This window comes from Clostridium neonatale, assembly GCF_001458595.1.
GTDB lineage: Bacteria > Bacillota > Clostridia > Clostridiales > Clostridiaceae > Clostridium > Clostridium neonatale.
Map to the genome: position 1 here is coordinate 865074 of NZ_LN890328.1, position 230686 is coordinate 1095759.

The window sequence follows — 230686 nt, forward strand, 5'->3', positions numbered from 1 at the left end:
TAGAGAAGATGTACAATTACTAATAACAGATATAGAAATGCCTAGAATGGATGGTCTTACATTAACAAGAAAAATTAAAGAAGATCCTATATTACAAAAACTTCCTGTTATAGTATTCTCTTCATTAATTACTGATGAGCTAAGACACAAAGGAGAATCAGTAGGAGCAAATGCACAATTAAGTAAACCAGAAGTTGAGGGATTAGTTAAAACAATAGATAACTTACTGTCTTAATTAACAGAATAATAAATAATGGTCAGTAGTTTGGTTAAAACAATATATACTTAAAAAATAAAAAGATAATTTAAAATGGAATTGAAATTTTATATGTTTATATAAAAAATCTAGCTAAGCTTATAAGAAAATTATTTTAATATAGTTTTTCTTATGAATAATTTTTAGCAAGTAACGTTATAATATGATTAATTATTAAAGCAGTTAGTAAGGATTTTAGAAAGATAAATATAATAGAATTTTAGTTCCATTTTTTTGAATTAAAAATAACAATACAAATTTGGGCAGATGAACTATTAACGACAAAATAATCGATAGATGCATAAAAATTTTAGCTATAATTAAATAAAATTTAAAAATAATTCAAAATTGTTTGACAAAAGACAAACAATAGACTAGAATTGATTTGTGAAAAGTGTTAAAAATATCACAAGATAAATTTTTTAGTGAATTTACTAGGAGGTATGGGAATGAAAGTTACAAACCCACAAGAATTGACAGCAAGAATTGAAGCATTAAGAGTAGCACAAAAAGAATTCGCAAACTTTACTCAGGAACAAGTTGATGAAATATTTAGACAAGCGGCTATGGCAGCTAATAATAACAGAATTAAATTAGCTAAAATGGCAGTAGAAGAAACTGGAATGGGTATAGTTGAAGATAAGGTTATAAAAAACCACTTTGCGGCTGAATATATTTACAACCAATATAAAGATATGAAAACTTGTGGAGTTCTAGAAGAGGATCACACATATGGTATTACTAAAGTTGCAGAGCCGATAGGTGTTATAGCAGCTATAGTTCCAACAACAAACCCAACTTCAACAGCAATATTTAAGACGTTAATTGCACTTAAAACAAGAAATGCAATAATTATATCACCACATCCAAGAGCTAAAAATGCTACAATTGAAGCTGCTAAAATAGTTTTAGATGCAGCAGTTAAAGCTGGAGCTCCAGAAGGAATAATAGGATGGATTGATGAACCATCAGTAGAATTATCACAAAATGTTATGAGAGAGTCAGATATAATACTTGCTACAGGTGGCCCTGCAATGGTTAAGGCAGCTTATTCATCAGGAAGACCAGCTTTAGGGGTTGGAGCAGGAAACACTCCAGCGATAATAGATGAGACTGCACATATTAAAATGGCAGTGAACTCAATTCTTTTATCAAAAACTTTTGATAATGGAGTGATTTGCGCATCAGAACAATCACTTGTTGTATTAGAAGAAGTTTATGATGAAGTTAAGAAAGAATTAAGTGAAAGAGGAGCTTATATCTTAAAAGGTGAAGAAATAGATAAGGTAAGAAAGATTATCTTAAATGAAAAAGGCGGATTAAATGCCAACATGGTTGGTCAATCTGCATATAAAATTGCTAAAATGGCAGGTGTAGATGTGCCGGAAACTTCTAAGGTATTAGTAGGTGAAGTTACTTCAGTAGAGCTTGAAGAACCATTCTCACACGAAAAATTATCACCAGTACTTGCAATGTACAAAGTTAAAACATTTGAAGAAGCTTTAGATAAGGCTGATAGATTAATAGTTCTTGGTGGAATGGGTCACACATCAGTACTTTACACAGATGAAATAAAATCAAAAGATAGAATATCAGCCTTCGGTGCTAGAATGAAAACTGCAAGAACATTAATAAACATGCCAGCATCTCAAGGAGCTATAGGTGATTTATTTAACTTTAAACTTGCACCATCTTTAACATTAGGATGTGGATCATGGGGAGGAAACTCAGTTTCAGAAAACGTTGGTCCTAAGCATTTAATAAATGTAAAAACTATAGCTAAGAGGAGAGAAAATATGCTTTGGTTTAGAGTTCCTGAAAAAACTTATTTTAAATATGGATGTTTACCAATTGCTTTAAATGAATTAAGTGATATGGGTAAGAAAAAGGCATTCATAGTAACAGATAAGGTATTGTTCGAACTTGGATACACTAATAAAATTACAGAAATTTTAGATGCAAACAAAATACAATATAGAATATTCTGTGATGTTGAACCAGATCCAACTTTAAGATGTGCAAAAGCTGGAGCTAAGGAAATGTTAAGCTTTGAACCAGATACAATAATAGCTCTTGGTGGTGGATCAGCTATGGATGCTGCTAAGATAATGCATGTTATGTATGAACATCCAGAAGTTAGATTTGAAGATTTAGCTATGAGATTCATGGATATAAGAAAGAGAGTATATAAATTCCCTGAAATGGGCGTTAAAGCTATGATGGTTTCAATTGCTACATCAGCAGGAACTGGTTCAGAAGTTACTCCATTTGCAGTTATAACAGATGAAGAAACAGGAATAAAATATCCACTTGCTGACTACGCTTTAACACCAGATATGGCTATAGTTGATGCTGAACTTATGATGAGTTCACCAAAGGGGTTAACAGCTTGTGCTGGTATAGATGTATTAGTTCATGCTATGGAAGCTTATGTTTCAATAATGGCATCTGAATATACAAATGGTATGGCGCTTGAAGCAATAAGATTAGTATTTAAATATTTACCACTTGCATATAGTGAAGGAACAACTAATGTTAAAGCAAGAGAAAAAATGGCGCATGCATCATGTATCGCTGGTATGGCGTTCTCAAATGCTTTCCTTGGAATTTGCCACTCAATGGCTCATAAGCTAGGTGCATTCCATCACTTACCACATGGTATGGCAAACTCATTATTATTAAATGAAGTAATTAAGTTTAATGCTACAGATGCTCCAACTAAGCAGGCAGCATTTGCTCAATATAAATATCCAAGTGCAGCAGGCAGATATGCTAAGATTGCTGATTATTTAGGACTTGGTGGAAATACTACAGAAGAAAAAGTTCAATTATTAATTAGAGCTGTAGAAGAATTACAAGTAAAAGTAAATATGCCAAAAACAATTAAAGAAGCTGGTGTATCTGAAGATAAATTCTATGCAAGCTTAGATGAAATGGTAGAACAGGCATTTGATGATCAATGTACTGGAGCTAACCCAAGATATCCACTTATGAGTGAGCTTAAAGAAATGTATATAAATGCTTATGATATAAAAAAAGAAGAAACTAAAAAATCTAAAAAGAAATAGTTATAGATTAAAGACAGTCTACTTAAGGTAGGCTGTCTTTTTTATTCTTTAGGAAATTATATTTATTAAAAAAATTAAAATATAAATTAATATTTTTGATTTTATAAGTTTATAAATAAATAAAATTAATGGAAATATTAAAAAAATTAATATTGTCTATTTACAAATTTTATAAATAGTGATAAATTATTATTAAGGAATGGAGATGATTTAATGCATGAGATAATAAGTAGATGTCCAATATGTGCTAAGAAGCTTGTGGCAACTAAATTAAGATGTAATAGTTGTAATACTGTTATAGAAAATGAATTCAAGTTATCTAAATTTGATTATTTAAATAAAGAACAGCTTTATTTTATAGAAACTTTTATAAAATGCAGGGGAAGTATAAAGGAAGTAGAAAGAGAGCTCGGAATATCATATCCAACTGTTAGATCAAAGCTAGATGAAGTTATTGCAGCATTAGGATATCCAGTAAAAGAGATGAAAGAGCCTAGATTAAGACAAGATAATAATAATATATTGGATGCACTTGAAAAGGGTGAAATATCTCCAGATGAAGCAATTAATAAATTAAAAGAATAAGAAAACACAATTTTAAAAAATATATTAGGGCAAAAAATATCAAAATAAATTATAAAAAATGGAGGATATTATTATGAATGAAGAAGTTTTGAGAGTTTTAAAGATGGTTGAGGAAGGGAAAATAACTGCTGATAAGGCAAAAGACCTTATTGATGCACTAAATAATTCAAATAGAACAAATGATAGTGATGCACAAATTGTAATCAGTGAAAATAAGAATTATGAAGACAAATTTTTAAGAATAAAAGTATTAAGGGCAGAAGGTGATAAAGTTAATGTACAGCTTCCTATCAAAATAATAAGAGAAGTTCTTAAGGTTACAGGAAAACTTCCAATTAAAACAGAAGGATTGGATGGAGTAGATATAGAACAATTAATGAATACAATAGTAACTTGTCTTGATAATGAAGCAATGGGAGAGATTGTTGATGTAACTTCTAATAAAGGTGATATAGTGAAGGTAGTTATAGAATAGAGGCACTATTATGAAGGTTTCAATAAAAGCAGATAAAATAAGATTTACTATACTTATTCCTTTATCTTTATGTGGATTTATTATTAGGCATATACCTAATAAAGAACTAACAGATGAATTAAAGGTGTTAATAATAGAAGCAATTAAATGTGTTAAAAGAAGTTCTAGAGAATATAAAGGAATGAAGATTGTAGAACTAGAAACAGCTGATGGACAGGAAGTAAAAATCACTTTATAAATTAAATAAGGGACATACTAAGTTTAGAGTAAAATAACCTAAATTCAATATATGATAAGCTCGATTGTAGGAAAATTTGAGTGAAAATTCTAAAAATAGAGGCTGTTCCAAAAACAATTTGCTTCAAAAGCAAGTTGTTTTTGGAACAGCCTCTGTTTAAGAATTTTTACTCAAATTTTTGATACAATGCTATCCTTATTCATCATTGATAATTTTTTATTGAAAGTTGTTTTTGCAACTTATTTAGGTTATGACTTTAATTTTTCATGTGTTTTTATGTATGAGTCATACCAATTATTAAATAAAACTCTAAATGATGCGGCTATAGGAACAGATAAAAGCATTCCAAATAAACCACCTATATTTCCACCAATAAGGATTGCCATCATTGTGAAAACTGGATGAAGACCAACACTGTCGCCAACTATTTTAGGTGCAAGAAGATTGTTATCTATTTGTTGAACAACAAGCATAGAAATTATTGCATAAAGAATTTTTAATGGATTTCCACTTAATAAACCCATTATGGCAGCAAGTATAGTACCAACAATTGGTCCTACATAAGGAATCATATTACATATTCCAGCTATTACACCTATTATAAAAGCATAATCAATTCCAACAATCTCTAGTGCGATTGCAGATAAAACTCCAACAAAGAATGCTTCTAATAATTGACCTTTAATAAATTTAGCAAAAGTTTCATGAATTGTTTTGAAAACATATGCGATTTTTCCACCAAGCTTACTTTTTCTAAAAACTAAATTGTATAGTTTTTTCCAAAGATTTATAAAATATTCTGAATCTTTTAATATATAAATACTTAGTATTAATGAAATAAAAAATGTAGCGATTCCACTTCCTATGCTTAATATGTATGAAGTAAAATTACCTAAATTGCTGGCAATATATTGTTGTACATATTGAAGTGATTCTAAAATATAAGGCTCTAATTCCTTAATAAATGGAATATTTAAATTTCTGATTGTATCACTTATTGATGTACTATTAAACAAATTTGAGTTTAGGTACAGAGAAATTTCATCAACAATATTAGAGATAGTTATATTATTTGAAATCTGTCCTCCAATCATAAAGTAGATTCCACAAAGCAGCCCGAGTATTATCCCAATAACGGAAAGGTAAGAAAACAGTATAGCTAAAATTCTTCGAGATGATTCTTTTTTTACTTGAAAAATTGTATTATTTTTAAGAAAATTTTCTATAGCCTTCGTTATTGGAAATAATAAATACGCTATTATGAATGCAAAAAACAACGGCTTTATTAACTTATATATATTTCTTAAAATATCTAAGGACTTGCCGAAGATATCTCCAATATTTGAGATGATTAAATATGCAATATATATTGAAATAGAAGTAACAGCAACATAAATTCCATATTTTATAAGTTTTTTGTCAATTTCGATTTTCATATAATAACTCCTTTCTATAATATTATATTTTACAGTATAAATTATAATAAATAAATCGGTTTTAATATTAAAAATTTATTAAATTAGCAAAGTAGATGTTGGGCAATATAAATAAAGGACGTAGAATCATGGTTTAGTGGATAACAACCGAAATTCAATATATGATATGCTCGATTGCGTAAATATTTCAGCCAAAAATTCTAATGAAAGAGGTTTGCCCAAAACAGTTTGCTCCAACAACAAGTGTTGGACAAACAATTTTGGAACAACCTCTGTCTAAGAATTTAATAACTCAAATTTTCAATACAATACTACGCATAAGCAGAGAACCCAAATCTTTGATTTGGTGTGAATCGCTTACCCCGCGAACGAATGTGAGTCGGGTATTCATATATTGAATTTCTTTGTTTTTCTCTAAAATCATAGACATCTAATTTATTTTAGTTATAATTTATGTGGCTACTTAGAAAATCCAAGTATTCCCCAATATATAAGAAAAGTTCCGAATTACAGTATAGCTGCTCTTTGGCATATAATGCTTGCTGAGGTACGAACTTAGCAGTATAGCCCCTATTCATATAATGATGAATAGGTTTCCTTATAAGTGCACATTCGTAAGGATTTATATTCTGATATTTATAAATCTATATCTTTTAAAAAATGGTAAAATGTTAACTTTTTAAATCTTTAATATCTATAAATAACTATTCCTTAATTTAAAAATGTATTTATGTATAGCAGCAATAATACGGATACTCTGAATTTAGATGAAACAAAGAAATAAAGCTCTTATGTGTGCGGTGTCTTGCATTCAAAAATTGAGCTTTAGAATTCTTCATGTAGACTTGTTCCACAATTGTTTGTCCAATTTTATATTGGAGCAAACATTTGTGGGTGCAAGTCTGCATGTTTGAATTCTTAGCTTCATTTTTGTAGCAAGCGAGCACCTCATAAGAGCTTTATTTCGGTTATTCACACTAAACTTAGTACGTCCTTTATTTTTGTTGTGAGGCATACAATTTTAAGAAATGATATGAAATATTAAACCATACTCATATATACTCATTATGAGTAATAGAATTCCAGTAATCAAAATGTTATATCTTAAAATAAATCTAAAGAATTTAAACTTAATTATGAAACATTCAAGGTAAAATGAAAGTAGAGAAAATAAAAAAATAAAAATCAAGCATAAATCCAAATTTATATGAATTACTCCTGCACTAAAAAATAAAGAAAAACTGTTTATTACAATTGCATATGCAAAAGGAATGCTTTTAGGAATATCAATTAATTTAGAATTATTTTTATCTAAACATTTTGGATTTTCCAGTATATTTTTATATTTAAGGTTAGTTTCATAATAAAATGATGTATCATATCCTAAGAAATATTCATGATGTCTTTTATATTCACAAAGAAAATATATGCTTATGATAAACAGTAATACAATTCCAAAAATATTTGATATATAAGAACCTAATAGAATACTAATTAAATTACCTAAAAGCATAGAAAGAAATGTTCCAATAGTTACAAGTATACTTATAAAAGTAGAACTTGATTTATGGATGGATATTGAATTTACTTTTAAATTGTGAGTAGCACTTATAATAGGTAAACATGCTGTAATGGTAAGTAAAATAGGCGAAAAATAATTCATATTTTCTTTTTCTCCTAAAATAATTGCTATATTGCTAGTATATTAAATTAAGCATAAAAGGGAACTTAATTATAAAGAAAAAAATGTTGATATTTATAAAAAGGTTATGAATTTTATAAAATAACAGGTTATATATTAAAAAAGTGATGGCTATTTGTATAAAATATTTACATACCTTCATCGGTGTGTTAAAATACACTTAATATTCAAAATACAAAGGAGTGATTCTTGTGGGGTTAATAACACCGTAGATAGAACGATTATATTTATTATGAAGATACGTGGAGTGGTTGAGGGGCTATATCTGCGATTTAAAAATGCATGTGGAAAGAGCTTTATAATAAATATATTTTGGGGGGCAAAAAATGTTAAATTATAAAAAGTATAAGAGATTTGAAACAATAAACTATAAGGAAAGAACATGGCCAAATAATGAAATAAAGAAGGCACCAATTTGGTGTAGTGTTGATCTAAGAGATGGGAATCAAGCACTTATTAATCCTATGACTGTGGAAGAAAAAGTAGAATTTTTTAATTTACTTGTTAAGCTTGGATTTAAGGAAATTGAAGTCGGATTTCCTTCTGCATCACAAATTGAATATGATTTCTTAAGAAAATTAATAGACGAAAATCTTATTCCGGATGATGTTTATGTACAAGTTTTAACACAAGCAAGACCTCACCTTATAGAAAAAACATTTGAAAGTTTAAAAGGCTTAAATAAAGCTATTGTTCATATATATAATTCAACTTCAGTTCTTCAAAGAGATGTTGTTTTTAATATGAGTAAGGAAGAAATAAAGCAAATTGCAGTTGAAGGAACTAAACTTGTAAAGGGATATGTAGAAAAATTTGATGGAAAGATAGTACTTGAATATTCACCAGAAAGCTTTACAGGAACAGAAGTTGAATATGCTCTTGAAATCTGTGATGCAGTTGCAGATGTATGGGAAGCTACTAAAGAAAATAAAATAATTATAAATTTACCATCAACTGTACAGATGGATACGCCAAATGTGTATGCTGATCAAATTGAATGGGTGTCTAAGCATTTTAAAGACAGAGAAAGAATCATATTAAGTGTTCATCCACATAATGATAGAGGTACAGGTGTTGCTGATGCTGAGCTTGCTCTTCTTGCAGGTGCAGATAGAGTAGAGGGAACACTTCTTGGTAATGGAGAAAGAACCGGTAATGTTGATATTTTAACTGTGGCTTATAATATGTTTTCGCATGGAGTAAATCCAGAGCTTAATATTGAAAATATTGATGAAATAGTAGAAGTATATGAAAGATGCGTTAAAATACCTGTACATGTAAGACATCCTTATGCAGGTAACTTAGTATTTACAGCGTTCTCAGGATCTCACCAAGATGCTATAAATAAAGGGATGAAGAAGTATGAAGAAAGACATGATGGAATATGGCAGGTTCCATACTTACCAATAGACCCAAGTGATTTAGGCCGCGAATATGAGGCATTAGTTAGAATTAACAGTCAATCAGGTAAAGGTGGAGTGGCATTTGTAATGGACCATTGCTATGGATTTAAGCTACCTAAGACTATGCAGAAAGAGTTTGCAGATGTTATTCAAAAGATTTCAGAAGGAAAAGGAGAAGTTTCACCTACTGAAGTTATGGATGCATTTACTCGTGAATATCTAGAAAGACAAGATGCTCTAAAGCTTGATAAATGTCAGTTCTTTGATTATTCTGAAACTAATGGGGATAATGATACTAAAGTAAATATGAATGTTGTTTATGATGGACAATCTAGAAGTATAGAAGGTATAGGTAATGGGCCTATTGATGCATTTAAAAATGCTATAGGAAAAAATATTGATATAGATGTTAAAATAATTGATTATAATGAACATGCTATGAGTACAGGTTCTGAAGCAAAGGCAGCATCTTATGTTTATATGCAAAGAAATGATAATAAAGAAAAAACATTTGGTGTTGGTGTAGATAGTAATATTACAAGAGCATCTATTAAGGCAATGCTAAGTGCAATCAACCGCTTATACAGTAAATAAATTACGAGTGTCAGAGGTTAGTGGATAACAACCGAAATTCAATATATGATATACTCGTATTGTAGGAAAATTGAAGTTAAAAATTCAAAAGACAGAGGTTGTGCCCAAAACTGTTTGTCCAAAAAACAAGTTTTGGACAAACAATTTTGGAACAGCCTCTGTCTAAGAATTTAATAACTTCAATTTTTAATACAATACTACGTATATTCATATATTGAATTTCTTTGTTTTCTATAAAATCATAAATACTAAGTTTCTTTTGTTTATGCGTGAAAATACAATTCTGGTAATTTATAGAGTCGCTTATTACATAATAAATGCTAGCGATTCGAGCCAAATACAAGATTTAGGTTCTCGGTTCATGGGTGTCTTAAATTCAAAAATAAAGCTATAGAATTTTTACATTAATGATTGTTCCAAAATTTTTTGTCTGATTTTAGATGACTCAAACAGTTTTGGGTACAATCATTGATGTTTAAATTATTAGATTCATTATTTGTAACAAGTGAGCACCATATAAGTGCTTTATTTTGATTATTTTACTTTAAACTTAGTATATCTTATATTTATATTATGGAATAAATAAGTTAATATTATAAATTTATCTAAAGAATATATTGACATTTTAAGAAAATAAATATATACTAAATTCATCAACTAACAATTGAATATATAACTTATCAAGAGTGGTGGAGGGACTGGCCCTATGAAGCCCAGCAACCGATATATTAGTTCATTTACTATATATAATGGTGCTAATTCCTGCAGTTATTTTTTATAACTGATAGATAAGAGGATGAATTTTATGGTGATTATTACGCTAGAGTTTATTCTCTGGCGTTTTATTTTTATTTAATTCTTAGTAACTTGATAGCATTAGAAGGGGGCATATATATGGCAAAATTAAGTGGAAGATTAGATGGATTTACAGAATCAGTCATTAGAGCTATGACAAGAGTTTCTGAAGAATGTGGTGCTATAAACTTATCACAAGGATTTCCGGATTTTGATCCACCAAAAGAAATAACAGATAGATTAAAAGAAGTGGCAGATGAAGGACCTCATCAATATTCAATAACATGGGGAGCACAAAATTTTAGAGAAAAGCTTGCAGCTAAGCAAGAAAAGTTTATGGGAATTCATATTGATCCTAAAGAAAATATAGTAGTTACATGTGGAAGTACAGAAGCAATGATGGCTGCAATGATGAGTGTTTGTAATATAGATGATAAAGTAATTGTATTTTCACCATTTTATGAAAACTATACAGCAGATACAGTTCTTTCAGGTTCTGAGCCAATATATGTTGAGCTTAAACCACCAACTTTTACATTTGATAAAGATGAATTAAGACATGCATTTGAGCAAAATCCAAAAGCACTTGTTCTTTGTAATCCATCAAATCCAACAGGAAAGGTATTTACAAGGGAAGAACTTCAGTACATTGCAGATCTTGCCATAGAGTTTGATACTTTTGTAATAACAGATGAAGTGTATGAACATTTGGTATATCCTCCATATAAACATACTTACATAGCTTCACTTCCTGGAATGTTTGAAAGAACAATATCATGTAGTTCATTATCAAAGACATACTCAATTACTGGATGGCGACTTGGATATATAATTGCAAGCAAAGAAGTGATAGAACAATGTAAGAAGGTTCATGACTTCTTAACAGTTGGAGCAGCAGCGCCACTTCAAGAAGCAGCTGTTAAAGGACTAGAATTTGGACAAGATTATTATGATGGATTAACAGATCTATATGATAAGAAAAGAAAATTCTTTTTAGAAGGTTTAGATAAAATAGGATTAAAGTATTTTGAACCACAAGGTGCTTATTACGTTATGGTTGATATATCAGAATTTGGATATGAAGATGACTATGAATTCTGTATATGGCTTGCAAGAACAATAGGAGTTGCAGCGGTTCCAGGATCAAGTTTCTTTAGAGGCAATGTTAATAATTATATAAGATTACACTTTGCCAAAACAGAAGCAACTCTTAGAGAAGCACTTAAAAGATTAGAGAATTTAAAAAATTATATGAAAAAGTAAATTAATATATAAATGTAGGTGTAATTTAAATTAAGATTCTGATAAATAAAATATAACAATATATTGTGATTTCAAGAAAAGGTAAATAATAAAAGAAAGTACATTGAAATCACAATATATAAATAAAAAATCAAAATAAATATGACTAATTATATAAGAATTATTATAATTAAAAAATAAAAAGCAATAATAATTTAGTGAAGATTATAGGGGGAATAAAATATGAAAATTTTAAAAAAATTAGGAGCATTATCATTAATAACAGCAGTAGGCATTAGTTTAATTGCATGCGGAGGAGCAAAGGATAAAAGTACAGAGAGTAATAACCAAGCTTCAAGTGGAAGTTCAAAGGATATTATTGTAGGTGTTTGCCCTGGTCCTTATGGAGATATGATTAAGGAAGTGTTTACACCATTACTTGAAAAAAAGGGATATAAAATCACAGTAAAGGAATTTAGTGATTATATTCAACCAGATCAAGCTTTAAATAATGGAGAAATTCAAGCAAACTTAATGCAGCATACAGAATACTTAAAGAAATTTAGCGCTGATAATAATTTAGATATTTCAGCTGTTAAAACTGTACCAACACTTGGAATGGGTATGTTCTCACAAAAATATGATTCAATTGACAAAATTCCAGATGGTGCAAAAATAGCTATTCCAAATGATGCATCAAATCTTGCAAGAGCATTAAACGTGTTGAGTGCTAATGGATTAATTAAGTTAAAAGATAATGTTGATGCAACAAAAGCAAGTACACTTGATATTGCAGAAAATACTAAAAATATTGAGTTCGTTGAAGTTGAAGGTGCTCAACTTGCAAGAAGTTTAGATAGTGTAGATGCTGCACTTGTTCCGGGAAATTATGCATTTGCATCAGATTTTGATTATAGCAAGGCATTAGCTGTAGAGCCATTAACAGAAAATTATAAAAATGTAGTAGTAGTTAGAACAGAAGATTTAGATAAAGAACTAGGAAAAGATCTTTTAGAAGTAATAGAATCAGATGATTTTAAAACAGCAATAGAAAACAGTAAGTTTAAAGACTTTTCTAAACCAGAATGGTGGAAATAATATAATTAAGAAAAAAATTTTAAATTATATTAGAGTGTAATATAAACTAAAATATAAGTAATATTATCATATTAATGCAGAAATCTAGCTTACGATAATGGCAATATTATTGTAAGTTAGAAAAAATTATATGGGTGGTGATAAGAATGATTGAATTGAAAGATATAAATGTTGAATTTGAAATAAAAGGAAAAAAAGTGCAAGCGGTGAAAGATGTGAATCTAAAAATAAACAAAGGTGAAATCTTTGGAATTGTTGGATTAAGTGGAGCGGGAAAGAGTACACTTGTCAGAATAATAAATTTACTTCAAAAACCTACATCAGGACAAGTAATTATAGATGATGAAGATATAACTAATATAAGCAGAAGCAAGCTTAGGGAAAAAAGATTAAAAATAGGAATGATATTTCAACAATTTAATTTAATAAGTGGAAAGACAATATATGAAAATATAGAGTTCGTTTTAAAAGCAAATAATTATCCAAAAGATAAAAGAAATGAAAGAATCAATGAATTACTAAGCTTAGTTAAACTTGAAGACAAAAAAGAAGTATATCCAGCAAACTTAAGTGGCGGGCAAAAACAAAGAGTAGGTATTGCAAGAGCTATTGCTAACAATCCAGAAGTGCTTTTGTGTGATGAGGCTACATCAGCATTGGATTTAGAAAATACTGAAGAAATACTTAATCTATTAAAGGATATACATGATAAGCTAAATATTACTATTGTATTTATAACTCATGAAATGGAAGTGGCAAAGAAATTATTTAATAGGGTAGCAGTTATGAGTAATGGAGAAATAGTTGAAGTTAATGATGTATATTCAATTTTTTCTGATCCTAAACATGAAGTTACTAAGTCTTTAATTAATAAAAATTCAAGTGTTGATCTTCCAAGGGAAATTTTTGATTTATTAGGTGAAGGCGAAATAATTAAAATAAATTATAAAGGAAATGATAGCTTAAAACCTGTAATATCAGAAGTAGCTAAAAATTATAATGTTGATATTAGTATAATTCATGGAAAGATAGATTATATAGATAATAAACCAATAGGAACTTTGATTGTAAGTATAGTTGGCGATAAGGAAGAAATAGCAAGAGCAAAGCAGTTTATAAAGAATAATGTGGTAAAAACTGAAAGAATAATTAATGATTATTTGGAGGTGATATAGATGGAAAATACAATAGAAATTTTAAAAGTGGAACTTTTGCAGGCAGTTTTAGATAGTTCTAAAATGATTGTTACAGCTATGATTATATCTTTGTTTGTAGGGGGAGCAATTGGACTTATACTTTATTTAACTTCTAATAAACTATTTTTTAAAAACAAGATAATTAATGGTATTGCAAGTTTTATTATAAATATAATACGTTCACTTCCATTTGTAATATTGTTAGTGTTATTATTACCAGTTACAAAATTAATAGTAGGATCAAGCATTGGACCTGAAGCTGCAACAGTACCTATAACAATTGCATCTATTGCATTCTTTGCAAGACTTAGTGAAGGGGCATTTAGTGAAGTTGATAGTGGAGTAATTGAGGCGGCAATATCATCTGGTGCAAGCTTTAAATTAATATTAACAGATGTTCTTATTGTTGAAGCTCTTCCAAGTTTAATAAGAGCAATAACTGTTAATCTTGTAAGTTTAATAGGTTTTTCAGCAATGGCTGGAATTGTTGGTGGAGGCGGGATTGGAGACCTTGCCATAAGATACGGATATTATAGATATGAAACTGGAGTCATGATTGTAACTGTGGCTATATTAGTAATATTGGTTCAATTTATTCAAATTAGTGGTGATTTAATAGCTGGAAAAGTTTATAGAAGATAGAAAATTATGATCAAATATTATTTAGGAATAACCAATATTGATTTTAACATAGGAGGGGAAATATGGATATTAATGAACTTAAAAAAATAGTAAAAGATGAAAGTCAAATTGTCATTGGAGATAAAATTGAAAAAAAGTATTTAAGTGATAGTTTACAAAGAGAATATGGACATGCCGATGCACTAGTTTTTGTAAAATCAACACAAGAAGTTCAAAATATAATAAAGTATGCGAGTGTAAATAAAATTCATATAACTCCAAGAGGTGCTGGAACTGGACTTACTGGAGCAACTGTACCGCTTCATGGAGGTATTGTGCTAGATTTTTCAAAAATGAATAAAATACTTGAAATAGATGAAGAAAATTTAACATTAACAGTTGAGCCTGGTGTTCTTTTAAAAGATGTACAATCTTATGTTGAAGAAAGAAATTTTTTTTATCCACCAGATCCAGGAGAAAAAACTGCTTCAATTGGTGGAAATGTCAGCACAAATGCAGGCGGAATGAGAGCTGTTAAATATGGAGTTACAAGAGATTATGTAAGAGAAATGGAAGTTGTAACTGGTGATGGAAAAGCTATAACTGTTGGTGGTAAAACTATAAAAAATAGTACAGGACTGGATTTAAAAAACTTAATTATAGGATCAGAAGGAACTCTTGCAGTTATTACTAAGATAGTTTTAAAAATAATACCAAAACCAGAAAAGTCAATAAGTGTATTAGTTCCATTTAATAATTTGGAAGATGGAGTTAATTCTGTTATAAAAATTCTTAAAGCCAGTGCAAATCCTACAGCCATAGAATTTATGGAAAGAAATGTAGCTGAAAATTCAGAGAAATTTTTAGATCTTAAACTGCCTTCTGATAAAGGTGAAGCATTTTTACTATTAACATTTGATGGAGATGAGTCAGAAATTAAATCAAATTCTGAGAAAGCAAAGAAAGTGCTTTTAAACTCTGATGCTTTAGATTTTATTATTTTAAATGAAGAAGAAGCAATAAATACGTGGAAAATAAGAGGAGCTTTGTGTAATGCTATTGAAGCAAATGATGAAAGCATACCTATTGATATAGTAGTACCAATAACAAAAATATCTGAATTTGCTAAGTTTACAAGCGAACTTGGTAGAAAATACAACATTAAGTTAATTTATTTTGGTCATGCTGGTGATGGAAATATACATGTAAGTGTTTTGAGAAACCATTTAGAAGAAAAGCTATGGGAAAAGAAATCTCATGACTTTTTATATGAACTTTATGGGAAAAGTCATGAATTTAAAGGACTTCCATCAGGTGAGCATGGAATTGGACTTCATAAAAAAGAGTATTTTATTGAAGTTACCAATGAAGATAATATTGAATATATGAATGAAATAAAACGAATTTTTGATAAAAGTGGCATATTAAACGTAGGAAAAGTTTATTCCTAAAAACAAGGATGGTATAAATATATTACGCAATATCAAAGTTTAGTGGATAACAACCGAAATTCAATATATGATATACTCGTATTGTAGGAAAATTGAAGGTCAAAATTCTAAAGACAGAGGATGTGCCTAAAAATGTTTGCTCCCAAAAAACAAGTTTTGGACAAACATTTTTGGAACATCCTCTGTCTAAGAATTTTAGAACTTTATTTCGATTATTTCAATCTAAACTTAGTACATCGCTATTTATTTAACATATATTTTTTCCAGTCTCCATCTGGAATATGTATAGCTTTTTCGTTAAAAATTGAATCATTATCTAAATTATAAAAGTAAACATAGCAGTCTTCTTTTATACCAGTATCTAAATGCTCAACAGTTAATAGCTCTTTATGGTATTCATTTTCAGGGTGCCTATGGTCTATAACACCTTCCATTTCATCTATATCTCTTATAGTTTCATCATAATCTTTAACAACGACTATTTCACCAAAGACTTTACTGTGCTCATTTGGAACTATAGCTGGATATCCCTTATAAGGCATATGATATAAATCCATTCCTTCTAAAACAGCAGGAATATTTTTTATTACTTTACCTTTCAAATATTTATCATAATTAAAAAAACCTTCTCTTAGACTTCCATAAACAAAAATATTTATATTATTCATTAACAAATTTCACCACCAATAGTTTTTACATCATTATTATTAGTTAGAGCCGCTTTAATACAGATTTCTAAGCCTTTTGTTATATCAAGTAGTGACATAGAAGGTGTATTAGGTTTATTTACTACTTGGAAAGGCAAGTATGGAACGTGTATAAAGCCACCTTTTATGTTTGGATATTTTTTATCTATCATATAAAGTATGCCATACATAACATGATTACATACAAAAGTTCCAGCGGTATTTGAAACTGAAGCAGGAATACCAGATTCGTTCATTTCCTTTACCATAGCCTTTATAGGGAGGTTACTAAAATAAGCATTTTCGCCATCTTCAAATATTGCAACATCGATTGGTTGATTTTTTTCATTATCTTCAATTCTGGCGTCATCAATGTTTATTGCAACTCTTTCAGGTGTTATTCCAAATCTTCCACCAGCCTGACCGATTGAAAGAACTATATCTGGATTATACTTTATTATATTTTCTTCAATTTTTTCTAATGATTTTCTAAATACAGTTGGAATTTCTAATTTAATTATTTCTGCTCCTTCTATGGTATCAGGAAGTTTTTTTACAGCTTCTAAAGCTGGATTTATACTTTCTCCACCAAAACAATCAAATCCTGTTATTAAAACTTTCATTATTATCAGCTCCTTAAGTATTATGCTGAAATCTACATAGAATTATGTGGATTTCGTTTATTGTAGATATATAAAGTAAACTCATTACTAATATACATTCGTAGTAGTAAGCTTGGGAAACCAAATACAAGATTGGGGCTCTCACTTAAATGAAACTCACTACTTACATTACATTTGTTCGTAGGAGTAAGTGATTGGCTCCAACGTGAGTACACTTTGTGTAAGTAAAATAATTAAATCAAAGATTTAAATTTTTGACTAAACTGGGTCAGACAAATACAAGATTTGACTATAATTTAAAAACCTAAAGTGTACATAAGTACAATATGTATTATTAATAAAACTATAGCTAAAGGTGCTTGAGCCTTTATAACTGAGTTTTTATCTTCTATGTCAAGAAGTGCAACTGGAAGCATATTAAAGTTTGCAGCCATAGGTGTAAGTAGTGTTCCACAGAATCCAGCTGTTAATGCTAAAGCAGAACAAATTACAGGATCACCACCTTGAGCGAATACAAATGGGATACCGATTCCGACAGTTATTACAGAGAATGCAGCAAACCCATTGCCCATAATTGCGGTAAATAATACCATACCTACGCAGTAAGCAATAACTCCAAATAATACATTACCTTCTGGTATAATTCCAGATATAAGGTTTGAAATTATATCACCAACTCCAGCAGCTGTAAAGAGTGCTCCTAAAGCAGCTAGAAGCTGAGGCAATATTGAAAATACACCTACGGATTGGAACATTCTATTACTATCTTCAACAAATTCAACTGGTTTTGCTTTTGTTAATATAAATGTAAGTATTAAAGCAGCACTTGAAGATATTCCGATAGCTACAGTTCCAGGAAGTGGAGTAAATGAAGCTATAATCATAGCAACAAAGGCAATAGTAAGTGATGGTATAAATATTTTCAAACCTAATTTTTCAGCTTTTAAGTTAGTAAAAGTACTGTCTAATTGCTTTAAAGTTCCTATATTAATTTGTTTGAATGCGGATAATAAAGCTATGATTATAATAAGAGTACCAGTAATTATTGAAGGTATTAATTTACCAAAAATAAAAATTACAGATACTATACCCCAAAATAAAGCAGTACCTATTCGTGTTTTATGGTTTTTGTCTTTTAAAGTAAATACCATAGTAACAGCCATATATAATCCAATCATTATGTAAAATACTTCAAGAAGTATATTTGAAATTGTCGATATATCCATGATCTTTTAATCTCCTTAAATTTATTTGCTTCTAGCAGAATATTTTTTTTGAAGTTTTTTATCAAAAAGGTAGTTTCTTATAGCACATAAAACAAATGCTGTAATAGCAACCGGTATTGATGCTTTAGCAATTTGAAGTGGATCTACATTTATTCCCACACCTTCTAAAGTGCTGACTATTAAAAGAACACCTGAATTGGCTAAAAATACATTTTGACCAAAAAAGTTTCCGATGTTATCAGAAGAAGCTGAGTAGGCTCTGATTTTATCAATATCTTTTTGATCTAGTTCACCATATTCTGCTATTGAAGCTCCTTCTGCCATTGGACTTATTAAAGGTCTTACAAATTGAGGATGGCCTCCAAGTGTAACGCCCATAGCTATTGTTGCTTCTCTTATTAATGTGTATCCGCTTAATAGCTTTCCAGTAGATAAACCTTTTGCTTTTTTTATAAGATTAATTGCTTTAGCTTTTAAGCCATATCTTTCACATAAACCTATTATAGGTAAAGTTAACATAAATAAACACGTAGTTCTATTTGTCACAAATGAATCTCCAAGTGTTGTAAGTATTTCTGTTATGCTCATACCAGAAACAAGCCCGGTAATTACACCAGCACCTACAACAACTGCTATTGTGTCGAATTTAAGTGCAAACCCTACTATAATTATTAAAATTCCTATTAATTGCATTAATATCTATCCTTTCACTTTTTAATTTTCTATTATTATACTATAAAATGAATAAAAAAACACTGGAAATTTTAATAAATACTTATTTAAAATCTGTAATCAATAATATATCGGTTTTAAAATACAGCATTATATAACAATTTTTGCGATATTAATATTTTTTTGCATAAAAATAAATAATAATTAATATTTATAACTTTAAATAAATAATAATTAATATTTATTTTAGATGGATATTATACATAGTAGTATATATGGTATATTTAATATATTGCATTGTGTTATAAGCTAATAAAGAAAGTTCATTAAATATAGAAGATGTTTATTAAAAATAAAGAAAAAAGGTGTGAAATTAATATTCACGAAAAAATTATTAAGAGTTATTTCAATGGATGGATAGAAGAAGATGTATCTTTAAAAGAATCTTAATCAAAGAAAGAGCATTATTTTCCTTATTATAAATAAAAAAAGAAAGATGGTGGGTATCCATCTTTCAACTATGGTATAAAAGGGTATTGAGAATTTATGAGAGGTTATATGGTCAATAACCAAATATAATTCTACAGTAAGTTTTAAGATATGTCAAGCAAAAACAAAAAAGTATATTTTTCAACTTAATTATTTATGACTGAGAGGAAAAAATTTTCGACATGGGTATTATGCTATTTAGTTAAATACGATTCCATATATCTTGAATGGTGTATGGGAAATGGTGTTAAACTTGATTTTAGAAACCTTGAAGATGGATATCTTGTAACAGCTAAGGACATGGAAAATGCATTTGAAGAAATTGGATATGAGCTTCAGCCAAATGATATTGTATTTGTCAATACTGGTGCAGATAAGTATTGGGGTAAACCAGAATATCTTGTAAAAGGTTGTGGAATGGGAAAAGAAGCGACTTTATGGTTGTGTGAAAAAGGTGTACATGTTGTTGGAACTGATGCATGGAGTTGGGATCGTCCATTGCCACTTATAGCAAAAGAGTTTAATGAAACCAATGATTCATCAATTATTTGGGAAGGACATTTTGCAGGAATTGAATGTGGGTATTGTCATATAGAAAAACTTACGAATCTTGAAAAGCTCCCTTCTTTTGGGTTCACTGTAAGCTGTTTCCCTATTAAAATTAAAGAGGCAAGTGCAGGTTGGATACGAGCAGTTGCAATTGTAGAAGAATAATTAAGTTGGAAATATAATAATGATTAATGGAGAAATATATATAATTAATTAATGTATATATGTAAGCTAGAACTCGTTTTTATTCGAGTTCTTTTGCTTTTAGATCATGTATTCAGTATAATTATAAAATATAAGATGAACATAGGAGCAAGTCTTTGATTAATTATTAGGAAGTAGGGAATTACATGGATAAAGTATGTGTAATAACAGGTGGAGCACTTGGTATTGGCAAGGAACTTGTGAAGAAATTTGCAGAGGAAGGATATAAAGTAATATTTATTGATAATAATAAAGAAGCAATAAGTAAGACAGAAAAAGAATTTAGACATGATAAACTTAATGTAGAAGGGTACTTTGGAGATATTGCAGAAGAAAGCGTGCTAAAGGAGTTTTCAAGCTTTGTTATAAACAAGTATGAAAAAATTAATGTTTTAATCAATAATGCATGTATAAGCAGAAAAGGAATAATCTCTGAATGTAGTTTTGATGACTTTAATTATGTGTTGAAAATAGGAGTAACAGCGCCATATATGTTATCACTTTTATTTAAAAATAATTTTGCCAAAGGTGGAGCTATTTTAAACATATCTTCAACAAGAGCATTCATGTCTCAAAGAGATACTGAAAGTTATACTGCTGCAAAGGGAGGAATTGCTGCACTTACTCATGGACTTGCGGTGAGCCTTTCTGGAAAGGTAAGGGTTAATTCCATATCTCCAGGATGGATTGATACATATGAATCATATGGAATGGAAGAACCAAAATACTCAGATGGAGATTTAAATCAGCATTTATCTAAACGTGTAGGGGTTCCGAAAGATATTGCAAGAGCAGCTTTATTTTTGTGTGATGAAAAAAATTCATTCATTACTGGTGAAAATATAAATGTTGATGGCGGGATGACAAAACTTATGATTTATCATGATGATTTTGGATGGAACTATGATGAAAAGTAAGGAATGTTAGATAACATGTGCAATTTTTAATGTGATTCTCAAAATAAGACTATTACCCAATAAAAATGTGCATATTGACTATTCAGTAAATAAGGGAAATAGAACTTGTTAGGCAAGTTCTATTTTTATATGGCTGATAATATTAGTTGATATCTACTAGAGAAATTTGCTCTAAAAATTTTTCCCATGTTAACAATAAATTTACCAAATGGACATTAATATTTATAAATTTGTATTCTCAAGATATGATAAAATTAAAAGTACGTCATTGGGATAATTATAGTTATTTTGCACAAATAATCACATAAGACTGGAGATGAATGAATGTTTAATTATATTTTAGTATTATTATTATCTATATTATTTTCTAATATAATAAGTAGATTTATTCCGAAATTATCAGTACCTATTATACAAATACTTATGGGAGCGATAATAGCAATCTTGCATCCACAATTTATAATTGAACTTGATCCACACATTTTTTTAGTAGTTTTTATAGCTCCGCTTCTTTTTTATGATGGGAAAAATAGTGATAAAAGGTCATTATGGAATCAAAGAAAAGATATAATTTTAATGGCGCTTGCATTAGTTTTTATTACAGTAATATTGGTCGGGTTTCTTATAAATAAATTATCACCTTCAATATCTTTGGCAGCAGCATTTGCTTTAGCAGCAGCATTATCACCAACTGATTATGTTGCAGTAAGCGCACTTTCAAAGAAAATATCATTACCTAAGAAAGTAATACATCTTATAGAAGGGGAAGGACTATTAAATGATGCATCTGGAATAGTATCTTTTAAGTTTGCTTTAGCTGCTGCATTAACAGGAACCTTTTCTATATTTGATGCAACAGCAAATTTTGTTTTAGTTGCAATTGGTGGTATTATTGTAGGATTTATATTGGAGCAGATATTAATATATTTTGAAATATTTATAAGGAATCTTGGTATGGAGGACATTACAATAGAATTATTCCTTCAGATATTAACTCCATATATAATATATGTTATTTCAGAAGAAATATTTAAAGTATCTGGGATATTAGCTGTAGTTGATGTTGTAATAATAACGTTAGCTCTACATATAATCAGATTTTTATGGGTTTATTTAATTTTTAAGTTTGGAAATAAGAACCTTACAAAAGAACAAAAGAAAGCTAATTTACGTTCAGCATTTTTAAGTGCATTGTCTGGAGTGAGAGGCGCTGTTACCTTAGCAACTATTCTATCTATACCATTATTTTTAGAAAATGGAGATAAATTTCCTGAAAGAAACTTAATCTTATTTTTAGCAGTAGGAGTAATTTTACTTACACTCTGCATAGCAACATTTATACTTCCTATGTTTGCCCAAAAAGATCCTAAAGAAGAAGTTGATAATTTGAGAATATTAAAGAGTTCTCAAGTAAAGGTATGGGAAAATACAATAAATAAATTAAAGTTGGAAAATTATGATAAAAAGTATATTGATTTAACTGTAGCAGAATATAATCATAAAATTAATGAATTACTAAATGGCACTTCAGATTATAATAATTGGAATGCGGTTAATAAGGAAGAAAAGAAACTTAGAGTACTTTGTTATAAAAAAGAAATAGAAAATACAAGAAAGCTTTTAGAAGAAGAAAAAATAGATGAACAAGCAGCGTATTCATATGAAATGTTAGTAAGAAATAAAATTAAACTAGTGTCATCTAGAGAAAATATTTTATTAAGAGTTAAAGAAGCAATCAGGATAGTATCAATTATAATTTTTAATATAAGAAGAATAAATCTTATTTTAAAGGAATTGAAAGCTCAGAAGAATTCTGTTAAACGCTTGAAAATTGATGCACTAAGGTCACTTCATATTATTAATGCAGAGTATATAATAGATTACCTTAAGAAGAATATGACAATAGAAAATGAACAATATGTAAAAAATACAATTTTATATTATCAAAGATTAATATTAGTAGCAAATAAACCAATTCTTAAAAAGATAAATAAAGCTGAAAAGAAAAGAGTTGAATTTAAAGCATTGCAATTGGAAAGAGAAGTTATACAAGCATTATTTGAAACTGGGGATATTACATGGAATGTGGCGAGCACACTTAGGAAAAATTTGAATTACATTGAAAGCGATATACTTGATTAAAATTAAATATGTTAAACATAATAATGACCTCATATATTTAGAAAATATATGAGGTCATTATAGTTTCTACTATGACTTTATTAATTTGCGAACAGATTAAACTTATATTTGTAGTTACAATTAAGACATATTAATGATGTAATTTTGGAATGTTTATGTGTAATTGAAAAAGATATAGGGAAATGTTTTAAATAAATGTTGTTATATTTGGTAAAGCATAATTAAAACAAAAAATGAAATAAAGTAATCATAATATTATATGAGGATTATATATAGGATATGGTTACTTTATTTTATAGCAGAATTTATAATTTTAACAACATTTTTTTAAAACAAAATTACATAGATTTTTGGAAGAGTAAATAAGTATTCATTATGTAAGATATAAATATAAAAAACATATTTATTCTTATATGGTACATATAGAGTTATATAGAATTTTGTTAAATAAAATATTGAATATATAAAATAATATGTAAAAAAGCCGATATCTTATTAAGAAGAATTTTTAGTGTTCAAGGAGGTACTATTATATGAATACTATTGATAGCTATACTAAATTACGTATAGCTAATTCAAGAATTAAAAATTCACTTATCTTTATTATGGTTCTTAATAAAGGGATTAAAAATAATATCAGTTATAATTTGGTAAAAGATTATAAAATCACTATATTTAATTTTATTTTAGTAGTATAATGTAATTGAGAATAATAGTCATAATAGATCGAAGGAGGTGTTTAACTATGACATTAGAACTTGCACCATTTCTTTTTATGAATGGAAGAGGAAATGAAGCGATTGAATTTTATAAAGAAGCACTAAACGCTGAAGTTATTTTTAAGCAAACTAAGGATTGTTCTAATAATGATAAAATATCAAGCTATATTACATATTCAATAGTAAAAATTGGTGAAACTAATATTAATATTTCAGATGTTTTTCCAGGAATGGATTATCAAGAGGGAAATCAAGTTTCTATATGTATAAATTTAGATGATGCTCAGGAAGCAAAACGTATTTATGAAAAGCTAATAGAAGGCGGAGAGGTTATGAGTGAGCTTAAAAAAACTCATTTTAGTCCAGCACATGCTTTAATCAAAGATAAATTTGGAATCATTTTTCAAATTTATACAACAATTAAATAATATAATTGCGAGACATAAATAAGGAACGTACTAAGTTTAGGGTGAAATAACTGAAATAAAACCTTTATGGTGTGCGCGCTTGCTAGAAAAATGAAGCTGAAAATTTAAGCATCAATGATTGTTCCAAAAACCGTTTGTGAGATATAAAATCGGACAAACAATTTTGGAATAATTATTAATGTAAAAATTCTAAAGCTTCATTTTTTAATGCAATACAACGCATCACATAAGAGCTTTATTTGTTTGTTTCATCTAAAATCATTGTATCAAGTGTTATTATAAATACATATGTTTTAAGATTAAGAGATAGTTATATTTAGATTATAAATATCAATATATTAAAAAGAACAGCTTAATCTGCTGAATTATAACTTAAGACGTGATGTATCTATGATTTTTATGACAAGACAAAGAAATTCAATTTATAAGTATAAGAAAATATATTGATAGTTAAATATAAAAAGTGATTAAATTATATCAATACGTTATAATTTAATTATATATATTAAAAATTAATATTTATATACAAAACGTCGTTGAAAAATGGTGAAGAATGCTATATACTAAACAAAATGTATAATTATAACTTTATACGCAATAATTTATGCATTAAAAGTATGTTATAAAGAAAATAGGGGGGAACAAATGAAGAATAAAGGATATGGATTATTTACAACCATAGCTATGATAGTTGGAGTTGTAATAGGATCAGGTATATTTTTTAAAAGCGATAATATTTTAGTAGCAACTGGAGGAAACATTGGTCTTGGTGTTATTGTATTCTGTATAGCAGCAATTGCAATAATTTTTGGAGGCCTCGCAATGGGCGAATTAGCTTCTAGAACTACTGAGCCAGGAGGAGTTATAGCTTATGCTGAAATGTGTTGGGATAAACGTATAGCATGTGCATTTGGATGGTTTATGACATTTTTATATTATCCAACATTAATAGCAGTAGTTGCATATGTGGCTGGAATATATTTATGTATGCTGTTTGGTATCAATGGAAGCTTTGAATTACAAATATTAATAGGACTTATTGTTATAGTATCATTGTTTTTTATTAACACTATATCAGCAAGATTAGGTGGTATTTTTCAAAGTGCTTCGACAATAATAAAGCTTCTTCCATTAGCTATAATAGCTTTTGCAGGATTGGTTTTTGGTAATGTAGATGGATTATCTCTTAGTAATATGAGTGAAGGAATAAATTCAAGTGGATGGATTGCGGCAATTGCACCAATAGCATTTTCTTTTGATGGATGGACAGTCTCAACATCTATAGGTCACGAAGTAAGAAATTCTAAAAGAAATCTTCCAAGAGCTTTAATCATTTCACCAATTTTAATTTTAATAATTTATATTTTATATTTTGTTGGAATAAGTATATATTTAGGCCCTGAAACAATAATGGCATTGGGAGATGAGCATGTATATCTTGCAGCAAGAAACATCTTTGGTCATTTTGGGGCTAAAATATTACTAACATTTGTTGTTATATCTATTATTGGAACTGTTAATGGGTTAATCATTGGAATGATAAGACAACCATATTCATTAGCAATAAGAGGAATGTTTCCATGTAAAGATAAGATTTCAAAAATTGATGAAAAATTATATATACCAGTAAATTCGGCTATTGTTGGATTTGTTATATCAATATTCTGGCTGGCTATTCACTATATAACAACAAAATTATCGATGATGGGAAATTCTGATATATCAGAAATATCAGTGGCGATGAGTTACTTATTATATATAATTCTTTATGTAAAAGTATTAAAGTTTGGAATAAATAAAGAAATTAAAAGTATATTTATAGGAATAATTACGCCTATATTAGCAATAATTGGAGCTTTAATAATTGTGTTTGGTAGTATGAGTAATAATTTATTCTGGATATTTATGATTATTTGTTTCTCAATCTTATGCTCAGGCTTTGTTTTTTGGAAAAGACAAGAAAAATCTAATTAAATATAAACACATTAAAATTTATAAAAAGAAGCATTGCTATAGAGTTTTAGTAATGCTTCTTTCAAATTTATTAGTTATATAAAATTGATAAACATTATCTTAAGTAAATAAAAAATATATCGAAAATAAATTGAATTAAAACAGGTATTTAAGGTGGCGATATATTATGTCAATTAAGATAAATTTAGCAATAATAAATAATTCTTACAATAAATCTATTAGTTCGGTAAGTTTTACTTCAAAAATTGCAAGAAGTGGAAATAGTGTCAGTGAAGCTAGTACAGAAGTAAAGCCAAATATAAAAATCACAACAAAAAATGTTGTTCCAGAGGCTTTATCTACATATGTTTCTGACATAAAGGAAAATTCAAAAGATATGATGAAGACCATAACAGATCTTTATAAAAATAAAAGTGAAGGTGACGAAAAAGAAATGTATAGGTCAATGAAGAAATTTACTGAATGTTATAATGATATTATAGATACTAATAAAGAATATTCTACTGATTCAGGTGTAAAGAAGTTAACAAAAAAGTTAAAGAGTCTTGTTGAAGATAATAAAGAAGAACTTGAAAATATTGGGATAACATTAAAAAGCAATGGAAAATTAGTAGTAAATGAAACTAAGTTATTAAGTGTAGCAGAGGATGGGCAATTAGACGAATTTTTATCATCTAATAAAGATTCAATTACTAAGAAAAGCTTTATGGATGAGGTAAGAAAAATAAGCAGAAAAATTTATAGAGATCAAACAACATTTTTAAGTGATAAATCAAAAGGAATCTTGCAAAATCCTATTGTAACTTATAAAGAAGTACTTGAAAGCAGTGAATCAGATAATACCAGTAATTCAGAAGGAGATGCTATTACTGACGATAATTCAAATTTTACTACTTTAGGAATAAATTTAGATGTAAATGCATAAATAAAAAATATAAGTTTTTAGAGAATATATTTATATTATAAAAGTGGATATATAAATGCTTATACAATTGTTAAAAACTTTTGTATAAGCATTTTTGTATGCAATTATAGCTTCACAAATTTAGGCTTCATCTTGTTAAATCTACAAGTATACTTATAGCCAAGGTCTTTAAGTGCTTCATTAACATAGTCGAACTTAGTAGCTATTTGTTCAGTAGTATGTGAATCAGAACCAACTGTAATTATTTCTCCACCTAATTCTTTGTATAATTTTAAAATATTTGTTGAAGGCATTAAATCGGGGAGGTTGTACCTAAATGAAGATGTATTAAGCTCAATTCCTTTACCATTTTCAATTACTTTTTTTAAAATAGCTTCTATGTAATCAATAAATAACTTATCTTCTAATATAGTAGGATCATATCTTTTTATTAAATCAAGATGCCCCAAAACAGAATAATCATTATAAGAATTAACTATATCAAATAAAATCTTATAATAACCTTCATAAGCTTCGTACAGAGTTTTTCCTTTATGGTAGTCTCTTGTATATAGCTCATTTCTATCAATTGTATGAATTGAACAAATTACAAAATCAAAATCATGTTCTTTTATTTCTTTTGAGCATCTTTCAAGAAGATGAGGTTGAAGTCCCATTTCAAGACCTTTTTTTATTGAAATTCTATCTTTATACTTTTCTTTATAAGCATTTAATTCTTCGAAGTATCTATTATAATCAATCTTAACATTAGGATTCCCTACTATGTCATAATCAACATGATCTGTAAAACAAATTTCTTTTAAGTTAAGGTTTATTGACTGCTCTATCATATCCTTCATTGGGGTTTTTGAATCAGCAGAAAAAGAGCAGTGCATATGATAATCATAAAGCATATTAAAAATCTCCTTAAATTTTTCTATAGTACATTTTTTATTATATCTCATATAGAATTTATGTCCATAATATAACACAATTAAAAAATAAAATCATAGAATAAATAAGCAAAAATATGAGTTAGAGTAGTATCAGCAATTTTAAGGAGTATAAAATTGAGTGAATTAAAAATAATAAAATTTAAAAAAGAATCAAAAGATAATTACAAGATTGTTACACCAGAAATAGCTTATAAATATAAACATAGATATAAAAAATTATTAAAAAAAGTGAAAAATAGAGACAAAATTATATGTATATTGTTTGATGAAATTTACGCTCTTTATATTGAAAAGAAAAATTTAAATATATCAATGGAAAAAATTCATATAAAAACAAAACTTGGTTCATATTTAAGTGGAGGATGTGGAATTGGTCCATCACTTTTAACAAGTCTTGTTGGAAGTAGCTTATTCACATATATGAATAGCTATTTCAAAAAACTCACATCACCAGTTGCAGTATTATATTGCTCAATTGTAGTGGCTTTAGCAATTTATTTATTAACAATTCAGGATAATCAAGTAGAAATGTATAATTTATTCTTAGAAGTTTTAGAAAGAATAGAAAAAGGAATGTAATTAGTAAAAGTTATACTTTAATAATGTTGAAGGTATACTAAATTCAGATTACACGGCATAATACTTTGATACGATTGCAGAAGAACATAGAAAAAGTGAAATTAAGTGCTGCTAGATGGCAATCAAAAATGTGTATTTCATAACTATTACAATTAAGGAGAAGAAATATACGGATATAAGTTTCAAATATGCACAATCTATTAAAGAAGAAAGGATGTGTTTGAAATGGAGAATAAGAAAAATTGTGAATGTACAAAATGTAGCAGCTGCTCATGTCATGGAAAAGATGAAAAAAGCGAATTTTATAATAGTTGGGATTCAGTTCCTAAGACATATGATTCAGCAGAATCATTTCACAAACATGAAAAAACAGCTGGAAATAATCAGTGGTGTTCTACTCATAAATAAGTAAATACACAAAAAATTGAATAGTATATTTATAACAACTAATATAAACCATATATTTTTTAGCGATAGTTTTAAATAATAACATATTATAAAAAATAATATAATATTTTATTATTTTACTATATGTGTCTAAAATGTGGAGAGGGCGTGATTTGTTATGAATAAATATAATTTGAATAAAAGAAATACAAAAGAAAAATATTATGAACACGAAGGCGGATATATTTCTTATAATCCCAAAACAAGAAAAGAAAAATATACGCCTTTTAGAAAAATGGAAAACAACCATTAAATTTATTTTTGCTATAAAAGTTTGATTAGAGTAAACTAAAAATATCTTAAATTTAGAAATGTATGAAGAACATATGAAAATTAAGTTAAATTAAAAATAAATAATTAGGATTAAAAGGATTGTATTACTAAATAGTTCTTTTAAACTATCAGCAAACTAAATTAATAATAACAATTTTATCTGCACACACGTATGACTAAAATAATCACTTAAAATAACCATAATAATCGATTAAAGATATATTTAAGAGAGAATGTGGCGGTATATAATTATTATACTGTCTATAAAATTCTTATCCCAACTTAAATTTTAAGTTGGGATAATTTTATGATAAAAACTTAGCTATAAAATATTTAAAATTTAGAAAATATTATTAAAATGTATTGATATAAAATTAACTTTACAAAAAATTAATAGTTTTTTATTGAATAGAGGGTGTGTAATAAGGTGATTTTAATGTATAATGTAAATATGAAATAAAAAATTTAAAAAAGAAAGGAAGAATGTGGTTGTATCGAACAAAACTTCAAGAAAAATTAAATGAGTCACTGAAAGCAGTCCTGCCTATTATAGGAATTGTTCTTTTGCTTTGTTTCACAATTGTACCTATTTCGCCAAGTATTTTGATGGCATTCATAATTGGTGCGGTACTTTTGATTATAGGGATGACTTTTTTCTCACTAGGTGCAGAAATTGCTATGACACCTATGGGAGAGAGAGTAGGAACCTCTATGACTAAAACAAAAAAATTATGGATAATGATAGTGCTTGGATTTATACTTGGTTTTATTATTACTATATCTGAACCAGATCTTCAGGTATTAGCAAATCAAGTACCGTCAATTTCTAATGGCGTATTAATTGTAGCAGTAGCTTTAGGAGTAGGAATTTTTTTAAGCATTGCTCTTCTTAGAATATTATTTAGTATTGCACTGCCGCCTATGTTGGTATTTTTTTATTCAATTGTTTTTATATTAGCATTTTTTGTACCTAAAGATTTCTTAGCAGTCGCCTTTGATTCAGGCGGTGTAACAACAGGACCTATGACAGTACCATTTATAATGGCACTTGGCATTGGTATTTCTTCAATTCGTAGTGATAAACATGCAACAGATGATAGTTTTGGATTTGTTGCTTTATGTTCTATAGGACCGATTATGGCGGTTCTTCTACTTGGAATGATTTTTAATCCAGCTGGTAGTGAATATTCTACAGTCACTATTCCTGAGATTGCTCATTCTATTGCCCTTAGGCAGCTTTTTTCTAATGCACTTCCAACATATATTGTTGAGATTGCAATAGCACTTCTACCAATTATCGTGTTTTTCGGAATTTTTCAATTGATTTCCTTAAAGCTGAACAAAAAGTCTTTAATTAAAATTTTAATTGGACTTGGTTATACTTATATTGGATTAGTATTATTTTTGACAGGGGTTAATGTAGGATTCATGCCTGCTGGTAATTATATTGGACAAATAATTGCATTGCTTCCATATAATTGGATCATTGTTCCTATTGGAATGCTAATAGGTTATTTTATTGTAATGGCAGAACCAGCAGTATATGTTTTGACAAAACAAGTTGAAGAACTAACAGATGGAGCAATTCCTGCATCTGCTATGAAAATTAGTTTATGCATAAGTGTGTCTTTTTCTATTGGATTGGCTATGATTCGTGTACTTACAGGAATTTCAATTTTATATTTTATGATTCCGGGATATGTAGTGGCATTAGGATTATCCTTCTTTGTGCCCAAAATATTTACTGCAATTGCTTTTGACTCTGGTGGAGTAGCATCAGGTCCAATGACAGCTACATTTTTATTACCATTTGCCATGGGAGCATGTGCATCTGTTGGAGGAAATATTGTTATGGACGCATTTGGTGTTGTTGCTATGGTTGCTATGACTCCTTTAATTACAATACAAATTCTTGGTCTTATTCATAAGCTTCAAGCTAAAAAATCTAAGGCATCTGGTAATGTTAATGATGTCAAAGAGTCACTTGAATTAATTGGTGATTATGATATTGTTGAATTATAAGAAGGGAGTTTTATATGAGTGAATTATTTATGATGACCACTATTACAAGTCGTAATATGGTTACTAAATTTCTATCTTTTTATAAAGAAAGCCAAATGGCAGTTTCATTGGTTACATTAGGGGGGGGGACAGCTAATAGTGAGATGCTTGATTATTTTGGATTGGAGTCATCAGAAAAAGCTGTTATATTTGGAATAGTTACAGATGAAGTATGGGATTATATAAAAAAAGGATTACAAAGTAAACTTCAAATTGATGTGCCAGGAACTGGGATTGCATTTACAATCCCACTAAGTAGCATTGGTGGAAAACGCGAATTGTTGTTTTTAACAGAAGGTCAAAAGTACGAAAAAGGAGAGGAAAGTACATTGAAGGAAACCAAACATGAATTATTAGTTGTAATTGCAAATCAAGGATATAGTGATTTAATAATGAAAGCTGCAAGAAGTGCTAATGCTAATGGTGGAACTATTATACATGCAAAAGGAATTGGAATGGAACTTGCAGAAAAATTTCTTGGAGTTTCATTAGCATCAGAAAAAGAAATCATATTTCTTGTAACTAAAAAAGAAGAAAAAAATAAAGTAATGAAAGCTGTAATGCAAAATGCTGGAATGGAAAGCAAAGCAAAATCGATTGTATTTTCACTTCCAGTTACTGATACAGCGGGACTAAGATTAATTGAAGAAAGTTAATTTTATAAATAAGCAAGAATACTGGATAAATTTATAAAAATTAAATAAGTAGATCAAAAGGAATTAATATTCTATTTAATTTGCAAAAAAGATAAGTGATTTGTTTTAACTGATTTTTTGTGAAAATATTTTAAATTAAGAATATTAATTCCTTTATTATGGTTACATTTATTTATAAGTTCTAATATGCATTTATATAGTTATAATATTATATATAGCGAATTTTAATAATAAACTTCAATGTACTATAAGTGTTTATATATTTGAAAATATGATATAATTATAAAAAATAGCACATATGTTCTTTTGAACAATTTAAATAAAAAGGAAGTATATATTCAATTGTTATACAGAATATATACTAAGATTTGAAAAATACGAATGAAAACTAATATATAAATTTTTATTGGATTATTTATACTGCAAAAATAGATTGTTTAAAATTTAGGAGTAATTATGCCAAATACATTAAATAGCATTTTGGATAATGTAATATATTTAGATATAGAGACTACTGGACTAGATGAAAATACGTCTGAAATAATAGAAATTGGTGCTGTAAAAATCAAAAATAATGAACTGAGTACATATACAACACTAATAAGACCAAGAGGAAGGGTTCCTGCTGAGATTTATAAGTTATGCAGCGGATTAAATGAAGCTGAACTTTATAGTGCGAGAACTTTAAATACAATAATACCTGAGCTTATAGAATTTTTAGAAGATTTACCTCTTATTTGTCACAATGGAAGTTTTGAGAGACGTTTTTTTAAGACACATATAAAAGAAGTAGAAAATGAAATTATGGATAGTATGGAGCTTTGTGCAATACTTGAACCAGATCGAAGAGAATATAATTTGGAATCTATTATAGGAGATGTAACTATAATGGAAAAAAATGAAGCTCATAGAGGACTAGACGATTCGATAGACACTTTAAAAGTTGTAAATTCGCTTTTATGCAGATTATTCGATAGAGAAGAAAAAAGCCCAAAGAAGAAGTCATTATATGAACAAGTAACTAAAAATTATGAGCATCTGAAGGAGTGGTGTTGGACTAAATATCTTTTAAGACCAGCTTTTTTTAATTTTGGAGATTATGAATATGTAAATTATGAAGATAAAGTTAAAAATAATATTATATTAAAGGATATAAATATTGATTATAAAAAGTATGAAGATTTATTTGAAAATGAGGAAATATGGAATAATGGCGGAGATTTTGGATATCAGTATAGAAAAGATCAAAAGGAATTTGCAAAAAAGATAAGAGAAACCATTGAAAGAGAAGAACGGATTTTTATCGAAGCACCAACAGGCAGTGGAAAAACATTTGCATATGTTACAATAGCAGCTCTTGAAGCTTATATGAATAAACAGAAGAATAAAAAAGATTATTCAAGCTATATAATATCAACAAATACAAAGGAACTTCAAAATCAGCTTATAGAAAAAGATATTCCAACAATTTTAAAAAAATTAAAATTAGATGATAAATTAAAGTATGGAGCTATAAAAGGTAAAAGTAATTATGTATGTATGGAAAGATTAAATAAATGTGAAGAACTTGAGTTTGATAAAGAAGGAAACTTGGCATTATTGTTTTTAAGAAGATTAGCCGAAGAAGGCAATGCTGGAGACATTGAAAATATAAATTATGTTATATACAAACATTTTAAGCTTGATACTTATGTTAATAGGATAAACTGTGATAATGATAATTGTAATTTGGAGAAATGTAAGAAAGCCTGCTATTTAAGAAAAAGATATAATGAACTGCCAGATGAAAACTTAACGGTTATAAATCACTCACTCTTAGCATGTTGGCCTTATGGAGAAAAAAAGAAAATAAATCATATTATTTTAGATGAGGGACATAATCTTATGGAAAAATGTTATGATTTCTTTAGCGAAGAATTTAATTCAGAAGAATTTTTAGATCTTCTTGAAACAATAGAAAAAGGGCACAATAATATTTTATACTTACTTTTAAATTTAAATGCTTCATTTGGGCATAGGGAAACAATAGACAGAGATAAGATGCGTTACATTGTAAATGACATAATTGTAAATACTCAAATAGTAATGAATGATTTAAGGTGTATGAGATTATGTGATACAGAGTATAATTTTACAACTGAATTTTTTCTACCACGTGAAGATTTGAAATATATTACAAAGCCATTAGGACAGGAACTATCAGATTTGAAATATAGCATTTATCCTTTATTTAAGCTTTTAAGTGGTTATGTAGAAAACATTGTTGGAGATGAGGATGTATCTTCAGATAATGATTATAAAAGCATTACAGAATTTATTTCTAAGATAAAAAATGCCTTTGATATATTGGATAAGTTTTTAGAAAAATCTAAATTTTATGCCAAAGTTCTGGAAGTGGAAAGTGAATACAAATACTTTAAATGTACAAATGTCCCTTTAAATGTTGGAGAACTTGTAAATGAGCACATGTTAAAGGATGTAAAAAGTACTACATTTTTGTCTGCAACACTTAGGATAGATAATGGTTTTATGCAGATGAAAAAGCATTTAGGTCAGGAAAAAGCAAATGAATTCGTTATTCCTTCAACATTTAAATTAAAAAATCAAACGAAAATTTTTGCACTTAATGATGTGGGAAGGTATGATGATGCTAAATATGTAAAAAATATTTCTAAGTTTATATTTGAAACAGCTAAAAAAATAAATGGGCATATACTTGTACTTTTTAATAATAATGCAAGACGAGAAAAGGTTAATGAAGAACTTGAAATGCTTACAAGAGGAAGTAAAATTGAAATTCATATGAATAAAAAATCCATAAATGCTTTAAAAGATAAAGATAGGACAGTAGTTATTTTGGGCAGCAAAGGATTCTTTGAAGGAATTGATGTACCAGGAGATGGATTAAACTGCGTTATGCTTGATAAACTGCCAAATTATAGTCCTGATTATCCAATACTTAGAGCAATTAGAGAATATCAAAACAAACAGTATAGAGATGTGAATTATCCTCAGGTATGTATTAAAGTTAAACAGATATATGGAAGGTTAATACGTAGTATATATGATTATGGGTATTTTATTATTTTAGATCCTGGACAAAATGATTTTACTCTAAGAAATCTTGAAAGGGACTTAGGAGGTCCGAGAATAGAATGTATATCATCAGTAAATCTGCTGAATGAAATGGAATTTGATTATAAAAATTGGAAAAGGAAAAATCTAAACTCTATAATAATGAATATGAGAAAAGAAAAAAGAAATATTCAGCAAGAATTTAATGATGAGTCTAAGAAACATAAGCTATTTTGGGAACTTGAAAAGATTCAAGATAATAAGTATTATTTTAAAAATATAAATTTTAATATTAATGGAAGGTTATAAATAATGAAGAAAAGCTATATTCATAATCTAAATAATCAATTAGATATATTAAGATTATTTATCAAAAATTCTTATTATAAAAAATATTTAGATGATGATTATTGATTAAAAGTTAATAGTTATATATAATTTCAATAGGTTTATAAAATGGTTAAGATCACTTGAGATATAATTCTTGAGTGATTTTAATCTTTATACAAAAATATCTATATATTGTAAAAACATAAATATAAAAATAATAAGTTTTTGACTTTATTTCCTTGATATTTATGAAGTGAAAATATATTAATATAAGTATGAAAAACAAAATAATAAAAAATGTGAGCAATTAAAAGAATGGGGGAAAAATGAATGAATTTAGTTATAAGACAAGCATCTATAAATGACTTAGAAAGAATAAGCCAAATAGAAAAAATATGTTTTCCAAATGCTGAAGCGGCAACTAAAAGGTCTCTTGAAGAAAGAATTAAAGCATTTAAAGAAAGTTTTTTTGTGGGTGAAATAAATGGTGAAGTCATTGGATTTATAAATGGAGCTGTAATTGATTCTAAGACAATTTTTGATGAACTTTATGAAAATATAAATCGTCATAATCAAAATGGAAAGTATCAAAGTGTTTTTGGATTAGATGTTATTCCTGAGTTTAGAAATCGAGGCATTGCAGAAAGTCTTATGAATCATATGATAAATTCAGCTAAGAAATATAATAGAGAAGGAGTTGTTCTTACTTGTAAAGATAAACTTATACATTATTATGAAAAGTTTGGATTTAATAATATGGGAATTTCAGAGTCTGTTCATGGAAATGTTATTTGGTATGATATGTTTTTAGAGTTCTAAGCACATAAAAGTAATAACAAAATAGAATTTATTTAAAGTATATATAGATATAATAGCTGATAACAATTATTTTAATTATGTAAATATATAATGTTTAATTAGCAATTAATGTATTGAAAGTATGAATACAATTAACAATGATAAAAGTTAATAGAATTTTAATATATGGTTAACAAGTTATATAATATAATTATAATTGCAATTATAATTATATTATGGAGGAGAAACAAATGACAGAAAATAATTCAAGTGACAGAAATGATTTAGGAAGTGGATCTATTGGTAAACTTTTATTTAAACTGGCACTTCCAGCAATAATAGCACAGCTTGTAAATGTACTATACAATATAATAGATAGAGTCTTTATCGGAAGGCTTGAAAATGGTGATATGGCTATGGCTGGTGTTGGAGTCGCCTTTCCTATAATTACATTAATTTCTGCTTTTAGTGCTCTTATTGGTATGGGTGGTGCACCTATTGCAGCGATAAAAATGGGAAAACAGGACAAGGACGGAGCTGAAAAAATACTTAGCAACAGTTTTTCTTCAATAATCATTATATCAGTAATATTAACAATAGTATTTACTGTATTTAAAGAGCAAATGCTTTGGGCTTTTGGTGCTAGCGAAGCTACTATAAATTATGCCATTGATTATTTAAAGATTTATGTTCTTGGAACAATTTGTGTTCAAATAGCAATTGGAATGAATCCTTTTATAAACACTCAAGGGTTTGCTAAAATAGGCATGTTTACTGTTATGATAGGTGCAGTTATAAATATTATTTTAGATCCTATATTTATTTTTGTCTTAGATCTTGGTGTTAAAGGAGCGGCTTTAGCGTCAGTTATAGGGCAACTAGCGTCAGCAATATGGGCACTACAATTCTTATTTGGAAAGAAGAGCATATTAAAAATAAGAAAAGAATATTTATTGCCAGATATTAAAGTTGTTAGTTCAATTGTCGCACTTGGTGTATCACCATTTATAATGCAGGCGACAGAAAGTTTAGTATTGATATCTCAAAATAATCAATTATCAAAGTATGGTGGTGATATTGCAGTAAGTTCAATGGCAATAATGAGCAGTGTAATGCAGATTATACTATTACCTTTAATGGGAATAAGCCAAGGTGCACAACCGATTTTAAGCTTTAACTATGGAGCAAATAATATTAAAAGGGTAAAAAAGACATTTAAATTATTATTAATATCATGTTTAACATATACATTTATTATGTGTACACTTGTAATGGTATGGCCACAAATATTTGTTAATATGTTTAATAATAAGCCGGAGCTTGTAGAAACAACTTCTTATTGCATGAGAATATTTTTTGCAGGAATATTTATATTTGGAGCACAAATAGCATGTCAACAAACATTTTTAGCTTTAGGCAAAGCAAAAATTTCATTATTATTAGCGCTTCTTAGAAAAGTTGTACTTCTAGTACCTTTAATATTCATTTTACCTATGATAATGGATGATAAATTTAGAGCAGTACTTCTTGCAGAACCTTTTGCTGATGTAATTGCAACAATAGCAACAGTTATATGCTTTATAGTTTTTGCTAAACGACTATTCAATGGGTTAAATAAAGTAGAAGAAAACTTCTAAGCATAAAAAGTAAATAATACTAGAATATTAGTAGTAAAAATTAATAATATCTTTGTATAAATTTTATTAATTTATCAATTAAAAAGTATTACATTACTTGTCAATATCAAAAAGCGTAAATTTATAAGAAAAAACTTTTACATATTTATTAATTCGTGATATAATTTCTACGCAATCATACAGAACTCGTATATTTTCGATTTATGGCTTGAAAAGTTTCTACCTGCTAGCCAAAATAGCAGACTATGAGGTATTATTCTATGATAAAGTAGGAATTTATCATATTTTAAACACCTTAAGATAATCTTAGGGTGTTTTTTGTTCATAATATTAAAATCCAAGTTCACGTATGATCGACTAAAAATTAGATTATGCATGGGGGAGAAGACAAAATGGAACAAAAAATACAAGAAAAAAGTGATATTGATAATGGGGGAATAGGACTTATTTATGGTATTTCGGACAAGCCGAAATTATCACTACAGATTTTACTTGGACTTCAGCATATATTTGCTGCATTTGGAGGAATAATAGTTGTACCGCTTGTAATAAGCAGTTCATTGGGATTTGATGCAAAAACATCAACAGCGCTTATGAGTGCAACAATACTTGCAGCTGGGATTGCAACATTCATACAAGCTAAAGGAATTGGACCAGTAGGATCAAGAGTTGCTTGTATAATGGGAACAGATTTCACATTCGTATCACCTGCAATATCAGTAGGTTCAATAGCTGGACTTCCAGGAATACTTGGTGCAACAATACTTGGTGCATTTATAGAAATTATTTTAAGTTTTTTTATAAAGCCATTGATGAAGTTGTTTCCACCTCTTGTAACAGGAACAGTAGTATGCTTAATAGGTTTAACACTTATTCCAGTATCAATTGACTGGGCTGCTGGTGGAAATGGTGCAGCAGACTATGGAAGCATGCTTAATATTTCAATTGCTTTATTTGTAATGATATTTACATTATTACTTAATCATTATGCAAAAGGACTAACAAGTACAGCTTCAATACTTATCGGTATGGTGTTTGGATATATTATTTGCATCCCAATTGGAATGGTTGATTTTTCAGTAGTAAAAGAAGCAAATTGGGTTTCGATTCCTAAAATATTTGAGTATGGTATAGATTTTAATTTAAAATATTTAATACCTTTTATACCAGCATATCTTGTTACAACTATTGAAACAGTAGGATGTCTTAAGGCTATATGCCAAGTTTCTGGTATTAAAGATAATGATGAAATTATTGGTCGTGGAGTACTATCAGATGGAATAGGGAGTATGATTGCAGGTGCAGTTGGTACATTCCCAAATACATCATTTAGCCAAAATATCGGTATAATTCCACTTACAAAGGTTGCAAGCAGATATGTTGCAATTATGGCAGGTATAATATTAGTTATTTTGGGCTTTTTACCTAAATTTGCAGCTCTTATAAATATAATGCCACAGCCGGTACTTGGCGGGGTTGGAATTGTTATGTTTGGAACAGTTGCAGCAGCTGGAATTCAGACATTAAGCAAAGTAAAAATTACAAATCGTAATTTACTTATAATTGCCACTTCAATCGGCCTTGGACTTGGAGTTACATTTAGACCAGAAATTTTATCAAGTTTACCAGTAGGAATAAGTATGATATTCTCATCAGGTATTTCTACTGGAACAATAACAGCACTTGTTTTAAACTTAGTTTTAAAGGAAAAATAATTTGAATTAAAATGTTTGGAGGAAAGTTTTATGGAAAGCTTACGTAAAAGAATACTAGAAGAAGGAAGAGCTCTTTCAAAAAGTGTATTAAAAGTAGATTCATTTTTAAATCATGCAGTAGATCCAAAACTTATGTATGAAATGGGTACATATTTTAAGGAATATTTTAAAGAACATAATATAACAAAAGTTTTTACAATAGAAAGTTCTGGTATAGCACCATCAGTTATGACAGCTATGCAAATGAATTTGCCTATGGTAACTTTAAAAAAACAAACTTCTAAAATACTAAATGGAGAAGTATATCAAACGACTGTTCATTCATTTACTAAAAATAGTGATTATGAGTTAACATTATCAAAAAAATACATAAATGAAGATGATAATATATTAATTATTGATGATTTTTTAGCAAATGGAGAAGCTGCACTTGGAGCAGCAAGATTAATTGAAGAAGCAGGTGCAAAAGTTTCTGGTATAGGTATTGTTATAGAAAAATCATTTCAGCCTGGAAGAAAGTTATTAGAAGATAAAGGATACGATGTATATTCCCTTGCTAGAATAGCTAGACTTGATGAAGGTATAATTGAATTTATATAGTAGCGTATACAAGTAAAGAAAATTATATAAAATAATTGAATAGGATATATTTATATAGTAGTACAATATAGTAAGTATAATATCTTTAGATGGAATTTAAAAAATAACTAGGGTAGAGGATATTTGTGTAAATGTATCCTCTACCCATTTGTTTTTTAATATAATTCAGAAACTGCATCTGCAATAGCTTCAGCTACATTTTCTTGTTCATCTTTATCAGCACATCTTTTAGCTTCTTCAATATTTGAAATAAATCCTGTTTCAATTAATATTGCGGGCATATTAGTATTTCTGCATACGAATAAATTGTTATCTTTTGCACCTCTATTATTAGTAGATACTGAGCTAGCAATGTTTTTTGACACAGAAGTAGCTAAATTCTTGCTGTTTAATACTCTATCATAATTATAGTTTCCTCCAAATTCATCATCTTGACGCGTAGAACTATAATATACTTCAACACCTTTTATGTCAGATTCATAATCAGCTGTAGTATTATGATGTATACTTATAAATAAATCAGCGCCAGCATTGTTAGCAATGTTAACCCTATTTGCTAAACTAGAAGTAACACTAACACTACTATCATCACCATCTTCTCTTGTCATGATTGTAGTATATCCTTTTTCTTCTAAATTATCTTTGAGTTTTTTAGCAAGCTCTAAATTAAGATCAGTTTCTGAATATGTAATTCCATTAAAAGTTCTTTCACTGCCTTTGTCACCGTTATTATAATGTCCAGCATCAATCACTATTATTACTTCATCATTATTTTTTTTAGAATAGCTTGATATGTTACTTTTATCATCAGAATTTTTTGTTGTACCATCTGAGAATATTTGAATATTATCTATAACTGTATCTGTTAAAAGTTTTCCAGTTGAAGGATCTAAATAATAAGAATCTTCGTTAAAGTTAAGCCATCCTGTTTGCATATCACCACTATTATTTAAGTAATACCACGAATCATTTAAGTTAATCCATCCTTTCGCCATGGCACCTGTATTATATAAATAGTACCGCTTACTATTAGAATCCTTTAACCAGCCGGTTGCAATACTTCCATCAGAATTAAAGAAATACCAGTTATTGTTATCTTTAATCCATCCTGTAATCATTTTACCGCTTTTATCAAATCCATATATTTTGGAATTTATTACTTTGTATCTAGTTACCATAGTTCCATCACCCTGGAGATAGTACCATATATTATTATCTTTAATCCATCCTGTTTTTAATACTCCATTTGATGAAATGTGATAAAAGTTTCCATTGAAGTCTTTCCATCCAGTTCCAGTGACCATAGTTCCAGAACTATCAAAGTAATAGAGATTAGTGCCATCATATAATGGACCAGTAGTCATTTCACCAGAAGTCTTGAAATAATACCATTTATCATTGATTTTTTCCCAACCTTTAATCATTTCATGAGATTCACTGAAATAATACCATCTTCCATAATCATTTAACCATCCAGTTAAAGCAGTACCATCATCTTTCATAAAATACCATTTATCGTCTGTTTTAAGCCAGCCTATAACTTTGGTATAATCAGATCTATAATAAACAAGTGAATCATTTTCTGTTTTAAATCCAATATTTGAATCTTCATTAGGAGTAGTGTCTTCTTTATCATCTGTTATTGTTAATGGTATAACAGATGATGCGTCTAATCCTTCAGGTATACTTTCTGGCTCAGCAGGATAAGGAACAGAGTACTTATTATCATTATTATTCTCAATTTCTTCATCATTTATAGAAGCATCAGAATATTTAAGTAAATCCCTATATAGTTTATTTATTTCCTCACCATAAATATTACTTGTAGCCCAGTTACCAGTCAAGTCATTTACAGTTTTTGCTTTTCCTTTTAGTGTAATGAAATGTCTTGGATCATAAGTATCCCTTTTTGGATAACCATCTGCACCAGCATATAGTGCTAAATGATCTAAATGCGCTTGTACACCTTCATCCCAATTTTCAAATACCTGATGAGATGATGCGGAGTTATTACCTCCACCTGAAGAAATTTTAAGTCCACAAGGATTATGATAACTTTCATCTAAAATCCCACCGAAGTTACCAAATCCTGTTTCTTTAGCGGCTTGTACATAAGCAATTGCAGGATTAACATTACCGCAATCTTCAGAATACTCAAAGTATAGATCAGCCAAATCTATAAATGTTTCTGTTGCGCCTTTAGATTTAGCCCATTTTTCCGCATCATTAGCTGTTATATTTGTATCTGATATTATTAGAAGATCATTTAAGTCTTTAGCATATGTATATTGATATTGAGACATGATCAAAATTAATGAAAAAATAATTGTTAATATAATGAATTTCTTTTCAATTTTCAAAACACACATCCTCCTTTCTTAGTTAAATATTAACAAAAAGTAGTGCAAACTAAAAGAAAAAAATTAAAAAATATGTATTTTAAAACAAAAAATTGAAAATAAATTTCAAAAAACTATGGAAAGGTTTTCAGAAAGGGTGTATAATAATATAAAAGAAGGGAAGTGTTTTTTTATGAATGAAAATTGTATCAGAATATTAGAGAGAGTTGAAGAGATGCCCCTAAGAGATTTGAGAGGCATAGTTTGTAAAGGTCCAATTGGGTTTAAGGATTTTGAAATCACAAAACAAGAATTTAATGATGCTGTTTTATATATACAAAATAATAATTTAATTAAATTACATGCAATAAAGGAAGATGACTTAATTATTATGGCATATGGAGTAATGTAATAATTAAATTATTGAGTAAACTTATGTTGTGTTGGATTATATTTATTAAAATATTGCTGGCATGTGTATAATGATATGTTCCTATTATGGTAGATAGATAAAATCAGCTGTCATAAAGGAAGCATATTATTTTACATATGTCAGTTTTTTATGCAAATTTATATACTTATAGATAGAAATTTATAATGCTTACTTTAGTCTTAAATATTGTTGTATTTTATATAAGCCTATAAAAAAATAGCAATATAGTGTTAAATAGATATGCAATTAATTAATAATTTGACAAACTATCAAAAAAGTAATAATATTATTAATGATTTTAAAAAAGAGAAATTATTCTTTTATTTATTAATTTAAGGGAGATGTTAAAAATGAATGGATTGTCTATAGTAGGTATATCTATAGTAGTATTAGTAATTGCTTATGTTACTTATGGAAGATACCTTGCTAAAACTTGGGGAATCGATCCAAATGCTAAAACACCTGCATATACTAAGGAAGATGGGGAAGATTATATTCCAACACCAAAAGCAGTTGTTTTCTCACACCAATTTTCATCAATTGCAGGAGCAGGCCCTGTAACAGGACCAATTATTGCAGCAATGTTTGGATGGGTACCAGTATTACTATGGGTACTTATTGGCGGTGTATTTTTTGGTGCAGTACATGATTTCGGATCATTGTATGCATCAGTTAAAAATGAAGGTAAGTCTATCGGTGGACTTATAGAGCAGTATATAGGAAAAACAGGAAGAAAGTTCTTTTTCTTATTTGCTTGGATATTTACATTATTAGTTATTGCAGCTTTTTCAGACATAGTTGCTAATACTTTTAATGGATTTGCAAAGGATGGTTCATTAGTCACACCTAATGCAGCAGCAGCATCTATATCAATGTTATATATTGTTGTAGCTATGATATTTGGATTATTTATAAAATATAAAAAACCAAGCCAGATACTTCAGTTTATTATAGGAATTATTCTTTTTGTAGGAATGTTATTTGTGGGAATTAAATTTCCATTATACTTTGGAAAGTCAACTTGGCTTGTTGTAACTTTTATATATCTTTTTTTGGCATCAATAACACCAATGTGGCTTTTAATGCAGCCTAGAGATTATTTAAGTACATTTTTACTTATTGGAATGATAGTTGGTGCAGTACTTGGAGTTGTTGTTGCAAATCCAGCTATGAATTTACCTGCATTTACTGGTTTTGAGGTTAATGGTAAGTATTTATTTCCAACATTATTTGTAACAATAGCATGTGGTGCTGTTTCAGGTTTTCATAGTTTAGTGTCATCAGAAACTTCATCAAAACAAGTTAAGAATGAAAAGGACATGCTTTTCATAGGATATGGAGCTATGCTTATTGAATCATTACTTGGTGTTGTTGCACTTGTTGTTGTTGGATATGCAGCAAAAGGTGGACAAATGCCAGAAGGAACACCATTTTCAATATTTGCTGGAAATGTAGCGGGGTTTTTGGGTCTTCTCGGAATTCCTGAACATGTAGCGTCTTGTATCATGACAATGTGCGTATCAGCATTAGCACTTACATCACTTGACTCAGTTGCACGTATTGGACGTATGTCGCTTCAAGAGTTATTTAGTGATGATAGTAAAGAAGTAAGTGGAATTGCAAAATTAATGACTAATAAGTACTTTGCAACAATACTTACATTAGCACTTGGTCTTATACTTTCACTTGGTGGCTATAATAATGTTTGGCCTCTATTTGGAGCAGCAAACCAATTATTATCAGCATTAGTTTTAATTTCACTTGCAGTATTTTTAAAAACAACAAAAAGAAAAGGATTTATGCTCTGGGCACCAATGGGAATAATGCTTGCAGTTACTTTTACAGCATTAGTACAATCTATTCTTGGTATTGCAAAAAAAATAGGGGCTGGAGAATTTGTATTCCTTACTGATGGATTACAATTAATATTTGCAATATTATTAATTTGTCTTGGATTTATGGTTGCAGTTTCATGTTTCAAGAAACTTTTTGGAAAAGGTGAAAAAGAAACTGGTAGTGCTTCAGCAATAGTGTAATGAGTTTATTGTGTTGTAGAACAAAATTAAATTATATAAATACTATTTTAAAATAAACTATAGAAGTTGGCAAAAAATGGATGATATTTATTTTTTACCAGCTTCTTATTATGTTATGTGAAATTTAGAATTGCTTAATAAAATAGGTGAAAAAGTAAATTAATATATTTATATATTTATAAAATATATAAACTATTAAAAAGTTATTATTTTTAAGACAACTAAATTATATATTTAATCATAATTTTATAAATATAATCTATTAATTACAGCTTGGCTTGGTGGACATATAATTATCTTCTTATATTTTAAATAGTATGAAAATTAATCTATAAAAAATATAATTATGTAAATAATATTATTTATAATATGAAAATAAGAGAAGAAAATTAGGAGAAGCCTAATGAACAAATTATTTTATAGATTAACAATAATTACAATTACTATAGCGCTAGCATTTATGAATTTTAATATATTGACAAGTGAAGCAACTATAAAGAATGAAGAATGTAGAGTTAAATTTATAGCACACAGAGGCTTAAGTTCATGTGCACCGGAAAATACTCTACCAGCATATGTTCTAGCAGGTAAACATAATTTTTATGCATGTGAATGTGATATTCAGGAAACAAAGGATAACGAATTTATTATTATGCATGACGATACTATAGACAGAATGACAGATGGAAGTGGTAGAGTAAGTGATTTTACATTAAAAGAATTGAGAAAGTTCAACATAGATGCGGGAAATAATGTTGAAAAATATAAAAAAATTAAAATTCCAACTTTACAAGAATATTTATATGTATGCAATAAGGAACAAATAAAATCAGTAATAGAAATAAAAAGCTTATCAAAAAGAAACATAAAAAAGTTTTTAAATATTATTAATGAATTTAATGCCGAAGAGAATGTAATAATAATAAGTTTTAATAAACAAATATTAGAAAATATAAGGCATAAAAATTCTAATATAAATATTCAATGGCTTGCTGATTTAAATAAAGAGAATATTGATTTTTGCTCTGAAAATCACATGAATATAGATTCTGATAAAGGAACTGTAACAAAGGAATGTATTGTATATGCACATGATAAAGGAGTTTTAGTGAATGTATGGACAGTTGATGAATCTGAAATGATAAGTACATTAATAAATTATGGTGTAGATTTTATAAGTACAAATAGAACTAATGGTTTTATAGGAAATTCATAAAACAAATAATGAAAGTAAAATAGAGCAATGTATTTAATTATAGTATATGTATTAAATAAATGTTGTTAGAAAATATGAATTAGAAAAGTATATATTATTACAGCTGATTTAATATCATTTTAAGCGAATTTTATAATAAATATGACATAATGCTGTCAGTTTATAAATGATATATTTAACTTATCAATCATGAAAAGAGGGATAAGTTATGAATTATGAAATTGTAAATTTAAAAGAAAAGAAAGTAGCAGGATTAAATATTAGGACTAATAATAATGATCCTAATATGAACAAGAGTATTGGAGAACTTTGGAATAAATTTTTTAAAGAAGGAATCTTTACAGCAATTGAAAATAAAATTAATGACAAAACTATAGGATTGTATTCTGATTATGAAAGTGATTATAATGGAGATTATGATATGAGTGTAGGCTGTGAAATAAGTAATGACGAAAAGATTCCGACTGGTACAATATTAAAAATAATACCTGCTGGAAATTATGCTAAGTTTGTTGTAAAAGGACAAATGCAAAAGGCAGTATATGAATTTTGGCAAAAACTTTGGCAGATGAATTTGGAAAGAGCTTATACATGTGATTTTGAGGAATACATAAATACAGATATTGATAATGCTGAAATTCATATTTATATTTCATTAAAATAATATTATGTTTTAATGGATTACAAATAAGTTTTTAATTATTAGTATTAACGTATTAAAATAGCAACATTGTATTTACAACAGAATATTATTGAGATTAATACGATACTATAAAATTATAATTATTATAGGGAGCTCACATGGATTAAAGAGTTATCAATGTTAAAATATAGGTTATAGTAAAATTTAATAAGAATTATATTTCTATATATTCATGAGAGATTATTATAAAAATTCATAATTTCTCATTTTTTTATATTTTAATAAAAATAAGAAAAATATATTATATTAAATAATCTAAAAATATTTTTAATATGTGAATTTTAATTATGATATAATTATTTTTAGGTATATGAAGTTTGTTTAAGATACTAGATGAAGTAAATAAATATAAAAATTCTCTTAGTTATTGTATGTTAGCAAGAGTGGAGGAGATTTATGGTAGATATAGAAAATATAAATTTACGTTTAGAAGAGCCAAAAGATTATAAAGAAGTTGAAAATTTAACAAGAGAAGCTTTTTGGAATGTTTATATCCCAGGATGTGATGAACATTATATAATTCATATTATGAGAAAGTCAGATGCTTTTATAAAAGAGTTAGATATAGTAGCAGAGCTTGGAGATAAAATTGTAGGTAATATTGTTTACAGTAAGGTAAAAATATTATGTGATGATAAGACTTCATATAATGACGTTATTTGTTTTGGACCAATTTCTGTTTTGCCAGAATTTCAAAATAGAGGGGTTGGAGGAAGGCTCATTGAACATAGTAAGGAAGTTGCAAGAAAGCTTGGATATCGTGGAATATTAATTTATGGTGATCCAGACTATTATAAGAGATATGGTTTTGTTCCAGCTGAAAATTATGAAATAGGAACTCCAGATGATATGTATTCTGCACCATTACAGGCTTTTGAACTTTACAATGGAGCTTTAAAAAACTGCAAGGGGAGATTCTTTGAGGATGGAATTTTTGAAGTTGACAGAGAAAAAGCAGATGAATTTGAAAAAGGTTTTCCTAAAAAAGAAAAGAATTCAGATCTGCCAAGCCAAAAAAGATTTATAGAATTAATAAATATGAGAAAGCCAAGAAAATAATTAATTCTAAAATTATAGAAAATTTATGATAATCTTTCACTTTTATTGTTTTGTTTAGAAATATTTAGAAGTTATACAAATTCCTAAAAATGCAGAAATTTATATAAACTAAGAAAAGTTTAATAAATTTTTAAATTTAAATAAATACTAAAAAACGAGAAATTATGAAATTTAAGTAATTTCTCGTTTTTTATAATTTTTTATTATTTCCAAATTCACTTCTTACAACATATAAATTAAGCATATTGTTATAATTAAACTAATATTAAAATTTATTAAATATATTTATTAATATAAAATCATCCTATTATATGTGATAATTTAATCATAAGAAAATTAAAATATAGTTGACTTTAACGTAACGTCAAACAGTATACTTTAATCAAGCTAGCGGATAGATATAAATTGAAAGGAGTATTTAAATGTTATCTATAGGGGAATTCTCAAAAATATGTCATGTGACAACAAGGACTTTAAGACATTATGATGATATTGATTTAATAAAACCAGTGAAAATAAATGGAGAAAATAATTATAGGTTTTATGAAGTAAGCCAGGTAAGAATAATGCTTTTAATAAACAGATTAAAAAATTATAACTTTTCACTTGATGAAATAAAAGAAATACTTGTAAGAAATGATTTAGAATATACAAAAAATAAAATTAAAGAAAAAAGAGAAGAAATAAAAGAAATACTTAATAAATATAAAAATATTGAAAAATCAATAAAAGTAGATTTATTAAATTTAGAGAAGGGATATGATATTATGTCATTTATTGAAAATATAGAAGTTAAAATTATTAATGCAGAGGATATGAACATTTTAAGCAGCAGGCAAATTATGAAAGTAGATGAGTATGGAAAATATATTGGAAAGTTATTTGAGATAGTAGCAAAAAATAAATTAACTGTAGCTGGAGCACCAATGTCTATATATTATGATGGTGAATTTAATCCGGAAGAAAATGATACAGAAGTAGCACTTCCAGTTAAAGAATCAAATGAGTTTACAAAGGTTCTTAAAGGAGGGATATATGCAATGACCGTAGTAAAAGGACCATACTCAGAAAAGCTTCCAGAAGGTTATGGAAAAATGGTTGAATATATTGAAAACAGTGAATATGAAATATGGGGACATCCTTATGAAAAATATATTAAGGGACCTATGGACGGGGAAGAAATAATAACAGAAATTTATTTTCCTATTAAGAAGAAATAATTAAATGTACGGATAAATTTTAAATCCTTATCGACATTATGATAATATTACATTTTTATTATAGAAAAATATTTTAAAGAAAGGTTGGTAAGGATTTTAAATCTAAATTAATGATTTTTTGGTAATACATATTAAAAACAGGATTATTTAAATGGAAATATTGAGAGGTAAGTTTATGAAACATGAATATAGAAAACATGAAAAAGGGTTATATCTACCTAAAACTAAGCCAGAGTTAATTACTGTGCCTAAACAGAAATTTATAATGATAGATGGAAAAGGCGATCCTAATAGCAATAGCTTTGCAGAAAAGGTTGGTGCATTGTATCCTATAGCCTATGCAATAAAGAATTTTCATAAGACTAATCACATTCCAAATGGGTATTTTGATTATACAGTTTATCCTTTAGAAGGAGTATGGAATTTAAGCGATAAAGGTAAAGAAAGTAATAAATTAATCAAAAAAGAATTGATTTATACAATAATGATAAGACAACCAGATTTTATTACAGAAGAAATATTTAATTTAGCTCTAGAGAATGTAAAAAATAAAAAAGATAATAGATTATTTGATGAAGTAAGATTTGAAATTATGGAAGATGGCTTAGCTGTTCAAATTATGCATATAGGGTCATATGATGATGAACCACAAAGCTTTAATGAAATGAAAGAATTTATAAAATATAACAATTTAAAAATTTCAGATTTAAGACATAGAGAAATATACATTTCTGATGCCCGTAAAGTGGATAAGGAAAAATTAAGTACTGTATTAAGATATAAAGTATTAAAAATATAATAATGTATTGAGTTTTATAAGAATTATTTTTTATGTTTAGACAAATAAGATTATTAATAAATAATTTATATTCCCAGTTTTAAGTTTTAGATTGAATACTATAATAAAAATATATAGATTTGCAGTTATGGATATTATGGTAAAATATATTAGGATATAAATTATTGAAGAATGGGGAATAGCGGTGAAATATTACATAGACATAATTTTAGGAATTTTACTTCTTATTTATATATTACTAATAAACTTAATAAGCACTTCAAAGGTAGCATTTACTTTGCCAATAGTTATTTTAGGAATAATGCTTATAATATATCATTTTATAAAAAACAAATTACGCCAGTTTGCATATTATGGAAACGTTAAAAAAGTATTAATTAAGCTTGTAGCTGTTGGGTGTATAATTTATGCTTTTATTGAATGTAGTATAATTGCTTATCCTAAGCATTCAACTGAAAGCTCAGAATATATTATCGTCCTTGGTGGTGCACTTTCTAAGGGTAAGACACCCAGTATAATACTCCAAGGGAGACTAGATCCTGCAATAAAATGTGTAAATGAAAATAATAAAGATGCATATATAATTGTTTCTGGAGGACAAGGTGCTGATGAGAAAGTATCTGAAGCAGAAGCTATGGAGAAATATTTAATAGAACATGGAATATCAAAAGAAAAGATAATATTCGAAGATAAATCTAGAAATACAAATGAAAATTTTCAATATTCTAAAGAAAAAATAGAAGAGCATAGTAATAAAAAAATTGATAAAGTTAAAGTAAAAATAGTTACGACAGATTTTCATGCACTAAGAAGCAGAATTATTGCTAAAAGACATGGATATTCTAATGTAGATAATTATTCTAGTGCTACTAAGTGGTATCTTATACCTATTAGTTATGTAAGAGAAGGATTTGCTATGGTAAAAACAGTTTTATTTGATAAATAGACTTTATAATCAATTAAATGTCTATTTAGGTGTTTTGATGCAATTAAAATAATGTTTAATAAAGTAATGTTTAGATTATATAAACTCCTGAACATTCAAATTCAGGAGGTAGTATTTTTATTAAATATAAAACTATAAAAAATGTGGAATTTAAATATAGAAGCATCAAGTATGTTAATCTTATAATCGAAAAGACTTAAATTATAAAGTTAAGATAATTTATTTATATTGTTGAGGAAATTATGAATAAATTTATAGAAGATTAGATACTGAAACAATATCTGAGAACATATTTTTTAATTATTTAATATACTAACTGTAGTACTTAAATAAGGATAAGAATAATATGCCAAACAGAAATAATAAAGGGAAAAAAGTAGTTATTTCAAGAAGTAGAAAAGAAAAAAAGCCAACAATGTTATTAGAAGTAGCAAAAGATGAAATTTTAGGAGAATCCAAAGAGGGATTTGAAATTATAAAAAAGATAAGAAGATTTGGAAAGTATTATGCTCTTGTAAAAAGAAATTAATATTTAATTTATGTATTTTTAAAAAGTGGTTAATGATACTAGTTAATAAAATAAGCTACTAAAGATGATAATTATAATATAAGTTGAAATACTTATATTGTAATTATCATATATATCTGATATAATCATAAAAGAAAATTTAATAAATGTCAGTTCGAAAGCCTCCTGACTTTAAATAAAACTACGGTCAAATAATAAAAGAATTTTATATTTTTTAAAATTCTTAATTTTTGTGTGTTTATTTGTCGTAGGTAATATTAACCTACGATTTTTTTATTTTTTATTACACTATATTATTGTAAAATCTACACTTAATATATTTTTTATGGAATAATGTATGTATTAATTTTATAAAAATAAGAAAAGGAATGTATGAATAATAAAAAATAAAAATTATCAGCATATTACTTTTTTGTATATGTGTGAAGAGCAGATATCTAAAAATAATCATACTATTTTTTAAAAAATTTTTATTAATACTTAGAATTTAAACACCAAATATTAAGTACATGCAATTTTTATAAAGTTATTATCTATATAAGAATAAATAACCTTATGACTGCTTAAGAATTGACAGTAGAATTTAGGAGGAATCCATTTATTAAATTACACTTATTTTAATTTATGGAGGTATTATTTTATGGATAATAAAAAAAAGACAGTACAAAGATTAGCAAGGACAGCAATAATTGCAGCACTTTATGCTGTTATAACATTAGCATTAGCACCTATAAGTTATGGAGCAGTACAATTCAGAGTTTCAGAAATAATGGTACTTTTAGCTTTTTTTGATCCGTTTTATATTGGTGGACTTACTCTTGGATGTCTGATTGCAAACATATTAGGTCCTAATGGAATAGCTGATATTATTTTTGGTACTATTGCGACATTCATAAGTGTTTATGCAATATCACTTACAGGAAAGTATATTAAAAATAATACAAAGTCACTTGTTATTGCATCACTTTGGCCTACTATTTTTAATGGATTAATAATAGGATGGATGCTTAATTACCTTTATCAACTTCCTATTGTACTTTCAATGGGTGAAGTTGCAATTGGAGAATTTGTTGTCGTAACAATAGTAGGTGTTCCAGTAGTTAAAATGATTCAAAGTAAATATAAAAATTTATTAGTTGTAAGCCAATACTAATAAAAATAATTTTGTAGAGATATAATAATTCTGATAAAAGCTAAATAGAATTATTATATCTTTATTTTTATAAAATTATTTACGCAACTTAATAAATAATGAAATATTTGCATTAAACAATGTAACAATTAATAGAACTATTTAATTTTAAGAATAATAGTAAGAGCTGTCTAAGATGAAAATTTAATTTTTATCTTAGATATTTTTTTATTAATAATTTAAATTATTCTGGAATTGATAATAGTGTGTATTTTGTAAAAGAAATAAAAATGGTATAATTATTTTTAAGAAATTAGTTGATAATAAAGTTAATATGACATAGGGAGGATACATAATGGACAGAAATAAGGTAACTAATATTAAAACACTAAACAAAACTAGATTTTTAAGTTTTTATGAAGCAGAATATGAAAATAAAAAAGGTAATAAGAGAACATGGATGATTGCTTCACGAAAAAAGGATGAAGATTTAAAAGAAAAATTCTTTAATGGGAAAAAAGATAAAGATGATGCAGTGGTAATCGCAGCACTTCATAAACCATCAAATAAGCTTGTAATTATAAGACAATTCAGAATCCCAGTTAATGATTATGTTTATGAGCTTCCAGCAGGTCTTATTGATGATGGAGAAGAAGCAAAGAATTCGGTTGTTCGTGAATTAAAAGAAGAAACAGGTCTTACTGTTACTAATATAATGGAAAATGGAAAAGGTAGACTATATTTATCTCCAGGTATGACAGATGAATGTGTTAGTTTAGTATTTTGCGAGTGCGAAGGTGAAATAAACACTGATGGATTAGAAGATGATGAGTGCATTGAGCCAATGATTATTTCAAGAGAAGAAGCAAAAAAAATAATTTCTGAAAATAGTAATATGGATATAAAGTGCTTTCTTTTACTACAAAGTTTTGTGATTTTAGGAGAAAAGCTATTTGAAATTTAAAATGTAATTAAAGGGAATGATTATAGTTCATAGATATTTAAAAATATATTTATACTATTTTAGTTTCTTCAGATTTTCGTAAAAATGCTTATAAATTTTATGAGAAAATGGGATTCGTTGATGGTATAAGAGTATTTAGAAAACTTTATACTGAAATATAATTAAAAGGTGAAAAAAATGAAAGCTGTTATATTTGATATGGATGGGGTAATTATTGATAGTGAGCCAATACATTTTGAAGTTGATATGCAGACAATGAGAGAGTTTGGCGTAAATATTTCAAAAGATGAATTAAATAAGTATGTTGGAACTACCAATGAATATATGTTAAATGATCTTATAAATAAATATAAAATACAAAAATCCATTAAGGAAATATTAGAATACAAAATGGAATTAACAATAAGGAGAATAAAAGAAACTAAAATAAATGCAATTTCAGGAATACCTGAATTGTTAATAAGTTTAAAACACAATAATATAAAGACAGCAATAGGATCATCATCACCAAAAGAATTAATAATTACAGTTATAGAAAAGTTTCAGTTAGGAAAATATTTTGATTGTATTGTAAGCGGTGATGAAGTAAAAGAGGGCAAACCAAAGCCAGATATTTATTTAGAAGTAAGTAAAAGAATAGGTGTAAATCCAGAAGAATGCATTGTAATTGAAGATTCTAGAAATGGAGTTTTAGCTGCCAAAAACGCAGGGATGAAATGTTTCGGTTTTAGAAATGTAAATTCAGGCAATCAGGATTTATCTAAAGCGGATATTATTGTAGATTCCATAAGAAATATTGATATTGAAATTATAAAAGTATTATAATTGGATATGTGATGTATAAATAGAAAATTCGGATATGAAAGGTCTAAATTAGAAGATTTTAATATAAAACAGAACTGAGATTATAATTATTATAGTAAATATTAAAGATATTCAAAATTTCAGAATTAACTCGTATTTTATTTTTTACTGACATAAAATAGTTTCCTATGATATTAAAATCTATCATAGGAAGCTATTTTATTATTTTATAGAGTTTTCTATATAGACTATTTTAATAGCTTAAATTCTATCTTGAACATTTATCTTCATCAATATCTGAGGGATTATCGATTAATGTTGCAAAGTAGTAAGCATGATCATGATTATTCTCATCATTTTTAGTAGTTTCACCTTTAACTATATGAATGTGTTTTCCGTTAGGAAGTCTTAGAGCAGGCCCAGTTGTATCACAAATTTTATGGATATGACCATCGTAAGTGTCTACAAATGCTTCTACTTTATGAACGTGTGATCCTCTGCAAGGAATAGCAGGGCCAGTTACTCCAGCAACTCTATGATTGTGAATTTCACACTCATCATTTTCATCATAATTTGTGCTAGTTAAGAATTCATGATTATGAGTTTCATCAGAGCTAGTACAATTAAAAGATCTATTTCTTTCGTTTCTATTATTTGACATTCATTTATTCCTCCTAAGTTCATTTATACTATATATTATGTATTATATGAGATAATGTTACAGAAAAATAAAAAATTGAAAATAGAAACTATCATATGCTTTTGAATTAATGTATAATATACATTAATTAGATTACATACAATGGGGGCTTATATTATGAGTAAATTTTGGAATGAAAAAGTAAAAAACATAGAAGCATATATTCCTGGGGAACAACCTAAGGATAAAAAATACATAAAACTTAACACAAATGAAAATCCGTACCCTCCTTCAGAAAAAACAATGGAAGCAATGAGAAATGCAGTAAATGGTGATTTGAAGTTATATCCAGATCCAACATGTAGTGATCTTATAAAAAAGATTGCAGAATTTTATAATGCAGATGAAGATGAAGTTTTTATTGGAAATGGATCAGATGAGATTTTAGCATTCTCATTCATGGCATTTTTCTCAAAAGATAAAAAGATTTTATTTCCTGATATAAGTTATACATTTTACAAGGTTTATGCTGAATTATTAGATTTAAATTATGAGTTAGTAAAAGTTGATGATAATTTCAATATTCCTCTTGAAAAATTCAGAACACAAAATGGTGGAATTGTTATTCCTAATCCTAATGCACCAACAGCAAAATTTATAGATACAAATAATCTTATAAATATTGTAGAAGCAAATTCAGAAAATGTTGTAATAATAGATGAAGCTTATGTTGATTTTGGTGGGGAAAGCATGGTTAAATATACTAAAAAATATGATAATCTTTTAGTAGTTCAGACTTTTTCAAAATCACGTTCTTTAGCAGGCCTTAGAGTTGGCTTTGCAATAGGTAATAAAGATCTTATTGAGGGGCTAAATAAAATAAAAAATAGTATAAATTCTTATACAATAGATAGAATTGCTTTAGCTGGAGCTAGTGCAGCAATTGACGATAAAGAATATTTTGAAATAACTAGAAATAAAATAATTAATACAAGAATAAAGGCAATAGCTAGACTCGAAGAAATGGGATTTATAGTACTTGATTCTAAGGCTAATTTTATTTTTGCAAGGCATAAAGAAGCTAAAGGTGAGTTTCTTTATAAGGAACTAAAAGATTATGGTATACTTGTAAGATATTTTAATAAAGAAAGAATAAATAATTATTTAAGAATAACAATTGGAACAGATGAAGAGATGGAAATATTAATAAAGAAACTTGACGCTATACTAAAACAAAAGGATAATTAAATCATAACATAAATATAGGATGTAGAAAGTTTAGAGTTAAATAACCTAAATAAAGCTCTCAGATTCGGCTCGCTTGCTACAAAAATGAGACTAAGAATTTGGTACTCTATAAGTGTAGATATAGATCATAAATATATGATTTAACATCTGCACTTATTTTAATTTATAATAAAGGGAGTAATTTGGTATAACGAGCTAAGAATTGGATTTTAACATCCGTGGTTTAAACTGTTAGCCGCCCCTTATTATAAAGATTCGATTAAGCAGGTTGAAACCGTATGGCTTTCGTGTAACTAACCAAAATGAATTGTAATAAGTGTAGGTGGATTAAAATTACAATAATTTCTTAGGAGGATTTACATGATTAGTGTTGGAATTGATGTTTCAAAAGAAAAAAGTACAGTATGTATATTAAAAGAATATGGTGAAGTTATTAGTGAACCACATGAAATAAATCATACTGAAACTGATTTAAAAGCATTAGTTGAATCTATTTCTGAATTAAATGAAGAAACTAGAGTTGTTATGGAAGCGACCGGTGCATACCATTTGCCACTACTTACTTATCTTAAAAATCATGGTATATTTGTAGCCGTAATAAATCCATTAATTATGAAAAAATATTCTGCTATAGGATTAAGGAAAGGTAAAACTGATAAATTAGATTCTATCAAAATAGCTAATTATGGAATTGATAATTGGTTTAAATTAACTGACTATGAAGCAACAGATGAGGTGTATTCTGAATTAAAATTATTAGGTAGGCAATATTCTCATTATATAGCTATGAGAATAGAGAGCAAACTTGTACTAAGTAATCTATTAGATAGAACAATGCCAGGAATTAAAAATCTATTAAAAGATAGATCCGATAAGCCAGAGAAAGATAAATTAAATGATTTTGTTAAAGAATACTGGCATTACGATAATATTACACAGAAGAATGAAAAGCAATTTATAAATAGTTATTTAAAATGGGCAAAAAATAAAGGATACCATCAAAGTGAAACAAAAGCAAAACAGATATATGCTTTAGCACAAGAAGGCATCCCTACACTATCTTCTAGTACCCCATCAACCAAAATGTTAGTATTAGAAGCTGTTCGAGTTCTTAGCGAAATAGATAGAACTCTATCTATGATATTATCACAAATGCAAGAATTAGCAAGTAGTTTAAAGGAATACAATGTTGTTAGAAATATGCCTGGAGTTGGAGATACATTGGCTCCACGCTTAATTGCTGAAATCGGTGATTTAAGACGCTTTTATAATAAAAAGGCTTTGATATCTTATACGGGTATTGATTCACCTCCTTTTGAGTCGGGACAGTTTGTTGCAAACAAACGTCGTATTTCTAAAAGAGGTTCTGCATTATTGCGAAAAACTGGATATGAAATTATGAAATGTATCAAAAGTACTAGACCAAAGGATGATCCTATATTTTTATATATGTTAAAAAAAGAAGCAGAAGGCAAATCTAAAAAAGTTGCTAAAATTGCTGCATTAAATAAATTTTTAAGAATATACTACGCTAGGGTAAAAGAAGTTTATAATACTCAAGTTTAAATAATATTTCTATTTAAATTAAACAGAATTTTTTTGGGTTTATTTGTCATGCAAAAAAATATATGAAAAAAACCATTAGAAAAGACTTGATTTTTATTAGCAGGTTTAAACATCAATGATTGTGCCCAAAATCGTTTGCTCCAATGTAAAATTGGACAAACAATTTTGGGACAATCATTAATGTAAAAATTCTAAAGCCTCATTTTTGAATGCAAGGCACCGCCGAACGTGAGAGCTTTATTTCTTTGCTTCATCTAAATTTATAGTGTCAATATTATTTTTATAAATATATTTTTAAATTAAGGAAGAGTTATTTATATATGTTAAAGATTTAGAAAGTTAATATTTTATTATTTTTTAAAATGTATCAATTTATAAATATAGGAATATATATTCTTAAGAATGTGCACTTATAAGAAGAGCAGCTATGCTGCAATTCGGATCTTTTCTTATTTATTGGGGATAGGAGGCTTTTCTAAGTAATCACCTAAACTAGTACAATTGATTGCAAACTCTATTTTAGGCTGAAATATTTACGCAATCGAGCATATCATATATTGATTTTCGGTTGTTATTCACTAAACTTTGATTCTATACCCTTTATTTATATTTTAATGTCATCAGCTATAAAATTTTTAAAAATATCTAGAATAAACTTTAATTTTTTCTTTTGTTTGTAGAATTTTCTATAAAATGATATACTTTATAAGTAAAATGCTTATGGGGGGATTGACAAAATGAAAAATAATAAAGTAAAAATAATTGTTTTATTAGCGTTAGCTGTTGGAATTAGTGGTGTACCAGCAATAACACATGCAAGTGAAAAAGATAATATTGCTGTTACAGAATCAGTATATAAAATTAAGTCAGATGAAAATTGGCTTACAGAAGAAGTAGCCAAGCAATTGGGAAAATCAGGAAAGACTCTTACTGAAAATGATTTTAAACTAATTAAGAAAATAGACTTGAATAATACGAAAATAGATGATAAGTTTCCAGAAGAAATAACATTGTTAACAAATCTTGAATATTTAAATTTAAACAACACTAAACTATATGGAGAAATTCCAGAAGAATTGGGTGAATTAAAGAAACTTTCATATCTAGATCTAGGGTGGAACAAACTCACAAAGATTCCTGAAGAAGTTGAGAATAAGATTATAAAAGGAACTTATACATATTGTGATGTAAGTGATAATAAGTTTGATCTTAATAAAGGATGGCATTTTTTAAAAGGAAAATGGTGCTATTTAGATAGAAATGGTGATCCTTTAACAGGAGAACAAGACATAGAAGGACAAACTTTTTACTTTAAAGAAGATGGAACTGTTAGAGAAGGATTAGAGGAGAAAGATGGAAAAACATATTATTATGATAAGACAGGAATTGCCCAAAATGCTTGGAAAGCTGTAAATGGACAATGGTTTTATTTTAATGAAAATGGAGAAATGCAAAAAAGTACAATGCTCTCTCTTAACAATAAAAAATATTGTGTAGATGATAATGGTGCTATGGTTAAAGGCCTATATGTATATGATGGAAAGAGATACTATTTCAATGAAAATGGAGAAATGCAGTATGGATTTGTAACTTTAAGTAATAATGAAGAATATTATTTTAGACCTGAAACTGGAGAGATGGTTGTTAATTCTGATATAGTTGTAGGTGGCAAAAAATATAGGCTTGATATTAATGGAAAAATAACCAAAAATATGTGGATGAGCGATAGCTTATATATTCAACCTAATGGACAGTATGCAACTATAACATCTACATATTCTCATTCAAATGTTAATTTTAGATTATTTAAATATATGACAAACATAAATAATCAACAAAGTGTAGATAAAAGAGCAGTTGAGCTTCATGATGGAAGAACAGATAATAATTGTGTTTATTTTGCATCAGAAGCACTTAGAAGAATAGGATTAAGTATTCCAAACAGTATGTGCAATACTTATCAGTTTGAAAATACACTAAAAAATTATGGATTTGTATCATGTAGTGATTTATCATATTTAAAACCAGGGGATATAGTATTTACTAATAATTATTCACATGTATTTATATTTATGGGGTGGGATACTGATGGATATGCATATATAGTAGATAACCAGAAATATAATTATGGAGATCAAATACTTCATAGAAGAAAAATTTATGAAGATACATCAATTTCAGATAGATCTACACATTTTTATTATTATCCTAATTAACATTTTTATACTATTTAAGGGGCTTAGTCGAAATAATTATATAATTTTGATGTGGCTCTTTTTGTAATTATTAACTTTTATTTATTTTGTTTTTAGTATTAACATTTTAAGATATTCCTTTTACAAATATAACATAGTATAATTATTTAAAATAATATTAAAAATAATATAATTATAGAATAGATTAATTAGACGGAGGCAAGCTATGAAACTAGACATTGATAAAGACTATTTATTAAAAATAGCAGAAGAAATATTAAAATTTAATAGTCCAACAGGATTTTGTTTTGATATTATAGAAAAAATTAAAAATATATCAGAAGGATTTGGATATAAGTTTGAGACAACTAATAAAGGAAATGGCATAATTACAATAGAAGGATTATCAAATGAAAAGGTCATTGGTCTTGCAGCACATGTGGATACATTAGGTGCAATGGTAAGATCAATAACAAGTAATGGAACTTTAAAATTCACTAATATAGGAGGACCTATAATTCCAACTTTAGACAGTGAATATTGCATTATAAGAACAAGGGAAGGAAAGCTATATACAGGAACTTTTTTAAGCACAAGCCCTGCAGTGCATGTTTTTGAAGATAGTACTACTAAAACAAGAGATTTAAAAAATATGGAAGTAAGAATTGACGAAGTAGTAAGATCAAAAGAAGATGCTATGAAATTAGGAATATGTCCAGGAGACTTTATATTTATTGATCCTAAAACAACAATTACAAAAAGTGGATTTATAAAATCAAGATTTATTGATGATAAGGGCAGTGTGTCGTGTCTTATGGCACTTTTAGAATTATTAAATAGGAAAAATATAAAGCCTAAATATACAACAAAGATCATAATATCAACATATGAAGAAGTTGGGCATGGAGCATCATATATACCTGAAGATATTACAGAAATGATTGCAGTTGATATGGGGTGTATAGGTGATGATTTGAGTTGCACAGAATACGATGTATCTATTTGTGCAAAAGACTCAGGAGGTCCATATGATTATAATATGGTAACTGACCTTGTTAATTTAGCTAAAAATAATGAATTAAAATATGCTGTAGATATTTATCCAATGTATGGTTCAGATGTTGGTGCTGCACTTAAAGGCGGAAATAATATTCGTGGAGCGCTTATAGGGCCTGGAGTTTCAGCATCACATGGTATGGAAAGAACTCATATAAGTGCACTTGAAAACACTATAAAATTAATATACTTATATTTAACTAAATAGAATTTTCTCAGCATTAAAATTAAATTTATCAAAAATTTCGTCAAAAATAAATTTTAATAGTTATATTTTGTAGATAAAGTATTATAATAATATAAAAGGAATTTATAGAAATTTTTATTCATAATCTAACGAAAGAATAGGTGAATATACTTGGAGATTAAAAAGATGACAGAAGCGGCTATGCTGTCAGCTGCATTTGTAGTTTTGAGTGTTATATTTATTGGCACGGGTATGGGGTATTTAGGGTACATAGATTTTATTGTCCCTGTATTGATTGCTGTAATATACCTAAGATGTGGTTTTAGATATACAATTTTATCAAGCATAACATCATTAATGCTAATTGTATTTGCAATTGGAGATCTGGCATCTGCTATATTTATGAGCCAAAGCATGATTTTTGGTATCATATGTGCCTTTTTGGTTTCTAAAAAAGAGAGTATATTGGATGATCTTTTTTATGGGTCAATATTATCATTCATAGTAATGATATTTATAGATTTTAATTTTTCCAAGATAACAGGCCAGAGCATTATAAAAGGAATAGAAAGTGAGCTTTCATATGTTGCAATATTAGGTGAAGAAGTAAAGAATGCAATATTTTATTTGTCGATAATATCTCTTCCAATTGGAACTATGATGCTTACGTATATTTTTACTTTATTTCTTGGAAAAAAATTTAGATTTTTAGATGAAGTATCAAATAAAAAGTATATAATGATAAGAAATTTTAAAAGGTATGGTTCATTAATATCGTGTTCAAGGAAAAGTATATTTATTGGCATTATAGGCATATTGACTGGTATTAGTTTTTTAAACATAAGATTCATAAAACCTATTGCATACTGTAGAATCTTTATAAAATCTACAGTATATGTTATGTTATTTTTCCTAATACAAGATAGTATATCATTGATCAATAAAACAGTATATTCTTTAAGTCATTCTAGAGTAAATACATTAGTTGTCCAATTAATTTTATTATTTAGCTTAGTAAAATTTTTCAAGATTTCATCTATAACACTCATTGTGTGTAATTTATTTATAGATAAAGTTTTTACAATAAGAAAGAGACAAAATGAATTTTTAGAAAAATATCTAAAAATTGAAGGAGGAATTTAAATGAAAGCTTACGAACGTTTATTAAAATATGTGAAGGTATATACTACATCAGATGAAAGCTCAACAACTTATCCAAGTACTAAAAGACAATTTGATTTAGCACATATTCTTGTTGAAGAAATGATTGAATTAGGCCTTAAAGATTGTAGGGTAGATGATAATGGTTATGTTTATGGATATATAGAGCCAACTAAGGGATATGAAGATAAAAAAAGTATTGGGTTTATATCACATATGGATACAGCACCAGCAGCGCCAGGTGAAAATGTTAAACCACAAGTAATAGAAAATTATGATGGGGGAGATGTTTTATTAAAAGGAGCAAATAAATTTTTGAGTCCTGAAAAATTCCCACACCTTAAAAATTTAAAAGGCAGAACACTAATAACTACAGATGGAACTACACTTCTTGGCGCAGATGACAAAGCTGGAATTTCAGAAATATTAACAGCTTGTGAAAGAATAATTAAGGAAAATATTCCTCATGGAAAGATATGTATTGGTTTTACACCAGATGAAGAAGTTGGCAGAGGTGCAGATCTATTTGATGTTAAAAACTTTGGAGCAGATTTTGCATATACAATTGATGGTGGAGTAGAAGGTGAGCTTTCATATGAAAACTTTAATGCTTCTTCTGCACAAGTAGAAATAAAAGGTGTTAGCGTTCATCCAGGATCTGCTAAAAACACTATGATAAATGCTTCAAATGTGGCTATAGAATTTAACTCGATGCTTCCTTCTGGTGAAAGACCTGAGTATACAGAAAACTATGAGGGATTCTATTATTTGGAAAAATTCAATGGCAGCACTGAAAAAGCAAGCATGAATTATATATTAAGAGATCACGATATGAATAAGCTTCAAGCTAAAAAAGACACTTTATTATTAGTAGAAAAACTTTTAAATGAAAAGTATGGTGAAAATACAGTTAAGGTAACAATCAAAGATCAATATAAGAATATGGTTGAGCATATTAAACCATGTTTTCATTTAATTGAAAATGCTAAAAAGGCCATGGAGACTCTTGGAGTTGAACCTATAGTTGAACCAATAAGAGGAGGAACAGATGGAGCAACATTAAGCTATATGGGTTTACCATGTCCTAATCTTGGAACCGGTGGGCATGCTTTTCATGGTGAATATGAGCATATAACAGCAGAAGCAATGGATATATGTACTAATATTATTTTGGAAATAGTTAAGATATATTCCGTATAATTTAAATGAAATATAGAGGTTTTAGTATAGAAGTGCAAATAAATAATTGTAAAAAATTATTTATTTGCACTTTTTTAATTATTTTTATCTAAACTTTTTTATATGTATATAAAAAGTTTAGATAAAAAATATTTTAAGGTTTGAAAATGTTTAAATTTAATTATAAATTAATAATAACGTTTCCAAAATTATTATTAATAATAAAAATAAAAAAATATAACAATGTGTTAAAAATAAGAAACTTATCTTAAGATATGAAATATTGACAAAGTTAAAAAAATATATATAATTATTATTTATGAAATAGTTAGCATACTAACTATTTGTATCCTAACTAATATTTGTGGATTGGAGAATAGAAAAATGAATGAGAAAACTACAATAGATTCACTGGAAATAATATCAGAAATGGCAAAAGTATCAAAACTTACAAATAAAATTAATGATAAATTCTATAAGAGATTTAAATTAACAAGAATACAATTTACAGCATTGGGTTTCTTATATGTTGTAGGTGAAACAGGATATAGTTTATCTGAAATTAGTGAAAAATTAGATATAACTAAGCCAAGTGCAAGTACATTAATTGATAGAATGGTTAAATTATCTATGGTAGAAAGAGTTTCAAATAAAGAAGATAGGAGGAGAATTAGAATAATAATAACCTCATACGGAAAAGAAATAATGGAGGAAGCTTTAAAACTTAATGAGGAGTTCAAAAAGAAAAGTTTAAGTTTTTTAACAGAAGAAGAAAGATTAACTTTTTATAAATTATTATTAAAAATTAAAAATAACTTAATTAAAGATTATGAAGAATAAATCTTTGGAGGGATTACTTGTATGAAAATAAAAAAAATCAAATTAATATTAACACTAATAATTTTAGTAAATTTAGTCACAGGATGTAGTTTACCACTAGCAAATATTACAGGTGATCAAATAGTAGAGGGGCAAACAAATTTAGTAGTACAATCTAATGTGTCAATGGATGAAAGTAATATAAATTCCTTGGCAGCTGGAAAGATTAAAGAAGTAGATGTCTCAGAAGGTGATATTGTAAAGAAAGGACAAGTACTGGCTATAATAGATAGTGATGCAATACTTGCCCAAAAGCAAGCAGTTGAAGCATCAATTGAAACTATTAAAGCACAAATAGCAAGTGCTGAGGCTGGTAAACGAGCAGCAGAGGCAAAACTTCAAGACACTAAAAATGGGACAAGGGAGCAGCAGCTTGATCAGCTAGAAAATGCATACAAACTAGCACAATCTGATTATGATAGAGTAAAGGCTTTATATGATATTGGGGCTAGTACAGAAGCAGAGCTTGAAGGTGTTAAAGCTAAGCTTGATTCTGCTATAGATCAGTATGATCTTGCAAAAGAAGGAGCAACAGCCGAAACAATTGCAGCCGTTCAGGCACAAGTAGATCAAGCAGATGCAGGAATTTCAGCAGCCAAAGGTCAGCTTAAGCAGGCAGAAGCATCACTTGCACAAGTTGAAGTCAGCCTAGGTTATACAACATTAACAGCTCCGGTAGATGGCGTAGTAACAAAGGTTAATGTTAAAAATGGTGATTTGGTTTCTTCTGGTATGCCTGTAGTTGTTGTTACAGAAACAGCTAATCCATCAATTACATGTAATGTTAAAGAAACAGAGCTTTCAAAAGTTAAGTTGAATCAAGAGGTTAGTATAAAACTTTCTGGATATGGAGATAAAGCATTTAAAGGAAAAGTTGTTCAGATCAATAAAAATGCTGACTTTGCCATGAAGAAAGCCACAAATGATAATGGAGATTTTGATATATTATCATATGGGGTAAAAGTTGAATTCAAAGATTTAGAAAAACTTGATATTGATCTTCATGCTGGAATGACTGCATTTGTGGACTTTGGAAAGTGATGTGATTAGTATTATGAAGGCAAAAGTTAAATGTTTTTTTGAAAAGATTTGTAATTATAAAAATAATATTATAATTAAAGTTAAAAAATCACCAGTCTATAAAAGCAAAATATTCAAATATTTTGGACATGCATTTCAATATTGTTATGAAAAAATCATTAAACATAAGCATATGATTATTCCAATTATAATACTTTTTGTAGTTTCAATAGGTTTAGAAGTATGTTTAGGAAGTGAATTTTCAAAACTTCCAATTGCTAATGTACCAACTGTAGTGGTAAATCATGATACTTCAGAAACAACACAAAATTTAGTTGATATGATCTCTCAAAATGATACGTTTAATGTTATCAAATATAGTGAAAATAATAATGATATAAAAGAACTTATAGATAAGGGTGAAGCAATGGTAGGAATATTAATTCCAGAGGACTTTTCAGAAAACATTCTTAATGGACATGAAGCAAAGATAATGACCTTTTATGATGGTGCTTTAAGTTCTGTTGCAAGTACTAGTAAAGGAAAAATCGCAGAAGTATTAAATACAATAAAAAGCGGTTATCTTATGAAAATTGCAGAAGGAAAGTTAAAAATGACACCGCAAATGGCAAAATCATTTGTTGCACCTCTGGGCTATAGTTATAGATTACTAGGTAATCCAGCTAATAATATGGCAATCTTTATGCTTCAAGGGTTAGTATTAACAGGAGTACAAGTTGGAATCGCAGCTGTTGGAGCATTTATATGTGAAAATAAAAGTATTCTTAAGCTTATTATGAAAGGAATTCTAGTCGGTATAATAGGAACAATATGCTCTTTTATATGCGTAGCAATATCAGTTAAACAGTTTCATATGCCATATAAAGGTTCTATAATAACAGGATTAGTATTATCTCTGCTATGTAATATTGGAAATGCATTTATAGGAATATTTTTTGGAATGTCAGTTAAGAGAGATGATAAAGAAGGACCTATTTCATCTTGCAGTTTAATATCACTTACAATGCTTTTAGCTGGATATACTTTTCCTGTTATGGCTATGCCAGAAATATTTAGTAAGATAGAAAAATGGCTTCCCAACAGTCACTATATAATACCTCTTAGAGAAATATCACTTTTAGGAAATCAAGCTTATGGTATCTCAAGTCACATTATATGGCTAATTAAATTTATACTAGTTATGATATTCATTACTTCATTAAAGTTTTTTATGGAAAGAATTTCTTTAAAGAAAAAAGCAGTTGTAAAAAGTGAGGTGGAAGTGTAGTGAATATATCAAAAATATTAAAAGAAGAATTTGCACGTGTAATTTCTGTATTAATAACACTTTTGGTACCACTTATATTAATATCATATGCATATAAATTAGTTTATATAAATGATATACCTTATGGAATATGCAATAATGATGATTCAGCATTATCAAGAAATATTGTTTCACAGGTTGAAAATCATCCAGGATTAAATGTAATTTATTATACAGATTCGCAGGAAGATTTGCAGAAGGCCATACAGGAAAAAAAGATAACTGCAGGAATGATAATACCAAAAGATTTTGGTAATGATGTAAGTTTAAGAAAATCACCTAGTGTATTATTTTTAATAGATGATACAAACATGATGATTGGAGGAAATGCATTATCATATGCAGGTACGGTTATTGGGACATTAAATGCAGGTGTTCAAATGAAAATGATGCAGGGATATAACATGTATGCAACTGATATAACATCAACTATGGGAACTTTTTCTTATGTAGAACGTTTATTGTATGATCCGACTGGAAGTTATATAAGAAATATAATGTATACATTAATACCATTGGTACTTCAAATGACATTCATAACAAAATTCATAATTCCTTTATTAAATGAAAAGAAAAAGGAACTTACATCAGTTAATATTAAGTCTAGGGAGGTTGTATATATAATTTTAGATATAATACTTAGAATAATAATAATGTCAATTGGATGCGTTGCTGCAAGTTTTATTGTATTATTAATAGGTCGTAAGATGTTTTTTTTGCCATTAAGAGGGGATATATTTATATACGCTGGAATAATGTGTACATTTTTATTTAGTTTAATAGGTATATCATTTTTTATTTCAGCTATTGTAGACAATACCGCATTATTTTTACAAGGATATCTTATGTTTAACTCAGCATTTGTACTTTTATCAGGAGTAACTTATCCCCTATATATGATGCCCAAAAAACTGGTTGCTTTTGTAAAGATGTTTTTGCCTCTTGTACATGTTGCAATACCGTTAAAATTTTTGAATTTAAAGGGTGCAGGCTGGGATGCAGCCATTCCTGGAATATATGGCAGTTTGAGGTTCGGAATTATATGGCTTATTATAGGGATTATATCATTTACAATTAAGATTATAATTATGAAAAAAAAGAAAAATATAGATGAAAAAGAAGAGAATGACACAAAAATTCAGTCAGAAATAAATGAAAAAGAACCAGTATTTACTTTAGAGTAAGCTTATAAAAATATTTTTTAGAAGGTGGCAATAAATGAAAAAGAATATAAGTCTTTTAATAGCTTTAGCATTAAGTGTAAGTTTAGCTGGAGGAAATTGTATTAGCGTTTCAGCAATTGAAAAATCTGATTTTAATGTAGGTACAAGCAATAATATAGGCGTTTCAGTTATTACATTAGACAGAGCAATTGATGCTGCTATTAGCAATAGTGATTCATTAAAATTAAAATCAAAAGAAATTAAATATTATAAAGATAAATTAAAGCTTCAAGAATATTCAAATGACTTTTATGAAGATATCAATGATGATGACATTGATAATGAATTATTAGAGTTTAGTTATGATAAATTAGAAATTCAAAAAGATCAATCTGAAGCTACAAAAAATTTTCTTAAAGATCAGATAACTGCTGATATTACAGATAAATATAATGCAATAATCCTAAAAGAGATAGAAATTGAAAATTTGAAGAAAAGTTTTGAGATTAAAAATAATGAATTATATTATTTAAAGGCTAAAGTACAAATAGGAAAAGCCAAAAGTAATGATTTAGAAGATAAAGAAATAGAAGTAAAATCTTTAAAGGATAGTATAACAGCCCAAGAAAATTCTTTAAGCATAAACAAGGAATATTTTGGTGTATTAACAAATTTAAATACATCAAATTGTATTTTTGATAGAAGTGTTAATTATAATAAATTTAAAATTGATGGTTCTATTGATAATTATATAGATGAGAAATTAGATGAATATTTGCATTATAATGAAGAAATATTAAATCTTACAGAAGATACATTTAATGAAGTTAAAGATGATGGAGTAGATGATATCCTTGATGAAGATCCACCAAGTGTACCAGACAAAGCAAAATATGTTTCTACAGAAACTGATGAAAATGGAAAACCTACTGCAAGTTTTAATTATGGGGGATATGCATTAGGGATGATGGAATATCAAAGCAAGATAGAAAGTTACATAAAACATTTGCAAAGATATGAATCTTATCTCGATGGAAAATATTCGGTTGATGAAGGAAAAGTTAAGCTCGAGGATTCTAAGAAAAAATTAAAAAATGGATTAAAAGAATCCTATGCTGCATTACTTGATTTAGAAAATACAATAGATAATTTAAGTGATACAGTAAATTCAACAAATAAAAAATTAGAATTTGCAAAAGCAAGCGTAGAAAATGGATTAATGACAGAAAATGACTACAATTCAAAAGTTTTGAGCGCAAAAGATCTTGAAAGTAATCTTAGAAAACTAGTAAATACACATGATAAGCTTAAGAATAATATAGAAAAACCATGGACACTTAGTAGTAATTAAAGCATATGGGGTGCTTTAAAGAGATCTTATAGTATCAAAAGCTATAGAAATTTAATTGTATTAGTATTATTTATAGAAGAAAATTTATTAAATATCATCAATTACGTATACTAGAATAAGAAATACATTTTAATGGAATATAGTCAAAGGTGATGATCGAATGAAAAAATGCTTATTTTGTAAAAAGAATTAAAAGATAATTTTATCACAAATAAGGTAGGTACATTTTGTAGTGAGGAGCATTATGATAAATTTTTAAAATCTCTTAGCAAAGAAGAGTATATAGAACTTCAAAATTCATTTTTGCGTATGCAGCGATGAATAACACTATTTGAAATTTAATAAAAAATAAGAATATATAATTATAATAAAAAAGATTTGGTGGTTAATTACCTATCAAATCTTTTTTATTATGTAGTAAATTTGTTCTTAAATATTAAAAACAATAATATAAATAAATACGTATAGTAATGCAAGGGAGAAGAATATGAAAGCAATTGTAGATATATTTTCTGGATTTTTAGGTTCAGGAAAAACAATGCTTATAAAAAAATTATTAAATGAAAATGCTTATGGAAAAAATACAGTAATAATAGAAAATGAGTTTGGTGAAGTGTCTATTGATGGAGCAATATTAAAGGAAAGTAATTTAAAGATTAAGGAAATAAATGCAGGGTGTATATGTTGTCAGGTATCAGGTGATTTTGGAGATTCAGTACTTGAGGTTATGAGAAAATATGAACCAGAAAATATAATAATTGAACCATCTGGAGTAGCAAAGTTAAGTGAAATTTTAAAAATATTAGAGCAGATTAAATTTATAGATAAAATTCAAATACGTAATATATTCACTTTAATTGATGTTAATAATTATAATATATATTTAGAAAATTTTAAGGAGTTTTATTTAGATCAGATAGAAAATGCTAATAAAATTGTTATAAGCAGGACGCAGCTTGTAGATAAAAGAACAGTTGATGAAGTAAATTTAAGTCTACAAAGATTAAATAGAAATGCTATCATTTTTTCAGATTCTTGGAATAATTTAAAAAAAGAAGATTTTATGAAAAAATTAAAAATAAATGAAAACGTGAAAAAATTAAATTTAAGCAATAAAAGCAATATAAAAGCATTTAGAAAAGAATTTAAGAGAAATCATAATGCAGATGAATTATTTGAAAGTTATCCAATTCATATAGATAAATTTATAAGTACAAAAGAGCTGGAACATAAATTTAGGTTTATTTCCAATAATAACAAATATGGGAACATTATAAGAGCCAAGGGAATAATAAAAGATAAATCAGGATTATATTATCAATTTGACTACGTTCCAAATGAATTTAAAATAAGAGAAATAAAATGGTCAAACAAAAAAGTTATTTCAATTATAGGAAGTGAATTAAATAAAAAGGAGCTTTTAAATTTATTTAATTAACAAAGGGAGGGCTGTATTTAGCAATGAAGATAAATGTTGAGATTGTAACAGGATTTTTAGGTTCTGGAAAAACAATTTTTTTAAACTCACTTATAAGTGAAACGCAAGTTGAGGATGAGAAAGTATTAGTATTCCAATTTGAAAAAGGTAAGACTTATATAAATGGAAATAATGATATAAATTATCCTATCAAAGTGATTTATATAAAAGAGCTAAAAGATTTTAGGGAAAGCATATTATATGAAATAGATAGATACAAGCCCAACAGAATATTAATAGAATATAATGGAACAGCCGATATAAATTATATTTTAAGAATTATAAATAAGAAAGTATATAGGCAGTATATGAAAGTTTCAACTATATATTTTATAGGTGATTCTACTAATTTAAAAGAGTATATAGATAATTTAGGTAATTTTATAATTCCTTTTATAAAAAATGCAAACATGGTTGTGTTAAATAACACAGATAAGCTTAACAAAGGTCAAATAGAAGAATATATTCAAAAAATAAAAAGCTTGAATTCAAACTCATATATTTTAAATGTAAATAATAAATATACAATGAAACAAAATTTAAGAGAAGCTAATGTGCTTGATACAGGAATAATAAAAAAAATAAAAGTAAAAATGAAAAACTATTGGAGTAGATAAGAATGAGGTAAGTATATGAAAAATAGAAAGTGTTTTTTTTCTACATTTATATTGGCTTTGTTTATAGTTATCTTTCATATTATAAGTAAAACCAATATAAATTTTAAATTCAATGACATAGGTGACTTTTCAACAATATTTATAAGTATAATGATAGATGCAATACCATTTGTAATTCTTGGATCTTTTGTATCAGCTATAATTCAAATATATATTTCAGAAGATAATATAAAAAGAATTATACCTAAAAATGAAATATTAGGATATTTTGAAATGGCTCTTATAGGATTTATTTTTCCTATATGTGAATGTGCTATAGTACCCATAGGAAGAAGGCTAATAAAGAAAGGGCTTCCAGTAGGACTTGGGGTAACATTTATGCTTGCAGTACCAATAGTTAATCCTATAGTTATATTATCTACATATTATGCATTTTATGATATGCATGAAATGGTACTTTTACGTACTGTAGGAGGATTCTGTGTTGCAATATTAATAGGTGTAATAATAGATAAAATTCAGGATAAAGATAAAGTAATATTATCTAATTATATGGAAAATGATATTTTATGCAATTGTGGATGCAATAATTTATCTTATGGAAATGAAAGCAAAATAAAGTTAATAATAAACCATACAAGCAGAGAGTTTTTAGATATTACTAAATACTTAATATTTGGAGCTTTAATATCAAGTGGATTTCAAATAATAACAAATCATGCTGATCTTACATCTATATCAAATAATAAGATAATGACTATATTATTTATGATGTTTCTTGGATTTAGCTTATCACTTTGTTCAGAGGCAGATGCATTTGTTGGAAAGTCATTAATATATTCAAATTCATTAAGTGGACTAGCTGGTTTTTTAATTCTTGGACCTATGCTTGATTTAAAAAACTTAATAATATTATATGGAAGCTTTAGAAAAAATTTTGTTTTTAAATTGTCACTTGTAACCATAAGCTGTGTTTTCTTAATCTGTTTATTATTTATGATATGTGGTTTTTAAAAAATAGTATGGGAGGAACTAAATTTTGCGAAGATTCAATTTTGGAGAGTTAATATATTTTTTAACTCTTTGTTTTTTAGATATATTTTTGATATATATTATGTTAACGAATAAAGTGGATTTTTATGTGGGAAAAAAGATGATTATATATGTATTTTTTGCTATCATAATGATTTCACTTATGATGATCTTTCAATTCCCTAGAATATTTACTACAAAAAGCTCAGAAAATATATTAATAAAAAGCCTTCCGCTTATTTTAACTTTAGTACTTGGAATGATTTCTTTAAATAATGCAGGAAATTTTAAACATATTTTGTTAAATGATAAAATAGCAAATACTAATCATGAGCATAAGTATAATGTTGATGAATTTATAAAACTCATAAATGACAGGACTATAGTAATAAATGAAGAAAATGCTGTTATTTTAGAGGAAATATCTATGAATCCTAAAAAGTATTTAGGATATAAAATAATAACAGATGGTTTTGTGTGTAAAGAGAATTACTTATCTAATAATCAATTTATTTTAGGAAAAATAGTCATGAATTGCTGCAGAGCAGATGCGGAAGTATTTGCAATAGCAGCACAATATACTGATATTAAAAGCTTACGTGAAAATCAGCCAATAAAGGTAGAAGGAATTATAGATTCTACACAGATATATGACAAAGGGAAAGAATATACTATACCATTAATAATTGTAAATAAATTAAACTGATATAAAACATATATTAGTGGAAAACTAAAATGAAAAAACAAATGAAGGAGGTAGAAATAATGGATAATAAGAATGCTAATAACAGTTTTATTAATATGGCAAGAGTAGGACATTTTACAAAAAATGCAGTAGAAAATTTTGAGGAAAATATAGTAAATCAGACTAACTATTTAGAAAAAGTCAAAAATAACAGTAAAAATAATGTTAATTAGTTCCAAATCAATTATTTATTGCTTCTAAAAATATTCTCTCTTTATATGTTAAGTATAAAGAGGGAATATTTTTATGGATAAAGTGATAATTTATGGTAAACTAATATTGTATTTTATAAATTTTATGTAACATAGAACTATAAAAATGCAATATTAGGTGAGGTGCAAAAATGAAAAAATGTTTTAAAGAAAGAATTAAAGCATTTTGGAGTAAGTTTATCCAAGATGAAGCATATATAAGAAAATTAATAGATAATACTGATGAGATAGACAAGGCTTATGATTATATAAATGACTTGTTAAATATTGCCTTTGAAGAAATTTATTTTGAAATAGGTGTAAATGATGAAAAGAAGTACGAACTTATACTAACACCAGAAGGAAGTAGGGAAAAGCTATTTTTATTATATGAATGGTATATACGTTCAAATGAAGAATTAAAAGATAAATGGAATTTTTATTATACGAGGCCGCGTATAAAAGAAGGGGAAAATTTCAATATAAATATGTATGATATTAATCTTATATATGAAGATGTGTATATAATTCCAGAGATAGATTTTGAACAAAAAAGAGTTAATTTAAAAGTGTATTGTGAAAAACTTACTACTTTAAATGAAACTGAAAGGTATAATTTATTTTTTATATTATTGGATATGTATATAAGTGAAATTTACTCTATGGATTTTATAGGTTATATTGATTTTTATGAAAAATCAAAAGATAATATACTAAAAAAAATAGAATTAGAACGAAATAATATCCCAAAAGATGAATTTGATATGTTAATTGAAGAAGAAAAAGAAGATGATGCTGGAAATCAATATTTAAATTATGAATTAAATGTAGAAATATTTGAAAAAACAAGTATATCTATGAATAAGCTAAAATCATATATAGATGAAGTAATTAACCAAAATAAGTGGAAGGACTATGAAAATCCATTTGATAGATTTTATAGTTATCATATGCAGCCAAGCACCGAAAGTGATTATGATATGAGAGAAGATGTAATAGCTGGAGCATGCTTAGATATTTCAATTATAAATGAATATTATAATTATTCTGATAAAATGTATAATAGAAATTACGAAAATGGAGTAGTTTATGGTTTTTTATTTTTTGAAAATATAAATATAAATCAAAATGAAGTGATATCAGTCAGAATAAATATAGAAGATGAAATTGTAAGTTTAATAGAAGAACATGGAATAGGAAAACTCATTGGTGGAGCAACAGGATTTTATTATTCTTATATGGACTTTATTATTTTTGATTTTAAAGAATTTTTAAAGATATCTAAAATAGTACTAAATAAATATAATTTTAAAGAAAAAGGATTTAAAAAATTCAAAAGAGAAGATAAAATAATAATGTTTAATTAAAAGTGGAATATTTTATTATGTAGCCACAAGATACTTTTTTTGGTAGAAAGGAGCACATGAATGAATATATTAAAAATGATGAAGAGTGAAAAAGGCTTTAATGAAAAAGAAAAAAGTATAAGTAGATTTTTACTAGAAAATTATGAAAAAATAGTTGATATGCCATCAAGAGAGGTTGGTACATATACTTATACGAGTTCTTCATCAGTAGTACGTTTTTGCCAAAAACTAGGGTGCAAAGGGTATAGTGATTTTAAAGTAAAGTTTTTAAGTGAAGTTAAATCAGCACAACTGTTAAATCTAGATGATGAAATAAGCCTTAATGATAAAGATAGTGCAATATCAGTTGTAGAAAAAATAACATCACTTAATAATCAGGTTATAAATGAAACTAAAAATGAATTATCTATAGAAAATATAATAAAAATAACAAATTATATTCTTAAAGCAGAATATATTGATTTTTTTGCTTATGATTTAAATTTATATCTTGCAGAGTATGCATGTAATCAATTTTTTCATTGTGGAAAAATATCAAATGTTTATTCTGCAAGTAATGCTCAGCAGTTGTTAGCTTTAACTGCAAAACAAAATCATCTTGGCATTTTTATTAGTAGAGATGGAGAAAATCCCAAACTTATAGCAGCAGCAAAAACATTAAAGAAATCTAAAGTGAAAACAATAGTTATTACTATGAGAAAAGATAGTACTTTAGCAAGTATATGTGACGAATATGTTCATGCATCATATGCATACAAAATAGAGGAGTTAGGAGCTATAATGTTTTCTACTTCAGTAAAATATATAATTGATATTTTTTTCAGTATGGTATTTGTAAGCCAATATGATAAATCAATGAATCTTAATAAGACATACGATACTTTTTGGTCAAGAGGGAATGTTTAAATGAATATTTGTTTCACAATATAAATAATAGTTTATGTAATATATGAAGCAACTGACCAATATTGGCAATAGATATTGATATATACATATTTATAATGATAAAATTACATCATAAATAAATTATTTAAAAGTTTTGAAAGGATGGGTTTTTATGAAAGAAAAGAAGTTCCCTGAAGATTTCTTATGGGGAAGTGCTTCAGCAGCATACCAAGTAGAGGGCGCATACTTAGAAGATGGCAAAGGAATGTCGAATTGGGATAAGTTTGTTAGAATTCCAGGAAAAACATTCAAAGGAACTACTGGAGATGTTGCAGTAGACCATTATCACAGATATAAAGAAGATATTGCTCTTATGTCAGAAATGGGATTAAAGACTTATCGTTTTTCTGTTGCGTGGACTAGAATTTATCCAAATGGTAATGGAGAAGTTAATGAAGATGGATTACAATTCTATGAAAATTTAATTGATGAATGTATTAAATATGGTATTGAACCAATGGTTACAATATATCACTGGGACATGCCACAATCTTTAGAAGATCAGTATCATGGCTGGGAAAGCAGAAACATAATTGATGATTATGTAAATTATGCAGTTACTTTATTTAAACGTTTTGGAGATAAGGTTAAGTACTGGATTACAATGAATGAACAAAACGTATTTACTGAACATGGATGGCTTAGAGGTTATCACCCACCAGGCAAAGTAAATGATAGAAAAATGTTCTATCAAGTAAATCACCATGCAAACATAGCACATGCTAAGACTGTATTAGAATATAAGAAATTAGGTCTTAATGGAATGATTGGTGCAAGCTTCGCATTTTCACCAAGTTATAGCTTTGACTGCAGTTCAGAGAATGCAATTGCTAAATTAAATTTTGATGAATACCAAAGCTATTGGTGGATGGATGTTTATGCATATGGAAGATATCCAGTTACTGTAATGAAGCAATTAGAAGAACAAGGTATTGCTCCAGTATTTGAAGATGGAGATAAAGAAATACTTTTAGATGCTGCTAAATGCTTAGATTTTATGGGAGTTAACTACTATCAAACTGCTGCAATTAAGCATAATCCACTTGAAGGTGGAGTTGGTATGGGGGAAATGAATACAACTGGTAAAAAAGGAACATCTTCTGAAGATGGTATACCAGGATTATTTAAGAAAACTGAAAATCCATACTTAAGAAAGACTGATTGGGACTGGACTATTGATCCAAGTGGATTAAGATATGCATGTAGAGAAATAACAAGCAGATATTACCTTCCAATTGTTATTTCAGAAAATGGACTTGGAGCTTTTGATAAATTAGAAGAAGGTAATGTAATTCATGATGACTATAGAATTGCCTATCTAAAAGCACACATTGAAGCATTAAAAGAAGCTGTATCAGAAGGATGTGAAGTTTTAGCTTATTGTACATGGTCATGTACAGATCTGTTAAGTTGGTTAAATGGATATCAAAAGAGATATGGATTCATTTATGTAGATAGAGATGAAAATGAAGACTGTTCATTAAACCGTTATAAAAAAGATAGTTACTATTGGTATAAAAATGTTATTGCTACAAATGGGGAAGAACTATAATCTGTAAATCTTCATTTAGATAAAAAACCTTTACCGTAAAAATCATCAGTAATAGGAATGTTACTGATGATTTTTATTATCTCTAAAATAATTATATAAATATTGTGTGTGAAGATGCTATAATTGAGTAGTAGAAAGCAATAATATACGAGGATAAATGAAATTTTTGGATTAAGATGATTTAAAAATACAATTACAAAATACTATTATAAAATTACCAAATAAAGTATAATACAGATTTAAAATAATGTTAAAATTAGATTTAGCATTTTTATTTCAGAAATAGAAACTTAAGAAAGAGAGTTATAACTAATGAATAATAATAATATGATACTAATATGTCCAATTTGTAAAGACAAACTTACTAAATGCATGGAAAAGAAAGTTTATACATGTAAAAATAATCATTCATACGATATAGCAAAACAAGGATATGTTAATCTTATAATAAGCAATCAGAAAAGAAGTAAGAATCCAGGAGATTCTAAAGAAATGGTTTTAGCAAGAGTTGATTTTTTAAATAGAGGATTCTATAAGACTATATGTAATAAAATAAATGAAGTAATATATGAGTACTTAAAAGACATAAAAGAAAAAATAAATATTTTGGATGTTGGATGTGGCGAGGCCTATTATTTAAGCCAATTAAAGAGTTATATGGATAAAAAAGATGTGGAAGGAAATTATTATGGAATGGATGTTTCAAAAGAAGCAGTAAAATATGCAGCTAAGCTCTACAAAGATTGTATATTTGCTGTTGGCAATAACTATCATATTCCAGTGGAAAATGATTCTGTAGACTGTGTACTTTCAGTTTTCAGTCCAATTGATATAGATGAAATTAATAGAGTATTAAAGAAAAATGGTATTTTTATTAGAGTTCTGCCAAGGACTAATCACTTAATTGAGCTTAGAAAAATAATTTATAATGAAGTTAATTTAAATGAGAAAGTATATATAGCTGATGAAAACAAAGATGAATATTTAAGAGAAGAAAATATTAGTTTTAATATGGAATTAAATAAAGAAGAAATACAAAGTCTTTTAAAAATGACTCCACACTATTGGAAGAGTACACCAGAAAATAAAACTAAATTAGAAGAAATTGATTCTTTAAATATTACTGTTGATATGCGCATAGGAATATTTAAAAAGAAATAGCAAATTAATATGGTGTGGAACAATTTTGAACTAAGTATCATATAATGGTCAATTGTCAGGAGAAAATAATCAATAAAGATGATTGTAATAAAATGTTTTTTGTAAAAAGATACCAAAAGTATTTATAACAAATGATAAATGATATATAATATAAAGTGGGTAAAGTTATTTGGTTTATTAAGGTATAAAGAGAACGGAAGGGTGTAGAATTTTGAACAAGTTTATTATTTTAGAAAGGGTAAAGCCATTTTTAAGTAAAAAAAATACTATAGGAAAAAGCACATTTAAAAGTTTATTTAATGATTTTAGTCAATTAGATTTGATAGAGATAATAAATATATTGGAAGAGAATCGAATTTTTGTTGATATAACAGAATCTATAAGAGCTTAAGAATAGAAAAAGGTAGCCATGAGCTGCCTATTTTTATTGAATTTTATTACGTATAGTACTTTAAATACACTAAAAGTTAATTTTATGTTAGAATTAATTCGGTATTATTATAGCATAAATGAAATTTTAGGAGGAAATCATGAAAAATGTAAAAGCTGTTATATTTGATATGGATGGTGTAATTTTTGATACAGAGAAAGCGTATCTAGATATTTGGACAAATGTATTTGAAACTCATGGATATGCTTTAGATAGAAACATATATATTTCTCTTATGGGAACTGGAAAAGAAAATGTAATGAAAGTTTTTAAAGAAAAATATGGTGAAAATCTACCTATAATTGAGATGTATAAAGAAAAAGATGAAAAGCTTTTAGATAGAGTGAAAAGGAGATTGGTTCCTATAAAGGATGGAGCTTATGAATTGTTAAACTATTTAAAAGAAAATAATTTTAAAATAGCTCTTGCAACATCATCAAGACGAGAAAGATTGGATTTACAAATTAAGATGTTTGATATTTTTGAAATGTTTGATGCAATAGTTTGTGGAGAAGACGTAATTAATGGAAAGCCAAATCCAGAGATATTTTTAAAGGCATCAGAAAAGCTTGGGGTAGCTCCAAAAGACTGTATTGTAATTGAAGATTCTTTAGCCGGAATTAAGGGAGCATATGCTGGAGGAATGATTGGATTTCATGTACAAGACCTAAAAATAGCAGATGAAGATATTTTAAGATATTGTAATAAAAATTTCATGAATTTAAAAGAGATAAAAGATTATATAAGTGAAGTATTTAAATAGATTATGTAGTTATACATACAATTCAATACAGTACATCTAAAGAAACTTTTACTAATCTAAAACATAAAAATTTTTAAGTAGTGTACTTTAAAAACATATTATATAAAAAGTTTATGAATTCTGCATTTCATAAACTTTTTATTTTTGCGGAAACTAAAGTTAAAAAATATATAATAATTTTAAATAAAAGATAATAAAGCATTGACTCATACCTAAGGTATGGGTATAAAATATAATTAATCTATGATAAAGAAAAAATATTAAACAAATCAAAACTAACAAATATCAAAACTAACAAAATTAAATTGATAGGAGAGATGAGAAGTGAAAAAAATACCATTTTCACCACCAGATATAACAGAAGGTGAGATAAATGCCGTTTCAGAAGTACTAAGGTCAGGATGGATAACATCTGGTCCAAGACTAGCTGAATTTGAAGAAAAAATGGCTAACTATTGTGAAGCAAATTATGCACTTGGGTTAAACAGTGCTACAGCGGCAATGGAATTAGTATTAAAAGTCTTTGATATAAAAGAAGGCGATGAAATTATAACAAGTCCATATACATATACAGCTACATCAAGTGTAGGTGTTCATAGAGGCGCTAAAATAGTATATGTAGATGTTAAAAAAGATACATTTGAAATGGATATAGATAAAGTAGCTGAAAAGATAACTAATAAGACAAAAGTAATAATGCCAATTGATATAGCTGGTGTACCTTTTGATTATGACGCTTTAAAGGCAGTATTAAAAGAAAAAAATCGTGAAGATATAATTATCCTTTGTGATTCAGCACATTCATTTGGAGCCAAGTATAAAGGAAAGCATGTTGGGTCACAATGTGATTTTCATTCATTTTCTTTTCATGCAGTAAAAAATTTAACTACAGGTGAAGGCGGTGGACTTACATTTAATGATAATAATTTTAAAGGACATGAGGATCTTTTAAAAATGCTTAGAACAACTGCAATGCATGGACAGACAAAAGATGCTTTAAGCAAATTAAAAGCAGGCGCATGGGAATACGATATAATAAATGATGGACTTAAATGTAACTTGACTGATATAGGTGCAGCAATAGGACTCGTTCAACTTACAAGATATGAAGATATGCTTGAAAAAAGAAGACAAATATTTAAAACTTATACAGATATTTTAAGCAAAGAGGATTTTTCAATTATCCCATTTACAAAAGATGATAATGGTACAGAAACATCATATCATTTATATTTATATAGAGTAAAAGGATTTAAAGAAGAGCAAAGAAATGCACTTATAACAAATTTAGCTGAAAAAGGAATAGCTACAAATGTGCATTATAAACCACTTCCAATGTTAACTTTATATAAAAACCTAGGATATGATATAAAAGATTATCCTAATGCATATGCACAATATGAAAATGAAATAACATTACCAGTGTATAGTACATTATCTCTTGAGGATGCTGAATATATAGCAAAAGAAACAGTTAAAGCAATTAAAGAAATTTTAGCATAAATTTTAAATAAAGAAGAGACTTATTTGAATGTTAAAATGAACTTGTATTAAGGAATTTTTAATATAGATAAGTCTTTTTGTTTTATATAGACATGGATATAAAATTAAACATTTAGTATAATTTAGATGTAGATTTAAGTTTTTGTTAAAGTTAAAGGTAATAATAAGAATAAAATTAGAAAAGAAATGATGTGAAGAAATTAATATAATGAGGTTAAAAATGAAAATTAGTGAGTTTGCTAAAAGATCAGGTGTAACAATAAAAACTCTTCTTCATTATGAAAAAATAGGGTTATTGATACCATCAAGTAGAAATGAAAATGGATACAGAGTATATTTAGAAGAGGATTTTTTAAAATTGCAGCAGATAACTACATTAAAATATATAGGTTTATCTTTAAAAGAAATAAATCACATTATAAATGAGAATAACGAAAATCTAGAAAATATGATATGTATTCAAAAAAAGGCCCTTGAAGAAAAGAAAAAACATATTGAAGAAGTTATAAAAGTATTTGATAAGGCAGAAATGCAGGCCAAAGAAAATGGAAGCTTAGATGCTGATAGTTTAATTAACATAATAAAAATAACTAATATGGAGAGCACAATAAAAGAGCAGTATAATAGTGATAAAAATCTGAATTTAAGAAGTAATCTACATAGCTATAATGTAAATAAAATTGACTGGGATGTTTGGTGCTTTGAGAATATGAAATTTTGTAAAAATGATAAAGTATTAGAGTTAGGATGCGGCAATGGAAAGCTTTGGCTTAAAAATAAAGAAAAAATAGAAACAGATCTAAATATAACTTTATCAGATTTTTCCAAAAGTATGATAAAAAGTGCTAAAAATAATTTGAAGGAAATAAATATGGATTTTCAATATAAAGAAATTAATGCTGAGAAAATTCCATATAAAGATGAAACATTTGATGTAATTATAGCAGAGCATATGATTTATTTTGTTTCTAATATAGAGAAAGCATTGGAAGAAATAAAAAGGGTACTTAAGCCAAATGGGAAGGTCTATATAACTACTAACTCAAAAAATACAATGAATGAGCTAAATGAATTATGTGAAAAATTCGCACCTAATTCAGGGTTAAGTAATAACGGGCTTTCAGAAAGATTTAATTTAGAAGAAGGTGAAAAGCTACTTAAAAAGTATTTTAACAATGTAAGTCTTAACGTACTTGAAGGTAAAATCATTTTAAGTGAATCAGAGCCATTAGTTTCATATAAAGCATCTACCATACAAGGAAAGTCAATTCTTATAGGAAAGAAAAGAATCGAGTTTAAAGATTATCTGGATAATTACATAAAAGAGAATAAACAAATATTGATAACAACTAAAGCAGGAATATTTGAAATAATTAAATAATATTCAAAGATCACATATGTTAAAAGTAATATAAGAATATATGTGGTCTTTATTATTTATCTATTTTATATGCAGAATTATATAATTTATAATTTCATATATGTTAATTTCTCCTTGAAAAGTAATTACGAGATTATTATCAGAAATATTTATATCTTCTATTTTAACTCCTGGAATTTTATCTAAATTTAAAATGATTTCATTATTATTCATATCTACATTAATGATATTATTAGTAGATATTTTACTTAAGATTGTACTCTTACTTATGCTTATAAATCCAATTTTACTTTCATCTAAATGCAAGATGATCTTATTAGAGCCAGAGGCTGGTGTAAAAATCATATGTCCTCTAAATGGAATTTTATGATAATAAGCATTAAATAATATAGTTATTTTATTATTATGTATTTCTGACTTTACACCAGATATAGTTAAATTATTTTTATTTATATTATCTTTGTATTCTTTTAGTACACTCATTAAGATATTATTTAAATCATTTTCGTTAAGAGTGATAGATGTAGAAAAAGAAAGGGCATTAGAAGATAAGTTAAGCTTTGGATTATTTAATTTATCAATTAGATAAGATAAATTTATCTCAGACGATGATGTACTTATAGGAGATAAGTCCTTGTAAGGATAAAATCCCCCAAAATAAGTGGAAATTAAGGATAAACATATGAAAATTATAATTGAAAAAGTAAATATAGATTTATTTTTATTCATTAAAAATCACGCCTTAAAAAATATTTATAAAATTAGGTTTATATTATTGAAATAAAATCATATATATATAATTGACATAGAAAAAATTAATTATTCATCCGTATAGAGGTAATATTATAATTCTTAATAATTATTATGTAAACTAAACTGTAGAAATAATGAAAACAAAAGTAAATAAGATAACAAAGACACTATGAAAAATCAAAATTTATTTTGAAGCTTATAGTGTCCTTTTTTGTATAAAAAGATAATTTCAGATATAATATATATAAATGGATAAATTTATTGTATAATGTGAACAATATAATATTAAAGTTAATAATTAGATATAGTGAGGAATTAATGAAAAAAAGCTTATTATCATTTTTATATTTTGGAAATAAATCCTTTGAAATAAGTAAACATATAATAGAAGATAAAAATCTCCCAGAGAAATTTGATAACTTTAAAATAATTCATTTATCAGACTTTCATAGTAATTATGATATTAAAGATAAAATAATACAACAAATAAATAAAGAAGAGCCCAATATAGTTGTTATGACAGGAGATATGATTAATAAATATGATAAAAAATCTGACTTTAATATATTTTTAGATTTAGCTCAAAATATAGCAAGTAGATACAAGACATATTTTATATGTGGAAATCATGAGAATAGATTAGATAAAGAAGATTTAAATTATATTTATTTAAAATTGAAAAAGTATAATATTTGTATTCTAAATAATGATCATAAAAAAATATATATAGATAATCAATACATCAATATATACGGAATAAATTTATCTAATGAATTTTATATCATAAATAATGCTAAAAAAATAGATATGTTGAATAATAAAATAGAAGAATCATTAACTAATTTAAATGAAGATCAATATAATATCATACTTATTCATAATCCATTATTTTTTAATGAATATGTTAAATATAATGCTAATATAATCTTTTCAGGTCATGTTCATGGAGGAATGATAAGACTTCCATTAGTTGGAGCATTATTATCACCAGAACGCAAATTTTTTCCTAAATATAATAGCGGAATTTATGAAATTAAAAATAAGTTCATGATTGTAAGTAGAGGACTTGGTCATAGCAGACCAGGAATAAGACTTAAAAATAAGCCAGAGTTAGTAAGTATTACTTTTAGAGGAAAAGAATAAAAAAATCTATAATATTGCTTTAAATTTATGTTGAATAAGTATAAAATAAACTTATAAGTATAAACTAAATTACTAGAAAAGGAAGGATAAAAATGTCAAAGTACAAAGTTGGAGACGAATTAATAATAGTATCAGACCCTAATAAGGAAGCAGACAAACTAAAGGAATTAACTACTTTATCTGTTGATGGTGATTTTGCTCAAATTTCATGGGGAATAAAAATATTAGAAGTTGAATATGATAAGCCATATGTAACTTTAACTTATAGAAATGCTCAAGGAGTAAAAAATAAAGTTTTTGCAGAATGTAAAGATGTTAAAAATTTTGATAAAGAATTAGTTTTAGAAAAAGCATTACTTAAAGCTTTTCAAAATGAAATAATAGACATATCAGTATTTAAAAATAGATAAATTATATAATAAAAAGAATTAATATGATAAAAATTACTCTTTATCATATTAATTCTTTTTATTTATAATATTATTTTTAATACTATAAAATAATATTACAATCCTTTATGGATTTTATAGCTTGTCTTATAACATCAACTGGTAAAACTAAAGCAAATCTTACATAGCCTTCACCAAGAGTACCAAAAGCACTTCCAGGAGTACAAATAACTCCACTTTTTTCCATGAGATCCATGCAGAATTCATATGAAGTTTTGTAATTCTTTGGAATAGGGGCCCAGGCAAACATTGTACCTTTACTATCAGGAACATCCCAGCCGATGTCTCTTAGTCCTGAGCACAAAGCATTTCGTCTTTTTTCATATTCTCTGCAATGTTTTTTTACGCTATCTTGTGGACCATTTAAAGCAGCAATAGCAGCATATTGAATTGGAAGGAATATACCATAGTCTATTTGTGAGCGAAGCATTTTAAAATGATTAATAATTTCTTCATTACCAAGGACAAAAGAAACTCTTGCACCAGTTATATTAAATGATTTTGAAAGAGAATAAAATTCAACTCCAACTTCTTTAGCACCTTTATGAGATAAAAAAGATCCGCCTATATTATCATCATAAATTATATCTGAATATGCATTATCATGAATTATAATTATGTTATATTTTTTAGCAAATTTTATTAATTCATCATAAAAATCTGGTGGAGCAATTGCACATACAGGATTAAGTGGATAGGAAACTACCATAAATTTTGTTTTATATAAAATATCTTCATCTATATTTTTTAGATCTGGAAGGTAATTATTTTCACTTAAAAGAGGATAATGAATGATTTCAGCTCCAGAAAGATAAGGCCCAATTTCGAAAATTGGATAACCAGGATTAGGAACCAATACAATATCTCCTTTATTACAAAGTGATAATCCTATATGTGCTAAGCCTTCTTGTGATCCATATAATGACATGACTTCATTAGAAGATAGATCAACATTAAATCTATTTTTATAATATGTACAGACTGATTCTGTTAATTCAGGCAAATCACATAAGGAATATTTCCAATTATCGGGATTAGAAGCTGAGTTTATAAGAGCATCAATAACATGTTTATCTGGTTTAAAATCTGGTGTTCCAACAGATAGGTTGTACACCTTTTTGCCGTTGGCAATTAGTTTTGATTTTTTATCATTTAAAACATTAAAAATTCCTGTTTGAAAATAAGATAGATTATTAGAAAATTGTAAATTCATATATTCTCCTCCTAAGTAAATTAATAATATATAAAGCATATAAATGAAAAGATAATAAAAATAATCTGCTTTTATTATAACATTGATGTAAATAAATTTACAGAAACATCTTTCATATTAACTCTTTTAATGTTTTTCTTTGCATTATTAGAATTTATATAGTATTATTTATTAATAAATAGAATTAATAAGATACAAAATATATATTATAGGAGGAATAAAAATGGAATTTAACAGTAGACAAGCAAAAATTATAAAAAGTAAACCAAATGGCTATAACATGATTAAAGGAAAAAGTAAATCTGGAAAAACTACTACTATTTTAAATAGAATTCCATTTTTGTTAAAATCATATTGTTTAGCAGAAAATGATAGTATTTTAATGATAGTTCCTTTTGAAGAATCTTTAAAAAAATCAGAAAGAATTTACAATAATATAGAAAGTGAAAAATATTATCAAGAAAGCTTTTTTGAAAAAGATACAAAAAAACATTTTAGAATAAATACAATAGAAAAGCTTGCTTTTGAATATATTAGTGTTAGTAATAAAGAATTTATTAATGAATATAAAATTATAGATGAATTGGAAAAAAAAGAAATTCTTTTAGATATCATAAAAAACATAAAGATAAAAAGATTTGATAAAATAGAGAATATTGATTTTTTGATTCAAGAAATCAAATATATAAAATCTTTTAATTATGATTTAGAAGAATATCAAAATTCTAATAGAAAAAAACTTTATAATATAAATATTAAAAAAAATTCTGAGGAAAGAAAAAATATTTTCAAGATATATACTTTTTATGAAAAATCATTAAAAAAGCTAAAGAAGTTTGATATTGAAGATTTATATATATTAGCATTAAAAGAAGCAAAAAATAATTTAGATATGAAGTATACACATATAATAATGGATGATGCTCAAGAATTTACAAAAGTTCAAATAGAATTTCTAAAAGAACTATATTGTGAGAAGAGTTATTCTAGTTTTACATTTATAATCGGCCAAAAAGATATTAAAAATGAATTATCTTATTTAAGCAAAAATAGGTCTTTTTCTCAGTTATCTCTTAATTTTAAAGGTAAGACAAGGATCTTAAGTGAAATATATAATTTTGATGCATTGAGTGAAAGCAAAGAAATTTTAAGTGAAGATAAGATGATAGATGAATCTTTAGAATTGGATAAAATAGAATACATAGATTTAAAAAGAAATGTAGTACATAAATTTATTCAAGATGCTTTTAATAATAAAGAAATATATATAGAGGATAATGAAAAAGAAGAAAAGGAAGAAAATTTAGAGGAAATTCCAGTTTTTAATGAAATAGCTGCAGGAAGTCCTATTATAATGAATGATTCTATAGAGGATTTTTACTATCTTCCAAAGCAATGGATTAGAAGAAGCAATAATGTTTTTATTTTAAAAATAAAAGGTGATTCCATGATAAATAAAAATATTAATGATGGAGATTATGTAGTTATAAGCAAAGAACCTTCTGCAAATAACAATGACATAGTAGCAGTTGAATTTTCAGGAGAAGCAACATTAAAAACACTTAAAATAAAAGATAATAATATTATTTTTGTACCAGAAAATGAAAAATATGAACCTATTGTAGTTGGGGAATATGATGAATTTAATATTTTAGGAGTAGCGATTGGAATCATAAAAAAATAGAATTATACATAAAATTTAAATATAGAATTTTTAACAATATAGCTTTTATAAATATAGAATTAAATATAAAAGTTATATTGTTGTTAAAATTTATAATTATCTTGATTGTAAACGTATAAATGTGATACTATAGTAATATGAGATAAGCGTAAAGGGGGATTGCTAATGGAAAAATTATATGAAATAAAAAATAAATTATATATAGCTATTCATAGTTTTATATGTACAGTTATGAATACATCAGATTATGCAATGTGGCAGCAAGATGAATGTGGAAATTGGATATATATGAGTGAAGAAAGAGATGCCATTACAGGTTAAATATATTATGGATAATTGTATTGCTTTTTTATATTATAAAAATGTATAGAAAGTCATTTAATAAAAGATAAAAATATTAAATGACTTTCTTATTTTTGACTATTTTTAAATATATTTTAAAATAATAATTGAATTACTTGTCAATGTATTAGAATATACAAATATAAATCTTTATAGCAATATAATTTAATTAGACATATATCTATTAGTGAGAAATAATATAATGGAGATTGTTTTTACTCATGTCAGAATTAAATTATGAAGAACTAATTCTTTTAGATAATTTTATATATTTAAGATGGGAAAGCGAAAAAAACGCTTTAATAATAGATATTGTTAATGAGATTTTAAAAGATAATAATTTGGATAAACTTATTAATAAAGAAGAAAATTGTATTGTAAAGATGCCTGCAGAGGAATGGATTGATACATTAGAAAAAATGAAAATCAAACCTAATTTGAAGAATCTCAAACTTCACAATCTAAAAAGTACTAATGATGGGTTTAGAGCTGCCTGCTTTATTGATGATGAATTAAATGCAACAGTAGTTTTTAGAGGCAGCAGTAGTAAAGAAGAATGGGATGATAATGGAAAAGGTGCATATGAATATGATACAAAAGATCAAGAAAAAGCACTTTTTTATATTAATAGCCTAGAATTTGATAATATAACAGTAACAGGTCATTCAAAAGGTGGAAATAAAGCACAATATGTGGCTGTTTTATCTACTAAGATAAAAAGATGTATATCAATTAATGGACAAGGATTTTCAAATGAATTTATAAAGAAATATAGCGAAGATATTGAAAATAACAAATATAAAATCATTTGCATAAATTGCAAATATGATTATGTAAACTGCTTATTGAATACAATTGCAAACCAAAGTTATTACATTAGTACAGAGCTTCAGATTAATCCATTTTTCTATCATAAATGCAATATACTTTTGGACAAGTATGGAAACTTAAGAAAGGAGAGTAAAAGAGCATTTTTTTCTAAAATAATAAATGACTTTTCAACGTCACTTATATCAGACTTACCAAAAGAACTAAGGATATTAGTTATGGAAGGACTTATGAGCATTATAGAGGCTTTCTTATGCAGAAATCTGATTAACGAGAATATAATTAAAATTGCTGGGGGAACTTTAATTATATTAATGTATGGAAAATACTTTAAATACAAAGAAGCATTTGCAATAAGTTATTCTGTATTAGAAATGATATTAGTACCATTGTTATTATGGAAGGATTTTATAGATATTGACGAAACACATTCAAAGGAAAAATATAAAGAACTCCAAAGGAAAATAATTTCTATGGAGAATAATGTTTTAAATAAACTTGGTATAATCAGTGATAAAGCAGAAATTTTTACTAAAATCAAAAATAACAACAATTTAATAGATAATAATAGAATAATAAAAAATATACAAAATACCTTGGATAAATTCACAAAAAGTCTTTATGATGAGGAGCTTAATATGCAATAATAATATTATAATTATTTATAAATAAATTTTAGATAATGTTTAATAACATATAGGAAGAGGTAATATAATGAAAACAACTTTATTGTTAGTAAGACATGGAGAAACAGAATGGAATAAACTTGGGAAATTTCAAGGATGTACTGATATTGAACTTTCAAAAGATGGTATTAATCAAGCTGAAAATTTAAAATTAAAATTAAATGAAGAATTTGATGTTATATATTCAAGTCCTTTAAAGAGAGCATATGAGACAGCTAAAATTCTAGCAAAAGATACAGATAAAGATATTACTATTTTAGAAGATATAAGAGAAATAAATTTTGGAGAATGGGAAGGACTAACTATAAGTCAAATTTCTGAAAAATATCCTGAAATTTTTAAGGTATGGAGAACAGATAAAAAAGAAGCTCCTTTTGTTGGAGGAGATGCTAGTACAAAAAACGCAGTAAATAGAGCATTAAGATGTATTATTGATATTATAAAGAAACATAAAGGTGAGAAGATAGTAATAGTTGCTCATGGAGGAATTATAAAAGCAGCACTAATAGGACTCTTTAATTGGGACATGAGTATGTATCATAAAATTGCTTTGGGAAATACTTGTATAAATACTGTTACTTTTGATGATGAGATGAAACCAACAATTATAGGTATAAATGATACTAGTCATTTAAATGAAAATGTAAAAACAGTATAAATAAAAAAGCTATACTATTTAAATAAGCATAGTATAGCTTATTTTTATTAGAAATTATGAAAATATACTATATAATAAATAAATTGCTACTTTTATTATAAATGAGAGTAATTCATGATATAATTTCATTGTTAAAGAAATACATTAGGTGAAAGGAAAGAATAAAAAAATGGAATATACAAATTTGCATGAAAATGATCAATTTGAAAGATTTCAAAAAGAAATTCAAAGTTATAATAATTTTGGGTATTACAATAGATCAGTTGTGATTTTATCAAATGCAATAGGCTGCTTTCCTAATCACCCTGGTCTTTATTATCTACTTGCTTTAACATATTATAATTCTAAGGAATATTTAAAAGCAACTGAATGTTTAAAAAATGCAATAAATTATGATGAAAAAAATAATAAATATTTAGGTCTCATTGGATGCTGTCTCTTTAATACAGGTGACTATGAAAATGCATTTAATTATTCAAGAAAAGCTTTTGAGCTAGATAATAGAAATTTAGATGCTATAGTAACACTTGGGAAAATTGAACTTTTTAGGCATAACTATAATGAGGCATATATGTATATAAATTTAGCTGTTGAAATAGATGATAATAATTATAAAGCTATAAGACTGTTAAGTAAGTATTATATAGCTAAAGAAGATGATCCTAAGAAAGTATTAGAAGTTTTATATGCATCACAAAAGCTAGGTAATGATGAAGAATTAGATTTAGATATAATTAAATTTTTATATATTCTAGGAGAATATACTGAATGTTTAAAAAGATGTAAATATGTTATAACCAATCATTCAAATGCTTATGTGGCTCAAAAAGCAACTAAATTTGTATCTGAAATCTATAATGAAGTTATGCAAAGCAAAAGTGAAATGAAAAAAGAGCTTAGTACGATTTTAAATGAAAAAGAAAACTTATTTAAGGAAAATAAATTAATTGAAGAAATTAAACAAGAATTAGATTTTAATAATGGTAAAAAAGAAGAAGATATGTATTCTATTTTAGATGACCCATCTAATGAAATTTATGAAAAAATAGAAAAAGCTAATATTATAGAAAAAGATAGTAAAAATAATAAAAGTCATAAGAATGATATAACTGATTCTGAAAATAGTAATGATTTATTAAAAGAATCATTAGATAAATTAAATTCATTAATTGGTCTTGATAATGTAAAAGGTCAAATTCAAAGAATAGTTCAACTTATAAAATATGAGAGAAATAGAGCTGATATTTTAGAAATTGAAGAAAATATAAATATGTCATATCATTTTGCTTTCCTTGGAAATCCAGGTACAGGTAAAACAACTGTTGCTAGGCTTATTGGAGATATATTTCATAATCTTGGTATATTAGAGAAGGGTCAGCTTATTGAAGTGGACAGAAGTAATATTGTTGGAAGGTTTATAGGAGAAACAGCTAAGCTTACACAAAAAGCTATTGATAATGCAATGGGAGGGATACTTTTTATTGATGAAGCATATTCTCTAGCTAAAGGTGGTAGCGATAGCAATGATTATGGAAGTGAAGCAATTGATACATTAATTAAAGCAATGGAGGATAATAGAGATAAGTTCACAGTCATTTTAGCAGGATACACTAATGAAATGAATAAGTTAATAAAATTAAATCCAGGGTTAAAGAGCAGGATTAATTTAATAATAGAATTCAATGATTATAGCGATAAAGAATTATTAGAAATTGCAAAAAGCATGGCAGAAAAAGATTATTATAAATTATCTAAAAAAGGAGAGCAGGCCTTTATTGAAAAGATAAATAAAGAAAAAGTAGATGAGAACTTTGCCAACGCAAGAGTAGTAAGAAATATAATTGAAAATGCAATAAGAGAAAAAGCATTTAGAATAGGTGATAAAAAAGTTTCAAAAAAACAACTTACAATTCTTGAACCTAAAGATTTTGGGGTTAATTTATCATTTAATCGAAAAGAAAAAATGAATAGCTTGAAAAAAGAACTTTATAATTTAATAGGTTTAGATGAAGTTAAGAGGCTAATTGAAGGAGTAGTAGATACTTTAGAGCTACAATATAAAAAAAGAAATATGGGATTAAAGACAGAAAATATTTCATTAAATATGATATTTTCAGGCAATCCAGGAACAGGTAAGACAAGTGTAGCCAGAGTGCTTAGTAAAATATTAAAAGAAATTGGTGTACTTAAAAAAGGGCATATGATTGAAGTTACAAGAACTGATTTAGTAGGTCAATATGTAGGACAAACAGCTCCAAAGACTCTTGAAAAGATAAAAGAGGCATATGGAGGAATTCTTTTTATTGATGAAGCGTACAGCCTAAATGGCGGAGGAGAAAATGACTTTGGACGAGAAGCTTTAGCAACCATTATAAAAGAAATGGAAGATAATCGTGATAAGTTAGTAATCATAATGGCTGGCTACACAAAAGAGATGCAGGAACTTATGGAATTGAATCCAGGACTTAAATCAAGAATAAAATTTTTAATTGAATTTCCAGATTATAATGATGATGAACTTATGGCAATATTTATGCTTTTATGTAAAAAAGAAGGCTATATGATAGAAAAGTCAGCACAGGAAAAATTAAAGGAAATATTTAAAAAAGAATATTTAATAAGGGATAAGCATTTTGGAAATGGAAGACTTGCACGAAAATATTATGAAAAAATTAAAATGAATCAGGCCAGCAGAATTATTAAAGAAGAAATAGATGATAAAATACAAATAATGAATATAAAGAAAGAAGATTTAGAAAATATATAAATCTTCTTTTAAATTTATTATTGACAAATAACAATTATTAGTTAATAATATATTTGAGAAATGAAATAGAATTATTAATGTGTTTAAAAGATGGTTCTAAAGTATATATATTAAATTTAGGAGGTACTATAAATGAAAGCATTTGTAGATGAAAATACATGTATTTGTTGTGGACTATGTGAAGGGATTTGCGGAGAAGTCTTTTCAACTGAAACAGGAGTGGCCGTAGCAGGTGAAGTTAATGCTGAACAAGAAGACGAAGTAAGAGAAGCATGTGACTCTTGCCCTGTTGGAGCAATTTCAATAGAAGAATAATAATATTATCACCAGAGATAATAATATTAGAAACATTTGGATAAAGGAGCAAAATATTATGGAAAATATATGTCTATGCAAAAAAGTAACTAAGGAAAAGATCGTGGAAGCTGTAAAAAATGGTGCAGATACTTATGAAAAAGTTCAAGAAGCAACTGGAGCAGGAACAGGCGGATGCCACGGTGGAAGATGTAAATCTAAAATATTAGAAATAATAGAAGAAAACTAGAAAATACTCCAAATCTATAAGGGACGTACAAAGTTTAGAGTGAAATAATCGAAATAAAGCTCTTATGTGTGGCTCGCTTGCTACAAAAATGAAGGTGTGAATTTTAAACATCAATGATTGTGCCCAAAACCGTTTGCTCCAATAACGAGTATTGGACAAACAATTTTGGAACAATCATTAATGTAAAAATTCTACATATTCATTTTTTAATGCAAGACACCGCCAACATAAGAGCTTTATTTCTTTGTTTCATCTAGATTCATAGTATTGACATTATTGCTCTAAATAAATATACTTTTAAATTAAAGAATAGTTATTTATATATGACGAATTGTCAAGCTAAGTGTTGCACTTAGCTTGACAATTCGTCATAAATAAAAAAGCAATTGCAAAGTATAATATAGATTTGAGGTTAGATTATGAAGTGGAGTTTGAAAAAGTTTTTTGAATTAACCAATGAAGAAGTTTATAAAATATTAAAATTAAGAAATGAAATATTTATTGTTGAACAATCATGTCCGTATATGGATTGCGATGGAAAAGATGAAGAATCATATCATTTATTTGCAGAAGATGGTAAAGATATTATAGCATATTTAAGAATAGTAAAAAAAGGAATTATATATGATGATACAGCTATTGGCAGAGTTTGTGTAAATAAAAAATATCGCAAAAATAACTTAGGCAGAGAAATGTTATTAAGAGCAATATCTTTTATTGACAATGAATTAAACGAGAAAAAAATTAAAATTCAAGCTCAATCATATTTACGTGATTTTTATAAAAGTTTAGGCTTTAAAGAAATATCCGACAATTATTTAGAAGATGGAATTTTGCATATAGATATGATATATAATAAAAAAGTTATATAAATTTAATATTTATTTAATATATTTATAAGATAAGTAAAAGAATATTGTTAAGAAAATATGTTATTATATGAATAGTTTTAAATATATATGAATATTCGTATTATAAAAAAATTTTGCGAGAAAAGAGGCGTAAATGTATACTTATAATATATTACAATGGTTAGCATTTTTCTTTATTTATTGTTTTATTGGATGGTGCATAGAATCAACCATTGTTTCAATTGAACGTAAAAAAATAGTTAATAGAGGATTTTTAAAATTACCTCTACTGCCCATATATGGTAGTGGGGCCATTATAATTTTAATTGTATGCTTGCCAGTAAGGGAGAGTATTTTTAAGGTTTATTTTGTGGGCATGATATGTGCTACTATTTTAGAATATATAGTAGGATACTTTATGGAAGTTATTTTTAAAATGAAATATTGGGATTATAGTAACGATAAATTTAATTATAAGGGTAGAATTTGTTTAGTATCATCATTATTTTGGGGAGTATTATCAGTTCTTCTAGTAGAATTTATTCATACATATATTGAAGGTATAGTGCTTCTTATTCATGAGAATAATTTAGAAATACTTGTATCATGTATTTTTGCTATGACTTGCATAGACACATTTATATCTGCTAAAGAATCAATAGACCTTAATAAAGTTTTGAAAAAGATATCTTCTTTAAAAAATGAAATTGAAAACACCACTTCAGAAATCGAAGAAGTTTTAAAAGGTGGATATAAAGATATTTCATATATGACAGCAAAAGAGTTAATAGGATCAACTAAAGAAAAAGTAGAAAATCTAAAAATGAGGTTAGTAAAAGCAACCGAAAAAAGAAAAGAAGAAATTACTAAGCTTAGTTTAGTAAAAACACGTTTAATAAAAAACAACCCTACTGTTTACTCAATACAATTTAATGATGCTTTAAAAGAAATTAAGGACAGGCTATTAAATAAGTATGGAGAAAAAAAGAGTGATATTATGGAGAGAATTGGGATACTTCAAAAGAAAATTGAAGAATTTATTAAAGAATTATAAAAACTAAAAATTAGATAGAAACCTTTATTTCTATCTAATTTTTAGTTTTTTAATTAATTCCATAATATATACTTTATCTTATAATATTCTTATAAGTCTCAGCCATACTGCAATATTTATCTACAAATGTAACAATTAATCCTTCTAAATGTTTAGGAGGAATTATGGTTAATGGCCACATATGCTTTAAAATTATATCCTGTTCTAATTTACTTAGTGTGAATTCTTTTAATGCATTATTTAGTGCAGTTCTTGGGTGTGTAAGACCATGGAATCTTAAGCCAGTTTCTTTGTAATGAGTATGCCAGTCATAAAGATAATAATCATGCAAAAGAGCCGCTCTGGCAACTGCATCATGGTTTAATTTGAATTTTTTACATATTTTATAGCTTAAATAGGAAACATTTATACTATGAACTCTTGTATTTGTATTTCCATGCTGCATGTATTTATCCATAGAACGAAAATTTTTATTGCACAATATATCATTAACTACATTAATATACTCATAATCTCTTACATATTCTTTTGAATTTATAAAAATCATATCCAATATTTTTCACTATCCTTAAATAATATTATTATACATAATTGTATTATACACAATAAATAAATACATATTCTAGTTTAATTTATAAAAAAATTAAATAAAAAATTAGAAAATTGTACTTGAAAACAGCAAAGGAATATGTTACTCTTAATACAAGTTAATGTTATTAAAGCCGTTGATAAGAATAGTAAATAATAGAGTTTAGTATAAAGAGAATTTGGCATTTGGTGAGAGTCAAATACTGTAGCTATTATTGAATGGGTCTTTGAGGTGATATCTTGAAATATTTAAGTAGGGATATACGGGAAGTCAGCCGTTAAAATGACAGGATATAATAAAACAATTGTTTTACGTATCTGATAAGATATATACATGGGTGGTATAGCGAGTGTTAACATTTCGTCCTATTTTAGGAGAAGTGTTTTTTTATTTATATAGCTTTTTATGCTGCATTAAAAATGTATTAATTTGGGTGGCACCACGAGTCACTTCGTCCCAATATTGGGGATGAAGTGACTTTTTTTATAGAAAATTAAAAAGAAGCTTTTCTAAGTTACATTAGCCACTATTTTTTAGAAGAAAGTAAAACATGGTAGAATTCTTAAAATTAGGAGGAGAAATATGGTCAATTTATCAAAAGAGCAGTTTGAATTAAAGAAAAAAGAAAAATTAAGTTTTTCACTAATAAGTGAATATAGGGGAGATGAAGTTACCCCAATCAGAATATTTAATGGATTTAGAGGAAGAAGAAGATTTATTTTCGAAAGTGGAAGTACAGAAAATTATTTTGGCAGATATTCATTTTTAGGTGAAGATCCATATAAAGAAGTAGTTGGAAGCACCATTTCAGAAATTGAAGAATTAAAAAAAGAAATAAGAATAAACTTTGATAAAACAAGCAATCCTTTTTCATTTAAGGGCGGAGCAATAGGCTATATGGCATATGATACTGTTAAGTTATATGAAAATAAAAAATTGGACTTTAAAAATCCTGATTTATTAAATTTACCAATAATAAGATTCAATATTTATAGCAGATATATTTGTTATGATCATTTTACTCATAAGGTATTTGTTGTAGACAATATTTTAGAAAATGATGAGAGAAAATATGAAAATATAGTAGAAAATCAAAAAGAATATATCTTTTCCCTACTACTTAAGCTTTCCAATATTGAAGATATAGAAGAAAAAAAGGACATAGATTTTGAATTTTGTACTACTAAAGATAAGTATGAAGAGAATGTAAGAATTGCAAAAGAGCATATACTTGCTGGAGATGTATTTCAATTAGTGCCATCCTTAAGAATGAAATGTGAAACTGATAAGTCTTTTATTGAAATATATAGAAGACTTAGAGAAGTAAATCCTTCACCTTATATGTATTTAATAGATTATGAGAATTATCAAGTTATTGGCTCTTCACCAGAAAGTGTTGTATCTGTTAAAAATGGCAAGATATCGACGAAACCTATAGCGGGCACAAGAAAAAGAGGTGAAACACCTGAAATAGATAGTCAGCTTGAAGAAGAACTTATTGAAGATAAAAAGGAACTTGCAGAACATGTTATGCTTGTAGATCTTGCAAGAAATGATGTCGGTAGAATAAGCAAAATTGGAAGTGTTGAAGTTCATGACTTTATGAAGATTGAAAAGTTTTCACATGTAATGCATATAACAAGCAGTGTTACTGGGACTATTTTAGATAATCTAGATGGCTTTGATGCATTAAGTAAATGCCTTCCAGCTGGAACGCTTTCTGGAGCTCCTAAAATAAAAGCCATGGAAATAATTGAAGAACTTGAAGAGTATAGCAGAGGAATTTATGGGGGTTCTGTTGGATATTTCTCATATGGCGGAGACACAGATATGGCCATTGCCATAAGAACAATAGTTATGAAAGGAAAAACAGCATACCTTCAAGCAGGTGCTGGAGTAGTATATGATTCTATCCCTGAAAAAGAATTTGAAGAAGCTCAAAATAAATTAATGGCATTAAAGGAGGCTTTAAGATGATACTTTTAATAGATAATTATGATTCTTTTACTTATAACCTTTTCCAATATATAAGTGAATTTGCTAAAACAAAGGTTGTTAGAAATGATGCAATAACAATTGAAGAAATCAAAATGCTTAATCCAAGTGGCATTGTAATTTCACCAGGCCCTGGTACTCCGGATGATGCGGGGATAGCGATTGAAGTAATCAAAAAACTTGGTGGACAGATACCTATTCTTGGAATTTGTCTTGGACATCAAAGTATAGCTCAGGCTTATGGCGGTAAGGTAATAAGAGCAGATGAAATATATCATGGAAAAACTTCAAAGATAAGTGTTAAGGGAAAAGACATATTTGAAGGAATACCAAGAAAAGTTGATGTTATGAGATATCATTCATTAATCGTAGATAATAAATCTGTGCCAGACTGTTTAGACGTTATTGCAGCGACAGTTGATAGAAATATTATAATGGCAGTTAAGCATAAAGAGTACGAGGTATATGGACTTCAATTTCATCCAGAATCGATTTATACACCTAAGGGGAAGCATATGATTTCTAATTTTGTGATTAATATATGTGGAGAGATGAACAATGAATAATTGATCATTAGTAAATGGAGGTATCAAAATGAATATTGTAGAAGGAATTCAAAAATTAACAGAAAAGAAAAATTTAACACAAGGTGAAGTTCGAGATATTATAAACCAAATAATGAGAGATGAAGCAACTTCTTGTCAAAAAGGTGGATTTTTGACTGCACTTAAGCTTAAAGGTGAAACTGCAGAGGAGATGCTTGGTGCAGTGCAGGCTCTTAGAGATAATTTTACACGTGTTGAAATTGCAAATCCTAAAAACTTAATTGATACTTGCGGAACTGGTGGAGATGGTGGAAAGACATTTAATGTATCAACAGCAGTTGCAATAATAGCAGCAAGTGGTGGAGCTAAAATTGCTAAACACGGAAATAGAGCAGTTTCGAGCAAAAGTGGAAGTGCTGATGTCTTGGGTGAGCTTAATATAAAGACAGATTATAGTGCAGAAGAAAGTGCAGATATTATTATGAATAAAGGTATGGCTTTTCTTTTTGCACCACAGTATAATCCAGCAATGAAAAATGTTGCAGCAGAAAGAAAAGAACTTGGATGTAGAACACTATTTAATCTAATTGGCCCTCTTTCAAATCCAGCACCACTGACAGGACAGCTCATGGGAATATATGATGGAAGTTTGATAGAAAGCGTTGGACAAGTACTTAAGAATTTAGGTCTTAATAGAGCAATGGTTGTTCATGGTGATGATGGCTTAGATGAAATTACAACAACAACTACAACAACGGTATGTGAACTTAATAATGGAGTAATAAATAAGTACACATTAGATATTGAAAAACTAGGCTTTAGTAAAGCAAAAATAGAAGATATAGCTGGTGGAACTCCAAGTGAAAATGCTCAAATAATAATTGATATATTACAAGGACATAAAGGTCCAAAGAGAGATATTGTTGTAATAAATTCAGGAGCAGCATTATATGCAGCTGAAATAGTAGATTCACTTGAAGAAGGAATCAAAAAAGCTGAGGAGTTAATAGATAGTGGGAAAGCATATGAGAAATACAAAGAATTAATAATAGCTTAAAAGTTGAAAAGGGGGCGTAACTTTGATATTAGATGATATAGTAGCAAAAAAGAAAACTCGAGTAGATACTAGAAAAAAAGAAATTCCAATAGATATGGTAAAAGAAAAAGCCTTAGAAATAGTAAAAAGAGAAAATGAATTATATAAAGGAAAATATGAAAATCCATTTAAAAAGGCTTTAAGCAAAGAATGTTTATCAGTAATTGGGGAATTTAAAAAAGCATCCCCCTCTAAAGGTATAATAGTAGAAAATTTTAATATTGAAAATATATTAAATTATTATAATTTTATGAAAGTTGATGCTTTTTCAATTTTGACTGAAGAAGACTATTTTAAAGGAAAGGATGAATATATTAAAAAAATCAATTCTTTAAGTAATACACCCATACTTAGAAAAGATTTTGTCATAGATTTTTATCAAATCTATGAAGCGAAAATTCTTGGGGCAAGTGGAATTTTACTAATAGTAAGTGTATTAGGTGAGGAGTTAGAAAAATATTTTGAAGAAGCCAAAAAGTTTAATTTGCAGCCTTTAGTTGAAGTTCACAATAAAGAGGAGCTGGAAATAGCGCTTAAATATGACTGCGATGTTATTGGAATAAACAATAGAGATTTAAAAACCTTCAATGTATCTTTAGATACTACAAAAGAACTAATAAAGTGTATTCCAGAAGGAAAAATAAAAATAACTGAAAGTGGAATAATGAGCATAGGTGATTTAAAAAAAGCAAAAGAATATGAAGCAGATGGAGTTTTAATTGGAGAATTTTTTATGAGAAATATTGAAAATATTAAATTTCAAGCAGAATATAAAAAATTTAAGAATATAATATAAATTTTAATAAATACACATTTTTATTGAAAAACCTAAAATAATAATTTGGAGCAGAAAATATGAAAGAAATTAAAATTTGTGGTATTACAAAACAAGAAGAAATAGAATATTTAAATGAACTTAAAGTACAATATGCAGGTTTTGTTTTTACACAAAGTAAACGTGCAGTAAATATTGGACAGGCAAATGTCCTTATAAAATGTTTATATAAGGACATTCAAAAGGTGGGTGTTTTTAAAGATAATTCACTAACAGAAATTTTAGAAATTTTAATGTATGTACCTTTGAATGTAGTTCAGCTTCATGGAAATGAAGACAAAAAGTTTATAAGTGATCTTAAAGAACGAATAAGTGATAATGTTCAAATTTGGAAAGCTTTATCTGTAAAAGATGAAGACAAATTAGATGAATTCTTGTTCAAAGATTACAGTTCACTTATAGATATGTATGTAATAGATGGAGATAATCCAGGTAGTGGAGAAGCTTTTTCTTTAGAAACTTTAAAACAAAAATTAAAAAATTGCGAAAATAAAATTCCATATCTTTTAGCTGGTGGTATAACACCCAAAAATGCATTGAAAAGAGCAGAAGAAGTATGTGCTTTAGGAGTAGATGTTTCCTCAGGGGTAGAAATAATTGAGAATAATATGAGAAGTAAGTCATTTGACAAAATTAGAGAGTTAATAAATAATCTAAAGTTTGAAAATACAAAACAAATTTCAAGAAATAGACAATATAAAAATTAAGAATAATAAAACTATAGGAAATTTCTAAAATAAGAGAAATTTATAGATAGCATTTATGTCATAATTATCAAAACTTAATTTTATAAAAAAAGGAGAAGAAAACATGAATGGAAGATTTGGAGAGTTTGGTGGACAATATGTTCCTGAAACAGTAATGAATGCACTTATTGAGCTTGAAGAAGCATATGGAAAAGTATTACATGATAAAGATTTTAATGATGAGTATATGTATTACTTGAAATATTATACAGGAAGACCAAGCCCGCTTTATTATGCTGAAAATATGACTAAAGATTTAGGTGGAGCAAAAGTATATCTAAAAAGGGAAGATTTGAATCATACTGGTGCACATAAAATAAATAATGCACTAGGACAAGTTCTTTTAGCAAAAAGAATGGGAAAAAAGAAAGTTATAGCAGAAACAGGTGCAGGACAGCATGGAGTTGCAACAGCTACTGTGGCAGCAAAATTTGGACTTGAATGTAAAGTTTTTATGGGATTTGAAGATATAAAAAGACAAAATATAAATGTTAAGAAGATGGAGCTTTTGGGCACTGAAGTGGTTCCTGTCACTAATGGACTTGGAACATTAAACGATGCAGTAACAGAAGCAATAAGATACTGGGCGGCTAATGTTGAAGATACATTTTATGTTATTGGCTCAGCTCTTGGACCACATCCGTATCCAACAATGGTTAGAAATTTCCAAAGAGTTATTGGAGATGAAGCAAGAGAACAAATTTTAGAAATGGAACATAAATTTCCAGATTATGTTTTAGCACCAGTTGGAGGTGGAAGTAATTCAATTGGAATATTTTATCCATTTTTTGATGATAAAGATGTTAAATTAATTGGAGTAGAAGGTGCAGGTAAAGGAATTGAAACTGATGAACATGCGGCTGCTATGTCTAAAAAACAAAAGGGAATATTACATGGAATGCTTAGTTATGTTCTTCAAGATGATGATGGAAGAATACAGGAAGCATATTCAATTTCAGCAGGACTTGATTATCCCGGAGTTGGTCCTGAACATTCTTATCTAGCACAAAGTAAAAGAGCAGATTATGTAAGCATAACTGATGATGAAGCAGTTGATTCATTTATGTATTTAACAAAACTAGAAGGAATAGTGCCAGCACTTGAAAGTTCGCATGCTGTTGCTTATGCAAGAAAACTTGCTCCAACATTAAATAAGGATCAAGTAATAATTGTAAATTTATCAGGGAGAGGAGATAAGGATATGGATGCAATACTTTCATATCTTTCAAAGAAAGATGAATAGAATAGATGAAAGATTTAAAAAATTAAAAGAAGATAATAAAAAAGCACTTATTCCATTTGTGACTTTTGGAACAGGTATGAGTATAAAAGAAACTATAGATTTAGTTTCTGAATTAGATAAAAATGGAGCTACAGTTGTAGAAATTGGAGTACCTTTTAGTGATCCGCTGGCAGATGGACCAGTAATTCAAAATTCGTATATAAATGCATTAAATGAAGGAATAAAACTTAATGATGTATTTAATGCAGTAAAAGAAATAAGAGAATCTAGTGAAGTTCCAATAGTTATAATGGTTTACTTTAATATAGTATTTCATAAAGGAATCGAAGAGTTTATCAAAACTGCTGCAGAATGTGGTGTAGATGGACTTATAGTACCAGATGTTCCACTTGAAGAAAGAAAGGAATTAGATAATATATGTTTAAAAAATAATATTCATTTAATTCCACTTGTGGCTAGAACTTCAAGAGATAGGATTTCTAAAATTGTAGATGGTGCAAGAGGATTTGTATATTGTGTTTCAACTAACGGGACAACTGGAGAAAGAAGTAAATTAGATTCAGGAACAGTTGAGTATTTAGAAGAAGTAAAAAAACTTGTTAACATTCCAATGTGCATAGGTTTTGGAATATCTTCAAAAGAAGTTGTAGCAGATGTTAAAGATCACTGTGATGGTGTAATAGTTGGAAGTGCTATAGTTAAGAGAATGAAAGAAGGAAAAGAGGCTGTAATAGATTTTGTTAAAGATCTTAAAAAAGGTTTTGAAGATAAATAAATTCATCATAACATAAATAAGGGACGTAGAATCAGAGTTTAGTGGATAACAACCGAAATTCAATATATGATAGGCTCGATTGTAGGGAAATTTAAGCTAAAACTTCTAAAGAGATAGGCTGTGCCCAAAACAATTTGCTCCAACAGCAAGTATTGGACAAATTGTTTTGGAACAGCCTATCTCTAAGAAGTTAAAAGCTTAAATTTCTTAATACAATACTACGCCTATTCATATATTGAATTTCTTTGTTTTACTCTAAAATCATAGATACAATGCCCATTTTAATTATAATTTATATTTTCAGGAATATTCCATATCTAAAATGGGGCTGTTGCAAAACGGTTATTTATTAAAGATATTTGTATGAAATATATATTATTCTATAGAAACCATGCAAAATGGACTGCGTATAATGAATTTTTATTCATTGTGCAACAGCCCCTTAGAAAAGCCCCATATATTCCAATAAATAAGAAAATATATGAATAAGTATATCTTTATGTCCATAACCTCCTCATAAAATAAGCAAATTTTTAAGAATTTATATTCATATATTTATAAAAATTATACCTTTTAAAAAATGATAAAATATTAACTTTTTAAATCCTTAATATGTATAAATAACTATTCCGTAGTTTTAAAATGCATTTATTTACAAAAATAATAATGCGGTGCTTAGAATTTAGATGAAACAAAGAAATAAAACCCTTATGTTGGGCGGTGTCTTGCATTCAAAAATTTCATTTTTGTAGCAAGCGAGCACAACATAAGGGTTTTATTTCGGGTGTTATTCACTAAATTCTGATTTTACACAATATATTTATTGATTGAATAAAAATAATAATTTTTAGAACCAATTTATTATAAATAGAATAATATACTATGTAGAGTATTTACGGAGATTATTAATATATTATTGTAAAGCGGGTGCTTTAAAATGAAAAGTATATCCAATCAGATTATTACTAATATAAGGCGAGGATATTATAAGTATATTGGATCAGGATCTTGTAGAAAAGTGTATGATTTAGGTAATGGGTATGTAGTGAAGGTAGCGAAAAATAGGGCAGGCATAGCACAAAATAAAGCAGAATATACAATATCACTACATGATTATTCAAATTTATTTGCAAGAGTAATACAAGTTTCTAATGATTTTAAATTTTTAATAATGGAAAAAGCAGATAAGATAAATGATATCTCATACGTATGGGATTACTTTAATGTTTCAAATAAAAGAGAATTATTTAATATAGATGAGCTTCAAAAAATAAAAAAAGATTATAATTTAATCCTTGGAGATTTTGGAAAAAAAAGCAGTTGGGGAACCATAAATGGACGTCCGGTAATTATAGATTATGGTTTTACAATAAATGTAAGAAACAAATATTATAACTAATAAGTTTATGAATAAGCAGGGTAACCATATCCTGCTATAATACATAAATTAATTATACAACTATTAAGTAATATTTTTATTGAAAATAAAATTATTATCCTTATAATTTAAATGGTGTGGAAAAATAAATAATTTAAACATAGGAGATAAAATGGACAAAAGAATAGATTTAACAGAGGGGAATATTACAGAAAAGCTAGTGAAGCTTGCATTACCTATAATGGGAACATCTTTTATACAAATGGCCTATAATATGATAGATATGATATGGGTGGGGAAAGAAGGAAGTAATGCAGTTGCAGCAGTTGGGACTGCAGGGTTTTATCCATGGCTTGCAATGGCTTTTATAATGATTTCGAAGGTTGGTGGAGAAATAAAAGTTGCACAAGCAATAGGAAATAAAGATACTAAAAGAGCTAAATCGTATATTAAAGTAGCAATTGAGATAAATTTAATTTTAGCTTTAATATATTCAGTATTTCTATTAATATTTAATAGACAATTAATATATCTTTTTAATTTAGGAAATAATGATGTTATTTTAATGTCAAGGCAATATTTAATTATTGTGGCAATTGGAATGGTATTTTATTTCATAAATCCAGTTTTTACATCTATATTTAATGGACTTGGTAATAGTAAATCACCATTTAAAATCAATACCATAGGTTTAATGGCTAATATAATATTAGATCCATTATTAATATTTGGTGCTGGTCCTATACCTGCATTAGGAGTTATTGGTGCGGCCTTAGCAACTGTAGCTGCTCAAATTATAGTATCAATATGTTTTATATTTATGATAATAAGAAATAAAGATCATCTTTTTAATATTAAGTTATTTAGAAATATGGACTTTAAATACTATAATGTTTTGTATAAACTGGGGTTACCAGTAGCGGTACAAAGTGGTCTGTTTACTTTATTTTCTATGGCAATGGGAGTAATAGTTGCAAGTTTTGGACCAGTAGCAGTTGCAGCACAAAAGGTAGGATCTCAAATAGAATCAATATCATGGATGAGTGCAGATGGGTTGGCAGTCGCATTATCAACATTTGTAGGTCAAAATTATGGCGCAAGAAAATATGATAGGATCAATAAAGGATGTAAATCTGGAATAATAACAGCATTAGTTTGGGGGATTTTTACTACTGTTATTTTGGTTGTGTTTAATAGACAAATATTTTCTATATTTATAAATGAACCAGATGCAATACAAAAAGGTTCAGACTATTTAAGAATACTTGGATATTCACAATTATTTATGTGTATAGAAATTATTGTTTGTGGTATTTTCAAAGGAATTGGAAGAACATATATACCATCTATAATAAGCATAATATTTACTGGAATTAGAATTCCAATGGCTTATGTACTTAGCAAACCTAATTTTTTAGGTATTGATGGAATATGGTGGAGCATAACAATTTCAAGTATATTTAAGGGAATTTTATTATTAAGTATATTTAGTGTTCTTTATAAATTAAAGAAATTGTATAAAGAAATTAAAGAGAATTAAATTTTATGGAAAAGGTTTTGTAGATTAGCAATTGAGGCCCAGAGGAGATTTTTTCTCTTCTGGCTTTTTTTGTATAGGTAAAGTATAAAATTTTTGATGAGCTGACTAAAAAAGTGTAATAAAATCACATAATTCTATATACTAATTTTAGTATAATGGTTTTATATTAAGTTTAATTTGTATTTTTAAGAAGGGAGCTTATTAATGTTTGATACACTAATAAATAGCAAAAATATAAGTTTTATATTTGTATTTTTTCAAGGAATACTTTCATTTTTATCACCGTGCATATTACCACTTATTCCAATATATATAAGTTATCTTGCGGGAAATTCAAAAAAAGTAAGTGGTGATGGAATTATTACTTATGAAAGAAGAGAGGTATTTTTAAATACAGTATTTTTTGTACTTGGAATTTCTACTGTATTTTTTATACTAGGATTATCCTTTACAACTATTGGAAGGATACTTAATAGTTATAAAGTGATTATTAGTAGAATTTCAGGTATAATAATAATTTTTCTTGGTTTATTTCAATTAGGGTTATTTAATTTTGGATTTTTAAATAGGGAATTTAAAATTAAAGCTAAAATTAATTTTAATAATATGAATCCATCTGTAGCATACATTATGGGATTTACATTTAGCTTTGCATGGACACCGTGTGTTGGACCCGCATTATCTTCAATATTATTGCTTGCCTCTAGTGCAAAAACTACAATACTTGGAAATATGCTTGTTTTAGTTTATGCATTAGGATTTATAATACCATTTTTAATTTTGGGAATATTTACAACACAAGCACTTAATTTTATAAAGAAGAATAAAAAAATTGTTCAATATACCATAAAAGTTGGAGGAGTCATAATGGTTATAATGGGACTTATGACCTTTACTGGAGGTATAAATAATATAACTAAATATTTAAATAGCAATAATTCATACATTAATGAAGAAACAAAAGATAAAAAGATAGAAGATGAAAATAAAGCAGAAAATGATTATAGTGATGAAAGTAAGAATGAGCATAATGGTAGTAATAATAAAGATCTTATGGAGGCATTTGATTTTTCACTTACTGATCAATATGGAAATACTCATACCTTATCAGATTATAAGGGCAAAACAGTATTTTTAAATTTCTTTGCGACTTGGTGTGGTCCATGTAAAGTTGAGATGCCTCATATAGAGGAGTTATACAATGAACACAATTTAAATAATGATGATATTGTAATTATTGCTGTTTCAAATCCTGGTGGAAGAGAAAAAGATATGAATGGAGTAAAGCAGTTTTTAAAAGATGAAGGATATACGTTTCCAGTAGTTTTTGATGAAAGTGGAGAAGTTTTCTCAAAATATAATATAATGTCACTTCCAACCACATTTATGATAAATGAATATGGGAAGGTATATGGATATGTAAGTGGAGCATTAAGTAAAGATCAAATGGAAAGTATTATAAAGCAGACACAAGAAAATAAGTAATATTATATTATTAATAACCATAAAATAATATAAATAAATTAAATTTCAGTAAAGTGTGTATCATATTTACAATATATAAGTTGACATATAAATCCTATAATGTTACACTTTACAATGACAATTTAATATTAAAAAGGTGCTTGGTGCAATTATTAATTGCAGGCCAAGAGAATAGGGAAATGGGTGAAAGTCCCATACGGTCCCGCCGCTGTAATGGAGGAGTAGAAGCCATAATTATTTCTAAAATGTAATCTGATTTTTATTATATTCTGAAATAATTATAAAATCACTGTATATTTTTAGTATATGGGAAGATGGAGTACTGCTAAGATACCTAAGTCAGAAGACCTGCCTTTTTAATAGGCTATTACACTATGTTACGGACGATGGCAAAGTGTCTAAAATTTATTTCCATTAATTTGGAGGTAGTTTTGTCACGTCTTTTTATAGTTTATTCATTTAGAATAAACTATAAAAGGACTTTTTTATTACTTAAATAAGGAGGATAAATATGTCAAATAAACAAAAAAGATTAACTGTAATTGGACTTACTCTTTTAATTATGTTCGGATTTAATAAAGGTGTAAATGCAATGCATATTATGGAAGGATATCTGCCTGTTAAATATTGTATAGTATGGGGTGTTTTATGTATTCCATTTTTAATCTATGGATTTATTTCAATTAAGAAGACGGCAGCAGAACATAGAAAAACACTACTTATTTTAGCTATGGTAGGGGCGTATGCATTCGTACTTTCTGCATTAAAGATTCCATCAGTTACAGGAAGTAGTTCACATCCAACTGGAACAGGACTTGGCGCAATGCTTTTTGGACCAAGTGCCATGAGTATTATAGGAATTATAGTATTATTATTTCAGGCAATTTTACTTGCACATGGAGGACTAACAACTCTAGGTGCAAATACATTTTCTATGGCAATTGCTGGGCCATTTCTTTCATACGGAATTTATAAATTATGTGAAAAATTAAAAATAAACAGAATGGTTGGAGTATTTTTAGGGGCATGTTTAGGTGATTTATTCACATATTGTGTAACATCTTTCCAAATTGGACTAGCCTATCCATCACAAGTAGGAGGAGTAGGAGCATCAGTTGTAAAATTCCTTGGAATTTTTGCAATTACACAAGTTCCACTTGCTATAATCGAAGGTATATTGACTGCTGTTGTAGTTATGATTCTTGAATCATATGCAAAGCAAGAGCTTACTGAAATAGGATTTTTAAAAGGAGGAGTTATAAATGAGTAGTAAAGTTAAGACAGGTATAATTCTAATTCTTCTTTGTGTAATTATTGCAGTAGTTCCACTAGCATTTATAAAAGATTCAGAATTTGGTGGGTCAGATGATGAAGCGTCAAACGCAATAAGCAGTATACTTGAAGTTGATGAATACAAGCCTTGGTTTTCACCTATTTATGAGCCACCAGGTGGGGAAACAGAATCTTTATTATTCTGCCTTCAAGCAGCTATTGGTGCAGGAATATTTGGGTTCGGACTTGGTACATTAATGGAAAGAGGAAGAAATAGAAAAGAAAAATCAAAATAACTTTTAAAGGGGAAATGAAAGATGATAATGATAGATAAACTTGCATATTCGTCCAAATTAAGATATAAAAGTCCATGCTTGAAATCATTTGTTGCAGTAAGTACACTATTTATATGTGTAATAGCACGTTTACCTCTCATTTCATTATTAATCCTTTTATGTATGGGAAGTCTTACCGTATTTATTGGTAAGACTTCTTTAAAATATTATTTGAAATTAATGATTATTCCACTAGGATTTCTAATTTTAAGCACTATAGCTATAATTGTTAACATCTCTGATGAACCTCTATCTTCAATTTCAATTGCACTACTTGGAAAATACATATCTATAACGACAGCATCTTTTTATTATGGTTGTAATTTAATTTTAGTTTCACTTGCAGCAGTGTCATGCTTATATTTCTTATCTTTATCAACTCCAGTGATTGATTTGTTATATGTACTTAAAACAATACATTGCCCAGAGCTAATTATTGAATTATTACTATTAATTTATAGATTCATTTTTGTGTTATTAGATATATCAAATTCTATTTATACTTCCCAAAAATGTAGATTAGGTAATAGAAATTTCAAAACATCATTAAAATCTGCAAGCAGTTTATGTGCAGTAATGTTTATTCGTGCATTAAAAAAATCTTCAATGTTATATGATTCAATGGAATCAAGATGTTATGACGGGCGAATAAATGTTTTAAAAAGATATGTAAAGGCAGAAAGAAAAGAAATTATTTTATCAATAATTTTTGAAGTAGCATTAATAATTATAGCAATTATTTGTTGGAGGTCTATATGAGTGATAGTATTTTAAAGGTTGCAAATTTAAGTTATGTGTATGAAGATGGAACAAAAGCACTAAAAAAAATAGATTTTAATATAAAAAAAGGTGAGAAGATAGCTTTTATAGGTGGAAATGGTTCAGGTAAATCTACCATGTTTTTATGCTTAAATGGTGTACTTAGACCTACGAGTGGGAATATTTATTATGAAGATAAGCAAATAGAATATACAAGAAAAGGATTATTAGATTTGAGAAGTAAAGTCCAGATAGTTTTTCAAGATCCAGACAATCAGCTATTTTCAGCAAGCGTTTATGAAGAAATCTCGTTTGGAATTTTTAATTTGGGAATAGATGAAAAGGTAGTTGAAAGAAAAGTTAATGAAGTTATAAAGGAATTGGAAATTGAACCTTTTGTAAATAAACCAACACATTTTTTAAGTGGAGGACAAAAAAAGAGAGTTTCTATTGCAGATATTCTTGTTATGGATCCAGAGGTCATAATATTAGATGAGCCAACATCTGCCTTAGATCCGAAATATACAAATGTTGTGAATAATCTTATTGATGAACTAACTGAAAATGGTAAGACAGTTATTTTATCAACTCATGATGTAAATCAAGCATTAAAATGGGCTGATAGAATTTTTGTGTTTATGGATGGAGAGATAGTAAAAGAAGGAAGGCCGGAAGACATATTTTTAGATGATGAAACATTAAATAAAGCAAATTTATTAGTACCATATACAATAAAATTATATAAAAATCTTTTGCGTAAAGGAATTTTAAATGAAAATTTAAAAGTACCTAAAACTATTGAAATTTTAGAAAAATATATAGAAGAAAGTTTTGAAAGTAAGAAGGGATAAAATATGCATTTAAAGCAAAGAAATGCAGTAACATATGCCATTTTAGCTGCTGTTTTGTATGGAACAATGGTACCTTTCTCATTATTATGTAAAAGCTCAGAAAGAACTAGGTGCAGCCAAAATAAGTGCATACTATGCTATAGCACCGTTTGTGGGAGCATTTATTTCAGTAATAGTTTTTAGAGGAGAATTCACTATGAATTTTTTTGTAGGCCTAATAATCATGATTATTGGTACCTATCTTGCAGCATAAAAAATATAGAGTTATATCAAATACATTTGATTTAGATCTATATTTTTATTTTAAAATTAATTATGAATTTAGCGCTGCCTCTTAATGCTATTTTTGAAAACATCTTAATTATGACAATTAACAAGTTCTTTTTAGTAGCGAAATAAAAGAATGAAAAAAAATATACTATTTTATTGAAAGAGTGTTAAAAATAAAATATAATTATTAATATATTTAATAATTATGAAGAGGGGATGAATTATATGTCGATAAAAACAAGAAAAGTAGCGATTATTGGTACAGGTAATGTAGGATCACATTGTGCATTTTCTTTAGCACTTCAAGGTGTATGTGATGAAATCATATTCATAGATAAAAATGAAGTGAAAGCAAATGCAGAAGCAGTAGATTTAAGTGATACAATTTCATATCTTCAACATTACGTTGAAAGTAGAAAAGGTACATTTGAAGACTGCTCTGATGCAGATATTGTAGTAGTAAGTCTTGGAGTGCCTCCAGCACCTAATAAAAGCAGACTTGATTTTTTAGAAGGTACACTTAAAGAAGTAGATACAATTATAGATCCAATATTAAATTCAGGGTTTGATGGTATATTTGTAGTAATATCTAATCCGGTTGATGTAGTAACACACTATATATATGAAAAAACAAACTTTCCTAAAAATAAGGTGTTTGGAACTGGAACAACATTAGATTCATCAAGACTTAGAAGAATACTTTCAAAGGAAACAGGAATTGATCCAAAATCAATACAAGCTTATTCAATGGGTGAACATGGCGATTCACAAATGGTTCCTTGGTCACATGTATACTTAGGTGGTAAACCATTATTAGATTTAATGAAAGAAAAGCCAGATACATTTGGTAAACTTAATTTAGATGATATAGCTAAGAGAGCAGCTTTTGCAGCTTATGAAATCATCGAAGGAAAAGGATGTACTGAATTTGGCATAGGTGTTGGCTTAACTGAAATAGTAAAAACAATTTTACACAATGAAAGAAAAATACTTCCAGCAACTACATTATTAGAAGGACAATATGGACAAACTGATGTATTTGCAAGTGTTCCAGTTGTTATGACTAAAGATGGAATAGAAGAAATTGTTGAAATTAATCTTACAGATGATGAACAAGAAAAGTTCAGTAATTCATGTGCAATAATTAAAGAATATATAGAAAAAGCAAAACATATAAAATAGTATTAAAAATTTGTAGGAAATAAATAAAAGGCTTTTATTTATGTAGGATAAGAAGGAGTAAATATGGATAATTCAAAAGCTTTAATACCATTGATTGTAGTTTTAGTTTATATAGCAATATTAATGGTGATTAGTATAGTAGTTTCAAGAAAGCAAAAGAAAGATGGGGAAGCATTTCTTCTTTATAAAGGAAAAAATAATGCATTCATTACAGCAGTTACAGTAGCTGGACTAGCTATTGGAGGAGCATCAACTATTGGTATTGCCGAAAATGCTGTTAGTGATGGAATGAGCGCTGGATGGTACAATATTGCATGGGCATCTGGAGCTGTAATGGCAGCTTTCTTCGTAATTAACAAGTTTAGAAAGACAGGGTATAACACAATTGCAAAAATGCTTAATGATATATATGATAAAAAAGCTATATTTATAGTTATAGTAGCACAAGTTATTATGCAGTGCGCAATCATATCATTACAATATAAGGCTGGAGGAGCAATACTTGCAAGCCTTCTTCCAAATATTTTTGATTCACAAAATGGAACATTCTTTAGCTTTATAATGTTTATGATAATATCATTTGTTGGAGGGATGGGCTCAGCAAGTATAAGCAATATTTTCAATATTTCTTTAATCTATTTTGGAATATTAACAACAACAGGAATTATTTTGTTTACTAAGAATGCAGAAATAGGAATGACAGGACTTAATGCAGCTATAAATATGAATGCATCAAGTGCACAAAATTTCTTTAATCCTATTGAAGGGCATTCAGGTATCGTAATATTTAGTATAGTAGCACTTATAATAACCATGGTTGCTAATTGCACATCACTTCAAGGGGTTGTTCAAATTGGGTTAACTTCAAAAAGTGATAAAGATGCTAAAAAAGGTTTTATAATTGCAGCTATTATAATGGTACCACTTGGTTTTTTATGTGCACTTCTTGGAATATGTGCAAAAGCAATATATCCAGACTTAGAGCCTGCAACAAGAGCTCTTCCTGTGATTATTTTATCTCTTAATCCATTAATAGCTGGAATTACTTTAGCAGGACTTTGGGCTGCTGATATGTCAACTGCATGCAGTATGCTAATTGGATGTTCAACTACAGTTAGCCAAGATATCTTATGTAAAACAAAATTAAAAGACAGTATAAACAAAAATTCTCTTATAGCTAATAAATTAATAATTTTAGGAATAGGTCTTGTAACATATATTATTTCTATGGGGCAAGGCCAGATATTAGCCACTATAAAAGTAGCATTATCTTTATCAATTCCATGTTCAATAGTAGTCTTAGGTGGAATATGGTTTAGAGAAAATGTTTCAAGAAAATCTGCTTTTTATACAATATTTTCAGGGATAATTGTTATAGGTGCATGGCTTATTTTTCCTATAAAAACTCAGTTCTCGGATATACCTGTTTTAAGTGTAATATGCAATGATATTGCATATATAATGCTTATAATATGTGGTGGAGTATTTGTTATTTCTAATTGTGTATTTAAAGAAAAAGTATCAAATCTAAGGAAAATATATGATTAATTTAGGTTAGATATACTAAAATCTTGTTTTTATGATATAATTCAAAAGAAACGAGGTGTTTAAAGAAATGGCAAAGAAAAATAGTAGAAATACAGATATTCTTAAAGATAGTAAAGACACTACTTCGCCTAAAGTTTATTCTATTCTTGTGAATCTTGTAAATAATGACAGAGAAGATTTAGCAGAAGATGTGTTAAAAATAGATTACTTATTAGATTATACAAATAGATGTATAAAAGATAAAGATATTAAAGAAGCTAAAGAAACTATAAAAATAGCAGAAGATAGAATGAACAAAATAAAAGAATCTGGATTTGAAATAGATTATCTTGACTACGTATATGAAGGTATTAAGTCTAAATTAAAATAATTAAAGATACGAGTAGTAATATAATAATTATATTATTACTCGTATCTTTATTTTAAATGAAATTGTATAAAATTTATTTGTCTACAGGATTAACTAAGTAATCATAATCTATATCTGTAATTGTAATGTTGCTTAATTTTAAATTACTTCCTAAATCTAGAATTTTATGTTTTTCCCCAATTATCTTAACTTTTGGCCTTAATGGATTACTATGATTTTCTTTTATTACAACAGCAGTTTTATTATTGCTTAATTTTACACTCATTCCAACAGGATAAGGAGAAATCTTTTTTAAAAATGCCTTTACAATATCATAATCAAAAAGAGTTCCACATCCGCCCATAACATATTCAATTGCTTCAGATGGCTTAATTGGTTTCCTATAGGATCTATTTCCAGTAAGTGCATCATATACATCAGCAACAGCTATTATACGACCAAATAGTGGGATATTATTCCCTTTTAATCCTTTAGGATAGCCTGTACCATCATATTTTTCATGATGAGCTAATATTCCAAAATATATTTTATCTGTAATAGCCAAGTTAGAATCAACAAATTTACCACCGATCTCTGGGTGAGATTTTACAATTTCATATTCTTCATTTGTGAGCTTAGAAGGCTTGTCTATTATACTATGAGGAATGTTTATTTTTCCTATGTCGTGAAGTAAAGCAGAAACTCCAAGCTCTACCAACTCATCTTTATTCATATTTAAGCCTGTACCGATTGCTAAAGATAGAACAGTTACACTCAATGAGTGATAATATGTGTTATTATCGTATGTTTGTAAATCAGTTATACCAATAGAAGTATTGCCGGCTTTTGTAATTTTATTCACCAAATTTGAAGAAATATTTTCAATTTGTTCAATATTTTTTATATCCAAGATTTTTCTTTGTGTTTCGCATACTGTAAAGATATCCTTAACCGCAGATACGGCTTCATCTTTTAGAGAATCATCAATTAATCTTTTTATTTCAATTTTATTTTTTATCCCATCCTCTATATATACACCATGTATATTAAATAACTTAAGCTTGTCTATTAAATTAGATGTTAGCATTTTTTTCTTTTTTAAAAGGTATGCATCAGAATAATTACAGCCGTTTATAGAAATATCAGCGGATAATTTCATGCCTGGTTTTAAGTTAGATATGGGGACGTAAATCATTATGATATACTCCTTTCGTTTAAATATGTCGAATTTATGAAAAATCTGCAACAATATACGACACAATAAATATATATAAGTAAAAATTATTATCTTAACTATTATTTTATCAGAAGTAGTAATATAAAACAATCTTGCTAAAGTAGAAGCTAAAGTTTGTATAATAATATTATGTGAAATTTTATCGATATATTTCATAATAAAGTAAATAAGTTTGATTATTAAGTACTTTAAAGTTATAATTTATTTTGGAAAAGAAATTAGGGGATATTAATATAATAAATTAATAGAAATAGAAAATTATCATATATAAAGAGGTGTAATTTAAATGTTATTAGATAGAAATGAAAAGTGTTGGTGTGGCAGTGGACTTAAATATAAAAAATGTCACTTGGATTTTGATCAAAAATTAGAGAGTTATAAATTAAAGGGTATAATGGTTCCTTCAAGGGATCTCATAAAGAGCCAAAAAGATATAGATGGAATTAAAAAAAGTGCAGAAATAAATAATGGGGTTTTAGATTTAGTTGCAAGCAAAATAAAAGCAGGTATGTCTACAGCTGAAATAGATACTTTAGTATACGATTATACAGTATCACATGGAGGAATTCCTGCACCACTTAATTATGATGGATTCCCTAAGAGTGTTTGTACATCAATTAATGATGAGGTTTGTCATGGTATACCAGACGAGAATATAATATTAAAAGATGGTGATATAGTTAATGTTGATGTATCAACAATACTTGATGGATACTATTCTGATGCTTCAAGAATGTTTATGATAGGAAATGTCAGTGATGAAGCAAGAAGACTTGTAGAAGTCTCAAGAGAATGTATGATAAAAGGAATTGAAGCAATTAAACCTTGGGGATTTTTAGGCGATATTGGTGCTGCATGTGGAGAACATGCACATAAAAATGGATACACAATAGTTAGAGCCTTAGGTGGCCATGGAGTTGGTAATGAATTTCATGAGGATCCATTTGTACCTCATATAGGTAAGGCTGGTACTGGAATGTTACTTGTTCCGGGAATGGTACTAACAGTTGAGCCTATGGTTAATGCTGGAGATTATGATGTATATGAAGATGCTGATAATGGATGGACTATTTATACTGCAGATGGTTCATTATCATCACAATGGGAGCACACAGTTTTAATTACCGATACAGGTGTTGAGATTATTGCTAAATAAATTATATAGATATCAGTTTAAAGCGCAAAAATAATATCATAATATAAGCAATGAAGCTGCTATTTAGATAGATTAAATTTATTTAAATAGTAGCTTATTATTTACAGGAAGAATCATAAATAATAAGGAGGATATATGAATGCCTTTCAAAGTCTTATTACCGCAAGATATGGATAGTTCAGGAAAAGATTTATTAATTAAAAATAATATCGAAATAAAAATGGGAACAGGTATAGATGAGAAGATTTTAATTAGAGAAATAGAAGATTGTGATGGTGTTATTACACGTACTGCTATCATTACAGAAAATGTTATAAAAGCTTCAAAGAAGCTAAAGGTAATCGCAAAGCATGGTGTTGGAGTTGATATGATAGATGTTGATTTTGCAACTAAAATGGGGATAAAAGTAGTTAATGCAGGTGATTCAAATAAATTATCAGTTGCTGAATACACAATAGGACTTATTATAGCACTGGCTAAGAATTATTTTATATATGATAGTGAGCTTAGAAAAGGAAACTTTGAAATTAGAAATATTAAAGGAATGGACTTAGAAGGTAAAACATTAGGACTCATAGGTTTCGGTAAAATTGGACAATTAGTGGCTAAAAAAGCATCTTTAGGTCTTGGAATGAAAATACTAGTATATAAAAGAAAAGTAGGTAACAAGAAAGTTATTGATGGAATAGAATTTACAGAGGAATTGAATCACGTACTTAAAAACGCAGATTTTTTAAGTTTACATATTCCATATACAAAAGATACTAAAAAGCTTATTGGTAAAAATGAAATCTCATTAATGAAAAAAGAAGCTTTTCTGATTAATACAGCACGTGGTGAAGTAATAGATAATGATGCACTAGCGGATGCGTTAGAATGCAGAAAAATTGCAGGAGCTGCAATTGATGTATTTGAAAATGAAATTCCAACAGTAGATAATAAGCTTTTTAAACTTGAAAATGTTATAGTAACGGATCATGCAGCAGCATTTTCTAATGAAGCACTTCAAAGAATGTCATATGAGGCAGCAATGGGAGTAGTAGAGGTATTAAACGAAGATAAAGTCACTTATCTTGTAAATAAAATATAAGAATTTAATGATTAAGAGGAATACTTTTAGGTTAATTTATATTAATTCTAAAAGTATTTCGTTTATACGGATAAGTTATTAAAATGAAAAGATATCATATAAATATAGTAATTAATAATATGTTTAGGTGGTTTTATGAATGATATTTCAAAAAATCAATTATATTATGACGAAAATTCATTTAACTATTTAGTTGAATATAGAGGAGATTTTAAAAAATCTATAGAAAAAATTAACTATGCAACAGGAGCTGCAATAACAAATACCATAGGAGTAATATCTGTACCCAAAAAATATTATAATAGATTGTTACAAGATGTCCCAGAAATTATTTTTACGGATTTTAGAAATATGTTCGTATTACAAGAATCTGTAGTTTCAGAAATAGATAATATAACGAAGGTTAAGATAAATCCATATTTGTCACTGACGGGAAAAGGCGTACTAATTGGGATTGTTGATACTGGTATAGATTATCTTAATGAAGAATTTATAAGAGAAGATGGAACGTCAAGAATTTTAAGTATATGGGATCAAAATATACGTGACAATAGTGATGATAATATGTACATTGGAAAAATTTATACTAATGAAAAAATCAATATGGCAATTGAAGAATATAGAAAAGATAATGATCCATATAAAATTGTACCTACAAAAGATGAAGTAGGTCATGGAACTAAAATAGCAGGAATAATAGGCGCAAGGGGATATAATGAAAGCATGGAGGGAGTAGCAAAAGATTGTGATTTTGTTATAGTTAAATTATTAGAATCTCAAGAATCAAAAAAGATACTAAGAGAAAATGGAATTAATAATATTCCTGTATATAATAATTCTGAGTTACTTACTGGTATAGAGTATTTAAAAAATTATGCTCTAAAAGAAAATAGACCAATGATTATTTGCTTATGCATTGGGACAACAGAAGGTAGTCATGATGGAAATAATCTGATATCTAGATATATAACGTCTATAGCTACAATAAGGGGACTAGTAATAGTAGCTGGTGTTGGAAATGAAGGTAGTTCTGCAGGACATGTATCTGGAAATATAAATGATATAGAAGAAGTAAAAAAAATAGAATTAAAGGTATCCAAAGATATGAAAAATTTCTCGTTTAATATTTGGGTGCAAAAACCTAATAGAATTACGGTAAGCATAATTTCTCCTAATGGAGAAGATTCAAAATTCATAAATCCAAGTATTAATAACATTAATATAATCAAGTCAAAAAAAATAAAATATGTTTTTACAAATACAGATATGTCAGTCAATTATTATACACCTGAGCATTTCACTGGGCACCAAGTTGTAAGCATTTCCTTTAAAAACATAAAAGCTGGCATATGGAAGATTATTTTAAAAACGGAATTCAAATCAGATGGAAGATATGATATATGGCTGCAGCCTAATAATACGTTGCCAGAAGGCACAATGTTTCTTGAGCCTGATCCTGAAATAACATTAACGATTCCTTCAACTGCGAGGAAAGTAATTACTGTAGCATATAGCAGAAGTGATAAAAATATTCTAGTATCAGAGTCTGGAAGAGGTTTTAATTCTAATAATTTGATTAATCCAGATATTGTTTCTGAAGGAATTAATATAAAAACAACAGGATTATCTAATAGTATAACAACATTATCAGGAAGCTCTGCTGCTACTGCGATTGCTGCAGGAGCATGTGCTTTGCTTTTACAATGGGGAGTAATAGATGGAAATGATATAACGATGTATTCTACAAAAATTAGAAGCTATTTTATCTATGGAGCTAGGAGGGATGCTCTTTATAAATATCCTAATAAAGAATTAGGATATGGTAATTTAGATTTACTAGGAGTATTCAATGTACTCAGCAAATCATATAGAAATTATCATGTGAAATTTTCACATGATAATTATGAAGAATTTTATATAAATAATTTATTTATAAGAATTCCATGTGGAGGTAAAGAGTATAATGAATAATAATATTGAAGAATCATTAAATATTTTTAGGGATATTAATTATAGTCATTATATAGTTCAATATCAAGGGGATATTGAATATGAAATTTCTAAAAAATCAGGATACTATGTTACTTTAATTAATGATAAATTTGCAATTGTATCAATGCCTTTATCTTCAAAATTATTTGTTGGAGAGAAAGATTTAAAATCAATAGTATATATTAAATCGCCAGAAAGATATACACTTCAGCAGATGTCTCCAATTGAATCAGCTCAAATCAGACCATTACAATTGGAATTACCACTAAATCTAACAGGAAAAGATGTTATAGTAGCTATGTTAGATACAGGAATTGACTATTTAAATGAAGAGTTTATGGATTCTCATGGTAATACAAGAATTGAATGCATATGGGATCAAAATATTCTAAGCCAAAGCAATGGTATTAATAATGAAGTGACTTTTGGGCAGGTATATAGCAAAGAAAAAATTCAAGAAGCTATTACAGCATTTAGAAATGGACAATCACCCTATGATATTGTACCAACTATAGACGAAATAGGACACGGAACAAGCATGGCTGGAATAATAGGAGCTTCTGGGAAAAATCCTGAATTAAAGGGCGTAGCAAGCGATTGTAGTTTAATTTCAATAAAACTTATAGAAGATTATGAATACAAAAATAAATATAATATAAAAATTCCAATCTTTAACATTACAGCAATTTTTTCAGCATTGGAATTCTTGTATAGATATGCACTAAAAAATAATAAACCGATGGTTATTTATTTTCCGTTAGGCACCAATTCAGGAAATCACAAAGGTAATGGGATTTTAGAGGAGTATATAGAGTCGATTTCAGCTAATAGTGGTATAGTAATAGTTACTGGAACAGGTAATGAAAGAGAAAAAAGAAGGCATGCATCTGGAGTTATAGATAAAGAAGGTGGAATGAGCTTGATCGATTTAGAAATCTCTCCAGAGCAAAAACATTTATGGGTTGAAATATGGGCAGATGCACCGAATATATTTTCTATAGATATTTTATCTCCATCTGGAGAAAATACAGGAATTATAGAAGCTGCAATTAATTCAACAGATTTTCATACATTTATTTTTGAAGAAACATCAATAATTGTAAAAACATATTTGCCAGAAGAAAATACAGGTGACGAATTAATATGCATAAATTTTTATAATTTGCAACCAGGAATATGGAAACTTAGAATTATTGGAAATATGATATTAGATGGAAAATTCAATGTCTGGATTCCACAAGAAGGAATATCTTTAGGAGATACACATTTGAGTCCTTCAGATCCATATGGAACTTTAATGAACCCAAGCAGTTCAGACTATATAGTTGCTGTAGCAGCATATAATCAAAACAATAATAATGTTTTGGCATATTCTGGAATGGCATTTGTTGATAATTATAAAAATATAATAGATGTAGCAGCTGGAGGTGTAAATACATTAGCAGTTGCACCAAACAATAAAACAAGCATTGTTAATGGAACTAGTGTTGCAGCTGCAATAGTATCAGGAGTATGTGCGATGTTATTTGAATGGGGAATTATTAATAAAAATGATCCATATATATATTCACAAAGTATAAAGACATATTTATCAAGGGGGACTAATAAAAGAATTGGAGATATATATCCGAATCCACAATGGGGATATGGAATGATCAATGTTTTAAAAATGTTTGAGAATATGACATAGAATATTATTTTATAATTTTATTGTTTTGGTTATAATAAAGGGTATAGTAAATAACAAATTATTATGTGTAATTAAATAGATATTTATACATTTTTATAAGGAGCAATATTTTTAATGAATAATAAAGCGTTAGAAGTTTTAGAAAAGTACTTTGGATATAAATCATTTAGAAAAGGACAGGAGCAGATAATTGCAGCAATACTTAAAGGTAATGATGTACTTGGAGTAATGCCTACAGGCGGTGGTAAATCAATATGTTATCAGATACCTGCCCTTGTTTTTGAAGGAATGACTATTGTAATATCTCCACTTATTTCTTTAATGAAAGATCAAGTAGATACATTAAAGGAAATGGGAATAGACGGTGAATATATAAATAGTACACTTTCTGAGAGTGAAGAAACAGAAATATATAATAAGATTAAAAGTAGCCAAATAAAAATACTTTATGTTGCACCAGAAAGATTAGAATCAATGGAATTTTTAAGCGTGATTTCAGAATGTAGTATCTCGCAAATTGCTATTGATGAAGCACATTGTATTTCTCAGTGGGGGCATGATTTTAGAAGCAGCTATAGAAAAATATATGGATTTATATCATTATTAAAAGAGCGACCTGTTGTAACTGCTTTTACTGCAACAGCATCAGATGAAGTACGCGAAGACATAATTAATTTACTTAAATTAAATAATCCTAAAATATTTATAACAGGTTTTGATAGAGAAAACTTATATATAAATATAATAAAGGGAGAAAATAAAAATAAGTTTTTATATAAGTATATAGAAAATAATAAAGATGTATCTGGAATTATATATGCTGCAACAAGAAAAGAAGTAGAGAAAATATACGAGGATTTATGTAAAAGAGATTTTAATATATCATATTATCATGGTGGATTAAGTGATGAAAAAAGAAGAGAAAACCAAGAAAGCTTTATTTATGATAGAACTAATATAATGGTAGCTACAAATGCTTTTGGTATGGGAATAGATAAACCAAATATAAGATATGTAATTCATTATAATATGCCAAGAAATATAGAAAGTTATTATCAGGAAATAGGAAGAGCAGGAAGAGATGGTGAAAAGTCTGAATGTATACTTTTATATTCACCACAGGACGTTCATATACAAAGATATTTAATAGAAAATTCAATTGAAAATCCTGAAAGAAAAAATATGCAGTATAAAAAGCTTCATCAAATGAATGATTTAGTATTCAGTAATGATTGTTATAGAAAATATTTGTTATCATATTTTGGCGAAGAACCAAATGAGAATTGCAATAACTGTAGTAATTGTCTAAATGAAGGTGAAGTTGTAGATAAAACTACTGATGCACAAAAGGTGCTTTCATGTATATATAGAATGAAAACAAAATTTGGTGCTACAATTCTTGTAGATGTATTAAGAGGGTCAAAGAATAAAAAAGTTTTAGATTTGAAATTTAACGAATTATCCACTTATGGAATAATGAAGGACTATTCAAGTGAAGAATTAAAAACATTTATAAATACTCTTATTTCGCATGGATTTATATCTGTTTTTGAAGGGACTTATCCTGTTCTTGGATTAAATGATATGTCTAGAAAAGTTCTTGTTGGAGAGCAAAAAGTATTATTTAAAGAAATTAAGGTATCAAAGAAATTAAGTGAAGATAATGAATTGTTTGAATTATTAAGAAGACTTAGATTTAACTTAGCAAGTGAGCATAATGTACCACCATATGTTATTTTTGGTGATGCAACTTTACGTGAAATGGCTTCTAAATATCCAAGTAATAGAGAACAGATGCTTGAAATTACAGGGGTTGGTGGAACTAAATATGAAAGATACGGAAATGAATTTGAAAATTTAATTAAAGAATATGTTATTGACAATAATATAAAACTTGAAAATGAGAATGATAAAAGTAGTGATGAAAAAATAAAAAATCATGAAAGTGATATATTAGAAGTTCAAACAGATATAGATTTATATAAAAGCTTAAGAAGTATAAGAAATGATTTAGCTAAAAAAGCTAATACATTACCACAAGCAATTTTGAGTATGAATACTCTAAAAGAAATTAGTGGAAGGTATCCAAAAACATTAGATGAGCTAAAAGATATATCAGGAATCGGTCCTAAAAAAATAGAGTCATATGGGGAGATAATAATCAATGAAGTTAATAATTATATATTAAAGAATAATATAGATGCTGTTTGGCAGGAGAAAAAAAGAAAGAAAGTAATAATAGATAATGAAACTAGAAAAGTAGATGAAATCGCAATAGACATGTTAAAAAATAATATAAAAATAGATGAAGTGTCAAAAGAAATTGAAGTTTCAATTTCTACAATTTTAGGATATGTTACAGATTATATTAAAGAATTTGGTGAAAATGGTTTTAATATAAATTTAAATGATTTTTATAATGAAGAGGAAGAAGAAACTATATTAAAGGCAATAAATAAAGTGGGATATGAAAAAATAAGTTTAATTAAAAAAGAATTACCAGATTATATTAAATATGAGGCGATAAGAGCTGTTATATTAAAAGAATTTTTTAAAGCCTAGATATTTGTGAAGGAATTTATAAGGAATAATATTAAGTTTTTTAAATATAATTATAGTGTATATAAATATATAAGAGGTGTATTTAAACTTTGGATCCATATCAAATTTTAGGTATAGATAGTAATGCATCAGAAGAAGAAATTCAAGCTAGATATCAAGCACTAATAGAGGAATATACAAAAAATCAAGATGAAACTACTCAGGAAAAAATAAAGCTTTTAAATTCAGCTTATGATATTCTTATAAACAAGGATATATATAAAGAAGTAAGAGCCTTCATAGAACATAAAAATTTTGCTGCGGCAGAAGCAAAGTTGAACTTATTATCTGATAGAAACAGTGCAGAATGGAACTATCTTCAAGGATTTGTTGCTGTACAAAAGGGATGGTTTGAATCTGGTCTTAATTATTTAAAAAGATCAGTAGAGATTGATCCAAATAATATTGAATATATGAATAGCCTAAATACCCTTCAAGCAAGAGTGCTTGATTATGCTTCTAGATATGCTCAAAAAGGCGTAAAACCACAATCTCAAAATAATATGAATGGTTGTGGTGGGGGGAATAATGGTGGTAATGGCGGAATGTGCTAATAATTAAATTTTATAATAAAGTATCATTGAAATTACGAAAGTATGTTTAATGATACTTTATTTATTGCAATTTATAATATTGTAATTTAATTAATTGTAAATTATAAATACTAAATGATATAATTAATTTTTAAAGTAAAGAGATTGGAATAATATTAAATACAAAAGGATGGTGAATTAATGAAATTATCAAAATTTGAAGAACTTATAATAAATAATTCTTCAAAATATAACATTGAAAAAGGTAAGGAACTTTTGAAAAATAAAGAATTACTCAAATTAAACGTTCATAAAAATGATTATATTTATAATATATATGGTAGTTTTAAGAAAGAAAATAGTAATGAATTTTTTAGTAGCCATCTAAAGATTGATACAAAAAATGAGAAAATAATTTCATGCAGATGTGGATGTGATTATTTTTTAGATATATCTAAAAATGATAAGAATATATATATGTGTAAGCATTTATACGCAACAGGATTTAAATTTACAGAAGCAGCTAAAGCAAATCTAAAGAAAAAAAGTCCTGAAAACATTAAAAAAAATATTTTGAACAAGTTATATTATATTGATGAAATTAAAAATATTAATAACTCTGTAGAAAAAACTAAACTTACTCTAAGTATTAGTATTAAAGAAGTTGTTGAAACTAATGGAAAAAATTTTGATATAAGTTTGTATATAAACAATGAACATTCGTACCCAGTATTAAGTATTAATGAATGGTTAAATAGCTATTTTAATAAGGAAGAATATATAATAGGAAAGGGTCTTATCTATACATATAAAAAATATTATTTTTCTAAGGAAGATAAGGAGTTATTAGAATACTTATATGAATATTCCTGTGAATTTAATTCAAATAAAAGTACTGTAAGAGTATCAAATAAATTTTTAAGAAGGCTTTTTAGTAAGTTAATAGATAGAAAAGTTAAATTAATATTCAATTCAACTACATATTTGTGTAATATTAAAAAGTCTGATTTACCATTATTTTTTACTTTAAAGCAGATGAAGGATAAGTACATATTAACAACAAGAAAGAATCATCCGATTCCTTTAAATGATCGATTTGATGTGTTTATGTATGATAAAGATATTTATATACCATCATCAGAGCAAATAGAAATATATAAGGTTTTATTTAATGAGCTTAAAAATAAAAATGTGATAGAAATAAATAAGAATATATCTATAGAAGAGCTAAAAGATCTATTGGCATATTTGAATATTGCAAGTGAAAAAATAAATTTAGATAATAATATAATTGAAATTATAAATAAAAATACAGAAGTCATTTTATATTTTAAAAAACAATCAGATAGATATATATGTAATGCAGTATTAATTTGTGACCATGAAGAAGTTGATTATAAAACTGTTATTAATGATAGAAATTTATATGAGAAATATGGTAAAAAGCTTAGAATTATAGAAAGTGAATTAAATAAAAATAGATTTTATTATAGAAATGAAACATTTGAGTTTTTAGGTACAGATGATGAATACTACGATTTCTTAAAATATGGAATAAAAAATCTAAATAATATTGCTAAGATTAATATCTCAAATAATGATAATTTCTTTAACTTTAAAAAAATTGAGTTTAGTGATTTTAGCTTAAATATAAATAGAGATAATAAATATGATTTTTCATTTAAATTAGATAAAATAAATGAATATGATTTTAAAAATATTATAAAAGAATATAAAGATAGCAAGTCATATATAAAGTTAAGTGATGGCAGCTATATAGATTTAAATAATACAGAAATATCTAATATATTAGATATATTTAGCATACTGAATATAGAAAGTGAAAAATCTATTTTGGATATTAATAAATTGTATTATTTAAATGAAAAGATAAAAGATAATAAATCATTCTTAGAAGTAAGAAAGAATTTAGAGAATGTAATAAAAGAAATTACAGATATTGGTGAGCTGAAATTTACAATTCCAGATGATTTAAATGGAAACCTAAGAGGTTATCAGATGGAAGGCTATAAATGGTTTAAAAGCCTAAGTTATTTTAATTTGGGTGGAATTTTAGCAGATGAAATGGGACTTGGAAAGACAATTCAGACAATTACATTTTTACTGTCAGAGAAACTAAAAAAGTCTTTAGTAGTTGTACCGACTTCTTTAATATATAACTGGATATCAGAATTTAATAAATTTGCACCTGCTTTAAAAATAGGAATTGTTTATGGTGATGCTAAGGAAAGAAAAAAAATAATTCAAGATAGCGATAAATATAATATTTTAATTACTACTTATGGATTGTTAAAAAATGATATTGATGATTATAAAGAAATAAATTTTGAATATTTAATTTTAGATGAAGGACAAAATATCAATAATTATAAAACTCAAACTGCAAAAGTGGTAAGGGAAATTAATTCAAGTATTAGATTTGTATTAACAGGAACACCTATTGAAAATAATCTTATTGAATTATGGAGTATTTTTGATTTTATAATGCCTGGGTATTTATATTCAAAAGATGAATTTACAAGAAAATTTTTAAAAGATGATAAAAATATGTTAGAAGAGCTTAAGTTACTAATAAGTCCATATATCTTAAAAAGAAACAAAAAAGATGTTTTAAAAGACTTGCCTGATAAAATTGAAAATAAAGTTCTAGTTACGCTTCCTAAAAAGCAAAAAGAATTATATGATTCACTGCTCTTAGAAATAAAAAATAAAATTAATAATGAAAGAGGAAAGGAAAATACGATTGAATTATTTTCATATTTAATGAAACTTAGACAAATGTGTTTAGATCCATCATTGATTTTGGAAAGTTATAGTGGCAATAATGGAAAGCTCAATGTTACTGAAGAGATTATAGAGAAAAATATAAATGAACATAAAATAGTTATTTTTTCGCAATTTACATCAATGCTTAAGAGAATAGAAGAGAAAATTAAATATAAAAACATTAATTATGTATACTTGGATGGATCAACATCTGCTAAAAAGCGTATAGAATTAGTCGGGCAGTTTAACAATGATAAAAACATAAGGATATTTTTAATTTCATTGAAAGCAGGGGGAACTGGTTTAAACTTAACTAGCTCAGATATAGTTATACATTTTGATCCGTGGTATAATCCAGGAATACATGATCAAGCAAGCGATAGGACACATAGGATCGGGCAAAAAAGTGTTGTTAATATATATAAACTAATTGCTAAAGATACAATTGAAGAAACTATATATTTAATGCAAGAAGATAAGAAGAATTTGATAAGTGAAGTATTGGAAAATAATGATATAACAGACAATGATGTATTAAATAGGCTAAGTAATGAACAGATAATTAATATTATTTTAAGGTAATAATTCTTAATTTATTCATGAAAATATGTTAATATAAATGTATATAATTAAAAATTAACGAAAAATACTATTGCAGTATAATTAATTTAGGTAAAGCTGTAGAAAAAAGGGTATTTTAATTTTTATACATAGGAGAAACGTATTTTTTTTCTTAAATTTTTTTAAGAAAAGTACCCAAAATAAGTTTATCCTATGTATATTATATTGAACGGGAAAGGAGCCAAGATATGCTCGAATGTGTCTTAAAAGATTTAAATATGGGTGAATATTCTGATATTGATTCTCTTATTGAAAAACATATGCCTTTTATAATAAAGAGTATTTCGGATACTACAGGAAGATATGTTTCGTGTGAGAATGATGAGGAAATTAGTATTGGATTGCTTGCATTTAATGAAGCTATAGAGAGATATGACAATGATAAAGGACATTTTTTATCCTTTGCAAAACTCGTTATTTCAAGTAGAATAAAAAACTACTTAAAAAGCGAAAATAAACATCAACATTCTTCTTTTGAAGATTTAGTTGAAAAAGGTTTAGATATTAAGGACGAGTATATTGAACAAGAGGAAGAAAATGAATTGTTAGTTGACGAGATAACAAGATTTAAAGAAGAAATAAGCTCCTTTGGTTTTAGTTTGGAAGATTTAGTTGAAGAAGCACCTAAACAACAAGCTACAAGAATTAATGCAATCAATTTATCAGAGCAGATAAGTGATGATGAAGAATTTCTTACTTTCATGTATGAAAAAAAGAGACTTCCAATAAAAAGAATAGTATTAAAATATTCTGTTACGGAAAAAGTAATAAAAAGAAGTAAAAAATTTATTATTTCTGTTGTGATAATAATTGATAAGAATTTCAGAATGCTGAGAAACTGGATAAGGAAGTAGGTGATAAAATGAATAAAGGTATAATAATGGAAGTAAAACAGAATTACGCGATTATTATGAATGACGATGGTCATATGGACAAAATATCTAAAAAGAAGAATATGGCTATAGGACAAAAAATATTTTATTTTGAAGAAGATATTATAAGAACGAATAGTATACGAAATATTAGAAGTAATTCATTTATGAAAACAATAGGATCAATAGCTGCATTATTCTTAATAGCATTTACTTTCTTTTATCAGTTATCATATAAAGAAACAGCGTATGCAGTTGTTAGTTTAGATATAAATCCTAGTATACAAATAGAAGTTGATAATAATAAAACAATCCTTAAAGTTGAAGGAATGAATGATGACGGAAAAAATATTAATTTTAAGGATTTAAAAGGTTTAAATATTAATGAAGGTATACAAAGAATAAAGAATATATTGGTAGAAAAGAATTATCTAAAAGAAAATAGAGATGTTTTGGTTGCATTTGCATTAGTAAATGAGGATGAAAATACAGATTATGAAGAATCAGTTTTTGGAACTATAAAATCTACATTTAAATCTGAGAAGGTTACTTATGTAAAAGGTAAAAAAGAAGATGTGGAAGAAGCAAAGAGTGCAGGAATAAGCTTAGGAAGATATGAAGTTTTACAAGTTGCAGATGAAGATGCAAAAAAGGAAATTGATAAAGCACCAGTAAAAGAAATTACTGAATTTATAAAAGATAAGGAAAATGTAATTCAATGGGGCGATGATGAAGATAATAAAAAAGTTAAGGTTCCAGGATCTGAGGTAGTTGATAAAGTGGAAAATAATACTACTAATACAGATAATAATGCAAATAATACTAATGGTTCGAATAACAACAATGATGGAATTAAGAAACCTGTAATTAATGGTGCAGTTGACTCTAGTAGTAACGCAAATACAAATAATAATAATAATAATTCAGTTACTCAAAAGCCTGAAGATGATATTATAATAGAAGTACCACCGGAAAATAAGGTGCCTGAAGAAACTGTACCACCTAATAAAGAAGAAACTATTCCAGAAAAGGAACCAGCAAAACCAAGTGGAAATGACAAGCCATCTGATAATGAAGATAATAGTAATGATTCAGGAAATGATAATAAAAACCAAGAAAATGATAAGCTTCCTGTTCAAGGTGAAACTAAATAGTAGAAATTTATAAATAAGTTCAATATTATTATTGGGAAAGAATAATTAATGGACGAATTTGAAATAGGCTGATTTTTAATCAGCCTATTTTTTGGTACAAGTATACATTGAGAAAAATTTATAGTATAATAACCAAAAGATTAAATTATAAGTATAAAGAATTGGGGAGACTTACAATGATGATTAATGAATATTTAAAAAATAGGGTATTGGTTTCTGATGGGGCTATGGGAACATATTATTCAGAAATTAGTGGAAATGATATTTCATACTGTGAATTTGCAAATTTAAATGATAAAAATACAATAAAGAAAATACATTCAAAATATATTGAAGCCGGGGCTAAATTAATAAGAACAAATACTTTTTCTGCTAATATTTATGATTTAAGTGTTACACATAAAGCTCTAAAAGAAATTATACATTCTGGAATAGATATAGCAAAAGAAGCTACTTATAACAAGGATATATTTATAGGTGGAAGTATAGGACCAATAAGGAAAGAAAATAGCTTAGATGAATTTGATGAAGAAATATTAGATGAATATAAATTTATTGTTGATTGCTTTTTAGAAAAAAAGATTGATATTTTTATTTTTGAAACATTTAGTAACTATACATACTTAGATGAAATAAGCAAATATATAAAAGAAAAAAATAATGAAACATTTATATTAACTTCTTTTGCATTTAAGCCAGATGGATTTACAAGAGATGGATTAAGTGTATCAAAAGTATTAAGTTATCTTGAAAATATAAATGAAATTGATGGTTATGGTTTTAATTGTGGATCAGGTCCAAGCCATTTGTGCGAAATAGTAAAAAAATCAGCAATAAATAATAAAATAATAGCAGTATTACCTAATGCAGGATTTCCAGAAATAATTCATGAAAGAACTGTTTATCCTAATAATCCAGTATATTTTGCAAAGAAAGTTTCTGAATTAAAGAATTTTGGTGTATCGATTTTGGGAGGCTGTTGCGGAACAAATCCATCTTATGTAAAGGAACTATCATCATACATATCTGCTAGTAAATTAGGTGATAATATTAAAACAAATGTTGTTATAACTAATGAACATACGATTAAGCTAAAGAAAAATAAATTCAAACAAAAGCTGGATGATGGAGAATTTGTAATAGCTATTGAGTTATCTCCTCCTTCAGATACTGAAATTTCTAAGGTTATAGAAGGCGCTAGATTATGTAAAGAAAATAATGTTGACTTAGTTACAGTTCCTGATTCTCCTATGTCAAGAGTTAGAGCAGATTCAGTAATAATGGCATCAAAAATTCAAAGGGAAATAGGAATAGATGCTATGCCTCATGTTTGCTGCAGAGATAAGAATACTAATGCAATACGTTCTAGCCTTATTGGATCACATATTGAAAATATAAGGAATGTATTAGCTATAACTGGTGATCCAGTATCGGATGCAAGTAAAGTTCAGACTAAAAGTGTATTTAACTTAAATTCGTTTAAATTAATAGAACTTATAAATGATATGAATACAGAAGTTTTTAAAGAAGATGGTATGTTAATAGGTGGCGCATTAAACTTAAATGTGTTTAATAAAGAAGTTGAGTTTAATCGTATGATGAAAAAAATTGAAAAAGGAGCTGATTTTTTTCTGACTCAGCCAATATATGATGATGAAGCTATAGAATTTTTAAAAGTAATTAAACAAAGAGTTGATGTTAAAATATTAGCAGGGGTTCTTCCTATTGTAAGTTATAGAAATGCAATGTTCTTACATAATGAATTACCAGGTGTAACTATACCAGAAAAGTATATAAATATGTTTTCAGAAGATATGACAAAAGAAGAAGGACAATCTGTAGGAACAGAAATAGCAGTTGACATTGTTAAAAAACTAAAAGAGGTCAGCGATGGACTATATTTTATAGCGCCTTTTCATAGGGTTAGTATGTTAATTGATATTATTAAACAAATAAGAGATTAAACTTATTAAGTAAATAGTATTAATAGATAAAGTTTTGACACAACATATTACTTTAACTATAAATAAAAGTAATATGTTGTGTTACTTTTATTTTATATGATTTTTATTTATTTTTCATTTTTTTGAAAAATAAAATTAAAAATAGCACTAACAAAAATGATTATATATCCAATAAAAGAATATATATCTGGGATCTCATGGAATATTATAAAACCATATATGCCAGATATAATAAGACCTATGTAATCATAAATAGCAATACTTGATGCCGGTGAATTTTTGTAGGCAAGAGTTAGAAAAATTTGTCCAAATGTTATACATAATCCACCAAGAACCATATAGACTAAAGATGATTTATATGAATAACTTTCTACATTGAAAAACATAAAAGGAAAGCTTATAAGAGTTGCTAAAGCAATATTGTAAAAAATTATTGTATATGAATTTTCTTTATTGCCTATGATTCTGATCATAGTAAATGCCATTCCAGCGGAAGCTGCTGAGAATAAACCTATTAATGCTGGAAGAAATTCAAAAGAAAACTTAGGTTTTATAATAAATACAGCACCTATTAATGTAATAAATAAAAATAATATTTGTCTTTTATTTATCTTATCTTTACTTATAAATACTCCAAATATAGTTGCGAAAATAGGACCAAGTTTAGATAACATAGCAGAATCTGATAATATTAAATGTTCTATTGAGTAATATAAGCATATCAATGATGCAGTTCCGCATATTCCTCTAATTATTAAATTTTTTCTATTTTCTTTATTTCCAATAAAAGAAAGTCTGTTTTTAAAAATAATTATTGAAATTACAATAACAGCTGTAATATTTGCAACAAAAGCTTTTTGATATAAGCTGATATTTGTAGATAATTTGCTAAATAAGTTCATAGTAGTAAATAATATTGATGAAATTACTATGAATAATATTGATTTTATCTTATTGTTCAAGTTCAAAATAGTTCTCCTTATAATTATATTTTCTAAAGCTATATTAAGCTTCTCATTAATGCATTTTTTCGAATTTTAAGATTTAAAACTTATCTAATATAATATTGCCAATTTTATAAAAATTTATTTTAGATAAAGCGATTTGATAATATATGATTGAAAATGAACTTTATTGAATATTTATGAATGAAAATGATTGATTTATTTCTAAAAATAGGTTAATATATAAATATAATAAATTTAAATGTTTACATATAAGCTTTATATCTATAAAAATAGAAATGTGGTGATAAAAATATAAGTAAATTTTATTATGTCTTATAATTAATTCTTACTAATGAAAAGGAAATTTGAAATTAAAAATTATTTATATAGGGGGAATTATAAAATGAAAATTATAGATTTACTTAAAAGTGATTGTATTAATTTGAATTTAAAAAATGTAAATAAAAATCAATGCATAGATAATTTGGTTGATTTGATGTATAAGACTGGAAACATAAAAGATAAGGAGATTTATAAAAAGTCTATTTTAGAAAGAGAAGCTTTAAGTACTACAGGCATAGGAGATGGGATTGCTATTCCTCATGGAAAAAGCAGCTCAGTAAAACAAGCAACTTTGGTTGCAGCAGTATGTAGAGATGGAATAGATTACGATTCTCTTGACGGACAACCATCTAAATTATTTTTTATGATAGCAGTTCCTGAAAATGGTGATAATTTACATTTAGAAGTACTTGCACGATTATCTACTATACTTATGGATAATGATTTTAAGGAAAGTTTAATTAATAGTAGAAGTAATGATGAATTCTTAAGACTTATAGATAAAAAAGAAAAAGAAAAATATGGTCAAGAAAAAAATGAATATAGTAATTCTAATTATAGAATCTTAGCAGTAACAGCATGTCCTACAGGTATAGCTCATACTTATATGGCGGCAGAAGCTCTTGAAGAAAAGGCAAAGGAAAAGGGAATTTCTATTAAGGTAGAAACAAATGGTTCTGGTGGAGCTAAAAATGTTTTAAAAGCTCAGGAAATTAGAAATGCTGAATGTATTATTATTGCAGCAGATAAAAACGTTGATATGGCTAGATTTGATGGCAAAAAAGTTATTAAAACTTCAGTATCAAATGGTATACACAAAGCTTCGAATTTAATAGATGAAGCTATAAATGGAAAGATTAGTGTATATCATCATGATGGACAAGTTAGCTCAGGCGAAGATTCTATGCAAAATGAAAGTTTAGGCCATCAAATATACAAGCACCTAATGAATGGTGTATCGCATATGCTTCCATTTGTAATTGGCGGTGGTATATTAATTGCTTTAGCGTTTCTTTTTGATGACTATAGTATAGATCCATCTAATTTTGGTATGAATACACCATTTGCAGCATTTCTAAAGACAGTTGGTGGACAAGCATTTGGATTTATGCTACCTATACTTGCAGGATATATAGCAATGAGTATAGGAGACAGACCAGCTCTTGCTGTTGGATTCGTAGGTGGAGCTCTTGCAAATGCAGGTGGTTCAGGATTCTTAGGAGCTCTTTTAGCAGGATTTGTTGCAGGATATTTAATAGTATTATTAAAAAAGATATTCAATAAATTACCTCAAAGTCTAGAAGGTATAAAGCCTGTATTATTATATCCTTTCTTTGGAATTTTAATTATTGGTGCTATAATCACATTTTTAATAAACCCTCCAGTAGGAGCGTTAAACACAATGTTATCTAATGGATTAAATTCTATGGGAAGTACATCAAAGATATTATTAGGTGTAGTTTTAGGCGGAATGATGTCAGTTGATATGGGAGGCCCTGTAAATAAAGCAGCATATGTATTTGGTACTGCATCACTTGCTAGCGGAAACTTTGAAATCATGGCAGCTGTAATGGCAGGAGGAATGGTACCTCCACTTGCAATAGCTTTATGCACAACATTTTTTAAGAATAGATTTACCGAAAAAGAAAGACAATCAGGTCTTACAAATTATATAATGGGATTATCATTTATTTCAGAGGGGGCAATTCCATTTGCAGCATCTGATCCGTTAAGAGTATTACCATCTTGTATTATAGGATCAGCAGTAGCTGGAGGAATGTCTATGTTTTTGGGATGCGCACTTAGAGCACCTCATGGAGGAGTATTTGTAATACCAGTTGTAAGCAATCCATTTGGATATATTTGTGCCATAGTTTGTGGATCTATTATTGGAATGTTTATTTTAGCTATACTAAAAAAACCAATAAATAAGTAATTATTTTAAAAGATATTAGATGAATAAACTCCATATTAGCTTGAAATATTTTTAAGTTAATATGGAGTTTTTGTTAATGTTTTGCTTGGACTTATAGAATATAAGCATTATTAATTGAAGTAAATATGCTTAAAGATTATAATCTTTATTATAGGAACATTTTACTAAAGAATGAATGTTAAAGGAGAATAATATATGAAAAAACCTATAAGCAGAATAGCAACAATACATGACTTATGTGGTGTAGGAAAAGCAGCACTTACAAATGTAATTCCTGTTTTATCAATTATGAAAATAGAAGTATGTCCTATTCCAACTATGATTTTAAGTACCCATACTGGTGGATTTGGAAGTCCAGAAATAATAAAATGTGATGGATATATAGAAAAAGCTTTTAATCATTATAAGAGTATAGATATGGACTTTGACGGAATATTCATTGGATATTTAGGGTCACTAGAAAATGTAAAAGCTACATTAAAATTTTTAAAAAGTAATGACATAGATAAGCAATTAGTAATACTAGATCCTATTTTTGGAGATAATGGATCTTATTATAAAAATTTTAATAAAGAATATTCAGATAGCTTAAAGGAATTGATTAAATATTCAAAAGTAATAACTCCTAATTATACTGAAAGCTGTATTTTATGTGATGAAATAATAAAAGAAAGTATAACAAATGACGATATATTAACACTTTCAAGAAAGTTATATAGTTTAGAGTGTAAAGATGTAATAATAACAAGTCTTCCATTAAAAGATAGAAAAAAGATAGGTACATCAATTTATTATGGAAAAGAAGATAGAATTACTTTGATTGAAAATGAAAGAATAGAAAAATCATATCCAGGTACTGGAGATTTGTTTACAGCAGTTCTAAGTGGATATTTAGTAAATAATGTATCTTTGCTTGAAGGTGTAGAACGTGCTTGTGAATTTGTATCTTATTGTATAAATAAAAGTAGTGAATATGATTATCCTACTAAAGAAGGAGTATTGCTTGAATATTGCTTAGAGGAATTATTTAAACACACTCATAAACATTCATAAATAATCAAAATAAAATAAAAGAATGAATGAAATTGAATGAAAATGATTGATTTTTATTTGGATACGAGTTATTATATAGACAAGGAGAGATAAAAATGTTTACAGAAGAAAGACATAATATCATACTTCGAGAATTAAAAATAAAAGGTATGATTTCAGTAAATGATTTAGTAAAGTTACTAAATACATCTGAATCTACTATAAGAAGAGATCTAAATGCTTTAGATAGTGAAGGTCTATTAAAAAAGATTCATGGTGGCGCAACTTTAGTTGGAGAAAAAGCTTCAAGACATGATTATAAGGTAAATGTTAGAAAATCTTTGAACCTAGATGAAAAAAGAAAAATAGCTATTCATGCAGCTTCACTTATTCAAGATGAAGATGTAATTTACATAGACGCAGGAACAACAACAGAACTTATAATAGAATTTATATCAAATACTAATATTACAGCAGTTACTAATGGAATAGTTCATGCAAAAAAGTTACTAGAAAAAAATATAAAAACATTTATCTTAGGTGGAGAAATAAAAGACGTTACTGAAGCAATTATTGGAAGCAATGCAGTTTTGGATCTTAAAAAATATAATTTTTCTAAAGGTTTTTTTGGTGCTAATGGTATAAGCAATGAAAATGGATATACTACACCAGATGTTACTGAAGGAATGGTAAAAGCTGAGGCCTTAAGACGTTGCAAAAAGGCTTATGTATTAGCAGATGAGTCAAAACTAGATCAAGTTAGTTTTGTTACATTTGGAAATATAGAAGATGCAACGCTAATAACAAATAAGTTAAATGGAAATACTAAATATGATACAAATGTAATAGGAGTGATATGAATTGATTAACACAATAACTTTAAATCCATCTTTAGACTATATTGTAAAGGTCGATAACTTTAAAGTTGATGCAGTAAATAGAAGCAATGAAGAACAAATATATCCAGGTGGGAAGGGAATTAATGTTTCAATAGTCCTTAATAATCTAGGTGTAAAAAATACTGCATTAGGATTTATTGCAGGATTTACAGGTGATGAAATACTAAGAAGAATTAAGGACCATGGCGTTGACTGTGATTTTATAAAAGTAAAATCTGGATTATCAAGAATAAATGTTAAGCTCAAGAGCAATGAAGAAACAGAAATAAATGGTTCTGGCCCAAGGATTTCAGAAAGTGATTTAGAATTATTATTTGAAAAAATTAGTCATCTAAAAAAAGGAGATTATCTAGTTTTATCAGGAAGTATACCATCTAGTGTACCAAATGATATATATGAAAGTATAATGAAGAGACTTTTAGATAAAGAAGTAGAATTTGTTGTAGATGCTACTAAAGATTTATTATTAAAGGTATTAAAATATAAACCGTTCTTAATAAAACCAAATCATCATGAACTTGCGGAATTATTTAATGTAACATTAAATGATGATAACGACATAATAAAATATGGTAAAAAACTTCAAGAAATGGGAGCAAAGAATGTTCTTATTTCTATGGCTGGTGACGGTGCAATATTAATACCTGAGAATGGTGATCCTATAAAAAGAGAGGTACCAAAAGGAATACTTAAAAACTCAGTAGGTGCCGGAGATTCAATGGTTGCTGGATTTATTTCTGGTTACTTAAAAAATAATGATATAAATGAAGCCTTTAAAATGGGAATAGCAACAGGTAGTGCAAGTGCTTTTTCAGAAGAATTAGCAACTAAAGATGAAGTCATAAATTTATTAGAGCAAATGAATTAAAAATATAATTTTTATTACTTATAAAATTATATTGAATAATCACAACAATTAATATATACATAGTATTTTTTTCATAATATAAATTATACAAAAGATAGTACCAATAGAGGAGGAAACTTAAGATGAGGATAGTAGACTTACTACATAAAGAAGGAATTAATCTAAATATTAATCCTTCAGATAAATCAGAATGCATAAATGAACTTATAGATTTAATGGATAAGACAGGAAATCTAAATAATAAAGAAGAATATAGAAAAGCAATTCTTGCAAGAGAAGATTTAAGTACTACAGGGATTGGTGACGGTATAGCAATACCACATGGAAAAACAAGCGCAGTAAAGAGAGCATCTTTAGCAGCTGCTGTATGTAAACAAGGAGTTGATTATGATTCATTAGATGGAATGCCAGCTCATCTTATATTTATGATTGCAGTTCCAGATAATAATGATAATTTACATTTAGAAGTACTTGCTAGATTGTCTACAATACTTATGGATGAAGGTTTTAGAAAATCTTTAATAGATTGTACTGACAAAGATGAATTCTTAAAGTTAATAGACGAAAAGGAATCAGAAAAATTTCCAGATGAAGTAGAAAATAAGGGTGAAGCTGCATTATCAAGTACTAATGATGGAAGGTATAAAGTGTTAGCAGTAACTGCTTGCCCAACTGGTATAGCTCATACTTATATGGCGGCAGAGAGCCTTGAAAATAAAGCTAAGGAAATGGGAATATCAATTAAAGTTGAAACAAATGGTTCTGGAGGGGCTAAAAACGTTTTAACTAAGGAAGATATTGAAAATGCAGAATGTATTATAGTTGCAGCAGATAAAAATGTAGAAATGGCTAGGTTTAATGGGAAAAAGGTTATAAAAACTAAAGTTGCAGATGGAATACATAAGGCAACAGAATTATTAGAAAGAGCGAGCAACGGAAATGCACCAGTATATCATCATGAAAGTGATAGTTCTGATTCAGATGAAGAGGTTGATGGCGAAGGAATAGGAAGAAAATTATATAAACATTTAATGAATGGTGTATCACATATGCTTCCATTTGTAATAGGCGGTGGAATTCTTATAGCATTAGCATTTCTTCTTGATGACTATTCTATAGACCCATCAAACTTTGGAATGAATACTCCAGTTGCAGCATTCTTAAAAACTGTAGGTGGATTGGCCTTTAACTTTATGCTTCCAATACTTGCAGGATACATAGCTATGAGTATTGCAGATAGACCAGGTCTTGCAGTAGGTTTCGTTGGTGGTGCATTAGCTAGTAGCGGAACAACTTTTAATAGTGCATTTGATAGCAGTATTGTCCCAATTAGTGGAGGATTTTTAGGTGCATTGTTTGCAGGGTTTGTAGCAGGTTATTTAGTACTTGGGCTTAAAAAATTATTCAGCTATTTACCTGATGCATTAGAAGGTTTAAAGCCAACATTACTATATCCATTCCTTGGAATAGGCTTAATTGGGCTTATAATGGTAATTGTTAATCCATTTTTCGGTGCAATTAATGAAGGGATTACATATTTCTTAAATTCTATGGGTGGCACAAGTAGAATATTACTTGGTATAGTAGTTGCAGCAATGATGGCAATTGATATGGGTGGTCCATTTAACAAAGCAGCATATGTATTTGGTACTGCTTCTCTAGCAAGTGGAAACTATGAAGTAATGGCAGCTGTAATGGCAGGCGGTATGGTTCCACCACTTGCAATAGCACTAGCTACATCATTTTTTGGCAATAGATTTAATGAAAACGAAAGAAAATCAGGTATAACAAATTATATAATGGGATTATCATTTATAACAGAAGGTGCAATACCATATGCGGCAGCAGATCCATTAAGAGTAATACCAGCTTGTGTAATAGGTTCAGGTGTTGCAGGAGCAATATCAATGATATTTAACTGTACATTAATGGCACCTCATGGCGGAATATTTGTTGTTCCTGTTATAGGAAATCCATTATTCTACTTATTAGCGGTTGCAGCAGGTTCCGTAGTTGGTATGTTAATGCTTGCAGTATTAAAGAAGCCAATAAAGAAATAAAAAATAATAATTCAATTTTAATATATATCATTTAGTATAAAAAGAAGTCTAATTTTATAAAGTTAGGCTTCTTTTTATTACTAAATGAAGCATATTAAAATAATAAATAATATTTTTATAATAAAATGATATCAAATAATAGGATAACATGCCGAAAGACTTATAAATTGGAGGTGCGAATATAAAAATATAATAAAAAATAATGCAGATTAAAACAAATATATAAGAAAATTAGTATAAATAATAAATATTATGTAAAGTAAAGTAGAATAAAAACAAAAAAACAAAGTACAGATACAATTAAAAAATAGTAAGAATACAAAAAATAAATTTATAAGCAAATACATAACAAAAAATATTTCTGCCAATAATAAAATTATGTATGAAGAAAGTATTCTACAAAATTAAGTGAAAAAGAGGGAAAATATATGAGAAAGACAAAAACAATGGATGGAAATACAGCTGCATCATATGTATCTTATGCATTTTCAGAAGTTGCAGCAATATTTCCAATAACACCATCATCTCCAATGGCAGAACATGTTGATGAATGGAGTGCAAGCGGTAAAAAAAATATTTTTGGATATCCATTAAAAGTTGTTGAAATGCAATCAGAAGGAGGTGCTGCTGGAGCACTTCATGGTTCACTCCAATCTGGTGCGTTAACAACAACTTATACATCATCACAAGGGTTACTACTAATGCTACCTAATATGTATAAAATAGCAGGAGAATTACTTCCGTGTGTTATAAATGTTGCAGCAAGAGCAATAGCCACATCTTCGCTTAGCATATTTGGTGATCACCAAGATGTAATGTCTGCTAGAGAAACAGGTTTTGCTATGTTATGTAGCAGCTCAGTACAAGAAGTAATGGATCTTTCACCAGTATCATATTTAGCAACATTAAAATCTAGAATTCCATTTATAAATTTTTTTGATGGATTTAGAACATCACATGAAATACAAAAAATCGAAGTGATTGAAGAAGATGAACTTAAAGGACTAGTAGATTATAAGTATATAGATGATTTTAGAAAAAGATCATTAAATCCAGATCATCCTGTAACACGGGGAACAGCACAAAATCCAGATATTTATTTTCAAACTAGAGAAGCTGTAAATAAATATTATGAAGATGTTCCTGAAATTGTTGAAGAATATATGAGTAAAATTACAAAGCTTACAGGAAGGGAATATCATTGCTTCGACTATTATGGGGCACATGATGCAGATAGAATTATAGTTTCTATGGGATCCGTAAATGATGTTATTGAAGAAACAATTGATTATTTAAATGAAAACAAACAAAAAGTAGGGCTTATAAAGGTCAGACTATACAGACCTTTTGATACAAAGAAATTATTAAGTTGTATTCCAGAAACTGCAACCAAAATAGCTGTACTAGATAGAACAAAAGAACCTGGTTCAAGTGGTGAACCTTTATACTTAGATGTTCTTCAAGCAGTATATAAACAAAATAGAAATATAAAAGTGGTTGGTGGGAGATTTGGTCTTGGTTCAAAAGATCCAACTCCAAAACATATTGCAGCAATATATGATAATTTGGCTTTAGATGAGCCTAAAAATAACTTTACAATAGGAATAATAGATGATGTTACAAGTTTATCATTAGCTCCTTTAAATATTGATGTAAAAATAGAAGGATTAACATCATGCAAATTCTGGGGACTTGGATCTGATGGAACTGTTGGAGCAAATAAAAGTGCAATTAAAATAATTGGAGATCATACAGAAATGTATGCCCAAGGATATTTTGACTATGATTCAAAAAAATCAGGTGGTATAACAGTTTCATATTTAAGATTTGGCAAAGATCCAATAAAATCACATTACTTAATAGATAGTGCAGATTTTATAGCATGTCATAATCAATCATATGTATATAAATATAATGTTTTAGATGGGTTAAAAGAGAATGGAAAATTTTTATTAAATACTTTTTGGAATAAAGAAGAATTAAATGAAAGACTTCCAGCTAAGATGAAGAGATACATAGCAGAAAACAACATTGAATTCTATACGATAGATGCAGTTAAAATTGCAAGAGAAGTAGGACTCGGCGGAAGAATCAATATGGTTATGCAGACTGCGTTCTTTAAAATAACTAACATAATTCCAATTGAAGATGCTATAAAATATTTAAAAGATGCAGTAGTAACATCATATAGTAAAAAAGGTGAAAACATTGTTAGAATGAATCATGATGCTATAGATACTGCATTAAGCAGCATACAAAAAATATCTGTACCTAATGAATGGAATAATGCTATTGATGAAAAATTAAAAGTTAAAGATGATTATCCAGAGTTTATTAAAGAAATCGTAAAACCAATGACTAAACTTGAAGGCAATAATATACCAATTTCAACATTTATAAAAAATAATATGCAAGATGGTACATTTATGCATGGAACTACATCTTATGAAAAGCGTGGAATAGCAGTTAATGTTCCAGAATGGATACCAGAAAACTGTATTCAATGTAATCAATGTGCATTTGTATGTCCACATTCTACCATAAGAGCATTTTTATTAAATAATGATGAATTAGAAAAAGCTCCAGAAGGTTTTAAGCATATAGCACCTAAAGGTATAAAATCTGAAGAAAATCTTCATTATACAATAGGTGTAAGTCCTCTTGATTGCACTGGTTGTGGTAATTGTGCCCTTGTATGTCCTGCACCAGGAAAAGCACTTATAATGAAATCACAAGATAGTCAACATAATCAAATAGAGCCTTGGAATTATGCTGTAGAAAAAGTGATAAAGAAAAATCCAATGAATAAGTTCACGCTTAAAGGAAGCCAATTTGAAAGACCACTTCTTGAATACAATGGTGCATGTGCAGGATGTGGAGAAACACCATATGCTAAACTCGTAACCCAATTATTTGGTGATAGAATGATGATAGCAAATGCAACTGGATGTTCATCTATATGGGCGGCTAGTACACCTGCATCAGCATATACAGTAAATAAAAATGGTCATGGACCAGCATGGGCGAATTCTCTTTTTGAAGATAATGCTGAATTTGGATATGGAATGTACTTAGGAGTAAAAGCAATACGTGAAAGACTAGCTAATAATGTTAAAATGGCATTAGATAATGATATTGATGATGAGGTTAAAGAAGTATTAAAAGAATGGCTAGATAATAAAGATGTAGGAGACAGCTCAAGAGAAAGAGCGCAAAAAGTGATTAATATTCTTGAAAATTATGATAATGAATTTTCAAAAATAATACTTCAAGATAAAGAATTCTTAGTTAAAAGATCACAATGGATATTTGGAGGAGACGGTTGGGCATATGATATTGGATATGGTGGACTTGATCATGTATTAGCATCTGGCGAAAACATAAACGTTCTTGTATTTGATACTGAAATATATTCGAATACAGGAGGTCAATCTTCAAAAGCAACACCTCTTTCTGCAATAGCGAAATTTGCTGCAAGTGGTAAACGCACTAAGAAAAAAGATTTAGGCCTTATGGCAATGACTTATGGATATGTTTATGTAGCACAAGTATCAATGGGAGCTGATAAGAATCAGACACTTAAGGCTATAACAGAAGCAGAAAAATATGATGGACCATCACTTATAATTGCATATTCTACATGTATAAGTCATGGTATAAAAATAGGAATGGCTAATACTCCGGATGAAGAAAAGAAAGCAGTTGAATGTGGGTATTGGCATCTATATAGATATAATCCTGAATTAAAAGAAAGTGATAAAAATCCATTTATCTTAGATTCAAAAGCACCAAAAGGTGATTTTAAAGAATTCTTAATGGGTGAAATAAGATATTCATCTCTTGCAAAAGCTTATCCAGAAAAAGCAGATGAATTATTTGCTTTAACAGAAAAATATGCTAACGACAGATACAGGACATATAAAAGATTATCTGATGAGTTTAACCTATAATCTATAATGCAAGAGTGTTTTTATTAAAATTTGATTAAATTCATTTTAAATTTGTTTTATTTATAATATCTGTAAGTTATAATAATATGGACATTTAATTTAAGTTTAAGTATATAATCAATAGTTATATACTAAATCTGTATAAACTTGGAGGCATATATTTATGAAAAAAATACTAGTTGCATTATTAATAAGTACACTTTCAATTACAACTCTTGTAGCGTGTGGAAATAAAGAAAGCTCAAATAATAATAGTACACAAAGTTCACAAAATCAAGAATCATCGGAAAATATAACAATAAAATCTGAATCAACACAATCACTTATTAGTACTTTAGCGGATTTAATGGGAAAAGAAGATAAAGAAGTTATTGAAAAGCTTGGTGAAGGTATACCAGTTTCTGATCCGGTTTTATCACGTCAATATGAAACTAATGTTTTGGATGAAAATAATAAAGTATATGTTAATTTAGATTCAGGAAAAGTTTACGATATATCAATTCTTTTAAATAATAATAATTTTGAAGAATATGAAAAGCAACTTACAGAAATATTTGGAGAAAAATCATCAGAAGAGGAAAATACTTTAGATTCTGAAGGTAACGGAAGAAGAGCAACAATATGGAATTTAGAAAATGGAAGTAAATTATCTTTAATTCAAGTTAATAAAACATTTTCTATAAATATTAAATAATATTTTAAAATACTCATCAGTCTTGTTGGACTTAGATGAGTATTTTTTTATTAATAATATTTATTTGCATAAAATAGACAATTAAAAAAATGCAATTTTTTATTATTAATTATAAATAGTACTTTAAAAAAATTTAAAATGGTATATAATTATTTTTGAACGGATAATGATAATTATTATTGTTTAATATAAATTAAGAGGTGATAAAATGAGAAAAATGAAAACGATGGATGGTAATACAGCAGCTGCTTATATATCATATGCTTTTACTGAAGTCGCTGCAATTTATCCAATTACACCATCATCACCAATGGCAGAGCATGTTGATGAATGGGTAGCACAAAAAAAGAAAAATGTCTTTGGACAGCCAGTAAAAGTTGTTGAGATGCAATCAGAGGCAGGCGCAGCTGGAGCTGTACATGGTTCTTTGCAAGCTGGTGTATTAACTACCACATATACTGCGTCACAAGGATTATTACTTATGGTACCTAATATGTATAAAATGGCAGGAGAAAGACTTCCAGGAGTAATTCATGTTGCAGCAAGGTCAATTGCTACATCATCGCTTAGCATATTTGGAGATCATCAAGATGTTATGGCAGCAAGAGCAACCGGTTATGCTATTTTAGGGGAAAGTTCAGTTCAAGAAGTTATGGATTTATCTGCAGTAGCTCATTTAGCAGCTCTAAAATGCAGAATACCATTTATTAATTTCTTTGATGGATTTAGAACTTCTCATGAAATTCAAAAAATAGAAGTTTTAGAGTATGATGAGCTTAAAGAAATGCTCGATAAAGAAGCTCTTGAAAACTTTAGAAATAATTCATTAAATCCTAATAATCCTGTAACAAAAGGTACAGCACAAAATTCAGATACTTATTTCCAAACTAGGGAGGCAGTAAATTCAGCATACGATAATATACCAGATGTAGTTGAAGATTATATGACTCAAATAACAAAATTGACAGGAAGAGAATATCATTGTTTTGATTATTATGGACATGAAGAAGCAGACAGGGTAATAATTGCAATGGGATCTGCATGTGATGTTGTTGAAGAAACTGTAGACTATTTAAATAATAATGGTCAAAAAGTAGGCCTAATAAAAGTAAGATTATTTAGACCATTTGCAATAGAAAAATTCTTAAAAGTAATTCCAGAAAGCGTAAAAAAAATAGCTGTTTTGGATAGAACTAAAGAACCAGGATCAATTGGAGAACCATTATACTTAGATGTTGTTCGTGCAATTATGGAAGAAGGAAGAGCTATAAAAGTTGTAGGAGGAAGATTTGGATTAGGTTCAAAAGATCCAACACCTTCACATATTGCAGGAGTATTTGAAAATTTAAATGCTGAAAAGCCTAAAAATAACTTTACAATAGGTATTTTAGATGATGTAACCAATACATCGCTTGCACCAATAGAAATAGATGCAAGTAAAGAGGGTACTACATCTTGTAAGTTCTGGGGACTTGGATCTGATGGAACTGTTGGAGCAAATAAGAGTGCAATAAAAATCATTGGAGATCATACAGATATGTATGCACAAGGATATTTTGCATATGATTCTAAAAAGTCTGGAGGTATAACTGTTTCACATTTAAGATTTGGAAAGAGTGAAATTAAATCACCATACTTAGTTGATAAAGCAGATTTTATAGCATGTCACAATCAAGCATATGTTTATAAATATAATGTTTTGGAAGGGCTAAAAAAGAATGGTAAATTCTTATTAAATACTATTTGGTCAGAAGAAGAATTAGATAAAAAACTTCCAGCAGAAATGAAGAAGTTCATAGCAGAAAACAATATTGAATTCTATACTTTAAATGCTGTCAAAATAGCACAAGAAATAGGACTTGGTGGACGAATTAATATGATAATGCAATCTGCATTTTTTAAGATTGCAAATATTATTCCAATTGAAGATGCAGTTAAATATTTAAAAGAAGCTGTAGTCACTTCATATGGCAGAAAAGGTGAAAAAGTTGTAAATATGAACCATGCAGCAATAGATCGTGGATTAGACTCTATTGTTAAAATAACAGTTACAGATTCATGGAAAAATTCCAAAGATGAAAATGTAGAAGAAACAAAAGCTGTTCCTGAGTTTATTAAAGATATAGTTGTACCGATAAATAGACAAGAAGGAGATAAGATTCCTGTTTCTACATTTATAAAACATAATATGGATGATGGAACATTTATGCATGGTACTTCAGCTTATGAAAAACGTGGAATAGCAGTTAACGTTCCAGAATGGGATAAAGATAAGTGTATTCAATGTAATCAATGTTCATTTGTATGTCCACATGCTGCAATAAGACCATTCTTATTAAATGAAAAAGAAACTAAAAATGCACCAGCGAATTTCAAGATAGTTCCTGCAAAAGGCTTAAAAACTGAAGATCCTTTATCATATACAATTGGAGTTACTCCTCTTGATTGTACTGGCTGTGGAAACTGTGCTGAGGTTTGTCCAGCACCTGGTAAGGCTTTATTTATGAAACCACAGGAAACTCAAAAAGATCAAATCGAAGCTTGGAACTATGCTGTTGAAAATGTTGAAAATAAAAATCCTATGGATAAAAATACAGTAAAAGGCAGCCAATTTGAACAGCCTCTTCTTGAATACAGTGGAGCATGTGCGGGTTGTGGAGAAACACCATATGCAAAGCTTGTTACTCAATTATTTGGTGATAGAATGATGATAGCAAATGCAACTGGATGTTCATCAATATGGGCAGCATCTGCACCGTCTAGTGCATATACTAAAAATGCAGAAGGTCATGGACCAGCATGGGCAAATTCATTATTTGAAGATAATGCTGAATTTGGTCTTGGAATGCATATTGGAGCTCAGGCTGTAAGAGATAGAATTGCGGAAAATATTAAAGATTTATTAAAGTGCAAAATTTCAGAATATGCAAAACTTGTACTTACCGATTGGCTTGAACATAAGGACATATCTGATGCTACAAGAGATAGATCAGAAAGAGTTATTAGTATTTTAGAAAACGAGAATGCTGAAGATAAAGATACTAAAGAGTTAATAGGATTAATATTAGATGATAAAGAATTCTTAATTAAAAGATCACAATGGATATTTGGAGGCGATGGATGGGCATATGATATAGGTTATGGCGGACTTGATCATGTACTAGCATCAGGTGAGAATGTAAATATTCTTGTATTTGATACTGAAATATATTCAAATACTGGTGGTCAATCTTCAAAATCAACACCTGCAGCTGCAATTGCTAAGTTTGCTGCAACTGGTAAAAAAGTTAAAAAGAAAGACCTTGGAATGATGGCCATGAGCTATGGATATGTTTATGTTGCTCAAATATCTATGGGAGCAAATAAAAATCAAGCTCTTAAGGCAATAGCTGAAGCAGAAAACTATAATGGTCCATCACTGATAATAGCTTATGCTCCATGTATAAGTCATGGAATTAAGCTTGGTATGAAGAGTAGCCAGGATGTAGAAAAAATGGTTGTTGACTGTGGATATTGGCATCTTTATAGACATAATCCTTTATTAAAAGAACAAGGTAAAAATCCATTTATATTAGATTCTAAGGAACCAAATGGTAAGTTTAGAGAATATCTAATGAGTGAAGTGAGATATGCTTCTCTTGCTAAAACATTCCCTGAACAAGCTGAGGAACTGTTTGCTTTAACTGAAGAAAATGCAATGGAAAGATTAGAAAACTATAAAAGACTTGCTAAAAATGAATAAATATATTATTAATAAAAGGTGTCGATAATATCGGCACCTTTTATTATTTAAAACATATTAGCTGTATCTAATAAAATAATATCTATAAATAAGTAATTTTTTTTATACCTATCTTATATTTATATATTATAAAATAAAATTTAGGAGTTAAGAAATGAAAAAATTTGAAAAAGTGAATCTAACGTATTCATTCAATGCATTAGAACCATATATTGATGAAGAAACTGTTAGAATACATTATACTAAGCATCTTCAAGCGTATGTTGATAATTTAAATGCAGCGCTTAAGGGATACGAAAAATTTGTAGATAAGAAATCAATTGAATATATTTTATCAAATGTTAGTAGTATTCCAAAAGCAATACGTCAAACTGTAATTAACCAAGGTGGAGGTGTATCAAATCATAATTTATATTTTTCTATACTTTCACCTAATCCTAAACATAAACCAGAAGGTAAACTTCTAAAAGAAATATTAAATACCTTTGGAAGTTTTAATAACCTTAAGAAAGAACTAAGCACTGCTTCACTTAATCAATTTGGTTCAGGATATGGATGGTTAGTAAAAACAAAGAAAAATAAATTAAAGATAATTAATACATCTAATCAAGATTCACCATATTCATTAGGTTATATACCTTTATTAACCATTGATGTTTGGGAACATGCATACTATTTGAAATATAAGAATTTAAGAAAAGATTATATTGAAAATATATGGAATATTATAGATTTTGAAATAATAGAATTATTGTATGAATGTTAGCTAAAATTATACATTGTATAATTTTATTAAAAATAGTTTGATTATCAAAGAAAAAAACAAATGTTTTGATAATCAAACTATTTATTTATTGAAAAAATCATAAATAATCTACATTTATATTTATTATGTATATTTATTGTGATAAAATGTGTGAGAAAAAATAACTAAGGAAAAAATTAATAATGTGAGGGATATTTATACAATGAATAAAATTAAATTAACTTCTATGATAACTTTAGCTACATCATTAATTTCAATGACATCAGTAGCAAGTGCAAGCACAAGATTAGAAACTTTAGATGGAACTTTTGAAAGTGTTCAGGCCTTTTCAAATGGTACATATATATATGAAGGTAGTAAAAATGATGAGCAAGACTATGAAACCTATTATTTTACAGGAAAAAATGATGTACTAATTGAAGATGTTAATGGAACAGGATTTAAATACGGGATGTTCTATATAGATTTTAATGATGATGAAAAATTATTTAATTTAACTACAGGAAAATTAGAAGATGATGATTCAGAAGAAAAGCTATTCCAAATAGAAAATAATTTTAGAAGAAAAGTTTTAAAAAAAGCTGATAGATATAAAGATGTTGAAGAAATGGAATTAATAGCCAAAATAGGACATGATATTTTTGGAGAAGTTATATATGAATATAAATTAATAAATTCTGATGAAACTTTCTATATAGTATACATAAGTGAAAGCGGTAAATACATTGATGTGTCTGAAAATCTAAATATAATTCATTATACTAAGGATACAGATGGAAATACTAAAAAAGTAAAAATTGATGATTATGATGATTTAACTAAAGAAGGCTATATAATACAAAATGAAAAGACATTACTTGCTGATAATGAATATATATATAGAATATTTACATTAATAAATGAAGAGGATTCAAATGATTCTACTATGTATGCTCAAAAAATAAGTAAAGATCAAGGAAAAACAAAAGGTGGAGCATATATTCCTAAAAGCATAACCACATATGAAATGAGAGATCTAGCTACTGATTTATTTAAGATAATGGCATCAGAAGGCGCAAATTTAGATGATCTTATAAACGAAGGAAGACTTACAGCAAGAATGTTAAAAAATTCTTTATATTTAATTATTCCAAAAGAAAATTCATTAACTGTAAAAAAATATGATTTAAAAACTGTAAGAGAAAATGGACAATCTAAAAAAATACTTAAATTAGATGAAGATTTTGATAATGTTGAAGATAAAGAAATTAAAGCATACTCAATTGATGTTCTTGGTAACGTATGGATATTAAATAAAGGAAAAATATCAAAGCTTGTTGGTGATGAATTTGTTACAATGTATACTACCGATGGTTCTATGAATCAACTTTCAGTATTTAATGATACAAGTTTAGTTGCTTGGAATACTGAAAATGAAATATATTCAACAATTGCTCCTAAAATACCAGAGCAATCTTCAGATGAAGAAATTGATAAAGAAGAATCTACTTTACAAGGCTGGATAAAAAATTTTGATAATACTTGGAGTTTTTATAAAGAAGACAGTACAAAAGCCATTGGGTGGTTAAAAGACAAAAATTCCTGGTATTATTTAAATAATGAAGGTATTATGCAAACAGGTTGGGTTAAGGATAATTATAAATGGTATTATTTAAATAATTCAGGAGTTATGCAAACTGGTTGGTTAAATTTAGAAGGTGACTGGTACTATTTAAATAATTCTGGTGACATGAAAACTGGATGGTTAAAAGATACTGATGGTAGATGGTATTACCTATATGAAAATGGAAGTATGGCTAAAAACACTGTAATTGATGGCTATGTTCTTGGTAGCAATGGAGCTTGGATTAGATAAATTAAAATACATAAATAAATTTATATTCTGGTTATGTAACACAATCCCATTTCTTACATATATTATTAATATAAAAAGAAAGGGGATTGTTATTATGTCAAATTTTAATTTGGATAGGAATAGTTTCGGAGATGATACTTCAAACGGTAGAAATAGAAGAAATAGACGTAATAGAAGGAATAGACGTAATTCTACTTGCACTGAAAGTGATACTACAAGTTGTAGTAGTACTACTACAACTACTTGTACTGAAGACGATACTACAAGCTGTACTAGCACTACTACTTGTACAGATGATACTTCAAATAGAAGAAATAGAAGAAATAGAAGAAATAGACGTAATAGAAGGAATAGACGTAATTCTACTTGCACTGAAGACGATACTACAAGCTGTACTAGCACTACTACTTGCACTGAAGATGATACTACAAGCTGCACTAGCACTACTACTACTTGTACAGATGATACTTCAAACGGTAGAAATAGAAGAAATAGAAGAAATAGAAGAAATAGACGTAATAGAAGAAATAGGCGCAATGCTACTTGCACTGAAGATAATAATTGTGAAAGAAGAATACGTTCAGCTTTTTGTAGAGGTTTAAGAGAAGGTAGAAATGAAGGCAGAAGAGACGGATTTTGCGAAGGAAGAGAAGCAGGATTCAGAGACGGAAGAAGAGAAGGTAAAAGAGAAGGATTTTGCGAGGGACTAAGACAGGGTAGAAGAGAACGTAGAAGAAATTCAGATTGCAGACGTTAATAATAATTAATCTAAGTAAATTTGTTTAGTCGTAAGATATTATAATATAAGGGCTTAATAGATATGAGGTATCTTTTAAGCTCTTTACTCAATTATTATTTATTAAACCAAAAGAATGTGATATAATCAAGTTTTAAACAACATTTATTTAGAAAATAATGGAGGTATTTATGTTTGATATACATATTTTTGATAATATGACTTTAGAAGAAAAGCTAAAAAATATGATTATTATGCTGGAAGGATTAATTCAAGATAATAATGAATCAGATTTATCAAAGCTTTGTAATGCTTGTGCGCTAATAAATGCAATTGTTTCTAGAAATAACTGGTGTGGATTTTATCTTCTAAAAAATGATAAATTAACACTTGGACCATTTCAAGGTATGCCAGCTTGTACAGAAATAAAAATAGGTAGTGGAGTGTGTGGAAAAGCTGCATTTAAAAAAGAAACAATAATAGTAGAAGATGTACATAAATTTGAAGGGCACATAGCATGCGATGCTAAATCAAACTCTGAAATAGTTATTCCAATAGTTAAGAATGATAAATTATATGGTGTATTAGATTTAGATAGTGAGGAATTTGGAAGATTTACCGAACTTGAGAAATTGTACTTAGAAAAAGCTGTAGAGATAATAATTAAATATGTTAATTTTAATAATGTTTAAATATAATTATTAGTAATAAAAAATCGTATTAGAAAAAATCTTTAAAATTTCTAATACGATTTTTTATAATCATTATTAATAGTTAATGAATACAATATAATATAAAATTGTTACTTTATGCTTGACATTATCAAGAAAAATTCGTAAATATTAATTATTTCATAACTCATAGAAATCATAATAAGAGATAAAATAACCATAAGTAAAAGTAGTAATGTGAGGTATTGCCTATGAATAATAACTACAATAACTTAAAAAATGTTTTAGAAAGCATGCCTATGGCATTATATGTGAAAAATTTAGAAAACAAAATTATATATGTTAATAAGGTGTTTTTTAAAACATTTAATCTAACTTATAATGAAGTTTTTTATAAAAATGAAAAGGCTATACTAAGTTTATTAAATATTAATGTAAATATAGATAATGATATAGAAATTATACGAGAAAAGAAAACCGTATGTTGTGAAAGAACTATTAATAAAAATGAAAATCAAAAAACTTACCAAGTATATAAATCACCAATATTTAATAACAAAAACGAAGTAATATCAATAATGACACTATACAATGATATTACATGTATTAAAAATAGAGAAGATAAACTTGAGAAATTAGCTTATAGAGATTATTTAACAAATTTATTAAATCTAAGAGGATTAATCAAATATATTTCCTCTAAATCAAATAATCCAAATAAAGAAATTACGTTGTTATTTATTGATTTAGATAATTTTAAGAAATTGAATGATACTTTTGGCCATAAATATGGAGATAAGGCTCTTAAAATAATAGCTAAAAGATTAAGTGAATTTTCTGGGAATAATGTTGCAAGAATTGGAGGAGATGAATTTATAATTATCTATGAAAATATAGGTTATAATGAACTAATGAATAATGTTTCGAAAATATTATCATTATTACGGTTAAAATTAGAAAAGAATAATGAAGAAGTCTTTATTTCAGGAAGTATAGGAGTCGTAACAGAATGTTGTAATAATCTAGATTATGATAAATTAATTGCTAAAGGAGACATTTGTCTGTATAAAGCAAAAGTAAATGGCAAAAATCAAGTTGTATTTGATGATGAAGATTTTAAAATATGAATGTAAATTATATCTGCATAATTATTATTATAAATTTATAATTATGCAGATATTATAGACAAATAGTGTTCTATATAGTATAATTATACCTAAATTATACTATATATTATAAGGGGGACTATAAAATGGCAATAAACTTAAAAGGCAGAAGCTTTCTAAAGCTTTTAGATTATACACCAAGTGAAATACGATATTTAATAGATTTAGCTAAGGATTTGAAGAGTCTTAAAAGAGCTGGAATACCACATGACAGATTAAGAGGAAAAAACATAGCACTATTATTTGAAAAGACTTCAACTAGAACAAGATGCGCATTTGAAGTGGCTGGAATGGATCTAGGACTTGGTGTTACATATTTAGATGCTGCTGGATCGCAAATGGGAAAAAAAGAAAGTATAGCTGATACTGCAAGAGTTCTTGGAAGAATGTATGATGGAATAGAATATAGAGGATTTGGACAAGAAATAGTAGAGGAGCTATCTAAATATGCAGGAGTACCAGTGTGGAATGGTTTAACTGATGAATTTCATCCAACTCAAATGATAGCAGACTTGCTTACAATAGAAGAAAAGCTTGGAAAACTAAAAGGTGTAAACTTTGTATATATGGGAGATGCACGTTTTAATATGGGTAATTCTTTAATGGTTGCATGTAGTAAGATGGGCATGAACTTTATAGCTTGTGCTCCAAAAGAATTTTTCCCAGCAGAAAGTTTAGTAAATGAATGTTTAGGAATAGCAAAGGAAACAGATGCTACTATTACATTAAGTGAGGATGTTAAACAAAGTACTAAAAATGCAGATGTTATATATACAGATATATGGGTATCTATGGGCGAGCCTGAAGAAGTATGGGATGAAAGAATTAATAAACTTTTACCATATCAAGTTAATTGTGAAGTTATGAATAATGCAAAAGATGAAACAATATTCATGCATTGCCTGCCATCATATCATGATTTAAAAACAACTATTGGAAAAAAGGTTTGTGAAAAATATGGATTAACTGCACTTGAAGTTACAGATGAAGTTTTCCAAGGAAAACAATCTGTAGTATTTGATGAAGCTGAAAATCGTATGCATTCTATAAAAGCTATAATTCTTGCAACATTAGGTAATTAAGATTAAATTTAAAATATAACTATATGTACATTTAATAAATAACGGACGTACTGAGTTTAGTGAAAAGCAAAGAAATCTAACATATCATATATTGGATTTTGGTTGTTATCCACTAAGCTCAGTACGTCCTTTATCTATGTTGGATGATATTCAGTATTATTAATATTATATATTATTAACCCTGAGACATTTGATTTTTAACTGTTTCAATTTCTTGTGGTGTAGCTGGAGCTGCTGGTATATAATAGCCTTTTTCTTTTGCTTTTTTAAACCAGTTATATTGACGAACTTCGTCTCCATTTCTCATACCTTGAATAGTTTGACGTAAGCTTTCATTTTCACATTGAGCGATTATTCCGCCATAACCTGCTAAGCTAGAATTTAGACCTGCAAGATAATCACTTACCATTTCTTTTTCGTTCATATGAAAACCCTCCCTTTATTGTAAGAATCCCATAAGGGTTTCTTTAGAGTTTTTTGCTGCTAAAGCATCTTTTTTTAGCATATCAACGATTTGTGGGTCAGTACATTGACTTGCATAAAAATTAAGCTTTTTTTCAATTGTACAATGTGCACCAATTAAATGACGTAAATTTTGTAATTCTAATGCATTTAAATTTGCCATTTTATAGCCTCCTATAACTTCAAATTCAATAATAGTATGTTCTATTTACAATAAACTATTCTATGAAATTTGAAGTTAATAGAAGTAAATTTATTCATTTTTTAAAAGTCTTTCAATTTCATCTTCATGAAGTGTCTCTTTTTCTAATAAGTTTAAAGCTATTTTATTTAAAAGTGTTTTATTATCATTAAGCAAAGATAAAGTTTCATCATAAAGAATATCAATAAATTCTTTACATTCTTCAATTACAAGGTTTCCGTAGCTGCTATACAGCGAACCTACACTTGATAATTTTACAAGTCCTAGGATTTCGCCCATTCCATATTCAGTAATCATTTTTAATGCAATATCCGTTGAGTGAGATATGTCATTTTCAGCTCCAGTGGAAATTTTAGATTTTCCAAAAGTAATTTCTTCTGCAGCTCTCCCTGCAAGTAAAACTTTAATTTTATTTCTCAAATAATCAGCTCTATGATAATTATTATCCTCTGGAATTGTAAGAGTATATCCACCAGCACCTTTAGTTGTTGGAATTATTGTGATTTTAGATATTTTATCTTTTGGAAGAAGGAGCATTGAAACGAGTCCATGACCAGCTTCATGATATGAAGTAAGGACTTTATCTTCATATTTTAAATGTTCTCTTTCTTTTTTTTCATAACCAGCTAATATAATTGAATAAGCTAAATCAAAGTGTTTACGTGTAATATATTTACTATCATCTTTTGCAGCTAATATAGCAGCTTCATTTACTAAATTTTCAAGCTTTGCTCCAGAAAAATATGAAGTTTTTCTAGCAATATCTTTTATGTCAATGTTTTCGTGTGGTTTATTATCTAAGTATAGTGATAGTATTTTTTCTCGTGCTTTTACATCTGGAAGTGATACTTCAATATGTCTATCAAATCTTCCAGGCCTAAGAAGTGCTTTATCTAACATATCAAGCCTATTAGTAGCAGCAATAACTACAATGCCTTCGCCTTCACCAAAGCCTGACATTTCAGTTAAAAGTGCGTTTAAAGTTTGATCACGTTCACTATTTGTTGAGCTGCTTTCATTATTAGATCGTGCTTTACCTATAGCATCAATTTCATCTATAAATATTACAGCTTTTCCTTTTGATTTTGCTTTTTTAAACAAGCTTCTGACCCGTGCTGCACCAACACCAACATAAACTTGAACGAAATCTGAACCACTAAGAGCATAAAAAGGAACATTTGCTTCTCCAGCTACAGCTTTAGCAAGTAATGTTTTTCCTGTTCCAGGTTCACCATATAAAATTATTCCTTTTGGCATCCTTGCTCCATATTTTTCGTACTTTTCAGGATTTTTAAGAAAGTCAATTACATCCATTAAACTTTCTTTAGCTTCCTCATTTCCAGCTACACTACTAAAGTTTATTCCAATGTTTTTACTAAAATCTACTATATCCATAGATGTAACAGAAGAACTTCCATGTCTAGCTTTTACAAGTAGCATAGCTATTATTGTTAAAATTGATAAAACCAAAATTCCTGATGGTATTGTTTTTATAAGTGGAGGATTTGTCTCATCAGATATTTTAATATTTTTTAGTAATAAGGTTTCTTTTAAATCTTCTTTATTTGGATTATCAGTTATATAAGTTTTTCCATCTTTTAATTTTACCGTCATTTTAGAAGATGAATCTATTATAACGTTTTGTATTTTATTAGTTTCTAGATCTTGTAAAAAAATTGTGTATTCTTGTTTTGGATGATTATTTAATGATGAGGTATAAATAATCATGCCCAAAGAGAATAGGGCTGTTAAAACAGGTATCAATATATAGAATTTTTTTATTTTATTCATAAAATACCTCCTAATTAACGTATTTTATATTTTCTTACCTTAATTATATATTGGTTATATTTAAAGTCTAACGTTTAGAGACACTTTTACCAATGTACTTTATACCTTAATAATAAAATTATTATTTATTTGGAATCTTATTCATAAATAACTACCTTTATGTAAAATTTTATAATTCAATTAATCAAATTATGTATAAGTATTTATAAATTACGTTAAACTATAAAAATAAAATTAAAAAAAGGATGTAATAAATATGAAAAGAAAAAGCTGTAATAACAATTTAAATATTTTAATAACATTAGGAATGGCACTAGGCGCAGCCACCATAATTGGATTAAGCAAAAAAAATGATAAAAAGAATACTACATGTTCATGTACAAGAATAAATTTATATGAAAATAAAGAAAATAAGCAGGTTTACTTTGTTGGAGGAGGTCTTGCTTCACTTGCAGGTGCAGCTTATCTTATCCGTGATTGCAATTTTAAAGGAGAAAATATTCATATAATTGAAGGATTACGTATTTTAGGCGGAAGCAATGATGGTGCCGGAAATAATGAAGAAGGCTTTGTATGTAGAGGTGGAAGGATGTTAAATGAAGAAACATATGAAAATTTCTGGGAACTTTTTTCTACTATACCATCTTTAGAGATGCCAGGGAAAAGTGTAACAGAGGAAATATTAAACTTCGATCATTTACATCCAACACACGCTCAGGCAAGGCTTGTAGATAGGTATGGAGTCATATTGGATGTTAAATCAATGGGATTTAATAATGCTGATAGATTGGCTCTTGGTAAATTGATGGCGACTAAAGAAGAAGATTTAGATGATATTACGATCGAGGAATGGTTTATAAATACACCACATTTCTTTAAAACAAATTTTTGGTATATGTGGCAAACAACATTTGCTTTTCAAAAGTGGTCTAGTGTTTTTGAACTTAAACGTTATATGAATCGTATGATTTTTGAATTTTCTCGTATAGAAACATTAGAAGGTGTAACAAGAACACCATATAATCAATATGAATCAGTAATATTACCTTTAAAAAAATATTTAGAAAACTGTAATGTTGATTTTAGTATAAATGCAACAGTAACTGATATAGATTTTAAACCTGGGCGTGAAATAACAGCTACAGCAATACACATAAAAGATAAAGAAGGCGAAAAGATAATAACATTAAATTCTGGTGATGTATGTATAATGACAAATGGATGTATGACTGATAATGCTCGTCTTGGTGATTTTGATAATCCAGCAGAGTATGATATTGAAAAACCAATAAGTGCAGAACTTTGGGAAAAAGTATCTAAAAAGAAACCTGGGCTTGGAAATCCCAAACCATTCTTTGGATATCCAGAACAAACAAACTGGGAAAGCTTTACTGTAACTTGCAAAGGTAATAAACTTTTAAAGCTCATTGAGAAATTTTCAATGAATATACCTGGAAGTGGTGCACTTATGACATTTAAAGATTCTAACTGGTTAATGAGTATAGTAGTTGCTGCGCAGCCACATTTTAAGAATCAGTCAATGGATACAACTATTTTCTGGGGATATGGTTTATACACAGATAAAGAAGGAAATTATATTAAAAAGCCTATGAGAGATTGCACTGGAGAAGAAATATTGATAGAGCTTTTACACCATCTTCATTTAGATTCGAAAAAAGATGAGATTATTGAGGATGTAATAAACGTAATTCCATGTATGATGCCATATATAGTTTCACAATTCCAGCCGCATAAAATAAGCGATAGGCCCAAAGTTGTTCCATGTGGTTCTACAAACTTTGCAATGATAAGCCAATTTGTAGAAATACCAGAAGATATGGTATTTACTGAAGAATATTCAGTTCGTGCAGCAAGAATAGCAGTATATAAATTATTCAATGTTAAGCATAAAAAGATTTGCCCAGTAACTCCGTATAATAAAGATCCAAAAGTACTTTTAAATGCGCTAAAAACTTCTTTTAGGTAAAATATATTTAAGAAGGAGGAAAATATATGGTAAAATTTTTAGAAAAAATGTTTATAGTTGAAGGTATATTGTTTGGAATAATTGGATTACTATTTATATTTAATCCAACAAGCTCTTTAATAACCTTAACGAATATTACTGGAATACTAGTTATTGCTTTAGGAATTGTATCACTATTTAAGCAGCCAAGAAGCATAGTAGTAGGAATTGTTAATATAATTTTTGGTATAGGTTTAATAAGCATGCCTGTTCAAAGTATAAATCTTATAATAGCTTTTTATGGAGCATGGTCTACTGTAAAGGGAATATATCTTCTTATAGTAGCATTAAAACAGTCGGGTTATAGAGATACATTTAATATTGTATATTCTTGTTTGATTATAATCTTAGGTGTATTAATATTGTTTAATCCTATAGTAAGTTTTGTTTCAATACCTTATATAATAGGGACATATTTTCTAATAAGTGCAGTATGTGAACTTTATATTGGTTTTAAGATATAGGAATACAAATAAAGCAGCTGTCACACTTACAAACTATAATTTATAATTCAAAACATAATGAGATGTCTCAAATTATTTAATGAGACATCTTTTTATTAATGTATTCTATTTTGAGATAAGTATATACTATTTTATAATGTGAAGAGATAGTGTATAATATAATAAAATATAGTAGCTATAATATGTATTTTGGGGGGAAATAAATGAATATTCTTGTTATGGGTGGAACAAAATTCGTAAGTAAAAGCATAGCTAAATATTTTTCTGATGAAGGGTATAAAGTTTATACACTAAATAGAGGAAATTCTTCAGATCATAAAAATACCTTAAAAGCTGACAGGCATATTGAAAAGAATATGAAGAAAGTATTAGATAATAAAAAATTTGATTATGTGATTGATGTTAATGCATATACACAAAATGATGTAGAGATACTTTACAACTATTTAGACAAAAGCAAGTTAAAAAAATATATATTTATTAGTTCTAGTGCTGTTTATACTGAAAATAATAAACTCCCTATAAAAGAAAGTGCTACAAAAGGATTCAACAGTCAATGGAAAGATTATGGAATCAATAAATTAGAAGCAGAAGAATTTTTATTTAGTAAATAGAAAACAGATAAATATCCTGTGGTTATTTTAAGACCACCATATTTATATGGGCCTATGAATAATCTGTATAGGGAAAGCTATATATTTGATTGTTTATTAAATTGTGACCCTATACTAGTACCAAGTGATGGGCAAACTAAAATCCAGTTCCTACACATAGATGATTTATGTGCACAGATAAAAGAGATTATTATAAATGATGAAATTATAGGAATAGCGTTTAATGTAGGAAACAAAGAATATATAACATTCGAAAAATGGATAGAAAAATGTTTTGAAGCAACTAATTTAAAAACTAAAATATTGTATGCAAATCAATATAATATTAATGAAAATTCAAGAGCTTACTTTCCATTTAGAGATTATGAGTATTACTTAGACACATCACTTATAGAAAATATATATATAGTAAAAAAAGATTTAGTTGTAGGATTAAAGGAATCTTTTGAATATTATAAAAAATTTGCTGAAGTTGATAAAAAAGAAAACTTTCAAGAGTACATTAGAAAACTGCTATGATTAAATTCATTGTATAAATTAACTGTTTTGATTATAATGATTATAGTATAAATTAAGGTTTATATACTTTATGAATATATAATTTGTAAAAAGAATGACTTTAAGAATGAGTCGTTCTTTTTTTAGTAAATAGTATATATAACAAAAGATTTAAGGAGAAAGACAATGAATAATAATTTTAATGAATATAATTTGAGTGATGAATTAATAAAAGCAATTAATGATTTAGGTTATAAATCACCTTCAGAAGTTCAGGATAAAGTAATACCTGAAATTATGCTTAACAAAGATCTTATAGTTAAGTCTCAAACAGGTTCTGGAAAAACAGCAGCATTTGCAATTCCCTTATGTGAAAAATGTGATTGGGATGAAAATTTACCTCAAGTGTTAGTATTAAGCCCAACAAGAGAGTTAGCAGTTCAAGTAAATGAAGATTTTTTAAATATAGGAAGGTACAAAAGACTAAAAAGTGTAGCAATATACGGTAAATCGCCAATGAATGAGCAAATAAGAACTTTAAAGCAAAAAACCCATATAGTAGTTGGAACACCTGGGAGAATATTAGATCATATAGATAGAGAAAGTCTTAAGATAGAAAAAATCAAATATTTAGTAATTGATGAAGGTGACCTTATGCTTAATATGGGGTTTATTAATCAAGTAGAAGGTATACTAAGAAGACTGCCTAAAAAAATAGTCAAATTACTATTCTCAGCAACTATTCCAAATGAAATAAAAGAATTATGTGAAAAACATATGCAAAGACCAGTAAGCATAACTATTAAAAATCAAAATCTTATTAGTAATAATATAGAGCATAATTTATATTATATAAATTGCGATGAAAAGTTAGAATCATTAAACAGTATTTTAATAAATGAAAAGCCTGAAACTGTTGTTATTTTTGGAAGAACAAAAGAAAGTGTAGATAAGATTTTTGATTATTTAAAATGTAAAAAGTATAGTGTAGGGAAGATTCATGGCGGCATGATGCAAAAAGAAAGATTGGATGCCATGAGTGATTTTAAACAGGGAAATTTCAGAATTTTAGTAGCTACAGATATTGCAGCAAGGGGAATAGATGTTGATAACTTAACACATGTTATAAATTTTGAGCTTCCAGTAGAAAAAGAAAGTTATGTACATAGAATCGGTAGAAGCGGACGTGCTGGTGCAAAAGGTAAAGCCATATCTTTTTGCACTAAAGAAAATGATAGATATTTAAATCTGATTGAAGAATATATAGGATTTAAGATTCCTGTTAAATTACTTCCAAGCAATGAAGAAATAAATAAAGAAAAAGATGAAGGTTTAAATATATTAAAATCAAAACCTAATAAGAAAAAGGAAAAGGGAAAGGTAGTAAACTCTAAAATAACAAAGATATATTTAAATGGTGGAAAAAAGAAAAAATTAAGAGCTGGTGATATAGTAGGAGCAATTTGCAATATAGAAGGAGTTACATCTGATGATATTGGAATAATTGATGTTCAGGATAATGTATCATATGTAGATATCTTAAATAACAAGGGAAAGATTGTTATTGATAACTTAAAAAATACAACTATAAAAGGTAAAAAGCTTAAAGTTGAGAAGGCTCGAAATTAGATATTTAAGAAAATATTAAGTAATCATAATGGTGAAATTAATTTTTTAAAGATTGCTGAGTCTGGAATACAATATGTTTATATGAAATCTAAGGTATGTATGATAAGTCTAAAAGTAAAATTGAAACTAATAAAAAACAGTAATTAATTTTACCAGATAAATAATTATATTATTTATCTGATCTTATAATAATATATTGAAATTCATTATTAATCGACAATTAATATTATAATTATTTTGATTCTAAAAAATAAAAAAATGTCTGTAATTTAATATATTTTTGCATATTTATTAAAAAAATTACTTATATGAACAATATATAAAAAAAATTATTATATTATTATATATCAATAAAAGGTTAGAATAAATGTGAAAACAGATAATTATTCAAAAATTAAAAGAGTTTTAGGCATATTACTTATTGCAAATGTTTTTGTAACTATAGTAAAGATTATAATTGGATATATGACAAATAGTGTAGCTTTGTGTGCTGATGGGTTTCATTCATTTAGTGATAGCGCTTCAAATATTGTGGGTATTGTCAGTATTACATTTGCATCTAAACCATGTGACAACGAGCATCCATATGGACATAAAAAAATTGAAACTATGGCAAGTTTACTTATATGTGTTGTATTAATTTTACTTGGATATAATGTAATTGCAAAATCTATAAAATCAATATGGAATCCTCAAACAATAGTAGTAGATGTACAAAATATTATAATTATATTATTAACAGTGCTTATAAATGTATTTGTGGCTTATTATGAGAACAAAAAAGGCAAGGAATACAATAGTTCATTTTTAATAGCAGATTCTATTCATACTAAAAGTGATATTTTTATATCAATAGGTATAATAATAACTTTAATTGCTATTAAACTAGGAGTTTCTCCTAAAATTGATATAATTGTTTCAATAATGGTTGCATTGTTCATTTTTCATGCTGCTTACGAAATATTTATGGAGGTAGCATCAGTTTTAATAGATAAAAATATAATAAAATGTGAAGATGTAAAGCAGGTAATATACGCGTTTGATGAAGTCAAAGATGTTCATAAAATAAGATCTAGGGGATTTAAAGACCATGTTTTTTTAGATATGCATATTGTTGTAGATAAGAATATGGATGTAAATGAATTGCATAAGCTTGAACACTCAATAGAAGAAGAATTTACAAAAAAATTTGGAACTACAGTGGATACTCTTATTCATGTAGAACCATATAGATTGAAATAAGTAACAATGTAATGTAACTAATATAAATAATGGACGTAGAATCAGAGTTTTGTGGATAACAACCGAAATTCAATATATGATAGGCTCGATTGTAGGGAAATTTAAGCTAAAACTTCTAAAGAGATAGGCTGTGCCCAAAACAATTTGCTCCAACAGCAAGTATTGGACAAATTATTTTGGAACAGCCTATCTCTAAGAAGTTAAAAGCTTAAATTTCTTAATACAATACTACGCCTATTCATATATTGAATTTCTTTGTTTTACTCTAAAATCATAGACATCTAACTTTTTTAGTATAATTTAAGTGAATATTCCATGCCTAAAAATATAGTTTTCAATCACGTGTAATAATTTATGGAACTACTTATCCCCCAATAAATAAGCAAATTCTTAAGAATATGTATTCTGATATTTATGAATTGATACTATTTTTTAAATGATAAAATATTAACTTCTTAAGTCTTTAACATGTATAAATAACTATTCCTTAATTTAAAAATGTATTTATGTATAGTAACAATAATACAGATACTCTGAATTTAAATGAAACAAAGAAATAAAGATCTTATGTGTGGCGGTGTCTTGCATTCAAAAATTGAGCTTTAGAATTCTTCATGTAGACTTGTTCCACAATTGTTTGTCCAATTTTACATTGGAGCAAACATTTGTGGGTACAAGTCTGCATGTTTGAATTCTTAGCTTCATTTTTGTAGCAAGCGAGCACCACATAAGATCTTTATTTCGGTTATTTCACTCTAAACTTACTACATCCCTTATTTATGTTGTGATACATATTCGCAATGGCGATTTTTTGTGGTATAATTTTTAAAGTTATAATTTGAAAGGAGCTTTTTAATGGCTAGCAAATTTTATTTACATGCAGGAAAAAATAAAAGAGTAGAACAAGGCAGACCTTGGGTTTATACTGATGAAATTAATGAATATGATGGTGAATATGAAAATGGAGACATAGTTGAAGTTTATAATCATAAAGGATATTTTTTAGGAAAAGGTTACATAAATGATCAAAGTAAGATAGCAATTAGAATAATGACTCATAAAATAGACGAAGAAATAAATGAGGAATTCTTTAAAAATAGATTTAAAGATGCATTTGACTATAGGAGAACTGTAATTGATACATCTTCATGCAGATTTGTCTTTGGAGAAGCAGATTTTCTTCCTGGACTTACAATAGATAAATTTGAGGATTATTATGTAATTCAAATTTCAACACTTGGAATGGAGAAATATAAAGATATTGTTGTTAAAATACTAGTAGAGGAATATAATGCGAAAGGTATTTATGAAAGAAGTGACATTAAAACTCGAGAAATAGAAGGGTTAGAACAAAGAAAAGGCTTTTTAACAGAACCTTTTGACACAAATATTCAAATAGTCGAAAATGGTGTAAAGTATATAGTTGATTTAGAAAATGGTCAAAAAACTGGATTCTTCTTAGATCAAAAAGAAAATAGAGCAGCAATGCACAGAATTTGCAAGGGTAAAGATGTATTAGACTGTTTTACACATACAGGTTCATTTGCCTTAAATGCTGGAATTGCTGGTGCTAAAAGCGTACTTGGCATTGATGTTTCTCAGCATGCTATAGATTGTGCAAATGAAAATGCTAAGCTTAATAATCTGCAAGATATAGTTAGATTTGAATGTCATAATGCTTTTGATGTTTTAGGTGAATGGTCAAGAGAAGGAAGAGAATATGATGTAGTTATATTAGATCCTCCTGCATTTACTAAGTCAAGAAATACAATAAACCAAGCAATAAGAGGATATAAAGAAATAAATCTTCGTGGACTTAAGATGGTAAAAAAAGGCGGCTATTTCGCAACATGTTCATGTTCTCATTACATGAGTGAAGAGCAGCTTAAAAAAACTGTTTTAGAAGCAGCACATGATGCACGAAAAACATTAAGACAGGTAGAAATAAGAACTCAAAGCTCGGATCATCCAATTTTATGGAACTCAGATGAATCATATTACTTAAAGTTCTTTATATTCCAAGTATGCTAAGATGGTAAGTTTAAAAGTTGACCTAATATTTTTATATTAGGTCAACTTTCATTACATAATAAGAAGATAAAAGATAAAACTAAAATAGAGACAAGAGGTGATATATTTATGGAAAAATTTATTTTCAGCCTAATCATAGTATTGAATTTTTTTGCTATAATTTATATGGTATTTAAGGAAAAGCGCTCTGCAAACAGCATAATAGCGTGGACTTTATTTCTATATCTTACTCCTGTAGTTGGATTTATACTTTATATTCTAATTGGTAGAAAAATGGGAAAAACCAATATGTTTATAATAAAAGATCTTCATTATAAATTATATAAATCATACTTAAAAGAAAGCAGGCAGCAAATTGAACAAAAAAATGCTAATAATTCATTAAAAAATTATGATATGATAAGATTTTTAGCAGGAATGGATTATGCGCCTTATAGAGAAGATAATCAAATAGATTTATTTACGGATGGTAATGAATTCTTTAATGAGCTTTTAACATGTTTAGATAATGCTAAAAAGTGTATAAACATTGAATTTTACATATTTAAAAATGATGATATAGGAACAAAAATATTAAAAATACTTGACGAAAAAGCAAAAAGTGGAGTAGAAGTACGCTTATTGTATGATTCTGTAGGTAGTAAATCTTTAAATAAAAGAAGTTTAAATGATTTTATTAAGCATGGGGGTAAAGTGGGAGAGTTTTTCCCATCATGGCTTAGAATAATAAATTTAAATATGAACTTTAGAAATCATAGAAAAATTGTAGTAATAGATAATGAAATTGGATTTATTGGAGGGTTTAATGTTGGTGATGAATATTTAGGAAAAAATCCCAGGTTTGGATATTGGAGAGATACTCATATTAAATTTACTGGTTCTTCTGTTAAGGATTTGAATTTGAGATTTTTCTCTGACTGGAGATATGCTACAAAAGAAAATGTTGATTATCTCTATGACTTAAAAAACGATAGTGAAAATCTAGGTAATACAGGTATGCAAATAGTTTCGAGTGGTCCTAATATAACAAATAAATATGAAATTAAACTGGGATATTTAAAAATGATACAAAAAGCTAAAAAATACATTTATATTCAATCTCCATATTTAATAATTGATAATAGTATATCTGATAGCTTAAAAATGGCATCACTATCTGGAGTAGATGTTAAAGTTATGATTCCAGGGAAAGGAGATCATCCATTTGTATATTGGGCCAATTTATCTTATGCTGGCGAACTTTTAAGTTCTGGGGTTAAAGTTTATCACTACGATAAAAATGCTTTTCTACATGCCAAGGCTGTAGTAATAGATGATGAGATTTGTTCAATTGGAACAGCTAACATGGATACAAGGAGCTTTGAATTAAATTTTGAGGTAAATGCTTTTATTTATTCAGATGAAATTGCAATAAAGCAAAGAAATGCATTTAATGAAGATTTATTAAAATCGAATGAGTTAACTTTAAATGAATATAAAAATAGAAGCACTTATTCAAAAGTGAAAGAAGCATTTTCAAAATTATTTTCATCATTACTTTAGTGATATTTTAAATGTATGATAAGAAAGATCATCTTATAGAAATGTTCTTTATTTTATAAGCGACATTTTAATTTAAGATGCTCTTTTTTATTATTAATAATAATATTTTTCTTAAATTATGCTTAAAATGAATTTTTACTTATTGGTATATATTGTATTAATTTATGTATAATGCTATATTGATTGAAGTATATTAAATGAGGATCTTTGGTGGAGGTATAAATATGAATGATAACATAGCTATTAGACTAAAAGATTTAAAAAAATCTTATGGAGCTAAAGAAGTTTTAAAAGGAATAAATCTAGATGTAGAAAAAGGACAAATAGTCGGCTATATAGGTCCAAATGGTGCAGGTAAAAGTACGACTGTAAAATTGATGCTTGGTTTAATTAATGAATATGATGGTACTATTGAGATTTTGGGTCAAGATATATTAAATAGTGGTATTGAATATAAAAGTAAGATAGGTTACGTACCTGAAACAGCTGATATATATGAAAGCTTAACTGCAAGGGAATATCTGAATTTTATAGGTGAGTTATATGGAATCAATGAGAAAGTTATTGAAAATAAATCACTGCAGTTAATGAAAATATTTAATATTGAAAATGTATATAATACAAGAATTTCATCATTTTCTAAAGGAATGAAACAAAAAGTGCTTATAATATCTAGTTTACTACACAATCCTGACATATTATTCTTAGATGAACCATTAAGTGGTTTAGATGCAAATAGCGTTATGGTTGTTAAAGAAATATTATCAATACTTGCAAAGCAAGGGAAAACTATATTTTACTCATCTCATATAATGGATGTTGTAGAAAAGATAAGTGATAGAATTATTCTAATTGCAGATGGAGAAATAAAAGCTGATGGAAGTTTTGATGAACTTAAAAATAAATCCAAAGAAGGATCATTAGAAGAAATTTTTAATAAAATAACTGGTTTCACTGAACATGAGCAATTAGCAGAAGAATTCGTGAAAATAGTGCAAGGAGAATAAGCTTATGGATAATTTTAAAATTTTGAATTTGTTAGATAAGTTCAAATGGATTTTTGAAAAAATGGATGTTAATTATCCTATAATGAGAAAAATACTGCAAGTTAAATTAACTATGGATGGAAGGAGAGAATCTGTACTAACTCAAAATAACAAAAATACAGATGGAAATATATTTTTTAAAAGTTTATGGATTTATGCACTTTTAGGATTAGTTTTAATTGCTTTGCTTTTTAGTGATAGCTCTTATTTCATACAAATGTCAACAATAAGCACTTTAATCATGTTTATGACAATGCTTTCTTTAATATCTGATTTTTCATATATACTTTTAGATGTAAGAGATAGAAATATGATACTAACAAAGCCGGTAAATGAAAAGACGCTTTCAATGGCAAAAGCACTTCATATTAGCATTTATATTATTAGTATATCATTGGCTTTAATAGGACCATCATTAATAGCATCCTTGTTTATAAAAGGAGTGCTTTTCTTTATTATATATTTCATAGAAGTTATTTTAATAAATTTATTTTCAATTTCATTAACAGTTTTATTATATTTTTTTGTACTTAGATTTTTTGATGGTGAAAAATTAAAAGACATTATAAACTATTTTCAGATTGCCTTATCAATAGTAATGACAGTTGGATATCAATTATTTGGAAGAGTATTTAATTTAGTTGATTTAGAAAAATCAATTAATATATCATGGTATCATTATTTGATTCCATCCGCATGGTTTGCATCACCATTTGAACTATTTTTAAATAATTCAAATAAATATATTTATCTGAGTTTAATGTCAATAATTATACCTATAATTTCTATTGGGATCTACATTAAATTGATGAAGTCATTTGAAGTAAATCTTCAGAAGCTAAATGGAGCTACAACAAATAGAAGATTAAAAAAGGGTTTTGTAGAAAAGTTAGGAAACATAGTTTGTAAAGATAAATATGAGAGAACATTTTATAAATTTGCAAACAATATAATGAAAAGTGAACGTGAAATAAAATTAAAACTATATCCTTCTATTGGTTTTTCTATAGCATTTCCAATTATAATGTTATTTGCTTTTATAGATGATTTTAGTAATATTTCTAATAGTAAATCTTATCTTACATTATATATCGCCATACCATATTTGACTATGAGTATATATATTCTAAAAACATCTGTTAATTATAAAGGAAGCTGGATATATAATTGTGCTCCAATAAAAAATAGCTATGTTCAACATAAAGGTACAATAAAAGCATTTATAATTAAATTTTTAGTGCCAATAATGTTACTAGATTGTATAGTCTATGTATTAATATATGGAGTAAAAATTCTTCCAGATGTAATATCAATTTTCATTGCTGCTATTTTATTTGTTATATATGTTTTTAAGGTAATGAATAAGGGATTCCTTTTTTCAAAATCAATAAAAGATATACAGAAAATAAGCGGGATAGTAGTATTTTTAATTATGTTAGCAATGGGATTAGTTTCTGCTATACATTATGCTTTCACTCTTTTAAAATTTGGTAGTATAATCTTCTTATTTGTTATATTAACTACAACAATAATATCATGGAAAGTTTCTTTTAATTATTAATTTGTTCTATAAATTTAATATTAATAATATATTTTAAGTAATATTAATATTAAATTTATAAGGGGAGATTACTATATACAATAAAGAAGCATTCAAAGATTTAGCTTTAATTGACTTGCTTAAAATTAATGATAACTTATGGAAAGAAAGTATAAAGGAATACAATGAAAGATATGCAGATAGATATATTAAAGATAAAATGATGTATAGAAAAATTCATTGTAAAATAGTTGCAGATTTAGCTAAAGATATGTTTAACAGTATATTTAGTTATTTAGATGAAATAGAAAGTAGAATATATTTAGAAAATGTATTATATCTTGGATGTCTTACACATGATATTAGAAAATTTGACAAAAAGCATGGTGCTTATGGAGCAAATTGGATTATGTCAAAACTTGCAGATAATGAATATTGCCAAAATAATAATATTCCAGTCTTTAGCATTGATATTTGTAATGATATCTGTATATTAATAAAATTCCATAAATCCAAAAATGTTGAGAAGTCTTTAATGAATGAACATAATCTTGAAAATTATATTATAAAAGAATATATGAAACCACTAATATTTCTCATAAGATTAGCTGATAAATTAAGTCATTTTGTGGTAGAAAGCAAATTTAAAGTTATTACCGAAAAAGATGTTAAAAAGAAAATTGATGAATTTTTAATCAAAACAAGTGATTATATGTTAGATGAAAATTTAACCAATGCAATAATAGAGCTTATTTTTTATGATTTTAAAGATATGTATTGTAATAAAAAAATAATGAATTTTTAGATTTTATTAATAAATCTGAAAAACTCTTAAATTTAAAAAAATCTATAATTTCTATGGATTTAATAGAAAAGTAAAAATTACAGTAAAAGATTATTTTTTATGATTTACTGTAATTTTATATTTTATCTAAATTCTATTATTCTTCTTTTTAATTTAAAGTTTAGCTTTTCTTCTATTTCACTTAAAATCCTTTCATTTTTAGGATCTATAAAAGTACATGCATATCCGTCATCGCCAGCTCTCCCTGTTCTTCCTACACGATGAATATAGGTTTCAGGTGTTTCCGGAATATCATAATTATAAATATGTGTAACATTGCTTACATCAATTCCTCTTGAAGCAACATCTGTAGCAATTAAAAATTGAACATCACCTTTTCTAAAAGATCTCATAATTCTTTCGCGTTTATTTTGTGGAACATCACTATGGATTTTTTGAGCCTTAATACCTTTTGCACTTAACTTAACTTCAAGTTCATCAGCTCTGCGCTTAGTTCTGCAGAATATAATTGCTATAAATGGATTATCTTCATTAATAGCTTTTGCAAGGCAATCTGCTTTCCATCTATCAGTTGTTTCTACAACTTCTTGAGTTATAGTATCTACAGTTACATTTTCGTCTTTTATATCTATAAAAATCGGATCTGTCATATATCTATAAGCTAATTTTTTGACTTTTGAATCTATTGTAGCTGAGAAACAAAGAGTCTGATGTTTTTTTGATGAAACTTTCATAATCTCTTCAATTTCATTTTTAAATCCCATCAAAAGCATTTGATCTGCTTCATCAATAACAATAGTTTCTAAATTACCTAAATCAACAGTTTTTCTTTCTATGTGATCAAGTAATCGTCCAGGCGTTGCAACAATAATATGTATACTGTTTTTTAATTTTTTTAATTGGGATCCTATGTCTTTTCCACCATAAGCAGCTAAAATATTAATATCATCATTAACATTTAGTTTTTTTGCTTCATCAGTAATTTGAATCGCAAGTTCTCTTGTTGGAGAAAGTATAAGAATTTGAGTATTATTATTTTTTGAATTTATTTTTTGAAAAATTGGTATAAGAAAAGATAAAGTTTTACCAGTTCCAGTTTTTGCTTCTCCAATAATATCTTTGTTATTTAATATATATGGTATAGATTCACTTTGAATAGGTGTTGGAGTAGTTATACCATGTTTTTTTAATGTTAATATCAAATTTTCATTTATTCCTAAATCTTTAAAATTCATATTTTTTCCTTTCTGTTAAAATTTAAATATTTCTATTTTATTATAATTTTTTATATTTTTATAAGAAATCTAAATTTTATATAAAAATAACAAAAAGATAAGATATAAAAAAATATTTAAATATTATAAATCTATTCAATTAATTAGTATTTAACTGCATATTTGTAAATAATAAAGTAGAGCTTGGAAATCCGGCGAAAGACAAACCAAGCTCTACAAAAAAACTAGCACAAAAGTGCTAACTGCTAAATAAGAATAACATTAAAATCATAAAGAGTCAAGAATATATGAATATTAATATATGTGTTAGCAAAAAATACATATAAATATATGCGTGTATAACGAGGTGAATTACAATAATGAAAATCTATCAATGCAACCAGTATGACACATTAAAATCTTGTTTAGTCTGCTATCCAGTATATTTTGAGATAATAAATAAAAGTAATGAATACTATAAGAAAATTGATTATGAATTGCTTTTTAGTCAATATAATAATTTTTTAAATAATCTAACCCAAAATGATGTAAAGCTAAATTTTCTAGATTTGAATAAAAATAGTGCAAATCAGTTATTTACACAGGATATTGGTTTTGTAATAGATGATGTATTTTTTATAAGTAATATGAAAAAACAAGAAAGAAGTATAGAAACCATATATTTAATTAATTTTATAAAGAAGAATAATTTAAAATATTATAAAATGAAAAATAATATTGAAGGTGGAGATTTAATACATTATGATGATGTGTTATTTATTGGGATAAGTACAAGAACAACAATTGATGCAGCTCATGAACTTCAATCTGTGCTAAATGAAATGAGAAAAGATATAAAAGTTGTCCCAATTTATTTTGATAATAGTATGATTCATTTAGATTGTGTATTTAATACATTAGAAAAAGATGCTGCAGTTATATCTCCATATGTATATGATAAAGATATAATAGAAAAATATATTCCAAAACTTTATGAAATATCTAAAACAGATGCAGATAATTTAGGAACAAATTTTGTGTATTTAGGCCATAAAAAGTTACTTAGCAGCAATAAAAATGTAGCACAAATGCTTAAAAATGAAGATTATGATGTTACATATATAGATTATAGTGAAATTGTTAAAAATGAAGGAAGTTTAGGCTGTTCAATTTTATATCTGTTAAGAGAATAATATTTTATAAATAATGTTTTCAATATATCACATAATCTTATAATACATATGCACTTCTTAAGTTTAAAATCACCAATTTATAAGTATAGGAATAAAATATATAATGATAAATTTATTTGGAGAGTATTATGGGATATTATATTAAAGCAGAATCAAATGTTAAAATATATGTAGAAGACCTTAACGAAAATGGTACTGAAACAATCTTGTTTTTGCATGGCTGGCCTGGAGATCATAATTTATTTGAATATCAATTTGATTACTTTGCTAAAATGGGATATAGATGTATTGGACTTGATCAAAGGGGATTTGGTGAGTCAGATAAGCCGCTAAATGGATATGATTATGATACATTAAGTGATGATGTTAGATGCGTTATTGATCAGCTTCAATTAAAAAATGTTACTTTACTTGGACATTCAACTGGCGGTGCAATTGCCATTAGATATATGGCAAGACATGATGAATGGGGGATTTCAAAATTAGTACTTTGTGGAGCAGCAGCACCAAGTCTTATAAGACGTTCTTATTTTCACTATGGGTTAAAAGAAGAAGCAGTAAAAGAAATAATTAATGAAACATATATAGATAGACCAAAGATGCTTGCAAATTTTTCAAAAATGTTTTTTTATAAGCCAATAAGTAAACCATTTTCAGATTGGTTTTTAAGCTTAGGACTTAAAGCAGCAGGGTGGTCAACAGCAGCTATAGCAAATACATGGCTTGATGAAGAAAGTTTGTTTTTAGATATGAAAAAAATAAATGCTCCTACATTAATAATTCATGGCATACACGATAAAGTTTGCCTTTTTCCACTAGCAGAGCAGCAAAAGAAACTAATTAAGAACTCTAAACTAGTTAAAATGCAAAATAGTGGACATGGCTCATTTTATGATGAACGTGAAAAGTTCAACAATGAAGTGAAATGCTTTATTGAGAATTAATTGTAAAAAATATAAATATATAAATATATAAATATATAAATATATAAATAAAAAGATATTCAAAAGAATTTGTTTATAAAAATGAAGTACTAGTTTTTTTATATAGTGCTTTATTTTTATTTTAATTTATATGAATTTTATAATGCATTATTATATTCTAATAGGCGTAAATATATTTACTGGATAGAAGATGCTAAAAAAGACGACATAAAACAAAAAAGAATTTCAGAAACAATAAAAAAGTTACAAAATAAAGGAAAGGTAAAATAGAAAACAACATTAGGCTATATAATTACGACAAATGGTCATATGCGTTCTGGTTATAATGATATATAATAACATCATAAAAGAAAACGTTGTTATATATTTAGGAGGCAGAAATGGGAATTAGATTTAATGAGCAAAATAAATTATTTAATATTGAATCAAAAAATACAAGCTATATATTAAATGTATTAGAGACAGGACATATTGCACATTTATATTGGGGAAGAAAAATTAATTCTAATAAAATAGATTATTTAATTAAGAAAAGACAATGTGGAAGCTTTTTAGCTGATTTAGATAATATAGATGATTTTCATTTAGAAGCAGTTCCGCAAGAATATCCAAGCTATGGTAATCCTGATTTACGTTCACCAGCGGTTCAAATAAAATTAAGTAATGGTACCACTGTTACAGATTTTAGATATTATAGTCATAAGATATTTAAAGGAAAAAATAAACTTCAAGGATTACCAGCAACTTATGTTGAAAATGATATTGAAGCAGAAACTTTAGAGATAACATTAAATGATAGTTTAGCAAATTTAAAATTAATATTATCATATACAGTTTTTGAAGAGTATGATGCCATAACAAGAAATGTTAAAGTTATAAACGACAGTAATGAAGAAATTGATATATTAAGAGTGTTAAGTGCAAACGTTGATTTTAATCATAGTGAATTTGATTTTATCCAATTATCAGGTGCATGGGCAAGGGAAAGACATATAGTTAGAACACCTTTAAGATCTGGAGGTCAATGTGTAGAAAGTAGAAGAGGGGCTAGTAGCCATGCTCAAAATCCATTTATGGCTTTGGTAAGTCATGAGGCAAACGAAGATGTTGGAGATGTTTATGGATTTAATTTAATTTATAGTGGTAACTTTTTAGCAAATGTAGAAGTTGATATGCACAATAACTCAAGAGCCCAAATTGGTATAAATCCATTTGACTTTACTTGGAATTTAGAATCAAAACAAGAGTTCCAGACTCCTGAAGTTGTTATGGTATATTCACCTAATGGATTGACTGGAATGTCTCATATATACCATGATTTATATAGAGAAAGGCTTGCAAGAGGATCATATAGAGATAAAGAGAGACCAATACTTATAAACAATTGGGAAGCAACATACTTTGATTTTGATAATGAAAAAATTAAAGAAATAGCTAAAGAAGCTAGTGATCTTGGAATTGAATTATTTGTATTAGATGATGGCTGGTTTGGTGAAAGAAATAGCGATGATTCTTCACTTGGGGACTGGTTTGTAAATGAAAATAAAATTAAATGTGGATTAAATTCACTAGTAAAAGACATAAATGATCTAGGCATGAAATTTGGATTATGGTTTGAACCGGAAATGATTTCGCCCAATAGCAATCTTTATAGAGAGCATCCAGACTGGTGTATTCATATTGAAAATAGAACAAGATCACTTGCAAGAAAGCAGCTTGTATTAGATTTATCTAGGGATGAAGTTTGTGATGCTGTAATAAAAATGATCACAGATGTATTAAAATCTGCACCTATATCTTATGTAAAGTGGGATATGAACAGAAATATAACTGAACTTGGATCACCTGCATGGCCACCTAAAAAACAAAAGGAACTTGCACATAGATATATGTTAGGTTTATATAAAATATTAGAAAACATAACTTCAAACTTTCCTGACATTTTATTTGAAAGCTGCTCTGGAGGTGGTGGGAGATTTGATGGGGGAATGCTTTATTACATGCCACAAACTTGGACTAGTGACGATACTGATGCTATAGAAAGATTAAAAATTCAAGAGGGAACTTCATTAGTATATCCTAGTATATCAATGGGAAGCCATGTTTCAGCAGTACCAAATCACCAAGTTAATAGAATTACTCCACTTAGTACGAGAGGTATTGTAGCTATGGCAGGTAGTTTTGGGTACGAATTAGATGTAACAAAAATGACAGATATAGAAAAAGAAGAAGTTAAAAAACAAATCGAATTATATAAATCTATTAGAAAAGTAGTTCAATTTGGAGATCTTTACAGATTAAAAAGTCCATTTAAAAGTAATGAAGTATCATGGATGACTTTATCAAAAGATAAGGAATTTGCAATTGTAAGTTATGTAAAACAATATTCAGAAGTAAATAAAATACCTGGAAGATTAAAACTTAAAGCCTTAGATGAAAATTCATTATACGAAATAATTGAAACTAAAGAAGTGTTTGGTGGAGATGAACTTATGTATATTGGACTTGAAATTGGAGAACTTATTGGAGATTATGTGTCTAAGATGTGGACTTTAAAGAAGTGTAAATAATATGTAGAGAATTATATGGCCGAGATAATTTAAAAATTATTAATATTAAAATACAAGGATAAAATTTTAAGTGCTCCATGAGAGTTATTCATAGGGCACTCATTTTTTATAAATACTTCTCTTATTAATCTAAAAGTAAGTATTGTTTTGTACATCCTTTTTTATTAAGCCTATATTCTTTAGGGCTTATGCCTTTTACTTTCCTAAAAGCTTTTGAAAATGATAATGGATCAGTATATCCACAAGAGTAAGCTATATTTCCTATAGGCAGGTCTGTATCATATAGTAGGTCAGCTGCTTTTGTTATTCTAAATTCCATTAAAAATTTCTGAGGTGGCATTTTAAGATACTTTTGAAAAATAGAAGTTAGATAGCTTCTATTTAAACATGTATATTCCGCAATATCACGTACTTTTATTGGTCTATAATAATTATCTTGAATAAATTCTATTGCTTTATTTACATAATTATTAGAAATTGAATCATCATCTGAAAGGGTGCTTTTGATATTGTTAGACAACCTAGAGAAAAATAAATATAAAAGTCCTTCTATTTTAAATGAATCAGCATCTGTACTTTTATGATGTTTAAGCATTTCCATAACACATTCTTTCAACAAATCCGCTTCATCACATTTAAATATAAGATTTTCTTCATCTAATCCTATACATTTTAAATATGTTTTAACTTTATTTCCATCTATGCCAATCCAAAGGTAAGTCCAAGGTTCTTCTTCATCAGCCTCATAAAACGTAATAACATTTGGACTGATTAAAAATCCTTCATTTTTTGTAACTGTATATTTTTTGTTGTTAGCATAATAATAACCTTTTCCATCTAAAACATAATGCAATAAATAGTTAGGTCTAATAGCTGGACCAAATGAATGTAGTGGAGTACATTTCTCAAATCCACAATAGCAAAGGTACATATCATTAAAATTTCTATTAGTATTCTCTAAATAATAAACATCTAGCATATAAAAACTCCTATTTATATAAAAATATATAATCACATAACTATTATTTATTATTTTAAAGAAATATTATATACAATTCAATAATTTTAACTATGAAAATTAGTAATTAAAAGAAATGCTTTTAGAAAATTAGGCGTTTTTCCAATTAGAGTCAATACAAAAAGTATAAAAATAAAGATTACTTTTTTGTAATCCTTATTTTTAATTAAATATTATTTTTATTCTTTGTTTAAAGCTTCTTGTATTGTATGCCAAGCAAGAACTGCACATTTTACTCTAGCTGGCATATTAGATATATTTTTAAAAGCCATAGCATCTTCTAATGAATATAATTCTTTATCATCTGTTATTTCTCTTTTAATCATTCCAATAAAAGTTTCAGTAAGCTTTAACGCTTCTTTTATTGTTTTTCCCTTTATTAAATCTATCATAATTGATGTAGAAGCTTGTGATATGGCACATCCTTGGCCTGTAAAAGCTAAATCTTCAATTACATCATTATTTAATTTAAGCTCTAATGTTATTTCATCTCCACAACTTGGATTGTGTCCTTTTTCATAAACATCGGCATGATCTAGTTTTCTTTTATTATGCTTTGAAGTGCTGTGCTCCATAATTAATTCTGTATAAATTGAATTTAAGTCCATTAAGTATTACCTCCATTTAGAAAACATTTCATAAGTTTTTTTAGCAGCCTCAACTAATTTATCTACATCTTCTTTAGTATTATAGAAATAGAAGCTAGCTCTGCACGTTGCATTGATATCCATAAATCTCATTAATGGCTGAGCACAGTGATGACCTGATCTAATTGCAACATTTAAACTGTCAAAAACAGAAGATACATCGTGAGGATGAACGCCTTCAATATTAAAAGAAATTATACCGCCTCTATGTTCTAGGTTTTTAGGACCATATATTGTTACATATGGAAGTTTATCAAGCTTATCTATGGCATAAATAAGAAGGTCTTTTTCTATTTTATCTATTTTTTCTATTCCGATTTCATTTATATAATCAATAGCGGCACCAAGTCCTACAGCACCTTCTACATTTTGAGTTCCACCTTCAAACTTAGAAGGCAGTTCAGCAAATGTAGCACTTTGTTCATAAACATATTCTATCATATCTCCGCCAACTATATATGGAATCATGTGGGAGAGTAGTTCTTCCTTACCGTATACAACACCAATTCCCATTGGGCCTAATAGTTTATGACCTGAAAATACTAAAAAATCTGCATCTAATTCTCTTACACTTACTTTCATATGAGGGACACTTTGAGATCCGTCAACTATAACTTTAGCACCCATAGAATGTGCATAATCAATAATTTCTTTAACAGGGTTTATTGTTCCAAGTGCATTTGACACATGAGTTATACTTACAAGCTTAGTTTTTTCTGTTATTTTATTTTTGATTTCATCTTCTGGGATTTCACCATCATCATTTAAATACATATATTTTAAAGTGGCTTTTTTAGCTTTTGCTACAATTTGCCATGGAATAAGGTTTGAGTGATGTTCTGCAATTGAAATTACAATTTCATCACCTTCATTAATATTCTCCATTCCATAAGAGTAGGAGAGAAGATTAAATCCTTCTGTGGCATTTTTAGTAAATATAATCTCTTTCGAAGATTCTGCATCTATGAACTTTCTAACCTTTTCCCTAGACTCATCATATGCTTTAGTAGCTTCAATACTAAGCTTGTAAGCACCTCTATGAGGATTAGCATTAATATTTTTATAATAATTTTTAATAGCTTTAATAACTTGTTTTGGTTTTTGTGTAGTAGCAGCACTATCTAAATATACTAATCTTTCGCCATTTTCATGTGATTTCAATATTGGGAAGTCTTCTAAAAAATTAATATTATTCATTTTTTAAACCTCTATTTAGCTTTTCTAATATTTCGTTTATAGTATTTTCATCATCTATGGCATCTATTATAGGATTGAATGCTGCTCTTACAATTACAATTTTTGCATCTTCGTATGTTAGACCTCTAGACATTAAATAAAATAGCTTGCTTTCGTCAATTTTTCCTGAAGATGCCGAATGCTCACCAGAAACATCATCTTCTGAACAAAGTAAAACTGGCATTGCTTTTGCCTTCGCATCCTTTGAAAGAAGCATACAATATTCATCTTCTGCACCAACACTTTTTGATGCACCTTGCTTAAAATCTAATGTTCCTTTAAATGATTTTTTTGCTTTATCCTGAAGTGCTCCTTTAACATTAATATTTGATTTACTTGCTATTCCTTTAAGAGTTACAATATAATTTATATCTATAAGGCTGTTTTTACTTCCAAGATATATTGAGTCTATGTTTGATGAGGAATTTTCACCTTTTAAGTCACCATGATAATTATAAACTCTATATTCACCGCCAAGATCTGTATTTATAAAGTGCACTTTTCCTGACTCTTCAACATCTGCCACATTAGAATCTATGTGGATTATATTATCATTTAATAAATTTACTTTTGTAAGTTTAATATTACTGTTTTTCTTTGAATATATTGCACATATTCCATTATGATATCCTTTTGAATCGTCTAAGGATCTATATTTGATTATAATTGAAGCTTTTGAATTTTCTTCACCAACAACTATTATGTTATCAACTAAGGTACTATTATCCTTATTAAATCCAAAATCAATAATTATTGGTTCATTTATGGCTGAATTTTTTTCTATTGTAATTAAATAACCTGCATTAAACTCTTTTTGGCCTTGTTTTATAAGTTCTTCACTTGCTCCATAGACAAATTCTTTATAAAGAGGAGAGACAGTTTTATTTTCCAGCTTTTGAATATGAACTCCCTTTATATTAGTTGCAAATCCTATATTATTAAATTCTTTAATTTCTCCAATATTTAATTCTCCAAGGCTTACATCATTAATATTAAGCCATTTTTTTGTTCTTACTGGAGTTTTATTTAAATTATTAAAATTTATAGCTTTCATTTATCTCACCTACCCAATACTTCCTTCTAATTCTATGTTTATTAAATTATTCATCTCAACTGCATATTCTAGTGGCAGTTCTTTTGATATTGGTTCAACAAAACCTCTTACGATCATTGATTTAGCTTCATCCTCGCTTATTCCTCTAGTCATTAAATAGAAAATAGATTCATCGCTTATCTTTCCAATTTTAGCTTCGTGTCCAATTTCAACATCATCATTTAATAAATCTATAACAGGAATAGTATCAGACTTTGATTTATTATCTAACATTAAGGATTCACAAGATACCATAGATTTTGAGTTGTAAGCATTTGAATTTACTTTTAACACCCCTCTATAAGTAGCTTTACCACCATTTCTTGAAATTGATTTTGAATTAATTGTTGATGAAGTATTTGGTGCAGCATGAATTACTTTTGCACCTGTATCTAAATTTTGACCTTTACCAGCAAATGACACACCTGTAAATTCTGCTCTAGCACCTTCACCTTTTAATATACTCATTGGATATAACATTGATATTTGAGAACCAAATGATCCTGATACCCATTCAATAGTACCATTCTTTTCAACTATTGCTCTCTTAGTATTTAAATTAAGCATATTCTTTGACCAGTTTTCAATAGTGCTGTATCTTAGAGTAGCACCTTCTTTAACATAAAGTTCAACGCATCCTGCATGAAGGTTTGTTACACTATATTTTGGAGCTGAACATCCTTCTATAAAATGTAATTTTGCGCCTTCATCAACGATTATCAATGTATGTTCAAATTGTCCTGCACCAGGAGAGTTTAATCTAAAGTATGATTGAAGTGGTATGTCTACATTAACACCCTTAGGAACATATACAAATGACCCACCTGACCATACAGCTCCGTGAAGTGCAACAAATTTATGATCAGAAGGGGAGACACATTTCATAAAATACTGCTTAACTAAATCTTCATGCTCTCTAACTGCAGTTTCCATATCAGTATAAATAACACCTTGCTTAACTAAATCTTCTTTTATGCTATGATAAACTACTTCTGAATCATATTGAGCACCCACACCTGCAAGTGATTTTTTTTCAGCTTCTGGAATACCTAAAAGATCAAAAGTCTTCTTTATGTCTTCAGGAACTTCGTTCCAAGAACCAACCAAATTACTCTTTGGACGAACATAAGTAACAATATTATCCATGTCCAATGAGTCTAAAGATGGACCCCATGATGGAAGTTTTAATTTATTATAAATTTCTAAAGACTTCAATCTAAAATCTTTCATCCATTTTGCTTCATTTTTTTCTTCTGAAATAGTTTCTATGATTTCTTTAGTAAGTCCTTTATCAGATTTAAAACTAAAGTTATCTTCGTTTTTTACATCGTATATACCTCTGTCCATTTCCTCAATGACAGTTTTTTTCTTATTTTCCATCTAAATTCACCACCTTTAAACTTCAACAGCTTCTTTAAAAGATTCGTAACCTTTTTCTTCTATCTCATCGGCTAAAGCTGAATCACCAGTTTTAACTATTTTTCCATCAACTAAAACATGAACATAATCTGGTTTTAGGTTTTCTAAAATTTTAGTGTTATGAGTTATTATTAATACTGCATTTTCTTCATTTGAGAACATTTTTATTCCTTTAGAAACAATCCTTATTGCATCAACATCAAGTCCTGAATCTGATTCGTCTAATATAGCAAGTTTAGGATTTAACATAAGCATTTGAAGTATTTCGTTTTTCTTCTTTTCTCCGCCAGAAAAACCTACATTTAAATATCTCTCTGCATAACTCTCATCAATTTTTAATTCTTTCATGTTTCTTTTTAAATCTAAATCAAACTTAAAGTGTTTTAATAAATTTCCATCAGATGACCTTTTAGCATACTTTAAGAAATTCTCTACAGTTATTCCTGGAATTTCTTCTGGATATTGAAATGATAAAAATAATCCTTTTCTAGCTCTTTCATCAGTTTTTAAATCATTAATATTTTCACCTGCAAATTCAATATCTCCATCTAATCTTTTATATTTTGGATTATTCATTATTGCATTGGCAAGAGTAGACTTACCAGCTCCATTTGGCCCCATTATTACATGGATTTCACCTTTATTGATTTCAAGGTTTAATCCTTTTAAGATTTCTTTTTCATCTGCCTCAATTTTTAAATTGCACACTTTTAATAAATTATTATTCATCGCGTTCACCTCTTATATTATTGTAAATAGTATCATTTTACTCTGAATTAAAAATAAAAAGTAAAAAACTATATTTTTCTATATTATATATAAATTTAAAGTTCATTTTAAATACACCTTAATATTAGCACAAGAAAATAAAATGTGCAATATAAATACACATTTAAGTGATATATATAGCTTTTTCTGTTATAATAAATTATAATCAATATAAACAAAGGATGTGAGAAAATGAATTTATCCAAGTTTTCAGATTATGCTTTTAGGATTTTAATTTATCTAGCTAAAAATGGAGATAAATTGTGTACAGTTGAAGAATTGGCATCTAACCTTGAAATATCAGAGCATCACTTAAAAAAAATAGTTCATAAGTTAGCTAAAACAGAATATATAATATCTATCAAAGGTAGAAATGGTGGCTTAAAATTAGGAATGGAACCTAATAAAATAAATCTTGGAAAAATATTAATTATTACTGAAGAAAAACTAAATACATCAGTATGTTTTTCTAGTGCAAGACATGAATGTGCCCATGATTCAACTTGTAAATTTAAACATATACTTGGTGACGCTTTAAATTCATTTATTAATGAAATCAGCAAACATACATTAGAAGAACTTTTGTAATAAGTTAATAATATTTAAAGTCATAAGAAATACAGAAAGTTAAGAAAATATGAACTTTATAAGAAAAAGCTTCGAAAAAATTTCGGAGCTTTTATTAATTGTATCTAAAAAATAAATCTTAAAAGGAATAATATATATGATATTATTATAACATTTTTACTTTTAACACTAAATTAACCAAAATTTCGTCAAAATAAATTGCAAAATGTTTTAATATTGATTAAGCTATTATTTAGGAAGATAATTTAGAATTATGATTAATATAATATAAAGACGGAGTGATGAATTTATGAAAGTTAGGACTCATTTTCATTTAGCTAAGTTGGCTTTAAAAAATATAAAAACAAAATATCCTAAGGATTTTTCACTTAATATGTTTTACATTGGTACTATAATTGCAGATTGCTCATGGCTTCCTTATACAAATCCACATTTTCATAAAAAGTCTTTTAAATATGTAGAAGACAAGTTAGAAAAATTAATTAATAAAAGAAAATTTAATGCTTATAATTCACTTCAATTTGGAATAATAATTCATTATCTTTGTGATTTTTGCTGTTATTCTCATATAAGTGGGGGCATAGGAGATGTAGGGGATCATATCATATATGAAAGAAAAATCCAAAAATATTTATTGGACAATATATCTAAGATTTCTAAAATGATAGTTTCAAAATCATATAATAATACTCAAGAACTAAAGAAGTTTATAAATTCTCAAATTGCAAAATACAAAGAAGGTAAACATTCATTTATGTGGGATATTGAAAACTCTATTGAAATTTCCTCTATTGTTTGCTCAGCGGTGTTTGATAAATATAATTTAAAAGGAAAGGTTATAGGACAAGTTTAGATAAACAGGATACTAAGAAATTATATCTTAGCATCCTGTTTTTATTTATCACCTAATGAACTTAATTTTTTTATCATTATTAAATATAAATCTGTAAATACGATTTTTATATAAATAAGGCCTATTCTAGAATCTTTCCTGCTTTAAACAATATATGTTGAAAAGTTTTTCGAATTTGAAGAAGTATTCATAAAAGGTTCTGAAATTTTATTTCCAAGTATACCCTAGTTAAATATCCAGATAGGAATATAAAATAATGTTTTCAATCATAATAAATTTCATAAAACTTACAAATACTACTATGAGAGGTGAAGTTTTATGGAAAGTATATGGAAAAGTGAAGTAGATTTCAAAAAAAGAAAGTCATTAGATAAAGATATAGAATGTGATACTGTTATTATAGGGGGAGGAATTGCAGGCTTACTAATAGGATATATGCTAAAGGAGTGTGGTATTGAAAGTATAATAATAGATGCAAAGCTAATATGCAGTGGAAATACTAAAAATACTACAGCAAAAATAACTTCTCAACATGAATTGATTTACGATAATTTAATAAAGGAATTTGGTGAAGAAAAAGCTAAACATTATGCTTTAGTTAATGAAGAAGCAATAAAAAAATATAAAGAAATAATTGAAAAAGAAAATATTGATTGTGACTTTAAAGAAACTGATGCTTATGTATATTCATTAGAAGAGAATAAACCAATAGAAGATGAATATAATGCGGCAATTAAACTTGGAATAGATGCAGAGCTTATATCTGAAATCCCTCTTCCAATACAAATAAAGAAAGCATTAAAATTTAAACATCAAGCGCAATTTAATCCACTAGAGTTTTTAAAACCTATTTCAGAAAAACTTACTGTATATGAAAACACAAAAGCTACAGATATTGATATTCATAATAATGTGGTAGTAACTGATAAAGGATATATTAGTGCTAAGCGTATTATTGTTGCAACTCACTATCCTTTCTTTAATATACCTGGGTATTATTTTTTAAAAATGCATCAAGAACGCTCTTATGTTTTAGGACTTGAAAATGCATCAGACTTTGATGGAATGTATATAGGTATTGAAGATAATGGATATTCATATAGGACGTATAAAGACTTAGTTTTATTTGGTGGTGCCAATCAAAGAACTGGTGAAAATGAACAAGGCACAGCTTATGAAACTCTAAGAAAAGCAGCCAAAGAAATTTTTCCTAATTGCAAGGAAAGATACCATTGGTCTGCACAAGATTGTGTCAGTTTAGATAATATACCTTACATAGGGCATTATTCAACTAAAACACCTAATATATATGTTGCTACTGGATTTAAAAAGTGGGGAATGACAAGTTCCATGGTATCAGCAATGATAATAAGTGATATGATACGTGGAATAGATAATGAATATGCTGATATATTTTCTCCAAGCAGATTTGATTTATCAGCTTCAATGAAAAATGCTGGAAATGATATGGCTAAAACAGCTAAAAACTTTATAGCACAAAAAATACATGTTCCAAATGAATACTTAGATGACGTAAAAAATGGAGAAGGTAAAATAATCAATTATGAGAATAAAAAAGTTGGAGTTTATAAAGATGTAAAAGGCAAAATTTATACTGTAAGTACTAAATGTCCTCATTTAGGATGTGAACTAAAATGGAATGCTGATGAATTTACATGGGACTGTCCATGTCATGGTTCACGCTTTGATTATGAAGGAAAATGGATAGAAGGACCTGCAAAGCCCACAAAAAGTTTAAAATGATTATATAAAAAAGTGAGATGGTTATATGAATAATATTTTAGGATATTACTTAATGCCACATCCACCTATAATAATACCAGATATAGGACGTGGAGAAGAAAAGAAGATAGAAAAAACTTCTGTAGCATGTGAAAAAATAGGAAGAGAAATAGCTGATATAAAGCCTGATACGATCGTTATAGTTACACCACATGGTCCAATGTTTAGCGATGCAGTAGCAATATCAGCTGGAAAGCATATTTATGGTGATTTAAATCAGTTCAGATGCAGTAATATTAAAATTAGTTTAGATTTAGATGAAGAATTTGTAACTAGTCTAAGTCTTAAGTGCCATTTAGAAGGAATACAATCTGTACTTGTAGATGATAAATTGCTTGGAAGATATGGCAGGAAGTTAGAATTAGACCATGGAAGTATTGTCCCATTATATTTTATAAATAAATACTATAATGATTATAAGTTAGTTCATATAACATACTCAATGATAGGTGATTTAAATTTATATAAATTAGGTATACTTATATCTAATACTGCTGAGGAATTAAATAGAAAAACAGTATTTATTGCAAGTGGAGATCTATCACATAAATTAAAAGAAGAAGGACCATATTCGTATTCTCTCTATGGACCAAAATTTGATAAAGAATTTATAGAAACTCTTGAAAATGGAGATGTAGTTAAATGTTTTAACCTAGACGATACCATGGTAGAAGAATCTGCACAATGTGGTCTTTATTCAGTATATACTCTTTTAGGTTCAATGCAAGGAAATGGTATTAAAGGAACATTGTTATCATACGAAGGCCCATTTGGAGTAGGGTATGGTGTAATGAAGTTTGAACCTACAAGTAAAGATGTGGATAGTTACAAAGTACTCAAAGAATATGAAGAAAACTCTTACAATGAAAAGATAAAGAATTCCAATCAGTATGTTAAGCTTGCAAGAGAAAATTTAGAACATTATTTTAAGTATAAAAAGCCGATAAATGATTTATCAAATGTAGATGATGAACTTAAAAATCAAAAACATGGAGTTTTTGTTTCACTTAAAAAATTTAAAAACCTTAGAGGGTGTATAGGTACTATTCAAAGTACAACAGATAATGTTGCAAAAGAGATAATTAGAAATTCAATAGAAGCTGCTATTCATGATCCAAGATTTCCAGAAGTTACAGAAGATGAACTAAAAGATATTGATATTTCTGTAGATGTACTTATGGATGCAGAAATATCTTCAAAAGAAGAACTAGATCCTAAAAAATATGGAGTAATTGTTACAAAAGGATATAAACGAGGGCTATTACTTCCAAATCTTGAAGGTGTTAATACAATTGAAGATCAGCTTCATATAGCTTGTGATAAGGCTGGAATAGACTATTTTAATGATGATTTTCATATTGAAAGATTTGAAGTTATAAGATATGAAGAATAATATTTCTTAGTTATTTGAAGATACAAAATTATTCTTATAAGTGTAAAATCAAATACTAATTTAAAGCAGGTGAATTTTATGGATGCAAAAGTCATGTACTATGAAAGATTAGAAGATGATAAAGTAATATGTAGAGTTTGTCCTCATAATTGCTTAATAAGTGAAGATAAATTTGGTATCTGCAGATTGAGAACCGTAAAAAATAATATACCAATTGCTATAAATTATGGGGAAGTGACTTCAATTGGTGTTGATCCAATTGAAAAGAAGCCGTTATATCATTTTAAACCTTCTAAAAACATATTATCTATTGGAAGCTTTGGATGTAATATGACTTGCAGCTTTTGCCAAAACTATGAAATATCACAATACAGACCAGAATCACAATATTTAAGTATTGATAAATTGATTGAGCTTATAAGTAAAGCACCTAATAATGCTGGAATTGCTTTTACATATAATGAGCCATTTATGTGGTATGAATATATTTATGAGGCATCTAAAAAAATAAAAGAATACAATAAAGATATTAATGTAGTAATAGTCACCAATGGATATATAAATGAAGAACCTCTTCTAGATTTATTACCTTATGTTGATGCAATGAATATAGATTTAAAAGGATATACTAATAAATATTATAAAAGTATATGTGGTGCAAAACTAGAGCCTGTATTAGAAACAATAAAAAGATGTTATGAAAAATGTCACATAGAAATAACTACTTTGCTTGTAAGTGATGAAAATGGTTCAATAGAAGAAGTTCGTGAAATTGCAAAATTTTTAGCAAGCGTAGATAAGAATATTCCTCTTCATTTAAGCAGATATTTTCCAAGATTTAAAATGCAAAATGACGCTACTGAGGTTAAAAAAATTGAAAAAGATGCAGATGAAGCAAAGAAATATTTAAAATATGTTTATATAGGAAATGTGCAAGGTATAGATAATAATACTTACTGCAGAAAATGTGGTAATCTTTTAATTGAAAGAAATGGATATACAACAAAAGTGTATATGAAAAGTAATATATGTAATAAATGTGGGAATACCATAAATATTACTTTATGATACTTTAAAAGATTTCTTATATAATAAAGCATTACTATTTATTAATAGCAATGCCCAGTTTGTAGACAAAAGAGGGTAAATGAAATTTGCATTTACCCCTTTTGCTATTATTAATAGAATTTTTTCTATATTTTTCATTAAATTAGCCAATAAATTGTCCGAACCGGTAGGCAATAATCCATTTCGATCCAGCCATGTGGCTAATTTTTTTAAATTCATGCATGCAAATAAGAGGTTAAGCTCCATCTTAACCTTTTTTATTCCACGATATTGTGTATATCTCATACCATGCTTTTCTTTTGCATCCGCAAATACACGTTCAATTGTTTGACTTCGTAACATATAGATTTCTTTCATACCTTTTATATGTCTTATATCTTCTACTTGCTCCATGTATTCTTCCCAAACATGCCTGCATATTACTTTTACATGATTTTTACTTTGAGTACATTGATTAAGAAATGGACAATTAGCGCAAGCCTTTTTATTACTTTTATATTCTTTATAACCGTCTCTATTAGTTGTAGAATATTTTAATATTTGGTTATTAGGGCAAATGTAACAATCATAGTATTCATCATAAGCATAGTCATATTTTTTGAAGAATCCTTGTTTAGTCATAGGGCGTTTATAAGGCATTATTGGTGTCTTTCCATCATCAATTATTTGCTTCGCAATCGCAGGGATTTTATATCCCGAATCTACAACAATACCATTCACATTGCTATGTTCTTTCTTAACTTTTTCATATATTCCCCAAAATGAAACTGAATCATGGACATTCCCAGGTGTCAATTCAAAGCCTAAAATATAGTTATTCTTATCGCAAGCTGTGTTAGCAGTATATGCAAATACTTTTTTATGTTCACCTTTATGAAATAATCCACTTTCAGGATCGGTAGTGCTTACTTTAATGTTTTTTTTTAATTCTTCTGAAGTTTCTTTTTCTTTAAGTGGTTTTTTATTATGTAATTCTCTGTCTTTATTAATTTCTTCTTTCAATGATTTTTCATATACTCTTGCAGATTCTTCAATAACTTCATTTCTATATTTATGAGTATTAGCATTAGCTTTTATATGTGTTCCATCTATAAAGATATTCTCATCATCAATAAAACCGTATTTATTAACTTCGCACAATATTCTTGCAAATATAGTTTCAAATAAATCGGAATCTTTAAATCTTCTTGAATAGTTTTTACTAAATGTTGAGAAATGAGGTAATTGTTCATGCATGTTATATCCCAAATACCAACGATATGCAAAATTAACCTCAATTTCTTTAAGTGTTTGTCTCATTGAACGGATACCAAAAAGATATTGAATCATTACTATTTTTATTAAAACTACTGGATCAATGCTTTCGCGCCCGTAAGGCTTGTATAGATCTTTTACTTCATCGTAAATAAAACTTAAATCTATTGCTGCATCTATTTTTCTAACTAAATGATTTTTAGGAACAAGATCATCTAAACTTAACATTTCAATTTGTGTTCTATCTGCTTTCTTTTTAATTCCCATCATAATGAAACACCACCTTACTTTTACTATCATATTTTAACATAAAAATAAACAACTAACTTCATTTTGAAGTTAGTTGTCAACACTCTGAGCATTACTATTTATTAATAGCAATGCCTTATTATTCTTTAATGGAAATTTTAAACTTTTTACTAAAAACCTTTTATAATTAAAACTAAAATGAAAATTGCAATTATAAGTTGTATAATTTCATATGCTAGTCCAGTCAAAGATTTTACTAAGTCTTTAGTATCACTATTCATATGTATTAACCATCCTTTGTTTGTTCTATAATGATATTATATCAAATTATACTAAAATATTCCTATAAATTAGGTTCACATTAAAAATACAAATACCTATAAACTACAATAACATATTTAAAAATATAAGTCTAGTAATAAATTATATAAATGGTAATATTTAATTATAGTGTATCTCGAGAGTACATGGTTTTATAAGGAAAATTAAAGTAAGAAGGAGAACTTAACAATGATAAAAGAAATAATCGAAAAAGATTTAATTACTTTTGAGTATCCTCCTGATGGTGGAAAAATATCTATTATTGATCCTTATGATGGATGTACAATTAAATGTCCTTATTGCTTTCAAATGACTGATAGTAATTGGAACAAGGATATAATTGTTAAATTAAATATGCCTGAATTAATAAAAAACAATTTAAATAATTGGAATAGAAAAGAAACTATATATATGGGTAGCAGATGTGATCCGTATCACGAGATTGAAAGAAAATATGAGTTGACAAGAAATTGCTTAATTGAACTAAATAAACTTAATATACCTATAATGATAACTACAAAAGCAGATTATGGTATTATCCTTAGAGATATGGATATTATAAAAAATTACAGTTCAAATATAACAATATTACTTGGTTTATCAAATCTAACTCAAATCCTTAATACAAATAAAAATGAAGTCATTGAAAATATTAATCTTGCTAATTATCTATGTAATCAAAAAATAAAGGTATGGACTTTTATAACTCCTGTATTGCCAGGGATTACAGATGTAGATGAAATTATAGATAATTTAAATAATACCATACCTGTATTCTTAGATAAATTGAGAATACAAAAAGATAGTGTTCAAATGAGAAAAATGCTTAGTTTTATACAAGCTAATTATCCTAAGCTATATGGCGAATATGAAAATCTTATAAATAATGATACAAATAAATATATTGATGAATTGAGAGATAAATATAAAGACAATACAAGGATAAAATTTGTATTTGATTAGTTTTATATTTAGTTAAGCTTGTAGATGAATGTGAAAAAAATATATTAACTTGGATTTTAATATAGCATATGTCAGTTTTTAAAAGATTTTATAAAGTAGTATGAGAGATTTCAAATACAACAATTTAAAATAATTATATGCTCCCTTTATAGTAAACAGTTAAAATATTAAAACTGTTTCTATATAAGGGAGGATTTTTATTATATGATGCTTATCTTTAGTATATTATTCGTTATTTTCTTAATACTAAAAGTAAAAGAAATATTTAAGCTAAAAATATTTTTTTAATTACAATTAAAATATTATAGGTATTGACTATCCTGCTACAGGATACTTTATTATAAAATATATGTTTGGCATAATCAAATTAGTAATATAATCAATTTAAGAAAGGACTGAGAACTAATATGAAACTAATATTAAAATATTTGAAAAATTACAAACTGCTAATTATTTTGAATGTAATTTCAGTATTTGGTTTTGCTTTGGTAGAACTTGGGATTCCAACCATTATGGCTGAAGTTATTGATAATGGTATAGCCAATAACGATATAACTTATATAAAGCAAAAAGGAATTTTAATAGCAATTATTTCTATTATAGGTGTTTTAGGTACAATATTACTTGGATATTGTTCATCTAAAATTTCAACTGGTTTAACTAGAGATATTAGAAATGATATTTTTAGGAAAGCACAAGAATATTCTCACAGTGAATATGATAAGTTTGGAGTATCTTCAATGATCACAAGAACTACAAATGATGCATATCAATTAATGCAATTTACAAACACACTCCTAAGAACTGCATTATTAACACCAGTTATGTTTGGAGTAAGTTTGTTTATGATACTTAAGACAAGTGTATCACTTTCTATAGTTCTTGCAATAACTGTACCATTTATAATACTTGGTGTAGTAGTTATTGCTAAATTATCTCATCCAATATCTGAAACGCAACAAAAAAGATTAGACAAACTTAATCGTATTTCTAGAGAGAATTTAACTGGGATAAGAGTTATAAGAGCATTTGGGAATGACGATCATGAAAGAGAAAGATTTATGGAAACAAATGAAGATTATGCTAATATATCAAAAAAGCTGTTTAAACTTATGGCAGCATCTCAACCAACATTTTTCTTTTTATTAAATATGGCGGTTCTAGCAATATTTTGGCTTGCAAGTAAAATGATAAATACAGAAACATTACAAGTTGGACAATTAATTGCATTTTTAGATTACTTGTTTCATTCAATGTTTTCTTTAATGTTATTTTCTATGATATTTATAATGTATCCAAAAGCGCAAGTTTCTGCAGATAGAATTGAGGAGCTATTAGATGCAGAGCCTCTTATAAAAAATCCTGAAAATGGTGTAAAAGATACTAAAATAAAAGGTGAAGTTGAATTCGATAATGTTACTTTTACTTATCCAGATGGTGAAGAACCTGTACTTAAAGATATATCATTTAAAGCTAGTAAAGGTCAAACTGTAGCCTTTATAGGTAGTACAGGTAGTGGTAAGTCAACACTTATAAATCTAATACCAAGATTTTATGATGTTACGGAAGGATGCATAAAAATTGATGGTATAGATGTAAGAAATTATGATTTAAAAGCACTAAGAAAAAAGATTGGATTTATTCCTCAAAAAACAAGATTATTTACAGGAAGTATAAATAGTAATATTAAATTTGGTAAAAAGAGTGCAACTAGCGGAGAAATTGAACATTCAGCAAAAGTGTCTCAAGCTTATGATTTTATTTCAAAGAAACCTAAGAAGTTTGAAGAGATGATAAGTGAGGGCGGATCTAATGTATCAGGTGGCCAAAAGCAAAGATTATCTATTGCAAGAGCTATAGTTAGAAAGCCCGAAATTTATATATTTGATGATAGTTTTTCTGCTTTAGATTTTAAAACAGATGCAACACTTAGAGCAAAGTTAAAAGAAGAAACAAAGGAATCTGTGGTTTTAATTGTTGCTCAAAGAATTGGATCTATTTTAGATGCTGATAAAATAATAGTATTAAATGAAGGTAAAGTAGTTGGCAGTGGAACTCACAAGGAACTTTTAAAAACTTGTGAAATATATCATGAAATTGCTTTATCACAACTTACAGAGGAGGAGTTAGCATAATGAAAAAATTTAAAGAAACAATAATAAAAATAGCTCCTTTTGTAAAACCATACAAGCTTCCATTTATTGGCGCTATTTTGTTTGTAATATTAGCAGCTATATTTACTGCTATTTCTCCAACAGTAGAAGGATTTATATTAACACAGTTAACAAAAGATTCTATAAATATAGCAAAAGGTATAGAAGGTGCTTCTGTAAACTTCAGTTATATTTTAAAAGTACTTATAATGCTTGCATTTATATATATAGCCAGTGTTTTATCTACTTATGCAGCAAGTTTTCTTTTGACTAATGCTATTCAAAATACTATGCGTGACTTAAGAAATTCTGTTCAAGATAAAATAAAGCGATTGCCAGTAAATTATTTTGATAGCAATAGCTATGGTGATGTATTAAGTAGAATTACAAATGATATTGATACAATATCTAATGCACTTCAACAAAGCTTTGTTCAAGTAATTAATGCGATTTTATCATTATCATTAGCTGTAATTATGATGTTTGTACTTAATGTAAAAATGGCATTAGTTGCAACACTTATAATACCTCTTAGTTATTTGGTATCTAAGTTTATAGTTTCTAAGTCACAAAATTTATTCATTGGTCAGCAAAAAGCCTTAGGTAAATTAAATGGTGAAGTTCAAGAAATGTATACTGGATTTAATGAGATAAAGCTTTATGGTAAACAAGACGATGTAATTAAAGAATTTGAAGATATTAATGAAGAGTTATGCCAGACAGGATTTAAGGCTCAATTTATTTCAAGTATAATGTCACCACTTATTTCACTAGTAACTTATTTAGGAATAGGTGTTATTGGTGTAATGGGAGCTGTTTTTGCTATAGCTGGTACTATAACAGTTGGTAATCTTCAAGCGTTTATACGTTATATATGGCAGATAAATCAACCACTTACTCAAGTAACTCAGTTGTCTTCTGCAATTCAATCAGCATTTGCTGCAATTGAGCGTGTATTTGAAATATTAAATGAAGAAGAGCAAATTCCAGATAAGGAAGATTCAATAAAAGTAGAAAATCCTAAAGGTAATGTTACATTTGAGCATGTTAAATTTGGATACTTTGAAGATAAACCTTTAATTAAGGACTTAAATGTAGAAGTTAAAAGTGGTCAAATGGTAGCTATAGTTGGGCCTACTGGAGCAGGTAAAACAACCTTAATAAATCTTCTTATGAGATTTTATGAGATACAAGGCGGTTCTATTAAGATAGATGGTGTAGATATAAGAGATATGAAAAGAGAAGATCTTCGCTCAATGTTTGGAATGGTTCTTCAAGATACTTGGTTGTTTAATGGAACAATAAATGAAAATATTGAATATGGAAGATTTGGAGCAAGAAAGGATGAAATAATTGAAGCAGCTAAAATAGCCAATGTTCATCACTTCATAAAAACACTTCCAGATGGGTATAATATGTTCTTAAATGAAGAAGCATCAAATATATCTCAAGGAGAAAAGCAGCTCCTTACAATTGCTAGAGCAATAATTTCAGACCCTGCTATTCTTATATTAGATGAAGCTACAAGCTCTGTTGATACAAGACTTGAATTAATGCTTCAAAACGCTATGAAAAATATAATGAAAGGCAGAACAAGTTTTGTTATTGCACATAGACTTTCAACTATAAGAAGTGCAGATTTAATTCTTGTAATAAATGATGGTAATATTATAGAGCAAGGAAATCATGAAGAGTTAATGGCTAAAGGTGGCTTCTATGAGCAACTTTATAATAGCCAGTTCGCAAATAAAAAAGCAAATTAAATCATTATGATGATAATCTCCAAACACCTTTTAGTAGATGTTTGGAGATTTTATTATAAAATATTATTAGTTCTAATATCATTATCTATAAATATAATCCGTGAGACTGCTTATGCTTAAGTAAGATTTTAAATAATTTATAAATTGAATTGCAGAATAATATTTGGCCTTTTACTTATACTAAAACTGATTTTTGATATAAATATGAGGTGGTATAATGCAACAAGAAAATAAATCCAATAGATTAATAAATGAAAAATCTCCATATCTCATTCAACATGCATATAACCCAATTAATTGGTATCCATGGGGAGAAGAAGCATTTGAAGATGCAAAGAAAGAAGATAAGCCTATATTTTTATCTATTGGCTATTCAACTTGTCACTGGTGCCACGTAATGGCACATGAAAGTTTTGAAGATGAAAATGTAGCTGCAATACTTAATAAATTTTTTATTTCAATAAAATTAGATAGAGAGGAAAGACCAGATGTTGATAGTGTTTATATGACTGTATGTCAGGCACTAACTGGTTCTGGTGGATGGCCATTAACCATTATAATGACTACAGACCAAAAACCATTTTTCGCAGGAACATATTTTCCAAAGACATCAAGATATGGTATGCCAGGATTAATTGAAATACTTGAATCAGTAGCTACACAGTGGAAGAATTCAAAAGAAAAATTAATTAATTCTAGTGATAATATATTAAAAGAACTTGGTAAATTCTTTGTATCCGAAAGTAATGATACTAAATTAAGTGAAAAGAACTTAAAAAATGGTTATAATCAGCTTTTAAAGAGCTTTGATATTAAATATGGTGGATTCTCACCTGCTCCAAAATTTCCGACACCACATAAGCTTATGTTTTTACTTAGATATTATAAGATGTATGATGAAACAAATGCACTTGAAATGGTAGAGACTACACTTGGGTCTATGTATAGAGGCGGATTATTTGATCATATAGGGTATGGATTCTCACGTTATTCAACAGATGATAAATATCTTGTTCCACACTTTGAAAAAATGCTTTATGATAATGCGCTTTTAGTAATAGCATACTTAGAAGCTTATGAAATAACTAAAAATCCGTTATATAAAGATATCTCAATAAAATCACTTGAATACGTATTTAGAGAATTAACAAGTAATGAGGGTGGGTTTTACTGTGCACAAGATGCAGATAGTGAAGGAGAAGAAGGAAAATACTATGTATTCACTCCAGATGAAATTAAAATAATTTTAGGCGAAGAAGATGGAAATTATTTTAATGAATATTATGATATAACTGACGAAGGAAATTTTGAAGGCAAAAGCATACCTAATTTAATAAAGAATAGTAATTATAATAAGAAAGATGAAAAAATAGACGTATTAGCACAAAATATTTTAGATTATAGAAATGAAAGATATTCCCTCCATAAAGATGATAAAATTCTCACTTCATGGAATGGTCTTATGATTGCTGCACTTTCTAAAGCGTATAAAGTACTTGAAGATGAAAAGTACTTAGAATATGCAAAAAAAGCTATCGATTTTATTTATAATAACTTAGTAGATTCTAAAGGAAGATTATTTGCAAGATATAGAGAAAAAGAAGCTAAATATAAGGCCATCTTAGATGACTATGCATTCCTAACTTATGGTCTTATAGAATTATATGAAAGTTCATATGAGATTTTATATTTAAAAAAAGCTATAGATCTTACAGAAGCAATGATAGATTTATTCTTTGATGAAAAGAATGCCGGCTTCTTCTTATATGGAAAAGATAGTGAAAAGCTTATTGCAAGGCCTAAAGAATTATTTGATGGAGCAATTCCTTCGGGAAATTCAGTAGCTGCTTATAATTTGATAAGACTTGCAAGAATAACTGGAAAGTCCTTATTTGAAGAAATAAGTAAAGATGTGCTTGATTATATAGCAGGATCAATAATTAGTGAAGAAATCAATCATTCCTTCTTCTTAATCGCTTCTTCTTTTGCATTAAATAAGACTAAAGAACTCATATGTGTTATTAAAGATGAAAGTGAAAAAGAAAAAATTAAAGATACTTTAAGCGACATGCAGGCATTTAATTTGACTGTGATAATAAAAAATGAAGAAAATAGTAGTGAGCTTGAAGAATTAATACCATATACCAAAGATTATACACTTAAAGATAATAAAGCCACTTATTATCTATGCGAAGGAAATTCGTGTTTTCCACCAACAAATAATTTAAATGAGATTTTAGCAAAATTTCATAAAATTAAATAAAACTATAAAATTCTAAATTTATTACTTTTTTAAGATAGTATAAATTTAGAATTTATTTATATATAATTAAATATATATAAATATTTATTCAATTTTCGCATTTTGGTGCTTTTTATAAAATTTCAAATTTTTTAATTTATATAAGTAGAGTGGTATTTATATGAATTTCTTATTAAGATAAGCTTTTTATTTATACATTAGAGGTGAGACAAATGGATATATACACAATTGGACATTCAAATTATCCTGTAGAAAGACTAATAGATATGTTAAAGCATTATAATATTGATACAGTAGTAGATATAAGAGGAACACCATATTCAAAATATAATGTTCAATATAATAAAGAAGTAATAGAACATACATTAAAAGAAGCAGGATTTATTTATATTTATATGGCTCCTGAACTTGCAGCAAAGAGAATAAATAAAATATCTTATAATGAAGAAGGTTATTCTGATTTTGAGAAAGTAGTAAATGAAGAATCATTTAAAAATGGAATACAAAGACTTAAAAATGGAGTTTTAAAAGGGTATAAAATCGCTTTACTTGGAGCAATGCAGGATCCAATAAGATGTCATAGAAGTATTTTAGTAGGAAGAGAACTCATAAAGTATGGATTTAATGTTAAGCATATTTTAGATGATTATAAGNAAGAAGGTTATTCTGATTTTGAGAAAGTAGTAAATGAAGAATCATTTAAAAATGGAATACAAAGACTTAAAAATGGAGTTTTAAAAGGGTATAAAATCGCTTTACTTGGAGCAATGCAGGATCCAATAAGATGTCATAGAAGTATTTTAGTAGGAAGAGAACTCATAAAGTATGGATTTAATGTTAAGCATATTTTAGATGATTATAAGTTAGCTTCTCAAAAAGACTTAGAGCAGAATTTGCTTGATAAATATTTTATGGATAGAAATCAAATCACAATAGATAATCTTCTTGGTAATAGTAAAAGTGAAGAAGAGTTGATTAAAGATGCATATAGATTAGCCAATAAAGAAATTGGATATAGAATTGAAAATTTAAAGTAATATATAAGCCGTATAAATAATAACGGATATTGATAATTCCCATATAATATATTTAGGATTAATAATTAAGGAACACATATGAACTTTTTATCAAAACTATTTATGAATAATAATGAAGAAAAAAATAAAAATACAGATAAAAATTCAAAACTTAGAAATGATAAAAATTATAATGAATCAGTACAAAATCTTGTTAATTCACAAAATTATTATAGTGCAACAGATTTTTTGATTTATGTGGATACAGATAACTTTAAGGTAAATATTTTTAAAGGAAAACAAAAAAACTGGATTATTCAAAAAAGCTTTTTATGTACAATAGGCAAAAAATCAACACCAACACCAAAAGGCACATTTTCAATAGGAGTTAAGGGATTATATTTTGGAGTTAATAAAGGATATAAGTGCTGGTATTATACAAGCTTTAAGGGTAACTATTTATTTCATTCCATAATATATAATTTAGATGGTTCAGTAAGAGATGGAAGACTTGGAATGGCTTTATCAGATGGATGCATAAGGCTTTCTAAAATAAATGCTAAATATATTTGGGATACAATACCTACAAAAACAAAAGTTATAATAGTTTAAATTAACGTCCTTATTAATTTTATTTAGTTAATAAGGACGTTAATTTTGTATATTTAAGTATTCTAGCCTATAGAAGTTTTCTGATAATTTTATCTATCATTCATTATAATTACTCAGTGAAAATATATCAGTAGTGATATATTTTTTATTATCACTGTTGATAATCTTATCAGTAGTGATATAATTGTTATAGAAAATTCTTTTAAGGAGGAAAACAAATGCAAAAGATAGCATTAATAACAGATAGTGCATCAGATATAAGTGTAGAATTACTAAAAGAAAATAATATAAAATTATTACCTTTTAGAGTTATATATAAGGATGGAGAAGAATATGAGGAGAGAATTGAATTAACATCTGAAATGATGTATGAACGTTTGGAGAAAGAAATTCCGACAACATCTCTTCCAAGTATAGAAAAAATCACAGATGCATTAAATGAAGCAGTTAAAGAAGGATATACACATGCAATTATAATAACAATATCACAGGCTTTATCAGGAACATATAATGCTTGTAGACTTGTATGTGAAGACTTTGAAGGACTTGAAACTTTTGTTTTTGATTCTAAAACATTAACTATGGCAGAAGGTGCTATGGTATTAAATGCTGCTAACATGATAAAAGAAAATAAAAGCTTTGAAGAAATAGTAGAAGCTCTTCCTAAATTAAGAGATAAAATAGATTTATTTTTTACAATAGATACGCTTGAATATCTTAAAAAGGGTGGAAGAATAGGAAAAGTAGCTGGAACAGTTGGGGAATTCTTAAATCTTAAACCAATTATAACTGTTGCAGATGATGGGGCATATAGAACTTACGCAAAAGCAAGAGGATCAAAGCAAGCTGTTTCAAAACTAATCAATATATTTAAATCATACGAAGGAAAAGGAAACTATAGAGTATGGGTTCTAGATGGTAATGGAAAAGATAAAGTTAAAATTCTATGTGACGGAATAAAAGAACTTCCTCATTGCAAGGAATGTATTTTTGCAGGAACAATAGCACCTTCACTTGGAATTAATACAGGTCCAGGACTTGTAGGATGTGCAATAGAAAAGGTAGATTAATTTATGAATGAAAAATTTAATTTTAGTGGAATTGAAGATATTGAAGCTGAAGAAAAAAGACTTTATGCCGAATATAAGAAAAAACTTAAAGAGCTAAAAAAAGTTAAAAAGGAAAAGAGTACAGGGACGCCTGTTTTTACTAAAGGTCTTCTTCCTATTTATGTTTTATACATATTATCTCTAGGTGCTACTAACGGTAACGAAATATCTCATAAAATAGGCCAAAGAACTAATGGCAAATGGGTTCCAAGCACAGGAGGAATATATCCTCTTTTAAAGAGATTAGAATCCGATGGTTTAATAGACGGTGAATGGGACGATTTAGACAAGAAATTTCAAAAGACCTATTCTTTAACAGAAAAAGGTTTTAAGGAATTCAAAAGCAAAAAGGTCATATTAAAATCAAAGATTGAAGAATCTTTGGATGTATTTAATATAATTTATAAAGACCTATATATAAAATAGAAATTTTAACTATATTAACTATATTAACTATATTACTTTTATAATCATAAAAATGATAATTCTTAACAAATGTTAGAATTATCATTTTTTATGTATTTTTAATGAAAATATTACATTTATAATATATAATAAAGTAAATTTATAAAATGCTTGGAGTTGATGATTTAAATTATGATAATTAGAGCTATGAATCTCGTGGATATATATTTTAAAGATAAAAAGGACAAAGGTGGGAATCCATATACAGAACATTTAATATATGTTATGCAAAATGTTGAAACAACTGAAGAAAAAGTAGTTGCGCTTCTTCATGATATTATGGAAGACACAGATATAACAGAAAAAGAAATTTCAGACGTTGGTATACAAAAAGTTTATATTGATGCTGTAAAAATTCTAACAAAGAAATCTTGTGAATCGTATGATCAGTATATAAACAGAATTATAAAAAGTAAAAATCAACTTGCTATTAATGTAAAGATAGTTGATTTAGAACACAACATGAATTTGGATAGACTTAAAATAATAACATCTAAAGATATGGTAAGAAATCATAAATATAAACAAGCGTATAATAAATTACTTCCTCTAAAGAAAGTTTTATAATAATTAATATTATATGTAACACTATATATTTAATTACTTATTTTTAGTATAATATAAAGGTTAATTGAAAAATAATAAATTTAAGTGAAGACGCTAAAAGGAGATTTAAAATTTGAGTAAAGTAATTGTTATAGGTGCGGGACCTGCAGGAATTATGGCTGCAATTCATGCTTCTAAAGAACATGAAGTAATACTTCTAGATGGTAATGAAAAGCTAGGTAGAAAACTTTTTATTACTGGTAAAGGAAGATGTAATGTTACTAATGCTAAGGATATATCAGAATTCTTTGATTATATACCAGGTAATCCTCATTTCTTATATAGTGCATTATATAGTTTTACTAATGAGGATACTATGAATTTTTTTGAAAATGAAGGAATAAAACTTAAAGTGGAAAGAGGAGACAGGGTTTTCCCAGAATCAGATAAATCTTCAGATATTATAAAAGGTTTATCAAATGCTTTAAGCAGAACTAATACAAAAATAAAATTAGGATGTAAGGTTACAGATATAAAAGTAAAGGATAAAAAGATTTCAGAAGTAGTAATAAACGATTCAGAAATATTAAAAGGCGATTATTTTATTATAGCAACTGGCGGAGCTTCATATCCTCTTACTGGTTCAAAAGGAGAAGGTCAAAATTTTGCAAAGAAACTTGGCCATAATATAGTTCCTTTAAGACCAGCTTTAGTTCCTATGGTAGTAAAAAATGCTGAAATAAAGGAACTTCAAGGATTATCATTAAGAAATGTAGAAGTTACCGTGAAAGAAAATGATAAAAAGGTAATATATAAGAACTTTGGTGAAATGTTATTTACTCACTTTGGAATATCAGGACCATTAATACTTACAGGAAGTAGATTTATAGAACCAAATAAAAATTATACAATACATATTGATTTAAAACCTGCATTAAATATAAGTGAATTAGATAAGAGAGTTCAAAAGGATTTTAAAACTTATATAAATAAAGATTTTAAAAACTCTTTAGATGATTTACTTCCACAAAAAATAATACCAATGATAATACGCAGAAGTAAAATCAATGAAAATAAAAAAGTTAATGAAATAACAAAAGAAGAAAGAAAAAATTTAGTAACTGTAATTAAAGACTTCTCTTTTGAACTAGATGGAGTAAGACCTCTTGCTGAAGGTATAGTTACACAAGGTGGAGTAGATATAAAAGAAATTGATCCATCTACAATGAAATCTAGAATTGTAGAGAATTTATCTTTTTGTGGAGAAGTAATGGATGTAGATGCATTTACTGGCGGGTATAATGTTCAGATAGCTTTTTCAACAGGATTTATAGCAGGAACTAATATTTAAATTCATAAACATTGTTTTTAGGTGATATGAGAAATCTAATTTTAGAGTGGTAATAAATGAAACCCTTGTTTGAGACATTAAAAAATTATATAATCATATTGTAGTCTTAAAATCAGATAATGAAATGAGGAGAAATTTAGTGAAGATAGCAGTTGCAATAGACGGACCAGCAGGTGCAGGTAAAAGTACTATAGCAAAGCTTGTAGGCAAAGAGTTTAATCTTATGTACATAAATACAGGCGCTATGTATAGAGCTGTGGCATTAAAATCTAAAGAAAATAATTTAGGTCCCGAGAAAATAAATGGAATTTGTTCTTTAATAAATACGATGGAAATGCATTTTGAAAATGATGATTTAATATTAAATGGTATAAATATTCAAGATGTAATAACAACACCTGAAATAAGTAATATAGTATCTAATTATGCAAGCATAAAACAGGTGCGAGAAAAGCTTGTAAAACTTCAAAGAGATATGTCTGAAAAATATGATGTTATTATGGATGGAAGAGACATTGGAACTGTAGTTCTTAAGGATGCTCCATTTAAATTCTTTTTAACAGCAAGTCCGGAGGAAAGAGCAAATAGAAGATTTAAAGAATTACAAAACAAAAATATAGAATGTAATTACGATCAAATACTAGAAGACATAAAAAAGAGAGACTATATAGATTCTCATAGAGAAACTGACCCATTAAAAAAAGCAGACGATGCTATTGAAATTGATAGTACTAATCTTGATATTAGTGGAGTTGTTGATGTTATTTGTGAGAACATAAGAAAAAGTATCGATAGATAAGGAGTACTATCATGATAGAGATAAAGCTCGCAAATAGTGCAGGTTTTTGTTTTGGAGTTTCTAAAGCAGTAAATGAAGCATTACAAGTTCAAAAAAAATATAATAAAAAAATATATACATTAGGTCCTTTAATTCATAATAATGATGTCGTTAAGTATTTAGAGGAAAATAATATATATTCAATAAGTCTAGAAGAAATAGACAGTTTAAACAGTGGTGATGTGATTGTTATAAGATCTCATGGCGTTTCTGAAAGTGTATTTAATTTACTTAATGAAAAAGGTTTAGAAGTAGTTAATGGAACTTGTCCTTTTGTGACAAATATTCAAAAAAAGGTTAAGAAATATTCAAAAGAAGGTTATCATATAGTAATATTAGGTGATAAAGATCATCCCGAAGTCATAGGAATTAATGGGTGGTGTGATAATAAAGCTATTATTACTAAAGATGGTGAATTTGAAGATAAGATACCTCAAAAGGTTTGCTTAGTATCTCAAACAACTGAGAAATTAAAAAACTGGGAAAATACACTTAAAAGCTTAAGTGGCGTTAAGGAGCTTTTAACATTTAACACAATATGTGCTGCTACAGATGTAAGACAGCGAAGTGCTGAAAAATTATCTAAAGAAGTTGACGCCATGATAGTAGTTGGAGGTAAGAATAGTTCTAATACAACAAAACTATACCAAATAGCAAAAGATAATTGCGCAAAAACAATACATGTTGAAAATGTAAAGGAACTGCCAAAAGATTTTATTAATAATAATATAGAAAAAATAGGAGTTACGGCTGGTGCTTCAACACCAGATTGGATTATTAAGGAGGTACTAGATATAATGAATACAGAAAACAATAATTTTGAGGATCAATTATCATTAATGGATGAACTAGATAAAAGATTTAAAATAGGTGATGAAATTGAAGGCGAAATTCTTTCAAAAACTAGGGATTCTTTAATTGTATCACTTATAGGATATAAAAGTGATGGAGTTATTCCATTCTCAGAATTATCAGCAAAAGAAGATCCGATAGCAGTATCAGAGAAATTAAATGTTGGTGACAATATAAAAGCTAAAGTAATAAAACTACAAAATAGTGATGGATATGTTGTTTTATCAAGATTAGAATATGAAAGAGAAGAAGCCTTCAAAGAATTAGAAACTTTATTCAATGAAAAAACTACATTTGAATTAAAAATATCTAATGCTCAAGAAAAAGGATTGGTAGCAAACTTTAAAGGCGTTAGAGTCTTTATACCTGCTTCACAAATAGATATAAAATTTACTGAAAACAAAGAAGAATATATAGGAAAAACAATTGAAGTTAGGTTAATAGATTTTTCTGCAAAGAATCCAGTTAAAGTTGTTGCTTCAAGAAGAGTGTTATTAGAAGAAGCAAGAAATGTAGTTGAGTCTAAAGCATGGGAAAAATTTAACTTAGGCGATGTAGTTAAAGGTGAAGTTAAAAGATTTACAAACTTCGGTGCTTTCGTTGAAATAAATGGCGTAGATGGACTATTACACCTATCTCAAATTTCTTGGAATCATGTTAAAAATATAAAAGATATATTAAAAGAAGGTCAAATTATTGATGTTAAAATAATTGACTTAGATAAAGAAAATAAAAAGTTATCATTAAGTATGAAAGAACTTATGCCAAAGCCATGGGAAAATGTTAAAGAAAAATATCCAGAAGATTCTATAGTATTAGGTAAAGTAGTAAGATTAAATGATTTTGGTGCTTTCGTTGAATTAGAACCTGGTGTAGATGGATTAGTTCATATATCAAAGATTTCTCATAGTAGAATTAATCATCCAAAAGAAGCTTTAACTATAGGTGAAGAAATAAAAGCTAAAATTTTAAGCGTTGATGAAGAAAATAAAAGAATAGCTTTAAGCATAAAAGATGCTGAATAATTAATATTTAGGCTGTGTATATAATATAAATTTGTATACACAGTTTTTTTGCTTTCATTTTAATTTTATTGTATGCATGGTATAATTTATATAAGGTTTAGAAATGAGGACGGTTATATGGTTGAAGTTGAGAAGTTATCGATTTTTAATATAGATATTTTTAGAGAGTTGTATGATGGTAAAGATAACTCATATATTTGTGATAAGACATTTTTTGAAGCATATGATAATGAACCTTTTATAGTAAAATTTATTTTAAGGAAACAAGTTAAGTTATTTAAACTCAATGAAAAGTATATAGGCTATATATGGCATGAATATCCTGCTTCTAAAAATTTGCCATGTAATATATATTCGTTATATGTTAAAGAGGAATATATAGATTGTATTAAGCCAGAATTTCTTGATTCTCTTAATATTGATTCTTTTAAAATTGATATTAGAGATAATCCAAAAAACTTAGAGCTAATAAAAAAATTAAATTTTACTCTTCTTTCTGAAACGTTGTTAATGAAATTGGATGCTTATAATCCTATGCTTAACATAAATAATAATTTGATTTTTGAACATTTTAAAAAAAATAAGCATGAAAATCTTAGATGCGAATTGCAAAATCTTATTTTTGATAATAAAGACAGAATCCCATTATCAGTGTCAGATATATTGGCTGAAGAAGAAGAGAAATACTATTTGGATGATTTTTGCGTGTTTATTGCAATTGATTCATGCACACCTATAGGTTATGGACAGGTTATTTTAAACAGAGGTAAATATACTATTGTCAATTTAGGAGTAATTAAAGAACATAGAGGAATGAGATATGGAGAAGAACTATTAAAATATCTTATAAATTTATGTATATGCAAAAATATAAGTGAAATATATATACGTGTAGATAAAAATAATATTCCGGCTTTAAGATTATATACTAAGCTTGGATTTAGAGAATATAGTTCATATTCTGTTTGGAACTCATAGTTAATAATAAAGTACAAAAGTTATGTTGATTATTATAATTAGGAATATATAAAATAAAGACTGTTAATATGCAGTCTTTATTTTATATACTAAATTTGTTATAATACAACGTGACAATGTAAAAATGGAGGAAAAACAATAATGAGTTTAGATAGAGAAATTAAAAGTAAATTATATTTTATTGAAACATGGGGCTGTCAAATGAATGAAGAAGATTCAGAAAAGCTTTCTGGAATGCTTAAAACTCAAGGATATACCCCTACTGAAAATAGAGATGAAGCATCTATAGTTATATTTAATACTTGCTGTGTAAGAGAAAATGCTGAAAATAAAGTTTTCGGAAATTTAGGGATGCTTAAAAAGCAAAAAGAAAAAAATCCTGATTTAATAATTGCCTTATGCGGATGTATGATGCAGCAAAAGGGGATGGCAGATGAAATTTTAAAAAGATTCCCATACGTCGATATAATTTTTGGAACACATAATTCTTATAAATTCCCTGAATACTTACATAGGGTTCAAACTGATGGAGTACAAATAAAAGAAATATTTGATAAAGAAGCTGAAATAGTAGAAGGAGTTCCGATAGACAGAAAATCTAGCGTAAAAGCTTTTGTTACTATAATGTACGGATGCAATAATTTCTGTACATATTGTGTAGTTCCATTTGTTAGAGGAAGAGAAAGAAGTAGAAAGCCGGAAGATATAATAAAAGAGATAAAAGAATTAGTAGCACAAGGGTATAAGGAAGTTACTTTACTTGGTCAAAACGTAAATTCTTATGGTAAGGGCCTAGAAGAAGAAATATCTTTCGCAGATCTTTTAAGAAGAATCAATGAAATAGACGGACTTGAAAGAATTAGATTTATGACATCTCATCCTAAGGACTTAAATATAGAGGTAATTCACGCTATAAGAGATTGTGATAAACTATGCGAACAAATCCATTTACCAGTACAAAGTGGTTCAGATGCTATTTTAAAAGTAATGAACAGACACTATACTAAGGAATACTATTTAGATCTTGCAAAGAAGATAAGAGAGGAAATTCCAGATGTAACTTTTACAACTGATATAATTGTTGGATTCCCTGGTGAAACCGAAGAAGATTTCTTAGAAACAATTGACCTAGTTAAAAAAGTTCAATATGATTCAGCGTTTACTTTCATTTATTCAAGAAGAAATCATACACCTGCTGATAGAATGGAAAATCAAATTCCTGATGATATTAAGCATGACAGATTTAATAGACTTGTAGAAGTTGTTAATGAAGGTATTGTTGCAAGTAATAAAGCAGCAGAAGGAAAAGTTTATGAAGTGTTAGTTGAAGGAACAAGTAAAAATGATGAAACTAAGCTAACAGGTAGAACTAGAAATGGTAAACTTGTAAACTTTGATGGATGCAAAGAAATGATAGGAAAGCTAGTTAATGTTAAGATAGTTGAAGCTAAATCATTCTCTTTAGTTGGTGAAATTATAAAATAAATATAAAAAATTAAAAGTAATCATAGATTATAACAAATATTTTGTTGTAATCTATGATTTTTTACTTATGATGAAATTCAACCTTTTTAATAAAAGTGCTATTTTTATCTTCTGAGAACAAATGTTCTAAAGTATAAAAATAAGCATTTTAAAAGCAAGAGTGAAACTTTAAATTCATAAGCATTGTTTTTAGGTGATATGAGAAATCTAATTTTAGAGTGGTAATAAATGAGACCCTTGTTTGAAACATTAAAAAATTATATAATCATATATATTAATGTTAAACTCTTCAGAGCCATATATTAATTTATAATTATTTATCATTAATAAGCATATCAATCATTCGCTTAGGATTATCAAAGAAAGATCTCATGATTTGATAATGGTCGGTTTCATCATAATCACAATTTCTTATATTATTATCTTTAATCTCATATATTATTGAATCAAGATAAGCCATAATAATAGATATCAATTTTAAATTCCTCCTAAAACTACTATAGATAGTTTATTATATTAATTTATATTAAAAAGTAACTGTTTTTACTTTCAGAACATTTGTTCTAAAACCATAAAACAGTCACTTTTGATTTTATTTAATTATATCTATGAAAGTACAGTCAATAACATTCTCTAGATCTTTTGGATTCATCTCGATTTGAGCGCCTATTTTTCCGGCGCTAAAAACTATTGTAGAATGCTCTAATGCACTTTCTTGAACAAATGTCCTAAATGCTTTTTTCATGCCTATAGGAGAGCAGCCGCCTCTTATATATCCTGTAATTTTATTTATATCTTTTACATGAATCATTTCAATATTCTTTTCACCTGCAGCTTTTGCAGCCTTTTTCATATCTAATTCTTTAGCAACAGGAATAACATATACAAAAAAATCTTTTGAATGACCTTGTGTTACTAGTGTTTTAAAAACAGAACTTACATCCTTATTTATCTTATGAGCAACAGCAACTCCATCTATTTTTCCATCTTTATTTTCATAACTATGAGTAGTGTATTCTACATTTTTACTATCTAGTATTCTCATAGCATTTGTTTTACTTTCTTTAGCCATCTTTGAATCCTCCTATGTATAACAAACTATGACTATTATACCATAATATAAAGCATTTATTTTATGGATAATAATAAAAGTTAACATTTCTGAATACGAAAATAAATCCCTATTTACAATAAAATACATCAAAATTGCTCCCTCTGTTTTTACGTATATTTATCTGAAAATTCATTATTTTTTAAATATTTTTGAAATTATGTGTTTTTAAATTACATAAATAGAATATTATATAAAAAATATATAATAATTAAATTATAAGTAAATATAGTATTATATTGATTAATATTACAGGGTTTTTATTTTAAAATTGTATTTAAATTCAATTTCGTTTGTGTTGAAAAAATAAATTTTAAAAATATATAAAACTAGTAAAAGGATGTTTTCTTAATTTTGAAATTTAATTTTTATAATAAAAATGATTAAATGATATTACTAAGATAAAGTTATTTAAGAATAAAAGCCTGGAAAAAATAACCAAATAATTGAGCTCAACCACACTTTTATTAATTGAGAATAAAAGTGATCTAAATGAGAAAAAATATAAAAAATAAGAATTTTATAAATAAGTTCAAGTTAGTTTGTTAAAAACATTGCACAAATATTTCGGGAGAATTTTTTGCTAAGAATAAATAATGGAAATTTTGCTTTGCTCAGTATTAAAAAGTGAAGATTGATAAAAGTTATATATATGATGGCTAATAAAATATACAGAAACCACTCTCAAAACGCTCAGAAATTATTTCGGGAAATATACATTTCCCGAAATAATTGATTAAAAATGAGTTTATTGGTATAATATATACAAGCTTAGTAAATTTGCAAGCTAGAAATATATTATTATATGAGGTTATGATTATTATGGGAATGAATTTTGATATAAACGAATTTAAAAACGAGAATTTACCGGAATCAGTTGTTGATTTTTTGAACTATTTAGAAACAATAAAAAATAAGTCCGATAACACAATTGAAGCATATAAAAAAGATTTGACTATATTTTTTAGATTTATGCTTTTGTATAAAGGGTATGTTGATCAAAAAAAGGTAGAATTCGATGAGATAGATATAAGATCCGTTGATAATTCTTTTATAAAAGGAATAAAATTAAGAGATTTATACGCCTTTATGTCTTTTATAGAAAAATACAGAGGAAATAGCGCCTACTCTCGTGCTAGAAAGGTCGCGACATTGAAATCTTATTTTAAATTTTTAACTGGTAAAGCAAAAATAATAGATGAAAATCCTACTTTAGAACTTGAATCACCTAAAATAAACAAAAGACACCCTGTTTATTTAACTTTAAATCAGAGTTTGGAACTATTAAAATCCTTAGATACAACAAATAAAAACTATGCTAGAGATTATTGCATTCTGACTCTGTTTTTAAATTGTGGTATGCGTTTATCTGAGCTATGCAACATCCAAATAAGTAAAATTAAAAATGACACTTTAACAATCATAGGTAAAGGAAATAAAGAACGAACCGTTTACTTAAATGATGCATGTTTAAAATCTATAGATAATCTTTTGAAAACACGTGATGATTCTAAAGTTTCTGGCGAATATAAAAATTACTTGTTCCTTTCGAATCGTGGAACTCCTATAAATCAACGAACAGTTGAAATAATGATAAAAAAACATATAACAAATGCTGGTTTTACTGATGAAAAATACACGCCACATAAACTCAGGCATACTGCTGCCACTTTAATGTACAAGTATGGAAATGTAGATATTAGAAGTCTGCAAAATATTTTAGGACATACTAATATATCAACTACACAGATTTATACCCATGTAGATGATGATACTTTAAGAGATGCAGTAAAATCAAATCCTTTAGCAAAATTATAATATATAAAACACCACATAAATCTTGTGAATTTATGCGGTGTTTTACTTTGTTAAATTAAAATTATACTATTTATATAAGAAAAAGTTTTATTATATTATTGGATTACCATATCTTGTATTAAACTCGTTAATATAAGATTGATCATTGCCTTCATAAACGATTAAAGTATTTCCGTTAGTATAATAATGCGGTTTTTCACTGTATACAACTTCACCATCGACAGATAAACCATCAGAAGATATTCTGGCCACATCTGCATTTAAGGCATCTTTTGAATCGTATTCATAAACTCTAACTAATTTATCTCCTGCATAATAATCAGTTTCATTTCCTTTAAACTTATCCCAATGTGTTTCTGCTGATTCTTTTAAATCATGTCCTGCGTTTACAATGTCGTCTTTGAAGTTTATAGCTGTATATTTTATATCTTTGCCAACATCTTTTACACCTTCAACTACTCCTTCAGCACTTTCTTTTAGTCCTTCTCCTACTTTAGCTACATCTTCTTTTACACCATCTGTATTGTTTGTGGTATTATTAGTAGTATTAGAACCACATCCATATATCACTGATGCAGATGATAATAATGTCATTAAAGCTAATGCAATAACAAACTTTCTTCTCATTTTTTATCTCTCCTTTCTAAATATCTAACTTCATATTTAGTATGTCGTTTAATGGTTTCATATATACATAAAATAAAAATCACAAGATAATAACTATCTTGTGATTTTAAACTATTCGTTAATCTTCTTTTTTAACTTTCTTACACCTGGATAAATTTCTTCTGTAAGTTCATCTATATCTTCCTCGTTTAACGAAACATTATCGAGATATTCTATATGATCAAAAGCATCTTCATACTCTGTACTTTCGTCGTTTATATAATCATCTTCAGAGAAATTAACTTCTTCTTTAAACTTCTTATATATATCCATTAAATTAAGGTTTTGAGCCTTTATTTCTTCTAAATCCTCTTGGCTTAATGTAGACTTTATTTCTTCTAAAAATTCTTCTTCAAGAATTTCGTTTTCTTCTTGGGTTTTTGCGATATCTTCTATCTTAATAGCTCTAACATCTACTCCATCCATTTCTAAGCACTTTCCACAATTATCACAAATTTTATTTTCATAAATATCACAATAATCATCATCTGTATATTTAAATGCCATAATAACAAATTACTCCTTTCACTTTGAAGTCATTGTTTTATTATAACAAAAATAAATTTATAAATCAAATATACAATTATTCTGCTCTAATTTCTTTTAATTTTAATTCTATCATTTCCAATACTTTTTCTGCATCATCAGCATTGTTTACATAGTCATATTCATCTATATTTATAGTTAAAACCTCTGAAGCTTTATAATGACTTTCTACCCAGTCATCATATCCTTCCCATAAAGTTTTATAATATGAGACTAAACTTTCATCAAGCTCATATCCACGACCTCTTTTTATTATTCTATCTAAAATAGTTTCAAAACTACCAGTTAAATAAATCATTAAATCAGGCGCTTTTTTAGGTAGTTCATTAAGTTCTTCCAGCATATTTTCAAGCAAACCTTCATACATTTGGAATTCTAATTCTGAGATTCTGCCCAAATCCTTATTAACTTTTGCAAAGTACCAATCTTCATATATACTTCTATCCAATACATTATTCTTATTAACAAGTGCTTTCTTTATACTTTTGAATCTTGTATTAAGAAACCATAATTGAAGTAAAAATGGATATCTTTTTTCTTGTATTTCTTCATCGCTAGCTGTATAAAAAAGAGGTAAAATTGGATTATCATCTACGCTTTCGTAAAATACTTCTGTCCCAAAATGTTCTCCAACAAGTTTAGCTAAACTTGATTTTCCAGCCCCTATCATCGCTCCTATAGTAATCACCATTGTCACCTTTTCCTTTCGAGTAGTACAAACATTATGAAAAATTATTATAATTTCGCCCTAAGACTGAATTAGTATATCAAATAATTTATTTTAAGTAAATAAATTATTTGAATTACCTTTATATCTAAAAGAACATTAGTTTGTCATGTAATATTATCTATGATATAATATATTCAAGAATAGTGAGGTGTGTATAATGTCAGACGAAAATACTAAGCAACAAGAAATATACGAATTTTTAAAAACCTATACTGAAAACAAAGGTTATCCACCATCAGTTAGAGAAATATGTGCAGCCGTTTCTTTAAAATCAACTTCTACAGTGCACGGACATTTGAAGAGATTGGAAAAGAAAGGCTTCATTAAAAGAGATCCATCAAAGCCTAGAGCTTTAGAAATAAATGAATTATCAACTCCTAAAAAAGAAATGGTTAATATTCCTATAGTGGGTAAAATAACAGCCGGATTACCTATACTAGCTACTGAGAATGTAGAAGATACATTTCCTCTACCTATAGATTACATAAAACATGATAATGAATTATTTATGCTTAAAGTATCTGGTGAAAGTATGATTAATGCAGGAATTCATAATAACGATTTAGCAATTATAGAATCTACAAATAGCGCTAAAAACGGTGAAATAGTTGTAGCTTTAATTGATGATTCTGCTACAATAAAAAGATTTTATAAAGAAAAAGATCATATAAGGCTTCAACCTGAAAATGATACAATGGATCCTATAATAGTGCCTGATTGTTCTATATTGGGTAAATTAGTGGGCATATACAGATCTTATAAATAGATTATATAAAAGGGACTTAATATCTATCTTTAGTTTTATAATAACTAAAAAGATAGATATTAAGTCCTTTATAACGAGTACTTTATATCACCGCCAACAATTGTCATATTAATATTTATATCTTTAATTTTATTTTTATCACATCTATAAATATCTTCATCAAGAACTACCATATCTGCAAATTTTCCTACTTCAAGAGTACCTTTTAAATTTTCTTCAAAAGAAGCATACGCTCCTCCTATTGTGAAACATTTCAGCGCTTCTTCTATAGATAAACATTGACTTTTATTATATCCTTCTTCAGGATATCCATTTAAATCTTTTCTTGTCACTGCACAGTATAAGTTATTCATTAAATCAAAGCTTTCAACAGGACAATCAGAACTTCCGCAAACTACTACACCTAAATCAATCAATGTCTTCCAGTTATAACTTGTCTTAGCAAGCTCTTTTCCAACCCTATCTTCTAGTATGTGCTGATCATAATGTATAAATATCGGTTGTATATACGCTATAAGATCTAATTTCTTAAATCTATTAAGTAACATTTCATCTGTAATCTGACAATGAACAATTCCGTGTCTGGTATCTTTCTTTGGATTATTTTTTATGGCCACCTCTATACAATTCATAGCCATTTCAATTGCGCCATCACCTATAGCATGAACTGCAACTGACATATTATTATCATGAGAAGTTGATATTAATTCCTGTAAGATTTCTTTATTATATATAGAAATTCCTTTCGTAGTTTTATCATCCTCATAAAAATTTCTCATATAAGCTGTTCTTGCCCCTAATGAACCATCGCTTATTATTTTTAAAGGGCCAAGTTTAAAATGACTACTTCCTTTATCTAAGTTATATCCTTTTAAGATAAAATCTTTTAATTGTGATAGTTCCATATTACATTGCTGATTTACTCTTATATTTAAAAGACCTTCTTCATCTAATTCTTTATATACATTTATTATATCTTCGTATAATTTTACATTTCCAAAGTCATCACTTTGTACAGATGCTATTCCTGATTTTAAAAGTTTTTTAGATACACTTAGAATAGATTTTTTTATATCCTCTTTTGTTTTTTTAGGTAAAATTGATGTTACGAAGGACATAGCTTCTTCTCTTAAAACACCATTAGGTTGTCCATAATTATCTACTTCAAAAACTCCGCCATCTACTTGTTTAGTATTTTTATTTATTCCAGCTAGTTTAAGTACGATTGTATTAACACATGCTACATGTATGCACGCTCTCGTTATATAAATTGGATTTTCTGTAGATACCTTGTCCAAATCTTCTCTTGTTGGAAATCTGTGTACATCAAAATAATCTTGATTCCACCCATATCCTATTATCCATTCACCAGCAGCAACATTATTCTTTTCTTTGAAGTCTTTAAGGGTATTTATTATATCTTCTATAGACTTAGCTCCTTTAAGGTCTGCATGTATAAGATTTTCTCCGTATTCAACTACATGCATGTGACTATCATTAAATGCCGGAAGCATTAACTTTCCATTTAAATCTATAATTTTGGTATTTTCATTTTTTAACTTGAGTATTTCTGTATTTCTCCCTAAAGCTGCTATCAATCCATCTTTAACGGCTAAGGCTTCATAAAAATTGTTGTTATTATCTAGTGATGATATTTTCCCATTTATATATATACTATTCATTTTAATTATACCGTTATTGTATGAAGATATATTAAAAAGTTATTTAAATACTTTTATTTATAATCTTATTGCAATAACTATTCCTTTCTATCTAACTAGATATTGTTAGATTCTAATTATATATTCTGATATTATTTTGATTTTCTCTTTTGAACTTAAAATACATATATCTTTTTCTAACCTTACTTATAGAATATATTTTACCATATAATTCATAATAGAAATAAATTATTTTTGTATTGTTTATATATGTTTTAATTTATTTTTTATTTACTATCAATATAATTAAAAGTATTTCTATCAAACCTAATATAAAGAGATAGTGTAAAGTTATATACGTCTATAAAACTATATATTTTAAATAGAAAAACAGCAGATAATCTTATGATATACATAATTATCTGCTGTTTAATTATTATACTATTCTTCTAATGTTCTACTAAGTCCAATAAGAACTCCTATCTTGCCGTGTTCGAAGTTAAGTCCACCTTGCATATAAGCAATATATGGAGGCCTTATAGGGCCATCTGCTGATAATTCTATTGTTGATCCAGAGATAAATGCTCCAGCTGCCATAACAATGTCACAATCATATCCTGGCATTGCCCATGGTTCACATACAGCAAATGAATCTATAGGAGATCCTGCTTGTATTCCGCTACAGAAATTAACTAACTTTTTAGGATCATTAAATTCTATGGCTTGAATTATATCAGTTCTTTTATCTTTAGCTGCTGGAAATACTTTGAATCCTGCAATTTCCATAACTCTTGCAGTAAATACTGCTGTTTTCACCGCTTCTATGGATACATGTGGAGCAAAGAATAGTCCCTGAAAAAGGCTTCTCATAAGTCCATATGTAGCTCCATATTCTCCACCAACACCTGGAACTGTGAATCTATTCTCAGCTTGTTTTACATACTCAGCCTTACCTACTATATATCCTCCACCTGGTGCCACTCCTCCACCGATGTTTTTCATAAGTGATCCAGCCATAAGGTCTGCACCAACTTCACTTGGCTCAATTGTTTCTATAAATTCACCATAGCAGTTATCTACAAATATTAATATATCTTTCCTTACTTCTCTTATAACTTTTATAACCTCTTCAATTTGAGATACTAAGAAAGATTTTCGTGAAGCGTATCCTGTACTCCTTTGAATATGTATTAATTTGTATGATGGTTCATTTCTTAAAGCATTTCTTATTTCTTCAAATTTGAAATGACCTTCGTGATCAAGATCAATTATATCTGTCTTTATATCATACTCATCTAAAGAACCTGGATTTTTCTTTTCTGAAAGTCCAAGTACCCCAAGCAAAGTATCATATGGTTTTCCTGAGACACAAAGAATCTTATCTTTTGGTCTTACATTTCCTATTATTGCTGCACCTATTGCATGTGTTCCACTTACAAAGTTATGTCTAACAAGTGCCGCCTCTGTTTTGAATATTCTAGCATATACTCTATCTAAAGCATCACGTCCAATATCATCTAATCCATATCCTGTTGTGTTAGTAAAATGAGAATCACTTATTCTTTCTTCTTGAAATGCTTTAAGAACTTTCAATTGATTAAATTCTCTTACATCATCATATAACTGTAAGTCTTTTTCAATATCACTTAATGCCTGTCTATATATTTCTAAGGCCCTATCGCTTATTTTATAGTTATTAATTAAGAAATCTTCAGTAATTTTTAGCATGTTTTTTCTTCTCCTTATTTTGTTTTTCACCCAAAAATAAATAGGCATATATGCCTATTTATTAATGTTTTTTATTCATTTTCTGTAAATAAAATAGGTTTAAAAGGTGTAATAGTTGAAATTGAATGTTTATAAATTAGCATTTGCTTATCATCACAATTTAATACTACTGTAAAGTTATCAAAACCTTTTACAAAACCTTTTAATTGAAATCCATTTAACAAATGAATGATAACTTGAATTTTATTTTTTCTTGCATTATTTAAGAAAATATCTTGTAAATTATTTTGTGTTTTATTGACCACAATCTACACCTCCGTAAATAACCATATATAATTATTATAACTCTAGTTATGACTAATGTCATTAATAATTTTGATAACTATTTCATCATCACTCATAATATCTTTATCTAAAAATACACATCTTTTATCGCGTCTAAACCATGTTAATTGCCTTTTAGCATAATTTCTAGATCCTTGTTTTATCATATTTACTGCTTCTTCTAATGATATTTTATTTTCTAAGTGATACAGTATTTCTTTATAACCTATACCTTGCATTGACTGCATATGTGAAGTATACCCCATATTTTTAAGCTTTATACACTCATCAAGAAGTCCTCTTTCCATCATAATATCTACACGCTTATTAATTCTTTCATATAGCTTTTCACGATTCATAGTTAAAACATAATAATATATATCATAATTACTATTATAAAAATCATCTCCAGCATTGAAAGAACTAAACGGCTTTCCTGTAAGTTTAAATACTTCTAAAGCACGAATAACTCTTTTTCTGTTATTTGCATGTATTTCATTATAGCTTATAATATCACACTTTTTTAACATTTCATGTATATATTCATTGCCTTTTTCTATTGCTAGTTTCTCTAAATATTCTCTATATTCATCATCTTTTTCTGCCTCAGTAAAAGTCATGTTACATGTTAATGAGTTTATGTAAAGACCTGTTCCTCCAACTATCATTGGTAATTTAGCTTTATTTAAAATCTCTTTAAGTGCTGTTTCACCATATTCCTTAAAATCAGCAACTGAAAAAGGAATATCTGGATTTATAACATCTATTAAATAATGTTTTATTCCATCCATTTCTTCTTCACTTACTTTAGCAGAACCAATATCCATATGCTTATATATCTGCATTGAATCAGCTGAAATTATTTCTCCATTTAATTCTTTTGCAAGTCTTATTGAAAGCTCAGTTTTGCCTACAGCTGTAGGTCCAGCGATAACTAATAATTTCTGTTTCATTATTACATCCTTTCATTTCTTATACTATTCGTCTGAATTTTTTATCTATATCTGTACTTGTAAACTTAACTATTACAGGTCTTCCATGTGGACAATGAAATGGATCATCTATATATCTAAGTTCCTCAACTAGTTTAATCATTTCATTAAATTCTAACTTATCATTTCCTTTAACAGCAGCTTTACATGCTTTTGTAGCAATTGCATTATGCTTTACTTCACTTGTTTTTCCGTTACCTAAATTCTTTAAGTTATCAAGTATTTCTAAGAATAGCTTTTTAGCATTAAGTCTCCCAAGAAAATAAGGAACTTCCTTTAATGCAAGTGATGTACCACCAAATTCTTCTAAAACAAAGCCTGCTTCTTTGAAAACTTTTATATTTTCTTCATAATATGAATAATCGTCTATTGTTAAGTCTATAATAGTTGGTACCATAAGAGGCTGAATTACTATATCACCATTCTCAATTTCCTTTAAGTATTTTTCAAAAAGTATTTTTTCATGTGCTGCATGCTGATCTATCATATAAAGAGTACTGTCATATTCACCTAATATATAGGTCTTATTATATTGACCTATGATTGTTATAGGCGGAAACTTAGCAAATTTTACTTCATTAATAGTAGAGTTACTAACATTATTTATATTTTTAGATTCTTCAGAATATATATTTTCTTCTTTTTTTAAATCTATAGCTGTATATCCTTCACTACTTATATTGTTTTTTGAATCATATTTTTCATGAAAAGTAGTTTCTACTGGAAATTGTGCAGAGGCATAAGATTCTGAATTTGTTTTCAAATCAACCGGTATATTTATTTCTTCTTTAGGCTTTTCAGAAGATAAATTTACATTTAATATCTTGCCACCATCCATTACTTCTTTAGCAATATTGCTTGCGATTTTAACTTTCTCTTCTTCTTCTTTTATTTTAAAAGCTATTTCTTCAAATGAAGGAATCTTAGAGGTTTCTTTAAAAGTTTCTTCTTCTTCTTTTATTGCAAAATCATCGAATACATCATTTTTAAGAGCTGTATGTACTGCATTAAATATTTTACCAAATATCATTCTTTCATCATTGAATTTTATTTCTGCTTTTGTTGGATGTATATTAACATCTACATACTCAGGATATATTTCAATATATAAAATAAAGAATGGAAATTTATTTACCGTTGAAAATGATTTAAAAGCCTGCTCTACTGCAACTGCAAGAGACTTATTTTTTATATATCTTTTATTTACAAATGTGCTTTGATTATTTCTTGAACCTCTTGCTATATCCTCTCTGCCTACATATCCATGTATAGTTACTAAATCTGAAGTATCTTCAAAATAAATAATATCTTCACTTATATTTCTACCATAGATAGTTCTTATAACATCTTTTATATCTCCGTTTCCAAAAGTATGTATTATTTTTTTACCATTATTATATAATTTTATACTTACATCTGGATTAGCAAGCGCAATTCTTGTAACTATATCATTAATAAGAGAACCTTCTTTAGATATTGTTTTTAAAAATTTCTTTCTTGCAGGTACATTGTAGAATAAATCACGTACTTCTATTATCGTGCCTTTATTAATACCACATTCAGTTATATCAGATACTCCTCCACCTTCAATTGATATTTCATATCCAAATCCACTTTCTTCTTGCTTAGATTTTAAATTAACCTTAGATACAGATGCTATAGAAGGTAGTGCTTCCCCTCTAAATCCTAGTGTACTTATATTATATATATCTTCTGATTCTTTTATTTTACTTGTTGCATGAGGCAGAAATGCTTTAGTCATATCATCTTTATATATGCCATCGCCATCATCTATGACTCTAATTAAGGATATTCCACCTTCTTCAACTTCTATTAATATATTTTTAGCATTGGCATCTATTGAATTTTCAACTAACTCTTTTACCACAGAAGAAGGTCTTTCAACAACCTCCCCAGCTGCAATCTTATTTGCTGTATCTTCACTTAAAATATTAATTCTTTTCATTTAATTTTATCCTCCTTTCCTCTAAAGCTTTTAGCTTATACACGTTTCTTAAGTAAATCAATTTAAATATTATTTTATAATTTTAATACTAACTATTAATCGTATATTACAATATATAAATATTATTTTAAACATAATTATTAGAATATATTTTCATTAGTAAATATTCTTTGTAATATTTGATTTGTATTATCAATTGTATTATATCTAATTTAAACGTCAATAACAAATTTAAGTTTTTAAGACCTATTAATATAGCTATTGAGCCAACTTATTCTCTAATTGGTATACAGTAATATAATTTTTCTGAGCATTAACAAGGGTACCTCCACAAAGAGAGATACCCTACAAATGTTATTGCTTCAAAGGCCTATATGAAATTATTTTATATTCATAAAATAATTAATCAGTAACATCTATTGATTTTATGCTAAACTACCATCAGAATTAAATATATATTTTTCTCCATTAATATATTTCTTTCCAGTAGTCATTATTCCGTTTATATTGAAATAATACTTCTTTCCATCAACAGTTACCCATTCATTTTTCTTCATCTTACCAGTTGCATCATCTAGATAGCACCATCCATCACTTGACCAAGCCCATCCTGTTTTCATTTTTCCATTACTATCAGAATAATACCAATTTCCATCTTTTCTAAACCATCCAGTTTTTAAAGCTCCTGAAGGATCTGAGAAACAATACCATCCACCATTAATATAAAGCCAATCAGTTGCAAGAGCTCCATTATCTTTTAGGTAGTACCATTTATCTTTACTATATTTCCATGCTGATGTTGCCATAGAACCATCATTTTCAAAATAGTACCAATAATCACCTATTTTAATCCATGATGTTGCAGCTTTACCATTTGCTTTAAAGTAATAGTTTTTGCCATTATAAGTTGCCCACTCAGATTTCAATGCAGCACCATCTGCACCAACATAATATTTATCTTCACCATCTTCTATTAAAGTGTCAAATACTTGATAGCCTTCTTCTTTGTCAAAGTAGCATCTCTTACCATCAACAATCTGCCAGCCATTTTCCATAGCACCATCTATCCTATTGAAATAATAAGTTTTTCCATCAATTTTTTGAACACCTTTTAAGCTTATTCCATCTTCATCATAATAATATATATATCCATCTCTTTTCCCCCAGCCTTCATCATTATCAAATCTATCAAACACTTTGTCCCAAGCATCATCTACATCATCACTTTTATCATTTAATGAATCACTTAAATCTGACAATGAATCGCTTAAATCACTTACAGTATCTTTGATTCCACCTATAGTTCCTTTAATATCACTTAATATTCCATCAATTTTACTTTCTATTGATTGAATTTTAGTTTCTATAATTTCTTTTATTAGTTCAAGTTTTTCAGTATCTAGATTATCTGCTTGTATATAAATTGGAGTTTTATTAGATTCATGTAATGCATACCCAAGGGCTCCCCCAACTACATATCCTTTTCCAATAACTTCACCGTCTGTATTTACTACTCCATATCCATATAAAGTAACTTCACTAATCTTATCACTTTTTATTGGTATTGTTTTTTTCTGTGTCAAATCTATCTTAACAACAGTATCAATTTTATATTTTTTATCATATTGAGTTTTTAAATATGATTCTAAATCTGATTCTATCACTGATGTTAATTGATCCTCAGTATAAACAGAAGTACTTTCATTGCTACTTTCTGCTGCATATACTTGTTTATAAAATATAGTATTATAAGTCACACTGCTAATTGTTAATACGCTTAATAAAATTGCTATAGTTTTTTTACTTCTCTTTATCATTTTTAATCCTCCTATTGATTTCCTAATCTGCTAATAGCTCTTTCTAAATTATCCATATGAACTTGAAATTCATCTAGTGTATCAGTGAAATCCTCTTTATTAACAGGACTATCATAAGAATCAATTCTATCTTTGGCATCATCAACATTATCTTGAAGTTCATCAAGGTCATCTGAGATTTCATCAAATTTATCCTTTATTTCTTCACTTTTCCCTTCAAAATCTGCTCTATTTATAATATCACTTAATTCATCAGCTTTTTCACTTACTTCATTTAAAATTCTTGTTGCGTCGCTATCAGCTTCATCTAATTTATCAGCTATTTCTGATGGCTTACTATTTAATTTTTCAAGGAAATCTTGAATATCTTCATTATCATAAGCTTCATCTATTGATTCGCTTGATAATTCATCATCATCAGGCTTACTAAGTTTTGTTACATGATCATCCTCCATATTGCATCCTATAAATGACAAACTGGAAACAATTAATAATATTGATAATAAAAATTTTCCTTTCATAATTTACACCTCTTTTAAATAAAAATTAGTGACCAACTATTCCACTTTCTCCTAGTCTTTTAGTAAAATAATTAATTTTATCATTTATAAATTTCTTTAATGTTGCTCCCAATATTATTGATACAATTGCAAATATTAAAAGAATAATAATGTCTTTAATTAAAATCTCATATACTATTCCCGCCATAATTTGTCTCATTCCTCCTATGGCATAAGTAAATGGAAGGAACGGGAATAAGGTTCTGAAAAATTTAGGAGCAACTTCTATTGGGAAATTACCACCAGATCCTGCAACCTGCAATACTAATAATACTATTGCTATAACTTTTCCAACATTCCTAAATAGACTAGTTGCAGTATAAATTATTGTTATAAATACAAATGATACAAATACTGAGTAAAATAGAACCATGATTGGATGTAAACAATAACTCTTTAATAATACAAGAGCTCCTCCAGTAGCTACAAGCGCTTGAAATACTCCTATAAATAAATATAAAAATAATCTTCCAAAATATCTTTCATAAGGTTTAATTTCAGTACCATCATCAAAATCTTTTGCATCTGTTGAAAGCAATGACGCCAATAATAATCCACCAACCCATAAGCATAATACTGTATAAAACGGTGTGACAGTTGAACCATAATTAGGCCAAGGGAACAATCTATTATCTTCAAGTTCTACAGCGTTAGCTAAAAAATTACTTTGATCTTCATATCCATTTGTGATAATATCTAATATTTCATCAAGTTTATCGTCATCATCATATTCTCTAAGCTTATCAGCCATTTTATGTAAATCTGCCTTCATATCAGGAAATTTATCTTTTACTTTCATTAATTCGTCATTTGATAAATTTAATACGTTTCTTAATGTATTAGTCAGATCTTCAAGATCTGGGAGTGTATCTCTGCTTTGATTAAGTACATATGATACATTATCTATAACATTATTTGCCTCATCAAAGGTTTTAGATACGCCATTTACAATTTCAGAATCATAACTATCTATTAAATCACTAAGTAATGTATGCATTTCATCTACTACTTTTCTTGTATCAGTAAGTGATTGGGTATCTAATTTTTTACCATTTTCAATATCATCAAGATCAGCATCAATTCTATTTGATAATATATTTAATTTATCTTCGATAAAGTCTAATCTATTAATAACATTATCTATTGTGTTACTTGTATCTTTTAAGTTTTTTTGAAGATCCTTTAACACCTGAGTTTGTTTTTTATATTCACTTTTTAGTTTTTCAATTTCTACTGAGGTTTGAGTTTCTTCATCATAAGAAGGTTTTGGTAATTCAATTTTACTTAATTTATTTATAAATTTTTTCATTGATTTTAGGTTTGATTTTAATTCCTGTACACTTTCAATGCTCGCTGAAGTAACATCAGCACCTGTTAATAGTGATTTTTTATAAACTTCAGGTATGATGTTTTCATCAATATTATTAAGTTCTATACTTAGATTATCTAATAATCTTTCTGATTCCACTAAATTCTCTTTTACAACAACAGAATCATCACTTAAATTACCTTCAATTGTATCTAAATTTTCTTTCATATTATCAATGAAAATATCAGTTGCATCTAGAGTGTCTGATATGCTTGGAATAAGTGACTCTAAATCATCATTCAGCTTAGAACCATTTACAGTCCCTTCAATAGAGGCATCTAAAATTGATTCTATTTCTGGCATGTTTTCGTCTAATTCATATACTGCGTCAACTATTCTTCTAAGTTCAGGTCTATTATTTTCAATATCAACTCCAATATCATTACATACTCTAATTATTATACCTGAAATTGTTTTAGTTACATTTTCGCTAACTTGTTGTTTTAATGTTTTAACACCGGAATCGGTTATTTTAGGAGCAATTGCATTTTTCTTTTCATTTACAGTATAAATGAGTTTAGGTTTTACTACTTTTTTTTCTGTCACTGAGATAACATCGCTTGAAAAGTCTTCTGGTATTTCTATCATTGCATAATATTTTTCTTTAATAAGTCCATCTTTAGCAGTTTCCTTATCAACAAATGTCCATCCGATTTTATCATTTTCTTTTAAATTATCAATTATTTTATTGCCCACATTTATTTCTTGATCATGAAAGGTTGTCCCTTTATCCCCATTAACTACAGCAATTTTAATATTCGATGTGCTTTCACTTGCATAAGGATCCCAACATGCTTTTATATTCACTAATGAATATAAGGAGGGAACTATCATAAGTCCAATAACTATGGTTGTTGCAATTACGTTTGTAAAAATATTTTTCATATCACGTTTAAAAATTCTTATCGCATTCTTCATATCGTCTATACCTCTTCAAATTTTATCTAAGAACAATTATCAATCTAAACACAGTATAGAGTAATTATATCACTATTTAGAATATTTATGTCCCAATTTATTAAATGTTAAAATATACTCTAAACGTTTTACTGTATAATAAATAACGTGTTTTACAAAATTGATTAAAATAAAAAAACTGTAATCAGAAAAACTTTTAAGTAATCTGATTACAGTTTCACAAAATATTAATAATGTACTAATATTTTAGTTCCTGGTGATATATTGTCATATATTGTTTGAGCAACATTATAAGGTAAATTTACACATCCATGTGATCCATTTGTTTTATAAATCTCACCACCAAATTGCCATCTCCAGCTTGCATCATGAAGACCTATGCTATTGCCTATAAATGGCATCCAATAACTTACTGGTGATTCATAATCTTGTCCAATAAGCTTAGTGTCTCTTTGCTTAAAATTAAGTGAGTATACTCCGGTTGGAGTTGCACATCCTGATACTGATAAGTTTCCTGTAACTATATCACCTTGAGTTACTAAATACCCATTTTTATAATACCAAATATGTTGTTTTGTTATATCTACTTCTACAAAAGTATTTCCTACATTGCTAAAATAAGATCCAGATGCATTTTGCTTGTATGCTGGGTGTTTAGATAATACTTCTCCATATTTAATGTGATCAATTAAAGCTTTTGTTTCGGCTGCACTATCTATAGACCAGCTATTATTATTTCCATTGCTACCGCCAGACACTACAATTGTTTTTCCAAGTTCTGTAGAATATATATATGCCATGTAGTCAACAAAGCCTTTTACTCTGCTTTCGTTAATTGTAACATTATTATTTCCATCAACTGAAATCCAGTCTTTTATTACAGAACCATCTACATATTTAGTTTTACCTGCAAAATTATATGTTATTTTAGTAGAAGCATACTTATTTAGTAATGCTAGAGTTGATTTCATACTTTCTGAATCACTTGTGAGTGTAGGTAATATATAACATCCCTCTTCTTCTAGATTTAAAGTCTTGTCTCCATTTTTAATTGCATTAACTATTTTTTCATATAAATAGTCTTTCACTACTTCATTACCTTGAACTTCTTTAACTATAACATACTTGTTATTTTCATATTCAAATCGGGCATTTTGTGCCTTTATAAGCACTTTTTGATTAACGCAATTTAAATTATTTACACATTCTTTAAGAAGATTTTCATTAAAATATGCTACTTTATTTTCTTCATCAAATTTTAAATTAAAATCTGATCCTACAAGTTTTTCTTTATAATCTCCTCTTTCTTCAAGTGTCAAAGTATAATCTTCAAAATTTGTTGAATCAAGTGTCTTAGCTAAAGCGATTGTCCCTTTACTCGTTAAAGCAAAACATACAATAAATAAAGTACAAGAAAAAATCATAAGACTTTTAAAAATTTTGCTGCTTTTAAATGATTCATATGTCATCTTAAAGTCCCCCTATCACGTATTGTTTTTTAACATTTTATTCTTTGTACAGCCTCCTTTTAACATAAGTATAAAAGTAATTACATATCTATATTTTACAATAATTACCATATAAGTATATTATACTGTTATTTTATTAAAAAACAATATATATTTTCAAAATTGTAATTACGTTAATATTATAACATTAGAATCTATTTTTAACCAATAGTGTATATGTATGTTTTTGAAGACAGAAGAAGTTAAAAGTAACATAATCTTTTTGTTGTCTTCCAATTGTGCCAATAGGATATCTATTATCACATTAAATTATTTCTTTTTAGGTTATAGTCATTATTCTTGGTATTTTAAATTCACTGACAAACACAATTTATAAATATTTTAATTATACCTATTATTTTCGTAGTATTTAATTAATTTTCAAAATATATCTGATTTTTACCAATCACATATTTGTTAGATAAAAGGTTAAACTATCACTAAAATAATGATTTTTAAAGGTGGTGGTTAACATAAAAAAGATTATATTATTTTTAATGACTTTTTTAATTATTTTTAATATAAATATAAGTCCATCATATTCAGATGTTAAGAAAAATTATGATGTAGAAGCAAAACAGGATCTTTTAATTTTAATGCTTTCATATCCAAAACACATAACAAACATAGAAAAAGAAGATAATAAAATATATTGTGTTTTTAAATCTGGAAAGAAGATCCTATATGATGATAAATTAGAAAAAACACAGGAAGAAAAATTTGCGAATTCTGATCTTCAGGATGTACTAGAAGAGTATTATCCATTAAATAAAAATACAGTATTAATGGATAAAGATTTTAATCCAGGAAGATGTAGAAACTATGCACTTTTAGAAGAGGTGTATGGAAACAGCAAGCAAAAAATAGAGAAAAATTTAGTCAATTTAAAATGTGGATATGCAAATTATCAGTTTAACAGCTGCAATAGCGCTAATATTGCACTTGATAATGCTTTAAAAGAACTTTTAGAACTTTCAAAAACTGATGGTAAAATTTCAAATATTCTTTATCCTGGTAGCGGAACATTCAATTATAGACTTATTTCAGGTACTAATAGATTAAGTCCTCATAGTTTTGGAATTGCTATAGACCTAAAAAGTGATAAAAAAGATTATTGGAAATGGAGTTCTAAAGAAAATGGAGAGAAACGCATAAATGAATATCCTGAGGAATTAGTTAAAATATTTGAAGAAAATAATTTTATATGGGGTGGAAAATGGGGATATTTTGATATATTACATTTTGAATATAGACCTGAAATAATTTTGAAAGCTAAATTTTTTTCTGAATATAATGAAAATAATAAGTGGTATGAGGGTGCACCTACAGATGATGAATATACAAAAAAATGTATAGAAATCATTGAAAACGCTTTAGAATAAGCACTATTACTAATAAGAAAGAGGTTGTAAGTATGTTTGAGCCTAAATTTAAAAAAATCATATCACTTTTTATACTGTTTATTACTATAATAGCTATATTTTATTTTAATAATAAAGAATATATAAATACCTTTTCTATAAATTCTAATGAACCTTGTAAGTTAGATAGCTTTCTTATTAATAATGAACAAGGCTCTGATAATTGTGAAAAAGATAACTGTGATTGCAAAAATGAAGAACTAAATACATTTATAGAAAATATTTTTTTAGTAAAAAGTAAGGCAATCTTAAATCAAGATTTAGATTGTATATGCTGTTTATACGATACAAGTACAAAATATGGCCAATGGGCTTATGAATATGAGGAAAGAAAAGTAAAGTATATAAATAACTGGGCTGAAAAGCAAGGTGTTAAATTCATTGATATATCTCCTACTATAGTTATAAGTAAAAATTCAAAAGTTAAAGATGATAAAGCTACTTTTTCTATATTTTGTAATACTGCTTATAAGTATGCTTATATGGATGATCCAAGTGTTGAAAATATATCTAGAATAGGTACTTATCACTGTATATCACTTTCTAAAAGTAATGGTGAATGGATAATAACAAAAGAATGGTATAAGGACCCTTTTGCTGATTCATTATGCTTAGATAATATTAAAGCAGGTTCTATTAGAGAATATATAGCTACACAGGAATATAGAGATTTAAGTAACATCGATGAAAGAAGAAAAGATGCTATAAAATATGCAAAAGAATATTGTGGAGTTTCAGAAAATAAAGAAGAATTCTATAAATACAATAAAGAATATAAAAATTTTAACAGTGATGGAGGCGACTGTGCTAACTTTGCCTCTCAAATTCTTCATGAAGGTGGAAAATTTAAATATACTGGAGCTTGGAATTATGATAAACAAAAACGATGTGCTACTACACCTTGGGTAAATGCTGATAAATTCACAAATTACATGCTCTATAGTGGTAGAGCTTCGGTTATAGCTAAAGGCAGTTATAATGACGTTTATAAGGCTTCATATAAGCTTCTTCCTGGAGATTTTGTAGCATATGAAAAGAAAGGCGATATTACACACATTTCTGTAGTTACTGGTGCTGATTCTAAAGGATATTCACTTGTTACATGTCATAACACTGATAGAAACGATGTCCCTTGGGATTTAGGTTGGAGCGATAAGAATATAAGATTTTGGCTTATTAGAGTTCACTTCTAACAATTACGATTTATGTACATTAATAAAAAGACTCTTAACTTAAACTATATTCTTGTTTAGTTAAGAGTCCTCTATACTTATTTTTTTCTTCGTGCAAAGTCAACAAATTTAAATTTATCTGGTCTATGTCTAGATTCGGTATATTGAAATAAACTTGTATCATCTAAATACGTATAGCTTTTTACAACTACAACCATATCAAATTTTTTCAAATCTAAATATTTTTTATCTTCTTCTGTAGCAAATTGAACTGTTATTTCCTTTTTTGCATATGCAATTTTAAGTCCTAATTCCCCTTCTACATAAGCATATATTGAATCTTTACAAATCTCTTCTGTAATATTTTCAACATATTTTTCAACCAAATAATCTTTATCTAATATAACTCTTTCATCGTCTATTACTCTAGATCTGATTATTCTCCATACTTTATCTGTTGGAGATAATTCTAATTTATTCAATATACGATCATTTGGAATAATGCAACTTAATTCATCCACTATAGTGTAAGTTTTACCCATCTTTTGCGCAATTTCCTTAAAACTAATGACCCCTGATACTGGAAAATCAAATTTATTTATATCCAATACGCACGAACGTTTTCCTTTAATTTTTTGAATATAACCATTTTCCTCAAGTAATATTAGTGCTTTTCTTGCAGTATCTCTTGATACATTATACTCTTTCATTAATTCGCTTTCAGAAGAAACTTCATCATTTGCTTGATATATTCCATTTTCAATCTTATTTGCTATTTCATTATATATGCTAAAATACTTACTAGCCATTTACATCACCAAAAACATTTTAACATATTATCGTATTATTTCTCAAGAATATATACTACAGATTCATATGGTCTAAGAATAATTTTTTTCTGAAGATTTATACTGTCACTATAATTAGACAGCAATATTTTGCTATTATCAAATGTTACACTTTCATCCAAAATTACTTCAGTATTTTCACTGTAAAAATTATTAAGTATTACAAGTTCGGTATTTTCTAATTTTCTAGTATAAGCCAACACTTTATCATGATTTTCTAGAATTATTTTAAACGATCCGTATGAAATAACATCATATTCTTTTCTTAACTTTATAAGTTTTTTATAATGATAGAAAATAGAATTTTTATCTTTAAGCGCTGTTTCTACATTTATTGATTTATAAGATTTACCTACAGGTATCCATGGGTCTGCACCTGAAAATCCAGCATTTTTACTATCATCCCATTGCATTGGAGTTCTAGAATTATCTCTTGATTTACTATTCAATATTCTATATATTTTGGAATCGTCAATTCC

General features: G+C 27.4%; 196 protein-coding genes and 3 riboswitches (2 of these 199 only partly in view). Of the genes, 155 read left to right on the top strand and 41 right to left on the bottom strand.

What is annotated here, in order from left to right:
- The 5 genes from BN2920_RS11150 to BN2920_RS11170 all read left to right on the top strand — a co-directional run.
- Positions 1-235, top strand: partial view of a chemotaxis protein gene (locus tag BN2920_RS11150; protein WP_058295081.1) — the end only. The gene continues 671 nt to the left of window position 1, outside the view; 235 of the gene's 906 nt are visible here — the last part of the coding sequence; its start codon lies beyond the left edge, outside the window; it ends in the stop codon at positions 233-235.
- 470 nt (positions 236-705) lie between these two features.
- Positions 706-3324: a bifunctional acetaldehyde-CoA/alcohol dehydrogenase gene (adhE, locus tag BN2920_RS11155; protein WP_058295082.1), complete on the top strand. Its 2619-nt coding sequence runs from the start codon at positions 706-708 to the stop codon at positions 3322-3324.
- 213 nt (positions 3325-3537) lie between these two features.
- Positions 3538-3909 (top strand): DUF2089 domain-containing protein, encoded by a 372-nt coding sequence (locus tag BN2920_RS11160; protein ID WP_058295083.1) that lies wholly within the window; start codon positions 3538-3540, stop codon positions 3907-3909.
- Between the two features lie 73 nt (positions 3910-3982).
- Positions 3983-4384 carry an SHOCT-like domain-containing protein gene (locus tag BN2920_RS11165; protein WP_058295084.1) on the top strand — a complete coding sequence of 134 codons (402 nt, stop codon included), beginning with the start codon at positions 3983-3985 and terminating at the stop codon, positions 4382-4384.
- A 10-nt stretch (positions 4385-4394) separates the two neighbouring features.
- Positions 4395-4622 (top strand): hypothetical protein, encoded by a 228-nt coding sequence (locus BN2920_RS11170; RefSeq protein WP_058295085.1) that lies wholly within the window; start codon positions 4395-4397, stop codon positions 4620-4622.
- 248 nt (positions 4623-4870) lie between these two features.
- Here the strand turns inward: BN2920_RS11170 and BN2920_RS11175 are convergent, their stop codons facing one another.
- A complete protein-coding gene (locus BN2920_RS11175; RefSeq protein WP_058295086.1) occupies positions 4871-6058 on the bottom strand; it encodes an AI-2E family transporter in 1188 nt (395 codons plus the stop codon).
- Positions 6059-7079: 1021 nt separating this feature from the next.
- Positions 7080-7721, bottom strand: a complete 642-nt coding sequence (locus BN2920_RS11180) for an MntP/YtaF family protein (protein WP_058295087.1) — start codon at positions 7719-7721, stop codon at positions 7080-7082.
- 365 nt (positions 7722-8086) lie between these two features.
- Here BN2920_RS11180 and leuA point away from each other — a divergent pair, with 365 nt between their 5' ends.
- From leuA to BN2920_RS11215, 6 genes are all read left to right on the top strand, one after another.
- Positions 8087-9757 carry a 2-isopropylmalate synthase gene (leuA, locus tag BN2920_RS11190; protein WP_058295089.1) on the top strand — a complete coding sequence of 557 codons (1671 nt, stop codon included), beginning with the start codon at positions 8087-8089 and terminating at the stop codon, positions 9755-9757.
- A gap of 674 nt (positions 9758-10431) precedes the next feature.
- Positions 10432-10552, top strand: a riboswitch (SAM riboswitch).
- A 99-nt stretch (positions 10553-10651) separates the two neighbouring features.
- Positions 10652-11815, top strand: coding sequence for a pyridoxal phosphate-dependent aminotransferase (locus BN2920_RS11195; protein ID WP_058295090.1), 1164 nt, complete (start codon positions 10652-10654; stop codon positions 11813-11815).
- A 222-nt stretch (positions 11816-12037) separates the two neighbouring features.
- The gene (locus BN2920_RS11200) at positions 12038-12892 is read left to right on the top strand and encodes a MetQ/NlpA family ABC transporter substrate-binding protein (RefSeq protein WP_058295091.1); all 855 of its coding nucleotides are present in this window, start codon (positions 12038-12040) and stop codon (positions 12890-12892) included.
- A gap of 146 nt (positions 12893-13038) precedes the next feature.
- Complete coding sequence (locus BN2920_RS11205) at positions 13039-14067, top strand: methionine ABC transporter ATP-binding protein (RefSeq protein WP_058295092.1); 1029 nt, start codon at positions 13039-13041, stop codon at positions 14065-14067.
- On the top strand, positions 14068-14730 hold the full coding sequence (locus BN2920_RS11210) for a methionine ABC transporter permease (RefSeq protein WP_058295093.1): 663 nt from the start codon (positions 14068-14070) through the stop codon (positions 14728-14730).
- 62 nt (positions 14731-14792) lie between these two features.
- Positions 14793-16160, top strand: coding sequence for an FAD-binding oxidoreductase (locus tag BN2920_RS11215; protein WP_058295094.1), 1368 nt, complete (start codon positions 14793-14795; stop codon positions 16158-16160).
- A 239-nt stretch (positions 16161-16399) separates the two neighbouring features.
- Here BN2920_RS11215 and BN2920_RS11220 read toward each other — a convergent pair whose 3' ends face one another.
- From BN2920_RS11220 to BN2920_RS11235, 4 genes are all read right to left on the bottom strand, one after another.
- Positions 16400-16828, bottom strand: a complete 429-nt coding sequence (locus BN2920_RS11220; RefSeq protein WP_058296903.1) for a gamma-glutamylcyclotransferase family protein — start codon at positions 16826-16828, stop codon at positions 16400-16402.
- Positions 16828-17469, bottom strand: a complete 642-nt coding sequence (pcp, locus tag BN2920_RS11225) for a pyroglutamyl-peptidase I (RefSeq protein ID WP_058295095.1) — start codon at positions 17467-17469, stop codon at positions 16828-16830. Before pcp ends, BN2920_RS11220 begins: the two co-directional genes overlap by 1 nt.
- Positions 17470-17765: 296 nt before the next feature.
- Complete coding sequence (locus tag BN2920_RS11230) at positions 17766-18695, bottom strand: DUF979 domain-containing protein (RefSeq protein WP_058295096.1); 930 nt, start codon at positions 18693-18695, stop codon at positions 17766-17768.
- Between the two features lie 21 nt (positions 18696-18716).
- On the bottom strand, positions 18717-19388 hold the full coding sequence (locus tag BN2920_RS11235) for a DUF969 domain-containing protein (RefSeq protein ID WP_058295097.1): 672 nt from the start codon (positions 19386-19388) through the stop codon (positions 18717-18719).
- A gap of 624 nt (positions 19389-20012) precedes the next feature.
- On the opposite strand from BN2920_RS11235, the gene BN2920_RS11240 reads away from it, so the two are divergent.
- The 7 genes from BN2920_RS11240 (at position 20013) to BN2920_RS11265 (ending at position 27714) form a co-directional block, all read left to right on the top strand.
- Complete coding sequence (locus BN2920_RS11240) at positions 20013-20570, top strand: cyclase family protein (RefSeq protein ID WP_242868363.1); 558 nt, start codon at positions 20013-20015, stop codon at positions 20568-20570.
- A gap of 185 nt (positions 20571-20755) precedes the next feature.
- Positions 20756-21526: an SDR family oxidoreductase gene (locus BN2920_RS11245; protein ID WP_058295098.1), complete on the top strand. Its 771-nt coding sequence runs from the start codon at positions 20756-20758 to the stop codon at positions 21524-21526.
- Between the two features lie 324 nt (positions 21527-21850).
- Complete coding sequence (locus BN2920_RS11250; protein WP_058295099.1) at positions 21851-23668, top strand: cation:proton antiporter; 1818 nt, start codon at positions 21851-21853, stop codon at positions 23666-23668.
- A 533-nt stretch (positions 23669-24201) separates the two neighbouring features.
- A complete protein-coding gene (locus BN2920_RS21405) occupies positions 24202-24366 on the top strand; it encodes a hypothetical protein (protein WP_157065775.1) in 165 nt (54 codons plus the stop codon).
- A 47-nt stretch (positions 24367-24413) separates the two neighbouring features.
- Complete coding sequence (locus BN2920_RS11255; RefSeq protein ID WP_058295100.1) at positions 24414-24815, top strand: VOC family protein; 402 nt, start codon at positions 24414-24416, stop codon at positions 24813-24815.
- 645 nt (positions 24816-25460) lie between these two features.
- The gene (locus BN2920_RS11260; protein WP_058295101.1) at positions 25461-26789 is read left to right on the top strand and encodes an APC family permease; all 1329 of its coding nucleotides are present in this window, start codon (positions 25461-25463) and stop codon (positions 26787-26789) included.
- 166 nt (positions 26790-26955) lie between these two features.
- Complete coding sequence (locus BN2920_RS11265) at positions 26956-27714, top strand: hypothetical protein (RefSeq protein ID WP_058295102.1); 759 nt, start codon at positions 26956-26958, stop codon at positions 27712-27714.
- A gap of 104 nt (positions 27715-27818) precedes the next feature.
- On the opposite strand, the gene BN2920_RS11270 is transcribed toward BN2920_RS11265, so the two are convergent.
- Positions 27819-28607, bottom strand: a complete 789-nt coding sequence (locus BN2920_RS11270) for a histidinol-phosphatase HisJ family protein (protein WP_058295103.1) — start codon at positions 28605-28607, stop codon at positions 27819-27821.
- A gap of 156 nt (positions 28608-28763) precedes the next feature.
- Here BN2920_RS11270 and BN2920_RS11275 point away from each other — a divergent pair, with 156 nt between their 5' ends.
- The 10 genes from BN2920_RS11275 (at position 28764) to BN2920_RS11315 (ending at position 40820) form a co-directional block, all read left to right on the top strand.
- Positions 28764-29228 (top strand): hypothetical protein, encoded by a 465-nt coding sequence (locus BN2920_RS11275; protein WP_058295104.1) that lies wholly within the window; start codon positions 28764-28766, stop codon positions 29226-29228.
- A gap of 225 nt (positions 29229-29453) precedes the next feature.
- Positions 29454-29636 (top strand): hypothetical protein, encoded by a 183-nt coding sequence (locus BN2920_RS11280; protein ID WP_058295105.1) that lies wholly within the window; start codon positions 29454-29456, stop codon positions 29634-29636.
- Between the two features lie 157 nt (positions 29637-29793).
- Positions 29794-29928, top strand: coding sequence for a hypothetical protein (locus tag BN2920_RS22385; protein ID WP_268259156.1), 135 nt, complete (start codon positions 29794-29796; stop codon positions 29926-29928).
- Positions 29929-30437: 509 nt separating this feature from the next.
- Positions 30438-31970, top strand: a complete 1533-nt coding sequence (locus BN2920_RS11285; RefSeq protein WP_425306062.1) for a DUF1538 domain-containing protein — start codon at positions 30438-30440, stop codon at positions 31968-31970.
- Between the two features lie 14 nt (positions 31971-31984).
- Positions 31985-32665, top strand: a complete 681-nt coding sequence (locus tag BN2920_RS11290; protein WP_058295107.1) for a P-II family nitrogen regulator — start codon at positions 31985-31987, stop codon at positions 32663-32665.
- Between the two features lie 456 nt (positions 32666-33121).
- Positions 33122-36049 carry a helicase C-terminal domain-containing protein gene (locus BN2920_RS11295; protein WP_058295108.1) on the top strand — a complete coding sequence of 976 codons (2928 nt, stop codon included), beginning with the start codon at positions 33122-33124 and terminating at the stop codon, positions 36047-36049.
- Between the two features lie 351 nt (positions 36050-36400).
- The gene (locus tag BN2920_RS11300) at positions 36401-36889 is read left to right on the top strand and encodes a GNAT family N-acetyltransferase (RefSeq protein ID WP_058295109.1); all 489 of its coding nucleotides are present in this window, start codon (positions 36401-36403) and stop codon (positions 36887-36889) included.
- Positions 36890-37119: 230 nt separating this feature from the next.
- Positions 37120-38505, top strand: coding sequence for an MATE family efflux transporter (locus BN2920_RS11305; protein ID WP_058295110.1), 1386 nt, complete (start codon positions 37120-37122; stop codon positions 38503-38505).
- 166 nt (positions 38506-38671) lie between these two features.
- A riboswitch (purine riboswitch) is annotated at positions 38672-38771 on the top strand.
- A gap of 126 nt (positions 38772-38897) precedes the next feature.
- Positions 38898-40220, top strand: coding sequence for a uracil-xanthine permease family protein (locus tag BN2920_RS11310; RefSeq protein WP_097919292.1), 1323 nt, complete (start codon positions 38898-38900; stop codon positions 40218-40220).
- A 30-nt stretch (positions 40221-40250) separates the two neighbouring features.
- Positions 40251-40820 (top strand): xanthine phosphoribosyltransferase, encoded by a 570-nt coding sequence (locus BN2920_RS11315; RefSeq protein ID WP_058295112.1) that lies wholly within the window; start codon positions 40251-40253, stop codon positions 40818-40820.
- Positions 40821-40975: 155 nt separating this feature from the next.
- Here BN2920_RS11315 and BN2920_RS22390 read toward each other — a convergent pair whose 3' ends face one another.
- A complete protein-coding gene (locus BN2920_RS22390; protein ID WP_058295113.1) occupies positions 40976-43180 on the bottom strand; it encodes an N-acetylmuramoyl-L-alanine amidase in 2205 nt (734 codons plus the stop codon).
- Between the two features lie 172 nt (positions 43181-43352).
- Between BN2920_RS22390 and BN2920_RS11325 the strand changes: the two genes are divergently transcribed.
- The 12 genes from BN2920_RS11325 (at position 43353) to BN2920_RS11380 (ending at position 55021) form a co-directional block, all read left to right on the top strand.
- On the top strand, positions 43353-43571 hold the full coding sequence (locus tag BN2920_RS11325) for a hypothetical protein (protein WP_058295114.1): 219 nt from the start codon (positions 43353-43355) through the stop codon (positions 43569-43571).
- A gap of 371 nt (positions 43572-43942) precedes the next feature.
- Complete coding sequence (locus BN2920_RS11330; RefSeq protein WP_058295115.1) at positions 43943-45628, top strand: carbon starvation CstA family protein; 1686 nt, start codon at positions 43943-43945, stop codon at positions 45626-45628.
- Positions 45629-46031: 403 nt separating this feature from the next.
- A complete protein-coding gene (locus BN2920_RS11335; protein ID WP_058295116.1) occupies positions 46032-46844 on the top strand; it encodes a glycerophosphodiester phosphodiesterase in 813 nt (270 codons plus the stop codon).
- Positions 46845-47052: 208 nt separating this feature from the next.
- A complete protein-coding gene (locus BN2920_RS11340) occupies positions 47053-47508 on the top strand; it encodes a GyrI-like domain-containing protein (protein WP_058295117.1) in 456 nt (151 codons plus the stop codon).
- 435 nt (positions 47509-47943) lie between these two features.
- Positions 47944-48606 carry a GNAT family N-acetyltransferase gene (locus tag BN2920_RS11345; RefSeq protein WP_058295118.1) on the top strand — a complete coding sequence of 221 codons (663 nt, stop codon included), beginning with the start codon at positions 47944-47946 and terminating at the stop codon, positions 48604-48606.
- 422 nt (positions 48607-49028) lie between these two features.
- Positions 49029-49826: a MerR family transcriptional regulator gene (locus tag BN2920_RS11350; RefSeq protein WP_058295119.1), complete on the top strand. Its 798-nt coding sequence runs from the start codon at positions 49029-49031 to the stop codon at positions 49824-49826.
- 175 nt (positions 49827-50001) lie between these two features.
- Positions 50002-50625, top strand: coding sequence for a GyrI-like domain-containing protein (locus BN2920_RS11355; RefSeq protein ID WP_058295120.1), 624 nt, complete (start codon positions 50002-50004; stop codon positions 50623-50625).
- Between the two features lie 184 nt (positions 50626-50809).
- Positions 50810-51571: a YdcF family protein gene (locus BN2920_RS11360; RefSeq protein ID WP_058295121.1), complete on the top strand. Its 762-nt coding sequence runs from the start codon at positions 50810-50812 to the stop codon at positions 51569-51571.
- Between the two features lie 346 nt (positions 51572-51917).
- On the top strand, positions 51918-52100 hold the full coding sequence (locus tag BN2920_RS11365; protein WP_058295122.1) for a hypothetical protein: 183 nt from the start codon (positions 51918-51920) through the stop codon (positions 52098-52100).
- Positions 52101-52740: 640 nt separating this feature from the next.
- Positions 52741-53253, top strand: coding sequence for a QueT transporter family protein (locus BN2920_RS11370; protein WP_058295123.1), 513 nt, complete (start codon positions 52741-52743; stop codon positions 53251-53253).
- Positions 53254-53587: 334 nt separating this feature from the next.
- Positions 53588-54196, top strand: a complete 609-nt coding sequence (locus BN2920_RS11375; protein WP_058295124.1) for an NUDIX hydrolase — start codon at positions 53588-53590, stop codon at positions 54194-54196.
- Positions 54197-54373: 177 nt separating this feature from the next.
- Positions 54374-55021, top strand: coding sequence for an HAD family hydrolase (locus BN2920_RS11380; protein ID WP_058295125.1), 648 nt, complete (start codon positions 54374-54376; stop codon positions 55019-55021).
- 247 nt (positions 55022-55268) lie between these two features.
- On the opposite strand, the gene BN2920_RS11385 is transcribed toward BN2920_RS11380, so the two are convergent.
- A complete protein-coding gene (locus BN2920_RS11385) occupies positions 55269-55661 on the bottom strand; it encodes a YmaF family protein (protein WP_058295126.1) in 393 nt (130 codons plus the stop codon).
- A gap of 156 nt (positions 55662-55817) precedes the next feature.
- Between BN2920_RS11385 and hisC the strand changes: the two genes are divergently transcribed.
- From hisC to BN2920_RS11500, 24 genes are all read left to right on the top strand, one after another.
- Positions 55818-56888, top strand: coding sequence for a histidinol-phosphate transaminase (gene hisC / locus BN2920_RS11390; protein ID WP_058295127.1), 1071 nt, complete (start codon positions 55818-55820; stop codon positions 56886-56888).
- 360 nt (positions 56889-57248) lie between these two features.
- Positions 57249-58454, top strand: coding sequence for an IS110 family RNA-guided transposase (locus BN2920_RS11395; protein ID WP_058295128.1), 1206 nt, complete (start codon positions 57249-57251; stop codon positions 58452-58454).
- Between the two features lie 737 nt (positions 58455-59191).
- A complete protein-coding gene (locus tag BN2920_RS11400; RefSeq protein ID WP_058295129.1) occupies positions 59192-60670 on the top strand; it encodes a cell wall-binding protein in 1479 nt (492 codons plus the stop codon).
- A 205-nt stretch (positions 60671-60875) separates the two neighbouring features.
- Complete coding sequence (locus BN2920_RS11405; protein ID WP_058295130.1) at positions 60876-61913, top strand: M42 family metallopeptidase; 1038 nt, start codon at positions 60876-60878, stop codon at positions 61911-61913.
- A gap of 150 nt (positions 61914-62063) precedes the next feature.
- On the top strand, positions 62064-63035 hold the full coding sequence (locus tag BN2920_RS11410) for a YybS family protein (RefSeq protein ID WP_141443103.1): 972 nt from the start codon (positions 62064-62066) through the stop codon (positions 63033-63035).
- Entirely contained in the window at positions 63036-64253 is a 1218-nt protein-coding gene (gene pepT / locus BN2920_RS11415; RefSeq protein WP_058295132.1) for a peptidase T, read from the top strand.
- A 363-nt stretch (positions 64254-64616) separates the two neighbouring features.
- Positions 64617-65072, top strand: a complete 456-nt coding sequence (locus tag BN2920_RS11420; protein WP_058295133.1) for a MarR family winged helix-turn-helix transcriptional regulator — start codon at positions 64617-64619, stop codon at positions 65070-65072.
- A 21-nt stretch (positions 65073-65093) separates the two neighbouring features.
- Positions 65094-66152, top strand: a complete 1059-nt coding sequence (locus BN2920_RS11425; RefSeq protein ID WP_058295134.1) for an HlyD family secretion protein — start codon at positions 65094-65096, stop codon at positions 66150-66152.
- A 13-nt stretch (positions 66153-66165) separates the two neighbouring features.
- Positions 66166-67419 (top strand): ABC transporter permease, encoded by a 1254-nt coding sequence (locus tag BN2920_RS11430; RefSeq protein ID WP_058295135.1) that lies wholly within the window; start codon positions 66166-66168, stop codon positions 67417-67419.
- Positions 67419-68642: an ABC transporter permease gene (locus BN2920_RS11435; protein WP_058295136.1), complete on the top strand. Its 1224-nt coding sequence runs from the start codon at positions 67419-67421 to the stop codon at positions 68640-68642. Before BN2920_RS11430 ends, BN2920_RS11435 begins: the two co-directional genes overlap by 1 nt.
- Positions 68643-68676: 34 nt before the next feature.
- Positions 68677-69972: a TolC family protein gene (locus BN2920_RS11440; protein WP_058295137.1), complete on the top strand. Its 1296-nt coding sequence runs from the start codon at positions 68677-68679 to the stop codon at positions 69970-69972.
- 487 nt (positions 69973-70459) lie between these two features.
- Positions 70460-71410, top strand: coding sequence for a CobW family GTP-binding protein (locus BN2920_RS11445; protein ID WP_058295138.1), 951 nt, complete (start codon positions 70460-70462; stop codon positions 71408-71410).
- 23 nt (positions 71411-71433) lie between these two features.
- Positions 71434-72066, top strand: coding sequence for a GTP-binding protein (locus BN2920_RS11450; protein WP_058295139.1), 633 nt, complete (start codon positions 71434-71436; stop codon positions 72064-72066).
- Between the two features lie 15 nt (positions 72067-72081).
- Positions 72082-73080: a permease gene (locus tag BN2920_RS11455; RefSeq protein ID WP_058295140.1), complete on the top strand. Its 999-nt coding sequence runs from the start codon at positions 72082-72084 to the stop codon at positions 73078-73080.
- A gap of 127 nt (positions 73081-73207) precedes the next feature.
- Entirely contained in the window at positions 73208-73804 is a 597-nt protein-coding gene (locus tag BN2920_RS11460; RefSeq protein ID WP_125148161.1) for a TIGR03943 family putative permease subunit, read from the top strand.
- A gap of 59 nt (positions 73805-73863) precedes the next feature.
- A complete protein-coding gene (locus tag BN2920_RS21760) occupies positions 73864-74016 on the top strand; it encodes a hypothetical protein (RefSeq protein WP_172437803.1) in 153 nt (50 codons plus the stop codon).
- Positions 74017-74186: 170 nt separating this feature from the next.
- The gene (locus tag BN2920_RS11465) at positions 74187-75401 is read left to right on the top strand and encodes a hypothetical protein (protein WP_058295142.1); all 1215 of its coding nucleotides are present in this window, start codon (positions 74187-74189) and stop codon (positions 75399-75401) included.
- 60 nt (positions 75402-75461) lie between these two features.
- Positions 75462-76307 carry a MurR/RpiR family transcriptional regulator gene (locus BN2920_RS11470; protein ID WP_058295143.1) on the top strand — a complete coding sequence of 282 codons (846 nt, stop codon included), beginning with the start codon at positions 75462-75464 and terminating at the stop codon, positions 76305-76307.
- Between the two features lie 151 nt (positions 76308-76458).
- On the top strand, positions 76459-77898 hold the full coding sequence (locus BN2920_RS11475; protein ID WP_058295144.1) for a glycoside hydrolase family 1 protein: 1440 nt from the start codon (positions 76459-76461) through the stop codon (positions 77896-77898).
- A gap of 312 nt (positions 77899-78210) precedes the next feature.
- Positions 78211-79059, top strand: coding sequence for a putative RNA methyltransferase (locus BN2920_RS11480; RefSeq protein ID WP_058295145.1), 849 nt, complete (start codon positions 78211-78213; stop codon positions 79057-79059).
- A gap of 211 nt (positions 79060-79270) precedes the next feature.
- Entirely contained in the window at positions 79271-79450 is a 180-nt protein-coding gene (locus BN2920_RS11485; protein WP_058295146.1) for a hypothetical protein, read from the top strand.
- A gap of 139 nt (positions 79451-79589) precedes the next feature.
- Positions 79590-80252, top strand: a complete 663-nt coding sequence (locus BN2920_RS11490; protein WP_058295147.1) for an HAD family hydrolase — start codon at positions 79590-79592, stop codon at positions 80250-80252.
- Between the two features lie 324 nt (positions 80253-80576).
- Positions 80577-81755 carry a DegT/DnrJ/EryC1/StrS family aminotransferase gene (locus BN2920_RS11495; RefSeq protein WP_058295148.1) on the top strand — a complete coding sequence of 393 codons (1179 nt, stop codon included), beginning with the start codon at positions 80577-80579 and terminating at the stop codon, positions 81753-81755.
- Positions 81756-81975: 220 nt separating this feature from the next.
- On the top strand, positions 81976-83136 hold the full coding sequence (locus tag BN2920_RS11500; RefSeq protein WP_058295149.1) for a MerR family transcriptional regulator: 1161 nt from the start codon (positions 81976-81978) through the stop codon (positions 83134-83136).
- A gap of 60 nt (positions 83137-83196) precedes the next feature.
- On the opposite strand, the gene BN2920_RS11505 is transcribed toward BN2920_RS11500, so the two are convergent.
- On the bottom strand, positions 83197-83865 hold the full coding sequence (locus tag BN2920_RS11505) for a hypothetical protein (protein WP_058295150.1): 669 nt from the start codon (positions 83863-83865) through the stop codon (positions 83197-83199).
- A 342-nt stretch (positions 83866-84207) separates the two neighbouring features.
- Between BN2920_RS11505 and BN2920_RS11510 the strand changes: the two genes are divergently transcribed.
- Both BN2920_RS11510 and BN2920_RS11515 read left to right on the top strand, forming a co-directional pair.
- The gene (locus BN2920_RS11510; protein WP_058295151.1) at positions 84208-85032 is read left to right on the top strand and encodes a metallophosphoesterase; all 825 of its coding nucleotides are present in this window, start codon (positions 84208-84210) and stop codon (positions 85030-85032) included.
- Positions 85033-85124: 92 nt separating this feature from the next.
- The gene (locus BN2920_RS11515) at positions 85125-85442 is read left to right on the top strand and encodes a hypothetical protein (RefSeq protein WP_058295152.1); all 318 of its coding nucleotides are present in this window, start codon (positions 85125-85127) and stop codon (positions 85440-85442) included.
- 82 nt (positions 85443-85524) lie between these two features.
- On the opposite strand, the gene BN2920_RS11520 is transcribed toward BN2920_RS11515, so the two are convergent.
- Positions 85525-86694, bottom strand: coding sequence for an aminotransferase class I/II-fold pyridoxal phosphate-dependent enzyme (locus tag BN2920_RS11520; RefSeq protein WP_058295153.1), 1170 nt, complete (start codon positions 86692-86694; stop codon positions 85525-85527).
- Between the two features lie 223 nt (positions 86695-86917).
- Here BN2920_RS11520 and lexA (BN2920_RS11525) point away from each other — a divergent pair, with 223 nt between their 5' ends.
- The 9 genes from lexA (BN2920_RS11525) (at position 86918) to BN2920_RS11560 (ending at position 96108) form a co-directional block, all read left to right on the top strand.
- Positions 86918-88378, top strand: a complete 1461-nt coding sequence (lexA, locus tag BN2920_RS11525; RefSeq protein WP_058295154.1) for a transcriptional repressor LexA — start codon at positions 86918-86920, stop codon at positions 88376-88378.
- 165 nt (positions 88379-88543) lie between these two features.
- A complete protein-coding gene (locus tag BN2920_RS21410) occupies positions 88544-88699 on the top strand; it encodes a hypothetical protein (RefSeq protein WP_157065776.1) in 156 nt (51 codons plus the stop codon).
- 242 nt (positions 88700-88941) lie between these two features.
- Positions 88942-90195, top strand: a complete 1254-nt coding sequence (locus tag BN2920_RS11530) for an Mbeg1-like protein (RefSeq protein WP_058295155.1) — start codon at positions 88942-88944, stop codon at positions 90193-90195.
- Positions 90196-90262: 67 nt separating this feature from the next.
- Positions 90263-90892, top strand: coding sequence for a histidine phosphatase family protein (locus tag BN2920_RS11535; RefSeq protein ID WP_058295156.1), 630 nt, complete (start codon positions 90263-90265; stop codon positions 90890-90892).
- Positions 90893-91040: 148 nt separating this feature from the next.
- Positions 91041-93659 (top strand): AAA family ATPase, encoded by a 2619-nt coding sequence (locus tag BN2920_RS11540; protein ID WP_242868365.1) that lies wholly within the window; start codon positions 91041-91043, stop codon positions 93657-93659.
- 132 nt (positions 93660-93791) lie between these two features.
- Positions 93792-93974, top strand: a complete 183-nt coding sequence (locus BN2920_RS11545) for a ferredoxin (protein WP_058295158.1) — start codon at positions 93792-93794, stop codon at positions 93972-93974.
- Positions 93975-94032: 58 nt separating this feature from the next.
- A complete protein-coding gene (locus BN2920_RS11550) occupies positions 94033-94203 on the top strand; it encodes a (2Fe-2S)-binding protein (protein WP_058295159.1) in 171 nt (56 codons plus the stop codon).
- Between the two features lie 419 nt (positions 94204-94622).
- Positions 94623-95075: a GNAT family N-acetyltransferase gene (locus BN2920_RS11555; protein ID WP_058295160.1), complete on the top strand. Its 453-nt coding sequence runs from the start codon at positions 94623-94625 to the stop codon at positions 95073-95075.
- Positions 95076-95208: 133 nt separating this feature from the next.
- The gene (locus tag BN2920_RS11560; RefSeq protein WP_058295161.1) at positions 95209-96108 is read left to right on the top strand and encodes a putative ABC transporter permease; all 900 of its coding nucleotides are present in this window, start codon (positions 95209-95211) and stop codon (positions 96106-96108) included.
- 73 nt (positions 96109-96181) lie between these two features.
- Here the strand turns inward: BN2920_RS11560 and BN2920_RS11565 are convergent, their stop codons facing one another.
- Positions 96182-96655 (bottom strand): HD domain-containing protein, encoded by a 474-nt coding sequence (locus BN2920_RS11565; protein WP_058296904.1) that lies wholly within the window; start codon positions 96653-96655, stop codon positions 96182-96184.
- A 624-nt stretch (positions 96656-97279) separates the two neighbouring features.
- Between BN2920_RS11565 and BN2920_RS11570 the strand changes: the two genes are divergently transcribed.
- From BN2920_RS11570 to BN2920_RS11655, 18 genes are all read left to right on the top strand, one after another.
- Positions 97280-98674: an anthranilate synthase component I family protein gene (locus BN2920_RS11570; RefSeq protein WP_058295162.1), complete on the top strand. Its 1395-nt coding sequence runs from the start codon at positions 97280-97282 to the stop codon at positions 98672-98674.
- On the top strand, positions 98671-99258 hold the full coding sequence (locus BN2920_RS11575) for an anthranilate synthase component II (protein WP_058295163.1): 588 nt from the start codon (positions 98671-98673) through the stop codon (positions 99256-99258). Before BN2920_RS11570 ends, BN2920_RS11575 begins: the two co-directional genes overlap by 4 nt.
- A gap of 28 nt (positions 99259-99286) precedes the next feature.
- The gene (gene trpD, locus BN2920_RS11580; protein ID WP_058295164.1) at positions 99287-100294 is read left to right on the top strand and encodes an anthranilate phosphoribosyltransferase; all 1008 of its coding nucleotides are present in this window, start codon (positions 99287-99289) and stop codon (positions 100292-100294) included.
- Positions 100295-100316: 22 nt separating this feature from the next.
- Positions 100317-101129 carry an indole-3-glycerol phosphate synthase TrpC gene (gene trpC / locus BN2920_RS11585; protein WP_058295165.1) on the top strand — a complete coding sequence of 271 codons (813 nt, stop codon included), beginning with the start codon at positions 100317-100319 and terminating at the stop codon, positions 101127-101129.
- A gap of 59 nt (positions 101130-101188) precedes the next feature.
- Positions 101189-101875: a phosphoribosylanthranilate isomerase gene (locus tag BN2920_RS11590; RefSeq protein ID WP_058295166.1), complete on the top strand. Its 687-nt coding sequence runs from the start codon at positions 101189-101191 to the stop codon at positions 101873-101875.
- A gap of 103 nt (positions 101876-101978) precedes the next feature.
- Positions 101979-103157: a tryptophan synthase subunit beta gene (gene trpB / locus BN2920_RS11595; RefSeq protein WP_058295167.1), complete on the top strand. Its 1179-nt coding sequence runs from the start codon at positions 101979-101981 to the stop codon at positions 103155-103157.
- The gene (gene trpA, locus BN2920_RS11600; protein WP_058296905.1) at positions 103150-103932 is read left to right on the top strand and encodes a tryptophan synthase subunit alpha; all 783 of its coding nucleotides are present in this window, start codon (positions 103150-103152) and stop codon (positions 103930-103932) included. The genes trpB and trpA overlap by 8 nt, the downstream gene beginning before the upstream one ends.
- 937 nt (positions 103933-104869) lie before the next feature.
- On the top strand, positions 104870-105331 hold the full coding sequence (locus BN2920_RS11605; protein ID WP_058295168.1) for a hypothetical protein: 462 nt from the start codon (positions 104870-104872) through the stop codon (positions 105329-105331).
- A 151-nt stretch (positions 105332-105482) separates the two neighbouring features.
- Positions 105483-106850: an MATE family efflux transporter gene (locus BN2920_RS11610; RefSeq protein WP_058295169.1), complete on the top strand. Its 1368-nt coding sequence runs from the start codon at positions 105483-105485 to the stop codon at positions 106848-106850.
- A 204-nt stretch (positions 106851-107054) separates the two neighbouring features.
- On the top strand, positions 107055-108335 hold the full coding sequence (locus tag BN2920_RS11615; protein WP_058295170.1) for a redoxin family protein: 1281 nt from the start codon (positions 107055-107057) through the stop codon (positions 108333-108335).
- A 117-nt stretch (positions 108336-108452) separates the two neighbouring features.
- Positions 108453-108705: riboswitch (cobalamin riboswitch) on the top strand.
- A 192-nt stretch (positions 108706-108897) separates the two neighbouring features.
- Entirely contained in the window at positions 108898-109605 is a 708-nt protein-coding gene (locus tag BN2920_RS11620; RefSeq protein WP_374116952.1) for an energy-coupling factor ABC transporter permease, read from the top strand.
- The gene (locus BN2920_RS11625) at positions 109598-109903 is read left to right on the top strand and encodes an energy-coupling factor ABC transporter substrate-binding protein (RefSeq protein WP_058295172.1); all 306 of its coding nucleotides are present in this window, start codon (positions 109598-109600) and stop codon (positions 109901-109903) included. The genes BN2920_RS11620 and BN2920_RS11625 overlap by 8 nt, the downstream gene beginning before the upstream one ends.
- 21 nt (positions 109904-109924) lie before the next feature.
- Positions 109925-110701, top strand: coding sequence for a cobalt ECF transporter T component CbiQ (gene cbiQ / locus BN2920_RS11630; protein WP_058295173.1), 777 nt, complete (start codon positions 109925-109927; stop codon positions 110699-110701).
- Entirely contained in the window at positions 110698-111552 is an 855-nt protein-coding gene (locus BN2920_RS11635; protein ID WP_058295174.1) for an energy-coupling factor ABC transporter ATP-binding protein, read from the top strand. The genes cbiQ and BN2920_RS11635 overlap by 4 nt, the downstream gene beginning before the upstream one ends.
- Positions 111553-111610: 58 nt before the next feature.
- Positions 111611-111805, top strand: coding sequence for an EamA family transporter (locus tag BN2920_RS11640; RefSeq protein ID WP_058295175.1), 195 nt, complete (start codon positions 111611-111613; stop codon positions 111803-111805).
- Between the two features lie 242 nt (positions 111806-112047).
- The gene (locus BN2920_RS11645; protein WP_058295176.1) at positions 112048-113004 is read left to right on the top strand and encodes an L-lactate dehydrogenase; all 957 of its coding nucleotides are present in this window, start codon (positions 112048-112050) and stop codon (positions 113002-113004) included.
- Between the two features lie 63 nt (positions 113005-113067).
- Positions 113068-114552 (top strand): sodium:solute symporter family protein, encoded by a 1485-nt coding sequence (locus BN2920_RS11650; protein ID WP_058295177.1) that lies wholly within the window; start codon positions 113068-113070, stop codon positions 114550-114552.
- 67 nt (positions 114553-114619) lie between these two features.
- Positions 114620-114922 (top strand): hypothetical protein, encoded by a 303-nt coding sequence (locus BN2920_RS11655; RefSeq protein ID WP_058295178.1) that lies wholly within the window; start codon positions 114620-114622, stop codon positions 114920-114922.
- Positions 114923-114995: 73 nt separating this feature from the next.
- Here the strand turns inward: BN2920_RS11655 and BN2920_RS11660 are convergent, their stop codons facing one another.
- Complete coding sequence (locus tag BN2920_RS11660; RefSeq protein WP_058295179.1) at positions 114996-116096, bottom strand: HD-GYP domain-containing protein; 1101 nt, start codon at positions 116094-116096, stop codon at positions 114996-114998.
- A 328-nt stretch (positions 116097-116424) separates the two neighbouring features.
- Between BN2920_RS11660 and BN2920_RS11665 the strand changes: the two genes are divergently transcribed.
- The 10 genes from BN2920_RS11665 to BN2920_RS11710 all read left to right on the top strand — a co-directional run bounded on the left by BN2920_RS11665 (position 116425) and on the right by BN2920_RS11710 (position 132598).
- A complete protein-coding gene (locus tag BN2920_RS11665; RefSeq protein WP_058295180.1) occupies positions 116425-117294 on the top strand; it encodes a type I methionyl aminopeptidase in 870 nt (289 codons plus the stop codon).
- Between the two features lie 139 nt (positions 117295-117433).
- Positions 117434-118384: a hydroxyacid dehydrogenase gene (locus BN2920_RS11670; protein ID WP_058295181.1), complete on the top strand. Its 951-nt coding sequence runs from the start codon at positions 117434-117436 to the stop codon at positions 118382-118384.
- Between the two features lie 135 nt (positions 118385-118519).
- Positions 118520-120355, top strand: coding sequence for a S8 family peptidase (locus tag BN2920_RS11675; protein ID WP_058295182.1), 1836 nt, complete (start codon positions 118520-118522; stop codon positions 120353-120355).
- Entirely contained in the window at positions 120348-122066 is a 1719-nt protein-coding gene (locus BN2920_RS11680) for a S8 family peptidase (protein ID WP_058295183.1), read from the top strand. Before BN2920_RS11675 ends, BN2920_RS11680 begins: the two co-directional genes overlap by 8 nt.
- Before the next feature lie 114 nt (positions 122067-122180).
- Entirely contained in the window at positions 122181-124628 is a 2448-nt protein-coding gene (gene recQ / locus BN2920_RS11685; protein ID WP_058295184.1) for a DNA helicase RecQ, read from the top strand.
- An 89-nt stretch (positions 124629-124717) separates the two neighbouring features.
- Positions 124718-125221 carry a J domain-containing protein gene (locus tag BN2920_RS11690; protein ID WP_058295185.1) on the top strand — a complete coding sequence of 168 codons (504 nt, stop codon included), beginning with the start codon at positions 124718-124720 and terminating at the stop codon, positions 125219-125221.
- A gap of 180 nt (positions 125222-125401) precedes the next feature.
- Positions 125402-128569: a DEAD/DEAH box helicase gene (locus BN2920_RS11695; protein WP_058295186.1), complete on the top strand. Its 3168-nt coding sequence runs from the start codon at positions 125402-125404 to the stop codon at positions 128567-128569.
- Positions 128570-128796: 227 nt separating this feature from the next.
- Positions 128797-129462, top strand: a complete 666-nt coding sequence (gene sigI, locus BN2920_RS11700; RefSeq protein ID WP_058295187.1) for an RNA polymerase sigma factor SigI — start codon at positions 128797-128799, stop codon at positions 129460-129462.
- 8 nt (positions 129463-129470) lie between these two features.
- Positions 129471-130634, top strand: coding sequence for an anti-sigma factor domain-containing protein (locus tag BN2920_RS11705; protein ID WP_058295188.1), 1164 nt, complete (start codon positions 129471-129473; stop codon positions 130632-130634).
- A gap of 179 nt (positions 130635-130813) precedes the next feature.
- Positions 130814-132598 (top strand): bifunctional homocysteine S-methyltransferase/methylenetetrahydrofolate reductase, encoded by a 1785-nt coding sequence (locus BN2920_RS11710; RefSeq protein ID WP_058296906.1) that lies wholly within the window; start codon positions 130814-130816, stop codon positions 132596-132598.
- Positions 132599-132705: 107 nt separating this feature from the next.
- On the opposite strand, the gene BN2920_RS11715 is transcribed toward BN2920_RS11710, so the two are convergent.
- Entirely contained in the window at positions 132706-133566 is an 861-nt protein-coding gene (locus tag BN2920_RS11715; RefSeq protein ID WP_058295189.1) for a DMT family transporter, read from the bottom strand.
- Positions 133567-133948: 382 nt separating this feature from the next.
- Between BN2920_RS11715 and BN2920_RS11720 the strand changes: the two genes are divergently transcribed.
- The 14 genes from BN2920_RS11720 (at position 133949) to argF (ending at position 155344) form a co-directional block, all read left to right on the top strand.
- Positions 133949-135823: a PTS fructose transporter subunit IIABC gene (locus tag BN2920_RS11720; protein WP_058295190.1), complete on the top strand. Its 1875-nt coding sequence runs from the start codon at positions 133949-133951 to the stop codon at positions 135821-135823.
- A 195-nt stretch (positions 135824-136018) separates the two neighbouring features.
- Entirely contained in the window at positions 136019-136876 is an 858-nt protein-coding gene (locus BN2920_RS11725; RefSeq protein ID WP_058295191.1) for a pyridoxamine kinase, read from the top strand.
- Between the two features lie 95 nt (positions 136877-136971).
- Positions 136972-137715, top strand: a complete 744-nt coding sequence (locus tag BN2920_RS11730) for a DeoR/GlpR family DNA-binding transcription regulator (RefSeq protein WP_058295192.1) — start codon at positions 136972-136974, stop codon at positions 137713-137715.
- 1 nt (position 137716) lies between these two features.
- Entirely contained in the window at positions 137717-138622 is a 906-nt protein-coding gene (pfkB, locus tag BN2920_RS11735) for a 1-phosphofructokinase (protein WP_058295193.1), read from the top strand.
- 122 nt (positions 138623-138744) lie between these two features.
- A complete protein-coding gene (locus tag BN2920_RS11740; protein WP_058295194.1) occupies positions 138745-140682 on the top strand; it encodes a PTS fructose transporter subunit IIABC in 1938 nt (645 codons plus the stop codon).
- Between the two features lie 428 nt (positions 140683-141110).
- Positions 141111-144632, top strand: coding sequence for a pyruvate:ferredoxin (flavodoxin) oxidoreductase (nifJ, locus tag BN2920_RS11745; RefSeq protein WP_058295195.1), 3522 nt, complete (start codon positions 141111-141113; stop codon positions 144630-144632).
- 163 nt (positions 144633-144795) lie between these two features.
- Positions 144796-145326, top strand: coding sequence for a hypothetical protein (locus BN2920_RS11750; RefSeq protein ID WP_058295196.1), 531 nt, complete (start codon positions 144796-144798; stop codon positions 145324-145326).
- Between the two features lie 208 nt (positions 145327-145534).
- Complete coding sequence (gene nifJ, locus BN2920_RS11755; protein ID WP_058295197.1) at positions 145535-149068, top strand: pyruvate:ferredoxin (flavodoxin) oxidoreductase; 3534 nt, start codon at positions 145535-145537, stop codon at positions 149066-149068.
- A 154-nt stretch (positions 149069-149222) separates the two neighbouring features.
- Complete coding sequence (locus tag BN2920_RS11760) at positions 149223-149834, top strand: superoxide dismutase (RefSeq protein ID WP_058295198.1); 612 nt, start codon at positions 149223-149225, stop codon at positions 149832-149834.
- A gap of 202 nt (positions 149835-150036) precedes the next feature.
- Complete coding sequence (locus tag BN2920_RS11765; RefSeq protein ID WP_058295199.1) at positions 150037-151689, top strand: N-acetylmuramoyl-L-alanine amidase family protein; 1653 nt, start codon at positions 150037-150039, stop codon at positions 151687-151689.
- Between the two features lie 94 nt (positions 151690-151783).
- Positions 151784-152446: a hypothetical protein gene (locus BN2920_RS11770; protein WP_141443101.1), complete on the top strand. Its 663-nt coding sequence runs from the start codon at positions 151784-151786 to the stop codon at positions 152444-152446.
- Between the two features lie 170 nt (positions 152447-152616).
- Entirely contained in the window at positions 152617-153117 is a 501-nt protein-coding gene (locus BN2920_RS11775; RefSeq protein ID WP_058295201.1) for a GAF domain-containing protein, read from the top strand.
- 230 nt (positions 153118-153347) lie between these two features.
- Positions 153348-154223 carry a sensor domain-containing diguanylate cyclase gene (locus tag BN2920_RS11780; RefSeq protein WP_058295202.1) on the top strand — a complete coding sequence of 292 codons (876 nt, stop codon included), beginning with the start codon at positions 153348-153350 and terminating at the stop codon, positions 154221-154223.
- Between the two features lie 125 nt (positions 154224-154348).
- Positions 154349-155344, top strand: a complete 996-nt coding sequence (argF, locus tag BN2920_RS11785; protein WP_058295203.1) for an ornithine carbamoyltransferase — start codon at positions 154349-154351, stop codon at positions 155342-155344.
- 175 nt (positions 155345-155519) lie between these two features.
- On the opposite strand, the gene BN2920_RS11790 is transcribed toward argF, so the two are convergent.
- From BN2920_RS11790 to BN2920_RS11800, 3 genes are all read right to left on the bottom strand, one after another.
- Positions 155520-155768: a spore coat protein gene (locus BN2920_RS11790; RefSeq protein ID WP_058295204.1), complete on the bottom strand. Its 249-nt coding sequence runs from the start codon at positions 155766-155768 to the stop codon at positions 155520-155522.
- 15 nt (positions 155769-155783) lie between these two features.
- Positions 155784-155969, bottom strand: coding sequence for a hypothetical protein (locus tag BN2920_RS11795; protein ID WP_058295205.1), 186 nt, complete (start codon positions 155967-155969; stop codon positions 155784-155786).
- A gap of 90 nt (positions 155970-156059) precedes the next feature.
- Positions 156060-157799, bottom strand: a complete 1740-nt coding sequence (locus tag BN2920_RS11800; RefSeq protein ID WP_058295206.1) for an ATP-dependent metallopeptidase FtsH/Yme1/Tma family protein — start codon at positions 157797-157799, stop codon at positions 156060-156062.
- A 256-nt stretch (positions 157800-158055) separates the two neighbouring features.
- Between BN2920_RS11800 and BN2920_RS11805 the strand changes: the two genes are divergently transcribed.
- The 11 genes from BN2920_RS11805 to BN2920_RS11855 all read left to right on the top strand — a co-directional run bounded on the left by BN2920_RS11805 (position 158056) and on the right by BN2920_RS11855 (position 171236).
- Positions 158056-159786 (top strand): oleate hydratase, encoded by a 1731-nt coding sequence (locus BN2920_RS11805; protein ID WP_058295207.1) that lies wholly within the window; start codon positions 158056-158058, stop codon positions 159784-159786.
- A 26-nt stretch (positions 159787-159812) separates the two neighbouring features.
- The gene (locus tag BN2920_RS11810) at positions 159813-160289 is read left to right on the top strand and encodes a DUF308 domain-containing protein (protein WP_058295208.1); all 477 of its coding nucleotides are present in this window, start codon (positions 159813-159815) and stop codon (positions 160287-160289) included.
- 203 nt (positions 160290-160492) lie between these two features.
- The gene (locus BN2920_RS11815; protein WP_058295209.1) at positions 160493-160903 is read left to right on the top strand and encodes an NAD-dependent epimerase/dehydratase family protein; all 411 of its coding nucleotides are present in this window, start codon (positions 160493-160495) and stop codon (positions 160901-160903) included.
- 18 nt (positions 160904-160921) lie between these two features.
- On the top strand, positions 160922-161422 hold the full coding sequence (locus BN2920_RS11820; protein ID WP_058295210.1) for a Rossmann-fold NAD(P)-binding domain-containing protein: 501 nt from the start codon (positions 160922-160924) through the stop codon (positions 161420-161422).
- Between the two features lie 165 nt (positions 161423-161587).
- Positions 161588-163030 carry a DEAD/DEAH box helicase gene (locus BN2920_RS11825; RefSeq protein WP_058295211.1) on the top strand — a complete coding sequence of 481 codons (1443 nt, stop codon included), beginning with the start codon at positions 161588-161590 and terminating at the stop codon, positions 163028-163030.
- Positions 163031-163399: 369 nt separating this feature from the next.
- The gene (locus BN2920_RS11830; protein ID WP_083498772.1) at positions 163400-164272 is read left to right on the top strand and encodes a cation diffusion facilitator family transporter; all 873 of its coding nucleotides are present in this window, start codon (positions 163400-163402) and stop codon (positions 164270-164272) included.
- 855 nt (positions 164273-165127) lie between these two features.
- The gene (locus BN2920_RS11835) at positions 165128-166303 is read left to right on the top strand and encodes a class I SAM-dependent rRNA methyltransferase (RefSeq protein WP_058295213.1); all 1176 of its coding nucleotides are present in this window, start codon (positions 165128-165130) and stop codon (positions 166301-166303) included.
- 108 nt (positions 166304-166411) lie between these two features.
- Entirely contained in the window at positions 166412-167845 is a 1434-nt protein-coding gene (gene cls / locus BN2920_RS11840; protein ID WP_058295214.1) for a cardiolipin synthase, read from the top strand.
- Positions 167846-168069: 224 nt separating this feature from the next.
- Positions 168070-168852, top strand: a complete 783-nt coding sequence (locus tag BN2920_RS11845; RefSeq protein WP_058295215.1) for an ABC transporter ATP-binding protein — start codon at positions 168070-168072, stop codon at positions 168850-168852.
- 4 nt (positions 168853-168856) lie between these two features.
- Complete coding sequence (locus BN2920_RS11850) at positions 168857-170452, top strand: hypothetical protein (protein ID WP_058295216.1); 1596 nt, start codon at positions 168857-168859, stop codon at positions 170450-170452.
- 115 nt (positions 170453-170567) lie between these two features.
- A complete protein-coding gene (locus BN2920_RS11855; protein WP_058295217.1) occupies positions 170568-171236 on the top strand; it encodes a hypothetical protein in 669 nt (222 codons plus the stop codon).
- A gap of 122 nt (positions 171237-171358) precedes the next feature.
- Here the strand turns inward: BN2920_RS11855 and BN2920_RS11860 are convergent, their stop codons facing one another.
- Positions 171359-172471: a DEAD/DEAH box helicase gene (locus BN2920_RS11860; protein WP_058295218.1), complete on the bottom strand. Its 1113-nt coding sequence runs from the start codon at positions 172469-172471 to the stop codon at positions 171359-171361.
- A 359-nt stretch (positions 172472-172830) separates the two neighbouring features.
- On the opposite strand from BN2920_RS11860, the gene BN2920_RS11865 reads away from it, so the two are divergent.
- The 4 genes from BN2920_RS11865 (at position 172831) to BN2920_RS11875 (ending at position 177157) form a co-directional block, all read left to right on the top strand.
- Positions 172831-173643 carry a dimethylarginine dimethylaminohydrolase family protein gene (locus tag BN2920_RS11865; protein WP_058295219.1) on the top strand — a complete coding sequence of 271 codons (813 nt, stop codon included), beginning with the start codon at positions 172831-172833 and terminating at the stop codon, positions 173641-173643.
- A 128-nt stretch (positions 173644-173771) separates the two neighbouring features.
- Positions 173772-174587 carry an alpha/beta fold hydrolase gene (locus BN2920_RS11870; RefSeq protein ID WP_058295220.1) on the top strand — a complete coding sequence of 272 codons (816 nt, stop codon included), beginning with the start codon at positions 173772-173774 and terminating at the stop codon, positions 174585-174587.
- Between the two features lie 105 nt (positions 174588-174692).
- Positions 174693-174857 carry a YdeI/OmpD-associated family protein gene (locus tag BN2920_RS22610; protein ID WP_172437804.1) on the top strand — a complete coding sequence of 55 codons (165 nt, stop codon included), beginning with the start codon at positions 174693-174695 and terminating at the stop codon, positions 174855-174857.
- A 110-nt stretch (positions 174858-174967) separates the two neighbouring features.
- Positions 174968-177157 carry an alpha-galactosidase gene (locus tag BN2920_RS11875; protein ID WP_058295221.1) on the top strand — a complete coding sequence of 730 codons (2190 nt, stop codon included), beginning with the start codon at positions 174968-174970 and terminating at the stop codon, positions 177155-177157.
- A gap of 124 nt (positions 177158-177281) precedes the next feature.
- On the opposite strand, the gene BN2920_RS11880 is transcribed toward BN2920_RS11875, so the two are convergent.
- From BN2920_RS11880 to sufC, 6 genes are all read right to left on the bottom strand, one after another.
- A complete protein-coding gene (locus BN2920_RS11880) occupies positions 177282-178136 on the bottom strand; it encodes an AraC family transcriptional regulator (RefSeq protein WP_058295222.1) in 855 nt (284 codons plus the stop codon).
- A 218-nt stretch (positions 178137-178354) separates the two neighbouring features.
- Positions 178355-178783 carry a Fe-S cluster assembly sulfur transfer protein SufU gene (gene sufU, locus BN2920_RS11885; protein ID WP_058295223.1) on the bottom strand — a complete coding sequence of 143 codons (429 nt, stop codon included), beginning with the start codon at positions 178781-178783 and terminating at the stop codon, positions 178355-178357.
- A gap of 6 nt (positions 178784-178789) precedes the next feature.
- Positions 178790-180019 carry a cysteine desulfurase gene (locus BN2920_RS11890; RefSeq protein ID WP_058295224.1) on the bottom strand — a complete coding sequence of 410 codons (1230 nt, stop codon included), beginning with the start codon at positions 180017-180019 and terminating at the stop codon, positions 178790-178792.
- Positions 180012-181112, bottom strand: coding sequence for a Fe-S cluster assembly protein SufD (gene sufD, locus BN2920_RS11895; protein WP_058295225.1), 1101 nt, complete (start codon positions 181110-181112; stop codon positions 180012-180014). Before sufD ends, BN2920_RS11890 begins: the two co-directional genes overlap by 8 nt.
- A gap of 9 nt (positions 181113-181121) precedes the next feature.
- A complete protein-coding gene (gene sufB / locus BN2920_RS11900) occupies positions 181122-182531 on the bottom strand; it encodes a Fe-S cluster assembly protein SufB (protein WP_058295226.1) in 1410 nt (469 codons plus the stop codon).
- A gap of 15 nt (positions 182532-182546) precedes the next feature.
- Entirely contained in the window at positions 182547-183299 is a 753-nt protein-coding gene (sufC, locus tag BN2920_RS11905) for a Fe-S cluster assembly ATPase SufC (RefSeq protein WP_058295227.1), read from the bottom strand.
- Between the two features lie 231 nt (positions 183300-183530).
- Here sufC and BN2920_RS11910 point away from each other — a divergent pair, with 231 nt between their 5' ends.
- The 5 genes from BN2920_RS11910 (at position 183531) to amrS (ending at position 189043) form a co-directional block, all read left to right on the top strand.
- Complete coding sequence (locus BN2920_RS11910) at positions 183531-183926, top strand: RrF2 family transcriptional regulator (RefSeq protein WP_058295228.1); 396 nt, start codon at positions 183531-183533, stop codon at positions 183924-183926.
- Between the two features lie 289 nt (positions 183927-184215).
- Positions 184216-184779, top strand: a complete 564-nt coding sequence (locus tag BN2920_RS11915; protein ID WP_058295229.1) for a zinc dependent phospholipase C family protein — start codon at positions 184216-184218, stop codon at positions 184777-184779.
- Between the two features lie 318 nt (positions 184780-185097).
- Positions 185098-186543: an FAD-dependent oxidoreductase gene (locus BN2920_RS11920; protein ID WP_058295230.1), complete on the top strand. Its 1446-nt coding sequence runs from the start codon at positions 185098-185100 to the stop codon at positions 186541-186543.
- Between the two features lie 25 nt (positions 186544-186568).
- Positions 186569-187975: an AmmeMemoRadiSam system protein A gene (amrA, locus tag BN2920_RS11925; RefSeq protein ID WP_058295231.1), complete on the top strand. Its 1407-nt coding sequence runs from the start codon at positions 186569-186571 to the stop codon at positions 187973-187975.
- A gap of 78 nt (positions 187976-188053) precedes the next feature.
- A complete protein-coding gene (amrS, locus tag BN2920_RS11930; protein WP_058295232.1) occupies positions 188054-189043 on the top strand; it encodes an AmmeMemoRadiSam system radical SAM enzyme in 990 nt (329 codons plus the stop codon).
- Here the strand turns inward: amrS and BN2920_RS11935 are convergent.
- Complete coding sequence (locus BN2920_RS11935) at positions 189038-190567, bottom strand: IS1182 family transposase (RefSeq protein WP_058295233.1); 1530 nt, start codon at positions 190565-190567, stop codon at positions 189038-189040. The genes amrS and BN2920_RS11935 overlap by 6 nt on opposite strands.
- 489 nt (positions 190568-191056) lie before the next feature.
- Between BN2920_RS11935 and BN2920_RS11940 the strand changes: the two genes are divergently transcribed.
- The 14 genes from BN2920_RS11940 to miaB all read left to right on the top strand — a co-directional run bounded on the left by BN2920_RS11940 (position 191057) and on the right by miaB (position 208286).
- Entirely contained in the window at positions 191057-191830 is a 774-nt protein-coding gene (locus BN2920_RS11940; protein WP_058295234.1) for a radical SAM protein, read from the top strand.
- Between the two features lie 407 nt (positions 191831-192237).
- The gene (locus tag BN2920_RS11945; RefSeq protein WP_058295235.1) at positions 192238-193965 is read left to right on the top strand and encodes an ABC transporter ATP-binding protein; all 1728 of its coding nucleotides are present in this window, start codon (positions 192238-192240) and stop codon (positions 193963-193965) included.
- The gene (locus tag BN2920_RS11950; RefSeq protein WP_058295236.1) at positions 193965-195746 is read left to right on the top strand and encodes an ABC transporter ATP-binding protein; all 1782 of its coding nucleotides are present in this window, start codon (positions 193965-193967) and stop codon (positions 195744-195746) included. The genes BN2920_RS11945 and BN2920_RS11950 overlap by 1 nt, the downstream gene beginning before the upstream one ends.
- 217 nt (positions 195747-195963) lie before the next feature.
- The gene (locus tag BN2920_RS11955; RefSeq protein ID WP_058295237.1) at positions 195964-198009 is read left to right on the top strand and encodes a thioredoxin domain-containing protein; all 2046 of its coding nucleotides are present in this window, start codon (positions 195964-195966) and stop codon (positions 198007-198009) included.
- Positions 198010-198221: 212 nt separating this feature from the next.
- Positions 198222-199046: a DUF488 domain-containing protein gene (locus BN2920_RS22615; RefSeq protein WP_083498774.1), complete on the top strand. Its 825-nt coding sequence runs from the start codon at positions 198222-198224 to the stop codon at positions 199044-199046.
- Positions 199047-199148: 102 nt separating this feature from the next.
- A complete protein-coding gene (locus BN2920_RS11965) occupies positions 199149-199637 on the top strand; it encodes a L,D-transpeptidase (RefSeq protein ID WP_230131942.1) in 489 nt (162 codons plus the stop codon).
- A 218-nt stretch (positions 199638-199855) separates the two neighbouring features.
- Complete coding sequence (locus tag BN2920_RS11970) at positions 199856-200707, top strand: DegV family protein (protein WP_058295239.1); 852 nt, start codon at positions 199856-199858, stop codon at positions 200705-200707.
- Between the two features lie 3 nt (positions 200708-200710).
- Positions 200711-201172, top strand: a complete 462-nt coding sequence (locus tag BN2920_RS11975) for a PadR family transcriptional regulator (RefSeq protein WP_058295240.1) — start codon at positions 200711-200713, stop codon at positions 201170-201172.
- A gap of 171 nt (positions 201173-201343) precedes the next feature.
- Positions 201344-201778: a hypothetical protein gene (locus tag BN2920_RS11980; protein WP_058295241.1), complete on the top strand. Its 435-nt coding sequence runs from the start codon at positions 201344-201346 to the stop codon at positions 201776-201778.
- 112 nt (positions 201779-201890) lie between these two features.
- Positions 201891-203108 carry a BaiN/RdsA family NAD(P)/FAD-dependent oxidoreductase gene (locus BN2920_RS11985; RefSeq protein WP_058295242.1) on the top strand — a complete coding sequence of 406 codons (1218 nt, stop codon included), beginning with the start codon at positions 201891-201893 and terminating at the stop codon, positions 203106-203108.
- A gap of 139 nt (positions 203109-203247) precedes the next feature.
- Positions 203248-203907, top strand: coding sequence for a (d)CMP kinase (cmk, locus tag BN2920_RS11990; RefSeq protein ID WP_058295243.1), 660 nt, complete (start codon positions 203248-203250; stop codon positions 203905-203907).
- A gap of 11 nt (positions 203908-203918) precedes the next feature.
- The gene (locus BN2920_RS11995) at positions 203919-205823 is read left to right on the top strand and encodes a bifunctional 4-hydroxy-3-methylbut-2-enyl diphosphate reductase/30S ribosomal protein S1 (protein WP_058295244.1); all 1905 of its coding nucleotides are present in this window, start codon (positions 203919-203921) and stop codon (positions 205821-205823) included.
- 117 nt (positions 205824-205940) lie between these two features.
- Entirely contained in the window at positions 205941-206801 is an 861-nt protein-coding gene (locus BN2920_RS12000; protein ID WP_058295245.1) for a GNAT family N-acetyltransferase, read from the top strand.
- A gap of 141 nt (positions 206802-206942) precedes the next feature.
- Positions 206943-208286 carry a tRNA (N6-isopentenyl adenosine(37)-C2)-methylthiotransferase MiaB gene (gene miaB / locus BN2920_RS12005; RefSeq protein WP_058295246.1) on the top strand — a complete coding sequence of 448 codons (1344 nt, stop codon included), beginning with the start codon at positions 206943-206945 and terminating at the stop codon, positions 208284-208286.
- 313 nt (positions 208287-208599) lie between these two features.
- On the opposite strand, the gene BN2920_RS21415 is transcribed toward miaB, so the two are convergent.
- Positions 208600-208761 carry a hypothetical protein gene (locus tag BN2920_RS21415; protein ID WP_157065777.1) on the bottom strand — a complete coding sequence of 54 codons (162 nt, stop codon included), beginning with the start codon at positions 208759-208761 and terminating at the stop codon, positions 208600-208602.
- A 117-nt stretch (positions 208762-208878) separates the two neighbouring features.
- Positions 208879-209358, bottom strand: a complete 480-nt coding sequence (ybaK, locus tag BN2920_RS12010) for a Cys-tRNA(Pro) deacylase (protein ID WP_058295247.1) — start codon at positions 209356-209358, stop codon at positions 208879-208881.
- A gap of 867 nt (positions 209359-210225) precedes the next feature.
- On the opposite strand from ybaK, the gene BN2920_RS12015 reads away from it, so the two are divergent.
- Positions 210226-211215: a tyrosine recombinase XerC gene (locus BN2920_RS12015; protein ID WP_058296907.1), complete on the top strand. Its 990-nt coding sequence runs from the start codon at positions 210226-210228 to the stop codon at positions 211213-211215.
- 90 nt (positions 211216-211305) lie between these two features.
- On the opposite strand, the gene BN2920_RS12020 is transcribed toward BN2920_RS12015, so the two are convergent.
- The 3 genes from BN2920_RS12020 to BN2920_RS12030 all read right to left on the bottom strand — a co-directional run bounded on the left by BN2920_RS12020 (position 211306) and on the right by BN2920_RS12030 (position 213118).
- Complete coding sequence (locus BN2920_RS12020) at positions 211306-211842, bottom strand: hypothetical protein (RefSeq protein WP_058295248.1); 537 nt, start codon at positions 211840-211842, stop codon at positions 211306-211308.
- A gap of 111 nt (positions 211843-211953) precedes the next feature.
- A complete protein-coding gene (locus BN2920_RS12025) occupies positions 211954-212388 on the bottom strand; it encodes a hypothetical protein (protein ID WP_058295249.1) in 435 nt (144 codons plus the stop codon).
- A gap of 76 nt (positions 212389-212464) precedes the next feature.
- A complete protein-coding gene (locus BN2920_RS12030) occupies positions 212465-213118 on the bottom strand; it encodes a deoxynucleoside kinase (protein ID WP_058295250.1) in 654 nt (217 codons plus the stop codon).
- A 196-nt stretch (positions 213119-213314) separates the two neighbouring features.
- Between BN2920_RS12030 and lexA (BN2920_RS12035) the strand changes: the two genes are divergently transcribed.
- Positions 213315-213923, top strand: coding sequence for a transcriptional repressor LexA (gene lexA / locus BN2920_RS12035; RefSeq protein ID WP_058295251.1), 609 nt, complete (start codon positions 213315-213317; stop codon positions 213921-213923).
- 68 nt (positions 213924-213991) lie between these two features.
- Here the strand turns inward: lexA (BN2920_RS12035) and BN2920_RS12040 are convergent, their stop codons facing one another.
- The 9 genes from BN2920_RS12040 to BN2920_RS12080 all read right to left on the bottom strand — a co-directional run bounded on the left by BN2920_RS12040 (position 213992) and on the right by BN2920_RS12080 (position 226727).
- The gene (locus BN2920_RS12040) at positions 213992-215605 is read right to left on the bottom strand and encodes an amidohydrolase (protein WP_058295252.1); all 1614 of its coding nucleotides are present in this window, start codon (positions 215603-215605) and stop codon (positions 213992-213994) included.
- A gap of 420 nt (positions 215606-216025) precedes the next feature.
- Complete coding sequence (locus BN2920_RS12045; protein ID WP_058295253.1) at positions 216026-217312, bottom strand: methionine gamma-lyase family protein; 1287 nt, start codon at positions 217310-217312, stop codon at positions 216026-216028.
- Positions 217313-217383: 71 nt separating this feature from the next.
- A complete protein-coding gene (gene hfq, locus BN2920_RS12050) occupies positions 217384-217617 on the bottom strand; it encodes an RNA chaperone Hfq (RefSeq protein ID WP_058295254.1) in 234 nt (77 codons plus the stop codon).
- Positions 217618-217659: 42 nt separating this feature from the next.
- Positions 217660-218589 (bottom strand): tRNA (adenosine(37)-N6)-dimethylallyltransferase MiaA, encoded by a 930-nt coding sequence (gene miaA, locus BN2920_RS12055; protein ID WP_058295255.1) that lies wholly within the window; start codon positions 218587-218589, stop codon positions 217660-217662.
- A 19-nt stretch (positions 218590-218608) separates the two neighbouring features.
- Entirely contained in the window at positions 218609-220594 is a 1986-nt protein-coding gene (mutL, locus tag BN2920_RS12060; RefSeq protein WP_058295256.1) for a DNA mismatch repair endonuclease MutL, read from the bottom strand.
- A 425-nt stretch (positions 220595-221019) separates the two neighbouring features.
- A complete protein-coding gene (locus tag BN2920_RS12065; protein WP_058295257.1) occupies positions 221020-222411 on the bottom strand; it encodes a PspC-like choline-binding domain-containing protein in 1392 nt (463 codons plus the stop codon).
- An 11-nt stretch (positions 222412-222422) separates the two neighbouring features.
- Positions 222423-222932, bottom strand: a complete 510-nt coding sequence (locus BN2920_RS12070) for a hypothetical protein (protein WP_058295258.1) — start codon at positions 222930-222932, stop codon at positions 222423-222425.
- A gap of 25 nt (positions 222933-222957) precedes the next feature.
- Positions 222958-225258, bottom strand: coding sequence for a YhgE/Pip domain-containing protein (locus BN2920_RS12075; RefSeq protein WP_058295259.1), 2301 nt, complete (start codon positions 225256-225258; stop codon positions 222958-222960).
- Positions 225259-225485: 227 nt separating this feature from the next.
- The gene (locus BN2920_RS12080; RefSeq protein ID WP_058295260.1) at positions 225486-226727 is read right to left on the bottom strand and encodes a L,D-transpeptidase family protein; all 1242 of its coding nucleotides are present in this window, start codon (positions 226725-226727) and stop codon (positions 225486-225488) included.
- A 512-nt stretch (positions 226728-227239) separates the two neighbouring features.
- On the opposite strand from BN2920_RS12080, the gene BN2920_RS12085 reads away from it, so the two are divergent.
- Positions 227240-228148 (top strand): M15 family metallopeptidase, encoded by a 909-nt coding sequence (locus BN2920_RS12085; RefSeq protein ID WP_058296908.1) that lies wholly within the window; start codon positions 227240-227242, stop codon positions 228146-228148.
- A 32-nt stretch (positions 228149-228180) separates the two neighbouring features.
- A complete protein-coding gene (locus tag BN2920_RS12090) occupies positions 228181-229380 on the top strand; it encodes an amidase domain-containing protein (RefSeq protein WP_083498776.1) in 1200 nt (399 codons plus the stop codon).
- Positions 229381-229457: 77 nt separating this feature from the next.
- On the opposite strand, the gene treR is transcribed toward BN2920_RS12090, so the two are convergent.
- Positions 229458-230168: a trehalose operon repressor gene (treR, locus tag BN2920_RS12095; protein ID WP_058295261.1), complete on the bottom strand. Its 711-nt coding sequence runs from the start codon at positions 230166-230168 to the stop codon at positions 229458-229460.
- Between the two features lie 35 nt (positions 230169-230203).
- Positions 230204-230686, bottom strand: partial view of an alpha,alpha-phosphotrehalase gene (gene treC, locus BN2920_RS12100; RefSeq protein WP_058295262.1) — the end only. 1176 nt of this gene lie beyond the right edge of the window; only the last 483 of its 1659 coding nucleotides appear in the window; its start codon lies off the right edge, out of view; it ends in the stop codon at positions 230204-230206.

Excerpts from the sequence above, each read along its gene's own strand:
- BN2920_RS11175 (WP_058295086.1), bottom strand. The coding sequence starts at position 6,058 with ATGAAAATCGAAATTGACAAAAAACTTATAAAATATGGAATTTATGTT.
- BN2920_RS11635 (WP_058295174.1), top strand. The coding sequence starts at position 110,698 with ATGAGTGATAGTATTTTAAAGGTTGCAAATTTAAGTTATGTGTATGAA.
- ybaK (WP_058295247.1), bottom strand. The coding sequence starts at position 209,358 with ATGGCTAAAGAAAGTAAAACAAATGCTATGAGAATACTAGATAGTAAA.
- BN2920_RS11865 (WP_058295219.1), top strand. The coding sequence starts at position 172,831 with ATGAAAATCTATCAATGCAACCAGTATGACACATTAAAATCTTGTTTA.
- sufB (WP_058295226.1), bottom strand. The coding sequence starts at position 182,531 with ATGGAAAATAAGAAAAAAACTGTCATTGAGGAAATGGACAGAGGTATA.
- BN2920_RS11295 (WP_058295108.1), top strand. The coding sequence starts at position 33,122 with ATGCCAAATACATTAAATAGCATTTTGGATAATGTAATATATTTAGAT.
- BN2920_RS11345 (WP_058295118.1), top strand. The coding sequence starts at position 47,944 with ATGGTAGATATAGAAAATATAAATTTACGTTTAGAAGAGCCAAAAGAT.
- trpD (WP_058295164.1), top strand. The coding sequence starts at position 99,287 with ATGAATATTGTAGAAGGAATTCAAAAATTAACAGAAAAGAAAAATTTA.
- BN2920_RS11235 (WP_058295097.1), bottom strand. The coding sequence starts at position 19,388 with ATGCAATTAATAGGAATTTTAATAATTATAGTAGGGTTTGCACTTAAA.
- BN2920_RS11240 (WP_242868363.1), top strand. The coding sequence starts at position 20,013 with ATGACTGAGAGGAAAAAATTTTCGACATGGGTATTATGCTATTTAGTT.
- sigI (WP_058295187.1), top strand. The coding sequence starts at position 128,797 with ATGCTCGAATGTGTCTTAAAAGATTTAAATATGGGTGAATATTCTGAT.
- BN2920_RS11425 (WP_058295134.1), top strand. The coding sequence starts at position 65,094 with ATGAAAATAAAAAAAATCAAATTAATATTAACACTAATAATTTTAGTA.
- BN2920_RS11940 (WP_058295234.1), top strand. The coding sequence starts at position 191,057 with ATGATAAAAGAAATAATCGAAAAAGATTTAATTACTTTTGAGTATCCT.
- BN2920_RS21405 (WP_157065775.1), top strand. The coding sequence starts at position 24,202 with ATGAATACTATTGATAGCTATACTAAATTACGTATAGCTAATTCAAGA.
- BN2920_RS11305 (WP_058295110.1), top strand. The coding sequence starts at position 37,120 with ATGACAGAAAATAATTCAAGTGACAGAAATGATTTAGGAAGTGGATCT.
- BN2920_RS11675 (WP_058295182.1), top strand. The coding sequence starts at position 118,520 with ATGAATGATATTTCAAAAAATCAATTATATTATGACGAAAATTCATTT.
- BN2920_RS11445 (WP_058295138.1), top strand. The coding sequence starts at position 70,460 with ATGAAAGCAATTGTAGATATATTTTCTGGATTTTTAGGTTCAGGAAAA.
- cbiQ (WP_058295173.1), top strand. The coding sequence starts at position 109,925 with ATGATAATGATAGATAAACTTGCATATTCGTCCAAATTAAGATATAAA.
- BN2920_RS11570 (WP_058295162.1), top strand. The coding sequence starts at position 97,280 with ATGGTCAATTTATCAAAAGAGCAGTTTGAATTAAAGAAAAAAGAAAAA.
- BN2920_RS11430 (WP_058295135.1), top strand. The coding sequence starts at position 66,166 with ATGAAGGCAAAAGTTAAATGTTTTTTTGAAAAGATTTGTAATTATAAA.
- BN2920_RS11695 (WP_058295186.1), top strand. The coding sequence starts at position 125,402 with ATGAAATTATCAAAATTTGAAGAACTTATAATAAATAATTCTTCAAAA.
- BN2920_RS11910 (WP_058295228.1), top strand. The coding sequence starts at position 183,531 with ATGAATTTATCCAAGTTTTCAGATTATGCTTTTAGGATTTTAATTTAT.
- amrA (WP_058295231.1), top strand. The coding sequence starts at position 186,569 with ATGAATAATATTTTAGGATATTACTTAATGCCACATCCACCTATAATA.
- mutL (WP_058295256.1), bottom strand. The coding sequence starts at position 220,594 with ATGAAAAGAATTAATATTTTAAGTGAAGATACAGCAAATAAGATTGCA.
- BN2920_RS11790 (WP_058295204.1), bottom strand. The coding sequence starts at position 155,768 with ATGAACGAAAAAGAAATGGTAAGTGATTATCTTGCAGGTCTAAATTCT.
- BN2920_RS11530 (WP_058295155.1), top strand. The coding sequence starts at position 88,942 with ATGTCAGAATTAAATTATGAAGAACTAATTCTTTTAGATAATTTTATA.
- BN2920_RS11565 (WP_058296904.1), bottom strand. The coding sequence starts at position 96,655 with ATGATTTTTATAAATTCAAAAGAATATGTAAGAGATTATGAGTATATT.
- recQ (WP_058295184.1), top strand. The coding sequence starts at position 122,181 with ATGAATAATAAAGCGTTAGAAGTTTTAGAAAAGTACTTTGGATATAAA.
- BN2920_RS11890 (WP_058295224.1), bottom strand. The coding sequence starts at position 180,019 with ATGAATAATATTAATTTTTTAGAAGACTTCCCAATATTGAAATCACAT.
- BN2920_RS11300 (WP_058295109.1), top strand. The coding sequence starts at position 36,401 with ATGAATTTAGTTATAAGACAAGCATCTATAAATGACTTAGAAAGAATA.
- BN2920_RS11455 (WP_058295140.1), top strand. The coding sequence starts at position 72,082 with ATGAAAAATAGAAAGTGTTTTTTTTCTACATTTATATTGGCTTTGTTT.
- BN2920_RS11835 (WP_058295213.1), top strand. The coding sequence starts at position 165,128 with ATGGCTAGCAAATTTTATTTACATGCAGGAAAAAATAAAAGAGTAGAA.
- BN2920_RS11450 (WP_058295139.1), top strand. The coding sequence starts at position 71,434 with ATGAAGATAAATGTTGAGATTGTAACAGGATTTTTAGGTTCTGGAAAA.
- BN2920_RS11250 (WP_058295099.1), top strand. The coding sequence starts at position 21,851 with ATGTTTAATTATATTTTAGTATTATTATTATCTATATTATTTTCTAAT.
- BN2920_RS11170 (WP_058295085.1), top strand. The coding sequence starts at position 4,395 with ATGAAGGTTTCAATAAAAGCAGATAAAATAAGATTTACTATACTTATT.
- BN2920_RS11880 (WP_058295222.1), bottom strand. The coding sequence starts at position 178,136 with ATGCTAGATGTTTATTATTTAGAGAATACTAATAGAAATTTTAATGAT.
- BN2920_RS11330 (WP_058295115.1), top strand. The coding sequence starts at position 43,943 with ATGAATGGATTGTCTATAGTAGGTATATCTATAGTAGTATTAGTAATT.
- sufC (WP_058295227.1), bottom strand. The coding sequence starts at position 183,299 with ATGAATAATAATTTATTAAAAGTGTGCAATTTAAAAATTGAGGCAGAT.
- BN2920_RS11955 (WP_058295237.1), top strand. The coding sequence starts at position 195,964 with ATGCAACAAGAAAATAAATCCAATAGATTAATAAATGAAAAATCTCCA.
- BN2920_RS11650 (WP_058295177.1), top strand. The coding sequence starts at position 113,068 with ATGGATAATTCAAAAGCTTTAATACCATTGATTGTAGTTTTAGTTTAT.
- trpB (WP_058295167.1), top strand. The coding sequence starts at position 101,979 with ATGAATGGAAGATTTGGAGAGTTTGGTGGACAATATGTTCCTGAAACA.
- BN2920_RS11980 (WP_058295241.1), top strand. The coding sequence starts at position 201,344 with ATGATAATTAGAGCTATGAATCTCGTGGATATATATTTTAAAGATAAA.
- BN2920_RS11335 (WP_058295116.1), top strand. The coding sequence starts at position 46,032 with ATGAACAAATTATTTTATAGATTAACAATAATTACAATTACTATAGCG.
- BN2920_RS11370 (WP_058295123.1), top strand. The coding sequence starts at position 52,741 with ATGGATAATAAAAAAAAGACAGTACAAAGATTAGCAAGGACAGCAATA.
- BN2920_RS11995 (WP_058295244.1), top strand. The coding sequence starts at position 203,919 with ATGATAGAGATAAAGCTCGCAAATAGTGCAGGTTTTTGTTTTGGAGTT.
- BN2920_RS12070 (WP_058295258.1), bottom strand. The coding sequence starts at position 222,932 with ATGAAAGGAAAATTTTTATTATCAATATTATTAATTGTTTCCAGTTTG.
- sufD (WP_058295225.1), bottom strand. The coding sequence starts at position 181,112 with ATGAAAGCTATAAATTTTAATAATTTAAATAAAACTCCAGTAAGAACA.
- BN2920_RS11710 (WP_058296906.1), top strand. The coding sequence starts at position 130,814 with ATGATTAATGAATATTTAAAAAATAGGGTATTGGTTTCTGATGGGGCT.
- BN2920_RS11555 (WP_058295160.1), top strand. The coding sequence starts at position 94,623 with ATGAAGTGGAGTTTGAAAAAGTTTTTTGAATTAACCAATGAAGAAGTT.
- pcp (WP_058295095.1), bottom strand. The coding sequence starts at position 17,469 with ATGAAAGTTTTAATAACAGGATTTGATTGTTTTGGTGGAGAAAGTATA.
- BN2920_RS12065 (WP_058295257.1), bottom strand. The coding sequence starts at position 222,411 with ATGATAAAGAGAAGTAAAAAAACTATAGCAATTTTATTAAGCGTATTA.
- BN2920_RS11640 (WP_058295175.1), top strand. The coding sequence starts at position 111,611 with ATGGAACAATGGTACCTTTCTCATTATTATGTAAAAGCTCAGAAAGAA.
- BN2920_RS11720 (WP_058295190.1), top strand. The coding sequence starts at position 133,949 with ATGAAAATTATAGATTTACTTAAAAGTGATTGTATTAATTTGAATTTA.
- BN2920_RS11805 (WP_058295207.1), top strand. The coding sequence starts at position 158,056 with ATGAAAAGAAAAAGCTGTAATAACAATTTAAATATTTTAATAACATTA.
- BN2920_RS11655 (WP_058295178.1), top strand. The coding sequence starts at position 114,620 with ATGGCAAAGAAAAATAGTAGAAATACAGATATTCTTAAAGATAGTAAA.
- BN2920_RS11220 (WP_058296903.1), bottom strand. The coding sequence starts at position 16,828 with ATGAATAATATAAATATTTTTGTTTATGGAAGTCTAAGAGAAGGTTTT.
- BN2920_RS11615 (WP_058295170.1), top strand. The coding sequence starts at position 107,055 with ATGTTTGATACACTAATAAATAGCAAAAATATAAGTTTTATATTTGTA.
- BN2920_RS11475 (WP_058295144.1), top strand. The coding sequence starts at position 76,459 with ATGAAAGAAAAGAAGTTCCCTGAAGATTTCTTATGGGGAAGTGCTTCA.
- BN2920_RS11915 (WP_058295229.1), top strand. The coding sequence starts at position 184,216 with ATGAAAGTTAGGACTCATTTTCATTTAGCTAAGTTGGCTTTAAAAAAT.
- BN2920_RS11590 (WP_058295166.1), top strand. The coding sequence starts at position 101,189 with ATGAAAGAAATTAAAATTTGTGGTATTACAAAACAAGAAGAAATAGAA.
- BN2920_RS11680 (WP_058295183.1), top strand. The coding sequence starts at position 120,348 with ATGAATAATAATATTGAAGAATCATTAAATATTTTTAGGGATATTAAT.
- BN2920_RS11515 (WP_058295152.1), top strand. The coding sequence starts at position 85,125 with ATGTCAAAGTACAAAGTTGGAGACGAATTAATAATAGTATCAGACCCT.
- sufU (WP_058295223.1), bottom strand. The coding sequence starts at position 178,783 with ATGGACTTAAATTCAATTTATACAGAATTAATTATGGAGCACAGCACT.
- BN2920_RS11160 (WP_058295083.1), top strand. The coding sequence starts at position 3,538 with ATGCATGAGATAATAAGTAGATGTCCAATATGTGCTAAGAAGCTTGTG.
- BN2920_RS11550 (WP_058295159.1), top strand. The coding sequence starts at position 94,033 with ATGGAAAATATATGTCTATGCAAAAAAGTAACTAAGGAAAAGATCGTG.
- nifJ (WP_058295197.1), top strand. The coding sequence starts at position 145,535 with ATGAGAAAAATGAAAACGATGGATGGTAATACAGCAGCTGCTTATATA.
- argF (WP_058295203.1), top strand. The coding sequence starts at position 154,349 with ATGGCAATAAACTTAAAAGGCAGAAGCTTTCTAAAGCTTTTAGATTAT.
- BN2920_RS12080 (WP_058295260.1), bottom strand. The coding sequence starts at position 226,727 with ATGACATATGAATCATTTAAAAGCAGCAAAATTTTTAAAAGTCTTATG.
- BN2920_RS11500 (WP_058295149.1), top strand. The coding sequence starts at position 81,976 with ATGAAAATTAGTGAGTTTGCTAAAAGATCAGGTGTAACAATAAAAACT.
- BN2920_RS11850 (WP_058295216.1), top strand. The coding sequence starts at position 168,857 with ATGGATAATTTTAAAATTTTGAATTTGTTAGATAAGTTCAAATGGATT.
- BN2920_RS11760 (WP_058295198.1), top strand. The coding sequence starts at position 149,223 with ATGAAAAAATTTGAAAAAGTGAATCTAACGTATTCATTCAATGCATTA.
- BN2920_RS11400 (WP_058295129.1), top strand. The coding sequence starts at position 59,192 with ATGAAAAATAATAAAGTAAAAATAATTGTTTTATTAGCGTTAGCTGTT.
- BN2920_RS11660 (WP_058295179.1), bottom strand. The coding sequence starts at position 116,096 with ATGATTTACGTCCCCATATCTAACTTAAAACCAGGCATGAAATTATCC.
- BN2920_RS11325 (WP_058295114.1), top strand. The coding sequence starts at position 43,353 with ATGAATGAAAATTGTATCAGAATATTAGAGAGAGTTGAAGAGATGCCC.
- lexA (WP_058295251.1), top strand. The coding sequence starts at position 213,315 with ATGTCAGACGAAAATACTAAGCAACAAGAAATATACGAATTTTTAAAA.
- BN2920_RS22385 (WP_268259156.1), top strand. The coding sequence starts at position 29,794 with ATGAATAAATATAATTTGAATAAAAGAAATACAAAAGAAAAATATTAT.
- hisC (WP_058295127.1), top strand. The coding sequence starts at position 55,818 with ATGAGTAAATTTTGGAATGAAAAAGTAAAAAACATAGAAGCATATATT.
- BN2920_RS11245 (WP_058295098.1), top strand. The coding sequence starts at position 20,756 with ATGGATAAAGTATGTGTAATAACAGGTGGAGCACTTGGTATTGGCAAG.
- pepT (WP_058295132.1), top strand. The coding sequence starts at position 63,036 with ATGAAAGCTTACGAACGTTTATTAAAATATGTGAAGGTATATACTACA.
- BN2920_RS11365 (WP_058295122.1), top strand. The coding sequence starts at position 51,918 with ATGCCAAACAGAAATAATAAAGGGAAAAAAGTAGTTATTTCAAGAAGT.
- BN2920_RS11920 (WP_058295230.1), top strand. The coding sequence starts at position 185,098 with ATGGAAAGTATATGGAAAAGTGAAGTAGATTTCAAAAAAAGAAAGTCA.
- BN2920_RS11545 (WP_058295158.1), top strand. The coding sequence starts at position 93,792 with ATGAAAGCATTTGTAGATGAAAATACATGTATTTGTTGTGGACTATGT.
- BN2920_RS11340 (WP_058295117.1), top strand. The coding sequence starts at position 47,053 with ATGAATTATGAAATTGTAAATTTAAAAGAAAAGAAAGTAGCAGGATTA.
- BN2920_RS11490 (WP_058295147.1), top strand. The coding sequence starts at position 79,590 with ATGAAAAATGTAAAAGCTGTTATATTTGATATGGATGGTGTAATTTTT.
- BN2920_RS11770 (WP_141443101.1), top strand. The coding sequence starts at position 151,784 with ATGTCAAATTTTAATTTGGATAGGAATAGTTTCGGAGATGATACTTCA.
- BN2920_RS11705 (WP_058295188.1), top strand. The coding sequence starts at position 129,471 with ATGAATAAAGGTATAATAATGGAAGTAAAACAGAATTACGCGATTATT.
- BN2920_RS12090 (WP_083498776.1), top strand. The coding sequence starts at position 228,181 with ATGTTTGAGCCTAAATTTAAAAAAATCATATCACTTTTTATACTGTTT.
- BN2920_RS11665 (WP_058295180.1), top strand. The coding sequence starts at position 116,425 with ATGTTATTAGATAGAAATGAAAAGTGTTGGTGTGGCAGTGGACTTAAA.
- BN2920_RS11465 (WP_058295142.1), top strand. The coding sequence starts at position 74,187 with ATGAAAAAATGTTTTAAAGAAAGAATTAAAGCATTTTGGAGTAAGTTT.
- BN2920_RS12030 (WP_058295250.1), bottom strand. The coding sequence starts at position 213,118 with ATGGTGATTACTATAGGAGCGATGATAGGGGCTGGAAAATCAAGTTTA.
- BN2920_RS12040 (WP_058295252.1), bottom strand. The coding sequence starts at position 215,605 with ATGAATAGTATATATATAAATGGGAAAATATCATCACTAGATAATAAC.
- adhE (WP_058295082.1), top strand. The coding sequence starts at position 706 with ATGAAAGTTACAAACCCACAAGAATTGACAGCAAGAATTGAAGCATTA.
- BN2920_RS11750 (WP_058295196.1), top strand. The coding sequence starts at position 144,796 with ATGAAAAAAATACTAGTTGCATTATTAATAAGTACACTTTCAATTACA.
- BN2920_RS11560 (WP_058295161.1), top strand. The coding sequence starts at position 95,209 with ATGTATACTTATAATATATTACAATGGTTAGCATTTTTCTTTATTTAT.
- BN2920_RS11825 (WP_058295211.1), top strand. The coding sequence starts at position 161,588 with ATGAATAATAATTTTAATGAATATAATTTGAGTGATGAATTAATAAAA.
- BN2920_RS12045 (WP_058295253.1), bottom strand. The coding sequence starts at position 217,312 with ATGCTAAAAATTACTGAAGATTTCTTAATTAATAACTATAAAATAAGC.
- BN2920_RS11355 (WP_058295120.1), top strand. The coding sequence starts at position 50,002 with ATGAAACATGAATATAGAAAACATGAAAAAGGGTTATATCTACCTAAA.
- lexA (WP_058295154.1), top strand. The coding sequence starts at position 86,918 with ATGGAATTTAACAGTAGACAAGCAAAAATTATAAAAAGTAAACCAAAT.
- BN2920_RS11375 (WP_058295124.1), top strand. The coding sequence starts at position 53,588 with ATGGACAGAAATAAGGTAACTAATATTAAAACACTAAACAAAACTAGA.
- BN2920_RS11815 (WP_058295209.1), top strand. The coding sequence starts at position 160,493 with ATGAATATTCTTGTTATGGGTGGAACAAAATTCGTAAGTAAAAGCATA.
- leuA (WP_058295089.1), top strand. The coding sequence starts at position 8,087 with ATGTTAAATTATAAAAAGTATAAGAGATTTGAAACAATAAACTATAAG.
- BN2920_RS11510 (WP_058295151.1), top strand. The coding sequence starts at position 84,208 with ATGAAAAAAAGCTTATTATCATTTTTATATTTTGGAAATAAATCCTTT.
- BN2920_RS11405 (WP_058295130.1), top strand. The coding sequence starts at position 60,876 with ATGAAACTAGACATTGATAAAGACTATTTATTAAAAATAGCAGAAGAA.
- BN2920_RS11420 (WP_058295133.1), top strand. The coding sequence starts at position 64,617 with ATGAATGAGAAAACTACAATAGATTCACTGGAAATAATATCAGAAATG.
- BN2920_RS11215 (WP_058295094.1), top strand. The coding sequence starts at position 14,793 with ATGGATATTAATGAACTTAAAAAAATAGTAAAAGATGAAAGTCAAATT.
- BN2920_RS11310 (WP_097919292.1), top strand. The coding sequence starts at position 38,898 with ATGGAACAAAAAATACAAGAAAAAAGTGATATTGATAATGGGGGAATA.
- BN2920_RS11505 (WP_058295150.1), bottom strand. The coding sequence starts at position 83,865 with ATGAATAAAAATAAATCTATATTTACTTTTTCAATTATAATTTTCATA.
- BN2920_RS11935 (WP_058295233.1), bottom strand. The coding sequence starts at position 190,567 with ATGATGGGAATTAAAAAGAAAGCAGATAGAACACAAATTGAAATGTTA.
- BN2920_RS12025 (WP_058295249.1), bottom strand. The coding sequence starts at position 212,388 with ATGGCATTTAAATATACAGATGATGATTATTGTGATATTTATGAAAAT.
- BN2920_RS11610 (WP_058295169.1), top strand. The coding sequence starts at position 105,483 with ATGGACAAAAGAATAGATTTAACAGAGGGGAATATTACAGAAAAGCTA.
- BN2920_RS11975 (WP_058295240.1), top strand. The coding sequence starts at position 200,711 with ATGAATGAAAAATTTAATTTTAGTGGAATTGAAGATATTGAAGCTGAA.
- BN2920_RS11670 (WP_058295181.1), top strand. The coding sequence starts at position 117,434 with ATGCCTTTCAAAGTCTTATTACCGCAAGATATGGATAGTTCAGGAAAA.
- BN2920_RS11620 (WP_374116952.1), top strand. The coding sequence starts at position 108,898 with ATGTTCGGATTTAATAAAGGTGTAAATGCAATGCATATTATGGAAGGA.
- BN2920_RS11520 (WP_058295153.1), bottom strand. The coding sequence starts at position 86,694 with ATGAATTTACAATTTTCTAATAATCTATCTTATTTTCAAACAGGAATT.
- BN2920_RS11775 (WP_058295201.1), top strand. The coding sequence starts at position 152,617 with ATGTTTGATATACATATTTTTGATAATATGACTTTAGAAGAAAAGCTA.
- amrS (WP_058295232.1), top strand. The coding sequence starts at position 188,054 with ATGGATGCAAAAGTCATGTACTATGAAAGATTAGAAGATGATAAAGTA.
- BN2920_RS11725 (WP_058295191.1), top strand. The coding sequence starts at position 136,019 with ATGAAAAAACCTATAAGCAGAATAGCAACAATACATGACTTATGTGGT.
- BN2920_RS11385 (WP_058295126.1), bottom strand. The coding sequence starts at position 55,661 with ATGTCAAATAATAGAAACGAAAGAAATAGATCTTTTAATTGTACTAGC.
- BN2920_RS11255 (WP_058295100.1), top strand. The coding sequence starts at position 24,414 with ATGACATTAGAACTTGCACCATTTCTTTTTATGAATGGAAGAGGAAAT.
- BN2920_RS11210 (WP_058295093.1), top strand. The coding sequence starts at position 14,068 with ATGGAAAATACAATAGAAATTTTAAAAGTGGAACTTTTGCAGGCAGTT.
- BN2920_RS11195 (WP_058295090.1), top strand. The coding sequence starts at position 10,652 with ATGGCAAAATTAAGTGGAAGATTAGATGGATTTACAGAATCAGTCATT.
- BN2920_RS21410 (WP_157065776.1), top strand. The coding sequence starts at position 88,544 with ATGGAAAAATTATATGAAATAAAAAATAAATTATATATAGCTATTCAT.
- treR (WP_058295261.1), bottom strand. The coding sequence starts at position 230,168 with ATGGCTAGTAAGTATTTTAGCATATATAATGAAATAGCAAATAAGATT.
- nifJ (WP_058295195.1), top strand. The coding sequence starts at position 141,111 with ATGAGAAAGACAAAAACAATGGATGGAAATACAGCTGCATCATATGTA.
- BN2920_RS11945 (WP_058295235.1), top strand. The coding sequence starts at position 192,238 with ATGAAACTAATATTAAAATATTTGAAAAATTACAAACTGCTAATTATT.
- miaB (WP_058295246.1), top strand. The coding sequence starts at position 206,943 with ATGAGTTTAGATAGAGAAATTAAAAGTAAATTATATTTTATTGAAACA.
- BN2920_RS11810 (WP_058295208.1), top strand. The coding sequence starts at position 159,813 with ATGGTAAAATTTTTAGAAAAAATGTTTATAGTTGAAGGTATATTGTTT.
- BN2920_RS11740 (WP_058295194.1), top strand. The coding sequence starts at position 138,745 with ATGAGGATAGTAGACTTACTACATAAAGAAGGAATTAATCTAAATATT.
- cls (WP_058295214.1), top strand. The coding sequence starts at position 166,412 with ATGGAAAAATTTATTTTCAGCCTAATCATAGTATTGAATTTTTTTGCT.
- BN2920_RS11280 (WP_058295105.1), top strand. The coding sequence starts at position 29,454 with ATGGAGAATAAGAAAAATTGTGAATGTACAAAATGTAGCAGCTGCTCA.
- BN2920_RS11200 (WP_058295091.1), top strand. The coding sequence starts at position 12,038 with ATGAAAATTTTAAAAAAATTAGGAGCATTATCATTAATAACAGCAGTA.
- BN2920_RS11480 (WP_058295145.1), top strand. The coding sequence starts at position 78,211 with ATGAATAATAATAATATGATACTAATATGTCCAATTTGTAAAGACAAA.
- miaA (WP_058295255.1), bottom strand. The coding sequence starts at position 218,589 with ATGAAACAGAAATTATTAGTTATCGCTGGACCTACAGCTGTAGGCAAA.
- BN2920_RS21760 (WP_172437803.1), top strand. The coding sequence starts at position 73,864 with ATGGATAATAAGAATGCTAATAACAGTTTTATTAATATGGCAAGAGTA.
- BN2920_RS11795 (WP_058295205.1), bottom strand. The coding sequence starts at position 155,969 with ATGGCAAATTTAAATGCATTAGAATTACAAAATTTACGTCATTTAATT.
- BN2920_RS11290 (WP_058295107.1), top strand. The coding sequence starts at position 31,985 with ATGAGTGAATTATTTATGATGACCACTATTACAAGTCGTAATATGGTT.
- BN2920_RS11165 (WP_058295084.1), top strand. The coding sequence starts at position 3,983 with ATGAATGAAGAAGTTTTGAGAGTTTTAAAGATGGTTGAGGAAGGGAAA.
- BN2920_RS11780 (WP_058295202.1), top strand. The coding sequence starts at position 153,348 with ATGAATAATAACTACAATAACTTAAAAAATGTTTTAGAAAGCATGCCT.
- BN2920_RS11180 (WP_058295087.1), bottom strand. The coding sequence starts at position 7,721 with ATGAATTATTTTTCGCCTATTTTACTTACCATTACAGCATGTTTACCT.
- BN2920_RS11440 (WP_058295137.1), top strand. The coding sequence starts at position 68,677 with ATGAAAAAGAATATAAGTCTTTTAATAGCTTTAGCATTAAGTGTAAGT.
- BN2920_RS12015 (WP_058296907.1), top strand. The coding sequence starts at position 210,226 with ATGAATTTTGATATAAACGAATTTAAAAACGAGAATTTACCGGAATCA.
- BN2920_RS11470 (WP_058295143.1), top strand. The coding sequence starts at position 75,462 with ATGAATATATTAAAAATGATGAAGAGTGAAAAAGGCTTTAATGAAAAA.
- BN2920_RS12075 (WP_058295259.1), bottom strand. The coding sequence starts at position 225,258 with ATGAAGAATGCGATAAGAATTTTTAAACGTGATATGAAAAATATTTTT.
- BN2920_RS11380 (WP_058295125.1), top strand. The coding sequence starts at position 54,374 with ATGAAAGCTGTTATATTTGATATGGATGGGGTAATTATTGATAGTGAG.
- BN2920_RS11265 (WP_058295102.1), top strand. The coding sequence starts at position 26,956 with ATGTCAATTAAGATAAATTTAGCAATAATAAATAATTCTTACAATAAA.
- BN2920_RS11260 (WP_058295101.1), top strand. The coding sequence starts at position 25,461 with ATGAAGAATAAAGGATATGGATTATTTACAACCATAGCTATGATAGTT.
- BN2920_RS11730 (WP_058295192.1), top strand. The coding sequence starts at position 136,972 with ATGTTTACAGAAGAAAGACATAATATCATACTTCGAGAATTAAAAATA.
- BN2920_RS11870 (WP_058295220.1), top strand. The coding sequence starts at position 173,772 with ATGGGATATTATATTAAAGCAGAATCAAATGTTAAAATATATGTAGAA.
- trpA (WP_058296905.1), top strand. The coding sequence starts at position 103,150 with ATGAATAGAATAGATGAAAGATTTAAAAAATTAAAAGAAGATAATAAA.
- BN2920_RS11625 (WP_058295172.1), top strand. The coding sequence starts at position 109,598 with ATGAGTAGTAAAGTTAAGACAGGTATAATTCTAATTCTTCTTTGTGTA.
- BN2920_RS11965 (WP_230131942.1), top strand. The coding sequence starts at position 199,149 with ATGAATAATAATGAAGAAAAAAATAAAAATACAGATAAAAATTCAAAA.
- BN2920_RS11395 (WP_058295128.1), top strand. The coding sequence starts at position 57,249 with ATGATTAGTGTTGGAATTGATGTTTCAAAAGAAAAAAGTACAGTATGT.
- BN2920_RS11535 (WP_058295156.1), top strand. The coding sequence starts at position 90,263 with ATGAAAACAACTTTATTGTTAGTAAGACATGGAGAAACAGAATGGAAT.
- BN2920_RS11860 (WP_058295218.1), bottom strand. The coding sequence starts at position 172,471 with ATGAATTTTAAAGATTTAGGAATAAATGAAAATTTGATATTAACATTA.
- BN2920_RS11605 (WP_058295168.1), top strand. The coding sequence starts at position 104,870 with ATGAAAAGTATATCCAATCAGATTATTACTAATATAAGGCGAGGATAT.
- BN2920_RS11845 (WP_058295215.1), top strand. The coding sequence starts at position 168,070 with ATGAATGATAACATAGCTATTAGACTAAAAGATTTAAAAAAATCTTAT.
- BN2920_RS11950 (WP_058295236.1), top strand. The coding sequence starts at position 193,965 with ATGAAAAAATTTAAAGAAACAATAATAAAAATAGCTCCTTTTGTAAAA.
- BN2920_RS11970 (WP_058295239.1), top strand. The coding sequence starts at position 199,856 with ATGCAAAAGATAGCATTAATAACAGATAGTGCATCAGATATAAGTGTA.
- BN2920_RS11800 (WP_058295206.1), bottom strand. The coding sequence starts at position 157,799 with ATGAATAAAATAAAAAAATTCTATATATTGATACCTGTTTTAACAGCC.
- BN2920_RS12020 (WP_058295248.1), bottom strand. The coding sequence starts at position 211,842 with ATGAGAAGAAAGTTTGTTATTGCATTAGCTTTAATGACATTATTATCA.
- BN2920_RS11315 (WP_058295112.1), top strand. The coding sequence starts at position 40,251 with ATGGAAAGCTTACGTAAAAGAATACTAGAAGAAGGAAGAGCTCTTTCA.
- BN2920_RS11875 (WP_058295221.1), top strand. The coding sequence starts at position 174,968 with ATGGGAATTAGATTTAATGAGCAAAATAAATTATTTAATATTGAATCA.
- BN2920_RS11645 (WP_058295176.1), top strand. The coding sequence starts at position 112,048 with ATGTCGATAAAAACAAGAAAAGTAGCGATTATTGGTACAGGTAATGTA.
- BN2920_RS11575 (WP_058295163.1), top strand. The coding sequence starts at position 98,671 with ATGATACTTTTAATAGATAATTATGATTCTTTTACTTATAACCTTTTC.
- BN2920_RS11230 (WP_058295096.1), bottom strand. The coding sequence starts at position 18,695 with ATGGATATATCGACAATTTCAAATATACTTCTTGAAGTATTTTACATA.
- BN2920_RS12000 (WP_058295245.1), top strand. The coding sequence starts at position 205,941 with ATGGTTGAAGTTGAGAAGTTATCGATTTTTAATATAGATATTTTTAGA.
- BN2920_RS11270 (WP_058295103.1), bottom strand. The coding sequence starts at position 28,607 with ATGCTTTATGATTATCATATGCACTGCTCTTTTTCTGCTGATTCAAAA.
- BN2920_RS11205 (WP_058295092.1), top strand. The coding sequence starts at position 13,039 with ATGATTGAATTGAAAGATATAAATGTTGAATTTGAAATAAAAGGAAAA.
- BN2920_RS11350 (WP_058295119.1), top strand. The coding sequence starts at position 49,029 with ATGTTATCTATAGGGGAATTCTCAAAAATATGTCATGTGACAACAAGG.
- BN2920_RS11765 (WP_058295199.1), top strand. The coding sequence starts at position 150,037 with ATGAATAAAATTAAATTAACTTCTATGATAACTTTAGCTACATCATTA.